General features: G+C 53.6%; 203 protein-coding genes, 3 tRNA genes, 5 pseudogenes and 1 riboswitch (2 of these 212 cut by a window edge). Of the genes and pseudogenes, 118 read left to right on the top strand and 93 right to left on the bottom strand.

Annotated elements, in window-relative coordinates; genetic code table 11:
• Positions 1-1,303: the 5' portion of a toll/interleukin-1 receptor domain-containing protein gene (locus SYN7336_RS15265; RefSeq protein WP_017326821.1), read on the bottom strand. It extends 827 nt beyond the left edge of the window; only the first 1,303 of its 2,130 coding nucleotides appear in the window; the start codon lies at positions 1,301-1,303; its stop codon lies beyond the left edge, outside the window.
• Positions 1,304-1,467: 164 nt separating this feature from the next.
• Between SYN7336_RS15265 and SYN7336_RS15260 the strand changes: the two genes are divergently transcribed.
• From SYN7336_RS15260 to SYN7336_RS15245, 4 genes are all read left to right on the top strand, one after another.
• Positions 1,468-1,650, top strand: coding sequence for a hypothetical protein (locus SYN7336_RS15260; RefSeq protein ID WP_017326820.1), 183 nt, complete (start codon positions 1,468-1,470; stop codon positions 1,648-1,650).
• 105 nt (positions 1,651-1,755) lie between these two features.
• Positions 1,756-2,343, top strand: a complete 588-nt coding sequence (locus tag SYN7336_RS15255) for a hypothetical protein (protein WP_017326819.1) — start codon at positions 1,756-1,758, stop codon at positions 2,341-2,343.
• A 174-nt stretch (positions 2,344-2,517) separates the two neighbouring features.
• Positions 2,518-2,826, top strand: coding sequence for a BMC domain-containing protein (locus tag SYN7336_RS15250; RefSeq protein WP_017326818.1), 309 nt, complete (start codon positions 2,518-2,520; stop codon positions 2,824-2,826).
• Between the two features lie 42 nt (positions 2,827-2,868).
• Positions 2,869-3,219: a carbon dioxide-concentrating mechanism protein CcmK gene (locus SYN7336_RS15245; protein WP_017326817.1), complete on the top strand. Its 351-nt coding sequence runs from the start codon at positions 2,869-2,871 to the stop codon at positions 3,217-3,219.
• A gap of 58 nt (positions 3,220-3,277) precedes the next feature.
• Here the strand turns inward: SYN7336_RS15245 and gloA are convergent, their stop codons facing one another.
• Positions 3,278-3,706, bottom strand: coding sequence for a lactoylglutathione lyase (gene gloA, locus SYN7336_RS15240; RefSeq protein WP_017326816.1), 429 nt, complete (start codon positions 3,704-3,706; stop codon positions 3,278-3,280).
• Between the two features lie 122 nt (positions 3,707-3,828).
• On the opposite strand from gloA, the gene gcvT reads away from it, so the two are divergent.
• The 4 genes from gcvT (at position 3,829) to SYN7336_RS15220 (ending at position 7,518) form a co-directional block, all read left to right on the top strand.
• On the top strand, positions 3,829-4,938 hold the full coding sequence (gene gcvT / locus SYN7336_RS15235) for a glycine cleavage system aminomethyltransferase GcvT (protein ID WP_017326815.1): 1,110 nt from the start codon (positions 3,829-3,831) through the stop codon (positions 4,936-4,938).
• Positions 4,939-4,983: 45 nt separating this feature from the next.
• On the top strand, positions 4,984-5,583 hold the full coding sequence (locus SYN7336_RS15230; RefSeq protein WP_017326814.1) for a Uma2 family endonuclease: 600 nt from the start codon (positions 4,984-4,986) through the stop codon (positions 5,581-5,583).
• A gap of 63 nt (positions 5,584-5,646) precedes the next feature.
• Positions 5,647-6,246, top strand: a complete 600-nt coding sequence (locus tag SYN7336_RS15225; RefSeq protein WP_038027154.1) for a Uma2 family endonuclease — start codon at positions 5,647-5,649, stop codon at positions 6,244-6,246.
• Positions 6,247-6,354: 108 nt separating this feature from the next.
• Entirely contained in the window at positions 6,355-7,518 is a 1,164-nt protein-coding gene (locus tag SYN7336_RS15220; RefSeq protein WP_017326812.1) for an AI-2E family transporter, read from the top strand.
• Positions 7,519-7,774: 256 nt separating this feature from the next.
• Here the strand turns inward: SYN7336_RS15220 and SYN7336_RS30980 are convergent, their stop codons facing one another.
• A complete protein-coding gene (locus tag SYN7336_RS30980) occupies positions 7,775-7,924 on the bottom strand; it encodes a hypothetical protein (RefSeq protein WP_156820167.1) in 150 nt (49 codons plus the stop codon).
• On the opposite strand from SYN7336_RS30980, the gene SYN7336_RS26145 reads away from it, so the two are divergent.
• Entirely contained in the window at positions 7,899-8,681 is a 783-nt protein-coding gene (locus SYN7336_RS26145) for a hypothetical protein (protein WP_017326810.1), read from the top strand. The genes SYN7336_RS30980 and SYN7336_RS26145 overlap by 26 nt on opposite strands.
• Before the next feature lie 3 nt (positions 8,682-8,684).
• On the opposite strand, the gene SYN7336_RS15210 is transcribed toward SYN7336_RS26145, so the two are convergent.
• From SYN7336_RS15210 to SYN7336_RS15200, 3 genes are read right to left on the bottom strand one after another with little or no spacing between them, the layout of a single operon-like run.
• Positions 8,685-9,467 carry an ABC transporter permease gene (locus tag SYN7336_RS15210; protein ID WP_026101046.1) on the bottom strand — a complete coding sequence of 261 codons (783 nt, stop codon included), beginning with the start codon at positions 9,465-9,467 and terminating at the stop codon, positions 8,685-8,687.
• 12 nt (positions 9,468-9,479) lie between these two features.
• Complete coding sequence (locus tag SYN7336_RS15205) at positions 9,480-10,268, bottom strand: ABC-2 family transporter protein (protein WP_017326808.1); 789 nt, start codon at positions 10,266-10,268, stop codon at positions 9,480-9,482.
• Positions 10,265-11,248, bottom strand: coding sequence for an ATP-binding cassette domain-containing protein (locus SYN7336_RS15200; protein WP_017326807.1), 984 nt, complete (start codon positions 11,246-11,248; stop codon positions 10,265-10,267). The genes SYN7336_RS15205 and SYN7336_RS15200 overlap by 4 nt, the downstream gene beginning before the upstream one ends.
• A gap of 620 nt (positions 11,249-11,868) precedes the next feature.
• On the opposite strand from SYN7336_RS15200, the gene fusA reads away from it, so the two are divergent.
• The gene (gene fusA / locus SYN7336_RS15195; RefSeq protein WP_017326806.1) at positions 11,869-13,953 is read left to right on the top strand and encodes an elongation factor G; all 2,085 of its coding nucleotides are present in this window, start codon (positions 11,869-11,871) and stop codon (positions 13,951-13,953) included.
• Positions 13,954-14,044: 91 nt separating this feature from the next.
• On the opposite strand, the gene SYN7336_RS15190 is transcribed toward fusA, so the two are convergent.
• The 3 genes from SYN7336_RS15190 to SYN7336_RS15180 all read right to left on the bottom strand — a co-directional run bounded on the left by SYN7336_RS15190 (position 14,045) and on the right by SYN7336_RS15180 (position 16,773).
• Positions 14,045-14,920, bottom strand: a complete 876-nt coding sequence (locus SYN7336_RS15190) for a phytoene synthase (protein WP_017326805.1) — start codon at positions 14,918-14,920, stop codon at positions 14,045-14,047.
• A gap of 71 nt (positions 14,921-14,991) precedes the next feature.
• Positions 14,992-16,422 (bottom strand): 15-cis-phytoene desaturase, encoded by a 1,431-nt coding sequence (gene pds, locus SYN7336_RS15185; RefSeq protein WP_017326804.1) that lies wholly within the window; start codon positions 16,420-16,422, stop codon positions 14,992-14,994.
• A 99-nt stretch (positions 16,423-16,521) separates the two neighbouring features.
• The gene (locus SYN7336_RS15180) at positions 16,522-16,773 is read right to left on the bottom strand and encodes a hypothetical protein (RefSeq protein ID WP_038026018.1); all 252 of its coding nucleotides are present in this window, start codon (positions 16,771-16,773) and stop codon (positions 16,522-16,524) included.
• 261 nt (positions 16,774-17,034) lie between these two features.
• Between SYN7336_RS15180 and SYN7336_RS15175 the strand changes: the two genes are divergently transcribed.
• The 3 genes from SYN7336_RS15175 (at position 17,035) to gshB (ending at position 19,009) form a co-directional block, all read left to right on the top strand.
• Positions 17,035-17,706: a helix-turn-helix transcriptional regulator gene (locus tag SYN7336_RS15175; protein WP_038027151.1), complete on the top strand. Its 672-nt coding sequence runs from the start codon at positions 17,035-17,037 to the stop codon at positions 17,704-17,706.
• A gap of 97 nt (positions 17,707-17,803) precedes the next feature.
• Positions 17,804-18,067 carry a glutaredoxin 3 gene (gene grxC, locus SYN7336_RS15170; RefSeq protein ID WP_017326801.1) on the top strand — a complete coding sequence of 88 codons (264 nt, stop codon included), beginning with the start codon at positions 17,804-17,806 and terminating at the stop codon, positions 18,065-18,067.
• A 3-nt stretch (positions 18,068-18,070) separates the two neighbouring features.
• On the top strand, positions 18,071-19,009 hold the full coding sequence (gshB, locus tag SYN7336_RS15165; RefSeq protein WP_017326800.1) for a glutathione synthase: 939 nt from the start codon (positions 18,071-18,073) through the stop codon (positions 19,007-19,009).
• 18 nt (positions 19,010-19,027) lie between these two features.
• Here the strand turns inward: gshB and SYN7336_RS15160 are convergent, their stop codons facing one another.
• The 6 genes from SYN7336_RS15160 to SYN7336_RS32025 form a co-directional block, all read right to left on the bottom strand.
• The gene (locus tag SYN7336_RS15160) at positions 19,028-19,315 is read right to left on the bottom strand and encodes a transposase (RefSeq protein ID WP_017326799.1); all 288 of its coding nucleotides are present in this window, start codon (positions 19,313-19,315) and stop codon (positions 19,028-19,030) included.
• Positions 19,316-19,387: 72 nt separating this feature from the next.
• Positions 19,388-19,675 (bottom strand): HigA family addiction module antitoxin, encoded by a 288-nt coding sequence (locus tag SYN7336_RS15155; RefSeq protein ID WP_017326798.1) that lies wholly within the window; start codon positions 19,673-19,675, stop codon positions 19,388-19,390.
• A complete protein-coding gene (locus SYN7336_RS15150) occupies positions 19,675-19,962 on the bottom strand; it encodes a type II toxin-antitoxin system RelE/ParE family toxin (protein ID WP_017326797.1) in 288 nt (95 codons plus the stop codon). The genes SYN7336_RS15155 and SYN7336_RS15150 overlap by 1 nt, the downstream gene beginning before the upstream one ends.
• A 385-nt stretch (positions 19,963-20,347) precedes the next feature.
• Positions 20,348-20,683, bottom strand: a complete 336-nt coding sequence (locus SYN7336_RS29015) for a toxin-antitoxin system HicB family antitoxin (RefSeq protein WP_071590790.1) — start codon at positions 20,681-20,683, stop codon at positions 20,348-20,350.
• Positions 20,680-21,120 (bottom strand): putative toxin-antitoxin system toxin component, PIN family, encoded by a 441-nt coding sequence (locus SYN7336_RS15140; RefSeq protein ID WP_017326795.1) that lies wholly within the window; start codon positions 21,118-21,120, stop codon positions 20,680-20,682. Before SYN7336_RS15140 ends, SYN7336_RS29015 begins: the two co-directional genes overlap by 4 nt.
• 535 nt (positions 21,121-21,655) lie before the next feature.
• On the bottom strand, positions 21,656-22,117 hold the full coding sequence (locus tag SYN7336_RS32025; RefSeq protein WP_071590789.1) for a hypothetical protein: 462 nt from the start codon (positions 22,115-22,117) through the stop codon (positions 21,656-21,658).
• A gap of 424 nt (positions 22,118-22,541) precedes the next feature.
• Here SYN7336_RS32025 and SYN7336_RS28105 point away from each other — a divergent pair, with 424 nt between their 5' ends.
• Positions 22,542-23,201, top strand: a complete 660-nt coding sequence (locus SYN7336_RS28105) for a hypothetical protein (protein ID WP_017326794.1) — start codon at positions 22,542-22,544, stop codon at positions 23,199-23,201.
• Between the two features lie 234 nt (positions 23,202-23,435).
• Here SYN7336_RS28105 and SYN7336_RS31890 read toward each other — a convergent pair whose 3' ends face one another.
• Positions 23,436-23,582: a hypothetical protein gene (locus SYN7336_RS31890; protein ID WP_193789867.1), complete on the bottom strand. Its 147-nt coding sequence runs from the start codon at positions 23,580-23,582 to the stop codon at positions 23,436-23,438.
• Positions 23,583-23,713: 131 nt separating this feature from the next.
• Between SYN7336_RS31890 and moaB the strand changes: the two genes are divergently transcribed.
• Complete coding sequence (moaB, locus tag SYN7336_RS15115) at positions 23,714-24,247, top strand: molybdenum cofactor biosynthesis protein B (RefSeq protein WP_017326792.1); 534 nt, start codon at positions 23,714-23,716, stop codon at positions 24,245-24,247.
• Positions 24,248-24,255: 8 nt separating this feature from the next.
• On the opposite strand, the gene SYN7336_RS15110 is transcribed toward moaB, so the two are convergent.
• The 5 genes from SYN7336_RS15110 to SYN7336_RS26125 form a co-directional block, all read right to left on the bottom strand.
• Positions 24,256-28,662: a response regulator gene (locus SYN7336_RS15110; RefSeq protein WP_026101042.1), complete on the bottom strand. Its 4,407-nt coding sequence runs from the start codon at positions 28,660-28,662 to the stop codon at positions 24,256-24,258.
• 140 nt (positions 28,663-28,802) lie between these two features.
• A complete protein-coding gene (locus SYN7336_RS15105) occupies positions 28,803-31,322 on the bottom strand; it encodes a methyl-accepting chemotaxis protein (RefSeq protein WP_017326790.1) in 2,520 nt (839 codons plus the stop codon).
• A gap of 65 nt (positions 31,323-31,387) precedes the next feature.
• Entirely contained in the window at positions 31,388-31,924 is a 537-nt protein-coding gene (locus tag SYN7336_RS15100) for a chemotaxis protein CheW (protein ID WP_017326789.1), read from the bottom strand.
• Positions 31,925-31,931: 7 nt separating this feature from the next.
• Positions 31,932-32,297 (bottom strand): response regulator transcription factor, encoded by a 366-nt coding sequence (locus SYN7336_RS15095; RefSeq protein WP_017326788.1) that lies wholly within the window; start codon positions 32,295-32,297, stop codon positions 31,932-31,934.
• 151 nt (positions 32,298-32,448) lie between these two features.
• Positions 32,449-33,606 carry a response regulator gene (locus tag SYN7336_RS26125; protein ID WP_017326787.1) on the bottom strand — a complete coding sequence of 386 codons (1,158 nt, stop codon included), beginning with the start codon at positions 33,604-33,606 and terminating at the stop codon, positions 32,449-32,451.
• Between the two features lie 542 nt (positions 33,607-34,148).
• Between SYN7336_RS26125 and SYN7336_RS26120 the strand changes: the two genes are divergently transcribed.
• Entirely contained in the window at positions 34,149-35,951 is a 1,803-nt protein-coding gene (locus tag SYN7336_RS26120) for a hypothetical protein (protein WP_017326786.1), read from the top strand.
• Positions 35,952-35,964: 13 nt separating this feature from the next.
• Here the strand turns inward: SYN7336_RS26120 and SYN7336_RS15060 are convergent, their stop codons facing one another.
• Positions 35,965-36,801 carry a prephenate/arogenate dehydrogenase gene (locus tag SYN7336_RS15060; protein ID WP_017326785.1) on the bottom strand — a complete coding sequence of 279 codons (837 nt, stop codon included), beginning with the start codon at positions 36,799-36,801 and terminating at the stop codon, positions 35,965-35,967.
• A gap of 330 nt (positions 36,802-37,131) precedes the next feature.
• Between SYN7336_RS15060 and ftsH the strand changes: the two genes are divergently transcribed.
• Positions 37,132-39,099: an ATP-dependent zinc metalloprotease FtsH gene (gene ftsH, locus SYN7336_RS15055; RefSeq protein WP_051039924.1), complete on the top strand. Its 1,968-nt coding sequence runs from the start codon at positions 37,132-37,134 to the stop codon at positions 39,097-39,099.
• A 53-nt stretch (positions 39,100-39,152) separates the two neighbouring features.
• Here the strand turns inward: ftsH and SYN7336_RS15050 are convergent, their stop codons facing one another.
• The 6 genes from SYN7336_RS15050 to SYN7336_RS15025 all read right to left on the bottom strand — a co-directional run bounded on the left by SYN7336_RS15050 (position 39,153) and on the right by SYN7336_RS15025 (position 49,663).
• The gene (locus tag SYN7336_RS15050) at positions 39,153-39,557 is read right to left on the bottom strand and encodes a hypothetical protein (RefSeq protein ID WP_026101038.1); all 405 of its coding nucleotides are present in this window, start codon (positions 39,555-39,557) and stop codon (positions 39,153-39,155) included.
• Positions 39,529-44,091: a non-ribosomal peptide synthetase gene (locus SYN7336_RS26115; protein WP_017326782.1), complete on the bottom strand. Its 4,563-nt coding sequence runs from the start codon at positions 44,089-44,091 to the stop codon at positions 39,529-39,531. The genes SYN7336_RS15050 and SYN7336_RS26115 overlap by 29 nt, the downstream gene beginning before the upstream one ends.
• 9 nt (positions 44,092-44,100) lie before the next feature.
• Positions 44,101-45,867 (bottom strand): thiamine pyrophosphate-binding protein, encoded by a 1,767-nt coding sequence (locus SYN7336_RS15040; protein ID WP_017326781.1) that lies wholly within the window; start codon positions 45,865-45,867, stop codon positions 44,101-44,103.
• Between the two features lie 13 nt (positions 45,868-45,880).
• Positions 45,881-47,773: an AMP-binding protein gene (locus SYN7336_RS26110; RefSeq protein WP_017326780.1), complete on the bottom strand. Its 1,893-nt coding sequence runs from the start codon at positions 47,771-47,773 to the stop codon at positions 45,881-45,883.
• Between the two features lie 88 nt (positions 47,774-47,861).
• A complete protein-coding gene (locus SYN7336_RS15030) occupies positions 47,862-48,743 on the bottom strand; it encodes a methylated-DNA--[protein]-cysteine S-methyltransferase (RefSeq protein ID WP_017326779.1) in 882 nt (293 codons plus the stop codon).
• Between the two features lie 215 nt (positions 48,744-48,958).
• Positions 48,959-49,663, bottom strand: coding sequence for a DUF3386 domain-containing protein (locus tag SYN7336_RS15025; RefSeq protein ID WP_026101037.1), 705 nt, complete (start codon positions 49,661-49,663; stop codon positions 48,959-48,961).
• A gap of 124 nt (positions 49,664-49,787) precedes the next feature.
• Here SYN7336_RS15025 and SYN7336_RS15020 point away from each other — a divergent pair, with 124 nt between their 5' ends.
• The 3 genes from SYN7336_RS15020 to SYN7336_RS15000 all read left to right on the top strand — a co-directional run bounded on the left by SYN7336_RS15020 (position 49,788) and on the right by SYN7336_RS15000 (position 54,013).
• Positions 49,788-50,981, top strand: coding sequence for a lipid-A-disaccharide synthase-related protein (locus SYN7336_RS15020; protein ID WP_017326777.1), 1,194 nt, complete (start codon positions 49,788-49,790; stop codon positions 50,979-50,981).
• Between the two features lie 559 nt (positions 50,982-51,540).
• On the top strand, positions 51,541-52,722 hold the full coding sequence (locus SYN7336_RS15010) for a PilT/PilU family type 4a pilus ATPase (protein ID WP_017326775.1): 1,182 nt from the start codon (positions 51,541-51,543) through the stop codon (positions 52,720-52,722).
• Between the two features lie 250 nt (positions 52,723-52,972).
• The gene (locus tag SYN7336_RS15000; protein ID WP_017326773.1) at positions 52,973-54,013 is read left to right on the top strand and encodes an aromatic ring-hydroxylating dioxygenase subunit alpha; all 1,041 of its coding nucleotides are present in this window, start codon (positions 52,973-52,975) and stop codon (positions 54,011-54,013) included.
• 614 nt (positions 54,014-54,627) lie between these two features.
• Here SYN7336_RS15000 and SYN7336_RS26105 read toward each other — a convergent pair.
• From SYN7336_RS26105 to SYN7336_RS14980, 3 genes are all read right to left on the bottom strand, one after another.
• Complete coding sequence (locus SYN7336_RS26105) at positions 54,628-55,206, bottom strand: pentapeptide repeat-containing protein (RefSeq protein WP_017326771.1); 579 nt, start codon at positions 55,204-55,206, stop codon at positions 54,628-54,630.
• A gap of 367 nt (positions 55,207-55,573) precedes the next feature.
• Positions 55,574-56,053 carry an NAD(P)/FAD-dependent oxidoreductase gene (locus SYN7336_RS26100; protein WP_202951110.1) on the bottom strand — a complete coding sequence of 160 codons (480 nt, stop codon included), beginning with the start codon at positions 56,051-56,053 and terminating at the stop codon, positions 55,574-55,576.
• 383 nt (positions 56,054-56,436) lie between these two features.
• Positions 56,437-56,754 (bottom strand): Mo-dependent nitrogenase C-terminal domain-containing protein, encoded by a 318-nt coding sequence (locus tag SYN7336_RS14980; RefSeq protein ID WP_017326769.1) that lies wholly within the window; start codon positions 56,752-56,754, stop codon positions 56,437-56,439.
• Between the two features lie 1,439 nt (positions 56,755-58,193).
• On the opposite strand from SYN7336_RS14980, the gene SYN7336_RS14975 reads away from it, so the two are divergent.
• The 4 genes from SYN7336_RS14975 to SYN7336_RS14960 are packed head-to-tail and all read left to right on the top strand — an operon-like array spanning position 58,194 to position 62,060.
• Positions 58,194-58,682, top strand: coding sequence for a Tic20 family protein (locus tag SYN7336_RS14975; RefSeq protein WP_017326768.1), 489 nt, complete (start codon positions 58,194-58,196; stop codon positions 58,680-58,682).
• Positions 58,682-59,203, top strand: a complete 522-nt coding sequence (moaC, locus tag SYN7336_RS14970) for a cyclic pyranopterin monophosphate synthase MoaC (protein ID WP_017326767.1) — start codon at positions 58,682-58,684, stop codon at positions 59,201-59,203. Before SYN7336_RS14975 ends, moaC begins: the two co-directional genes overlap by 1 nt.
• 4 nt (positions 59,204-59,207) lie before the next feature.
• A complete protein-coding gene (locus SYN7336_RS14965; RefSeq protein ID WP_026101035.1) occupies positions 59,208-60,992 on the top strand; it encodes an ABC transporter ATP-binding protein in 1,785 nt (594 codons plus the stop codon).
• Between the two features lie 48 nt (positions 60,993-61,040).
• Positions 61,041-62,060 (top strand): hemolysin family protein, encoded by a 1,020-nt coding sequence (locus SYN7336_RS14960; protein WP_017326765.1) that lies wholly within the window; start codon positions 61,041-61,043, stop codon positions 62,058-62,060.
• 38 nt (positions 62,061-62,098) lie between these two features.
• Here the strand turns inward: SYN7336_RS14960 and SYN7336_RS14955 are convergent, their stop codons facing one another.
• From SYN7336_RS14955 to SYN7336_RS32340, 3 genes are all read right to left on the bottom strand, one after another.
• Entirely contained in the window at positions 62,099-62,602 is a 504-nt protein-coding gene (locus tag SYN7336_RS14955) for a diacylglycerol kinase (protein WP_017326764.1), read from the bottom strand.
• A gap of 34 nt (positions 62,603-62,636) precedes the next feature.
• On the bottom strand, positions 62,637-63,173 hold the full coding sequence (ybeY, locus tag SYN7336_RS14950) for an rRNA maturation RNase YbeY (RefSeq protein WP_017326763.1): 537 nt from the start codon (positions 63,171-63,173) through the stop codon (positions 62,637-62,639).
• A gap of 212 nt (positions 63,174-63,385) precedes the next feature.
• Positions 63,386-63,697, bottom strand: a complete 312-nt coding sequence (locus SYN7336_RS32340; RefSeq protein ID WP_017326762.1) for a hypothetical protein — start codon at positions 63,695-63,697, stop codon at positions 63,386-63,388.
• A gap of 252 nt (positions 63,698-63,949) precedes the next feature.
• Between SYN7336_RS32340 and SYN7336_RS14940 the strand changes: the two genes are divergently transcribed.
• Positions 63,950-64,390 carry a MauE/DoxX family redox-associated membrane protein gene (locus SYN7336_RS14940; RefSeq protein ID WP_017326761.1) on the top strand — a complete coding sequence of 147 codons (441 nt, stop codon included), beginning with the start codon at positions 63,950-63,952 and terminating at the stop codon, positions 64,388-64,390.
• Here the strand turns inward: SYN7336_RS14940 and corA are convergent.
• Together corA and SYN7336_RS14930 are read right to left on the bottom strand one after the other, a co-directional pair.
• The gene (corA, locus tag SYN7336_RS26095; protein ID WP_017326760.1) at positions 64,387-65,514 is read right to left on the bottom strand and encodes a magnesium/cobalt transporter CorA; all 1,128 of its coding nucleotides are present in this window, start codon (positions 65,512-65,514) and stop codon (positions 64,387-64,389) included. The genes SYN7336_RS14940 and corA overlap by 4 nt on opposite strands.
• Before the next feature lie 100 nt (positions 65,515-65,614).
• Positions 65,615-66,448, bottom strand: coding sequence for a ferritin-like domain-containing protein (locus tag SYN7336_RS14930; RefSeq protein WP_017326759.1), 834 nt, complete (start codon positions 66,446-66,448; stop codon positions 65,615-65,617).
• A gap of 29 nt (positions 66,449-66,477) precedes the next feature.
• On the opposite strand from SYN7336_RS14930, the gene queD reads away from it, so the two are divergent.
• On the top strand, positions 66,478-66,846 hold the full coding sequence (queD, locus tag SYN7336_RS14925; protein ID WP_017326758.1) for a 6-carboxytetrahydropterin synthase QueD: 369 nt from the start codon (positions 66,478-66,480) through the stop codon (positions 66,844-66,846).
• On the opposite strand, the gene SYN7336_RS14920 is transcribed toward queD, so the two are convergent.
• Positions 66,843-68,273 carry a hypothetical protein gene (locus tag SYN7336_RS14920; RefSeq protein ID WP_017326757.1) on the bottom strand — a complete coding sequence of 477 codons (1,431 nt, stop codon included), beginning with the start codon at positions 68,271-68,273 and terminating at the stop codon, positions 66,843-66,845. The two genes, queD and SYN7336_RS14920, sit on opposite strands and share 4 nt — an antisense overlap.
• Before the next feature lie 321 nt (positions 68,274-68,594).
• On the bottom strand, positions 68,595-69,302 hold the full coding sequence (sufR, locus tag SYN7336_RS14915; RefSeq protein WP_017326756.1) for an iron-sulfur cluster biosynthesis transcriptional regulator SufR: 708 nt from the start codon (positions 69,300-69,302) through the stop codon (positions 68,595-68,597).
• Between the two features lie 195 nt (positions 69,303-69,497).
• Here sufR and sufB point away from each other — a divergent pair, with 195 nt between their 5' ends.
• The 4 genes from sufB to SYN7336_RS14895 all read left to right on the top strand — a co-directional run bounded on the left by sufB (position 69,498) and on the right by SYN7336_RS14895 (position 73,545).
• Positions 69,498-70,937: a Fe-S cluster assembly protein SufB gene (gene sufB / locus SYN7336_RS14910; RefSeq protein WP_017326755.1), complete on the top strand. Its 1,440-nt coding sequence runs from the start codon at positions 69,498-69,500 to the stop codon at positions 70,935-70,937.
• 54 nt (positions 70,938-70,991) lie between these two features.
• Positions 70,992-71,780 carry a Fe-S cluster assembly ATPase SufC gene (sufC, locus tag SYN7336_RS14905; RefSeq protein WP_017326754.1) on the top strand — a complete coding sequence of 263 codons (789 nt, stop codon included), beginning with the start codon at positions 70,992-70,994 and terminating at the stop codon, positions 71,778-71,780.
• Positions 71,777-73,114, top strand: a complete 1,338-nt coding sequence (sufD, locus tag SYN7336_RS14900) for a Fe-S cluster assembly protein SufD (protein WP_017326753.1) — start codon at positions 71,777-71,779, stop codon at positions 73,112-73,114. The genes sufC and sufD overlap by 4 nt, the downstream gene beginning before the upstream one ends.
• A gap of 71 nt (positions 73,115-73,185) precedes the next feature.
• Positions 73,186-73,545, top strand: a complete 360-nt coding sequence (locus SYN7336_RS14895) for a nuclear transport factor 2 family protein (RefSeq protein WP_017326752.1) — start codon at positions 73,186-73,188, stop codon at positions 73,543-73,545.
• 44 nt (positions 73,546-73,589) lie between these two features.
• Here the strand turns inward: SYN7336_RS14895 and SYN7336_RS14890 are convergent, their stop codons facing one another.
• Positions 73,590-73,886, bottom strand: a complete 297-nt coding sequence (locus tag SYN7336_RS14890) for a HigA family addiction module antitoxin (protein WP_017326751.1) — start codon at positions 73,884-73,886, stop codon at positions 73,590-73,592.
• Positions 73,886-73,945 carry a hypothetical protein gene (locus tag SYN7336_RS29010; protein WP_255346726.1) on the bottom strand — a complete coding sequence of 20 codons (60 nt, stop codon included), beginning with the start codon at positions 73,943-73,945 and terminating at the stop codon, positions 73,886-73,888. The genes SYN7336_RS14890 and SYN7336_RS29010 overlap by 1 nt, the downstream gene beginning before the upstream one ends.
• Before the next feature lie 47 nt (positions 73,946-73,992).
• Here SYN7336_RS29010 and SYN7336_RS32335 point away from each other — a divergent pair, with 47 nt between their 5' ends.
• The gene (locus SYN7336_RS32335; RefSeq protein ID WP_038026010.1) at positions 73,993-74,226 is read left to right on the top strand and encodes a hypothetical protein; all 234 of its coding nucleotides are present in this window, start codon (positions 73,993-73,995) and stop codon (positions 74,224-74,226) included.
• A gap of 201 nt (positions 74,227-74,427) precedes the next feature.
• Entirely contained in the window at positions 74,428-74,907 is a 480-nt protein-coding gene (locus tag SYN7336_RS14880) for a DUF29 domain-containing protein (protein ID WP_227498518.1), read from the top strand.
• Positions 74,908-74,987: 80 nt separating this feature from the next.
• On the opposite strand, the gene SYN7336_RS26085 is transcribed toward SYN7336_RS14880, so the two are convergent.
• Entirely contained in the window at positions 74,988-75,707 is a 720-nt protein-coding gene (locus SYN7336_RS26085; protein WP_017326748.1) for a transposase, read from the bottom strand.
• 624 nt (positions 75,708-76,331) lie between these two features.
• Between SYN7336_RS26085 and SYN7336_RS30965 the strand changes: the two genes are divergently transcribed.
• The 7 genes and pseudogenes from SYN7336_RS30965 to SYN7336_RS14845 all read left to right on the top strand — a co-directional run bounded on the left by SYN7336_RS30965 (position 76,332) and on the right by SYN7336_RS14845 (position 97,759).
• Positions 76,332-91,529 carry an Ig-like domain-containing protein gene (locus SYN7336_RS30965; protein WP_017326747.1) on the top strand — a complete coding sequence of 5,066 codons (15,198 nt, stop codon included), beginning with the start codon at positions 76,332-76,334 and terminating at the stop codon, positions 91,527-91,529.
• Between the two features lie 111 nt (positions 91,530-91,640).
• Positions 91,641-92,516, top strand: coding sequence for an SMI1/KNR4 family protein (locus SYN7336_RS14865; protein WP_156820166.1), 876 nt, complete (start codon positions 91,641-91,643; stop codon positions 92,514-92,516).
• 82 nt (positions 92,517-92,598) lie between these two features.
• Positions 92,599-93,624 carry a M48 family metallopeptidase gene (locus SYN7336_RS14860; protein ID WP_227498517.1) on the top strand — a complete coding sequence of 342 codons (1,026 nt, stop codon included), beginning with the start codon at positions 92,599-92,601 and terminating at the stop codon, positions 93,622-93,624.
• Between the two features lie 19 nt (positions 93,625-93,643).
• Positions 93,644-93,721 (top strand): annotated as a pseudogene (locus tag SYN7336_RS33035) (hypothetical protein); the annotation flags it as partial.
• A gap of 138 nt (positions 93,722-93,859) precedes the next feature.
• Complete coding sequence (locus SYN7336_RS14855) at positions 93,860-96,247, top strand: RHS repeat-associated core domain-containing protein (protein WP_369791883.1); 2,388 nt, start codon at positions 93,860-93,862, stop codon at positions 96,245-96,247.
• A 15-nt stretch (positions 96,248-96,262) separates the two neighbouring features.
• Positions 96,263-96,733, top strand: coding sequence for an SMI1/KNR4 family protein (locus SYN7336_RS14850; RefSeq protein ID WP_017326743.1), 471 nt, complete (start codon positions 96,263-96,265; stop codon positions 96,731-96,733).
• Positions 96,734-96,769: 36 nt separating this feature from the next.
• A complete protein-coding gene (locus SYN7336_RS14845) occupies positions 96,770-97,759 on the top strand; it encodes a tetratricopeptide repeat protein (protein ID WP_017326742.1) in 990 nt (329 codons plus the stop codon).
• A gap of 527 nt (positions 97,760-98,286) precedes the next feature.
• On the opposite strand, the gene istB is transcribed toward SYN7336_RS14845, so the two are convergent.
• Complete coding sequence (gene istB / locus SYN7336_RS14840) at positions 98,287-99,075, bottom strand: IS21-like element helper ATPase IstB (RefSeq protein ID WP_017326741.1); 789 nt, start codon at positions 99,073-99,075, stop codon at positions 98,287-98,289.
• The gene (gene istA / locus SYN7336_RS14835; protein WP_017326740.1) at positions 99,072-100,502 is read right to left on the bottom strand and encodes an IS21 family transposase; all 1,431 of its coding nucleotides are present in this window, start codon (positions 100,500-100,502) and stop codon (positions 99,072-99,074) included. The genes istB and istA overlap by 4 nt, the downstream gene beginning before the upstream one ends.
• 140 nt (positions 100,503-100,642) lie before the next feature.
• Here istA and SYN7336_RS26075 point away from each other — a divergent pair.
• A pseudogene (locus SYN7336_RS26075) lies at positions 100,643-101,047 on the top strand (ATP-binding protein); the annotation flags it as partial.
• 102 nt (positions 101,048-101,149) lie between these two features.
• Here SYN7336_RS26075 and SYN7336_RS30960 read toward each other — a convergent pair.
• Both SYN7336_RS30960 and SYN7336_RS14815 read right to left on the bottom strand, forming a co-directional pair.
• Positions 101,150-101,329: a hypothetical protein gene (locus SYN7336_RS30960; RefSeq protein ID WP_156820165.1), complete on the bottom strand. Its 180-nt coding sequence runs from the start codon at positions 101,327-101,329 to the stop codon at positions 101,150-101,152.
• 318 nt (positions 101,330-101,647) lie between these two features.
• Positions 101,648-102,832: an ISAs1 family transposase gene (locus SYN7336_RS14815; RefSeq protein WP_017326736.1), complete on the bottom strand. Its 1,185-nt coding sequence runs from the start codon at positions 102,830-102,832 to the stop codon at positions 101,648-101,650.
• A gap of 596 nt (positions 102,833-103,428) precedes the next feature.
• Here SYN7336_RS14815 and SYN7336_RS14810 point away from each other — a divergent pair.
• The 5 genes from SYN7336_RS14810 (at position 103,429) to SYN7336_RS14785 (ending at position 109,866) form a co-directional block, all read left to right on the top strand.
• On the top strand, positions 103,429-104,739 hold the full coding sequence (locus SYN7336_RS14810) for an AAA family ATPase (protein WP_026101032.1): 1,311 nt from the start codon (positions 103,429-103,431) through the stop codon (positions 104,737-104,739).
• Positions 104,736-105,191, top strand: a complete 456-nt coding sequence (locus SYN7336_RS14805; protein ID WP_017326734.1) for a hypothetical protein — start codon at positions 104,736-104,738, stop codon at positions 105,189-105,191. The genes SYN7336_RS14810 and SYN7336_RS14805 overlap by 4 nt, the downstream gene beginning before the upstream one ends.
• Before the next feature lie 728 nt (positions 105,192-105,919).
• Complete coding sequence (locus SYN7336_RS14795) at positions 105,920-106,888, top strand: UDP-glucuronic acid decarboxylase family protein (RefSeq protein ID WP_026101031.1); 969 nt, start codon at positions 105,920-105,922, stop codon at positions 106,886-106,888.
• A gap of 127 nt (positions 106,889-107,015) precedes the next feature.
• Positions 107,016-108,401, top strand: a complete 1,386-nt coding sequence (locus SYN7336_RS14790) for a UDP-glucose/GDP-mannose dehydrogenase family protein (RefSeq protein WP_017326731.1) — start codon at positions 107,016-107,018, stop codon at positions 108,399-108,401.
• Positions 108,402-108,456: 55 nt separating this feature from the next.
• Positions 108,457-109,866, top strand: coding sequence for a RecQ family ATP-dependent DNA helicase (locus tag SYN7336_RS14785; protein WP_026101030.1), 1,410 nt, complete (start codon positions 108,457-108,459; stop codon positions 109,864-109,866).
• 25 nt (positions 109,867-109,891) lie between these two features.
• Here SYN7336_RS14785 and SYN7336_RS30955 read toward each other — a convergent pair whose 3' ends face one another.
• Positions 109,892-110,038, bottom strand: coding sequence for a hypothetical protein (locus SYN7336_RS30955; RefSeq protein WP_017326729.1), 147 nt, complete (start codon positions 110,036-110,038; stop codon positions 109,892-109,894).
• Between the two features lie 219 nt (positions 110,039-110,257).
• Here SYN7336_RS30955 and SYN7336_RS14775 point away from each other — a divergent pair.
• The 3 genes and pseudogenes from SYN7336_RS14775 to SYN7336_RS26070 all read left to right on the top strand — a co-directional run.
• A pseudogene (locus SYN7336_RS14775) lies at positions 110,258-110,476 on the top strand (peroxidase family protein); the annotation flags it as partial.
• A gap of 3 nt (positions 110,477-110,479) precedes the next feature.
• Positions 110,480-110,566, top strand: a complete 87-nt coding sequence (locus SYN7336_RS33030; RefSeq protein ID WP_071590788.1) for a PEP-CTERM sorting domain-containing protein — start codon at positions 110,480-110,482, stop codon at positions 110,564-110,566.
• A gap of 1,543 nt (positions 110,567-112,109) precedes the next feature.
• Positions 112,110-114,365, top strand: coding sequence for a peroxidase family protein (locus tag SYN7336_RS26070; protein ID WP_017326727.1), 2,256 nt, complete (start codon positions 112,110-112,112; stop codon positions 114,363-114,365).
• Positions 114,366-114,558: 193 nt separating this feature from the next.
• Here SYN7336_RS26070 and SYN7336_RS14765 read toward each other — a convergent pair whose 3' ends face one another.
• On the bottom strand, positions 114,559-114,783 hold the full coding sequence (locus SYN7336_RS14765; protein ID WP_017326726.1) for a Calvin cycle protein CP12: 225 nt from the start codon (positions 114,781-114,783) through the stop codon (positions 114,559-114,561).
• 588 nt (positions 114,784-115,371) lie between these two features.
• Here SYN7336_RS14765 and SYN7336_RS14755 point away from each other — a divergent pair.
• Positions 115,372-116,670 carry a hypothetical protein gene (locus SYN7336_RS14755; RefSeq protein WP_156820164.1) on the top strand — a complete coding sequence of 433 codons (1,299 nt, stop codon included), beginning with the start codon at positions 115,372-115,374 and terminating at the stop codon, positions 116,668-116,670.
• Between the two features lie 336 nt (positions 116,671-117,006).
• Positions 117,007-117,693, top strand: coding sequence for a Uma2 family endonuclease (locus SYN7336_RS14750; RefSeq protein WP_017326723.1), 687 nt, complete (start codon positions 117,007-117,009; stop codon positions 117,691-117,693).
• Between the two features lie 208 nt (positions 117,694-117,901).
• Here the strand turns inward: SYN7336_RS14750 and SYN7336_RS14745 are convergent, their stop codons facing one another.
• Together SYN7336_RS14745 and SYN7336_RS14740 are read right to left on the bottom strand one after the other, a co-directional pair.
• A complete protein-coding gene (locus SYN7336_RS14745) occupies positions 117,902-118,522 on the bottom strand; it encodes a Uma2 family endonuclease (protein ID WP_026101029.1) in 621 nt (206 codons plus the stop codon).
• An 833-nt stretch (positions 118,523-119,355) separates the two neighbouring features.
• The gene (locus SYN7336_RS14740) at positions 119,356-120,024 is read right to left on the bottom strand and encodes a Uma2 family endonuclease (protein WP_017326721.1); all 669 of its coding nucleotides are present in this window, start codon (positions 120,022-120,024) and stop codon (positions 119,356-119,358) included.
• A gap of 294 nt (positions 120,025-120,318) precedes the next feature.
• Here SYN7336_RS14740 and SYN7336_RS14735 point away from each other — a divergent pair, with 294 nt between their 5' ends.
• The 6 genes from SYN7336_RS14735 to SYN7336_RS14710 all read left to right on the top strand — a co-directional run bounded on the left by SYN7336_RS14735 (position 120,319) and on the right by SYN7336_RS14710 (position 127,246).
• Positions 120,319-121,566 (top strand): DUF4255 domain-containing protein, encoded by a 1,248-nt coding sequence (locus SYN7336_RS14735; RefSeq protein WP_017326720.1) that lies wholly within the window; start codon positions 120,319-120,321, stop codon positions 121,564-121,566.
• 76 nt (positions 121,567-121,642) lie between these two features.
• Positions 121,643-123,697, top strand: coding sequence for an ATP-binding protein (locus tag SYN7336_RS14730; protein ID WP_017326719.1), 2,055 nt, complete (start codon positions 121,643-121,645; stop codon positions 123,695-123,697).
• Positions 123,698-123,848: 151 nt separating this feature from the next.
• A complete protein-coding gene (locus SYN7336_RS14725) occupies positions 123,849-124,646 on the top strand; it encodes a DUF4058 family protein (protein WP_026101028.1) in 798 nt (265 codons plus the stop codon).
• 203 nt (positions 124,647-124,849) lie between these two features.
• A complete protein-coding gene (locus SYN7336_RS14720) occupies positions 124,850-125,488 on the top strand; it encodes a hypothetical protein (RefSeq protein WP_038026006.1) in 639 nt (212 codons plus the stop codon).
• A gap of 94 nt (positions 125,489-125,582) precedes the next feature.
• A complete protein-coding gene (locus SYN7336_RS28095) occupies positions 125,583-126,176 on the top strand; it encodes a barstar family protein (protein ID WP_017326716.1) in 594 nt (197 codons plus the stop codon).
• 350 nt (positions 126,177-126,526) lie between these two features.
• Positions 126,527-127,246, top strand: coding sequence for a hypothetical protein (locus SYN7336_RS14710; RefSeq protein ID WP_156820163.1), 720 nt, complete (start codon positions 126,527-126,529; stop codon positions 127,244-127,246).
• Positions 127,247-127,372: 126 nt separating this feature from the next.
• On the opposite strand, the gene SYN7336_RS31530 is transcribed toward SYN7336_RS14710, so the two are convergent.
• Positions 127,373-127,768 (bottom strand): HNH endonuclease, encoded by a 396-nt coding sequence (locus tag SYN7336_RS31530; protein ID WP_162139111.1) that lies wholly within the window; start codon positions 127,766-127,768, stop codon positions 127,373-127,375.
• A 21-nt stretch (positions 127,769-127,789) separates the two neighbouring features.
• Here SYN7336_RS31530 and SYN7336_RS31525 point away from each other — a divergent pair, with 21 nt between their 5' ends.
• The 4 genes from SYN7336_RS31525 (at position 127,790) to SYN7336_RS26050 (ending at position 130,568) form a co-directional block, all read left to right on the top strand.
• Positions 127,790-127,963, top strand: coding sequence for a hypothetical protein (locus SYN7336_RS31525; RefSeq protein WP_162139110.1), 174 nt, complete (start codon positions 127,790-127,792; stop codon positions 127,961-127,963).
• A 584-nt stretch (positions 127,964-128,547) separates the two neighbouring features.
• Complete coding sequence (locus SYN7336_RS14690) at positions 128,548-129,108, top strand: Uma2 family endonuclease (protein WP_017326711.1); 561 nt, start codon at positions 128,548-128,550, stop codon at positions 129,106-129,108.
• Positions 129,109-129,309: 201 nt separating this feature from the next.
• On the top strand, positions 129,310-129,891 hold the full coding sequence (locus SYN7336_RS28090) for a DUF4157 domain-containing protein (protein ID WP_017326710.1): 582 nt from the start codon (positions 129,310-129,312) through the stop codon (positions 129,889-129,891).
• Positions 129,892-129,968: 77 nt separating this feature from the next.
• Positions 129,969-130,568 carry an N-acetyltransferase gene (locus tag SYN7336_RS26050; RefSeq protein WP_038026001.1) on the top strand — a complete coding sequence of 200 codons (600 nt, stop codon included), beginning with the start codon at positions 129,969-129,971 and terminating at the stop codon, positions 130,566-130,568.
• 15 nt (positions 130,569-130,583) lie between these two features.
• On the opposite strand, the gene lepA is transcribed toward SYN7336_RS26050, so the two are convergent.
• The 4 genes from lepA to SYN7336_RS30945 form a co-directional block, all read right to left on the bottom strand.
• Positions 130,584-132,398, bottom strand: a complete 1,815-nt coding sequence (lepA, locus tag SYN7336_RS14670) for a translation elongation factor 4 (RefSeq protein ID WP_017326707.1) — start codon at positions 132,396-132,398, stop codon at positions 130,584-130,586.
• Positions 132,399-132,463: 65 nt separating this feature from the next.
• Complete coding sequence (gene glgX / locus SYN7336_RS14665) at positions 132,464-134,560, bottom strand: glycogen debranching protein GlgX (protein ID WP_017326706.1); 2,097 nt, start codon at positions 134,558-134,560, stop codon at positions 132,464-132,466.
• A gap of 161 nt (positions 134,561-134,721) precedes the next feature.
• Entirely contained in the window at positions 134,722-135,357 is a 636-nt protein-coding gene (locus SYN7336_RS28085) for a hypothetical protein (protein ID WP_017326705.1), read from the bottom strand.
• A 280-nt stretch (positions 135,358-135,637) separates the two neighbouring features.
• Positions 135,638-135,790, bottom strand: a complete 153-nt coding sequence (locus tag SYN7336_RS30945) for a hypothetical protein (RefSeq protein ID WP_017326704.1) — start codon at positions 135,788-135,790, stop codon at positions 135,638-135,640.
• Between the two features lie 802 nt (positions 135,791-136,592).
• Here SYN7336_RS30945 and SYN7336_RS14650 point away from each other — a divergent pair.
• The 6 genes from SYN7336_RS14650 (at position 136,593) to SYN7336_RS14625 (ending at position 139,147) form a co-directional block, all read left to right on the top strand.
• Positions 136,593-136,919 carry a hypothetical protein gene (locus SYN7336_RS14650; protein ID WP_017326703.1) on the top strand — a complete coding sequence of 109 codons (327 nt, stop codon included), beginning with the start codon at positions 136,593-136,595 and terminating at the stop codon, positions 136,917-136,919.
• 39 nt (positions 136,920-136,958) lie between these two features.
• Positions 136,959-137,037: riboswitch (Glutamine riboswitch) on the top strand.
• Positions 137,038-137,105: 68 nt separating this feature from the next.
• Entirely contained in the window at positions 137,106-137,273 is a 168-nt protein-coding gene (locus tag SYN7336_RS28995; protein ID WP_017326702.1) for a DUF4278 domain-containing protein, read from the top strand.
• A 200-nt stretch (positions 137,274-137,473) separates the two neighbouring features.
• Positions 137,474-137,644, top strand: a complete 171-nt coding sequence (locus tag SYN7336_RS28990) for a DUF4278 domain-containing protein (RefSeq protein ID WP_017326701.1) — start codon at positions 137,474-137,476, stop codon at positions 137,642-137,644.
• Between the two features lie 116 nt (positions 137,645-137,760).
• Positions 137,761-137,961, top strand: coding sequence for a hypothetical protein (locus tag SYN7336_RS14635; RefSeq protein WP_017326700.1), 201 nt, complete (start codon positions 137,761-137,763; stop codon positions 137,959-137,961).
• A gap of 20 nt (positions 137,962-137,981) precedes the next feature.
• Complete coding sequence (locus SYN7336_RS14630) at positions 137,982-138,926, top strand: cation diffusion facilitator family transporter (RefSeq protein WP_017326699.1); 945 nt, start codon at positions 137,982-137,984, stop codon at positions 138,924-138,926.
• A 148-nt stretch (positions 138,927-139,074) separates the two neighbouring features.
• Positions 139,075-139,147: transfer RNA gene (locus SYN7336_RS14625), tRNA-Glu, on the top strand.
• Between the two features lie 75 nt (positions 139,148-139,222).
• Here SYN7336_RS14625 and SYN7336_RS28080 read toward each other — a convergent pair.
• Together SYN7336_RS28080 and SYN7336_RS14615 are read right to left on the bottom strand one after the other, a co-directional pair.
• Positions 139,223-139,855: a thermonuclease family protein gene (locus SYN7336_RS28080; protein ID WP_083885747.1), complete on the bottom strand. Its 633-nt coding sequence runs from the start codon at positions 139,853-139,855 to the stop codon at positions 139,223-139,225.
• A gap of 212 nt (positions 139,856-140,067) precedes the next feature.
• Positions 140,068-140,373, bottom strand: a complete 306-nt coding sequence (locus SYN7336_RS14615; RefSeq protein ID WP_026101027.1) for a hypothetical protein — start codon at positions 140,371-140,373, stop codon at positions 140,068-140,070.
• Positions 140,374-140,530: 157 nt separating this feature from the next.
• Here SYN7336_RS14615 and SYN7336_RS14610 point away from each other — a divergent pair, with 157 nt between their 5' ends.
• Positions 140,531-141,388 carry a S1 RNA-binding domain-containing protein gene (locus SYN7336_RS14610; protein WP_017326696.1) on the top strand — a complete coding sequence of 286 codons (858 nt, stop codon included), beginning with the start codon at positions 140,531-140,533 and terminating at the stop codon, positions 141,386-141,388.
• Between the two features lie 23 nt (positions 141,389-141,411).
• Here SYN7336_RS14610 and mgtE read toward each other — a convergent pair whose 3' ends face one another.
• Both mgtE and SYN7336_RS29830 read right to left on the bottom strand, forming a co-directional pair.
• On the bottom strand, positions 141,412-142,806 hold the full coding sequence (mgtE, locus tag SYN7336_RS14605) for a magnesium transporter (protein ID WP_017326695.1): 1,395 nt from the start codon (positions 142,804-142,806) through the stop codon (positions 141,412-141,414).
• A gap of 113 nt (positions 142,807-142,919) precedes the next feature.
• Positions 142,920-143,336, bottom strand: a complete 417-nt coding sequence (locus SYN7336_RS29830) for a hypothetical protein (protein ID WP_156820161.1) — start codon at positions 143,334-143,336, stop codon at positions 142,920-142,922.
• Between the two features lie 263 nt (positions 143,337-143,599).
• On the opposite strand from SYN7336_RS29830, the gene SYN7336_RS14595 reads away from it, so the two are divergent.
• Complete coding sequence (locus SYN7336_RS14595; protein WP_017326693.1) at positions 143,600-144,442, top strand: PRC-barrel domain-containing protein; 843 nt, start codon at positions 143,600-143,602, stop codon at positions 144,440-144,442.
• Positions 144,443-144,502: 60 nt separating this feature from the next.
• Here the strand turns inward: SYN7336_RS14595 and SYN7336_RS14590 are convergent, their stop codons facing one another.
• Positions 144,503-144,745 carry a hypothetical protein gene (locus SYN7336_RS14590; RefSeq protein ID WP_017326692.1) on the bottom strand — a complete coding sequence of 81 codons (243 nt, stop codon included), beginning with the start codon at positions 144,743-144,745 and terminating at the stop codon, positions 144,503-144,505.
• 34 nt (positions 144,746-144,779) lie between these two features.
• Positions 144,780-145,022: pseudogene (locus SYN7336_RS26030) on the bottom strand (BrnT family toxin); the annotation flags it as partial.
• Between the two features lie 176 nt (positions 145,023-145,198).
• Between SYN7336_RS26030 and dapF the strand changes: the two are divergent.
• From dapF to SYN7336_RS14565, 4 genes are all read left to right on the top strand, one after another.
• Complete coding sequence (gene dapF / locus SYN7336_RS14580; protein WP_017326690.1) at positions 145,199-146,044, top strand: diaminopimelate epimerase; 846 nt, start codon at positions 145,199-145,201, stop codon at positions 146,042-146,044.
• Between the two features lie 9 nt (positions 146,045-146,053).
• The gene (obgE, locus tag SYN7336_RS14575) at positions 146,054-147,130 is read left to right on the top strand and encodes a GTPase ObgE (protein WP_017326689.1); all 1,077 of its coding nucleotides are present in this window, start codon (positions 146,054-146,056) and stop codon (positions 147,128-147,130) included.
• Between the two features lie 102 nt (positions 147,131-147,232).
• Positions 147,233-150,193: a phosphoenolpyruvate carboxylase gene (gene ppc, locus SYN7336_RS14570; RefSeq protein ID WP_017326688.1), complete on the top strand. Its 2,961-nt coding sequence runs from the start codon at positions 147,233-147,235 to the stop codon at positions 150,191-150,193.
• A 279-nt stretch (positions 150,194-150,472) separates the two neighbouring features.
• Positions 150,473-153,469 carry a GAF domain-containing protein gene (locus SYN7336_RS14565; RefSeq protein ID WP_017326687.1) on the top strand — a complete coding sequence of 999 codons (2,997 nt, stop codon included), beginning with the start codon at positions 150,473-150,475 and terminating at the stop codon, positions 153,467-153,469.
• Positions 153,470-153,521: 52 nt separating this feature from the next.
• Here the strand turns inward: SYN7336_RS14565 and SYN7336_RS14560 are convergent, their stop codons facing one another.
• On the bottom strand, positions 153,522-154,259 hold the full coding sequence (locus SYN7336_RS14560; protein WP_017326686.1) for a PaeR7I family type II restriction endonuclease: 738 nt from the start codon (positions 154,257-154,259) through the stop codon (positions 153,522-153,524).
• Positions 154,260-156,002: an N-6 DNA methylase gene (locus tag SYN7336_RS14555; protein ID WP_083885745.1), complete on the bottom strand. Its 1,743-nt coding sequence runs from the start codon at positions 156,000-156,002 to the stop codon at positions 154,260-154,262. It lies immediately after the preceding gene.
• Between the two features lie 514 nt (positions 156,003-156,516).
• Here SYN7336_RS14555 and mutS point away from each other — a divergent pair.
• The 8 genes from mutS (at position 156,517) to SYN7336_RS14515 (ending at position 163,812) form a co-directional block, all read left to right on the top strand.
• Positions 156,517-159,132 carry a DNA mismatch repair protein MutS gene (gene mutS, locus SYN7336_RS14550; RefSeq protein WP_227498679.1) on the top strand — a complete coding sequence of 872 codons (2,616 nt, stop codon included), beginning with the start codon at positions 156,517-156,519 and terminating at the stop codon, positions 159,130-159,132.
• 75 nt (positions 159,133-159,207) lie between these two features.
• A complete protein-coding gene (locus SYN7336_RS14545) occupies positions 159,208-159,780 on the top strand; it encodes a Uma2 family endonuclease (protein ID WP_017326683.1) in 573 nt (190 codons plus the stop codon).
• 79 nt (positions 159,781-159,859) lie between these two features.
• Positions 159,860-160,153, top strand: a complete 294-nt coding sequence (locus SYN7336_RS14540; RefSeq protein WP_017326682.1) for a type II toxin-antitoxin system RelE/ParE family toxin — start codon at positions 159,860-159,862, stop codon at positions 160,151-160,153.
• A 13-nt stretch (positions 160,154-160,166) separates the two neighbouring features.
• Entirely contained in the window at positions 160,167-160,478 is a 312-nt protein-coding gene (locus tag SYN7336_RS14535; RefSeq protein ID WP_026101021.1) for a HigA family addiction module antitoxin, read from the top strand.
• A 236-nt stretch (positions 160,479-160,714) separates the two neighbouring features.
• Positions 160,715-162,004 (top strand): SufS family cysteine desulfurase, encoded by a 1,290-nt coding sequence (locus SYN7336_RS14530; protein WP_051039917.1) that lies wholly within the window; start codon positions 160,715-160,717, stop codon positions 162,002-162,004.
• A 74-nt stretch (positions 162,005-162,078) separates the two neighbouring features.
• Positions 162,079-162,639: a Uma2 family endonuclease gene (locus SYN7336_RS14525; protein WP_026101019.1), complete on the top strand. Its 561-nt coding sequence runs from the start codon at positions 162,079-162,081 to the stop codon at positions 162,637-162,639.
• Between the two features lie 143 nt (positions 162,640-162,782).
• Positions 162,783-162,962: a hypothetical protein gene (locus SYN7336_RS26025; RefSeq protein WP_017326678.1), complete on the top strand. Its 180-nt coding sequence runs from the start codon at positions 162,783-162,785 to the stop codon at positions 162,960-162,962.
• A gap of 415 nt (positions 162,963-163,377) precedes the next feature.
• Positions 163,378-163,812, top strand: coding sequence for a hypothetical protein (locus SYN7336_RS14515; protein WP_017326677.1), 435 nt, complete (start codon positions 163,378-163,380; stop codon positions 163,810-163,812).
• 27 nt (positions 163,813-163,839) lie between these two features.
• On the opposite strand, the gene cysQ is transcribed toward SYN7336_RS14515, so the two are convergent.
• On the bottom strand, positions 163,840-164,658 hold the full coding sequence (gene cysQ, locus SYN7336_RS14510; RefSeq protein ID WP_202951109.1) for a 3'(2'),5'-bisphosphate nucleotidase CysQ: 819 nt from the start codon (positions 164,656-164,658) through the stop codon (positions 163,840-163,842).
• A 20-nt stretch (positions 164,659-164,678) separates the two neighbouring features.
• Here cysQ and SYN7336_RS30940 point away from each other — a divergent pair, with 20 nt between their 5' ends.
• The 4 genes from SYN7336_RS30940 (at position 164,679) to SYN7336_RS14490 (ending at position 167,884) form a co-directional block, all read left to right on the top strand.
• Positions 164,679-164,840 carry a hypothetical protein gene (locus SYN7336_RS30940; protein WP_017326675.1) on the top strand — a complete coding sequence of 54 codons (162 nt, stop codon included), beginning with the start codon at positions 164,679-164,681 and terminating at the stop codon, positions 164,838-164,840.
• Positions 164,841-164,860: 20 nt separating this feature from the next.
• Positions 164,861-166,015, top strand: a complete 1,155-nt coding sequence (locus SYN7336_RS14500) for a hypothetical protein (protein WP_017326674.1) — start codon at positions 164,861-164,863, stop codon at positions 166,013-166,015.
• Between the two features lie 193 nt (positions 166,016-166,208).
• A complete protein-coding gene (locus SYN7336_RS14495; protein ID WP_017326673.1) occupies positions 166,209-167,351 on the top strand; it encodes a GNAT family N-acetyltransferase in 1,143 nt (380 codons plus the stop codon).
• 128 nt (positions 167,352-167,479) lie between these two features.
• Positions 167,480-167,884 carry a response regulator gene (locus SYN7336_RS14490; protein ID WP_017326672.1) on the top strand — a complete coding sequence of 135 codons (405 nt, stop codon included), beginning with the start codon at positions 167,480-167,482 and terminating at the stop codon, positions 167,882-167,884.
• A 42-nt stretch (positions 167,885-167,926) separates the two neighbouring features.
• Here SYN7336_RS14490 and SYN7336_RS14485 read toward each other — a convergent pair whose 3' ends face one another.
• Positions 167,927-168,346 (bottom strand): tellurite resistance TerB family protein, encoded by a 420-nt coding sequence (locus SYN7336_RS14485; protein WP_162139109.1) that lies wholly within the window; start codon positions 168,344-168,346, stop codon positions 167,927-167,929.
• Between the two features lie 376 nt (positions 168,347-168,722).
• Between SYN7336_RS14485 and SYN7336_RS14480 the strand changes: the two genes are divergently transcribed.
• Complete coding sequence (locus SYN7336_RS14480) at positions 168,723-169,190, top strand: DUF4079 domain-containing protein (protein WP_017326670.1); 468 nt, start codon at positions 168,723-168,725, stop codon at positions 169,188-169,190.
• A 130-nt stretch (positions 169,191-169,320) separates the two neighbouring features.
• Here SYN7336_RS14480 and SYN7336_RS14475 read toward each other — a convergent pair whose 3' ends face one another.
• Positions 169,321-170,478, bottom strand: coding sequence for a ferrochelatase (locus SYN7336_RS14475; protein ID WP_017326669.1), 1,158 nt, complete (start codon positions 170,476-170,478; stop codon positions 169,321-169,323).
• Between the two features lie 170 nt (positions 170,479-170,648).
• Here SYN7336_RS14475 and SYN7336_RS14470 point away from each other — a divergent pair, with 170 nt between their 5' ends.
• Positions 170,649-170,837, top strand: a complete 189-nt coding sequence (locus SYN7336_RS14470) for a hypothetical protein (protein WP_017326668.1) — start codon at positions 170,649-170,651, stop codon at positions 170,835-170,837.
• Here the strand turns inward: SYN7336_RS14470 and SYN7336_RS14465 are convergent.
• Both SYN7336_RS14465 and psb34 read right to left on the bottom strand, forming a co-directional pair.
• On the bottom strand, positions 170,834-171,025 hold the full coding sequence (locus tag SYN7336_RS14465; RefSeq protein WP_017326667.1) for a chlorophyll a/b-binding protein: 192 nt from the start codon (positions 171,023-171,025) through the stop codon (positions 170,834-170,836). The genes SYN7336_RS14470 and SYN7336_RS14465 overlap by 4 nt on opposite strands.
• Positions 171,026-171,078: 53 nt before the next feature.
• A complete protein-coding gene (gene psb34, locus SYN7336_RS30935) occupies positions 171,079-171,246 on the bottom strand; it encodes a photosystem II assembly protein Psb34 (protein ID WP_017326666.1) in 168 nt (55 codons plus the stop codon).
• A 177-nt stretch (positions 171,247-171,423) separates the two neighbouring features.
• On the opposite strand from psb34, the gene SYN7336_RS14455 reads away from it, so the two are divergent.
• Positions 171,424-174,417: a glycerol-3-phosphate acyltransferase gene (locus SYN7336_RS14455; RefSeq protein WP_017326665.1), complete on the top strand. Its 2,994-nt coding sequence runs from the start codon at positions 171,424-171,426 to the stop codon at positions 174,415-174,417.
• Positions 174,418-174,495: 78 nt separating this feature from the next.
• On the opposite strand, the gene cobJ is transcribed toward SYN7336_RS14455, so the two are convergent.
• Positions 174,496-176,436 (bottom strand): precorrin-3B C(17)-methyltransferase, encoded by a 1,941-nt coding sequence (cobJ, locus tag SYN7336_RS26015; RefSeq protein WP_017326664.1) that lies wholly within the window; start codon positions 176,434-176,436, stop codon positions 174,496-174,498.
• 69 nt (positions 176,437-176,505) lie between these two features.
• Here cobJ and SYN7336_RS14445 point away from each other — a divergent pair, with 69 nt between their 5' ends.
• Positions 176,506-177,153 (top strand): trans-aconitate 2-methyltransferase, encoded by a 648-nt coding sequence (locus SYN7336_RS14445; RefSeq protein ID WP_017326663.1) that lies wholly within the window; start codon positions 176,506-176,508, stop codon positions 177,151-177,153.
• A gap of 112 nt (positions 177,154-177,265) precedes the next feature.
• On the opposite strand, the gene SYN7336_RS14435 is transcribed toward SYN7336_RS14445, so the two are convergent.
• A complete protein-coding gene (locus SYN7336_RS14435; protein WP_017326661.1) occupies positions 177,266-177,865 on the bottom strand; it encodes a peroxiredoxin in 600 nt (199 codons plus the stop codon).
• A gap of 396 nt (positions 177,866-178,261) precedes the next feature.
• Between SYN7336_RS14435 and ahcY the strand changes: the two genes are divergently transcribed.
• Positions 178,262-179,542: an adenosylhomocysteinase gene (gene ahcY / locus SYN7336_RS14430; RefSeq protein ID WP_017326660.1), complete on the top strand. Its 1,281-nt coding sequence runs from the start codon at positions 178,262-178,264 to the stop codon at positions 179,540-179,542.
• A 313-nt stretch (positions 179,543-179,855) separates the two neighbouring features.
• On the opposite strand, the gene SYN7336_RS14425 is transcribed toward ahcY, so the two are convergent.
• Positions 179,856-181,091, bottom strand: coding sequence for an ISL3 family transposase (locus tag SYN7336_RS14425; protein WP_026101016.1), 1,236 nt, complete (start codon positions 181,089-181,091; stop codon positions 179,856-179,858).
• A 370-nt stretch (positions 181,092-181,461) separates the two neighbouring features.
• Between SYN7336_RS14425 and thiO the strand changes: the two genes are divergently transcribed.
• Together thiO and SYN7336_RS26010 are read left to right on the top strand one after the other, a co-directional pair.
• Complete coding sequence (thiO, locus tag SYN7336_RS14420; RefSeq protein WP_026101015.1) at positions 181,462-182,538, top strand: glycine oxidase ThiO; 1,077 nt, start codon at positions 181,462-181,464, stop codon at positions 182,536-182,538.
• A 35-nt stretch (positions 182,539-182,573) separates the two neighbouring features.
• Entirely contained in the window at positions 182,574-183,200 is a 627-nt protein-coding gene (locus SYN7336_RS26010) for a DJ-1 family glyoxalase III (RefSeq protein WP_083885896.1), read from the top strand.
• A 32-nt stretch (positions 183,201-183,232) separates the two neighbouring features.
• Here SYN7336_RS26010 and SYN7336_RS33025 read toward each other — a convergent pair whose 3' ends face one another.
• The 3 genes and pseudogenes from SYN7336_RS33025 to SYN7336_RS32705 form a co-directional block, all read right to left on the bottom strand.
• Positions 183,233-183,331, bottom strand: a complete 99-nt coding sequence (locus SYN7336_RS33025; protein ID WP_369791860.1) for a hypothetical protein — start codon at positions 183,329-183,331, stop codon at positions 183,233-183,235.
• Between the two features lie 67 nt (positions 183,332-183,398).
• Positions 183,399-183,473, bottom strand: a pseudogene (locus SYN7336_RS33020) (hypothetical protein); the annotation flags it as partial.
• Positions 183,474-183,723: 250 nt separating this feature from the next.
• Positions 183,724-183,852 (bottom strand): hypothetical protein, encoded by a 129-nt coding sequence (locus tag SYN7336_RS32705; RefSeq protein ID WP_255346674.1) that lies wholly within the window; start codon positions 183,850-183,852, stop codon positions 183,724-183,726.
• Between SYN7336_RS32705 and fmt the strand changes: the two genes are divergently transcribed.
• The 3 genes from fmt to SYN7336_RS14400 all read left to right on the top strand — a co-directional run bounded on the left by fmt (position 183,851) and on the right by SYN7336_RS14400 (position 186,888).
• Positions 183,851-184,795 (top strand): methionyl-tRNA formyltransferase, encoded by a 945-nt coding sequence (gene fmt / locus SYN7336_RS14410; RefSeq protein ID WP_017326656.1) that lies wholly within the window; start codon positions 183,851-183,853, stop codon positions 184,793-184,795. The two genes, SYN7336_RS32705 and fmt, sit on opposite strands and share 2 nt — an antisense overlap.
• Positions 184,796-184,934: 139 nt before the next feature.
• The gene (locus tag SYN7336_RS14405; protein WP_369791859.1) at positions 184,935-185,564 is read left to right on the top strand and encodes a zinc metallopeptidase; all 630 of its coding nucleotides are present in this window, start codon (positions 184,935-184,937) and stop codon (positions 185,562-185,564) included.
• A gap of 4 nt (positions 185,565-185,568) precedes the next feature.
• Positions 185,569-186,888, top strand: a complete 1,320-nt coding sequence (locus tag SYN7336_RS14400; protein ID WP_026101014.1) for a 16S rRNA (cytosine(967)-C(5))-methyltransferase — start codon at positions 185,569-185,571, stop codon at positions 186,886-186,888.
• Between the two features lie 2 nt (positions 186,889-186,890).
• On the opposite strand, the gene purB is transcribed toward SYN7336_RS14400, so the two are convergent.
• On the bottom strand, positions 186,891-188,186 hold the full coding sequence (purB, locus tag SYN7336_RS14395) for an adenylosuccinate lyase (RefSeq protein ID WP_026101013.1): 1,296 nt from the start codon (positions 188,184-188,186) through the stop codon (positions 186,891-186,893).
• 397 nt (positions 188,187-188,583) lie between these two features.
• Here purB and SYN7336_RS14390 point away from each other — a divergent pair, with 397 nt between their 5' ends.
• Both SYN7336_RS14390 and SYN7336_RS14385 read left to right on the top strand, forming a co-directional pair.
• Positions 188,584-188,970: an AbrB family transcriptional regulator gene (locus SYN7336_RS14390; RefSeq protein WP_017326652.1), complete on the top strand. Its 387-nt coding sequence runs from the start codon at positions 188,584-188,586 to the stop codon at positions 188,968-188,970.
• 383 nt (positions 188,971-189,353) lie between these two features.
• A complete protein-coding gene (locus SYN7336_RS14385) occupies positions 189,354-190,268 on the top strand; it encodes an NAD(+) kinase (RefSeq protein ID WP_017326651.1) in 915 nt (304 codons plus the stop codon).
• A 58-nt stretch (positions 190,269-190,326) separates the two neighbouring features.
• Here the strand turns inward: SYN7336_RS14385 and SYN7336_RS14380 are convergent.
• Positions 190,327-190,400: transfer RNA gene (locus SYN7336_RS14380), tRNA-Asp, on the bottom strand.
• A 52-nt stretch (positions 190,401-190,452) separates the two neighbouring features.
• Here SYN7336_RS14380 and SYN7336_RS14375 point away from each other — a divergent pair.
• A complete protein-coding gene (locus SYN7336_RS14375; protein ID WP_017326650.1) occupies positions 190,453-190,971 on the top strand; it encodes a hypothetical protein in 519 nt (172 codons plus the stop codon).
• A gap of 120 nt (positions 190,972-191,091) precedes the next feature.
• On the opposite strand, the gene SYN7336_RS14370 is transcribed toward SYN7336_RS14375, so the two are convergent.
• Both SYN7336_RS14370 and SYN7336_RS14365 read right to left on the bottom strand, forming a co-directional pair.
• Positions 191,092-192,507, bottom strand: coding sequence for an ammonium transporter (locus SYN7336_RS14370; protein WP_017326649.1), 1,416 nt, complete (start codon positions 192,505-192,507; stop codon positions 191,092-191,094).
• A gap of 111 nt (positions 192,508-192,618) precedes the next feature.
• Positions 192,619-192,957: a P-II family nitrogen regulator gene (locus SYN7336_RS14365; protein ID WP_017326648.1), complete on the bottom strand. Its 339-nt coding sequence runs from the start codon at positions 192,955-192,957 to the stop codon at positions 192,619-192,621.
• 527 nt (positions 192,958-193,484) lie between these two features.
• On the opposite strand from SYN7336_RS14365, the gene acnB reads away from it, so the two are divergent.
• Positions 193,485-196,112: a bifunctional aconitate hydratase 2/2-methylisocitrate dehydratase gene (gene acnB, locus SYN7336_RS14360; protein ID WP_017326647.1), complete on the top strand. Its 2,628-nt coding sequence runs from the start codon at positions 193,485-193,487 to the stop codon at positions 196,110-196,112.
• A gap of 73 nt (positions 196,113-196,185) precedes the next feature.
• On the opposite strand, the gene SYN7336_RS14355 is transcribed toward acnB, so the two are convergent.
• The 4 genes from SYN7336_RS14355 to SYN7336_RS14340 all read right to left on the bottom strand — a co-directional run bounded on the left by SYN7336_RS14355 (position 196,186) and on the right by SYN7336_RS14340 (position 198,078).
• Positions 196,186-196,605: a DUF2442 domain-containing protein gene (locus tag SYN7336_RS14355; protein ID WP_017326646.1), complete on the bottom strand. Its 420-nt coding sequence runs from the start codon at positions 196,603-196,605 to the stop codon at positions 196,186-196,188.
• Positions 196,598-196,843 (bottom strand): DUF4160 domain-containing protein, encoded by a 246-nt coding sequence (locus SYN7336_RS14350; RefSeq protein WP_017326645.1) that lies wholly within the window; start codon positions 196,841-196,843, stop codon positions 196,598-196,600. The genes SYN7336_RS14355 and SYN7336_RS14350 overlap by 8 nt, the downstream gene beginning before the upstream one ends.
• 91 nt (positions 196,844-196,934) lie before the next feature.
• Positions 196,935-197,861: a formylglycine-generating enzyme family protein gene (locus SYN7336_RS26005; protein WP_227498515.1), complete on the bottom strand. Its 927-nt coding sequence runs from the start codon at positions 197,859-197,861 to the stop codon at positions 196,935-196,937.
• Positions 197,862-198,004: 143 nt separating this feature from the next.
• Positions 198,005-198,078: transfer RNA gene (locus SYN7336_RS14340), tRNA-Arg, on the bottom strand.
• 260 nt (positions 198,079-198,338) lie between these two features.
• On the opposite strand from SYN7336_RS14340, the gene gyrA reads away from it, so the two are divergent.
• Entirely contained in the window at positions 198,339-200,915 is a 2,577-nt protein-coding gene (gyrA, locus tag SYN7336_RS14335) for a DNA gyrase subunit A (RefSeq protein ID WP_017326643.1), read from the top strand.
• A 15-nt stretch (positions 200,916-200,930) separates the two neighbouring features.
• Here gyrA and SYN7336_RS14330 read toward each other — a convergent pair whose 3' ends face one another.
• From SYN7336_RS14330 to SYN7336_RS14315, 4 genes are all read right to left on the bottom strand, one after another.
• Positions 200,931-202,619 (bottom strand): tetratricopeptide repeat protein, encoded by a 1,689-nt coding sequence (locus SYN7336_RS14330; protein ID WP_017326642.1) that lies wholly within the window; start codon positions 202,617-202,619, stop codon positions 200,931-200,933.
• 184 nt (positions 202,620-202,803) lie between these two features.
• Complete coding sequence (locus SYN7336_RS30930; protein WP_017326641.1) at positions 202,804-202,956, bottom strand: hypothetical protein; 153 nt, start codon at positions 202,954-202,956, stop codon at positions 202,804-202,806.
• 179 nt (positions 202,957-203,135) lie between these two features.
• On the bottom strand, positions 203,136-204,203 hold the full coding sequence (locus SYN7336_RS14320; RefSeq protein WP_227498514.1) for a glycosyltransferase family 4 protein: 1,068 nt from the start codon (positions 204,201-204,203) through the stop codon (positions 203,136-203,138).
• An 87-nt stretch (positions 204,204-204,290) separates the two neighbouring features.
• Positions 204,291-206,108: a SulP family inorganic anion transporter gene (locus tag SYN7336_RS14315; protein ID WP_017326639.1), complete on the bottom strand. Its 1,818-nt coding sequence runs from the start codon at positions 206,106-206,108 to the stop codon at positions 204,291-204,293.
• A 116-nt stretch (positions 206,109-206,224) separates the two neighbouring features.
• Between SYN7336_RS14315 and SYN7336_RS14310 the strand changes: the two genes are divergently transcribed.
• Positions 206,225-207,085, top strand: a complete 861-nt coding sequence (locus SYN7336_RS14310) for a pentapeptide repeat-containing protein (RefSeq protein WP_202951108.1) — start codon at positions 206,225-206,227, stop codon at positions 207,083-207,085.
• Here the strand turns inward: SYN7336_RS14310 and SYN7336_RS14305 are convergent.
• Complete coding sequence (locus tag SYN7336_RS14305) at positions 207,045-207,338, bottom strand: sulfotransferase (RefSeq protein WP_202951107.1); 294 nt, start codon at positions 207,336-207,338, stop codon at positions 207,045-207,047. The two genes, SYN7336_RS14310 and SYN7336_RS14305, sit on opposite strands and share 41 nt — an antisense overlap.
• 16 nt (positions 207,339-207,354) lie before the next feature.
• Between SYN7336_RS14305 and SYN7336_RS28970 the strand changes: the two genes are divergently transcribed.
• Positions 207,355-207,543, top strand: coding sequence for a hypothetical protein (locus SYN7336_RS28970; protein ID WP_071590786.1), 189 nt, complete (start codon positions 207,355-207,357; stop codon positions 207,541-207,543).
• Positions 207,544-207,567: 24 nt separating this feature from the next.
• Positions 207,568-208,170 (top strand): Uma2 family endonuclease, encoded by a 603-nt coding sequence (locus tag SYN7336_RS14300; protein WP_017326636.1) that lies wholly within the window; start codon positions 207,568-207,570, stop codon positions 208,168-208,170.
• Positions 208,171-208,226: 56 nt separating this feature from the next.
• Here the strand turns inward: SYN7336_RS14300 and SYN7336_RS14295 are convergent, their stop codons facing one another.
• Positions 208,227-209,117 (bottom strand): fructosamine kinase family protein, encoded by an 891-nt coding sequence (locus SYN7336_RS14295; protein WP_038027116.1) that lies wholly within the window; start codon positions 209,115-209,117, stop codon positions 208,227-208,229.
• 143 nt (positions 209,118-209,260) lie between these two features.
• Here SYN7336_RS14295 and SYN7336_RS14290 point away from each other — a divergent pair, with 143 nt between their 5' ends.
• From SYN7336_RS14290 to SYN7336_RS14255, 8 genes are all read left to right on the top strand, one after another.
• Positions 209,261-210,148, top strand: coding sequence for a hypothetical protein (locus tag SYN7336_RS14290; protein ID WP_017326634.1), 888 nt, complete (start codon positions 209,261-209,263; stop codon positions 210,146-210,148).
• A gap of 124 nt (positions 210,149-210,272) precedes the next feature.
• Complete coding sequence (gene secY / locus SYN7336_RS14285) at positions 210,273-211,574, top strand: preprotein translocase subunit SecY (RefSeq protein WP_026101011.1); 1,302 nt, start codon at positions 210,273-210,275, stop codon at positions 211,572-211,574.
• Positions 211,574-212,143 carry an adenylate kinase gene (locus tag SYN7336_RS14280; protein WP_017326632.1) on the top strand — a complete coding sequence of 190 codons (570 nt, stop codon included), beginning with the start codon at positions 211,574-211,576 and terminating at the stop codon, positions 212,141-212,143. The genes secY and SYN7336_RS14280 overlap by 1 nt, the downstream gene beginning before the upstream one ends.
• 301 nt (positions 212,144-212,444) lie before the next feature.
• Complete coding sequence (map, locus tag SYN7336_RS14275) at positions 212,445-213,200, top strand: type I methionyl aminopeptidase (protein ID WP_227498513.1); 756 nt, start codon at positions 212,445-212,447, stop codon at positions 213,198-213,200.
• Between the two features lie 85 nt (positions 213,201-213,285).
• Entirely contained in the window at positions 213,286-213,510 is a 225-nt protein-coding gene (gene infA / locus SYN7336_RS14270; protein ID WP_017326630.1) for a translation initiation factor IF-1, read from the top strand.
• Positions 213,511-213,759: 249 nt separating this feature from the next.
• On the top strand, positions 213,760-214,197 hold the full coding sequence (locus tag SYN7336_RS14265; RefSeq protein WP_026101009.1) for a hypothetical protein: 438 nt from the start codon (positions 213,760-213,762) through the stop codon (positions 214,195-214,197).
• An 84-nt stretch (positions 214,198-214,281) separates the two neighbouring features.
• Positions 214,282-215,088 (top strand): tRNA (guanosine(37)-N1)-methyltransferase TrmD, encoded by an 807-nt coding sequence (gene trmD / locus SYN7336_RS14260; protein WP_017326628.1) that lies wholly within the window; start codon positions 214,282-214,284, stop codon positions 215,086-215,088.
• Entirely contained in the window at positions 215,033-215,377 is a 345-nt protein-coding gene (locus SYN7336_RS14255) for a hypothetical protein (protein ID WP_156820158.1), read from the top strand. Before trmD ends, SYN7336_RS14255 begins: the two co-directional genes overlap by 56 nt.
• A gap of 379 nt (positions 215,378-215,756) precedes the next feature.
• On the opposite strand, the gene SYN7336_RS14250 is transcribed toward SYN7336_RS14255, so the two are convergent.
• Positions 215,757-217,025: a CCA tRNA nucleotidyltransferase gene (locus SYN7336_RS14250; RefSeq protein WP_017326626.1), complete on the bottom strand. Its 1,269-nt coding sequence runs from the start codon at positions 217,023-217,025 to the stop codon at positions 215,757-215,759.
• A 184-nt stretch (positions 217,026-217,209) separates the two neighbouring features.
• Entirely contained in the window at positions 217,210-218,538 is a 1,329-nt protein-coding gene (locus tag SYN7336_RS14245; RefSeq protein ID WP_017326625.1) for an aminopeptidase P N-terminal domain-containing protein, read from the bottom strand.
• A 313-nt stretch (positions 218,539-218,851) separates the two neighbouring features.
• Between SYN7336_RS14245 and SYN7336_RS14235 the strand changes: the two genes are divergently transcribed.
• The 3 genes from SYN7336_RS14235 to SYN7336_RS14225 are packed head-to-tail and all read left to right on the top strand — an operon-like array spanning position 218,852 to position 222,206.
• Positions 218,852-219,751 (top strand): putative selenate ABC transporter substrate-binding protein, encoded by a 900-nt coding sequence (locus SYN7336_RS14235; protein ID WP_026101008.1) that lies wholly within the window; start codon positions 218,852-218,854, stop codon positions 219,749-219,751.
• On the top strand, positions 219,748-220,506 hold the full coding sequence (locus SYN7336_RS14230) for a phosphonate ABC transporter ATP-binding protein (protein ID WP_017326622.1): 759 nt from the start codon (positions 219,748-219,750) through the stop codon (positions 220,504-220,506). Before SYN7336_RS14235 ends, SYN7336_RS14230 begins: the two co-directional genes overlap by 4 nt.
• Positions 220,506-222,206 (top strand): ABC transporter permease, encoded by a 1,701-nt coding sequence (locus SYN7336_RS14225; protein ID WP_017326621.1) that lies wholly within the window; start codon positions 220,506-220,508, stop codon positions 222,204-222,206. Before SYN7336_RS14230 ends, SYN7336_RS14225 begins: the two co-directional genes overlap by 1 nt.
• Positions 222,207-222,268: 62 nt before the next feature.
• Here the strand turns inward: SYN7336_RS14225 and SYN7336_RS14220 are convergent, their stop codons facing one another.
• Positions 222,269-223,054 (bottom strand): TetR family transcriptional regulator, encoded by a 786-nt coding sequence (locus SYN7336_RS14220; protein WP_017326620.1) that lies wholly within the window; start codon positions 223,052-223,054, stop codon positions 222,269-222,271.
• Positions 223,055-223,092: 38 nt separating this feature from the next.
• Between SYN7336_RS14220 and SYN7336_RS14215 the strand changes: the two genes are divergently transcribed.
• From SYN7336_RS14215 to SYN7336_RS14205, 3 genes are all read left to right on the top strand, one after another.
• The gene (locus SYN7336_RS14215) at positions 223,093-224,097 is read left to right on the top strand and encodes a Rieske 2Fe-2S domain-containing protein (RefSeq protein WP_227498512.1); all 1,005 of its coding nucleotides are present in this window, start codon (positions 223,093-223,095) and stop codon (positions 224,095-224,097) included.
• A gap of 70 nt (positions 224,098-224,167) precedes the next feature.
• The gene (gene dacB / locus SYN7336_RS14210) at positions 224,168-225,619 is read left to right on the top strand and encodes a D-alanyl-D-alanine carboxypeptidase/D-alanyl-D-alanine-endopeptidase (RefSeq protein ID WP_017326618.1); all 1,452 of its coding nucleotides are present in this window, start codon (positions 224,168-224,170) and stop codon (positions 225,617-225,619) included.
• Positions 225,620-225,622: 3 nt separating this feature from the next.
• On the top strand, positions 225,623-226,483 hold the full coding sequence (locus tag SYN7336_RS14205) for a tRNA (5-methylaminomethyl-2-thiouridine)(34)-methyltransferase MnmD (RefSeq protein ID WP_017326617.1): 861 nt from the start codon (positions 225,623-225,625) through the stop codon (positions 226,481-226,483).
• Positions 226,484-226,492: 9 nt separating this feature from the next.
• Here the strand turns inward: SYN7336_RS14205 and SYN7336_RS14200 are convergent, their stop codons facing one another.
• Together SYN7336_RS14200 and SYN7336_RS14195 are read right to left on the bottom strand one after the other, a co-directional pair.
• Positions 226,493-227,383 carry a hypothetical protein gene (locus tag SYN7336_RS14200; RefSeq protein ID WP_156820157.1) on the bottom strand — a complete coding sequence of 297 codons (891 nt, stop codon included), beginning with the start codon at positions 227,381-227,383 and terminating at the stop codon, positions 226,493-226,495.
• Between the two features lie 413 nt (positions 227,384-227,796).
• The gene (locus tag SYN7336_RS14195) at positions 227,797-228,180 is read right to left on the bottom strand and encodes a hypothetical protein (RefSeq protein WP_156820156.1); all 384 of its coding nucleotides are present in this window, start codon (positions 228,178-228,180) and stop codon (positions 227,797-227,799) included.
• A 251-nt stretch (positions 228,181-228,431) separates the two neighbouring features.
• Here SYN7336_RS14195 and SYN7336_RS30925 point away from each other — a divergent pair, with 251 nt between their 5' ends.
• Together SYN7336_RS30925 and SYN7336_RS32015 are read left to right on the top strand one after the other, a co-directional pair.
• Positions 228,432-228,740, top strand: a complete 309-nt coding sequence (locus SYN7336_RS30925) for a hypothetical protein (protein ID WP_156820155.1) — start codon at positions 228,432-228,434, stop codon at positions 228,738-228,740.
• A 903-nt stretch (positions 228,741-229,643) separates the two neighbouring features.
• Positions 229,644-230,246 (top strand): hypothetical protein, encoded by a 603-nt coding sequence (locus tag SYN7336_RS32015; protein WP_227498511.1) that lies wholly within the window; start codon positions 229,644-229,646, stop codon positions 230,244-230,246.
• Positions 230,247-230,278: 32 nt separating this feature from the next.
• Here SYN7336_RS32015 and SYN7336_RS14185 read toward each other — a convergent pair whose 3' ends face one another.
• A protein-coding gene (locus SYN7336_RS14185) for a type II toxin-antitoxin system VapC family toxin (RefSeq protein WP_017326613.1) crosses the window boundary here: on the bottom strand, positions 230,279-230,686 show its 3' portion. 84 nt of this gene lie beyond the right edge of the window; the window shows 408 of its 492 coding nt (coding positions 85-492); the start codon falls outside the window, past its right edge — the gene reads right to left on this strand; its stop codon occupies positions 230,279-230,281.

Genomic DNA, 230,686 nt, shown 5'->3' with positions numbered 1-230,686 from the left:
GGCGCAGGAGCAGTAGGCCGCGATTGTGCCAGGAGGCTGCCGATCGCGGTTGCAACTTGAGGGCAGTGTTGTAGGCGATCAACGCTTTGCGGCTCCGATTGATGGAGAGCAAGGCATTCCCTTGAGCCCGCCAGAGACGGGCAGTTTTCGGACGCAGTTCCAGAGCTTTGGTGAAGCAAGCGAGGGCCTCTCGATAGCGGCGCAGCGATCGCAGTAGATAGCCCTTAGCCATCCAGGTTTCGCAGCAATTGGGGGCGTATTTTAAGGCGCTGTCGAAGCTCTTGAGGGCGAGATTTTTGCGCCCCAACTGAGCCAAGCGAATGCCGCGATTGTGCCAAGCCACCGCTTGTTCCGGATCGCTCTCGAGCACTTTGTCATAATTGACCACTGCCGCCTTAAAGCGGCGCATCCGCCCCAGAATCAGGGCTAGAGTCAGGCGCACCTCTTCGTCGTAGGAGTTGATCGAGAGAGAGCCGTTATAGCTGTCGATCGCCTCTCGATAGCGCCGCAGGGCAACTAGGCTATCCCCCCTACGACTCCAAGCCGCCGCGAAATTGGGGTCGATGTTGAGGGCGCGATCGTAGGCGTCCAAAGCCTTCTCGAACTTGCCGCGATTGAAAAACTCTTGCCCCTTGTCGAACTGAATATCGGCGGTATTCCACTGAAACAACCGCTGAATAAACTGCAGGAGGGCAATTTGGCGGGTGCCTTCTTCGGAGGGGGTACCCTCCTCCTGACCAATAATTTGAGCGATCAGCTGTTGGATGCCCCGTACAAAAGCCTGAAAGCCCTTGACCTCGTCATCGGTCTCGGTAAACTGTTGCGTAATTTGGCTTTGCAGCCGAAATCGCTGTAAGTCTTTGGGAGCCTCAAAGCCTGGCTTGAGTCGGGCGATTAGCTGCTGTGATTGGAATTCAAATAGAATTGGGTCTTCTTCCGCGCCGACAAAATTGATGGGGGGGAGATGCCGCAGGGGGCGAGGCAGCTCGCAGGGTTCGTACAGCAGCGGCAGCAAGCGTTGATTTTGACTCTCGGGGGCATGGGGAAAACCGCAGTAGAGCTCGTCTTTCGGCCAAGGATTGCTGACAAAGTTTTCGGACAGAATTATCGCGATGAAGCGACAGTCATCGATCGCCCGCCGCAATTCCACCTTGCGGTTGTCTCCCGGCTGCAGCATCCAGCGATCGAACCACACCTTGCAGCCGTCGCGATCGAGCCGTTCTGCCAACTGGCGAGTCCAGCGGGCTTGAGCGCGATGGTAGCGCAAAAAAATATCGTACTTATAGTCAGATCCAGGACGCATACTGGGTTAGACTCTGCCATTGATTGCCCCCAGTCTATCCGATTCGACTCGCCTCCTCAGGCAGCAGGAAACGCAGCATCGGTATCGTACCGCGAAGGGTTAGCCTTCCCGATCGACTGGACTGATATGATAGCTAGGAAGCCTATAGCGTGAGATATTTGCCCGTGGCAGAGGAAAACTTGACTGCAGCCTCCAATCGATCGAATGGATCTGCCGACGCCCCCGTCCCCACCAAAGGCGATCGCAAGGACTTAGCGATCCCGCCCGCCAAAACCTTTATCGGCAATCGCCCCATTGCCTCCAATGAAGCCAAAGGGGAAGATGCTGTGATGGGTTATCTAGACTGAAGAGCGCCATCTGTTGGCCGAGATCGATCGCGGATATTAGAGACTCGTTTAGCGGTGAATTCTCTCTAGTGCCCGAACTCTGACTCCCGCCCCCCAACCCACTGGATGACCTACACCACTGCACAACTGATTCAATTTTTGGACCAGGAGCTGCGGGCCAACTGGAAAGGGGAGCGCGTGCTGCTATCTCCCGCACAACGAATTAACAATCCGGCGATCGCCAAAGCGCTCGACCCCGATAAATTGAGCAAGGTCTTTGCCTACCGAGATTTTCGCGCCCAAATTCATGCCTATCAACGAGAACACAAGGTCTCGGGCATTGTCTGGAGGACCTGTCGGTTTGACGGTCGGGAGTTGCACCTACCCGAATTGCACAATCATCTGGTGGCGATTGAGGGGGATAAAGAGATTTTGATGGCGGCCAAGTCCTCCGTTATCGACTTTTGGCAAGGGTTAACGACTGCGATGCAGTTTTGGCTGCCGGGGGAATTTCCTTTGGCGATCGCTTCTAGCGATGTACGAGATCGGATCGACCGAGCGGAATGGGCTATCCTCGATGCCGCTCGCACCGAGCTGTATCTGGGCCTGTGTTGGGGCAAGCCGGAAGAGTGTCATTGCGACTGGGCTAGGCCCGAATCGGGCTGCGATCGCGTCATTGCAGCGGTTAACGAACCCAGCTCCGTCAAGGTCTGACCGAGAAAACAACTCAGTCTCATAAAAAAACTAAACAAATCGATAACAAAAATTGTCTTGACAGAGTAGCTAGAAAATTCAGATAACGGTGGGGGTACGTCACGATTCTCCCCGCCTCAGCGAAACTGAATCAATCTGCGTATAATTCCTCCCCACCCTCCACAGGAGCCCGCTATGCCCGATGCTGTAGGCGTCGTCCAAACAATTGGATTCCCCGGTGTTTTGGCTGCTGCGGATGCGATGGTGAAGGGGGCTGAAGTGACCCTCGTAACCTATGCAGGGGCCGAGAGCGGTCAGTATTTTGTTGCAATTCGCGGCAGTATATCCGAGGTCGAGCAGGCCATGGCAGCGGGATTAGATGCGGTTGAAAATCAGGCGGTGGGGGCATCAGTGCTCAACCACTACATCGTGGCCAATCCGCCGGAGAATATCGTTTCGGTCTTGCCCCTCGAATACACAGAAGCGGACGAGCCTTTCCGCTAAACGCCCGTTCCCTCACCCAGTCCACAGGAGTTGAAATTCGTAATGACGCAAAAAGCAGTAGGCTCGATTGAAACGAAAGGGTTTCCCGGTATTCTGGCGGCTGCCGATGCCATGGTTAAGGCAGGTCGGGTCACGTTGACCTTCTACAGCCGTGCCGGTAGTGCGCGGTTCTTCATTGTTATTCGCGGCGATGTGTCCGAAGTTAAAATCGCGATGGATGCTGGTGTTGCAGCGGTGGAGAATGCCCCTGGCGGTTCTCTGGAATCGTGGGTGATTGTGCCCCGCCCTCACGAGAATGTGGTGGCGATTTTGCCCATCGACTATACGGAAGAGTCTTTGCCGTTCCGCGAGTCAACGGAGGGGATACCGACATTCGGGGCTCCTCGACCGTAGGGGGCACCCTCTTCACAATAGCGATGGTACGCGATCGCCTTGCGTTGGCTCGACCCAATTAACTGGCTGCCGTTGCGGCCACTTCAGGGGCACGATCGCCAGCTTCCTGCCGCTGAATCAGCTCGATCTTGTAGCCATCGGGATCTTTCACAAAGGCAATCACCGTCGAGCCGTGCTTCATTGGACCGGGTTCGCGCACCACTTCGCCACCCCGCGCTTTGATGGCATCGCAAGTGCCATAAATATCTTCAACCCCGAGCGCAATGTGGCCGTAGGCATCCCCTAAATCGTAGCTATCTACCCCCCAGTTGTAGGTCAACTCGATAACTGCCCCCTCCGACTCGGGACCGTAACCCACAAATGCCAAGGTAAACTCGCCGCCCGGATAGTCCTTTTTGCGCAGAAGCGTCATACCCAGCACATCGCAATAGAACTGCAAAGAGCGATCGAGATCTCCCACCCTCAGCATCGTATGCAAAATTCGCATGTCCCCTCCTAACGGCTTCGAAAATGAATGTACACCTGACAGCGACAACTCGTTCGACAAGTGCGAGCCAGTGACACCTGTCATGTTAGCTTGACTCCAGTTTCCGTACCCGAGCCCTCGTTATGTCTGCAGACTCTTTGCTCCGCACCCCCCTTTACGATCGCCATGTTGCCCTCGGTGCCCGCATGGTTCCCTTTAGTGGCTGGGAGATGCCCCTACAATACTCCGGCACGCTGGCCGAACACCGTGCCGTGCGATCGCAAGTGGGGGTATTCGACATTTCCCACATGGGCAAGTTTCTGCTGCGGGGAGCGCAGGTGCGATCGCAATTGGAGCGCTTGGTGCCCAGTAGTTTGGCGGATCTAGAGAAGGGGCAGGGGCGCTACACGGTGCTGCTGAACGAGAGGGGCGGCATTGTGGATGACTTAATTTTCTATTGTGGCGGAGGCGATCCCGAGCGGGCGGGATGGGAGGTTTGGGCGGTTATTGTGAATGCGGCCACTACCCAGAAGGATAAGGACTGGCTGCTGCAGCATTTGGAGGAGGTAGAGTTGCGCGATCGCTCTGCCGAGCAGAGTCTTTTAGCGATCCAGGGGCCTGAGGCTGAGGCAGCATTTCAGCCGTTGGTGCGGGACGATCTGGGGGCGATCGCCCGCTTCGGTCACGCCACAGTTGCCCTCAAAAACAGCGAGGACTTCGCTTTTGTGGCTCGAACGGGATACACGGGGGAAGACGGTTTTGAGGTCATGCTGCCCATTGCGGCAGGCGTGCAATTGTGGGATCGGCTGCTCGATGCTGGCGTGACCCCTTGCGGCTTGGGCTCGCGGGATACGCTGCGATTGGAAGCGTCGCTACATCTCTACGGCCAGGATATGGATGACGACACCACGCCGTTAGAGGCTTCCTTAGGTTGGCTGGTGCATTGGAAGCGCAAAGGGGAGTTTATCGGCAGGTCCGTGCTGGAGCGGCAAAAGGCTGAAGGACTCCCTCGCAAGCTGGCTTGGGTAACGATGGACGGTCGCGAAATTGCCCGCCCGGGTTATGACGTCATGGTGGACGGCAGCACAGTTGGCACAGTGGTGAGTGGCACAAAGTCGCCGATGTTGGGCAAGGGGATTGCGATCGCCTATTTACCTCCTGCGCTGGCCAAGTCGGGGACAAAGATTGAGATCGCCATTCGGGGCAAGCACTGTCCGGCAACGGTGGTGAAGCGTCCGTTCTATCCTCAGTAGATAGAGTTAGGCTAAAAGCATCTGTGCTCTGTGGGGGCAATTGCGATGGTTGGAGTGTTAGTGAAGGTGCCGTCTAGCATCACAGTGACCCCAGAGCAATTCGAGCAGTTGGCGGTAGCGAATCCCGATCTGCGGCTGGAGTTGACGGCTGAAGGACAATTGATTGCGATGCCCCCGACAGGAACGGAAAGCGGCGGTTACAATGCCGAGCTGACAGCTGACGTTGCGATCTGGAATCGCCGCGCGCGCCTGGGGAAAGTATTCGACTCTTCTACGGGGTTTACGCTGCCCAATGGAGCCATTCGCTCCCCCGATGTGGCTTGGATCGAGCAGTCTCGTTGGGATGCCCTAACTCTGCAGCAACGGAAGGGATTTGCACCCATTTGTCCCGATTTTGTCTTGGAACTGGCTTCCGAAACAGACGATATTGGGGAACTGCGGGACGAGATGCAGGAATATATCGACAACGGCTGTCGGCTGGGATGGTCGATCGATCCGCGTACGGGATGGGTGGAAATTTATCGAGGCGATCGCCCTGTCGAGCGACTCAAATCGCCCCAAACTCTGTCCGACGAAGCGATTTTACCGGGGTTAACCCTCGATCTGAAGGCTATTTTCCCCAAGGGGTTTGGGCGATCGCACTGAAATTTGAAACCTGTAGCAGTCGAAACTGAGGGCAATCTCGAAGACCAGTGGGAGGCAATTGCGATGACTGGAATGCTAGTGAAGGTGCCGCCTAGCTGCACGGTAACTCCAGAACAATTCGAGCACTTGGCGGCAGCAAATCCAGAGCTGAGACTGGAGTTGACAGCAGCAGGGAGATTGATAGTCATGTCGCCCACTGGGAGTGAGGGGGGACGCCAGAATGCCAGATTGACGATCGCGATCGGAAACTGGGCTTTAACCAGTCGCGCAGGAGAAATTTTTGATTCTTCTACGGGGTTTACGCTACCCAATGGAGCCATTCGCTCCCCCGATGTGGCTTGGATCGAGCAGTCTCGTTGGGATGCACTACCTCCACAGCAACGGAAGGGATTTGCACCCATTTGTCCCGATTTTGTCTTGGAACTGGCTTCTGAAACAGACGATATTGAGGAACTGCGGGACAAGATGCAGGAATATATCGACAATGGCTGTCGGCTGGGATGGTCGATCGATCCGCGTACGGGATGGGTGGAAATTTATCGAGGCGATCGCCCTGTCGAGCGACTCAAATCGCCCCAAGTCTTGTCCGGCGAAGCGGTCTTAGTGGGTTTGGAGATCCAGTTAGACAAGCTTTTTCCTGAAGGTTTTGAACCTCAGCCTTAAAGGCGATCGCCCCCACCACTGCTGTTATTCTCCCGCCCGCACCTTTTCCAATCCCCCCAAGCTTGATACAACTGACCGTAACAGGTTGCAGATGGGGGCCGCCCGTTTATGAAAATCGCCCAGTGGGCCGGATTGATTGCACTCTGTGCAATAGTGTTTCTGCTGTGGCAAGTACGGCAGCTCGCGATGCTGCTGTTTGCCGGGATTGTGCTGTCGGTGGCGCTAGATACCTTGGCCCGCGTTCCGCAACGGTATGGCATTAAGCGAGGACCTGCACTGGCGATCGCCATCTTGACGGTGCTGGTCGGTTTGACAGTATTGGGACTGTTGGTGGTGCCTCCATTGGTGGACCAAATTGCAGACCTCACTGCTTTGATCCCCGATGCGTTGCGTGAATTGGAAAATCTGGCAGAAGAAGCGATCTCTCGTCTGTCAGACCGGGTAGAGCTACCTAATTTACTGGAGCTATTCAATACCATTACGCCCCAAACCACTCGACTGATCGGCCAGTCGCTGATGTTTCTGAACAGCTCCCTCAATATTGTCATCGGCATTTTCTTGGTGGGCATCCTTACCATTCTGCTGCTGCTCGATCCCGCCTCCTACACCAGCGCCTTCGTGCGCATCTTTCCTGCCTTCTATCGCCCTCGAATTCGCTATATTCTCCATCGTTGCGATCGCTCTTTACGCGGCTGGGTGGTGGGCATTGTGATTAACTCCTTATTTATTGCCATCTTGAGCGGCTTGGGGTTGTGGGCTCTCGGCGTGCCGCTGGTGCTCGCCCATGCCACCATCGCCGGGTTGCTCAACTTTATCCCGAATATTGGCCCTACCCTAAGTGTTTTGCCCCCCCTGATCGTAGCTTTGACAGTAGACCCACTCAAAGCGTTGGGGGTCATTGTTCTCTATATCATTTTGCAAAACATCGAAACGGGGGTTTTGACGCCGTTGGTGATGGCCCGTCAGGTGTCGTTGCTGCCCGGGCTGATTTTGTTGGCACAATTATTCTTCGCCAGCTTCTTCGGTTTTCTCGGACTATTTTTGGCCTTGCCGCTGGCGGCGGTTTTGCAGGTTTGGCTGCGGGAGGTGGTGATTGTGGATGTACTCGATCGCTGGCACAGCGATGGTCTCGAACCCAAGAGCTTTGAGGTCGTACCCGCCTTCTCGGACGCTACACCCTTGTTAGCCCGGAAGACGGATGGCGGAGAAAGTAAACGTATAGACTCTAATCCCATAACCCCCGATCGTAAGGACAGTACTTACCCCGATTAGGTAATGGCTTTTTACTGCTCAGCTTTTCATGGCGCTCTTTCCAATCCCAAAAGCCTTGCTGACCCATCACCTTAGACCTCATTAAGTGATATCCCACGATCTCACTACTTGGCCGGGATAGTCAATTTTTCGAGGTGCCCTCAAGCATCTAGTTTTAGCGTTAATGCTATATTATTAACAAGTTTAGATCGATAGAGGTATATACAGAGACAATAAAAGTCAAAAGATAGGATCTCGATGGAAATTTACTGATGTTTTATAACAGGGTGGCGATCGCCTCTCCGGCCTGAGTGAACGGCAAGAATGAGCGATCGCCAATCAGCCAAACCTTACAGAACTTATCGAGGTTGGGCAAAAGGGGCGATCGCCGCAGCGGCCCCATGACTGAAGGTGCGAGATTCGCCACGATTTGGGACAATACTCCCGCCAAAGGGACTCGATATCGCAATTATGCAGAACAGGAGAATCTGAATTATTGGCCGGGAGGTCATAATGTAGCGCTGCTGCACCTGTTTGGGTTTTGGCAAGTCACCACGGGCAAACCCGGCAAGGGCAAAGGTTGGCGCGTGAAGCAGGTTAAACGGCTACCCTTGGGCGATGCCGTAGTGGAGTTGTTTCGGCGAGCCACGATCGCCAATCACTATATTTGGGAATCAAAATCAGATGTGACCGTGCCCTATGGGGAGATGCAATCGACCTTTCAGCCCTATTTCCCCGAGTGGCAAAACTGTTTTGCCCTACTTCAACCCGATACTCGCGAGGGAGTCTACACCTTCAAGGTCTCCCTCGGCAGCATCTGGAGACGGATTGCCATTTCTAGCGATCGCAGCCTCGAAGATCTCGCCTATGCCATTCGAAAGTCAGTGGATTTCGACTCCGACCATTTAGACATGTTTGAGTTTGCCGACGCCCTCGGCCGCCAGCGCGAGATTACCCACCCCTGGTCGGACAGCGGCGACCTATCCACCTCCGATGTGCGCATCGGCGAAGTGCCGCTGCAGGTGGGACAGGTCATGACTTACATCTTTGATTTTGGCGATTGGTGGAAGTTTGAGGTGTGCCTAGAGAGTGTTGATGAGAATGCGTCCAAACACCGCTATCTCAAAGAACTCGATCGCCACGGAGAAGCTCCACCTCAATATCCAAATTGGGATTATGACTAAAACTCAACTGGAGGCACTGGTATAAAACCGCAGCGCAAACCGCCAAAACTGATGGGCGGCACATAACAACCCTCCAGCCAAAACTGCAGCCCCCAACGTCCAGCCCAACTGCGCCCGCCCCACAACCGCCTCCGCCGGCACACTGGTGAGAAAAGCGACGGGAATCACAAACGTGAAAAAGAATCGATAGATAGCTGGATAGGCCACAATTGGATAGCGACCGGCTTCCAATAATCCCCGCAACACTTCAGTCACGTTATAGATTTTGACAAACCAAACACTGGTGGCTCCGAGAATAAACCAGAGACTGTAAAGACTGAGAATGCCAAAGGCAAGAGGGGGAAGACCGAATAGATAGGCAGCCGGGGAGAGATGGAGACGATCGCCGGCAAACAAGACCATCCCACTGCCGAAAAACACATCTGGCAATCCCCAAGGGGACATGGCTCGAAACGACAGTTGGAACTGACTGCTAATCGGTTTGAGCAAGACAAAATCGAGTGTACCCTCTTGAACCAGTCGCACGATTTTATTGAGATTGGGAGCCAAAAACGTATTGGAAAGGCCCTGCAGCAGCGTGAAAATGCCCAATACCACCAACGCCTCTTCCCAACTCCACCCCTGAAACGTATAGCCGGTCCGATAAAACAAAAACAGGCTGAACACACTGCCCGCCAAATTTCCCAAACTACTCAACGCCGCCACCACAAAATTGGCGCGATATTCCATCTCAGCCGCCAGCGCTGCGCCCCAAAACAATCCCAGCACCCGCAGGTAGCGCCACAACCCTGCCATCCCCTACGCTCCCATCGCCGAGTAGTGCCGCAACCCCCGCCGCCACAGCCAGCGATTCAGTGCCAGCAGAACTCCACCCCAGATGGCAAACACCGCGATCGCCTGCCCGATGCTTACTGGACGCCCCAACAGCAAATTGGCCGGAAAATCCACCAGATAGGGCAGTGGCGTCCACAACACCACCTGTCTCACTGCCTCGGGAAACACATCTAGCGGGGCAATCATGCCCGACAAGAAAATATAGAACAGAAACCACAAGTTGAACAGTGCCGTGGACCGTTCGATCCAAAAGGACGAGATTGCCAGCGTGTACTGAATCAGAAACCGCATCGCAAACACAGCCCCAGCCGCGATCGCAAACATCAATAGGCGATCGAGCCTTGGCAGCCAAAAGGCTGCAGGATAGAGACAGAAGAAAAAGCCCACGGCGATTGCAATGAATGGCGTGCGGGCGATACGTTCGGCAGCATGTCCGGCAAAATGCCGCCACACCGGATCGATTGGCTGCAGCAGGAGGGGAGAGAGCTTGCCCTCTAATATCTCTTTCTCGAAATCCCAAATCACCCAGACAACACTGAGTTGGCGGATTAGGAAGACCGCAAGAAAATAGCGGGCAAACTCCAGCGGCGATAGGGGGAAACTGCCCGTTCGAGCCGCCTCCATCCAAATGCCCATAACAATGAATGGCAGTGTGCCCGAGAGCAGCCAAAACACCAGCTCGGCCCGATACTCCAGCATGTAGGCGTAATACACCACCAGCAAGACGCGCGCCCTGCGCAACACCTGCCTCATGCCACGGCTCCCGCTCGAAACACCCGACCGATGACCTCTTCAACGGGGGGATCGGTCACGGTTAGGTCCGCCACCTCTAAATCTGCCAGTAGTTGAGCCACCGTGGCAGTCAGGCGATCGCGCTGCAGGACAAATCGAGCCTGCCGCCCCTCTAGCCCCTGTAATTCGCCATAGCTGCTCAATTGCGCTCGGGGGTAATCGCGGGCCAACTCCACCTTGACTTCGCGGTAGGGGGCAAATTTTTCCAGCAGGCTGTCCAATCTGCCATCGTAGATCGCTTGGCCTTCGTAGATGACGAGAACGCGATCGCACAGAGCCGTAATGTCCGCCATGTAGTGGCTGGTTAGCAAAATCGTGGCCCGATAGCGCTCGTTATACTGACGCAAAAAATCCCGCACCGCCACCTGAGCATTGACATCCAAACCCAGCGTAGGCTCGTCCAGAAACAGAACCGTGGGTTGGTGCAACAGTGCCGCCAGCAGCTCCGCCTTCATGCGCTCCCCCAATGACAGTTTGCGCACCGGTTGGGTCAGCTTGCTTTCCAGAGCCAGCATCTCGCTCAACTCCCCCACCCGCCGCTGAAACGCGGAGTCGTCAATGCCGTATACTGCCGCATTGATTTTGAGGGAGTCGAGCGCGGGCAAGTCCCAAATCAGTTGCTGCTTTTGACCCATGACCAAGGTGATTTTTTCTAAAAACCCCCGCTTGCGCTGGAAAGGCTCGAACCCCACCACCCTGACTCGGCCCGAGCTGGGATGAATCAGTCCCGTCAGCATTTTTAGCGTGGTGGTTTTGCCCGCCCCATTCGGCCCCAAAAACCCCACCACTTCTCCCGGCTCGATCTGAAACGACACCTGCCGCACTGCCTCCACCTGCCGGTAGGTGCGCCGAAAAAAATGTCGCAACGTCCCGGCCAACCCCGGCTGCTTGACCGCCACCGGGTAGGACTTACTCAAAGATTCAACCGCGATCGCTGCCATGCACTCGATGCTAATGCCCTCTCGATGCTAACTGAATGCTGGCGTCTGCAGAAGGCAAGATCGCAGCCTGCGATCGGGGCGAGCGATCGCCCGAACTTAATTGGGTTTTGATAAACGGACTAAAAGGGCGATCGCTCCCGCAAACATCAAACCAATTGTGGCAACCGTCACCCAGCTCATCGGGCTACCCTCGCAAACAGAGTTAGTCACTCCAATCTAGCTAAACTGTCCGAGTCTGGATGAATACGGGCAAGGCTATAAAGTGGCTGAGAGGCGATCGGATAAGTGCAGTTGTATTGCAATTCTGTCGCCACAGTGACAACCAGCCCGTTCCCCTTTCCAGACAGATACCAGACCGATAAAAGATGCGATCGGGTCTCAATCTGTCCATACTTTACTGAAGGGTTAATGCCCTTTGGCACGGGTCGCTATGCATCTTTGTGGTCAATACACCTCAAAGTTGCTTTACAATCGGCAATGTTGCTACGATCGTTGGACTTCACCCGAATCTCCTGGCGATCGCGATTGGACTCCCGTTAGCGGCGAAGGTACTTCTCTTCTGCTCTTCTGAATGCAGGAGGGCTGCAACAGTTGGTAGCACTGAACTCACACACCGGACTATGAAAGACCTCACTCTCTACCGCAACATCGGCATCTTCGCTCACGTAGACGCGGGTAAGACCACCACCACCGAACGCATTCTGAAGCTCACCGGCAAGATCCACAAGATCGGCGAGGTGCATGACGGGGCGGCCACCACGGACTTCATGGAGCAGGAGCAAGAGCGCGGCATCACGATTCAGTCCGCTGCCACTAGCTGCGTGTGGAAAGACCATCAGCTCAACATTATCGATACCCCCGGCCACGTCGATTTCACCATCGAGGTCTATCGTTCCCTCAAGGTTCTGGACGGCGGTGTTGGCGTCTTCTGCGCTTCGGGCGGCGTGGAGCCCCAGTCCGAAACCAACTGGCGGTATGCCAACGACTCCAAAGTGGCCCGCATTATCTATGTGAATAAGCTCGATCGCACGGGGGCAGATTTCTATCGGGTGGTTAAGCAGGTGGAAGACATCCTCGCTGCCAAGCCATTGGTGATGGTATTGCCCATCGGTGCAGAGAACGAGTTTGTCGGGGTTGTGGATCTGCTCACGCGCAAGGCGTGGGTCTGGGACGACTCTGGCGAGCCGATGAACTATGAGATTCAAGATGTTCCTGCAGACATGGTGGAGGATGTCGAAACCTATCGCGAGCTGTTGATCGAGACCGCTCTCGAACAGGACGATGACTTGATGGAGCGGTATCTGGAAGAGGAAGAGCTTACCATTGAGGAAATTCAACGGTGCATCCGCAAGGGCACTCGCGAGCTTGCTTTCTTCCCCACCTACTGCGGCTCTTCCTTTAAGAATAAGGGGGTGCAGTTAGTGCTCGACGCGGTGGTGGACTATCTGCCCCATCCCGCCGAGGTGAATCCACAGCCCGAGATGGATCTAGAGGGCAACGAAACCGGCAGCTTTGCTTATGTCGATCCCGAAAAACCTTTGCGGGCTTTAGCCTTCAAGATCGTGGACGATCGCTTTGGCGCCCTCACCTTCACCCGTATCTATTCCGGCACCCTGTCCAAGGGCGATACCGTACTCAACACGGCAACGGGCAAGACCGAGCGCATTGGCCGTCTGGTAGAAATGCATGCCGATTCTCGCGAAGAGATCGACTCGGCGCAGGCAGGAGATATTGTGGCGATCGTCGGTCTGAAGAATGTTAAGACCGGTCATACCCTCTGCGATCCAAAACAGCCCGCCACGTTGGAACCGATGGTGTTCCCCGAACCCGTCATCTCCATTGCCGTGGCCCCCAAAAAGAAAGGTGGCTCGGAGAAGATGGGTGTGGCCCTGAACAAGATGGTTCAGGAAGACCCCTCCTTCCAGGTGGAAACGGATATAGAGACAGGCGAAATCATTCTCAAAGGGATGGGGGAACTGCATCTGGATATTAAGGTCGATATCCTGCGGCGCACCCACGGCGTTGAGGTGGAAGTGGGCAAACCGCAGGTGGCTTACCGCGAGTCCATCACCCGACGGTTTGAAGATAGCTACACCCACAAGAAGCAATCGGGTGGTTCCGGTCAATACGGCAAAATCGATTACGCGATCGAGCCCGGAGAACCGGGTAGTGGCTTCGTGTTCGAGTCAAAAGTGACGGGCGGCAACGTTCCCAGAGAATTCTGGACAGCGGTGGAGAAGGGCTTTGCCAGCAGCCTCGAAAAGGGCGTGTTAGCGGGTTTCCCCTGCGTAGACCTGAAGGTTACGTTGACGGATGGTGCTTACCACGCAGTTGATTCCTCTGCGATCGCCTTCGAGATCGCGGCTAAGGCTGCCTATCGGCAAACCGTACCGAAGGCCGGACCTCAGCTACTGGAGCCAATTATGAGGGTGGATGCATTCACGCCAGACGATTACGTTGGTGATGTGATTGGCGATCTGAACCGCCGACGCGGCACGATCAAGGCCCAGGATTCAACTCCGACAGGGGCTCGCATTAAAGCAGATGTGCCGTTGAGCGAGATGTTTGGCTATATCGGCGACCTGCGCACCATGACCTCCGGCCGCGGTCAGTTCTCTATGTCCTTCTCCCACTACGCTCCTTGCCCGAAAAATGTGGCAGAAGCAGTGATTGCAGAGGCTAAGGAGCGGGCAGCGGCAGCTTAGATCTAGCCCAACCTGAGTTGGATGGCTCTGCATGCCCTCACCCCCGGCCCCTCTCCCTCGGGAGAGGGGGGAAACAAACGGGAGCATTAGTTTAGTAACGATATTGGGCTCGCCACCAAGCCAAGGGAAGTGCGACAGCCTTGCGCAGTTTGGAGACATAGGCGCGATTGCGAAAGACTTGATAGTGATTGCGTTCGATCGCATTCAAAATTTGTCGGTACAGCATCAGAGAAGCCCACACCGGCCAGCGGGCATCCCGCTGCAGGGACGAAATTCCCGACTCCGCTTTGGCATACAGATCCCGCGCCCGCTGAATTTCAAAATCCATCAGTGCAATCCAACGGCGATCGACCACGTACTCGAACAAATCTTGCTCGGAATAGTTAAATTTCTTCAGGTCTTCTGACGGCAGATAAATGCGACCGCGACGGGCATCTTCCCCCACATCCCGCAAAATATTGGTGAGCTGCATCGCCAATCCCAGCGAGATCGCCTCCTCCATCGCCTCTCGACCGGGGGCAAACCCCATAATGGCTGAAGACATTTCCCCGACAGTGCCGGCAACGCGATAGCAATAGAGCCGCAATTCCTCCCAAGTTTCATAGCGATCGCGCTCTAAATCCATCCGCTGCCCCGCAATCATCTCCCGAAAGGGTCGAATGGGGATTTTGTAGCGAGCAATGGCATCCGCCAGAGCAATCTCCGTTTTTACAGACGAGGTGTCAGTCTCGAATAGAGACTCCATGCGCTCTGCCCAGCCATCCAGTTTTGACTGCAGCGCTTTTGGAGAAAGCCCCTCGGCTTCCGCACCGTCTACAAGTTCGTCGGTTTGCCGCAACCAGGCATAAATCGCCCAGATGGCATGCCGCTTATCCGCAGGCATCAACAACGATCCCAAGTAGAACGTCTTAGCGTGGTGGGCGGTAATTCGCCGACAGAGTTCGATCGATTGGGTCAGGGAGGTCATTACACCTAACAAGGGCAACTGGAATCAAGCTAGATCGCGGAACGGAATATGCGGGGAGCAGAACGGTCAGATTATCCCACAGCCGTAGCGACATCGGCAGAGGAGATAGCAGAATCGGCGTCCTGTAGCAACTGTGTCTGACGTTCGGCGATCGCCTCTGCCGCCAATTTCCCAGACAGGACAGCCCCCTCCATGCTGCCCAAATAGCGTTGTTTGGTATAGCTGCCCGCCAGGAAGAAATTGCGAATGGGGGTGACCTGAGCGGGGCGCAGTTGCTCGCAGCCGGGGACAGCCGTGTAGACCGAGCGGGGGGTCTTCACCACCTTCGACTTCAGCAGGCGAGCGGGGGCGGGAATTTGCTGGGGGAACAGCTCGGCCAGCTCCGCCATTGTCGCGGCAGTAATCTCTTCATCTGACTTGTCAATCCAGTCTGCTGCTGGTGCCAGCACCAACTCCAACATAGATTTATCGGGATCGGCATATTCCTTGCAGGTGTTGCTCATGTCGGCATAGACACTGAGCAGGGGCGATCGCGAGAACAGCAGGTGATCGACATCGGTGAGTTTGCGATCGAACCAGAGGTGGATGTTGACCACCGGTACCCCTTCCAACTGCTGCATCTTCTGGAAGAGTTCTAACTGCCGCCACGGCTCGGGCAACAATGACTTGAGCGGGTCCACCGACAGAGCAGATACGTAAGCGTCTGCTGCGATCGCATAATCGGGCTGGCCGTCCAGACCCCGCATGAGGAAGTGGCGGACACTGCCATCCTCGCGGGTGACGATTGCTTTGAGGGGGGCCTTGAGGTGAACCTCACCCCCCTTCGAGACAATGTAATCAATCAGGGGCTGGCAGAGGCGTTCGGTGGGAGAGCCATCCAGAAACGCCATCTTGGAGCCATTTTTCTCTTGTAAGAAGCGGTTGAGGGCAGTCAGCAATATCGTGGCCGAGATTCGATCGGGACCGATGAAGTTCAAAGCCTTCGACATGGCAATGAAGACTTCCTCTTCCACCCGCCGATCCACCTTTTGCTTCTGCAGCCATTCGGAGAAGGTGTAGCGATCCATCTCTTCAACATAGGTCTGCCCCTTCACAATCGCAGGCAGCAGTCCCAGCCCGAACTGGATTTTTTCTTTCCAGGTGAGCATGTCGTTATTGCGCAAGATGGCGATGATGCCATTCAGGGGGGCGGGAATATCGGGAAAATCGAAGCGGGATAGTTGACCGGCTTGCTGCGGCATATTGAACAGCATGGAGTGCGCTTTCCACTGCAGGCGATCGCCAATGCCCAACTCTTCAAACAGTTGCAGCATGTTGGGATACGCGCCAAAGAAAATGTGCAATCCAGTTTCGTACCAATCGCCATCGGCGTCTTTCCAAGCGGCCACCAGACCGCCCCAGACATCGCGACGTTCTAAGACAATGGGTTGAATTCCGCGATCGCATAAATATTTTGCACAAGACAGGCCAGCCAGACCTCCACCTGCGATAGCAACACGCATCCTGATGCACCGAGCAAACTTTCAACTATTGTATTTGCAATCTGTTACATTTCGATAAACATGTTGCGGATTAGTGCTGCGATCGAGTCCCGCCCAGCCTTAGAGAATCGAGTTTTGGGCAAAAATCTGCCGCACCTTCCTTGCCTCCCGCAGCCGCTCCAGATCTCGATGCAAGCGCTGCTGAGCGATCGTCTTGTCAGGCTGCTTGGATTCAAGCGCGGCAGTCTGACGAGTGCAGCAATCTCCCTGCCCGGATCGAGCTGGCTTGCCCCTCGAAACGCGAGGGTTCGAGGCGCGGCGGCTGCGCAAAGGCTGAGGGGTAGGGAATGGGGAACTGGGTTGTGCGCTCACGATTTGAACTCCTTATGAATTATGGCGATATTAGGCGTTATGGCGGTATTAGGCGTTATGGCGGTATTAGGTGTTATGGCGGTATTAGAGGGCTGAGAACCAGGGGCCACCCGAATGGTTGATTCGACGAATTCCTGGAGATTTACTCACTGAATAAAGTGAATTACTGGTAAAATTAACCGCATAAGTTGAGAATGTCAACTGCTTGGTGTAGACTTGCAGCAGGTTTCCTCACTGAATTCCGCGCAACAGGTGATTTTGATGGCGTATGGTGATCGATTGAAAGCGTTTGCAGTCCGATTGCGGCAGGCGATCGGCGATGAAGCTGTTTATGCCTTTGGCAAGCGGGCTGGATTGAGCGATACCAGTCTGCGCAGCTATCTCAAAGGCACGGCAGTGCCGGGAATCGATAAGGCGATCGCGATCGCAGAGACGGCAGCGGTCAGTTTGCAATGGCTGATTGCTGGCGAAGGGCCGATGCAGTTGCAGGGGGATGGGGCGATCGCCGATTCCGAGGATTACGTCTGCATTCCGCTAGTGGATGCCGAGGCTTCTGCGGGTGCCGGGATATTGGTACGAGAAGAAGATATTACAGAGGCGATCGCCTTCGAACGGCAGTGGTTGCGGTCCAAGTTAGGGGCTAGCCCTGCCGGTCTCAGCCTCATTACTGTGAATGGCGATAGTATGGCCCCGACGCTCGTGGATGGGGATACCATTTTTGTCGATCGCCAGGTGTCGGAGTTGCGGGACGGCATTTATGTGTTTCAAATGGATGGCGATCTGTTAGTCAAGCGCCTGCAAAAACTGCCCGGTTCGTTAGTGAGTGTCATCAGCGACAATCCCAAGTTTCCCCCCTTTACCATCGATATGAATAGCTCCGACAAAGGCTTGACGATTATCGGACGCTATCGGGGTCGCATCTCGTTTGAGTGAGAGTTGAGAGCGATCGAGTCCGGTCCGCTGAAGTCGCCAGGCTGTTGAAGTTTGTATTAAGATCAGTAAACAAGAATTCTCCTTCAGTCTGAAGCTTATGGCCTCAAATATCGAGATTTATACTTGGCAAATGTGTCCCTTCTGCATTCGTGCCAAGCAGCTACTGGATGATAAAGGGGTGGAATACGTCGAGTACGAGATTGATGGCGATCGCGAAGCTAGGCTCGCAATGATGGAACGGGCCAACGGTCGCAGTTCGGTACCGCAAATCTTCATCGACGACGTTCACGTTGGTGGCTGCGACGACATTTATGCCCTCGAACGCGAAGGGAAACTCGACTCCATGCTGCAATTGGTCTAGCTCGTGCGCATCGCTTTTGTTGTCGATCCTCTCGACCGCCTGCAACCCCATCACGACACCAGTGTTGCTTTGATGGAATCATTGCAGGCGCGCGGCCACGAGGTTTATGCCCTAGAGCAATCTGCGCTCTATTTCGCCTCGGGCAGTACCTGGGCGACGGTCTCCAGATTGCAACTCAATCCCCACAAGCAGCCCTGGTATGTCATTGCTGCAACCGAACGGTTATCCCTCAGCCAGATGGATGCAGTGTGGATGCGTAAAGACCCACCGGTGGATGCTGCATACGTCACGGCAACCCAATTACTCGATGCGATTGGCGGCAGCACACTCGTGCTGAACGACCCTGCGGGTCTGTTGGCAGCAAACGAAAAACTGTTTGCTCTGCAGTTCGATCGCTGGACTCCCGAGACGGTCGTTACCCAAGATAAGCAAACCATTCTCGATTTTGTGGGCGATCGCGATCGGGCTGTGCTCAAACCTCTGGACGGTAAGGGAGGGGAGGGAATTTTTGTCTTGCACGCGGGCGATCGCAACCTCAAGTCCCTGATCGAAGTCAGCACCCAGTTCGGTCAAAAACCGGTCATGGTGCAGGAATATCTGCCTGCGGCTGCCCGAGGGGACAAGCGGATTTTGTTGTTAGACGGCAAGCCGTTGGGGGCGGTCAACCGCATTCCCGGTCAGGGGGACTTTCGCGGTAACGTTGCGGCTGGCGGTAGTGTCGAAGCTGTGGAGATGACCGACCGAGAGCGTCAAATGTGCGAGGATTTAGCGCCTGTTTTGCGGCAAAGCAAGCTCTATTTTGTGGGTATCGATGTGATTGGCGAGTGTTTGACTGAGGTTAATGTCACGAGTCCGACGATGTTGAAGGAAATTGCCGAACTCAACCATCAAGATTTGGGTGCTGAAGTGGCGGACTGGTTGGAGCGCAAGCTGCAGGAGTAAATCGAGGGTGGGTCCTGGTTAGATAATTTTGGCGTAGGCCCCATAGCCATCGCTGACCACCCCCCCCACAAACGCCGTCGTGACGATGTGCAACAGCATCTGTTTGGTGCGTCGGCCAATCAAGAAGACCGCGATCGTATTACTGGTGGCAACCCACCGCCAACAGAGCCACCCCCATTCGTACCAGGCAGTCTCATCCAGGTGGAGGACATCCGCTTGCTGCAACTGTTCGAGCAACTCCTCCTCCACCGGGCGACAAGCCAGACCGGCTTCGGCGAAAAAGTCTTCATGCCTAACGATAAGCATCACCGGCGCGAGAGGAAATTGAAACAAAATTCAAATAGCACGACAAGACAAGCGTCCGAGTGCATGCGCAGGTTAGGCAACAGATAGACGTTTGACCTCAATGTCACCAATTGCCTGCTCTGCATGCCAAAGATCGTACTGCATTTGCTGATTGAGCCAGCTTTCAGGAGATGTATCAAAAGCTTTGCTCAACCGAATAGCCATTTCAGGACTAATACCTGCTCTACCATTCAAAATGGCGGATAGGGTCTTACGACTTACCCCTAACGCTTCGGCAGCTTCAGTTACAGTCAAATTCAACGGTTCGATACAAAGCTCCTTGAGAACTTCACCAGGATGTGGCGGATTATGCATTTTCATCAGTAGTAATCCTCAAGATCGATATCGCAGGCATCAACGCCATCAACGCCATCAAAGTCAAACGTAATCCGCCAGTTTCCAGATACCCTCACTGACCAAGTCCCTTTGCGTTGTCCTGTCAGCTCATGAAGTACCAGTCCAGGCAAATTCATGTCTTGCGGAGAAGTTGCAGCACTTAGGCGAGCTAAAATCATCCGAATTCGTTTGGCATGCTTTGCCTGGATGCCTCGGGTTGTTCCTGATTCGAAGAATCGCTGTAGGTCCCGATGCTTAAAACTAACTATCATCCATAGATTGCAACCCATAACGTTTCAGGTTACATATCCTTGCTAGGTAGCCTAATGGGGGAACTCACTGGTCGATAAGTAAACTCGAAATATAAGCACAGCACGTTTGCGTATCGATACGGTGAGTGGTACGTTTGGAGAAGTGACGTAGTGGCTGATTGGATGGATAATTTTCAAACAGTAACAACGTTAATCCCACAAAAACCATAGGGATCGTGAAAAAAGAAGCTTACATCGCTTTCTAAATGTATGCACAAACATTGCGATCATCCTACTAGGGATTAGAAGGCTAACGATGAAGTTGTGCGGCGGCAGATAACCTTAAACAGCCAATGATAACCTGCGTTCCGTCCGCACCAATGCAGTGTCAGCTCTCGACTCTCTTCTATGATGATGCTTCAACAGCGTCTCGTATCCGTTGTTGAAGGCGAGCAACAGCTTCGGAGTTCATTTCTTCTTCTGGTTGAACCAGTTCTCGTTCATTTAATGCTGCTTCAACCTCAGATGGGGATGCCTCTCCTAATTCTTGCAAAAGAGACTTAAACATCTGTTTTTGCATATTAACATCGGCTTCAGATACTGGCCGAACAGTATAAGCTGATGCAACTTGTCGCGTCAGTGAATAAACAATGTATTGATTTAAAGAAACACCTTCACTATCAGCCAAATTAACCAGTTGCTGGTGTAGTGTTTCTGGCAAGCGAAGGGTTAATCGACTCATGCTTCACCTTCCACTGATGCTAGTTTCATTACCAATTGAACGGGGGACATTACCTCAACTCCAAGAGACTCTTTCGCGCTTTGGAAGTCTCGAAGATTAGATGTAATAACTGTTGCATCTGAATTCATTGCACAGTCAACCACCAAATCATCGCCTGCATCTGGTGAGGTAGGCCGCCAAGAATAGTAAATCGCCACAAATTGGGCACAGTCGAGTAATGTGCCTAGAACAGGCCGAAGTTTTTGCCAGCGAGCTGCGGAAAGTTTACGAGACAAGACATCGGTGTACTCATAGGCGAGTGCCGTTGAAACATAAACATTGAGTAAACCAGCTAACCAGGCTTCAACTATCAGCCCTGCAGTACCACCTCGCTTTGTTAAGCCTTCAAACACAACGTTAGTGTCAATGACAACATGGAATGACTGTACAGTAGCCATGACACTATTATAGCACCGCATTCGGTGTCACTTGCTTGCAGCGATCTATTAACTATTGATTAGACGGACTTATTCCGCATAATACCCTTGAGGAGGGTAGTTAGAGAGCAAAAATCCGCATAACACTCCGATTGAAGTGATTAATACGACATACTATCATATAGTACACATCAAATATGTGTTCAGGTGAAAACTTTCAGTAGATTTTCGATCCAGAAGTCGTATCTTATCCGCCTAGCATGCCGAAATAGATAATTAGCCGGACCGGTCGGACTTAAATCAAGTTGTCGCTTATGGCACGCTCTCCCAAAAAACTTTTGGCTGGAGTCTCTGACTCGATCCGCATGGAATCTCATTCGTTCCACTCAAGGCTGAATCGATTGACGACATGGCCGTAGCGAATAACCTCACAATGGCAAGGCCCACAATTCCCGGCGCAAATTCCCGTTCGACAAACGCCGGAAACACCAGGTTGAAATTGGGCGCACCCGCCTCCGTCAGCGGCAACGAGGCAATGAAGTCAACATGCTCCACACTATAGGCAGCAAGCCCCAGCCCCATCAGACAGTAGGCCAGCACCAGAGGGAAACGAATCAGCCCGTTCAGTACCAACACCCGCTGTGTCTCCGCAACATTGGGGGTCGATAGCAACCGCTGAGCCTGACTTTCGATCGCAGCCGTAGTAGGCCATATAAAGAAACAAGCCGCCTACGAGCATGGGCCAAAAGCCATAGTCGTTGCCAGAGGTGAAGCCCCAATCGTTCGCCAAGGCGAGAGTGCGATCGCCAAGCGCATTGAAGTGGGTCGCCAGCGGCCCCACCAAACTGAACAGTGCCAGCAGCACGGCCCCCAGCAACAAGACCAACTGCACCACATCGCTAATCACAACCGCCCGCATTCCCCCCAGCAAGTCGTAAAAAACGGTAATGCCCATGATGGCCAGTACGGCAAGAGCAGCAGTATTGCCAGTGGCACTGCCAGTTCGTACTGCAGCCAAAGCATGCCGCCCCCCAGCACGAATCCCACAAAAGCTGGTGCGCCGAGCAGGCTGTTGGTTGAGGTCTGGGTGGCAACAATTGAGGTCGCGAGCGCCCAGCTCGGCAGTTTCTGGCCGCCGAGATAGTAGTCGGAACGGGACTTCTGACCCTTTCCGAGGTAAACTGCGCCGATCGCCATGACGAGCAGATAGCCACTAACAACTAGCCAATCCCAGAAACCCACGATCGCGATCGCCCTCCAAGTGCTTTAATTTTGCCCCTCAGTTCCAATGCCCTAGCACAAACGGACGGGGAACTGATTCCATCTTTTTATCACCATTGATTCAGGTAAATCGCGCTAAACATCGGGAATCTTTATCGAATTTTCTCTATAATACGGCTTGGCTGCTCTCAATCTTGTAGTCGTCGCATCAACCCTGCATCATGAAGCACGATTTGCACAGTCTCTACTTTAAAAAGAACGAAATCACTCAATATATTTGCGATTCCGATCGCGAAGTGATGTCGAAGATGAAGCCCAAATTGGCTTGGATCGTGCTAAATCCAAGCAAGTTGCCGTCTGCGATTGGGTGGGGATTGGCATGGATCGGTCTCACTGCTGTCATTGCAGCGATATTTCCACAATGGCTGGGATTTATTACTTTTACCAGATGGGTAGCAATTTGCTGGATTGTTGTGTCTCATTTTTCTCTAGAGGGTCTGATTTCATATGTTGAATCGAAGCGAAAATTCAGAGAAACTTATCGTCTGCTCAAAGAGGTGAAGGAATTCAATATCACCATTAAAAATATTGACACTCGAGATCGATTGGCAGAGTGCGGCCATCTAATCGACCTATCGGAGCGAGATCGTGCCATCGAAGCGTTGCAGATTGCACGAAACATTCTTGTACGTGCCCTCAATACCGAGCGAATCTTGAGAGAAAATCCCTATTTTTGTCCAAAACGATTCGATATCGATCTAACGAGCTTAAATGCCATTCAAGTGAATGAGAAGGCTAGCCATTATGCCCAAAGCCTGAGTGCTGCACTATCGATTTCTGCCAGCGTACAAACAGAAATGAAAAAACTGCTGAGACAATGATGGAAACCTACGCTGTCTGGCCATTTCTATTCTCGAACTCTAAACCTCATCTAGCCTGAGACCTGCAGGCTTGAGTATATGCCTATTGGTGCATCTAACTAGCGTTGTCGATCGCCATAGCAGGTCGAAAGAACCAAACACAGTTGAAGATTGAATTAGGTTCAAGCATTGGACTGTATCGCTTTTCTGATGGCACCTTGGGTGTGTACGGAATATTAGACGGGCGATCGCCTGTCAGGCGATCCTTCCCCAGCTCCCCAGCCCCTGACAGAACTCCTCGATCGAGCGATCGCGCCCGACACCTCGAATGACACGACGCAAGATATCTTCATCCAGGGGCCGCTTCGCTTTGCCAAGATATTCCCGTAACGCTTCATTCATCATAGTTTGACAGCCTTTTCCAGCAGCATCCTCCTGCCCCCGAAATGGGGACTTGCTGGATCGGGGATGCACCTTCAATCGCTACCCCGATATACTAGGCTGTCGGTACATCGAACTGGCAGATACATTGAATGGCTGGCATTGACGAAACCCTCAGCTTTCGCCCCGTCAACATTGCAATCTTGACCGTATCCGACACCCGCACCCTCGCAGACGATCGCTCCGGCCAAACCTTAGTCGACCGCGCCACCGCCGCCGGTCACACCATCGTCGATCGCGCCATCCTACCCGACGATCGCGATCGCATCGCGGCCCAATTCTCAGCCTGGATCGACAATCCCGCAGTCAATGTCGCTATCTCTACAGGAGGGACGGGATTAACCGGACGGGATGTCACCCCCGAAGCCATCGAACCCCTCTACGACAAACCCATCCCCGGCTTTGGCGAACTGTTTCGCAGCCTCAGCTACCAAAAAGTCGGCACCTCGACCGTGCAATCGCGGGCGACCGCAGGCATTGCTCGCGGCACCTATCTGTTTGCCCTACCCGGATCGACGAGTGCTTGTAAAGACGCTTGGGACGATATCCTGCAGTACCAACTCGACAGCCGCTACCGACCTTGTAACCTCATCGATCTCGTGCCCCGCCTACAAGAGCAGCGCTAGTCTTTCGGTTAACCCGCCTCCGCAGGAGCAGCAGCAGTCAACAAGACTTCCCCTTTCAATAATTGCTCGGCTGCGCTCAGCAGTTCTTCCTCGAGATAGGGTTTTGTGAAGTAAGCACTCGCCCCCAGATCTGCTGCCATTTGGCGGTGGCGGTCCGCACCCCGCGAAGTCAGCATCGCAATAGGCAATTGCTTCAGATCCTCGTCTTTGCGCAAGCGGGATAGGAGTTCTAAACCATCCATCCGGGGCATTTCGATATCGCAGAAGATCAGATTGCACGGCAATCCATTTCGCAATTTATCCCAGGCATCTTGACCGTCCCTGGCCTGCTCGACGCGGTAACCGACCTTGTTGAAACTCATCGAGAGCAGCTCCCGCACGGTAATTGAATCATCCACAATCAACACAGTGGGAGGCGACTGCTGCTCTACGGCAACCTCCACCTCTGCCCCTTGAGGCATCCAGAACTGCTCGCGATCGCGGCGGGTGCGTCCGTAGGCTAAGTCAATCAGCTCCAAAATATCGGCGATCGGCAGGACTTTACCGTCACCCAGGACGGTTGCCCCAGCAATACCCAAAGGCTTCGGAGCGGGACCGCCCAACTGTTTAATCACGATCTCCTGCTCTTCTAAAAAGCTATCCACTTGGATGGCCAACCGCTGTCCGCCACTTTGCAAGATGACCACCGGCATGACATCGTCGTTGTAGGCAGTACTGTAAACCTCCGTGCGGCTGCGACTGTGGACAGTACTGTAGCTCAGCAATTCCGGCAGAGGCTTGTACATCAGTCGCTGGTCTTGCCAGGGCAGCCAGAGGGTGCCGTCTGCATCCGTCTCTAAATCGTCGGTTGCAATATCCACCATTTCTTCCACACCATCGAGCGGGAAGGCGATCAGAGCCTTGTCGCTGACGCACACCATTGCCTTCGATACGCTTAAGGTGAGGGGGAGACGGATAGTAAAGGTCGTACCTATACCTCGGGTAGAGTCCACCTGAATGGTGCCTCGCAATTCGTTGAGGCGGGTGCGAACCACATCCATACCGACACCGCGTCCCGCCAGTTCGTCTGCTTGGGATTTTGTACTGAAGCCGGGGTGGAAGAGAAAATCGTACAGTTCGTTATGGGTAATCCCTTCTGCCTCTGCCTGCCCGAGCAACCCTTGGGAAAGTGCCTTTTCTTTGACACGAGCTGCATCAATGCCGCCCCCATCATCCGACACCACAATAATGGTTTGATTCCCTTGATAGAAGGTTTTGATTTCGATCCTGCCTTCAACGGGTTTGCCCTGCTGCTGTCGCTGTTCGGGGGATTCGATGCCATGCACGATCGCATTGTTGACTAAGTGGGTCATGGGATCGTACAGCTCTTCCAGGATGGCCTTGTCAATTAGGGTATCGCGACCATCCACCACCAATTCAATTTGCTTGCCGGTCTTGAAGGACAAATCCCGTACAGCCCGGGGGAGGCGATCGGCAATCTGCGAAAACGGCACCATGCGGGCGCGGTTGAGGTTGTCCTGCAACTGTGTGGTGGTTTGTTGGAACTGGCGGCCAATTTGCTCAGATTCATCCACCACAAACTGAATATCGGAGGAAGCCTCGCGAATTCGCACAATCAGCTCGATAATCTCCTGCGACATGCTGTGGAAGGCAGTAAAGCGGTCCATTTCCAACGCATCGAAATTCGCGCCAGTGGAATGCTCGTCTGGAGCGGAACTCGCTGACTCTGTCGGGGTTGAACTCGAACTTCGCAGCAAAGAAGATTCCAACAGGGAGCGCTCGTAGCGATCTTGCATCTTCTGACCAATTTCGCTCAGTTGGCGCACCCGGAAGAGTAGGTTTTCTAAAAACTGCCGCAAGCGGGTTTGCACCTGCTCCAGGCTGTTGCGCCCGACCACCATTTCTCCCACTAAATTGTTGATCGAGTCGAGGTACTTCACCTCAACCCGCATGGTGGGGTTAGCAAAGCCAGATTTCTTCGAGTGGCTGCGAGAGGTCGTTTTGGCAGGCCGAACACTGGGAATGGGGGCAGCCGCAGGGGAGGAGCCACTATCCCCCAACAGCGCCTCGAGATCGGCAAACGCGTCGTCCTCAGCTTGGGGCCGATCGGGTGCTTGGGGCTGGGGAAGACTATTGTGTTGTTCGCTAACTGCTGTTGCTGGCACTGCCGGAGATGGCGTTGGTTCGTCAATCAGAGCAGCCAGATCGGCCAGATCGGCCTCAATTGTAGGGGGCACAGCAACGGGTGCGTCGATGAGTGCTGCGAGATCGTCCAAACCGTCTGTGGCTTCCTCCCCTTCAGAGATCTCGGCGGTTGCAGCAGCCGGATCTACAGTCGCACTATCTGTTTCGGACAGGAGCTCGGCCAGATCGGCCAAACCATCGGTAGGCAAAGACTCAGCCTGGTTATCGGTCGAGGCTGTAGGTCTGTCTGGAATCAATGTTGGAGCGACGTCAGCCTCAATCTCGCTACTAACGTTGACCTCATCGACGTCGGACAGTAGTGCCGCTAAGCCAATCTCGTCACTGCTGACAGGTTCGTCAGTCGGGGTGTCTGGTTCTCGTTGTGTTTCTGCCTCGATCGCTATGGGAGCATCCATACCGAAGTCGCCACTCTCAGCGAATAAATCGGCCAATCCATCTTCATGGAGTGGGGGCGCAGCGGCATCGGCAGCAATCTCCAGGGGCTCGCCAGCAGCGGGATCGAGAGAAATAGGCTCTTCATAAGCGACCTCAGCATCGGCTTCCGAACCCTCGAAAAGTGACGCCAGATCGGCATTCGCCGACCCTAACTCCAGAGCCTCGCCATCCGGTTGCAGGCTCGACGATTCGGCAGACTCCCCCCTGTCTGCCAAAGAGCTCCTATCTGCCAAAGAGCTCCTATCTGCCAAAGAGTCGAAGGCAAGCTCGTCACTGGTGACAGACTCAGCTGTCAGATCGTCAGCCGCAGAGAACAAATCCGCCAAATCGGAGTCGCCAGCCAAGTCAGTCTCTATAGGAGTAGCTGGGAAGTTGCCCTCGATCTCGGCCAACGTCAGGGCGCTATCCTCTGCAGCCTCGTCTACTTGGGCAGGTTCGCCAACTATCTCAGATAGACTGGCCGAATCCGCAAGCTCGTCATCCGCGAGGTCGTCAATTGCGTTCTCGTCAACCTCGAGATCGGCATATGGAGAATCGAGGTCGAGAGAAAGCATCGAATCTTCGATCGCAGGCTTATTCGCTGCAGGCGCTATCGGCGTTGCATCGGGGCTGTCCAGTAGGTCCGCCAGATTTGCGGCTGCTTCCACTACAGCACTCAGCTCGCCATCGATGGGTTCGACGAATTCAACCGCCGATCTGTCCGATGCATTCGGAAGTTCAACTGGCTCTGGCAGTTCGAAAATAGCTGGCAGCTCGTCACTTGCGGCAGGCTCCAGCGCGGCGGCAGGTTCCGGCGCAGCGGCGATCGCGGTCTCTACCTCGACCGTAGGCGACGGTTCTGAGGGAATTGCAGCCTCTACCTCGACAACAGGTTCCGGCACAGCAGGGGTCGTGGCCTCTGCCTCGGCAGGAGGTTCTGGCGCGGCAGGGATCGCAACCTCTGCCTCGATCGCAGGTGCTGCTGGAGCGGGGGGAGCAGCCATAGCCAGCAGTGCTTCGGAGGGTGCGATCTCGTCGGCATTCCCAGCTAGAACCAATTGCTGGGCCTGCTTGAGGGCAGTCAAAACCTGTCGCGCAATGGGGGATAGTCCGTGGCTGGTGTTTTCGATACAAGTGCAGATGGTCTGCATCAAGTGGGTCCAGGTCGGCAGTTCGTAAGTGTCGCCCAGTTGCTGGAGAGACTGACCCAACTCGCATAACTGCGTCCGCGTAGCCTCGCTGTCCGGCTGGCGGAACAGATCTAGCATTTCGCGCATCTGGCGCGGAACGTACTGCTGAAACGTATCGGAGAGAGAGGGATTGCGAGGGGTTGCTGGAGTCGCAGCAGCAGCGGCAGCCGCTTCGGGCGATAATTCCCCCAACAGCACTTTCATATGGCGATCGAGCTCTTGGAACACGGGCTCGATCTCTGACAGGGCGGCTTCGCCCGCTTCTGGCGACAGACCGTCAGGGCTTTGTAACTGGTCGAGCAATTGCGCGAGGGTATCGTAGCAGCGCAGTAACAGCGATTCCAGTCGGCGATCGACCGGCACTTCCCGCTCGCGAAAGACCTTAAAGGTGTCTTCCATCCGGTGAGCAGTATGTTGGATACTCGCAATCCCCAACATGGCAGCTCCCCCCTTGATAGAGTGGGCTGCCCGGAACAAATCGTTAATCAGCTCGGTATCCGAGGCTCGCTCTTGCAGACTGAGTAGTCCCTGCTCCAAATTGACCAAATGATCGCGGGCTTCTTCAATAAAAAAGCCCATAATCCGTTGTTGCGCTTCGCGATCCATCGAGATGTCCTCAAGCTGCTGCACAATGAACTGCCAGACTGGGGGCTCTCGGGTCCGTCTGGCTTGTTTACGCTTTCGCGAGCCCCAACTCAGATTGCCCGAGACGGTCGGCGAGCGACCGATCTCCGACCCCCCTCGTCCTATTCTTCCGAAATGCGGAACTTACCCACGGATGCCTGCAAGTTGCGGGCGATCGCCACCAACTCGATCAACGATCCCGATACTTTTTGGGCTTCCTGCGAGGTCTCGTTCGACGTCAGCTCCGCATTCTGCATCACCTGAGCCACAGTTCGAGAAGTCTCTGTCTGCTGCACGGTAGAGGCGGTAATCGAGCGAACGAAACCATCAATTTTTTGGCTCACCTGAATAATCTCGTCCAGACTCGATTTGGCTTGTTCGGCCAGCTTTGTACCTTCGATCACCTGCTGAGTCCCTTCTTCCATCGCAGTCATGACCTGACTGGTCTCCGATTGGATCTGCATCACAATCTGCTCGATTTCCTTGGATGCCTTCGAGGATCGATCTGCCAATTGCCGCACCTCATCCGCAACAATGGCAAAGCCCCGTCCAGATTCGCCCGCCCGTGCTGCCTCAATACTGGCGTTGAGCGCCAGCAAGTTGGTGCGAGAGGCAATCTGAGAAATAAAGGCCACGATCTTGGAGATTTCCTGGGAGGATTCCGCCAGACGCTTCACCTGACGTGTCGTATCCGCCACCGTCTCCCGAATAGCCAAAATACCGGAAGCCGTGCGATCCACCGCCACTCCTCCGCGCACTGCCGTTTCGGAAGCTTGCTTGGCCACTGCTTCTGCCTCGGTGGCGTTGCTGGCCACATCCTGAATGGATTGGGTCATCTCCTGCACGGAGTTGAGTAGAATCGAAATTTCTTCCGCCTGTTGCAAGGCATCGTTCGAAAGGCTGCGGGATAGAGCTTCGTTTCCTTGGGCTGCATCGCTCACCGCCGTTGCGGCCTGTTTCACTTGGCCGACAATTTCTCGCAGGCTGGTGATAGTCAGGTTGAAGGAGTCTGCCACTGCCCCTAACACGTCAGCGGTCACTTCTGCCCGGACCGTTAGGTCTCCACGAGCGGCGCCTTCCACATCGTCCAACAGCCGGATCACCTGCCGCTGGAGGTCCTCCTTAGCCTGCCCCTGCTCGGTAGCTCGCCGCTCCAGCTCGCTGATGTTATTCTCAATCGACTGAGCCATGCGATTGAATGCCTGACTGAACGGATCGGACCCATCGCTGCTCAACCTGGCCCGCACGGTGTAATTGCCACGGGCGATCGCATCGATATCACCCACCAGCGCTTGTAAATTACGCCGATCGCGACGGGACGCATCTCGCGCCGCCAGCAACCCCGTTCCGGCCCCAGCCGCTGCCCCTGCGACAGTGCCAATTGCGCCACTGGCAGCACCGCCGAGATTCATCGCATTGGTTCCAAAGAACCCCGCCCCCGCTACTAGGAAAACGGCGGCTCCTTGTAGGAGAACCCACTTCGTCCCGCTGGAGCGAGCAATGGGTGCGTTGCCGGTGCCGTGCGGTAGCGCTCCTGACGCATTGGCCCCTGCCAACAGGTCGAGATTGCTCAAATCGTCATCGGAGCTATCGAACAAATCGGCAGCCTCTTCATCCGGCAGGATGAGCAAACTATCGAATTCGCCGTCGGACTCCTGCTCTAAACCACTCAGATCGGGCTCTTCTATGACCGGTATTTCAGGAGCTCGATCTTCTTCAAATAGTGCGGTGCTACTGGAGAGCGAGGTGTCTGCGAGATCGTGTTTGTCTTCTGTAGAGTCCAACACCTCAGTGTCACTTGCAGACACCTCGCTCGGAAAGCCCGTGATGTCTGAGAAGGGCTCTGCGGCAAAGTTATAATCGCCTGCTGCTGCCATTTGGGTCGAGGACTCTTCGTCCAAACCCAACTCTTCATCGAGCTCCTGCAATAGGGCAAAGCTATCGTCGTCGTCAGTCAATTCGCCAGTTGGGGCAAAACCATTGGTTTGATTGTCCGTATCGTCATTGGCAGCAGAGCCCGGAACAAAGAAATTGGTTTCTTCGTTGAGTTCGGCGTCTAATTGCAGCACTTCGCCATCGGCACCGTCGAACAAATCGTCAAACGGATTGGCCGAGTCATCCACTTCCTCTCGTGCCGAGGAGGGAGCTACATGGGTGAGCTCTTCCTCGATCTCAGCACTATCGCTATCGAAGGTATCCCCATCGCTAAATAGATCGGGCATAGAGGCATCGTTGCCAACATCGGTAAACTCAGTGGTAAATTCGCCAAATGCATCGTCCATCGCATCGGTTTCCGAGGCGCGATGGCCAGAGATCCTACTGCCCCCAGACTTCTCTCCACCAGACATTGAAGCGCCGTTGTCCGCTGCCGGAGGCGTAAACCCACCTAGCTGTGCGAGCCCATTTTGAGCGGCTGTTACGAGAGCTGGGTCTTGAGTCGTGGCTAGCACTGACTCGTAGGTATTGCGGGCATCGTCAAGACGACCTGCCCACTGCTGTGACGAAGCCAACCATAGTTTCAAGGACAGATCTTCGGGATGCTGACCCGTGAGTTGCTCGAACAAGTCGGTCGCTGTAGTGTATTCTTCTCGAGCAAAAGCTTCGATCGCCTTATCTCGAATATTATCGATGCTCGAAACCATGGCTGTCTCCGTGGAAATAACAGTGGCGACAAATAACTACAATGTTGACAATGAATGACATAGATTTAAGTCGCCCATCGGCTGGAACGAATGATGGCAGTTTCATCCAACAGTCTCAAAACCCCGTCGCCTTCTGGCAGCAGCCATTCACCGCGCACAAATGGGGCCATCTCATCCGGGCAATCTTCACTGGGCCGCAGCGATGCCCCCTCCAGCCATTCCATACCCGCTACCGAATCTACGGCCACCCCCAGAATGATATCTTGGCGATCGGTCAGGGCTAAAACGGACAGATCGGCGCGATCGGTATTGAGAGGTTTCGCTTCTCCTAAAAATTGACCCAGATCGGCCAACCAAATGACTTTACCCCTGAAGTTGAGAGCTCCTAACAACAGGGGAGAAATATTGGGCATGGGAGCAATTTGCTCGGGGGCCACTGACATGACCTCGGCAATCCCTTCTGCAACAAACGCTAATTCTAGTCCAGATGCGAGCTTGCATTTGAGATGCAGCTCGCCAGCGGGAATTTCTAATTCTTGCAGCTCGTCCGTGTCGAAGTTCGATGCTCCCGAGCCTGAAAGGATATCGAGGTCGCCAACCATAGGATTACTAGCTCCTCAGTAATTGTTTGATGGTACCGATCAGTTCTTTGGGGCGAAAGGGTTTGGTGATGTAGGCATCAGCTCCCTGCCGCATGCCCCAATAGCGATCGAATTCTTCCCCTTTAGAGGAACACATCACCACTGAAACCTGTTCGGTGGCAGGATCGGCCTTGAGACGTCGGCAGACTTCGTAGCCGTTCATGCGCGGCATGACGATATCGAGTACTACCACATCGGGGACTTGTCCCTGAATTGCCTCGAGGGCAGACACACCATCTTGGGCTTCTACAACGTCGAGGCCATTTTCTTTCAATAAGCCTGTAATCATCTCGCGCTGGGCGGGACTATCCTCGACGACCAATACTTTACTCATGGTTTCTGTGTTGCCTCGTTAACGGTCTGGGATATCAATAAGGCCGATTTTAAACAGTTAAGTATGACCGCAATTTCCTATATGTCAAGCTTGCCAAAATTGCACTCAAAACGATCATCTGATTAAAAAATCCGCAGAGCTCGCTCTGGAATTAAGTCACAGAAGCCGCTAGACTTACAGGCTCTGCAGTCTGAGGAGGAGCGCCCACATATGACTCGATCACAGTCAACAGTTCTCTCTCTCCAAAGGGTTTGGTTAAAAACTCGTTAGCTCCAGCCATGCGAGCTTTAATCCGATCGGTAAAGCCATCCTTACCCGTCAGCATCACCACCGGAGTTTGACGAAAAGCATTCGCTTTGCGCAGCATGGCGCAGAGTTCGTAGCCATCGAGTTTGGGCATGGCCACATCGCACAGGATCATATCGGGCTGAAGCAAAAACACTTGACCGAGAGCCTTGAGAGGGTTGCCGATGGTCGTGACCTGATAGCCAGCTCCTTGCAGGATGTATTCTACTGTTTTCTGGATGGCCATACTATCGTCGATGCAGACAATGTGGGGCAGGCGATCGCCTCTGGTTGTCAGAGGTTTAACCGAACCCAGTTCGGTCACTTCCGATAGTTGAATGACGCCCTGCTGAATGTAGGGGTACATGGCTTTGCCGATGGTGAAAATGTCGCGACCCAAATAGCGAGACATCTGGCGAATGGTGGTGCTGCCGTCCGACCAGCGTTGGAACGTTTCGTAGACACTGGCGGGGAGCGATTGTTGCAGGGCTGCCGAATTGACGATCGTGAAGTATTGATCGGGAGATTGAAGGTAGGGATGGAGCTTTTTCCATTCCTGTACCTGAGTGGTGATGCCTTTGAGTAGGGGGCTGATTTCGAAGGCCGCCAATTGAGGGGAAAGGGGGGCACCCGATTCAAAAATGAAGGAGCCTTGATGCAGGCTGAAGAGGTCGAAGAGCACCTCCTGAATCATGCTGCCCACCATTTGCTTGCCCTGGTTGGGGTTGATTTGGTGGCTTTCCAGCAGCGCCCACAGATGGGCGTATTCGGGGGCATTCGTATCGGCCTTGGGAGGAACTTGAATGCGATCGAGCGCAGCTTCGGCTTGGTGGCGACGCAGATAGTCGCGCAGGCGAGCAATACTGCCTTCGGTTTCGGAGGCATAAATGATCCGACCGTTGAGGCAAAAGACAAACCAATACTGGGAAACACTGGCTTCAACAAACAACTCTCCCGTTCGCTGTCCCAGCTCGATTAGCTGCATGATGCTGCGAATGTCAATTTCTTGGAGTTTTCCCTGCATGATAAAACCTTGAAGAAGTCGGTCTTGAGAAATTGCCCTAACAACAGCAAATGGGGTGAGGACAACTAGCTCTCGCGTTGGACGAAGCAGCGCGGGGCTACGATCGAGGGTGCCCGATTGAAAGTTAACTCTATCATTGACAAGATTCTGATGATACTGAGATTCCTTGGCGGTTGTATTCGATACCGAAGATTGAATGTTGGAATTGAGTCGAGCAGGCGTATTTTGCCATGGCAGTTGAGGGTATGTTGAAATTACTGGCTCAGTTCTGCTGAGATGGCGATGGAAATCATCACGGTAAGCGGCTCTCCTGTCGATCGCCTATTTCCTGCAGTGAACTGCAGGTCTTTGGAGCATGGGTTTCTCGGTTACCTTAGGGTCTCGATCCAGTAACCAAACTGGCACTTTTCGAGCCGTGGCTGAGTATAGTTGGTGTGGGCAGTATTGGGTAATGTTGCTCGACCCCGACGATCGGCCCGTGTTTGCCATCCCAATGTTGAGACTGAAGCGTTGTTTTCATGCAATAGCGAGGACCTGCACGCGTGTTATATCTAGCCGCTGTTGATAAAGGAACGTTCCGGTCGGCGACGCTCCAGCCTCTGGCGAAACAAGTCTCAGATCAGGCTTGGGTTGCGGTTAATGAAGAGGCGATCGCTGCGGAAGATGCATCGAAATTTAATGCGGGCGTGTTGGTTTTGGTGGAGATGGGCGCGGGCCGCCAAGTGCAACAGGTGCGGGAAGCGGCTAAGCAGTTGGTGGGTATTTTGCAAGGGCTCTCTCGCCAGTTGGAGCAAAGCAAGGCTCATCAGGAGGAAATCGAACAGTGGAAGCAGTCGCTCACATTTCAAAGCCAGGAGTTAAATCGGCGCGAAATCGAGCTAGAGGGACGAGAAGAAGAACTCCAAAAATTGCAGGAAGACTATCAGACCTATCAGATGGACTTGGAGGGGTTAGAAGCCCAACGCACAGAACTGCAAGCACTGGAGAGCAATCTTGCCGAGCAACAGCAAGCTATGGGAGAGCAACGGCGGCAAATTAACCAGCAACAGGAGGACCTGGAGGCCCGACTGGCAGAACTCGAACAATCTCAGCAGAATGTGGCTGAGTTAGAGGCTCGCTTGGCCGAAGCGCAACAGATGGCAAGTCAGTCTCGTTTGGATGCGGCAGAGGCAGAGAAATTACATCAACTGAGCCAGCATCTCCTGCAATCGTTGCAGGGCGATACGGCTGCAGCCATTGCTGGCCCCCTACAACAGTTTTGCGAGCAGATGGGGGAGCAGTTGCAGCAACTGGATGCTGCGATCGCCCATTTGGACGAAGAGCAAGCGCGCGCGCGGGAGCAACAGGCCACGCTCGATCGCGATTTGGAGGCATGGCGCGCGCAACGATCGCAGTGGTTGGAGTCGAAAGCCAACCTCGAATGCACTAAGACTCAAGTGGAGGTCTCGGCCGAGCGAGTGGAGGCCGAGCGAGAGCGTCTCGATAAAATTGTGCAGCAATTGCAAATGCAGAACGAGATTCTGCAACAAACTCGCAACCTACTCTCTAACGATTTCATTGTGGCAGGAGGAGTTGTAGAGGCACAGGTAGAGCCTCAAATCTCGCCCGAAGAGTTAGCGGCACAGGTCGATCGCTTGCAGCGCGAGCACGAGCAACATTCCGAGTTGGTCAAACAGCAAGAATCGGAATTAGAGGAAAATCGGCGATCGCTGGAGGCATTGCAACGCAAACTCGAAGGGGCCAGCCCAGACGAACGCTTCGATATTGAAATGGATATTGACTATGCCAAATCTGCCTGCAGTACGTTAGCAGTCAGTTTGGAACCACAGCAGCGCACATTGCAACGAATGCAGCAGCAACTGCACGAACAGGAGGCGCTTTTAAATCGGCTGCGGGGAGGAACGGACAGCGGCCCCGCGCTACAGCAGGTCGATATTAGCCCCATCTTGGCGCAGTTGGACTCCCACAGACAGCTCGTGCAAACGGAGCGCGATCGCTTGGAAGCAGGCATGCAACAGCGGCAGGAAGAACTGCAACAAAAACAAGAGGAGCTGAGTCAACTGCAGCACGGCTCGGCTGAAATGCAGCAGCAGTTGGAGGAGCAGGAAGGCAGTTTGTGGAATCGCTGCCGCGAAGTCAGCGATCTACTCGGACAGTTGCAGGGGCGATCGCAGCAACTGGAGTCTGCCCGCGAAACTATGCAGCAACAACAAGCCCAATTAGAGCAGTTGAGCAGCGGTTTGGAGGCTTACAACCACACCAAGTCGGAGTCGAAACATCAGGCGGAAGCACTTCAAGCTGCAGTGGCCGATCTATTGGCAGAGGTTCCCGTTCCTGCTGCCTGATGGCAGATTGTCCTCACTCCACAAACGGGACTCGCCAGACCCTTGCCTGCTGGAACAGCTCGAATAATCCCGACCAATCTTCGGCCTCGACCAACTGAATCAGGCCATCTAGGCGATCGCGATAGGTGTAGAGCGATCGCAATAGAGCCTCCCGATTGAACTGTGCCATCGCCGTCCCCAACTCCGGGTTCCCTCCCCCCACTCGACTGGTATCTCGAAAGCCACTACTGGCTAGCTGTTGGGCCAACTGCAATTCCTCGGGTGGCGGCGTCCCGCAGGCAGTGACCAAAGCCGCACTGACCATCGCCGGTAAGTGACTAATCCAAGCCACTGCCGCATCGTGAATCTCGGGGGCCGCCGTTACAACGGTCAAATTCAGGGGTTGCATCAAACTTTCGAGCGTGGAGATCGCCTCTGGCTGCGTCTGCTTCACTGGTGTAATGACGTAGGTGCATCCCGCAAATAAATCGAATTGAGCCGCATCGATACCCTGCTGTGTCGTCCCTGCCATCGGATGCCCGCCGACAAAATTGGGCCACAACTCAGTGGCGGCAGTCACGATTGCCCCTTTTACAGAAGCAACATCCGTGGCGATTGCCTCGGGGCGCAAAATTCCCGCTAGCGTTTTTAGCGTCGGCAGGACGTAGGGAATGGGCGTACAAATAAACGCGATATCCACTGGCGCAAGGCTGGCCAGATCTGGACTGGCCCGATGGACGACATGGCGATCGACCGCGATCTGACAGGTTGCGGCACTGCGGCTGCTCCCCCACAGCTCGTGCCCCTGCTTGCCAAACTCCAGAGCGAGGGAACCGCCAATTAACCCCAAGCCCACAATACCAATTTTCACGAGCCCTCTCTCTTGCTTGCATTGCCTGGTTTATCCACTCAATCCCCGATTATCTCTAGAGCTGGCGAGGCAACATCTGTTCTGTTCCCAAAAATCGTAGTCCGAAACAGACAGCTCCCTCGGGATTCCCAGAATGTTTCTCCTTACAATGGGGGTAGACGTGCGGCAGCGATTCTAGCCGCTGGAAGATTGTGTTGTGGCGCAGAGCCGCCGACTCATTGCACCGCCGCGCTGCACCGTCACAACAGGCTCGGGTTGCCGAGAAAGGGCGCTCCCGAGTGTGCGTTAATGGCCCCCTGCATCGGCTACTGGCCGAAAGGAGTTGTCTCTATGACCTCCGACCGCAACCGCGATCGCACCACTCAATCTCCCGAATTCGGTGGGTTTGGCAGCAATCTGATTACCCTCTTTTTAATCCTGTTATTGATCGGCTCGCTCGTTCCGCGACCCAGCGTTCGCAATCAAATCTCCTACAGTCAATTTCTCGATCGCGTCGAAGCCGGCCTCGTCGAACGGGCCGAAGTTGGCTCCGATTCGATCGCATTCACCCTCAAACCGCAAGGGGAGGAGGAAGCCGGACAAACCTTCATTACCGTCCCCGTGGCCAGCGATACCGATTTAACCGATCTGTTGAGGCAACACAACGTCGAGTTCTCAGGCATTCCTCCCCAGCGAGGCGGCGGTTTTGGAGCGCTGTTGCAATGGTTGCTCCCCGCTCTATTTTTTATCGGCCTGTGGCTTTGGATCTTCAGTCGCGCTCAGCAAGCAGGCGGCGGGGCGGCCCCGCTTGCCTTTGGCAAAAGCAGAGCTCGGATTTATTCAGAAGGGTCTACAGGGGTGACCTTCAACGATGTGGCGGGGGTTGACGAAGCCAAAGAAGAATTGCAAGAGCTCGTGTCTTTTCTCAAAGATGCCGAAAAGTACACTCGCTTGGGGGCCAAAATTCCTAAGGGCGTCCTGCTGGTCGGCCCTCCCGGCACTGGCAAAACATTGCTGGCTCGGGCGATCGCCGGAGAAGCGGGAGTCCCGTTTTTCAGTATTTCCGGTGCGGAGTTTATCGAACTGTTTGTGGGAGTTGGGGCTTCGCGCGTACGGGACTTATTCGAACAGGCCAAGCGACAAGCCCCCTGCATTGTGTTTATTGACGAGCTCGATGCTCTGGGCAAATCTCGCGCGAATGTGGGCTCCCCTATGGGCGGTCACGACGAGCGCGAGCAAACGTTGAACCAATTGCTTGCAGAACTGGATGGCTTCGACCCCAATAGCGGCGTCATTCTGCTAGCTGCCACCAACCGTCCCGAAGTACTCGACCCGGCTCTACTGCGTCCCGGTCGCTTCAACCGGCAAGTGTTGGTCGATCGCCCCGAGCGAACGGGACGTTTAGCCATTTTGGAGGTCCACGCTCGAGGGGTGAAACTCGCCCCCGATATTGACTTGTCTAAGATTGCCGCCCGCACGCCGGGATTTGCCGGAGCGGATTTGGCCAATTTGATTAACGAAGCCGCCTTGCTCGCCGCGCGCAAAGATCGTGCCGTGGTTGAAATGGCCGATTTTGGCGAAGCGCTCGAACGAATTCTGGCGGGGTTAGAGAAAAAATCTCGCATTCTCAACGAGCAGGAGCAGAAAACTGTTGCCTATCACGAAGTCGGTCACGCGATCGTGGGAACCCTGATGCCGGGATTGGGCACTGTCGAGAAGATCTCGGTGGTACCGAGGGGTGCTGCAGCTCTAGGCTATACCCTGCAGTTGCCAGAAGAAGATCGGTTTTTGGTGGGGGAAGATGAAATTCGCGGTCGTCTGGCGATGCTGATGGGAGGTCGAGCGGCTGAAGAGTTAGCCTTCCACAAGGTATCCACTGGGGCCAGCGACGACATTCAGAAAGCCACGGATTTGGCCGAACGCTATGTCACCCTCTACGGCATGAGTCAGAAACTCGGTCCTGTTGCCTTTGAAAAGTCCCAGCAGAGTTTTCTGGAGGGATATGTCAATCCTCGCCGTTCTGTCAGCCCCAAAGTGGCTGAAGACATCGACCTAGAAGTCAAACAGCTCCTCGACTCAGCCCACCAAGTGGCACTATCAGTTCTGGCTCTCAATCGTTCTCTTCTGGACAATACTGCTCAGTTGTTACTCCAGCGCGAAGTGTTAGAAGGAACCGATCTCAAACAGGAGCTCGGGCGTACGCGCGCTCCTGCCGATTTAGAACCATGGCTCCAAACTGGCCAGCTCTCGATCGAGCCTAATTTGTCGCGATCGCTAGCGATCCCAAACTCTACTCGTCCCAGAGTCGAGTCGCGCTAAAAACTGGAGCAATCACTCAACAGCAGCAGACCCAGGTTGCAAGAGAATGAGTGCTAAAAATCATCTACATCCCTAAGAGAACTGATTAACAATCCTAAGCCACCAAAAAACAAAACTAAAATTGTCAAAAGTTCAAAGGCAGACATGGGCTGAATTTGGAAATTTATACTAGAAATTACACCTAGAGTCAATGCAATCAGCGAGCCCAGGCTCAACATCCAGCCGAAAAAGTTTTTGCCATCATAGAAAATCATACCAATTCCAAACAAGAAGGGAATCAGTACCATACCACTAGTGAGATTGAACGATCCCAATCGATAAAGTCTGTAGCCAAAAGAAAAGTTGTTGACGACACTAATCGAATTAAAAAATAGATAACCGCCCCCGATTGTCATGATTAATCCCATTAGGAATCTGCCGACTCCTCCTTTAGTACCCCCTGCACCCCGTCTGGCCATGACTCGCCTCTCGATGTGATACTTTAACATTTGTCCGCGCGCTCGAAGAGCCTTTTTCTTTAAACCAAACCACCCCTTCCTCCACCAAATCTAATTCTAGAATGTAATCACCTACATCCATTGGTGCCGTCACTGATAGCGTTAGGGCAACCTCTGCGTTAGCGGGCAATTCTTCTAGTAGGGTAACTCTACCATCAGACCAACAAACCACATTTCCTTTCCGATCTAGCCAGTGATTGCCCAGAGTAATCCCACTCTCTGTTGAAGGAAGCCAAAGGAAGGGGCTGATATTTTTCACAGTAACTGAAATGTCTATTAGCTCGCCCGCTAGAGCTGTCAGTGATGGTGGTGAAGTGAGTTGGGCTCGATATGCCGCATCCGGCAGCAAATCATAAGTAATCCGATCGGGTAAGAGTTTCGAGGAGGTTAAGGTGGTTGGTACCTCCTGAATATGAGTGAGTAAATGTTTAGCTAAGATCTGAACATTCGGTTCATCAAAAAACTTACCATGCTGACAAGGAATCAAATCCACGGAAAAACCGCTGGGATAGAACTTGCGCCAGCCCCACTCGGGCCAACGATACGAGCGGTAGGGGCTCAAGTGGCTATCGCGCCCGAACAACAGAGCAAGACGACCGGGATATTGCTTTGGTTTAGGCACTTCCAACAGCGCTAACAGTGCGATCGCTTGGCCTCGTTGCCAAAGTTGTTGGGCAATTTCAAAAGCAATCCGCCCCCCCTGACAGTTTCCACCGATTAGGTAGGGCCCTTTGGGTTGCACCGCGAGAATTTCTCGGACATAGTGAGTGGCTAATGCAGCAATGTTCGAGTCAGTGTATTGCATGGCATGATGGCCAGAACGCATACCATACACCGGTCGGTCGGTACCGAGATATCGAGCCAATTGCTTCAGTTCTCGAAACCCTTGCAAGCACCAATATAGGGGTTGAGATATCCCGTCGGTATTCATGCCCACGCTGAGGGCATTGGCAGCAATTCTTTTGCCTCCCCAGCCAGCCGTGAAGGCGAGAAGCTTGTGATAGATTGCCGAGTCTAGCGATCGAGGCGCGACTGCAGCCTTTGCTGGATTGCGATCGCCAGCCTTTAACGGAATCAGCCTTCCCTGGCTCGCTTCATTGCCTGTAACTTCCTTGCCAGGTTCTAACAGTGGGGCCAGTTCGGCAATGGTACTGAGTTGAAACAGAGCAGCAACGGGGAGTTCTTGCTTGAATACTTGCTCGATTTCGGCTACTAAGCGAACTGAGAGTAAAGAATGGCCGCCGAGATCGAAAAAGTTATCGTGAATACTGATTTCATGCTCTAGCCAAAGTACTTTTGCCCAGATTTCAGCCAGTTTTTGCTCGACAGGAGTCCGAGGGGCAATGTAAGTGCTTTCTGGGTTCTGTCGGCATCGATCTGGGACGGGTAAGGCGCGGCGGTCGATTTTTCCATTAGGGGTGAGGGGAAATGCTTCCAAAACCAAAAAGATATTAGGCACCATGTAGCTTGGTAACTTCTGCTTCATGAAATTGCGCAGAGTGTCTAAAGTCAGCGCCTGCTTCTGAGTGGGAACTACGTAAGCGACTAAACGTTTATCCCCCGGAATGTCTTCTCGGGCTAAAACCAGGCCGTCTACAACATTGGGAAGTTGAAGTAGGACTGCTTCAACTTCTCCCAACTCAATGCGGAAGCCTCGAATTTTAACCTGGTTGTCAATGCGACCGAGGAATTCGATGTTGCCGTCGGGGAGATAGCGGGCCAGATCGCCTGTTTTATACAATCGAGAGACCGATTCTCGATCGAATAGGTTGGGAATGAATCTCTCAGTTGTTAACTCGGGCTGGTTGAGATAGCCGCGAGCCAATCCATCTCCTCCTGCATACAGCTCCCCCGGAACGCCGATGGCAACAGGTTGTAAGTAGCTATCTAAAATGTAGACTGTGGTGTTAGCAATTGGACGACCGATGGGGGCGGATCTCTCAAGCTCCTCGCAATGGGTGACTGGATAACAACAAGTGAATGTTGTATTTTCTGTGGGGCCGTATCCATTGACAACTTGGCAGTGGGGATGGGCGCTCGTGAATTTTTGAATATGAGATACTGATAATACATCTCCCCCAGCCAGTAATTGACGGACAGATGTTAAGTCTGACAATTGTTGCTCGACCATCAGATGGAACAATCCCGCAGTCAGCCATAAAATACTGATGTTGTGTTTTCGGATTGTATTGCCCAATTCTGACAGGGTTGGTGGTTGAGGCGGCATTACGACCAACTGAGCACCATTGAGCAGGCATCCCCAAATCTCGAAGCTGGATGCATCGAAAGAAAGCGGAGCTAGCTGCAAACAAATATCGCTCGGTTGAATGCTCGCGTATTGAGTATTGCGCGCTAGTCGAGTAATTCCCCGGTGGACAACTTCCACCCCTTTCGGAGCACCGGTTGAGCCAGAGGTGTACGGGATGTATGCCAAATTTTCAGCGACTATTTCAGTTACAGGATTCTCTAGATTGTCTTGGGCTAGGACTTCTGCCTCTGGATTCATATCTATTTGCTGAAGCCATATTGTCTGAATCGGCAGATTGGAAGGTAGAGATTCTTGCAAACTTTTCTGAATCACTACAAAGGTGATTTGGGCATCCTCAAGCATGAAGCGCAGTCTCGCGCGCGGATAGTTGGGGTCCAGGGGAACGTAAGCCCCACCAGCTTTGAGAATGCCCAACAATCCCACTACCATCTCTAGTGACCGTTCTACACAGATCCCGACCGAGACTTCGGGACCAACCCCTAAAGATTGCAGGTGTCGAGCGAGTTTATTGGCTCGTTGATTCAACTGTCGATAAGTGAGTTGTTGCTCTCCAAACACGATCGCCACTGCATTGGGAATACGCTCCACCTGCTCTTCAAACAGTTGGTGAACGCACTTATCTTGCGGATAGTCAGTTTGAGTGTCATTCCACTCCACGAGGAGCTGATGGCGCTCGGCTTCTGTTAATAGCGGCAGCATTGCAATCGATTGCTCTGGATTGGCCGCAATCTCTTCCAGCAGGCCCTGGAAATGACTCGCCATTCTCGCAATGGTCGCCTCATCAAACAAATCCTGGCTATATTCCATAAATCCGCTCAGCCTCCCCGATTCTTCCTTCAACAACAGCGAGAGATCGAAGCGTGCTGTTGCTGTGTCTACTGCCAAACTGTAGCTACTGAGTGGAACAGCAGATTGTAACTGGCTAGTAGGGGCAAAGGCGGGGCCTAGTTTCAAACCGGGCAATTGCAAAACCCGCTCGGGGGTGTTTTGTAAACCGAACATGACTTGAACGAGAGGCGATCGCCCCATCTCCCTCTCGACACCTAGATCCGCTACAACCTGAGCAAATGGCACCTGTTGGTGGGTATATGCCTCTAAGGCAGTCTGATGAACCTGTTTCAAGAGCGAGAGGAAGCTCGGATTGCCAGACAGATCCGAGCGGAGTGCCAGAGTGTTGACAAAAAAGCCGATCGAGGGTTCCGTCTCCAACTGAGTTCGCCCTGAAATTGGGGTGCCAACAATTAAATCGGTTTGGTGGGTGTATCGATACAGCAACACCTTAAAGGCAGCCAACAGGGTTGCAAACAATGTCACTCCCTCTCTCTGGCTGAGAGCTTTCAGATCTCGAACTAGGTCGAGGGGCAACGTCAGTGAATATTTCGCGCCGCGATAGGTTAACAGCGGCGGTCGAGGGCGATCGCTGGGTAACTCGACAACGGGTAAGGGAGCAATTAGCTTTTGCTGCCAATAGCTGCGCCGATCTTGTAGGAGAGGACTGCTGAGTTGTTGATGCTGCCAGAGGGCGAAATCGGGGTATTGAATGGGTAAAGAAGGTAGGGGAGAGTCTTCGCCCTGCAAGTAGGCACTGTATAGCTCGCTCAGCTCAGCGGCCAGGATTCCCAGAGACCAGCCATCTCCGGCAATATGATGCATTGCGACACTGAGTACGTGAGTGCGATCGGCCAGACAAAACAGGTTGATCCGAATTGGCAAATCCTGGGTTAAATCAAAGGGGGTTTGCGCTTCTGCCTGCAAGCAATATTTCAAGTGCGATGCCCGATCCTGAATGGGGATATCGCGCAAATCCACCACTGGTAAGTCGATTTGCGGGTGGGGAGCGACCACCTGGAGAGGAACATCAGCTTGCATCTGAAAGAGGGTACGCAGTGCTTCGTGGCGTTCGACGATCGCCTGAATCGACTGCTTCAAAACCTCGCAATCCAGAGGACCTTCCATTTGAACTGCGCGATAGATGTTGTAGGCGGCGCGGATCTCCTGAAACTGTTCTAGAAACCACAACCGTTCCTGGCCGGGAGATAGAGGCCAGCCAATTTTTCCGGCTTTGCGGGGAGAGAGGGGAATACCCTGCTCTGGAGAGCGTCGGGGAATCTGCGACGGCAGACCCCGTGCCGCCTGTTGCTCTTGTAGTCGCTCCTTGAGGCGTTCCCATTGTGCGGTAGAGAACTGAGCCAGTTTGGCAGCTAGAGATTGAGGTACATCAGACATGGGCGACGCTTACAACAGTGGATAGGGGGCAGCGGGATCGACTTTGACGTTGATGCAAGCTGCGGTATTTGCAGCGATCGCCCGTTGGAGAGCGGGCTGTATGTCTTGTGGTGACGTAATAAACTCTCCGTATCCGCCCAATACAGAGACGATTTGCTCGTAGCGAAGATCGGGCTGAAACATTGCGATCCGTCTCGCCTCGCCGTCTAAATGGGAGGAGGATCTCAACGAGCCACTGTTGCCATTGTTGTTCGCGATCGCCACAATCAGGGGAATTTGGTAGCGAACGGCAGTCTCTAGCTCCATCAGACTCATGCCAATTCCGGTATCGCCACAAATCGCCACTACTAGGCGATCGGGCTGAGCCAGTTTGGCACCGATCGCAAAAGGAATTCCTGTACCAATGCATCCGTTCGAGCCGGGGGTCAAGCGAGAGACTGGGAGATAGGTTTTCAAAACCTGCTGGGTTGCAGCAAGGATGACACTACCATCTACGATGCAGATCGCATTTCTGGGTAAACAGGCTTGAATTTCGTGGACCAGACGCTGGGGCGACATGGGAATCGCATCGGATGTCAGGAGCGGTTCGATTTCCCGCTCTTTCTGTGCTTTTTGGCGATCGAGCTCTCTCAGCCAAGTGTGGAAGGTTGGCAAACAATGGTGTTTTGGGGGAGATTGCTCCAAGTATGCCAATAACTGAGCCAGAACCACTTCCACATCCCCAACAATGCCCACATCGGGTTTTACATTGGCTTCCAGTTCTGCTGCTTCAATGTCAATCTGGATGAGCTCGGTTTCCGCACGCAGTTCTGCCCCAAACCGAAAGGTCCAATTCAACCGTGCGCCCAAGACTAACACCACATCCGCTGTCGCCAGCAATGCCGCCCGCACCGAGGTGTAACAGATTGGATGGTCGTCGGGTAAAAAACCTCGACCCATTGGGGAGGTGACAAAGGGAATCCGATAGCGATTCACCAAGCAATCTAAAGCAGCGTAGGGTGTCGACCAACGCACGCCCTTGCCGACAATCAAGGCTGGGCGGCTTGCCTGACTCAACAGGTGGGCTGCGCGCTGAATGGCTTGAGGATGGTCTTTTAGGCTTTCGCGAGTCGAGATTGGCAGGCCAAATGGTTCGTCTTGTCCTGTGACGGCAGTGGGGGTTAGAGCTGAAGAGATTGCAGTTGATTGGGTGTCAGTAAAAACCTCTTCGGCAATATCGAGATAAACCGGACCGGGTCGAGCGGCGATCGCCACCCCCACAGCATGGCGCAGAGCATTCGGAATTTCAGCGATTGTTGCAACTAACCCCGCATATTTAGTGATGGATTGGAAGAGAGCGACTGCATCCAGCTCCTGAAATTGTCCCTTACCTTGCATCTGCAGGGAGCGCCGCCCCCCCAAGACTAACAACGGCCAGGCATTGTCCCAGGCCACCAAAATGCCAGTGGCTGCATTGGTTACAGCGGGGCCTGCAGATAAGATCGCCGCCGCTACGAGCTGGCCCGCGACATAGTTTTGAGCTAGAGCCATCAATACTCCATTGTTCTGATGGCGTACCCCCACGACACAGATACCAACCTCGGCACAGGCAGTCAAGGTGCGATCGATGGGTGTCCCCGCGATGCTGTAGATATGGCCGATCCCCAGCTCCTTCAAACTGCGAGCAATGAGGGTGCTGCCATCTACCGAAGTATCCGATAGCCTTGCACCGAGCAGCGATCGCTGTGCGGCAGAGAGCGTCGAGATTGTTTGAGCGAGGTCTTGGCGATCGGGCATTATGCGGCTCTTTTCACAATTCATTCATGAGTTGCGTAATGGTTTCTGGAGGAAGTTTTGCCAGTTCTAATAGCACTTCAGCGACCGCTGCCATATCCTCGGAACTAGGGGTTAAAGCTGCAAGTTCCTCAGCCAGCTCAGCCACTGTCAGATGGCGAAACAGGATGGTATGGGGTAGCTCAATCCCAAACAATGCTCTCAAACGGTTGACGACCTGGGTACCCCGTAACGAGTCTCCCCCAATTGCGAAAAAGTTATCGTGAATGCTGAGCGTTTCTAGATCCAAGACCTCCTGAATTGTCGCGGCGATGATTTTTTCCAGCGGATTGCGGGGGGCAACAGATTGTGCGACCAGAACGTCCGCCAGCTTATCTGCCAAACCAAGGCGCTGTAATTTGCCCGTAGCTCCCTTGGGGATATCATCCACGATCGCCACTTGGCTGGGAACTTTGAAGTCGGCCAACTGTTGGAATAAATAGGCTCGAATCGCGGCTGACGTAGCAGAGCTCTTCGGCTGGAGTACCACTGCCGCTGCAATATCTTCTCCTAACTGCGGATGGGGCATTGCGAAGGCAACTGCCTGTGCCACATCGGGATGGCTCAGCAAGACCTCATCAATGTCTCGCGGGGCAATCTTCTCCCCCCCTCGATTAATCATTTCTTTAATGCGTCCTTGCAAAAAAAGGTAGCGATCGCGATCGAAGTACCCCAGGTCTCCAGTGCGAAACCAACCCTCAGTAAAGGCGCTGTGATTGGCGTCGGGATTGTTGTAATAGCCAGAGGTCACATTCGCTCCCCGGATGACGATTTCTCCCACTTCTCCAACAGGGAGTAATTGGCCAGCCTCATCCGCGATCGCCACTTCCGGTCCTGCCGCAACCCCTACCGAACCAGGCTTGCGGGCTTGAGGCGGGAGGGGATTGCTCGTCATCTGATGGGAGGCTTCGGTCATGCCGTAGGATTCGATCGCCGGGGCATTCAATACGGCTTCCAATGCGGCCATGACTTGGGGGGGCAATGGAGCGGAGGAAGCGCGAATGAAGCGAAGGGGGCATTGGGCAATGATGTCGCGACAATCTACAGCTCGTGCCAGAATGGCTTGGTGCATAGTGGGGACTGCCGAGTACCAGGTGGGGCGAAATTCTGCTAGCCAGTCAAAGAATTGGATGGCGTCGAACCCGGGAGTGCAAACCAGGCTGGCTCCTGCATTGAGGGAGGACAACAAAGACCCTACTAGTCCGTGGATGTGAAACAGGGGCATTACGTTCAGGCAACGATCGCCAGCTCCTAACCTCAACGTTGCGGCAATATTGTTGGCTGAGCTGCAGAGATTGTGGCCGGTCAGTGGCACCATTTTGGGACGGGAGGTCGTTCCTGAAGTATGCAGGACTAATGCCACATCTTCCGGTTGGGCGATCCCGCCCCGGTCGGGATGTTGAGGTTCTCCACCTAGGAGCTGAAAGATACCGGCGGCGGCTTGTTTGACGGGGGAAAGTTCTAGGAGAGGAATACCTTTTTTGCGGGCGACCTCCACAGCAGGGACGGCAATACCCGACCGAACAATCAGGGCTTTGGCATCGAGATCGGATAGATAAAAGTCATACTCCGATTGGCGATAGGCGGGGTTGAGGGGGGCGCAAGTCGCGCTACTGGCGATCGCCAAAAAAGCCACAGCCATTTCCGGGCCATTGGGCAAGACGATCGCCACCCGGTCGTTACGTCCCACCCCAATGGCGTTTAGCTTGTCAGCGATACAGTGAATCTGCTCTAACAATTCTCGATAGGACAGCGGGGTATGCCCGGGTGCCGCAATGGCGATCGCCTCTGGATTGCTCCGTGCTTGAAATGCCACCAAATCGTAGATGCATCGCTTTTCATCGCCTGCTAACTTGCCTGGTCCGGCCATCACAGTTCCTGTTAGGGATCGATAAATAGTGATTGTAAGCGATAGGGAGAAGATAGCTCGTAGAACTTCCCACAATCCGAGCCCCTCCTCAAGCAGTCTCTTCAATTTTCGACAACTGAGCGGCTTCCCAACCCAGGAGGGCGGCTTTGCGATCGACGCCCCAACGATAGCCACTGAGTGCCCCCGAGGCTCGGATGACGCGATGGCAGGGAATTAGGTAGGCGATCGGGTTATGGCCGACGGCATTGCCAATGGCTCTTGTGGCCGTGGGACGATCGATCGCATTTGCGATCGTTTGATAGGTCGCGAGGCTGCCAAATGGAATTTTGAGCAGGGCTCGCCAAACCTGCAGTTGAAAATTCGTTCCTTTGACTAAAAGGGTTAGAGGTTTTTGCTGGCCGAGCTGGCCGAGATCGAAAATACTATCGGCGATCGCCTGTGTGGATTGGCGATCGTAAACAATCTCGGCCTGACTCCACTCTCGCTGCAGTAATTGCTCGGCCTCTGTCGGAGCGCGATCGCCTAAAAAGCTGAGCTTGCAGATGCCGCGATCGGTAGTGGCGATCGCCGCCTGTCCGAACGGAGTCGGGTGGATGCCATATCGAATCTGTAAGTCTTTTCCTGCAGCTTTGAACTCCCCCGGCGACATTGCCTCAATTGTGACAAACAGTTCGTGCAGTCGTCCCGAACCAGAGAGACCGGCATCGATCGCTAGATCGAAGAGATTCTGGGTTTCGGCAAGTTTCGATTTGGCGTACTCGATGGTGAGATATTGTAAAAACTTCTTGGGGCTGATACCGACCCAGCGGGTAAATACCTTTTGGAAGTGGTGCTGGCTGAGATGGACTTGTCGGGCTACAGTCGCTAGGTCGGGCTGGCTGAGATGGTTTTCTCGCACGAACGCAATCGCGCGGGCGATGCGCTCGTAGTCACTATCATTTTGCAGGTTGGGATTGGCGATCGGACTCATACTAGCAGTACGGTAATGCGCCTACGATCCGATCCTAGTGATGGCGCAGGCTCAAAGCCACCCGTTTCTTGCCGTCTTTTCAAAGATACTGGCTTCGAGTCGATGTAAAAAAGGCATCTATGTAAAAAAGACACCTACAACTGCAGGTGCCTTTTGCAGAGGTTTTCAGTCCATTGCAAGGACTTAAGCGATCTGAAACTTAAGCAATCTGAAACTTAACCGATCTGAATATTCGAAAAGGTGACTCGCGTATAAGACGGCTTCCCTTTCGATTGTCCCTTCACAATTTGCTGCGCCATCAAGTGATAGCCACCATACTCTGCGTAACTATCCTCAAACTTGAGCTGGTTGAGGACTTCACCAGACTCGGGATCGGTAAAAACAGCCGTGTATGCCGTAGACACATACCCCGTTTCGGTTTCCAGCTTATCCAGGTGGTTGATAACAAACGACATCCGTCCCATCGTGCGGGAGACTTGCACCACTTGGCGATCGCGAATTTTGTAGTGAGAACCCATTGCATCGCCGCCCACCGAGATTGGCACTGCCCCAGTGGCATCTGCCTCTCCACCCAGAGCAAACTCGTGCTTGCCGTGGGCCGACTCAAAATCGGAGCGCTTGCGATGGGTAATGACATCTTTAATCTGATTGACGATCCACTCGGCTGCTAGAGGATCGCTGACACCGCTAACCTCAATGCCATTCAAATCGCTCAGATCTGCCGGTACCGAAACCGAGCCAGTATAGGTTCCCGCCGCCAGCACCTTATCGCCCGATCGCCCCAGCGGGGTGTCATAGCCAATCTCTAACTCGAAGTCCGCACTGTAACCGGGAAAATTGTTGTCCCAGGTATATCGATTTTCGTAAGCCTGTTTGAATAACTCGCGCGCCTGCTGGCCGCGATCGACAGTGGTAGTCATGGCAATTCGACTCACTTGCTTGCAAGGTCTTGAATCATCCTAAAGGGCGATCGGGGTGCGCGCCAACTCGGTCAAACAATGACTGCGACCCCTATACTGCTGATATTCCCTCGCAATCCCCCCAGTGTCAGCCAAACCCGCACCTCGTATTTTGTGTTTGAGTAACGGCCACGGCGAAGACCATATTGCTAGCCGTGTCGCAGTAGAATTGCGGCAACTGGGCGCGGAAGTCTCAGCACTGCCGGTGGTGGGGGTAGGACAGGCCTATCGCAACTTGGATATCGAGATCGTCGGTCCGGTACAAGCGATGCCGTCCGGCGGTTTTGTCTATATGGATATTCGACAATTTTGGCGGGATCTCAAAGGGGGATTGGGGGGGCTGACTTGGAGGCAGTTGCAAACTCTCAAGCAATGGGGAGGCAAGTTGGATCTGGTCTTAGCAGTGGGGGATATCGTCGTGCAAGCCTTCGCCCGCTGGAGCGGTGCCCGCTATGCCTTTATCGGCACAGCCAAATCCGATTATTATTTGCGCAATGAAGACGGCCCTTACTCCGGTTGGAACCAATTTCGAGAATCGGTGCTGAGGCTGCCCCCCTGTTCGGTTTACCTACCCTGGGAACGGTGGCTGATGCGATCTCCCCACTGTCTGGCCACATTCCCCCGCGATCGCCTCACGGCCGAAATCCTCAAGCAATACAGACTGCCCGTCTTCGATCTGGGCAATCCGATGATGGACGGTCTCAACCCCGCCCCGCCCCTGGCTGACATCCCCTCCGATCGCCCCGCAATTCTACTGCTACCCGGCTCTCGCCCCCCCGAAGCCTATCGCAACTTTGCCTTAATGGCCGAAGTGGCTGGCTGTCTGGGTCAGCTCCAGCCGCCCCCTACCCAGCCGCCCGCCTTCTATGCCGCGATCGCGACCAGTCTCGACGAGCGAGAGCTGCAGCAACGATGGCCCCAACACCTGTCCCCCATCACCCTCATGCGCCATCAATTTGGCAGTTGCCTGCACCGCGCCAATGTGGCGATCGCTATGGCAGGTACTGCCAGCGAACAATGTGTCGGTCTCGGCAAACCCGTCGTCACCCTACCCGGCCAAGGCCCCCAATTCACCCCCGCTTTTGCAGAAGCCCAACAGCGACTACTCGGCCCCAGCCTATTCCTGACCCCCAACCCCGAAGCTGCCGCACGCCAGATTGTCACCCTCCTGGGTCGCCCGCCGCGCTTGCAAGAGAACGCCCGCCGCCGCATGGGACCGCCAGGGGCTTCTCAACGCATTGCCCGCCAGCTCTTCAATCTGCTGGAATCGTTATCCTAAGCCGTGGGTAGACTAGCGTTATCTTTACCCATCACCCTACTGCTCGATATCAATTGAGTCGCACAATATCAATCGATTGCACAATCGCCAGTCATTACCGATTGCATAGACTGTCCCTCAGACATCTACGCAATTCAAGACGAACGATGCCGCCAGCGAGCAGGACAGCAGCCACCATATCCGAGGAAGAGGTCTGATGAGCGACCCCACAGCCGCTAACCTACCGCCCACCCTAGCCGACTCGAATGGGTCGCCCCCTCCCCGCGATCTCGCCCAGCCTGCCTCTAAGGCCAGTCCTCTCCCCCCTCCATTGCAAGGTATGCCTTCCTTGTCGTCGTCCTCTAGCGACGGCAACAGTGGCAATACGGCTTTAGACCCCATTAGCAAAACCTTAGCCGAGGACATGCCCCAGCGAGCGCCCCGCAGATCGATGCCCTCCGCCCAACCGGCTCCCCCCCAAATTCCCCTTCCCCCCGGCATCCTCGAAGCTCCGATGGGACCCCCCGTTGCTGCTGCACCCTCCGGCATGCCATCAATGGCCCCTCCCCCCCCGCCTAGCATGGCTCCAACTGCGATTCCGAGATCCCCAGCAGCGGTCCCTGCTGCTCCCCGCCCCGGCGGACCTCCCATGCGACCGGGAATGGCTGCTCAGCCTGCCGCTGCCAAGCTCGCCGCCGGTCACATCACCCTGCGTCAGTTGGTGCAAGAAGCTTTTGATAGCGACTATTCCGATATTCACCTGGGCGTTGGCGAAGTGCCTCGCTTTCGCGGGCGGGGCGACATGGTGCTCAGCAGCCATCCTCCCACCACCATTGAAGTGTTTTATAGCTGGTTGCGAGAGTCTATACCCGAAGCGCAGGTGGAGGAATTCGATCGCCAGTTAGAGCTAGATACCGCCATCCAATATGAAGAGCTGGTGCGCTGCCGGGTGAATGTTTTCGTATCATTGCTGGGGCCTGCGATGGTCTTGCGTCTGATCCCGCTGACGATTTTGACAATGGAGCAGCTCAATTTGCCGGACGTATTGCGGGATATCTCTCAGCAACATAAGGGGTTAGTTCTAGTCACGGGGCCGACGGGTTCGGGTAAGTCCACGACCTTAGCGGCAATGGTCGATTTCATCAATAAGACCCTGCCCAAGCACATCATTTCCATTGAAGACCCGGTTGAATTTGTCCACTCCAGCAAAAAGAGTATGATTCGCCAGCGGGAAGTAGGCATTCATACTTTAGAGTTTGCCAATGCCCTCAAAGCCTCGCTGCGGGAAGATCCCGATATTATTCTGATTGGGGAGATGCGCGATCGCGAAACCGTCGATACTGCGCTCAAGGCGGGTCAGACCGGTCACCTAGTATTCGGTACGCTGCACACCAATAGTGCGGTCAAAACCATCGAACGCCTGCTCAACATTTACAGTCCCGACGAGCAGGAGGCGATGCGCCTGCAAATTGCCGAGACCATGGTGGCAACGATCGCCCAAACATTGGTCAAGACCAACGATGGCAAGCGGGCTGCCGCCCACGAGATTTTGGTCAATACCGATGCGGTGAAGGACTACATCAAGCGAGGGGCGATCGACGAGATCGAAGCTCTGATTCCGCAGTCTACCTTTGACGGTATGCAGACCATGAATCAATCTCTATTTGCCCTCTATGAAGAGGGGCGCATCACCGCTGAAATAGCCGAGGAGGCATCGCCGCGCCCCAACGAAATGAGTCAGATGTTGCGGGGCCGCCTCTAGAGGCGATCGCGATTCTGTGGGTGTCTCCTTCCTCTGAAGAATGGGCTGGGTGCTCTGCACCCGGTCTTTTTTTATACTGACTGCGAACATTAACCTCATTAGGACGCACGAACTCAAACGTTTCAATCGCTCTGGACATTACTACTTCTATCTGCGTTTGGCAGATTAAGCCAGACGATTGGATAAGGTTAGGTTGGGCGACTTGAAAAGCACGCGATCGCCACAAATACGTTTCCATCGATATCTGTAGGTGTTGGAGGCTTCGATCGATATCCGTCGAGCAGGCATTGGTTTCAACCATTGGTATGCGGTGGCTCGCAGTAGCGAGGTAACCGTTCGGCCCCATGCGGTCATCCTTTGGCATCAGTCCATTATGTTATATCGCGATCGCCAGGGCACAATCCGCGCCTTAGAAGATCGCTGTCCCCACCGACAGGTCAAACTCAGCCACGGTTGCGTGGTGGAGGATGCGATCGAATGTGCCTATCACGGCTGGCAATTTAATGGGGATGGCCACTGCGTCAGCGTCCCTTATTTGACCGACCGACAAAAGTTACCCAATTGCGTCATTCGCCGCTATCCAGTCCGGGAGCAAAACGGGTTTATTTGGGTCTTTCCCGGCGAAGGGGAAAAGGCGGAGGCGATCGCCCCTCTGCCTCTGGAAGAATGGGAACATCTCAATTACATTGCAACTGTTTCGGCGATCGACACCCAAGCCCACTTCTCGTTCTTAATCGAGAACTTGATGGACATGTGTCACGGCCACCTCCACGCCGATCTGCAAGCCTGGGCCGACCCCGTCCTCGCCCAGCTCGAAGCCAGTGACACTCGCGTCGATGCCCATTACAACGCCCAAAGCTACTACCGCATCGACAAAATCTATTCCATCAGCCAACTTTTCTTCCCCTCTTTGCGCCGCCTCCACCCCGAACCCTTGGATGTCAGCTACCTTTACCCAAACTGGGTTGCAACCTTGGGCAAAGACTTCAAAATCGTCTGTCTGTTTTGCCCCGTCAGCGCAACCCACACCCGTGCCTATCTGCTCCACTTCACGTCTCTCCATGCTTTCCGGCGTCTGCACAAACTCCCGAGCGGGTTCCGTCGCTGGATTAAGAACCTCTGTTTTGGGGCCGCACAAAAGATGTTGGATGGTTTGGTGGCCCAGGATGTAGCGATGATTGAGGAGGAGCAACGGGCCTATTTAGCGCATCCAAAACGGCACAGCTACGAGCTCAATCCAACCATCGGTCGCGTACAGGCATTAATTCGCCAGCAGGCGGAGAGCGGTTGACGCAAGTGCGACAACTGACTCGAAAGGACGCATCTGATGGAAGTGGATTTGTCAGATTTGTCAATAGATAGCTGGCTATCTCATCGGCCGAGCTTCTTAAAAGATCTACAATATTAATATAGTGAGAGCCTATCCATGAATGTCACATAAAGAGGTGGGTTTCATGCGAACTTTTATAGAGGTTCTGCAGTATGTGATTGCACCGGTCTTTGGCATATTGCTATTGATTACTATTTTTGCCAAATTGAATTACCTTTTCTTCCCCATTAATCCCGCAGTCGTAATTTTGCTTGACTTCATTACGATACTGGCTTTCTTGATGACAGGGTATTCAATATTTGATAAAATTACAGGTCACTCATGATGATATCGTCTTCTATATAACATTTCAGAAAAACTCGCGAAATCCAGGCTTTCCGTCACGAGAGGGGCCTTTTTCCTAAGTCTGGACTTGCGGTACATGCTTAAGGCGCAGGTAACCAAATAAAATAAACTCTTCAGGAAGCGCAATGCAGATGTATTACGCTTCCTTTTAAAAACGTCAGCAAGCTAAGCTACCAATCCTCAGCTCGAGATTTTCTCTCGATATCCGTCAGTCGATTCTCATTCACTTTCTATGCATTTGCGGATGAGTGGCTGACAGTCTCGTCGTTGCGATCGCCTGCCCACGTGACCCAATGATGGCTAGCTAAGTGGGGATGCTCTTTAATCTCGTCTTCTGTCAGATCGCTGCCGTTAATATCGGCTTCAGTCAAATCTACGCCGCCCAAATCTGCACCGCGAAACCGAGCATTTCTGAGATTGGCTTTGCTGAGATTGGCCCCTTCCAGATCTGCGTTTGCGAAGCTGGCCCCTTCCAGATTTGCCCCTTCAAATTTTGCACAGCGCAGATCGCTCTGGCTCAGATCGACCTCTTTCAAATTCGCGCCAGTCAATTCCGCACCAATGAGATTGATATCGACTAGACTCGCCCCTCTCATTGTGGCGCCACTCAAATCGGCATCTGTCAAATTAGCTCGGTGCAAACAAGCATTGCTCAAGTCAGCCCGACTCAGGTCGGCATCGCTCAGATCGGCGCTGCTCAAATCAATATGAGCCAGCTTCGCTCCTTTTAAATCTGCTGCGTGCAGGTTGGCTCCAGTAAAATTTCTTTTGCCTTCGCGATATTGGTTTAAAAATTCGCGCACGTTCATATTCGATCTCCCCAATGATTTGGTTTGAATTCTCCTCAGGATGCCGTCCGAAGGCAGAGATAGCGAACGCAGCGGGAGTTCTGCAATCTACACTTCCGAGTGCCTTCATAAGGCTTGGAGTGAATTGCTAAGACATTCTCCTCAAGCTTTACCGAAAACAAGTATTTACAGAAGGACATCCGACGGCTGTTCGAATGACTCACTGGCCATCCCAAACTTCCCAATCCAATTGATTGGATCGAGCTAACTCGATCTTAACGGTCGCACCTCGAATAGCGCTGCTGTTCTTACAGAACTATGCAATTGCTAGGAGGGTAGGCTTGCCTCGTGCTGTGGGTCACTGAGGAGGAGGAGGTTCAGAGTGGACTCAACTCGAAAACGGTAGCGATGTCAGGAATGACTTTCTCGGCTCTCCCGCAACCGAAACCATTTGATTGCGCCAAGGGGGCTCGATGTCGCGATCTTGCCCAATGACTGTGGGCTGACGGCTCAGTCGAATACTTTCCTGCAAATACCCCCCATCCATCTCCAGCCATCCTCGGAACAGGTCAGTATTGGGCTTGAGTCCGATCGAGATAAATAGAGCTGCGATCGGCAAAAGGCATTGCTCGCCCGTCACCACATTTTCCAAGTGGATACCTTCCACCACTGAGTTGCCCAAGATATCTCGCACCACTGCATTCCAGACAATCGCAGCCTTGTTCTGCAGGCACAGCCGCTCTTGCATGATTTTGCTGGCCCGCAGGCGATCGCGCCGGTGAATCAAATAGACGCGCTCGGCTGTCCGCGTCAGTAGCAGCGCATTCTGAACCGCCGTATCGCCTCCTTCCCCATAGCTGCAGCACAATCCCAGCGAGGGGTACAGGTGAGGGACTGGGTGGCGGTACGGTTCTCGACAATTTTTTCCATAGCACGCAATCCTGCTATAGTCCGCCCCATCGTTGCTTGACAAGTCGGTAGGGAAGAAAGGTTCGATTTCAATCTCGTGTCTATCGACTAAAGTTCGGCTACACGATCGATCTTCGTCTAACGTTTCCACTCAGGAGGCTGCTATGTTTCAATTGAAAGATATCTCGCGATCTGGAAGATTTCTCGCGATCGCAACCCGTACTGCAACCCTCGGTCGAGTTTTGAGTTCGCCAGCGTACATGCTGGTTTCACAATCGCCTCGCTCGCTGCTGGCTAAAAAAACACACCTTCTACTGAGCTGTATAAATTGCCAAGTTCCGACTACCTATCTACTACTGCTTCTGCTAGGTAAGTCATGGCACGGAAGCGCATTTCTACCAACTCACCGTACAAGGGGTTGAGCTTGCACATTGCCGGGACATGGAAGAGTGTGTGACCCAGTAACCGAACATCTCTCTCAAAAGGACAAGCCGTAGGAATGAGATTGCAGATAAACTGGGCAAATTTAGGATCGTGAAACTCCACTGAATTCAGCATTCTACGCACCGGATGTAGGGTGATGCCTGCAAATTGGGCGAGTGGTTGCTGTAAAAGCCTCAACACGAGAGGAGCTTTGTTCCTTACCGCGATCGTTGACATTTTTCCGCTCCATTGCGCTAGGTTTAGCCCAGCTCAATTGAAGCTCAGTTTGTATCGAGTACCTGAACGGGTTTTCGCTGGGCTAATTTATTCCAAGCCGGGACTATATGTAATGGAATCAACATCTTAGACTTATTGACTTAGACTTATTGACTTAGGTCTGTTAACTTAGACCTATTAACATATTTCCCTCAGGTCAGCAAGACCTGAATAAGATTGACGCTCGAGCAAACAATTAGAATTCATTAATTGCCCGACAGAAGCCCAATCGAATTGCTTATTAAAGTATAGCTTCTAGAAAATTAGATGGCTAGTGACAATCGATTGCGATAGGAGACGAGGTTCACTTCAATTTTGGCAGCAGTCAATCTGCTCGAACTGCTAAAATTTTATAGGTTTATATACCACTCAGCTATCACTTCGACCTCCAAACCTATTAGCTCCGAATCCACTGAAGGTAACTAGTTTTTAGCCTTTCTCCCAGACAATAAAAGTCTGGCCTCAGCGAGTTTAGAGAGTGGCTGCTAGTTCCAGTTGCAGAGATCGGGAGATTCAGAGCAAGGGCTTAAACTTTGTGACTAGCACAATACTAATGCATTGAAAAGAAGAATAAGAGCTAAAAAGTATGCAACTCCAGTTAAATTAAATTTTAATAAATACTATACTTTGGAAAGGCAAAAAATTATTTTCTACACATCTTAAAGGCTCAATACTCCGAACAGTTTTTCAAATCGGGTAGCTCAGCAACGAGAGAATGCGGGTTTCAGACCTCAGTGGAGCATGTGTTCCCTACTCGAGCACCACACGCTCGATGCTCACCAGTCCACTGCCGTCGTCTTCGTATCGGAACTCGCCGCTCATCCCTGGTCGCTTTCTCCTTCATGACTCTACTTTCGTACTCTATTCTTTCTCTCACTACAAGGACCAGACCTTGGGACGGTTACGACGGCAAGAGGGGAGGCTTTTGTGCGATCGGGTTTGATGAGTCAGATAGGTAATCGTTCGCGGCCAGATCTGAAGAATTGAAGGCAGCGTAATATATAAGGTAGCGTAATATATAGCAGTCCTAAGCCATTTGTAAGCGCCAAGATGCCTGAAGCCCAGTGCTGGCAAGGATCGGTATTTACAAGTCATCTCGGATTGCTATATAAGGTAGCGTAATATATAAGGAAGACAAAGAGGGATTTAGATAACATCATAATGCTGCGACTATTGGCCGATCTCTGTTAAATATCTAAAAACTCGGCTTTTGTCATAAAAACCGAGTTTTTGCGACACTACCAATGAAGCTTTAGGGTTTTATCTATAACAGGATCGTTAAGGCTTCTCGGAGTGTTGGATTAGACGCATTCTCTCGCCAAGCAGCTAAAAACTTGAGATGAATCGGACAGTCTGCTAGTCGCTTACAAATAGCCCTGCCCAGTTCCCAGATTGATGCCATGATTGGAAATCGAAATCCACTGCGCGATCGCCTTTTCATCAGCCTGCCCTACCTGCTGTTACTGCTCCTGGCCGTTCCGTTCAGCCGCCCCCTCTTCGCCCCCTTGCCTTGGCTGGGGAGATTACTCCGCCCCTGGATAGCACTAACAGCGGGCTGGGTGGGGTCGCTCTGGGTATTTGTCGTGTTACTGCTGCTCTATCGGTTCGTCGTACACAATCGCAAGATTCAGCACGCCATTCGCTATAACGTCGCTCAAGTGGTGTTTGCCGGAATTGCACTGCTGATTGCTAAATTAGTTTTGAGGCTCGGGCTGACACTTTTAGGAGCAGGAGTTAGAGTTTTAGGGGCGATCGCCGATGTCATGTCTGTCATCGTTTTTTTAGGGGCGGTAGCGATTGCGATCTACTGCATTGCAGAAAATTGGCGCGGTCGATACCCTCGGGTGCCTACACTGTCGAGTGCAGCCAGAATTGTGACGAGTGGCTAATGGAGAACCCATTGACGGGCAAACAGCTCACCCATATTGAGGCTGACGGACGCGCCGCGATGGTGGACGTTTCTGGCAAGGCTGCTACAGTGCGAGCGGCTATGGCAGGGGGGCAGGTGCGGATGTTGCCCGAAACGCTGGAGGCCATTTTGGCGGGCAACAATCCTAAGGGCAGTGCGATCGAAACGGCTCGCCTAGCGGGGATTATGGCAGCGAAGCAAACCTCGCATCTGATTCCCCTCTGCCATCCACTGCCGTTAGGCAAAATCGCGGTGGAAATTCAGGCCGATCGTCAACTGCCCGGTTTAAAGATAGAAGCAACCGTCAAAACAACTGCTCCCACTGGTGTCGAAATGGAAGCCCTCACAGCTGTTGCGGTGGCAGCGCTGACCCTGTACGACATGGCGAAGGCGATCGAAAAAACGATGCAGATCGAGAATATTCGCCTGCTGCGCAAAAGTGGAGGCAAGTCTGGAGATTTTGTAGCGGAAGATGGCGGTCGCGGTCCTGGCCTAAGCTAGAGAAATGGCTCGAACTTCTCATCTGCGCAAGTTATATGAATACGCTCGCCCCCACATGCGGGGGGTTTGGCTGGGTATCGCAGCGCTGCTCGTCGTCAACGTTTTAGGGGTGTTTCTCCCCTGGTTTGTCAAAATTGCGATTGACGATTTGGGCGCGACGTTTCAGCAAGGGGGAGCGACAGCACTGCGATCGCAAGGGCGCCTACTGGCCATTTACGCTGGCGTGCTCTTGGCCGTATCCACCATTAGGGCCATTATCCGCACGGCCTCGCGGGTATTGATGTTTGGGGCCGGACGGCAGGTGGAATTCGACCTCAAACAACGCATCTTCGAACATTTACTCACCCTACCCCCCTCCTATTTCGGACAGCAGTCGGTAGGAGACTTAATCAATCGTTCCACCAGTGACGTGGATAATGTGCGGCGGCTACTGGGGTTTGCCATTCTGAGCCTGTTCAATACCTTGTTTGCCTACGGCCTGGTCGTGCCCGCGATGGTGGCGACCAATCTGCAAATCACATTATTGGCTCTATCGGTCTATCCCGTCATGTTGCTGTTGGTGCGCAACACCAGCAATCGCCTGCGGCTGGAGCAAGCCCGCGTACAAGATGAACTGGGCAAAGTCAGCGAGCTGATTCAAGAAGATATGAACGGCATTGCCCTGATTAAGGTCTACAGCCAAGAAGACAACGAGCGCCGCGAATTTGCCCGCCGCAATCAAAATCTGCTCGATGCCAATCTCGACCTAGCCCTCACCCGCAACCTCCTGTTTCCCGCTCTGATTGCCTTGGCCAGCGCCAGCATCTTGATTCTGCTGGTCTTTGGCGGCCCTCGCATCGCCTCGGGGGAGCTCAGCTTGGGGGACTTTACGCAACTGACATTGTATGTCGAGCAACTGGTCTTCCCGACTGCCCTGCTGGGGTTCACCATCACCGCCTACCAGCGAGGTCAAGTGAGCATCGATCGCCTGGAAACCATTTTGGCCGTGGAGCCCACCATCCGCGATCGCCCCAATGCGATCGCCCTCGCCCCCCAACAGCTAGAGGGGCGTCTGGAGGCCAGACAGCTCACCTTCTCCTACCCCGATGGCGATCGCCCCACTCTCAATGCCATCAGCTTCACGATCGAGCCCGGAGAAACGATTGCGGTTGTGGGTCCGATTGGCTCGGGCAAAACCACGTTGGCCAACGCCATTCCCCATCTCCTGGAGATCGAGCCCCAGCAGCTCTTTCTAGACGGAATCGACATTGTCGAGATTCAATTAGCGGCTCTGCGAAAGGCGATCGCCTACGTGCCGCAGGAAAGCTTTTTGTTTGGGGCCAGCGTGCGAGATAACATTCGTTACGGCAGACCGGATGCCACCGACTCAGAAGTGGAAGCCGTCGCGAAAGCCGCTCGCATTCACGACGAGATCGCCAACTTTCCGCAACAGTACGACACAATTGTGGGAGAACGGGGCATTACCCTGTCGGGGGGACAGCGACAGCGGGTGGCCTTGGCACGGGCATTATTGGCAGATTCTCCACTGCTACTGTTAGACGATTCCCTCTCCAGTGTGGACAATCAAACCGGCCAAGACATCCTGTCCAACCTGTCTTTGGGTACGCGAGCCAAAACGGTTCTGTTCATTTCCCATCGACTCACTGCTGCTGCCACAGCCGACCGCATTTTGGTGATGGAGCGGGGCAAAATTGTACAGTCGGGCACCCATGCCGAACTGTTGCAATCCCCCGATGGGCTCTACAGCCAATTGTGGTACAAGCAAAAGCTGGAAAGTGTTTTAAGCTAATCCCACCCTTCTCTCCCCCATGTCAGCGTCCGCCGCGAGGATCTGCATTTGATTGTTTCTATCCTGTTTTTCTTACTTTGTATCGTGGCTTCGGCAGGATTTTCGGGGGCAGAATCCGCCATTGTCGGCATCGACAACCTCAAACTTCAGGCCCTGATTGAAGCAGAAGGGGACCAGCGGATTTACCGCTTGGTGCAAACCCAGCGCACCCGCTTTATTACCACCCTGCTGGTGGGTAACAATTTGGTCAATATTGCCGCAGCGGCGATCGCCACGAGCCTGGGCATTCAGCTCTTGGGAGACAGCCTCGGACCCTTAGTCGCCACCGCCGTCACCACCATCAGCGTACTGATCTTTAGCGAAATCTTGCCCAAATCGCTGGCCGTCAGCAATCCCTTGCCTGCCTTTAAAGCAGTAGTGGTGCCCGTTTACTGGCTCTCCCGCATCCTCGGCCCCACAGTTCGCATGTTTGAATGGCTGGTGGAGAAAACCATTCAAATCTTTCGGGTGCCCTCTAGACGCCATCAAGCCTCGGTGAAAGATCTGGAGTTGCTGGTCAATATTTTGGGCCGACAGGGGCAATTGGATTTTCAGAAACACAGACTGTTTCGCGGGGCGCTGGCAATGGATGTGTTGCAGGCGCGGGATGTCGCCATACCCAGGGTGAGGATGGAAACCATCGGGCACGATCGCACTTTGCAAGATGTCATCGATCGGTGTTTGGCAACGGGTTATTCCCGCATCCCCGTCCAGGAGGAATCGAAAGACGAAATCATCGGTATCATTCACCTCAAACAGGCTCTGCGCCATCTCAAAGAGCGAGGCAATGATTGCGTTACCGCAGCTATGCAAGAGCCCACATTTATCCCTGCCACCAAACGGGTGGGACCGCTGCTCAGAAGCATGTTGCGATCGCGCCAGCATTTAGTCATTGTCGTGGACGAATTTGGCGGTACCAGCGGCTTGATTGCGTTAGAAGATCTCTTAGAAGAACTGGTGGGGGATATTTTTGACGAGAGTGACTTATCGCCGCTGCTCGCGCGTCGCAAACTACAATCTCGCTCGTAAACTACAATCGCACTTGTCCATTAATGCGGATGCGATCGCTACAACCGGCCCATACGCTGCATCAAAGGGGGCAGCAGCAGGAAGGCCGCCACCAATACAGAGACGACAGCAGCAACCAATACGGCGGCGGCGGCACAGTCTTTGGCAATCTTAGCGAGTGCGTGATAGCGCTCGCCCACCGTCAGATCCACCACTGCCTCTAATGCCGTGTTGAGCAACTCCAGAATCACGACTAAACCGCAGGTTAAGCTCACTAAAGCCATTTCCACGGCTGATAAGTGCAGCCATAGGCTAGAGCCGATCGCGATCGCCGACACACACAAATGAATGCGGAAATTTCGCTGGGTGCGGCAAGCATACCAAAACCCCATGCCGGCATAGCGAAAGCTGTCGAGTAGGCTGTCGGCCACCTGCCAAGCTTTGGTTCGCCGTAACGGAGCCACCACCATCTTCTGCTGGGGGGTCCGCTTCGAGCGCGGAAAAGGCGCAACCTTATCGCGGCGATCTCCAGATTGGGTCGAAACCGAGGCTTTAGATTCCATCACTCACACCTGTCAGAAACTCAACACCCACATTTCAAGCCGTTATGTCAGGATCGGCTGTCAATTCAATCTGCCCGATGGCTTCAATCTGCCCGATCAACTGACCTTGCTGCTGCAACATACGCTGCAAACTGGCCTCGTCGGGATGGTCCCACCCTATCAGGTGCAATAAGCCGTGGGAAGCGAGCCAAGCTAATTCTGCTGTTAAGGCGTGCCCTCGTTCCTTTGCCTGAGCGCGAGCCGTCGGGATCGAGATCGCAATATCTCCCAGTAAGATTGGCAACTCAGTGCGATCGCTGTTCTGCTCGGTGCGATCGGGTAGAGGCGCTTCGCGAGCGGCAAAAGCCAGTACGTCGGTGCTGCGATCGAGCTGGCGATAGCGCTGGTTCAGCTCCCGCATGCGATCGTCATCGGTCAGGTACAAACTCAATTCGCAGGGCTGCTCCACCCCCATGAGTCGCAACCAAGTAGAAAACCACGCCTGCCAGCGTTCTGGGGAGACGGGAACCGGACAGTCAGATCGAATGTCGAGCTCCAGTTTGTATCGATCGATCGCATTGTTGAACTGCATGACCGCTCCTGCACGGGCCAATTGGCTCGACCGAAAGAGTGAGTTCGATCTTCTCAAGCTCTAGTTTTACTTTATACAGTCTAGGATAACTCCTAACTCAAAGGTGTTAACAATGATTCTTAAACCAGTATTTCCCCTAAAAAAGCGGCTGAACTGTTTTAGTTCAGCCGCAGTTAACCGCATAAAATCAAACTCAAACTAACGAGCCCGACCTAGTTCTCAGCAAACTTAGTTCTGGCCTTCTGCGCCTCATCCCATTGCTTAATCACCACATTCGCTAGATTGTGGTTCATATTGGGTAGCTCGATCAATTTGCAGTAGGCTAGATGGCGGCGGGCTTTGGGATTGAGATTCGCAATCGCCTCGGAGAAGTAGTAGCGACGGACCCAATCCAGCCTCATGGCCAGATCTCGCTCTTCTTTGCTGGGCTTATGGTGGTAAATGAGTCCATTTGTACGAGAAATGGGCCTATCTTGACGCAGACTGTTGCGATTGCGACCCGAGCTCGATAGAAATGAAAACATAGTAGCCACCCTCTCCTTCATCAGAAATTCATATTCATAAACACACTATAAAGATGAAGCTTTGATGAAGTCAGCGTGTTTATACGGAATTGAAGATGATAGTTTGTTTTCTTTACGGGAATATACGGTATCGATTTTCAGGCATATTGAGGCGGAGCTAGAGAGGCGATCGCCAGCAGAATGGCGAGTCTTGACTGGACAAACCAGCTACCCTAGATACCAACATCCATCGAGCTAGAGGAGAGTGACATTGTGGACACTAAACTTGCGAACCGCTTGCCAATCGTGCTGTTTTTATTGCGGTTGAGCGTATTTGCCGTGTTGTTAATGTGGGCGATCGATAAATTCCTCAATCCCGGTCACACTGCTGACGTGTTTGCCGGCTTCTATTCCATTGGCAATCTCAGCAGCACAGTCTCATATGTCTTGGGGGCGATTCAGTTGGCCATCATTGTGGCTTTTCTGCTAGGCATCTTGAAAACCTGGAGCTATGGCCTGGTGTTGCTCATGCATGCTGCATCCACGCTGGTGGCCTACAAGCAATACCTCGATCCCTACAATGGCCCGAATCTGCTGTTTTTTGCCGCTTGGCCCATGCTGGCTGCCTGCATCGCCCTATTTATGCTGCGCGACTTCGATACCCGCTGGTCGCTCGGGAGGGCAGCCCCAATGCCTGCATCCGAAGCAAGCTAAGGCTTGTTGGATTGGCTGGGCGATCGCCCGCCAATACCGTCTGTTTTTAACCAACCAATCTTCCAAAAAAGTGCTAGAGAAGTTGTTGCTGTCACTAGCATGATTGACAAAATCAGAGGGTAGCCGAGCGGCCAATTCAACTCCGGCATGTTCCACGGGGAGCTGGCGGGGTTGAAGTTCATGCCGTAAATGCCTGCCAAAAAGGTGAGAGGAATAAATACAGTTGAAATAATCGTGAGTAATTTGACCACTTCGTTCATGCGATGGCCAATGGCCGATAAATACAGATTCACCAAGCCAGAGGCCAGCTCCCGGTAAATTTCTACTGTTTCGAGAATTTGCACGAGATGGCTGTAGCCATCTCGCAGATAGATCGCAGTCGTTGGCAAGATAGCCAAACTATCGCTGTGCAGCAGGGCATTGAGAGATTCCCGTTGCGGGCTGAGGGTGCGCCGTATCGCCAATAATTCCCGTCGCACGAAATGCACTTGGGTCAACGTTTTTTGGGTGGGGGCAGTGGTGGTTTCGGCCTCTAGAGCTTCGAGGCGATCGCTGTAGATTTCGAGCACGGGGAAATAGCTATCGACAATGGCATCGATCAGGGCGAAGGCTAAATAATCTGCGCCCCGCTGGCGAATATGCCCTTTGCCAAACAGAATCCGATCGCGAACAGATTGAAAGCAGTCGAACTGGGGATCTTCTTGAAAGGTAGCGATGTAGTTGCGCCCGATCGCCAAGCTGACCTGTTGGGAGCAAAAGTGCTCGTCGCTGGCAGTAGCAGCATGCATCACCATCAAGGCCCGATCGTCAAATTCTTCCAACTGCGATCGCTGCGGCACATTGAGAATATCGGCTAGCTCCATCGGATGCAGACCCATCAGAGTACCCAGTCGCTCGATTAATTCGAGGCTGCCCAACCCCTGCACATCTATCCAAGTGACTGAATCGGCATGTGTCGTTGCGAGGAGGTTGCTCAGATCGCCGACAGCTAACTTGCGAGCAGAACGAGCGGTATAGTCAAGAATCGAGATCTGCGTCGGGACTGCATTCGCAGGGGGTCTCAGCAAATCTGGCTGGGTATAAAGGCTCTCTAGGTGAGGAACTTTAAAAAACTCGGGTTCCATACAGTTAAGCAGTAAATTGCCTGTTCGGATAATCGATACGCTTTTCGTTGAATCTCGATCGATCCCAGCTTGAAAAGAGTGAACTGCGACTCTATGAGGCTTATCCTCGCAAGATCGATCGCACGACCTTGCGACTGGCAAGGCGCGCTCGATTGCGATAATCCTGCACCGAAATTCCCAATAGCGGCAATACGGGTTCGAGGTGAAGCCGCACGAATTGCGGACGAATGCGATCGCGCGTGTAGCGAAACGTCTCTAGGATTAGCTCTTTGAGCTCTCTGCGGCGATCGGGCTCTGCTTGGCGCAGTGTATCCCTCAGATACCGAGTGGCAAAGGCGACGTGCCCCTTTTCCTGCCGCAACATTCGTTGGAATGTGGTACCGAGGTGACCGGGAAATTGGCTTTGTAACTCCAAGAGAAAGACCGCAGAAGCTTCTACCACCAACGAACCAATTGTCAGTTCCACATAGCTATTGCAGGTGCGCACGGTGTTGGCAATCTCTTGCGCCCAAGCAGGTGTGGGGGGCATGGCGGGATGTCCGGGTAACTGGCCGACCAGTTGTTGAAAGACTTCTGCATGCCAGGTTTCGTCGTTGTGATGGGTCTCGGTAGAAAACCGCTGCAGGTGGCGATCGGGGGCCATCTCAGCCAAACGCACCGACAGTTCGCAAGCCGCCATCTCGCCATAATAGAAGCCGGACCACAAATGCAAGAAGTCTGGTTGCTGGAGCGGATCGCCGCGACGGGCTCTGGGTTGAGGCAGTAAAGTGGCAGGGGTCATAATGGTGGTGGCAGGAGTATGTGGATTGTACCGAATCCCCACTACTAAGCCTACGGCTCCCGATAAACTGGCCGACAACTGTAGCGATCGCCAGCTCTTTCTTCGCGAGGCAAGCAGGGCTGGTTTGCGATCGCCGTCTTTTTCTGGCACCATCAACCGGCTGCAGTCTATTGGCAGGCGAGATGGAGATTTTCAAGGAGTTTCAGTTTGAAGCAGCCCACCGGCTCCCCCACGTGCCGGCAGGGCACAAGTGTGCGCGCTTGCACGGCCATTCTTTTCTCGTCAAGATCGCGATCGCGGGACCTGTCGATGCAACATCGGGCTGGGTGCAAGACTTTGCCGATCTCAAAGCCGCCTTTCAACCCCTCTACGATCGCCTCGACCACCACTATCTCAACGAGATTGAGGGGTTAGAGAACCCCACCAGCGAAAACATCGCCATCTGGATTTGGCAGCGCCTGCAACCCGCGCTGCCGAACCTGAGTGCAGTGACGGTGCGAGAAACCTGCACGAGTGGCTGTATTTATCGAGGCCCAGATGCCTCCCGCTAGCTATCTTTGGGAGTCGCCGTTTCAAACAGATGAGCCAGATTCACTTCCTCTTCGACAAGAGGTTCTGAGGGGGTGGGTTCATCTTCGTCGGCTTCCTCCGCCTGCTCGATCGCCATTGCAGGCATCTCGGCATACTCCTCTGGCTCTGCTTCAAACAGATCCCTCAGGGAGGTATCAGAGCCCGTTACCTCAGCAGTGGACTTGCGCTCGATGTTAGCGAAAAACATATCCACCGACTGCTCGCCGTCCGCAAGATCGCCATCGTCAGATTGCTCGTCCTCCTCAAACTCGATGCCTCCATCGCTCGGATTCTCTATCGCCGTATCCGATGTTGCCAGTAGAGGTTCCGCCGGAATGACCTCACTCCTATCGGATAACTCGACGAGCCCATTCCCATTATCGCGGATGGGGTGGCTGGATTCGGCCAGCAAGCTGGCCAGATCGGGGTCTTCGTCAGGCGTCGAGTCCTGTGGCTCGGGAGTCTCGATTTCCTGGGGAATATCTCCCTCGATTTCCTGGGGAATATCTCCCTCGACCATCGGCAGAATATCTTCCACTGGCAAGGCATTTTCGGAAACCTGGCTGGGGAGATCTGCACTCGTATCGATCGCACTGATGGGGGGTTGATGGCTGAGGCCAGCGGCTAAGTCCTGCTGCTCGACTGCTCGAACATTGGCCTGCGATGGCTCCGGTTGAGGTGCTGTAGAAACTGAGTCCTGTAACTCGGGCGCATTCATCTCCTCGAGGAGATCTTTTCTCCGCTCGAACACTTGAATATCGGCCTGCACCTGCTCTCGCTGGCCCTCTAAAATTTGAATTTCGCTACTGAGGTCTTGCCATTCAGTTTGCCCTTCGGCCACCTGTTCCAATAGTTGCTCTAACTCCGATTGCCGCAGCGCAATTTCCGCTTGCAGGGTTGCCCTGGTTTGCTGCAAATCTTCGATCTCTTGCGGCAGAGCCGATTGTTCTGGTTGTTCTGGCGCGATCGCCACCTGTTGGGCCTTCAGCGCATCCAGTTCCTCTTGCAGTTGCTGATTGAGCCGGATCTGCTCGTCGAGCGGCTGCCCTTTCTCCAGCAATTCTGATAACTCTGTTAGGCGCCGCTCGGTTTTCTGCTTGCGATCGTCCAGTTCCTGCAATTCTGCCTGCAAATTCTCTAGTTTGGTCCGATCGTGAACCAGATGGCTGTGGGATAATCCCATTTGCCTTTCGGTGTCGGCGATTTCTTGCTGCAACTGGGACAGCGATTTCGCCACCCCAGTCCGTTTTTTGTAGCCAGTTTCGACGATCGCAGTCCCGATCGCGGTAGCCCCAAATGTCAGCGCACCCGTCGTTAAAACTCCCCGCGCATCTCGGTGAACGGCAAATCCTCCAGCCGCACCAATACCAAAGGCCGCGAGTAATGCATACAGATGTTGAGTATCCATAAGATTAGGGTTGAGTGCTGGAACTACAATTGCAAATGAGATTCAAATACTTGCAAGTCCGAACTCAAAAGCGCCCAGCGATTGGGCTTGTTTCAGTCTCGTGCTCGCGCTGCGATTGGCCTATGCCAGGTTGGTTTTGCCTAGCTTACCCAACTCGAAACAGTCTTCTATATCGCAGAAAATTGATATCGCAAACTTTGGATTCAGAATAAATTATGAATCCAAAGTTTCATTGAAGCGTTAAAAATAACCCTTGACGATCGAAGTACCTCGAACTGCTCTAGCTAAATCTCAGCAACAGACGCTCGATCGCCCGCCCGCTCAACTGGCAATCAGATATCCGCAGCGGTGTTCGTCACCCACCATCCAATGGGTGCGTTCGACAGAGCCATCAGAAAATACCGTCTGCAACATCTCTAATTCGTGGCCGCATACACTGGGAAACGTTTCGGCGACTTGGCTAATGGCGCAATTGTATTCAGTGAAAACATAGCGATCGCCCTCTTCCGTTTCCAGACGGGACCAATCCACCATGTACCCCTCTTGCGATCGCAACTCGGCCAGAGCAGCAATGCGATCGCCGAGCGGCCCTTCGCCAATCTGGCGGCGATACTCCATCGCCTTTTGCTGCCACTGCTGGTGCAGAACTTGCTCCACCTGTTCGGAGCCGACGCGATCGGCCATGGCCATCAAAAACGTGACGGCAAATTCGTCATAATGCTTGGGAAACTGTTCCAGTCCCTTTGCGGTCAAGCGATAGACGTGCTGGGGACGACCCGTGCCCGCCCGCACGGATTCGTGGACGATCGCCCCTTCAGTTTCGAGATCTTTGAGATGGCGGCGCACCGCTTGCACGCTCACCGATAAAGCCTCAGCCAGCCGCCCAGCAGATAAGGTTTGATGTTTGCGCAAGGCTTGTAGAATGAGCTGCTTGGCCCGACCGGGATGGCGGCCGTCCGCCGCACCAGCTTCCGCTGACGGGCGATCGGAAACCTTAGAATTTGCAGAATGGCCTAGAGAAGAGGTCACGATCGCGCCCAAAGTACAGCAGATTTTAAGTTAAACAACACCGATGTTGCTAAAGTGAACTAGGATGTGTTTAGCAATAGGTGTGTTGTTTAAGTATACAATTACTGACGACCTGCGTTTCGATCTGCCCGGCGGCGATTTCGCAATTCCTCTTGCACCATCCTCAAGACGCACCACCTGCGGAGGCTTCCCTCAGTGACGGCATCAGTAACTACCCTCGTCAACCAGCCTTATAAGTACGGCTTCGTCTCGAACATCGAGTCCGAAACGATCCCCAAGGGATTGAGCGAAGATGTCGTGCGGCTGATTTCGGCTAAGAAAAACGAGCCAGACTTTTTGCTAGAGTTTCGCCTGCGGGCGTATCGGCAATGGCTGACCCTGGCCGAGCCCCATTGGGCCAATCTGAACTATCCGGCGCTCGACTTTCAAAACATCATCTACTACTCTGCGCCCAAGCAGGGGAGCAAGAAGGTCGAGAGTTTAGACGATCTCGATCCCGAATTGCTGGCCACCTTCGAAAAATTGGGTATTCCCCTCTCCGAACAAAAGCGCCTCGGCAATGTGGCGGTCGATGCTGTCTTCGATAGCGTCTCCATCGCTACTACGTTCAAGCAAGATTTAGCCAAGCACGGCATTATCTTCTGCTCGATCTCCGAAGCCGTCCACGATTATCCCGAGCTGGTTCGGAAATATCTCGGTAGCGTCGTGCCTGTTGGCGATAACTTCTTCGCCGCCCTCAACTCGGCAGTCTTCAGCGATGGCTCTTTTGTCTACATCCCCAAGGGCGTTAAATGCCCGATGGACCTATCTACCTATTTCCGCATTAACAATGGCGAGTCCGGCCAGTTCGAGCGCACCTTGATTGTGGCGGAAGAGGGCAGCTCGGTAACCTATCTGGAAGGTTGCACTGCGCCGATGTTCGACACTAACCAACTGCACGCGGCTGTGGTGGAGTTGGTGGCACTGGACAATGCCGAAATCAAGTATTCCACCGTGCAGAACTGGTACGCGGGGGATGAGAACGGCAAGGGCGGTATCTATAACTTCGTGACCAAGCGAGGATTGTGCAAAGGGGTCAATTCCAAGATTTCTTGGACTCAAGTGGAAACGGGCTCTGCCATTACCTGGAAGTATCCCAGTTGCGTTTTGGCGGGGGACAATTCTGCGGGCGAATTCTACTCGGTGGCCTTGACCAACAACTGCCAAGAGGCCGATACGGGGACCAAAATGATCCACATCGGCAAAAACACTTCCAGCACAATTATCTCGAAGGGAATCTCTGCAGGGCGATCGAATAACAGCTATCGCGGTCAGGTGAAAGTCGGCCCTAAAGCAGACGGGGCGCGCAACTACACCCAATGCGATTCCATGCTGATTGGCGATCGGTGCGAGGCCAGTACTTTCCCTTACATTCAGTCGCAAAACCCCACAGCCAAAGTCGAGCACGAAGCGTCTACCTCCAAGATTGGGGAAGACCAACTCTTCTACTTCCTGCAGCGGGGCATCTCGATGGAAGATGCAGTGTCGATGATTATCAACGGCTTTTGCAAAGACGTGTTCAACCAACTGCCGATGGAGTTTGCTTCGGAAGCGGATAAGCTACTCAGTCTCAAGCTAGAAGGCTCAGTCGGATAAAACAGCTTCGGGATGAAGACATTCAGATAGATTTGGGATTAGGTGAGCTCAGTAATGATTCGAGACAATAGTGACGTTATCCTGTCGGTGCGGGATTTGACGGCATCGGTGGATGGGACGCCCGTGCTCAAGGGGGTCAATCTAGAAGTTAAGGCGGGCGAAATTCACGCGATCATGGGTCGCAATGGCTCGGGTAAGAGCACGTTTTCTAAGGTGTTGGCCGGACACCCAGACTATGAAGTGACGGGGGGCGACGTTTTCTACAAGGGTGAGAACTTGTTGGAGATGGAGCCTGAGGATCGGGCTCGGGCAGGAGTGTTTCTGGCGTTCCAGTACCCGATCGAGGTGCCCGGAGTCAGCAACGAGGAATTTCTGCGCCTATCTTGCAATGCGGTGCGTACCTATCGCGGCTTGGAGGAACTGGACCCGTTCGATTTTGGCGACTTTGTGGCCGAAAAGTTAGAGGTGGTGGAGATGAGCCCCAGCTTTTTGGAGCGCAGCGTTAATAGCGGTTTCTCGGGAGGGGAGAAGAAGCGCAACGAGATTTTGCAGATGGCGGTGTTGGAACCCACACTGTCGATTTTGGACGAGACGGATTCGGGTTTGGATATTGATGCGCTGCGGATTGTTTCCAATGGGGTCAATCAACTCGCGGGTGAAGACAACGCGACGATTTTGATCACTCACTACCAACGGTTGCTGAACTACATCGTGCCGGACTTCGTTCACGTCATGTATGGCGGCAAGATTATTCGTACGGGGGGCAAAGAGCTGGCTCTGGAACTGGAAGAGAAAGGTTACGACTGGATCGACGAGTTGGAGGTTGTAGCTGCAGGCTCATGACACCCTCTATGCCCGGTAACTCTACTGCGATCGCCTCTAACCTCACCAGTGGTTCGGAGCTCTACCTGGCCGAGCTGCTCGGCCAGCATGGCGCACTGGATGGCTCGATCGCCCCTTGGCTCGATCCCCTCCGCCAGATGGCGGCCGATCGCGTCCGTCTCATGTCTCTGCCCACCCAGCGAGACGAAGACTGGCGCTTCACCAGCCTCAATTCTCTCAAGGAAGTCACCTTTAGGGTTTCTGATGCCACGCTCTCGGGTGTGACAGACTGGGCGCTGTCCGAAACCGATCGCAGCCGCTTGGTGTTTGTGAATGGCAAGTTTGCTGCTGAATTCTCGGATGTGTCTGGGTTGCCGACTGATGTAACGGTGGGTAATTTGGCCAATTTATCGGTCGAGCAGCAGGAACAGGTGCGATCGCAGTTCTCTCTCGATGGGATGGATAGCGGAGATGTCTTTGCCCTGTTGAATTCCGCCTGTCTGCAAGATATGGCCGTGGTTATCGTCGGTAAAGACTGCGTGGTGGAAACGCCCATTCAGCTTTTGTTTGTTTCGACTGCAGGCGATCGCCCTTCTGTGTCTCATCCCCGTTGCACGGTTGTGGCCGAGCGCGGCAGTGCGGCAACGATCGTCGAACAATTTGTGGGGGTAGGGGCCGAACCGTACTTGACCAATGCCGTGACTGAAATTACTCTGGCCCCAAATGCCCAACTCAACCATTGCAAGTGGCAGGCGGAGAGCGAGCATAGCTTTCATATTGCCCGGACGGCGATCGCTCAAGAGCGCGACAGCCGCTACACCTGTCACACCACCAGCACGGGAGCGCGCCTGTCGCGCCATACTCTGGCAGCGGTGCAGCAGGGGTTGAATGGGGAGACGATCCTGAACGGATTGACCGTCGCCTCCGGTACGCAATTATCCGATACCCATACGGCGATCGACCACGCTCAGCCCCACGGTACGAGCCAGCAGATTCACAAGTGTATTGTGGGCGATCGGGCACATTCGGTATTTAACGGCAAAGTGCTGGTGCGCAAGCACGCGCAGAAGATCGATAGCAGCCAATCCAGCCGCAATTTGTTGCTTTCGCATAAAGCGCGAGTGGACACCAAGCCGCAGTTAGAAATTTTTGCAGATGATGTCAAATGCGCCCACGGTGCGACCGTGAGTCAGTTAGAGGCTGATGAAGTTTTCTATTTGCAAAGCCGAGGCTTGAGTGAAGCAAAAGCCAAACAGTTGCTCACTTATGCGTTTGCCGTAGAAGTTGCGGAGCGTATCCCGGTGAAATCGCTGGAAAATCAATTGAAAAACTTTCTCTCCTTTGCATTCGACTAGAGGACTGCTCCAGTCCTAACGCTAGACGTAGTGGCTTCGCGCCGATCGTTCCGCAATAGGATTCCTGGTTGATGCAACCTAAAAAACTAGTTAAAGCATGGGTAGAGGCATTCAATAGAGCTGATGCCGAGGCTCTCGCGAGCTTCTACAGTGAAACAGCCACAAACCATCAAGTGGCGGAGTCTCCAGTTGAAGGACGTGAAGCAATACGCAGGGTGTTTGCGGATGAATTTTCGACGGCAAAGATGACCTGTATCATCGAAAATCTTTTTGAAGATGGTGAATGGGCCATTCTAGAATGGCGCGACCCGCTCGGACTCAGGGGTTGTGGTTTCTTTCACGTCATTGCTGGACAAATAGTGTTTCAGAGAGGTTACTGGGATAAATTGTCATTTCTCAGGCAACAGGGATTGCCTCTACCAGATTGCTAAAATTCGGGGGCGATGAGATCTTGTGAATCTCCGCATAATTGAGACTAGGCTGCAGTCTCAAAATCCACCTTCTCAACTGCGGAGAGGTCGAGCTTCTGTCTCGCGTGCCACAGATCGTACTGGGTTTGCATGGTTAGCCAACTCTCAGCAGAACTTCCCAAAGCCTTCGATAATCTCAAAGCCATTTCTGGGCTTATTCCACTTTGTTGCTTCACCAGTCGAGACAGGGTGGAGGATGCGACCCCAAGCTTTGTTGCTAAAGCCCGGATGCTGATATTGAAAGGCCTCAAGTAAACCTCTTCAATAAATTCCCCTGGATGAGGCGGGTTGAACATCTCCATCAGTGATAGTCCTCGTAATTCAGACCGCGAACGTCGCGATCGACAAACTCGAACGTCAATCTCCAATTGCCATTGACCCAGATTGAGCAACGACCTTTTCAGTGTCTTGTCTAACAGACCCATCGATGCTGCGATTGCCTTGAAGCAAAGTGGCGATCGCCCTTCTATATTCTCTAGCTTGCCGTCGTTACATACCTCCGAAATTCCTGCCGAGAGTAGCAGCCCAGGTAGATTGACTCGTTTTTGGTTGGGCTTGCAAATGGATTGCGATTTAGATGTGACTGAAGATGAACTCGGTGAAAGACTAAAAGGGGAAGTGACTTTTTTTGCTAATCAATGAGTATAGAAACCTCTTGTTTCTATACCTATTGATTGCCACTTAACAAAGGATTCAACAGAACGGAAAATACATTTTTTGAAACCCAAGCCGTTATCCTGTAGAGAGCTATGGCTTTGAGCTTCCAATCAAATGATGTGAGACTCTAGGAATACGCTCGCAAATTTGAAATTGAGCTGTGTATGTTTAGATGTTGAAGTGTGCGTGCTAGGATCGACTGTAGCTTCAGGTGTTGTTATGACAACGACTCTACGAACTCTTTACGATACGGATTACGCATTATGGACCCAGACAATGGCGAAATATCTGCGTCAGCGCGATCTGGATGCTCTTGATGTTGAGAATTTAGCGGAAGAGATTGAATCGTTGGGTAAACGAGATCGGCGGGAGTTGGTGAGCCGCCTGGAGGTATTGTTAATGCATCTCCTCAAATGGCAGCATCAATCTCAGAAGCGCTCGACTAGCTGGCAAATCACAATTAAAGAACAGCGCCGCCAGATTGCCAGAATCTTGTCGGACTCTCCCAGTCTAAAGCCCTATTTGGCTACTGAGTTTGCGAACTGTTACCAGGAGGCAAGGGATATGGCTGTTGATGAAACTGGGTTAGATCGGTCCAGCTTTCCTGAAAATTGTGAATGGACAATAGAGCAAGTTAGCGATCGCGCTTTCTGGCCCGAGCCATAACATCTGAGCAGGAGATCGGCCTGACGGTGAAGAAAAGCATCTCTCAACCACGCATCAGATAAGTGTTTAAATGTTGGCATCTATCCCTCTTTTGGTAAGCGTCCCAGACGCCTAAGCAGTGAGTAGGAATTTGGTATCTTCGAGCGCACTTGAGTGAGAAAATCGAGAGGACTTCTCTGCTGAGCCTTGAGAGAAGCCGTCACCGCCAGCACCCGTGCGACAAACTGATTGCCCGCCTGAGATTGGGAGCCAAAACTAGTGCGCCGCCAAATCACCGCCGCTCTCAAAGCCCGCTCGGCAGCATTATTAGCCGGCTCAATGCCTGGTGTATCAACAAAAGTCCAGAGAGCCGCTTCCAGCTTCAACAACTTGCGACAAGTGCGAATCGTCTTAGCCAAAGGATGACTCTCCCTTCGCTTGAGCGGCAGGGCAGCCGCCTCCTCCAACTGGGCCTTAAACCCAGCTCGCAAATGAACCACAGCAGCTTGGCAAGTCTCGCGCGAGAGGGTGCCATCTCTCACCCGATGCCACCACTGAAATAGCTGACGCTCTTGGCTTAACAGGGTCTCTCCAATCTGCTTTGAGGCTCCCCCTCTCTCCGCGAGCGCCTGTAAGTCTCTCTTGAGATGAGCCCAACACAATTCCCCAATCAAGCTTTGGGCGGTGGCTTGGGAACGGCTCAATACCACCTCGAAAAAGCACACCAGAGGGGTGAGCAATCCCCAGACCCAACCTTTGGTCTTGCTCTTGTTACCTCCGTCCCGATTCCCTTGGGGAAAGCTGGTTTCATCGCTATACAAGACTGCTTCAGACTGGACGTATCATCCCTGGTCGCTTTCTCATTCATGACTCTACTTTCGTACTCCATTCTTTCTCTCACTACAAGGACCAGACCTTGGGACGGTTACCTTTCAGAAGCGTTGGCCATCTCATACCCATAGGAAATTGAGAATAGAAAGGCGATCGCCCCACAACAGGAACTCGTCAAACGGAGTGCGGCAGATAGGAGAGCATGTTAATTTTTCCGATCGCCCTTCGCCCCTCCAGTTCCTCTCAGCCCTAGTTTCGCTAGCCGCGAGCACAGCTCGGACAGCGTGCAAACCCAGACATCGCGAGATCTGAGGCAGTCGATAAGTCACAGACCCAAAGTCTCGATCGAAGCCTAAAGGCCCTACTTTGCTGATTTCTGTTTTGATACCTATTTAATATTTCTTACAATTATTAAGCATCTATTTATACTATTTCCGTGGATACACGCATGTGTAGCCGCTAGGTCGCTGTTAACTTTAAACCGTCTCAGGCATTTCATCACGCTCTCATAGTGTTTTCACGGCACTCCCATACCTGGGAAGGCCAATTGCCGTGCCGTCCGAACGCGAGATAGCGTCTGTCCCACTCGATCTGTCGTTGGATATTCAGTTCCCATGCCTCTCTCCGATTCGCCTTTGAACGCCGATCGCTCGGCGATCGCCTCTGGGCTCGTGCTCGATGACGAACTCCCGAGCAGCTCTCTGTTAGAACAAGCCAGCTTGGAAAGCAGTTTGGAACAGTCTGGCTCCCGTTCGAGCGGGTCGGTGGGCGAAGGAGCTCTCGCCACGGAAGCGGAAACGCTTTCCCTGCTGGCAGAACAACCCTTCGAGCCTGAGGACCCCAACTCAGTATTTTCATCTCAGTCCTCATTTCCTTCCTCCTCGGGCGGCGGCACGGGAGCGTCTGCCGACCAGCAGCGACAACTGTTGGAAGCAGCGGCGAACTCATTCGATCCATTGACGGGCAGCGGGACAGACTCGCAACTGCTGGGGGCAAGCTCGGATGCCGAACTGCTAGTCGCGAATAGTAGCTTATCGACCCTGACTGAAGGGACAGCAACAATACCAGTCTTTGCGGTGGTGGCCGAAGGCCGAGTCACGATTAATGGCGGTGGAGATTTTGACGGCAATCCGCTCGATCTCTCGGACGATGCCCGCATCTATGCCGGAAATGGGTTCGCCTTCAACCAGACTCCCATCCTGCCAGTGCAGTTGGATAGCCAGGGCAATCCAGTGCTCGATGCCTCCGGTCAGCCGATTCTAGTCGAGAATGCCGTGGCGGTGGCAGCGGGATTTTCCGTAGCAAGCGCCTCCGACAATCCCTACGCCAACTTGCTGCCTCCCCAGGAGGTCGCCCCGCTAACGGTTGAGCTGCCTGCATTTGCCGAGATTCGAGCCAACGAACTGGCGGCGAGACTCCCAGCAGGAGTAACTCCGATTGACTTCAATCCCAATCAGACCCCCATCAATACCGCTGCCGAGTTCGAAGCCAATTTTCCTGGCGGCGGTACAGTTGAGAATCCAGCTTTCATTCGCATTGCGAACGGCAGCCTGACCATTCCCGATGGGGTGTCTATCAGCAATGCCGTCATCGTGGTGGAGAGTGGCTCGATTAGCTTCAACGGCAGCCATCAGAGCCTCGACAATGTCGTACTGCTGGCAGAGCAGCGAACCATCGATCTGGGCAATGCCCAACTCAATAACAGCTCGGTCCTAGCAGCCAATAATATTCGCACGGGCAGTGGGTCTCGCTTTAGCGGACAAACGTTGCTGGCCAATGGCAATGGCAGTAGTATTCTCAATTTTAATGGGGCCACCGCTTCCACAAATGCGGATGATTTCCTGACAGTCGTGGCTCAGGGCCGACTGACCTTCAATGGGGTGGCGGATACTCGCGCTCAGTTGGTGGCGGGGGGGAATGTCTCGTTTAACAGCCCCGCGATGTTGGTGGGGTCAGTGTTGACTCGGGGCAATCTCACCTTTAACGAGAGCATTACGGTTGTTGCCGAATCTGCAGGCTCCCCTCAGCCGGATACGATCGCCCCCGTGGTGACGGCTGGGTTAGCTAACGATACGGGGACTGACAGTGGGGATGGCATCACTAACGACCCCGCTATTAGCGGTCAGGTCACAGACGATCGGGCTGTAGCGGGGTTGGTGGCCCGCTTTGCCAATGGGCTCAATCCCGAGTTTGTGGATGTGCTGGCCAATGTGCAGGCAGATGGCAACTTTAGCTTCACGAACGACCAACTGGCGAGCATTTATGGCGGCCCGTTGCCCGATGGACCATTAACGCTGCAGTTGGTGGCGCAGGATAGCTCGGGCAATATTTCGGAACCTGTGGAGTTGGCATTTGTGCTCGATACGGCTGCACCTGGGCTGGGGACACCCGAGTTGTTGGCTGGGAGTGACAGCGGTTCGAGCGATGCCGATGGGATGAGCAATGCCGAGCCATTGGAGTTTGCTGTTGCAGCAGAAGTAGGCAGTAGCGTTCAGCTATTTGTGGACGGGCAGCTCGTGTCTCAGGCGATCGCCACCGATGTCGCGACTGTGTTTGCGATCGCTCAGCTAGCTGAAGGGGAGCGCGAAGTCACCGCAACCGCGACCGATGCAGCGGGGAACAGCAACACGTCAGAGGCGATCGCGGTGACAGTAGACCGTCAAGCACCTCAGGTGACGGTGGAGAGCATTGCCGATGGGGCTGAGATTGCTGAAGGGGCTCGCTTGCAGGGGACGGTTGCCGGGACGGGCTCGGCGATCGCCAGTTTGAGCTATCAGTTTGAGGGCACGGCTGCAGTTGAGGTGCCAGTCAATCCCGATGGCAGTTTTGATGTGGCGATTAGTTTGGCTGGTTTGGTAGATGGAGCCCAAAGTCTGACGGTCAGAGCGATTGATGTGGCAGGAAATGAAATTGTTTCGACCTTTGCCGTGACCGTATCGCTGAGCGGAAATGAGGATATTACTGGCCCCGAACTTTCGATCGCCCTCAGCAACGATACCGGCGTTGATGGAGATGGAATTACGTCCGAAATAGCAGTTGTAGGCACCGTTTCGGACGAGTCGGCGATAGTGTCTTTGCTGGCGGGCTTGGATGGCTTGCCGGTAGCAGAGTTTGTGGATATCTCTACAGCACTCAATCCCGATGGCAGTTTTGCCCTGTCTGCCGAGCAATTGGTGCAGTTGTTTGGCGAGCTAGCCGATGGCGAGCACACCCTCAGCTTTGTGGCAGCGGATGAGTTTGGCAATGTCTCGGCGATCGCCGCTCTAACCTTCACCCTCGACACCACCGGTCCCGACCTGACGCTCTTGGCTCCCATCGTCAATGCCGAGCACAGCGGTACGGCTCGACTGATTGGCTCGGTGGGCGATACCTCCGGCCCTCTGATGGCCCAGTTCAGTCTCGACGGCCAAGCTGCGACTGCGGTGGACTTGCAGTCTGATGGCAGCTTCGATGTGGCGATCGGCAGCACTCCTCTGGCAGAAGGTACTTATCAACTGACCCTGGAGGCCACCGATCTAGCGGGCAATCGCAGCCAAACTCAAGTTTCCTTCCAGGTCTCCCCCGATTTCGTGCTCGGCCCCAATGACGGCACTGGCTTTGGCATTCGGACTGAAGATGCCATTGTTCTTAACGAGCGCGACAGTTTCCTCGTGCAAGCCGACCGCACGATCGACCTGCCTCTGGCAGAAGGTTCGCGCACCCTCCGCTTCGAGCTGGAGACGGACTTCGATACTTCGGCCACGGCTGCGGTTGAAGACCAACTGTTGGTTTATTTGCTCGATCCAGTTACGGGCGAAACGCTGCTGGGTGAGGATGGGGCGGCGGTGTTTGCTCTAGCAGGCGATCGCGCTGAGTTTATCCCTGGCTTGGTGCGCTTCGACGGCTCGGCGGTCGAGATCGACCTCACCCGTTTGAGCGAGGTCAACTCCGCTCAACTGGTGGTGCAGTTGGTTAATGCCGATGGGGATACCGGCTCCTCGGTGCAGTTGAGTAACATTACGGTCGAGATTGACCCCGAAGGGAATGAAGCACCCCTCTTCCCCCAGAACGACGCCTTTGCGACAGCAGCAGGCGAGCTCGATTTGAGCCAGCTGACGGTGGCAAGCGCCGACACGATTGAGCTCAACTTCGACACCGTCAGCTTGGAAGCCGAGACGGGGCTCTACCAGGCAGAAGTGCAAATTCGCAATGCCGGGACTGAAGTCTTGGGTCGTCGGGTGGCGATCGTCTTCTCCAATTTGCCGGAGGGGGTGGAGTTATTGTCTGCCTCTGGCTTTGATGGCGAGGGCAATCCCTACATCAACTTGGGCAATGCCATCTTCTCGGGCGGTTTAGATATCGGCCAGTTCTCCGATGTGGTGACGCTGACCTTCAGCAATCCCGACCTGCTGCAGTTCGACCTCAATGCCACCGTGCTTTCGGGCGGAGCTAACCGAGCGCCGGTCTTCGAACCCCTACCACCTTTAGAGGTCATGCCGGGGGACACGCTATCGCTGCCGCTGACGGCAACGGATGCGGATGGGGATACGGTCACCTTCCGAATTCAGGCGGATGGTCCTCTGCCTGCGGGCACGTTGGAGGGCAATGGCCGTCTGGTGTTCCGGCCTCAACTGGATGAGATTGGCAGTTACAGCTTCACGTTGGTGGCCACCGATGGCGGCGCTGAGGTTCGTCAGCAAGTGACGCTCAATGTGGTGGCCGACCCGGTTACCACCACTCGTTTTTCGGGCACGGTGGCCAGCACCGAAGCCGATCCGGTGACGGGGGATCAACTGCGCCTGGAGGGGGTACGGGTGACGTTGGGCAATGCTGAAACGTTTACGAGTGCGGATGGGTCGTTCGCCATCGAATTGCTTGGGGAATTGCAGGGGGACGAGATTCTGCAGGTACATGGCGATTCAGTAGAAGGAACTTTTCCCTTCATTGCCGAACAATTGCCCCTACTTCTGGGGCAAGAGGCGATCGCTGGAGTGAACAACGTCATTACTCGACCGATTTATCTGCCCCCGATCGATCTTGCGAACGGTCAGGCGATCGATCCGGCTGTGGATGTTCTCGTCACCACGGAGGCGATTCCGGGGGCAGCGGTTGAGGTGAGTGCGAACTCGCTCAAGGTGGTGGACGAGAGCGGCCAGTTTCAGGATTTCGCAGGCAGTTTGAGCATTACTGAGGTGCCACCCGAATTGACTCCTGCTGCTCTACCGGAGGGCTTGCTGCCGGATTTGGTGGTGACGATTCAGCCTGCCGAGCTGGTGTTTGAGACTCCCGCCGCGCTCACTTTGCCCAATCGAGCAGGATATGAACCTGGAGAGTTACTCGATCTGCACTCCATCGATCCGAATACGGGCGAGTTTATCATTGTGGGGACGGGACGGGTCAGCGACGATGGCTCGGTCATCGAAACCATTGAAGGGGGTATTCGCACCAGTAGTTGGCACGGTTTTGCCGCGCGAGAGTTTGCCACCCCCTTAGCATTAATTCCCCTCAACCACGATGTAGCTGGGGAAGAACACCCATGTCCTCTACCCGCGACCTCTTCGACCGATGCCTTTTCCGGTCGGCTGACAGAAACTCACGACTTAGTCAGCTACTTGTCGGTGGGAGTAGAGCGCAGCCTTCAACTGACCTACGACTCGGAGCGAGCCAATCCATCGCCCATTGTCTACTTCGGTCGGAACAATACATCTAATCGAGTGGTGACCCGCGAACAATTCTTGGCCGGTAGACTCACCCTCGATCTCAATGGTTTAAACTATGTTGTCCCTGGCTCCTCCGGTGGAGAAGGGCTTGAAGCTGGGTTCCATTTTTGGCGCAGAACCAATAACAGTCTCAATCGGATTAGAGGCGCTTTGCAAGCCGATCTCAGCGATCTCGACCTTGCCTCTGGCCAATATTCCTACACCATAGATAGCGGCCTGGTCAGCCGCAGGCGCGGTCGCTTTACGGGTAGCCTCGATTCACAATCGGGCGAGCTGATTGTGGTCAACAGTGTCGCGAGCTTCTTTGGCGCTGGCTGGGGCCTGCAGGGCTTGCAAGAGATCGTCGAGAATGCCGATGGTTCTTTGCTACTGATCGATGGCAATGGTAGCGAGCTGGTGTTCGATGCTGCGAGTGGCGAGGGGGAAGCCTATCAATCCCCTGCTGGAGACTTCTCCATCCTCGAGCGGCTGGCTGACGGTACTTTCCAACGCACAGCTCCGGATGGCACCGTTCATCGCTTTAATACGAGTAATCAATTACTCTCCATCACCGATCGCAATGGCAACCAGACTCAATATGTTTACAACGAGTCGGGGCAGTTGCAGGCGATTTTCGATCCAGTGGGACTGGAAACTACCTTTACTTATGGCATAGACGGACGTATCGACGCCATTACTGACCCCGCTGGTCGCATCACGCAGCTAGAGCATGACGAGTTTGGCAACCTCACTCGAATCACCGACCCCGATGGCAGTAGCCGCAGCTTTGAATACGACCGAGATCGCAACTTAACGGCTGAAGTCGACCAGCTCGATAATCGCGAGGAAACCTACTACGATTTTGCCGGTCGGGTGACGGGGGCACTGCGCAAAGATGGCTCCACCATCCAAATCAGTAGTGCTCAACAGGGTCTATTCCGACCCGAGCTCACCAGTAGTCCCGATTCTGCACCCGAGCTCCTTCCAGATGTCGATGCTGTTGCTAACTATGCCGATGCGAGCGGCAATGTTACGGCCATCGGCCTCGACCGCTCCGGGCAACCCGAGAGTCTTCAAGATCGATTGGGTTCGGATAACGCCTTTGTTTTGAACGCTCAAAATCAAGTCACAGCATCCACTGATGCGAGAGGATTCACCACGAATTTTGTCTTTGACGAGCGTGGCAATCTGACCGAGATTCGCGATTTTGAGCTTGGTGACGCTCTACGGGTAGAAGCATCGGAACCCGGTCAGTTCGACTTCTTACCCACCGAAAATCTCTTCAACAATGGGATTGACATTCCTCGGGCTCCGGTGACTGCCGATATCAATGATGATGGCAACATCGATATTGTGGCCAGCACAGATACTGGGATTTCTGTCCAGTTTGGTAACGGCAGAGCCGACTTTGACCGCGAAGTGTTCTCAGAAACTGGATTCGCTGCATCTGTACTTACCTTAGGAGATTTTGACGGCGATGGACTCCTAGACCTAGTTGCAGTCAATGCTGCCGAGGCCAGTTTGTCTATTCTGCTGGGGGACGGTACAGGCGAGTTTGCACTCGAAGATAGCGTTGCTCTATCTGCACCCAATACCACCTTTGACTTGACGGACATTGCCGTCGGCGATCTCGATAGCAATGGCAGGCTCGATATCGCGCTGAGCGTTGAGAGCGAGCGCACGATTCAAGTACCTGCTTCGGGTGGTGGCTATGGCGGCGGCTATGGAAGTGGCTATACACTCGATTTCGAGCGCGAACAGCGTGTCTTGACCTTCTCCAGACAGCCTGATGGCCGACTCGCTCAATTGGGCGACTTCGAGCTTCTCGAAACGGCAAGGCAGATTCAGTTGGGCGATATCGATCTCGACGGCGACGCCGACCTTATCTATTCTTCGAGGACCGATATCTCCATTGCTTTGGGCGATGGCGATGGCTCGTTTACGGCTGACAATACCTTTTTCGCTGCCCCTGATGCCTCGCAGGTGTCCAATCTCGTCGAGTTCGCGCTAGCAGATTTCGATAATGATGGCTTGCTCGACTTGGCCACTTTAGTGGTTGCAGATTTCCCCGATGTCTCTGGGCTCTCAACCGGCACTACCTCCCGCCGCCTTTCGCTCTGGCTGGGCGATGGGGCTGGTAACTTCAGCCCGAATGCTTTCCAAACGATTCCAACAGCGGCTTTTGTCACCGACTTAGCAATTGGCGATGTCGATCGCGATGGCAATCTCGATGTGGCGATCGCCACGTTTGAGTTGGGTTTGCCTGCATTGGCACCAGGGGAGCTATTTGTATTCCGCACTGATGGCGCGGGGCAGTTTGCCAGCAATCAATTTGGCAGTGAATTCGTCACTGACCGACGCATTATCGATATCTCGCTGGCGGATTTGAATGGCGATGGGGCAGACGATTTGGTCGGATTCAATCCGATCGAGGACGGGATTGTTATTCAGCGCAACGGTCGGGTCATCCAACCCAGCGAAACGATTGAATCGGCCAGACAAACGTTTGAGTACGACCCTGTATTCAATCAGCTGACTCGCTCTACCGATGAGTTGGGGCGCGACACGTTCTTCGAACTCGATCCTGCTACGGGCAATGTATTGGTAGCGCGGCAGGTTGTGGGCCAAGACGATCGCACCTCTGGCGAAACCGACGATGTTGTAACCCAGTTCACCTATACCGAACTGGGATTGGTCGATATAGAAACCGATGCTCTGGGTCGCGTCACAGACAACGACTATGACGAATTTGGGCGCTTGATTGCCACTACCTTTGCAGTCGGTACTGTGGATGAAGCCACAATTCGCTATGAATATTCAGACTTTACCGGTAATGTCTCTGCACTCATTGATGAGAACGGCAATCGTACTGAATTTGTCTACGACGAACTCAATCGCTTGATTCGACAGACTGATGCCGATCCCGATGGCGATGGACCGCTGCTTTCTCCAGTAGCAACCTTTACCTATGACGAGTCTGGCAATTTGATTGCCGAGACTGATGCTAATAGCAACCTGACCCGCTACGAATATGACGAGCGCGATCGCCAAACAGCGATCGTTAATGCCAACGGCGATCGCTTCACGTTTGAATACGACTCCAGCGGGAACTTAATTGCCGAAACAGATTTTAGAGGCAATGTTACCCAGCATGTTTATGACAGCCGAAATCGTCGCATCGAAACAATCGAACCGGATGGCAGTCGCAGCCAATTTCTCTACGATCGCGATGATAACTTAGTTCAAGTTACAGATGCCCGCGGTAATTCCACGAATTACCAATACGATGCTCGCGATCGCCTGATTTCGACTCGCGATGCGGCAGGAAATACGATTACCTATGAATACGATCTCGTCGATAACCTAATTGCCACTACCGATCGTAATGGCGTTCGATTTGAATTTACCTATGACGAGCTCGATCGCCAGATCGCACAACTCGATCCGTTCAGCAACCAGCAGTCATTTGAATACGATCCAGTTGGAAATCTGATTAGCTCGACTGACGAGCGCGGACTGACCACTCAGTTTGAATATGACAATCGCGATCGCCTCATCCGCACTATCGATGCCAATTTGAAATCCTCGCAACTAACTTACGATGGCGTGGGCAACTTAATTGCGATTGAAGACGAGCTGAGTCGCGTCACACAGATTCGCTATGACGCCCTCAATCGCCAAGTAGAGCAGATCGATCCGCTGAATAATTCTTCGCGGGCTAGCTTCGATGCCAATGGCAATCTGATTGGCACTGAAGATGCCCTCGGCCGAGTCAGCACGTTTAGTTATGACGCTCTCAATCGACTGGAGTTGCAAACAGATGCGCAGGGGAATTCGATTCGTTATTCCTATGACGAAAACAGTAATCTCGCCATTATTGAAGATGAATTAGGGCGCATCACTGAATTTAGTTATGACAGTCGCGATCGCCTCTCCAGCAGCACTGATGCGTTGGGAGGAACGATTCGCTATACCTACGACGGCGTTAGCAACCAGATCGCAATTGAAGATGAGCTAGGGCGTATTACGACTTCGGTCTACGACGAGCTGAATCGTTTGACTGAAGTCACGAACGCGTTGGGGGAAACTAATCGTCTGAGTTACGACACCGAAGGCAACCTAATTGAGGTTGTGGATGCGCTGGGGCGTGCGAGCAGCCTTCGCTATGACGAGCTCAATCGCTTGGTGGCAACCACCAATGCCTTGGGCGACAGTGTGAGCTTGAGCTATGACGCGGTTGGCAATTTGACGGCAGTTGAGGACGAGCTCGGTCGGGTGACGGCGCTTGCGTTCGACAATCTCAATCGCTTGGCTCAAACCACTGATGTTCTGGGTAATAATCTCAGCTTTACCTACGATGCTGCGGGAAATCTGACCGCCTTTCAGGATGAGTTGGGGCGCGTTACGACCTCAGAGTATGACGAACTCGATCGCCTAGTTCAAACTACTAATGCTTTAGGGGACAGCATCAACTTCACCTATGACGCTGCAAGTAATCTGACTGCCTTCACTGATGAGCTGGGACGGGTTACTACCTCACAATATGACGAACTCAATCGTCTTACCCAAACCACCAATGCCTTGGGCGATAGTGTCAACTTCACCTACGATGCTGCAAGCAATCTGACTGCCTTCACTGATGAGCTAGGGCGGGTTACTACCTCGCAATATGACGAGCTCGACCGCCTAGTTCAAACTACCAATGCCTTGGGAGACAGTATCAACTTCACCTATGACGCTGCAAGTAATCTGACTGCTTTCACTGATGAGCTGGGACGGGTTACTACCTCGCAATATGACGAACTCAATCGCCTTACCCAAACCACCAATGCCTTGGGCGACAGTGTCAACTTCACCTACGATGCTGCAAGCAATTTGACCGCTTTCACTGATGAATTGGGGCGCACCACCACTTCCGAGTACGACGAGCTCAGCCGCATCACCCAAACCACTAATGCCTTGGGCGATAGTGTCAACTTCACCTACGATGCTGCGGGTAATTTGACTGCTTTCCAAGATGAGCTGGGGCGCATCACCACCTCAGAGTACGACGAACTCAACCGCCTTACCCAAACCACCAATGCCTTGGGCGATAGCGTCAACTTTACCTACGATGCTGCAAGCAATCTGACTACCTTCACCGACGAGCTCGGTCGGGTTACTACCTCGCAATACGACGAGCTCAACCGCCTCGCCCAGACTACCAATGCTTTGGGCGACAGCATCAACTTCACCTACGATGCTGCAAGCAATCTGACTGCCTTTACCGACGAGCTCGGTCGCATCACCACTTCCGAGTACGACGAACTCAATCGCCTTACCCAAACCACCAATGCCTTGGGAGACAGCATCAACTTCACCTACGATGCTGCAAGCAATCTGACTGCCTTCACCGACGAGCTCGGTCGGGTTACTACCTCGCAATATGACGAGCTCGACCGTCTAGTTCAAACTACCAATGCCTTGGGAGACAGCATCAACTTCACCTACGATGCTGTCGGCAATCTGACCGTCTTCACGGACGAGTTGGGGCGCGTTACGACTTCGGAGTATGACGAACTCGGCCGTTTGACTCAAACTACTAATGCCTTGGGAGACAGCATCAACTTTACCTACGACGCAGTGGGTAACCTGAGTAGTTTTACTGACGAGCTCGGGCGGGTCACCACCTCGAACTATGACGAGCTCGATCGCTTGGTGCAGACCACCAATGCCTTGGGCGATAGTGTCAACTTCACCTACGACGCCATCGGCAATCTGACTGCTTTTACCGACGAGCTCGGTCGGGTTACTACCTCGCAATATGACGAGCTCGACCGTCTAGTTCAAACTACCAATGCCTTGGGAGACAGCATCAACTTCACCTACGATGCTGTCGGCAATCTGACCGTCTTCACGGACGAGTTGGGGCGCGTTACGACTTCGGAGTATGACGAACTCGGCCGTTTGACTCAAACTACTAATGCCTTGGGAGACAGCATCAACTTTACCTACGACGCAGTAGGTAACCTGAGTAGTTTTACTGACGAGCTCGGGCGGGTCACCACCTCGAACTATGACGAGCTCGATCGCTTGGTGCAGACCACCAATGCCTTGGGCGATAGTGTCAACTTTACCTACGACGCCATCGGCAATCTGACTGCCTTTACCGACGAGTTAGGGCGAACTACCAGCTTCGGCTATGACGCTCTCGATCGCCAAACTCGCATCACTGATGCTCTCGGCAACTCCACCCTGTTGAGCTACGACGCTGTCGGCAACCTCAGCACGATAGAAGATGCTTTGGGGCGAGTCACGACTTCGGAATACGACGAACTCAACCGCCTTACCCAAACCACCAATGCCTTGGGAGACAGCATCAACTTCACCTACGATGCTGTCGGCAATCTGACCGTCTTCACGGACGAGTTGGGGCGCGTTACGACTTCGAACTATGACGAGCTCGATCGCTTGGTGCAGACCACCAATGCCTTGGGCGATAGTGTCAACTTTACCTACGACGCCATCGGCAATCTGACTGCTTTTACCGATGAATTGGGGCGCACCACTCGCTTTGGCTACGATGCGCTCGATCGCCAAACACGCATCACTGATGCTTTAGGTAACTCGACGCTGTTCGGCTACGATGCGGTCGGCAACTTGACCTCGCAAGCCGATGCTTTGGGCAATACCACCCGCTTTGTTTACGACGAGCTCAATCGAGAGATCGCCACGATTGACCCACTCGGGTTTACTACTACCTCCACTTACACTGCCGTCGGCACTCTCGCATCCATCACCGACGCATCTGGCAATACCACTACCTATGAGTATGACGTCCGCGATCTGCTGGTGCGCGAAACCAACCAGTTGGGTGACAGCCGCAGCTACAACTATGACGAAGTCGGTAATTTGACCAGTCTGGTGGATCGCAACGGTCGCCAAACCGCTTACAGCTACGACAGCCTCGATCGCCTCACGCAAGAACGCTTCTTAGACGATGCAGGCACAGCTGTCGAGCAAATCGACTACACCTACGATGCCGCCAGCCAACTGATAGGCATCAGCGACTTTGATTCCAGCTATACCTACCGCTACGACGCCGCTGGGCGCCTCACCCGCAGCGACAATACCGGTACTGCCGGAATCCCCACCTTTACCCTCGACTACACCTACGACGCCGTCGGCAATCGCCTCAGTGTCACCGACAGTATTGACGCAGTCGAAACTGGTGTCGAACGCTTTACCTACGACTCACTCGATCGCGTCATTGATATTACGCAAACAGGGGCAGCGGTCAGCGACAAGCGTGTCAGTTATACCTACGATGCCGCCAGCCAACTGATTGGCGTTGAAACTTTCAACGACTTAGCGGGGACGCAAGTGGCGATCGCCACCACCCACAGCTTCGATGCGGCAGGTCGTCTGACTGAAATCGCTCACACTGATGCAGGCGGAACCCCGATAGCCAACTATCGCTACAGCTTCGACGCTACCAATCGCATCACCGAGATCGAATCGCTCGATGGTCTCAGCAGCTTCAGCTACGATGCCAGCGGCCAACAACTCGAAGGCAACTTCGACTTCCAAACTGACGAATCTTTCAGCTTCGATGCCACCGGTAACCGCACCAATACCGGTAATATCGTTGGTCCCAACAATCAGCTTTTAGAAGACGAGAACTTCACCTACGCTTACGACGCGGAGGGCAATCGCACCCAACGGACTGACAAGGCGACAGGCGAAGCTACCCAATACGCATACGACCATCGCAATCGCCTCACCTCTGCCATCACCCTCGACAGTAGCGGCACCGAGATTGGACGCGCAGAGTATGCCTACGATGCCCTCGATCGCCGCATTGGGCGCACTGTAGACGGGCAAACCGAACGGTATCTGTACGACGGCAGCGAGATTGCCCTGGTGACGGACGAGAGCGGTGACATAACCCAACGCTTCCTCCACAGCACATCGATCGACCGGGTCGTGGCGCAAGAGGATGGGGCGGGCAATGTTCTGTATGCTCTGAGCGACCATCAAAACACGGTACGGGATATAGCCGACTCTACTGGCACGGTAGTCAACCACCTCACATTTGACAGCTTCGGCAACATCACCAGCCAGAGCGATGCCAGCGTTGAATTCCGCTTCAGCTTTACGGGACGAGAGTTTGATGAGGAAACGGGACTGTATTACTTCCGCGCCAGATATCTCGACCCATCCACCGGTCAATTTATCAGCCAAGACCCGATTGGCTTTGCTGCTGGAGATGCCAACTTATATCGCTATGTGGGGAACAGTCCGCTCAACTTTATCGACCCCAGTGGCAATCAGGCAGAGTCGCCACTTCAATTTAATTTGAGCGTGGAGAGCGGCTCTACTATTCCCCAAGCAACTATTAACGAGCTACGCGATCGCTCCAACGAGATCGCTGAAGGTAGTAAGACATCCCTTCCCGAAACAACCATTAACCAGACACTTGCGAGAGCTCGAGAGATCGCCGAGCTGAGAGCAACGGAATTCAGCCCAGTCAACCCCGAGCCTGTGTCTTTTGATGAGAGGACTTCTGTATCACCAAGCGCTGAAGCCCCCGAACCGCCGATTGCCGAAGCTCCCGAACAGCCCACTCTAACTCCCGAGCCAATCATTGACGAAGGGGCCGATATCATCATCACGCAGGACGATCTACCCCCGCGCGCTCCCTCTCCCAATCAAGGCACCGAGCTGTCCAATAGCGAGCACAACCCCGTGCCCGAGCCTGCGGTCGACGAGCCGGAAGCAGAAATCAACGAGCCAGAAGAGCCCCTACCACCTCGGGATCCCCGCCCCAATCGTCCCCGCGATCCTCGTCGCCGAGTCGGCCCCTTTGTGGTGTCTCCCGATGCTGTGAATGGCACCGATGGACCAGATGTTGCTGGAATCCAATCCACAACCTCCTCTACTCCTGGAAATACTGACAGCCTTGCTTCCTCTCCACTGTTTGACTCCACTCCCAACCCGATCGCTCCTCTCACGGCTATTGATGCATTCAACAACAGTTCCCAAGCACTCGTTACAGGCGCGATCGTTGGTGGTTTAGCCTTAGCTGCAGCACCCGTTACTGCTGCGGTTGTGGGAGTCACATTGGCTGTGGCAGTGTTTGGGTTTAGCCTCAGACGGCGCTCTCAACAGGCCGCCAGTCTAGGCAGAAGCCAGAGTGTTGTCGATGGCTCGACTCTGGTCGGCCCCTTGGGTCGTTCTGAAGTCGAAACTCAGCTTAGAGTTTTCACGGGTGCCGTGGGTGATATCACTGGTGTCACTCAACTGATTCAAGGCGTGACGGGTCGAGATTTCGTCACGGGTGCAACGCTGTCCACTCAGCAGCGTAGCGAAGACTTGGGGACTGGTGTTTTGAGTACCGCCACTGAGGTGGTTGGTCTCATCACTACGGCTGATGAAGTGGTTCGGACATTCACTGCTAACAGTCGCAATTCTGGACCCATACGCTTGAGTAATTCACGAGAGGTGGCATCCGAGTCAGCTCTTGACGATGCTGCTGAAGGGATTTTTCCGCTAGTCCCAGGGCGCAGAAATGCGGGCGACCTCTCTCCCACCAGTCGTAATATTCAAGATGTCATCGATCAATTCCCAGGCAGGATTGCAGAAGAAATTCAAGGTTCGATTGATAATGCCAGATTCGATCAGGTATTCGATGGCAATCAACAGCAGATCGATGACTTTTTCAACAGCCTCAGAAACCAGCTAGATACGGCAGGAAGCCCCGTTCGGCCCGAGCGAAATATATCCGTTGTATCTCTTGAGATTGATGGCCAGACAGTCGGAAACTTTACAATAACTAGCTCGCAAAGAAACTCAGTAGTTCCACTTTCAGACAGATTCTTGACAGATGGAATGGTAGAACTACCTAACAGACCAGGTAGAGCATTTTTCCCCGATCCGAGGAATGGAAACAATCGAGCAAGGGATTCTGAGAGAATTGCATTTGAAGGTCTATCCAGGGTATTACAAGAAACGCCCTTCGATACTGCTACAATTAGGGTAGTCTCTGAGCGCCCAGTTTGCCCAGTATGTCAGGCTGCTAGTGAGGAGTTGACTAGACGATTTAACGGAAGAGTACAAGTATTCCCTAGGGAAGGGACGGTTGGTCTCGATTAGTCTCAAAGACAAATAACTCTTCACCCTAGTGTACAAAATCATCCCATCAGATATGAGTGACTCCTTATAAGATTTCTTCATTAAAAAAAACAGACGCACTAGGCAGGCAAGATGCCATGGAGCTCAATCATGATCTCAAATTTTACATCTAGCTTAAGTGCAAAGCTAGATCTACTGATTCAAAAAGGAATATATGAGTTTGGAACAGTCTACGGACTCAACAACAGAGAAATTGGAAGCCTGGAAGATAGATACAGCCTCAAGCTTCCACTTATCTATAAAGAATTTCTATCAGTATTTGGAAAAAGTTCAACAGGATTCTTAAAGTATAGTACGCTCACTTTATGGCCATCATTAACATTTCTGACTGAATATGCAATTGAACAGCTGTCAGAAGGATGTGAAGGTAATCTAGGTATCAGAAATAATGTCTTCTTTATTTCTAATTATGAGGATGGAGAGTTTGATTATTTTTATTGTCACTCAAATAATCCAAAGGTATATAGAGTTGAATACGAGGACTGTGATGGGTTCAAGATAGCTGACAAGCTTTCAGAATATCTACTTGAAAGAATTGATACAATTCCAAAGGTCTACCAAGATCGGATACATTCAAAATATATTCAGAAAATCAAGGATTTACAGTTCAAAGATGAATTAAATTCAAATAGAACCTTACTACTACTAATAAAAGAAATAAAAGAAATTGATAACTCTATCCTATTAAAAATAGCAAGCAATGCATTGATTGATTTGCTGTTATTAAAACATACCAAAGAAATATTGTGCCAAGAAATTATAAGCTTTCTAAGGTATGTAGAAATAGATGAAAAATATTTTCTAATGAAGCTCAAAAATTTCAACCAACCAAGGCTAATAGAGTTGTTAAAGGCGCGATGGCAGGAAGGGAAGCGGACGCTAGATGGTAAAAACATATTAGACTTGTGCAGTGACTTGAATATTGATCGACGCTTTTTGGTGGATTGAGCTTACTTGACATAGTTGCCTGGTGAGATGAAGTAAAATATGAAGGCTTATGCACAAGGATTGAGGTTACAGGATTTTTTTAATGAGTAACTCTAATTATTCTGAAGGACCTGAAACCGAGCGGCGAGCTGCAGGCCCTCAATCAAGCACTATAGGACAACAGTTTGACCAAGATTGGGATAACACTGTTCATCGGTTCAGAGTGATAACTGGAATGAGATCGCTTAAATTTAACCTTTCTCATCCCGTCACTAGCTTCCCTCTACAGCCTCATGAAGCACTACCAACATGTTTTGAAGAGTGGAAAACAATTCAATCCCTATGGGATCGTCGAAGTTTATTTTATACAGCCATCTATCAAATGGCTCGACATCACCTCAAGCCTTGGCAAATAGCCAACTATTTGACTGAAGATCGTAGGCCAGTAAATGCCTTGTCTATATTGCAGAAAGTTACAAGAGATGACTTGACTGAAGATGACTACGCTCCTCATTGTGCTGCATTAGCCAAAACGTTGATGGCATTGACATATTACGAAGAATCTCTAGAGTGGGCTCAGAGGGCGTCTCAAGCAGCTCCACAGAACTCATACTTTCAAGTCCTATTAGCTGATGCCTACTCATTCTGTGGCTATGACAATGAGGCCGGTGAAATTTATCAGAAATGCGTGGCCACTGTACCTAGTTCATTCACTGAGCCAGTCACGGAAATATTTTCCAATTTTTTCTCTCGAGAAACAGGAGCTGTTCCATCACCTATTCTCGCACTACAGATTGCAAATAAATTAACCGGTGTCCAACAATACAAAGAGTTTTGGATGTTGGCTGAAGATGAATTTTATGACAGTCCATTTTTCCGCATGCAGCATGCTTATTATTTGGCTGAAATGGGATTTCTAAAAGAATGTTTTGCTAAGCTTTATGCTTTGGTGCAGGAAATGCCGTGGCTGCGCGAGGCAAGTATGAATCTGATGATCCTGTTCGAACACTTCAACCAGCTTGGCAGTGAATTCAATCCAGAGCTTCAAGCTCAGCTCAAGCAAACAATTCAGAAGAATGACTGGACAACTGAGGGTATGCAAGTCATCAAGATAGCTTCAAACTTATAGCTTCACCTACGACGCGGAAGGCAATCGCGTCCAACGCACCGATAAGGTGACGGGGGAAATCACTCAGTACGCATACGACCATCGCGATCGCCTCACTTCTGCCGTAACACTAGACAGTACGGGCAACGAGACTGGGCAAGCGGAATACACCTACGACGCGATCAATCGCCGCATTGGGCGCACCGCGAACGGGCAAACCGAACGCTATTTGTACAACGGCATCAACATTGCCCTGGTGACTGACGAGAGCGGTGCAGTTACGCAAAGATCCCTTCACAGTCCGTTTATCGATCGCGCGATCGCCCAAGAAGACAACACGGGCAACGTTCTGTATGCGCTGAGCGACCATCAAGGCACCGTGCGGGATGTGGTTGACTCGACGGGGGCGAACGTCAATCACCTCACGTTTGACAGTTTCGGCAACATCACGAGCGAGACCGACCCCAGCGTTAACTTCCGATTCAGCTTTACGGGACGGGAGTTTGACGAGCAAACGGGGCTGTATTACTTCCGAGCTCGCTATCTGGATCCCTCCACCGGCCAATTTATCAGCCAAGACCCGATTGGTTTTGCTGCCGGAGATGTCAACTTATACCGCTATGTAGGCAACAGCCCGCTCAACTTTATCGACCCCAGTGGTAACCAGGCGATCGGCAGTCAGCCGAATCTCACCCCGAGTGACGAGGAAGACGAGCTCTCTACACAAAGTACGATGCCCCTCTTTTCACCTCTGCCCAGCCCGATTCAGAGCAACCCTTTTCGCGGTCGCAGTCGATTCAGTCGTGAAGGGGACATTGATATCCCCTCTAATGCCATCTTTTTTGAAGGATTGCCGCAGGCACAGAGCGAGCTAAATTTGAATGCCGCTCAGGTAACATCCGATAACCCTCAATTCGAAGTAAACACTAATCAAAATCAATTTGTGGACTCCGACCCCAATAATTTAGGCGAGTTCATACCGATTGATAACGCAGAACCCTTCGACCCCGCCCCGCCATCGAATGCAATTCCCCAACCGACCGTTGAAGCACTGATAGAGAGCGCCAATGCGATCGCCACCGGAGAGCGTGCCGTCGCTCCCGTCACCGCCAACCTACTGCAGGAACTGCTCGAAAATCCTCCCCAGGTCTTCCCCACCTCAACCGATCTGTCCTCGGGTCAAGCCCCAGCAACTCCCGCCGCGCTGCCAACGGACAGCGAAGCCGATATCGTCATCACTCAGGACGATCTACCCTCCCGAGCTCCATCCAACCCTGCGGCTTCCCCCTCAGATGCTGACTCCGTCAAAACGGAAACCCCGACGCCCGAGCCTGCGGTCGACGAGCCGGAAGCAGAAATCAACGAGCCAGAAGAGCCCCTACCACCTCGGGATCCCCGCCCCAATCGTCCCCGCGATCCTCGTCGCCGAGTCGGCCCCTTTGTGGTGTCTCCCGATGCTGTGAATGGCACCGATGGACCAGATGTTGCTGGAATCCAACCTTCGACTACTCCTGAAACAGCTCCTTTAACTGAGCCCCAGCCAATTAACCCAGACCAGTTTGTACGAGAAGTGGTTACCGGTGGCGTTGTCACTGGAGCTGCTGTGGGGATAGCGATCGCAGGGTTTACAGCACTAGCCCCAGCAGCACTACCAGTAGCAGCCACCATTCTCGGTGTGGTAGCCCTCGGGACGACTTTGAATAATATCGGTCGTCGCTTGGATGAGGTGGATGAGGCGATCGCCCGAGAGGAGCAGAGAGCCCAACAAAATCTCTCGACTCCAGTCAATGGTTTAACGCCCCGCCAACTCCGCCGCAGAGCGGCTATTGGAGGTGCTCTCCAGTTGGGAACTAATCTGTCAGAATTTATCTTTGGCACCGATTTCGCCACCGGTAGAGTCTTAACCACGGAAGAGCGAACCAGTGCAGGTGCTTCAGCCGCTGTCGAGGGACTGGCTGAGATTATTACTGCCGGGGCAGCGCCAGACAATATTTTTCGCTCCTTTCCCGATGGCCCTCGAACGAGCACTCTCGGCCCAGATACTGGGGACTTTTTTCCGCCACCCTTAGTTCCGGGGCGTCGAAATAACTTTCCAGATAATGGTGCAGTTCCTATCACAGACCCATCAAGGCTACTTCCACCTTCACGGTCGGCCAACACGCCCTCTTTTTCGACAGTTGTTACTGATAATGATGCAGTACGGCTGGAACAGATCAGACAGCAACTTGAAAGCGTCTCCCAGCAACTACCAAGAAGGTCTAGAGAACGTTTCTCGCAGCGTGTTCAAGGAAGTATTTCCGAAACGATAAGGACAGTTGGCTTTGCTGATGTAGATGTAGATGGAAGAGTCTTTACAGTTGGAGGATTCTCTGGTGAATCAGACTTACCATCCTTTTCCCCGCTACTTCCAGAATCTCAGAGACAGCTTCCAACTATTGATGTCAATGGTCGGAATCGATTTTCTGATGCTGAAGTCAGAATCTTAGAGCAAGTTTTACTTGAGACAACGCCAGAGAGTACTGGTAGTATTCGTTTAATTGTCAATCGACTCTCCTGCCCTTCATGCTCGGGAAGTGCGATTCCTGAATTCCAAAACCTCAGACCGAATCTTATAATAGAAGTGGTTCAACTACCGCGCCGATGATCGAGCGACATATAAATGATTAATAACATTAACGACTTGAAAGAAAAATTAATTTCAAGAGGTATAGCCCAAGAATATCAATTGGTTGGATGCAGTCCTCAAGAACTCATCCAAATTGAAGAGAAATATGGACAACTTCCAACTTCATACAAGCAAATCATGGAATTGCTTGGACGAAGAGCTGGTAAACTTGTAGATCGATATGAATTTGACTTCTACATTGACCAAATTATAAAATTAAATGAAGATTTTTTAAATCTTATTCAAGATGAAATAGAAGAGACCGGCTTGTCTAAGAATATCTTCCTTATATGCTCTAGATATGGATCGAATGATGAATTCATCTTGACTGAAGATGGAGAAGATTCACCTGTTTTTGCCATAAATGATAATGGAGATGTAAAACAAAGATTTCAGTCTATTTGGGAATGGATCGAAAGTTTTATAGAAGATTCTATTGCTATAATGAAATTGCAGCAACTATAGCTCTATGAAGTAAGAAAAAAGGTTCTTGTGATTCCCATGAATAATTCCAAAGGATTTAGAAGAAAGATCAAAGATAAAAGGGAGGAATTTGATCGAGAATGGATGCAGGCTGTTGAAAGGTTCAAAATTGTTGTCGGATTTAAATCGTTTAGTCTAAAGTTGAAGCATCCTAAAACTCACAAGCTAGCAAAGCCCCATATAGCTATTCCAGAAATTTTTAAAGAGTGGCAGGGAATTGAGTCTTTATGGGATCGACGTAGCCTCATGTTTGAAGTCTTGAATGGTTTACTTGCACAGCACATGAAACCTTGGCAAACGGCCAACTATTTGACTGCAAATCGAAATCCTCTTGAAGCTCTTAATATTCTTGAGAATTCTATCAAAGAAAATATTCATGATGAAGACTGGACAGAATCTTGTGCTGCTTTGGCGAAAACTCTCATAGCTTTAACCTACTATAAAGATGCCCTTCAATGGGCACAAAGATCGTCTCAAGCTAACCCAGAAAATTTCCGTTTTCAGGTTATCCTTGCAGATGCTTATTTTCTCTGCAACTATTATGATGAAGCGAATGCTATCTATAAGGAGCTGATCTCTGGCGTTGCCAGCTCAAACAGTAACTCGGTATTTGAGATATTTTCAGATTTTTTCATGATAGAAAAAGGAGTCATTCCTTCTCCTATTTTTGCTTTACGAATTGGTGAAAACCTGAGTGATCCTGCTCAGATCTGGGATTTCTGGAAATTGGCTGAAGCCGAGTTTTATGATAATCCATACTTTAGAGTTCAGCACTCATATTATTTGGCAAAATCAGGTTTTTTACAAAGATCATTTTCAAAGCTCCTTGCATTAGTTCAGGAAATGCCATGGCTACGAGAAGCAAGCTTGAATTTAATGAAGATTTTTGAGTATTTTGAACAGTCTGAGAATGAAGTCATGCCTGATTTCAAAGCTAAGCTGAAACAGAGAATTGAAGAACAGGGGTGGACTTTTGAAGGTATAGAAGAGCTAGAAATTAATCCCTAAACCCCGCTCCCGTAGAGACCTGGAGTTTTCTGGAGGTAGCCTCTAGAGGCTGAAACCATTACTCTGAAAGTACTGTAGCGACATTGATAAAACTACGGCTTTCTGGCTAAATGTGGTTTGGAAGCTGCTTGCAAGCAGTCGTGACATGTCCTACACCCTTTTCACAGCAAGGAATTCAGGAGACATGGGTAGGGTAGGCACCGCCCACAGAGATGAATGGCACTGAGTTAAGGAGTAATCTGGCATCACTAGCCACGCATTTCCAAGGGGTTCAGCCTCTGAGCTGGTCTTATTTCAGTGCCATTCCCCACAGAGATGTCAACCTATACTGTTATGTGGGGCACAGTCTGCTCAACTTTATCGACCCCAGTGGCAATCAGGCAGAGTCGCCACTTCAATTTAATTTGAGCGTGGAGAGCGGCTCTACTGTGAATTCCGGAAACTATGGCCGGAAAAATTCCGGAAATTATGGCCGCTTTTTAACATCGTCTAACCTCCTTGCAAAAGTCAAGCATTACACCTCCCCCTCAAGCCAACGACTGAGTCGTCTGGGTCGGCTCAGGGTGAGCAGTCTGGTCGAGATCGAGCTTGCGACCGCGCAAGCGATAAGAGGAGCCGGACAACTTGATGTACTCCCCCTGATGCAGGGTGCGATCGATGATGGCCCGAGCCAACTCGGGGTCGTGCAAGACCCGCCCCCACTGACGTAGAGGCTTGTTGGTGGTAAACAGAATCGGCTTTCCCTTGTGGTAGCGCCGATCCACTACCTGGAAGAGAATATCGGCCGCCCCTGGCCCATAGCCGAGATAGCCCATCTCATCAATCACGAGCACATGAGGGTTGACGTAGCTTTTAAGAGTCTCGTTGAGGTCGCTGGCAATGCGCAGCTCGTTAATCAGAGCGGCTGCCGTGGTAAAGCGAGCCACAAAGCCGTTCTGGCTCGCTTTATAGGCCATCGAAATACACAGATGTGTCTTTCCAGTGCCGGGAGGCCCCTCCAAGATGAGGCTGCGGTTGTCGCTGACTAACTCGGGCCCCAGAAAGCGCCCGAGCATTTGACGTTTGAGCTCGCTGCGGAACGTGAAGTCAAACGTCTCAATCGTGGCCTGGAAGGGGAACTTAGCCCGCGCCACCTGCTGAGCAATGCGGGCTTCGCTGCGCTGAGCCACCTCCTCGGAGAGCAAGCGCTCTAAGAAAGTGGGATAAGACCATCCCTCTTGCTCGGCCAACGGCACCAGCTCGGGCAACAGCCGTTCGAGGCGGGTGAGCTTCAAGCGTTTGAGCAACAGCGGCAATGTAGTGGTAGCGTCAGTCATTTTGTCCCCCCAGAGGCTTGAGCGATGGGCAGCAGGTCTGCTGGAGCGGCAGTCTGAGCGATCTCGACGAGGTACTCGCTACCGAAGCAGCGCTCCTCGCTGGCCAAGGCGATCGCTGCCAACAGTTCCGCCTGACCCAGTTGACGGTAGAGTTGGTAGATTTTGTCGATATCAGCTTCCCAAGCGTTGGGTCGTCGGTGGACTAGCTCCGTGAGATAGGGCTCCACCAAGGGGTCCAAATCCAGCAATAGCTGTCGCTGCGCGTAAGGCTTCCCCCGTCGAAAGCCAAACAGTTGCTCGGCATGCTCCCCCAGAACGCTGGAGCGACCATTTTCCGGAAAGCGAGGATGAGTCGCCAGTAAGCGCTCGCCCAAGTACACCTGCACCCTCTGCTGCTGCAGATGCAGGGTGACTGATTGCCCGATCGCTTGTGCAGGCACGGAGTACTCCAAGCCCCGGTAATGGACCCGAGCCGTTGGTCGCACCACTGCCGTGACTTTAAAGGCATAGGTTTCAGCCTTGTGGGCACAGGGCCTCAGAGACTCTCTTAGCAAGCGCTGGGCGGGAATCTCTTGGGTGGCATCGCAGACCCGCTCGTGGTTGACATAGTCCAGCCAGCCACTCAGTTGCTCGGCTACATCCGCCCAGTCACGCAACTTTCGTCCGCAGAAGAAATTGCCTTTGACGAAGCCCACCAGATTTTCCACCGAGCCTTTCTGTTGCGGGCGATAGGGCCAGCAGGCCACCGGGATAAACCCACAGTCCATCACCAACTGGCTAAACCGTTGTGTCCAGATGACTTCCACCTCCCCCTCCGCTTGTTTGATGCGGCCATTGACGGCGGCACTGAGGTTGTCAAACACGCACTTGAGCGGCACGCCACCAAAGCGCTCGAAGGCTCCCAGCAAGCAGCGCACCACCGTTTCCTGCTGCTCGTTGTCCGCCAGTTGCACGTCAATGGTGCGAGAGTATTTCAGGCGAGAGGCAAAAAATCGGATGACATGGCGGCTGCCATCCTCAAAGGTGACTCGACGCTGTCCGAAGTCGTGTTGAGAAAACTCTCCCGGCAGTCCTTCGAATCGCACGATGGGGGTGGGTGGCTCACTGGGGCGCAGACGCCGTACCGCATCGTACACGGCGCTTTTGCCGCCGCTGTAGCCTTTGGCCTTCAAGCGGGTGTACACTTCAATGCTCTTGAGAGGGCCGTCTTCGGGGTATCTGGGTTCCTTCAACCACTCTCTAATCAAGTTTTCGTAAGGCTCCATTCGGCTGGGACGGCCCACCTTTCTCGATTTCCGGAAATTCTTCTCCTCAGTATCGCTGACGGCTGGTTCTTGCTCGATGCGGCGAATCGTTCGCTCGCTGATTCCGGTCAAGTCACGGGTCGCTTTCTGAGTCGCCCCCGTTTGTCTGAGTTTTTGTGCCATGTATCGCTCCAGTCGGGTGAACATCTTGCCCTGTCTTGGGTTGAGCTTTTTTCCATTTTGGAATTAGCTCGCTCCACTACAGCTCATTCGACCGGCCATAATTTCCGGAATTTTTCCGGCCATAGTTTCCGGAATTCACATCCCTGATTGAGCTAGGCGCTCGGGTGAAGTTCGTCAGTGCTACCACTCTGGTGCAGCAGTTGCAGCAGGCTAAGCTTGAGCTTTCACTGCCGACTCAGCTGCTGGCTCTCGATAAGTTCGAGTTGCTGGTGCTTGACGATATTGGTTACGTCAAACGCTCGGAGGCCGAAACGTCGGTACTCTTCGAGCTGATCTCCCATCGCTACGAACGGCGCAGTTTGGCCATCACTTCCAATCATCCCTTCAGTGCTTGGGATTCTATTTTTGCCGACACCACCATGACGGTTGCGGCGGTCGATCGCCTCGTGCATCACGCCACCATTATCGAGATTCAAACTGAAAGTTTCCGGCGACAGAAGGCCGTTGAGACTCACTCTCTTGGCGAGCGCAACCCGGCAGGATAGTTGACGCCACTGCTTTCACCGATCGCTGTTTGGATAGCGCGACAAACATCGCGATTCCCACTGAGAGTTCCCAGCCATAGTAGGCCGTCGAGACTCGCATTCTTAGCGAGCGCAACCCGGCAGGATGCTTGACGCCACTGCTTTCACCGATCGCTGTTTGAATAGCGCGACAAACACTGCGATTCCAACTGAGAGTTCCCAGCCACAGTAGGCCATCGAGGTTTGCATTTTTGGCGATCGCAACTCGACAGGATGGCTGACGCCACTGCTCTCACCGAGCACTTCTTGGCTGATGCGACCATCATCCGCTTACTGCGCGTTACAGTAACCGGTCAGAATGATTGACGCCGACCGGCCAGGATGGTTGACATTTAATAAATTGCAGCTATTTAGTATAAATCGTACTTGACAAAAAGGCGTAGATAACAGGTAAACAATGGCAGGGTAAGTGCTCTTAGATATAAATTAATAACGGTATTAGTGGGCATTTTTATGAGCATAAGATAGGCAAAAATAGACTCTATTACTCATAGAATCTGTGTGAACTAAAAATAATACCACCCATCACCTCACGGACGTAGATTCGGATAGTATCGACGATTATTTCCCGCCGATTGCCAGTAAATCGATGAGGAAATCATGACTAAGCGCGGCGCGAAAGCGTTTTGTCTTGATACTTTCTTTGGACGGATGGCGTTTGATTAAGTTGACACATAATCGTCGTAGCAAGGCCATATTCTCCGGCCCATGCCCCATGCGGATCCGGCTTCGATCTTCCTTGAAGGTCACATCCAAGACCCAATGCAAACTATTCTCTATACTCCAATGGAACCGAATCGAATGAGCATGCAAGGCGGCATCGGCCTCCAAACTGCTAATGTAATAGGACAATTGGTCCGTCTCCTCATTCCAGAGAGTCTGTTTGCGTCGCACCATCACAATCGTCTTTAACCCCTTCCATTTCTTACCCTTCGCCAGATGCGGGACTTGACTAATCGGGACTGCCCACACCTGACGGTATTCAATTCGATAATGGCCTGCGTTATTGCCGTCATCATAACTGTAGTCAATTCCCTCCCACTGACTCTCGAGCGCCTGCTTGAAGAATGTTTCGACTCCCTTAGACAGGTTCCCTTGGTTACCTTTAAGCGCCAGGATATAGTTGCCCCCCGCTTCGATAATTTGCTTGGCAATGGCGGTTTGGGTCCCCATGGCATCAATGGTGATAATCGTTCCCTTAATGTCCAATAGCTTCAAGAGTTTAGGGAGCGCGGTAATCTCATTGGATTTGTCCTCCACCCGCTGTTGAGCCAAGACCAGATGATGCTCAGAGGCCCAGGCACTCACCGTATGCAAGGCTTTGAGACCACTCTCTCGGTCGTAGGAACCACGAGAGGTCTTGCCATCGAGGTGAATCAACTTAATCTCCAGCTTAGATGTCAGATGCTCTATCCAGCGCAAGAAAAAACGATGAAATTGTGTCGGCTCAATCAGGGCAAACACCCTAGAGAAGGTATCGTGTGAGGGGATGCCGTGAGGCAACTCTAAAAAGGTCGCTAGCCACTCATGTTCCTCTTGTCCGTAGGTGGCGACCGCCACCATATCGTCAGCTCCAGCCAAGGTTGCCAAGATGCCAATGGCGACGATATCTACCAGCAGATGGTTCGGTTTTCGCTTCTTTCGGGGGTCATCTAAGCTCTTGATTTCCTCGAGAATAGTGGATTTGAATGACTTGCTCTGAGTCGAACAGACAGATGGAGGGGATGGTGCAAACCCTTTAGACATAGCAATTCAGCCTGGATGAGATGACATCATCCATTCGAACTCATACTAAAACTATTGTGTCAAGTACATTTGATACGGAATAGCTGCAATCCCCCTGAGTCTCTGACTCGATCCAATAGTTTTTTGGGAGAGGGTGGCATAGGCAACAGCCCGATCCAGTCCGGCTAATTAGCTTTTCCGGCATATTAGGCGGACAAAACGCCACTTTCAGACCAGAAATTCACTGAAAGTTTCCGTCTCAACACCCATCTAAGGGATATTATGCAGATAATTTGTCGCGCTAATCACTTAAATCGGGATATTATACGGAATATTTCTCTCTAATCACCTTCCTCAAAAGTATTATGTGGAATAAGTCCGTCTATTAAATAGTTAGCTGGCAAAGAACCAGATATCCTTTTTGCAATCTTTGGTTAAGACATACTCAATTAATGTGGTCGTATCTCAATCAAGTTAGAGATTCAGCAGACTGGCAGTCATCGGTATTTGGGGAGGTATTGTAGGAGCAGCTACAGGTTTGCAGCAGTATAATGTAGCTTATGGTCGGGCCGATCGAGTTTGTAGTCGCTTAGTTAAGCCGAAACGGAGTACATTAGGTGCTTACTCAAATCGAATTAAGAAATTTCAAGAGCTATAGATCGGGCACTTTGCAACTTGGACGGTTGACAGTCCTCATTGGAGCTAATGCTTCAGGAAAAAGTAATGTGATTGAAGCCCTACGCTTACTGGCAAGAATTGCTGAGGGAGAACGACTTAGCTTTTTAGGTGAAACTTATAGGCAAGATGAGACGATTTTTAGGGGGGGAGTAGAGAATCTTGGCTATCAAGGCTCCAAAACTTTTGGAATTTCTTGCGTAACAACAGAGCAAGAGTGGAAAGATTTCTCAATTGATTTAAGTCTTGGAAAAGATAAAGATCTTCACGTCACCAAAGAAAAAATTATCAGTCCCACTTCAATAGTTCCTCTATACGAGATTACTAGTGAACCTCAAGGAGCTGGAAGCGATGTATTCGTTACCTATAATAATTTCGCCAGAGGTGGGAAAAAACCCAGCATAGTATGCAGTAGCCATATGGCAATTTTCACACAACTTTTGAGTGATATTCGTTTCCGTCCAGAGAACACCAAAAGTCGAAAAATAATTCCTAAGGTGGTTGAACAATATGTTCGATGGTTAAGTAGTATTGTATTTCTCGAGCCAGAACCCAGTTTAATGCGCTCTTATAGTCATAAAGCCGATAAAATACTCAAAGAACATGGCGAGAACCTTTCAGGAGTAATCTATGACTTGTGTCTTAAACCGGATGTCAAAAGGTCGGTTTTGAATTTCGTTCAAAGTTTGCCTGAGCAAGATATTGAAGATATCGACTTCATAGAAACACCTCGTGATGAGGTTATGCTAAAGCTAACTGAAACGTTTGGGGGTACATCTACTACCTACGATGCTTCCATACTTTCAGATGGAACTTTACGCGTGCTCTCTGTTGCGGCAGCAATGCTTTCTGCACCCGAGCAAAGTTTAGTTGTTATTGAAGAAATTGATAACGGTGTACACCCCAGCAGAGCAGCTGATTTGTTAGAGCGAATTTCTAGTATTGCAAAGAGTCGTGACCTACGGGTTTTAATTAGTAGCCATAATCCCGCACTTCTTGATGCCTTGCCTAATGAAGCCGTTCCTGAAACTGTTTTTTGTTATCGAAGTCCGCAAGATGGCTCAAGTCAGTTAATTAGATTGCAGGATATTCCTGACTACCCCGAGCTTATTGCTCAGGGTTCTGTCGGGCACCTCATGACCCGTGGACTATTAGAACGTTTTGTTAAACAGCATCCTGGAACAGAACAGAAAAAAAAGAAGGCAATGGAGTGGCTGGCTTCTCTCGCTACGGTAGGAGAATCGGGGGAATGAAAGCAGTCGCAATTGTTGATACATCTATATTTTGTGAAATTTTACAGATTCCTGGTATGAGTAGTAAGCATAATGAAGTAGTTGAAAAATTGACAACGTTAATTGAGGAAGATACAAATCTTCTCCTACCTATGGCTGCTGTATATGAAACCGGTAATCATATTGCCCACTTGGCGGATGGTGGCTACCGACGCAAATTTGCTCGGTTATTTACTGAGCAAGTACAAAAAGCCATGAGAGGCGAAGCCCCTTGGCAAATCATGCAACTACCTAGTGTAGAAGAAGTCGAGGAATGGCTAAGTGATTTTCCTGATGAAGCCATGCGTAAGGTAAGTATGGGAGATTTATCCATAAAGAAAGAGTGGGAAAAAATGAGAATAAAAACGCCTAATTATCGTGTTTTCATATGGTCTTTAGATAGCGATCTTCAAGGATACGATCGTACTCCTTGATTCTAACAATCAAGCTTGGGCTAACAGCGTTGGCTTGTACACAGGAAATCTGTGTTTCCTTCAAGAATATTTCATTGAGTCTAGCCTATCGTAAAAAGCTAACAATTCAAATGCAGCGGACGGTTGAGAGTCACTACTGGTAAAAAAGATATAGCGATCCCTAAATCAATTGTAAATACAGATCCTTGTCAGCACTGGGTTTCAAATCCCTCAGCGTTTACGGACTGATTTATGACTGCTATAGTTGCCGCCGCTGATTTGGGGCGTTAAGCTTCTGATGACCTTTAATTTTGTGGGTGAAATTGGGGGTTGCTAGCTTGCGATCGCCAAGATAACTGTGTCTATGTCTATCGAAAGTCGGCCATCAATCCTAGCCATTCATCGCAGTGCCGCTTGCTCTTGACAATCTATATAGCTCCACAAGTCGCTCCTGCATACCGCTCGGCAACGACTCCATCAGTATTACGACCGCAGCGACGGCTGTGGACCACATCGCAGACTCCTGAAAGGCTTCAATCAACTCTGCGACTGAATCGCGGTGACGTCGCAGCCTCCAGCGTTTGAAGCCTCTCTTCCCGGCCATCGACGTATATCTATATACAAGACTTTTCGTTCAATTAATAATATAGTCGTGGGAACACTTATAATGCATTGATCGGGCTTCCCTCGATCGTCAATTTTGCAACTTGCAGTTCAGTTTCTCGACCGTCCACGCCACCTACAAGCATATGAGCAACAGTTCGAAGCGGATTTTGGTCACAGGCGGTGCCGGATTTATTGGCTCTCACCTGATCGATCGCCTGATGGCAGAGGGCCACGAGGTGATTTGTCTCGACAACTTCTTTACAGGCCGCAAACACAATCTGGTCCACTGGCTCGACAACCACAATTTCGAGCTAGTGCGCCACGACATCACCGAGCCCATTCGCCTAGAAGTCGATCGCATTTACCACCTCGCCTGCCCTGCCTCCCCCGTTCACTACCAGTACAATCCCGTCAAAACCATCAAGACCAATGTCATGGGGACGCTCAATATGCTGGGCTTGGCCAAGCGGGTTAAAGCCCGCTTTTTATTGGCCTCCACCTCCGAAGTCTACGGCGATCCCGAAGTGCATCCCCAGCCCGAAACCTATCGGGGCAATGTCAACACCATTGGCATTCGCAGTTGCTATGACGAAGGCAAGCGAGTCGCAGAAACCTTAGCATTCGACTATCACCGTCAAAATAACGTCGATATTCGGGTGGCCCGCATCTTCAATACCTACGGCCCTCGCATGCTGGAAAATGACGGTCGCGTGGTTAGCAACTTCGCCGTGCAGGCACTGCGCGGCATCCCCCTCACCGTCTATGGCGATGGTTCCCAAACCCGCAGTTTCTGCTTTGTCTCCGACTTGGTAGACGGCCTGATGAAACTGATGGAAGGAGATTGTTTGGGGCCGGTCAATTTGGGCAATCCAGACGAATACACCATTCTGGAGCTCGCTCAGAAAATTCAGGCAATGGTCAATCCCGAAGCTGCGATTCAATTTAAGCCCTTGCCCCAAGACGATCCTCGCCGCCGCCAGCCCGATATCAGTTTGGCCAAAGCTCGCTTGGGCTGGTCCCCGACCGTGCCGCTAGCTGAAGGGTTAAAGCGAACTGTCGAGGATTTTCAGCAGCGCATTGAAGGAGTTAGTCCGCTCGTAGCTGCTTCTTAAAGAACATTGAGCTCAGTTGCGATCGCTCTCAATCTGAGGCGATCGCTTCACCGCTAAATTGCTCGAACAATATCGACTGCATGAATCACTAATATAAACTCACAAATTTAGGAGAGGAGCATTACACATGCGAGTTTGCGTCATTGGAACGGGATATGTCGGCTTAGTGACGGGGGTGTGTCTGGCCCACATCGGTCACGATGTCATCTGCGTAGACAATAACGAAGCCAAAGTCAAACTCATGCAATCGGGTCAGTCCCCCATTCACGAACCGGGCCTGACAGAGCTGATCGAAACAACGCTGGCGGACGGACGGATTCAGTTCACCACCGATTTAGAGGCTGGAGTCAACCACGGCGAAATTCTGTTTATCGCAGTCGGCACCCCAGCCTTGCCCACGGGAGAAAGCGATACCCGTTACGTCGAGGCTGTGGCTCGCGGCATTGGCTCCCATCTCAATGGCGATTTCAAAGTGATTGTCAACAAATCTACCGTGCCGATTGGCTCCGGCGATTGGGTGCGCATGATCGTGTTGGAGGGCATGGCCGAAAGCCAAAAATCACTCGTGGGGGTGACGGCAGGCGGCATTCCCGATGCTCTGCCCGCCCCTCAATTTGAAGTGGTGAGCAACCCCGAATTTTTGCGGGAGGGATCGGCAGTTTACGATACCCTCAATCCCGATCGGATTGTCTTGGGGGGCAATAGCGAGAAGGCGATCGAGCTGATGCAAGAGCTCTATGCCCCGATCGTCGATCGCAGCTATGCCGAAGATAAGTCTCTACCGCCCGTGCCGGTTGCAATTACCGATCTCAGTTCTGCCGAGATGGTGAAGTACGCCTCCAATGCCTATCTCGCCACGAAAATTAGCTTTATCAACGAGATTGCCAATATTTGCGATCGCGTCGGTGCCGATGTCGTAGAAGTGGCGAAAGGGATTGGCCTAGACTCCCGCATTGGCAGTAAGTTCTTGCAAGCGGGTTTGGGCTGGGGAGGTTCTTGCTTCCCGAAAGACGTGTCAGCTCTCGTACATACAGCGGCAGACTATGGGTATGAAGCCGAGTTACTGAAATCCACAGTCAGTGTCAATCGCAAGCAGCGCCACCTCGCGATCGAGAAACTGCAACAGCAGCTCAAAATTTTGAAGGGTAAAACCATTGGCTTGCTGGGACTCACATTCAAACCCAACACCGATGACATGCGAGATGCGCCATCCCTCGATGCGATCGCCCAACTCAACCACCTGGGGGCCAAAGTTAAAGCCTTCGACCCGCTGCTATCTCAATCTGGCAGTAGTCAAGGGTTAGCCGGCGTGGTGGTGGAAACGGACTTAGAGCGATTGGCCGATGGTTGCGATGCACTCGTGCTAGTGACCGATTGGCAGGATTTCCTCGATGCCGATTACGCCAAGCTGGGGGAACTGATGGCTCAGAAGGTGATGGTTGACGGTCGCAATGTCTTGAACAAAGCCCAATTAGAAGCGGCGGGCTTTACCTATCTCGGGTTTGGCCACTAAGGGCGATCGCGCGGTGTCGCAGTCATCTGTCGAAATTCAAGGACAATGGTCGAACATGCGCCTGCCTGCTGAATTGCTGACAGTGCTGCAACGCCACTGGGGATACGATCGCCTGCGATCGCCCCAGGCAGAAGTCATCCACTCGCTCTTAGAGGGGAGAGATGCACTCGTCATCTTGCCCACAGGGTTTGGCAAATCCCTCTGCTTTCAACTGCCAGCCATTCTCCAAACGGGCACGACATTGGTTATCTCCCCGCTTGTTGCCTTGATGGAAGACCAAGTCGGGCAACTGCGCCAGCGGCGGTTGTCGGCAGCAGCCCTGCATAGCCAATTACCTCCACAGGAACGGCGACAGGTACTGCGACAGTTGGATGCAGGACAATTGCGCCTGCTGTACCTCTCTCCCGAAACTCTGCTCAGTCCGCCGATGTGGTCGAGGTTGCAGCAGGGGCAGATCGCGATCGCCGGGGCCATTATCGATGAAGCCCACACCGTAGCAGCTTGGGGGACATCGTTTCGACCCGACTTTATGCGCCTGGGGGCCGTTCGTCGCGGACTCTCGCGCTCGTTTCCCCTCGCAGCCTTTACCGCCACTGCCGATCGCGACACCCAGCAGCTCTTGCGGCGAGTGTTGCACCTAAGGGATCCGCTCGTAGTGCGAGCTAGTCCGGAGCGCACCAATATTCGCCTGCAGGTGCGCTATGCTTGGACCCCGGCAGGACGCTTGCAACAACTGGCCAAATTTATTCAGCAACAGCAGGGAACAGCAGGATTGGTGTACGCTCGCACGCGGGCTACCTGTGGCGAGCTGGTGCAAAAACTGGCGAAACGAGGCTTGTTTGCAGCGGCTTATCACGGCGGACTGGGCACTGAGGAACGTCGTCGCTTAGAACGGGAATGGTTGAATGGCGATCGCCCATTTTTAGTCTGCACAAATGCGTTTGGGATGGGCATCGACCGACCGGCAGTCCGCTGGATCGCCCACTTTCAGCCGCCACCCACAATCGCCGATTACGTTCAGGAAGTGGGTCGAGCCGGACGGGATGGAAAACCTGCCACGGCCTTGATGCTGGCATCGGAGCCGACGGGATTGCTCGATGGGGGCGATCGCCAACTACAACAGTACTTTCGCCAGCAAGGCACAACCCTAGAACGTCAGGCTGAGAGGCTACGCACCCGTTTGCCCGAGCGGGGTCAATACGAAGCAGCGATCTCCAAACACGGTCCGGCAGCCAAGCTAGCGCTGGCTCAACTCCACCGCTCGGGGCACTTGGAATGGGACGATCCATTCTCCTTTCGGCTGCAGTCACCCCCAGCTCGCCAATCCCATCCCACTAGAGTTGCATTGAGCGGAGCGGTAGAACAGTTGGCGACCACCCGTCACTGTCGCTGGCAGGTGGTGTCTAAAGCGCTAGGCTATTGCGGCGATCGCCCCTGTGGCACCTGCGACAACTGCACCCGCTAAATCCGCAGAACTGATGTCAGCCAGACTAGTCGAGATAACCCATCAGCTCTTCAGGACTGTCGATCTCGTTGCTGGCAATGGGACAACCGCAGAAAAAACTCGTGGACTGTTGTTGCTCCAGAGCCTGCCCGTCTGCCGTCTGAGGGGTTGCGATCGCGCTTTCTGTCGTCATCTCGGGTTTCCAGCAAATTTCTAAGTGTTGAAGTCACCTCAATGCTTCAATTATATTTCTTAGACTAAGTTTGCATTATGTAACAATCTAATGGGCAGGATAAGCAGAAGCAATTATCTGAGAGAGCCCTGCCTGTACAGTTGCTCGCACGAGGGGCCGCGATAGGCTTGTGAGTTAAATGACAGCCTCGTTCAATATGACGCCAATAAACCTCAAGGTGGCTTATTTGGCGAAACCTTCGGCTTCATCTTGGCCGACCAGTTCTCTCGCCTGCGGGATGGCGATCGCTTTTTCTACCTGAACGGCGACCAATACACGGGTGCTTTCGGCGATCTGCTCGCCTTCTACGCCCAAAACACCACGCTATCGAATGTGCTTCTGCGCAACACCGGCATCACCAGCATTCAGTCGAATGCCTTCTTGACGGCTGAAGCTTGAGGAGTGCCCGAACCCATCACGATTGTCGGCACTCTCTTTGCCTTGAGTGGTGGAGCGGTTTTGCGCCGCCGCCAAAACCGCTCTGGTTAAGGCAACGTTGCCCGCAAGTGCGGGCGATCGCAGAAACTTTATAAATCGAGCATTCCGAGGATCCTTTAAGGATCGGTTTTTGAGTGCTTCAAGATTGGGCCGCGAGATCTAACGAGAGCTCCATTCTCTCTAATGTCTCGCGGTTGTTTTTTTACGGCTGTCTTGGGATAAGTACAGGTTTTTGTTCTCGGCAAGACAATTCGGCACTCGCGATCTCGATTTAATTTTATAAATGTATTCGAGTTTGCTCCTGGATAACCACCGACGAAAAAATCTACTTCAACCTGTATAAATAGTTGTTGGCACTGAGCCTTGCCATCCAGCCCAATCACTACCCTTCCCCACCCACAATCCCTGACTGGCTTGGCTTTGGCGGGGGAGGCGATCTCACTCAATTACAGCAACGATTGAGAAGATCGCAAAATAATCAACCGATCTCAAAATATCTAGACTCCAAAGATTACAGACAGAAGATAGACTTTCCAAAAATACAATCTAAAAATTTAATCCAATTAAAGCCTCAAAAAACTAGAAAGAATTAATCTCTATCAGAAAATCCTAAAAGGACTAAAAACTCAATTTAACAGCTCGGAGAATAAACAACAAATTCTTTGCCAGATCGGCAAAAATGTACGATACGTAAGTATTAGGTGCATTACCAAATCGAGTTCCTTTTAAGAAAACGTAAATATAGTCTTATCCAATTCTTAAGATATGATGACGTAACCTCTGAAATGCAGAGCCAACAAGGATTGTACTGTGGCTAAGACTTCCGATCTATAGCGATGTAGTAACTCCATAGCCGTAAAGATATGCAATGTCAAGGAGGTTATTAGCAGGTTATGAATAGCCTCAGATGCCCTGACAGTGACTTTGTGTAGAATCTGAAGACAGCTGTGGAGATAAACTTATAATCCCTAATTCAGAAAAATGTAATCGTCAACCCCAAGCATCGGCGGGCGCTTAAAATTCAAGATTGTGTCAAGGAGCTTTACTCTATGTGAACTTTCTTGCAAAGGTCACAATTTAAGTGTAAATACTAAGTAGCATGATTTCGGTTGGCTGAGGTTTTGAAGGCTTTGCCTGATAAGTGCCTTATTCAATTACTGATTGCCTGCTAAATGTCTTATGGTTGCCTTGCTTCTTCGTTTGGCGGGTATAATCCTGAAGAACCTTTGCTTCGCCTCATAGTTGGTGGAGTGTATAGGTTCGCTCTGTACGACGGCGGCTCGTAGACTGGCAATAGCTTGGTAGCGCCGTGAACCTTCTTGCTTAGCAAGAGAGACGAGGGTCAAACCTCGTGATTTGGAGGAAAAATGTTGGGACTGTGGAGGGCACTGTAGCTTTGAGAGATGAGATTGGCGGCTAAAGCTGAGCCTTGAAACCAATCTCAAGCAAGTATCAAGTCTTTGCTTCAATCGATGACTCCTGCAGCCTGCTTCTGACGAAGGTGGCAGAGTCTTTGGCTACATCACCAATTATGAGTAGTATTCGTACTTCTCACATGCGGCTATTGTCTTTTTTGAAAAGAGAGAACGACACAATGGGTGAATTTCGTACCATTAATGGCCTTGGCAACAACATTGCCAACCCTACCTTGGGTGAGGCTGAGACTGAATTAATTCGGCTGTTTGACCCCGCCTTCGAAGATGGCATTAGTGTCCCGCGCGGTGGAGAATTTGATAGCTCTACCCTGCCCAATCCCCGCACCATCAGTAATATTGTTGTCGAACAGGAAGGTTCGATCCCCAATTTCCTCAGTGCCAGCAACTGGCTGTGGCAGTGGGGACAGTTTCTCGACCACGATCTCGATTTGAATGAGGCTAGCGGTGCCAGCCCCGCAGAAGACTTCACGCCCATTCCCGTGCCCCAAGACGATCTCAGCGATCCGTTCGTCCAAGACGGGATTACGGAACTGCCGTTTATTCGAGTGCCGGCAGCAGAAGGCACCGGAGAAACGACTCCGCGCGAAAACATTAACGAAATCACTCATTTTATTGACGGTTCGAACGTATACGGCTCTGAAGACGAGCGGGCGGAAGCCTTGCGTGCTGGGTCTGGCGGGCTGCTGGCTACATCTGCGGGGCCGGATGGCGAAGTCTTTTTGCCATTAAACGATGCCGATAACCCCATTGCCAATGCCAATGCCCTTGGTTTTCCAGATGAGATTCTTTTCGTTGCTGGCGATATTCGTGCCAACGAGCAAACCGGCTTAACGGCGGTCCACACCTTATTCGTGCGCGAACACAATCGCTTCGCTGGAGAACTGGCAGAGCGGTTGGATGCGGGCGAAGCAGCGTTGGCAGAGAAATACGACGAGTTTCTCGCCAGTACTGATTTAGTGGGCGAAGAAGCCTTAGATGAATTCTTGTACCAGTCGACCCGCAAGGTGATTGGAGCTCAACTTCAGTTGATTACCTATCAGGAATTCTTGCCTCTATTGATTGGCGAAAACCTGCTGGATAGCTACGAAGGCTATGACCCAACTGTCGATCCGAGTGTCAGCCAAGAGTTCGCGAATGCTGTTTTCCGCTTGGGCCACACTCTGCTGACCGACACCCTACTTCGGGTGGACGGAGAGGGGGTTTCAAGTGCCACTCTCGCTGCATCCTTCTTCAATCCGTTCGAGATTAATGCTGACGGTGTGGATTCGTTGCTGACGGGTCTGACCTTGCAGACGGCTGAAGAACTCGACAACATGATTGTTGACGGGGTGCGCAACTTCCTCTTCCCGGGGGCTACCGGCGGGCTTGACTTGGCTTCGGTCAACATTGCTCGCGGTCGCGAAGTCGGTCTGCCCAGCTATACCGAGGTGTACAACCAGCTTTTCCCCGACGCCCCTATCGAGAGTTTCGACGATCTGCCTTTCTCTGCAGAAGTGCGAGCTCTGTTCGAGGCAGCCTATGACTCTGTCGGTCAAATCGATCTTTGGATTGGGGGAATCTCTGAGTTAACGGCTGGCGGCAATCAGTTGCTCGGCCCGACATTCGATGCGATTCTGACCGACCAGTTTGTGCGCCTGCGGGATGGCGATCGCTTCTTCTTCCTGGATGAAGGAGAGCAAGCCCACTTAGACGTTCTAGCTCCAGATCTGTCTGAAACTTCCTTGGCTAGTGTCATTGCAGACAATATCACTGATGGCCGCTTCTTCGTCACCGATGACGCCTTCATCAACCCAATTGAGAACACCATCACCGGTGGCGCTGGGGATGACAGGCTTTCCGGGAGTTTTATAACCAATGACTTAATCTTTGGTGACGCCGGTAATGACAGAATTGAGGGTCGGGCTGGCGATGATTACCTGCTCGGCGGTCTGGGTGACGACTCCATCAGGGGTAAATTCGGCGACGATGTCCTGCTCGGCGGCGATGGCGATGACACCCTGAAGGGCAATTTCGGCGAAGACAGATTACTGGGCGGCGATGGCGATGACTATCTGCTCGGTGGCGTCGGCAACGATTTGATCAAAGGGGTTGGCAGTCAATTGGGTGCCAATGACTTTGACAAGATCCGGGGAGGAATTGGAAGTGACACCATTATCCTCGGTGAAAAAGGCTCCGTCTTCTATGAAGGCGATGGTTTCGCTACGTTGATCCTCTTCAACAAAAATAAAGATGTCGTTGAGCTAGTCGGCGAGGCAAGTGACTATCTGTTGGTCACTGGCAGTGGGTTTAAGACAACTGACTTGTTCCTAGATGCCGATGGTTCGGGCGCTCTCAGTGACGCAGACGATCTGATTGCTGTATTCCAAAACAAGCGGATCTCTGACTTCAGTAAAGGCTTCGAGTTCGTCAGCTAAAATCCAGTTCGGCGATCGGGTCGATCTTGCCAGTGTCTCTGTTTCGCAAAGGCACTGGCAGTATCCAACTCCGTTGGAGAAACTGACCGAGTTGGTGTTTAGTTCTTCCAGTCCGAGAAGATACAGAACCGGTTTGCAGGTCGATTGTGGCTTGCGAACCGGTTTTGTATGGGCATCAGCGTTTTGTCAGCCGTTAGTCGTCGTAAATCAGGCACTCGCTTGCATCGGGATTTTCGTCGCAATACACTTCCAAGGGCGATTTCTTTGGGGTCGCCTTCTGATGGCTCGCTTCAGCCGTCAGCTCTTCCACCGCATCCCAAGCAGCACGACACTTGGGAGAGTCGGAGCCCAGCTCTTCGCAAATGGCACGAGCCTCTTCAGTCGCAGTTTGGATTCGATCTTGCAGAGTAGTGGTCATAGTTGGAGTCCTTTCAACAGAAATTGCTTGATGAACGGGGGACAGAGGGTGAGGATGTCGATAAGTTAATTGTATCCTTCTGCAGCAAAGTCCTACATAGAAAGGGTTTGAGCTTATTAAATCGATCGCGTTTGCAGAGGTTATCATTTGAGCTCGGGTGTCCCATGCTGTCACGGGTGCAAAATAACGCCAACTTCGGGCTCTTGTCCGCTTTAGGCGATCTAAAAATATTCTCCAGGATAAGCACTCAACAGGTATAAAATTATCTTTTCAAGATGAAGCGTTTGGCCAAAAGATCTAGCCCAGTCCGGCCAAACATCTGTCGCTTCAGCATTTTTAGGCGGTTGTTTAGCCCCTCAACGGGTCCATTGCTGACATCGAGAGTTAGACCTACTTTAACCGCATCGGTAGTCCCCAGATTAAGGATAAGATCTCGAGGAAACTTTAGTCACTCATACCCAATGCCGAATTGCCCAAGCTGTGAGTCAAAGGCAGCGGTCGAGAACGGTCGATCCATTATGGTAAGCAAAATCACAAAAGCGCTATGATGTGCCCAAATTAAGATCTGTCCGAGCATGGAGCAGAGTGGTGGCTAGACGTCGGAGTTCCCGCAAACAAAAGCAAGCCTCAACGACTCAACCCTTTACCCCTCAGACACCTGAAAGCAGTTCCCCAACCGCAGAGGTGTCTGGATCGGAAGTGCCTGCGATCGCGCGAGCTGGGGAGAAGGAGCAACAACCCTCAGCACAACTGGAAGCGGCTCGAAGCGATGCGATCGCCACTTTGCAGGCCGATTTCGCCCAATTAAGAACAGATCTCGACGCTCTGCGAGACGCCTCCGATCGCTGGTCTAGCTTGACAGGTTTACAGACAGAAGTGGCTACTCTTCAAGCCAGAATGACTGAAATTGTCGGAGAAGCTCCCGACGCCATTCAATTCAACACTGAAGCCGTTGTCATTTTAGAGCGGCAAGTTGCAGAACTCAGCCAACACCTGAGCGACCTTGCTGATACCCGAGAAGCACTCGTCCAACTGCGCGCCGAATTCGCACAATTGCAGCAGCGAGAGGAGCCTCAAGCCGCGAGCGCCCCTGCAGATATTGCTCGATTGCGATCCGATCTCGATGCTCTCCAGCAAAGACTCAGCCAACCCTCGGAGATTGAGGCACAGCTAGAGCAACTGTCAACCTCGATTTACGGGTTGCAATCGACCGTCACGCCTCTAGAGCAACAACTGCCCGAAGCCATTCGGTACAACACTCAATCCCTTGTCAGCTTGCAGGAACGGCTGGAAGTTTTAGAGCAGAAACAGGCCGCGAACGACGCTAAAGAGGATGGAGTGACAGGCGAAGCGATCGCCCAATTGCAGTCACAACTCTCGCGGTTGGAAGAACAACTCGAAACGCTCGATCGCGGTATCCAGCACGATACTGCGGCGATTGCCTCCACACGGGAGGAGCTCGCTCAAATGGGCAATAGCTTCAATACGAAGGTCGAGCAACAGGGAGCGGCGATCGAGCGACTCCAAATGGATATGAGCGGTCTGCAGGCGGCGATTGCCAGCAAGTCGGAGGCAGCCGATCGAGAGGAAGTGGCGCGATCGCTGCTAGAGTTGAGCTCCGAGTTTTCTCGTCTCAAAGAGCAATTGCCAGAAGCACTACGCTACAACACTCAATCCATCGTTAGTTTGCAATCATTAATCTCGGATCTGGAAACCAGAGTTGAATCGGGAAATATTGCGGGCAATGTCGAGGATCTGAAAGCAGAAATTGAGATTCTCAGACAGCAACAACGGTGGTTTCGGCTGGGGTTATTATCGAGCCTAGGGGTGGCGATCGCGGCGCTGGCGGCTGCAACTAGCCAATTCCTTCAACCACCCATTTTATGAGCCGCTCAGACAAAGCCCATAGTCATTCCGAACGTATCTCGATAGAGGTGCCTAGCCCCATCCCCTAACCTCTTTCCCCTCGCGAAGCGTGGCGTCAGCCGTAATTTTGGCGGAAGGGGAACCAAACGGTAGATTGCGGGTTTGAGGCTGTTGCTCCCCTCTCCCAAAATTGGGAGAGGGGCTGGGGGTGAGGGCAATGCAGCACCATCAAACTCAGGTTTTAAAGTCACAATTCTATCAGCAAGATGTATGTTTACTGCTGGAAAGTGACAGAACAGAAATCCACTCTATAATAAGGGTCGAAACGACCCCAAATTCAGCTCGGTGCCGTCTTTTATGGTCATTGTCCAACCATCTTTCAAACCAACACAGTCTATCGGAGAGCAGCGCGTCATTTTTCGCTCCCTGAGTTGGCAAGCCTATCAACAGATTTTGCACGCAGTAGGCGCTCGGCGCTCGGCACGGCTAATTTACGATCGCGGCACCTTGGAGATAACCATGCCCCTGGAAGAGCATGAATTCTATAGCGAGCTCATCGGTCGTTTCATTTATTTTTTAGTGTCAGAACTGGGGCAAAAAATTAAAAGCTTGGGATCGACCACACTGGATCGAGAAGATTTAGACCGAGGAGCAGAACCTGATAAAGCTTACTACATCCAAACCCAGTCTAAAGTTGCTGGCAAGAAGATTGACCTAAACCGAGATCCACCGCCAGACCTTGTAGTGGAAGTGGATATTACCCATACCGATATTGATAAGTTATCTCTTTATGCTGCTATAGGCATATCTGAGTTCTGGCGCTATCAGGGCCAAGTTTGGTGTATCTACCAACGGGACGGCGATCGCTACCAAGAGGTTGAAACCAGCCCGACTTTTCCGTTCGTACCAAAAGCAAAGCTGTATGAATTTCTAGCTGAAGCTGAGATAGATGAGATTCAGGCAGAACAAACTCTACGTCAATGGGCGAGACAGCAAAAACAGAATACGCAATCAAACATTACCCCGAATTCTCCGCGAGAATAGAAGCAAGATCGGACCGTCAGGATCGTTTAGCAACTCCTCCTCAACGTCTACTCCCGCGATCCGGTGCCGCCGCTGTCCGAGCGATCGGCGGAGTGGAGGGATGCCATGCTGCGGGAGAAGGGAATGGAGAGATCGGGGAAATGAGTGTTTGCAGAGCAGCGCTCGGTTGTGAGAAGCTGGCAAGATCTGGAGGGACTGAATCAGATAGTTAACATGAACCTGCAGCAGCAAATACCGCATCTGCGGTCAAATCCAAATGGGGAAATACTCCAGAAATCAGCTTTTCCCCCACCACAAATCGCCGCATTTGATACTCTTCACTTTCAAGCTGACAGATTGTAATAGTCGGCTGCTTGGGTTGACCAATGTGGCGCACTGCACCTAGGGCACGGAAATCAACCAGCCAATACTCTGCAATGCCCATGGCTTCATATTCTACAAATTTATGACCGCAATCATCTCGCCAGTGGGTACTAACCACCTCAATGACCAGTGGAGACGTTGCACCGTACTGAATCACCGAAGCCGCTGGCCAGCAAGGTTCTTGCTTCAATAACTCGCGATTCAGTACTACGACATCTGGCATGTAGCCCGAGCCTTCTGCCTGAGGCTTAATTAGGCAGGTACGAGGAATTGAATAGGGCAATTTGCTTCGCCGAATTTCAAAGTTGAGTTCTGCTCCCAAAAATCCACCGATATTCTCATGTGGACCAGTTGGTAACATCTCAACCACAACCCCCTCAATCAATTCATACCTGCGGCCATCGTCTGGATACCACTCCAGGAAAGCCTCAAAAGTCATCGGGCGCGCTACCGGTGCCTGAACCATAACGGTTTCTCTCCCCTTTCCACTGCTCCACTCCATACCAATGATTAACATCCTCATTGCGATCGAGGAAAGTGGTGCAACATCTTTCACTACGTTAACCTAAGGCGAATGACTTCAAGCAAAGATCGCAGTGCGTTCGCTCTCCGTAGGTTAACCCTATGGTGTAAAAGGAAGTGCGGTGAGCAAAGTCAAGCATCTGCTTGAACAAGCCAAACATCAAGCGAGGAAGATGTGTATGAAGCTTACCAAGAAATCCAAATCATACTTTGATGCATTAGTTTATGTCTGTATTGATGTCTACAAACGAACTTATTCGGTAGTACTTCGCATGAAGAAAATAGAAGTAGATCTCTTGCATGAATAGACTCTGGAAATGAAGCCATAACCTGCTGCGCCTAAGAAATTAGGCCAACAACTGTGCAAACTCTTTCCAGGAGTCATAAACCGAGTCTAGTCTGAAATCCGTAGTTTTGATAAGACATCGATTAGTCCCTCTCACTAGCGCTGTCGATCGCTGCATTCGCCCCCTAAATCCCCCATTCTGGGGGACTTGGCGACAGTGCTAGCTGGGGTTTGGAGACGGGGAAGACGAACCGGCGAATCAGCGGTCATTAAAGTTGTAGAACGAAGCCAATAGCCTCTCACAAGTCCCCCACTGGTGGGGGATTTAGGGGGCCGAGTGCAACGCCTGAAAACTCCAGCTCTCAACATGGATGCGGTTTAATTCATAGTGCCACTGAGCTTATTGCTGCGCTCGAGCATGTTGAAAAGCGATCGTCGATTAGATCTCAGAATTTTGAACCATCTCATTTCTGCTGTAGAGATCGCACCCATCAAACCGTATCCGGGTCAACTCCCAACTCCCTGAGCTTTTCAGCGAGGCGATCGCTTCTCTGCCGAGCTAGCTTAGCATCCTCCTCTGGTGTGGGGACTAATTGCCCGTCTGGGGTGAAAAAACGCAATTGAGACTCATGAATACCTAGGTATAAATCGAGCTGGCGGCTCCAAAGCTGGCCTGCTTCATTAGCAGAGATGGTCTCGTAAGTGCCACCAATTAATATGAAGCCTGCGAACTCCAGCGTGTTTGGGTCAAACCAGAAATATTCCGGCGTGCGAAACGTATCTTGATAGAGTTGCTTTTTCGTTTCGCGATCGACTTGAGCTGTGCTCTCCGACAAAATCTCGACGATCGCATTGGGGTATTTGCCCTCTTCCTCCCACACCACCCAACTTTTGCGAGATCGCCGCTCCGTTCCCAAGACAACAAAGAAGTCTGGTCCTCTAAAGTCTCTGGATTTAATTTGTTTGGGACTGAAATATATCGTCAGATTGCCAGAGGCAAAATAATCATCTCGGTCTTGCCAGAGCCAATCTAAACAGCTAATCAGCAAAAGCATTTGGCGCAAGTGGGCATCGCTTTCCATCGGCGGCTCGTCGCTGTATAGCTCTCCCAATGGGAGACTCAAGCTTGCAGGGGCTTGAGGGTCTTGCGCAGTAACCATCACTCTTGCTCTGGCGGTACGCCTAGCTTAGCGTGGATTCCCGAGGCAGACGGGAGCTGGGCTCTGCCCAGCGCGGTTTAAACAGGGTCGGGCTCCTCAATAATTGCTAGAACTCAGTCTCCACAATGGGCTGAGTCACTTTCGACTGGCTACCCACAGAGGGCTGCTGAATCCCATTTCTTAAAACTCCAGAAAGGAATGAGATGTAACGAATTAAACCTATATTGCGAAAGCTTGAGTTTTTATAGGTAGATAGTATAAGTCTAATTTTATGAATGCCTGCTACTATCGCGCATGAGCAACTCGTTAGCGCTCGCAGCTGTCACAACTACCCTGCAAAACCCGATCTTTCTGGGCATTCGGGATGAGTTAGGCAGTGGTCGCATTACTGCCTTGCCCTTGGACAAAGCCCGTAGTAATTCCGAAGGGAATCAGGTCAATCTGTTCCTGTACCACACAGCCCCCAACGTCGCGTGGGGAAACATACCCAAGCCCGTACAGGCCAAGCGGGGTACAACGGAAAAACCGCCCTTGGGGCTGGATCTCTATTTCTTAATCGCAGCCTATGGCGAGAACGATAGCGAGGTGAAGAGCCATCGCTTACTGGGGCGGGTCATGAGCATTTTGCACGACCATCCCTATCTCGATCCGACTGAAATTGAGGCGGCGACTGCGACCGAGCTACCTAAGAGCGATCTGCACCAACAAGTTGAACGCATTACCATTACTCCCCAATCCCTCACGTTTGAAGAGATGTCACAAGTGTGGCGGGTGTTTCAGGCACAGTATCGGGCTTCAGTGGCCTATCAGGTATCGGTGGTGTTGATTGACAGCAGGCTATCGTTGGATCTGGCCCTGCCAGTGCTGCCGCGCCTGCCCGAAGAGCGCGGGGCGAGCGCCCAGGTGGGGATTGGGGGTCCCAGGTTGCAGGAGGTAAGCTTACCCAATCGCCAGCGCAGTGCGCAGTGGGGGAATACCCTAACGATTCGCGGTAGCGATCTCGATCGCCCGGAGATTGCGGTACGGTTGAGCCATCCCCGCTTATCGGAGCCGATTGTCTTGACTCCCTTGCCGGAGCGGACGGAATCGGAGCTGCGGGTGCAACTGCCCAATCTGGTTGATTCGCCTCAGGCTGCAATCCAATGGCTCGCTGGATTTTACACCCTGTCTCTAACGATGCCGCGAGATCGGGGCAGTTGGTCTACGGATGCGTTACCGCTGGCGATCGCGCCCCAAGTGCTGACTGTGGCCCCTCTCACAGCCCCTGTCGGTTCCCTGACCCTGACGCTGACCTGCGTGCCCCAGATTCAACCCGAGCGGGAGGTGCTGCTGCTATTTGGCGATCGCGGTATTCCGGTGTTGGAGATCGAGCCCGCCCCCGATGGGACGCAGCCAACAACTTTGCGCGTTCAGATACCGGATGTCCGTCCCGGTGTTTATGTGGTGCGGTTGCGGGTGGATGGGGTCGATAGTATTCCCGTAGATTTCACAGCTCGTCCGCCAGAGTTTGCCGCTAACCAAACGGTTGCCATCACAGCGTAACGTTACAGTTGGTGAGTTGAACTCGGGGCGAGGTCGATTGCGGCAATACTAGGAACAGGATTCAGGCAGCGGTGTCATGACTGATTTGGCGGCATGGCAGGCGGGAAACGCCAGTTACCTAGCAGCAGCGATCGCCTGGTTGCGGCTACGGCTCCAGCACGCGAGCGCAGACACGACGGTGACCGAGGAGGAGACTGCCAAGGCAGAAGCGAAGCTGTTGGACGTGGAAGCGATGAAGCCAGCTCCGGCGGCGATCGCACTGAGTTCTATCTTTGGATTGACGCGGTTTGAGCTGTCCTTGTTATTGCTCTGTGCAGCGATGGAACTGGATACGGAAATCGCTAGTCTTTGTGCCAAAGTTCAGGGGGATTCTCAGCCGTATCCAACTTTTGCGCTGGCGTTTGGTCTGTTCCATAACCCGGCTTGGGATGTGGTGTCGCCCGAGCGACCGTTGCGGTCGTGGCGATTGATCGAAATTCATCAGTCGGGCGTTCAGCCTTTGACAGTCAGTCCCCTTAAAGTGGACGAGCGGATCGTCAACTACCTCAAGGGTTTGAATTATCTGGACGATCGCCTGAATTCACTGTTAGCGCCGTTGCCAATCCCAGAGTCGGAGGAGTCTTCCTATCGTTCGCTGGCAGCTTCGCAGCAGCAGGTGGTGGAGGCGATCGCGCACCCGCTACAAACCGTAACCCACAGGCGATCCTTGCCGATGATTCAACTATTGGGCAGCGATCGCGCCAGCAAACAGGGGGTGGCGCTGTCGGTGGCAGATCGGTTTGATATTCCGCTGTACCGAATGCGGGTGGAGCTATTACCCAGCCAAGCGTCCGAGTTGGAAACTTTGGTTTGCCTCTGGCAGCGGGAGGTGCAATTGTTTCCGGCGGCGTTGTATCTGGATGGGCAGGTGATGGAGGGTGGCAATTCTGCCAATAACCCTGCTGCTGCCCTGCATTACTTTCTGGACAGTACGCAAGGTTTGTTTTTCCTGGATGTGAGGGAGCAAAGCGGGTTGCTGGAGCGTTCGACGCTGTCGTTTGAAGTGGCTAAGCCCAAGCCAGACGAACAGTTGTATGCCTGGAAACAGGTGTTGGGTCGCACGAAGGAAGAGGGTGGGGCGTTGTTGGCCAGTCAATTTAATTTGACTCTGGCTGATATTCGGGAGATTGCGGCAACAACTGAGGCGGAAATGGGCTTAGCACCGGATCGGAAAACAGCCAAACAGCCATCGAAATCTCAGGGGGAGTTGTTGCGCGATCGCCTTTGGGCAGCTTGCTTAGTCCGCACTCGTCCCCGTTTGGATGCGCTGGCTCAGCGGCTCGATACTAAAGCAACGTGGAATGACATTGTGTTGCCGGAGGCTGAAACTTCGTTGCTGCGGCAGATTGCGGCGCAGGTGCGGCATCGCAGCAGGGTGTATGACGATTGGGGGTTTCGCGATCGCATGAACCGAGGGTTGGGGGTGAATGCGTTGTTTGCAGGGGAAAGTGGAACGGGGAAAACGATGGCGGCGGAGGTGATTGCTAATGAGTTGCGGCTGAATCTGTACCGGATCGATCTGTCGGCGGTGGTGAGTAAGTACATTGGGGAAACGGAGAAGAATCTGCGGCGGCTATTTGATGCGGCGGAGGATGGAGGGGCGATTCTGTTTTTTGATGAGGCGGATGCCTTGTTTGGCAAGCGCAGTGAGGTGAAGGACAGTCACGATCGCTATGCCAATATCGAGGTGAACTATCTGTTGCAGCGGATTGAGGCTTATCGGGGCCTTGCTATCCTTGCTACCAATCTGAAGAAATCGATGGATAGTGCATTTCTGCGACGGCTGCGATTCGTGATTGACTTTCCGTTTCCGTCGTTGGAGTCGCGCCAACAAATGTGGCAGAAAGTGTTTCCGCCGCAGACGCCAGTGGACGTGTTGGCTTACGATCGTCTGGGGCGGATGAATTTGACGGGGGGCAGCATCCACAATATTGCGATTAATGCCGCTTTCCTGGCGGCTCAGGAGAACGCATCAGTCGGGATGCCCCACATTTTGACTGCCGCCCGCGCTGAGTTCCGCAAGCTAGATCTCCCAATTTATGAAGGGGATTTTCGGTGGGAAGCTCCAGTGTTGCTTGAGCTGGAACGATAGGCTTTAGGATTGTGGAGCATTGTTTATCCTAGGAGAATGGCTGCTAAAGACCGATTTCACGAGCTCGTCAAAACAGCGCAGCTAAAGTAGCTTATTGAAATCGGTTGAGATCGCTGCAAGAGTGTTTACCTATTTCTGTTCTGTAAAGGCCATGTCTGACCCATTTCCAGGAATGAATCCTTATTTGGAACATCCAGATTATTGGCCGGAAGTGCATCATTTGTTGATTGGCATTCTGGCCGAGTCACTGAATCCTCAATTGCTGCCGAAGTATCGAGTGGCGATCGAGAAACGGGTGTATCGGATGAGTGGGGACGAGGCGCTGTTGGTGGGAATACCGGATGTGACAGTGGAACGGGCGGGCAGCGCTCCCAAGGTAGAGAAATCGCCAGTCGCACTGGCGGAACCGCCCTCTGCGCCTCTGATGGTGACGGTACCGATGCCAGTGGAATTCCGCGAGGGTTATTTAGAAGTGCGCGAGACAGCAACTCAGGCTGTTATCGCTGCGATTGAAGTCCTTTCGCCGACGAATAAGCGATCGGGGAAGGGACGGGAAACCTATGAAAGCAAACGGCAGGCGGTGTTAGGTAGCCGGACCCATTTAGTGGAGATCGATCTGTTGCGGGGGGGCGAGGCGATGCCAGTGCTGGGGGATGGCAGCCCCAGAGACTACCGCATATTGGTGAGTCGCAGCGAGGAGCGTCCCCGTGCCGAGTTGTATCGGTTCGATTTGTCGGAGGCAATCCCAACGTTTCCATTACCGTTGAGAGCGTCGGATCGGGAACCGGTGGTGGATCTACGGGTGTTGTTGAGTCAGGTTTACGAGCGGGCCGGATATGAGGTGGTGATGGACTACTCCCGCGACCCGGTGCCGCCGCTATCCGATCGAGCAGCAGTGTGGATGGATAACCTGCTGCGGGAGAAGGGGTTGAGGCGATCGGGGGGATGAGTGTTTAGCGAGCGGCGATCGGTTGGGTAGTGAGAAGCTAGTGGAATACGGATTTTTTGTAGGATGGACGTGGCCTGCCCTATAGATTGGCATTCTGACCGAGTCACTAAAATACTTACATACATATGCGATCGCACTCACAAACGCAAAAAACGTCGATAATTGTATCAGGTTTTCCAAATTAGCTGCCTAGGACTTGACCCATGACCCGCCAGCAAGTCAAGCGATCCTGCCAACTCTTTGAACGCAAGCCGCAGGAGATGAGTTCCTTCCGCCGTGCTTCCGCTGCGCCTGCCGTTCCAGGCCAGGATACGATCCAGCCCTTCACCCCTTCGCAACTCCACTACGACTTCAGTCCGTTACCGATCCAACAAGCGACGCTATCAACTTTGCCCAGGGCCAAACAGAGGCATCTATCAGTAGGGAAGACGATCGAGCAGGACACGAGTCAGGCTGCCCCCAAAAACGTACGCCAAGATGGATTAAACCCTGTGCATTTCAACCAGACCTTGATTCAGCGCATGGAAGTGGAAGAGAAGCAGGAGGAGAAAGTACCACCAGAAGCAATTGCATTAGTAAAAGAGCATAAAACTCATGGAATGACTATGGCAAGGAGTGGTCCGAGTAGAATCAGGGTAGGCGTAATTAATGGTAAAAATTATTATTATAGTCCGTTCATAGATCGTGATAATGACCTAGGCGGTGGTGAAGGTGTGAAGTGCGCCAAAATATCAATTGCAGAATTTGAGAAGCCTAACGTAGCAGGAAGACTAATCATTACGCCCGATGGCCGCTACTTCTATTGGGATCATGGAGATGTATATACAGAAATCGTTCTCTGAATCAAGCGATTGAGATTTAATCTGGCAAGTGTAGCGCCAAGTCATCATCCACAAAGAGCTTGCTTGGACTAGTCTCTTTTATCTAGTGAATCTTATGGAATTTGCTATTATGAAAACCTGGAAGCATCGAGACAAAATTTCAGAAGATCCAGAGTTTTGGGAGGCTCTATTTGACCCTGAGTCAGACGCGCTCCACGTTGCTCAAATCGAACCGGTCGAGATAGACGAAATGCAAAGAAATCTTTCAGAGCAGCAAGGGAACGCTGTCATTGTGAAGATACAAGGAGCAGAGAGCCAAACAAAAGTTGGATTTTTTAACGCCGTTGCCACAGCCCTAAAGTTTCCCAACTATTTCGGCGGCAACTGGAATTCATTTGATGAGTGCATCACCGATTTGCGGTGGAATGAAGGCAATGCATATCTGTTAATAGTCGATCGGGCAGAACTTCTTTTAGGTGAGGAGGATAGTCGCAGTTTTGAAATTTTTCTGAGTATCGCGATCGCAGCCTGTGAAGAATGGAAAGAACGGAGAAGTGAGACAGCAGCAGGAGAAGAGCAGCCCATCCCATTCCATGTTTTGTTGGCGTACAGCAAGGCAGCAGAGACAGCCTTTGCTCAAAAATTGACACAAGCCATGAATCGCATCAAGCGTAGTTCAAGTGCCTCAATCGCGAATTCTGCCCATTAGTGCGAGCGGCAGATAGAGCCAAAAGAACGGCTGCAAACAAATTTCCCACCCCCTAGGGAAAATGTTTAGCGGACTAACAGTAAAGCGCCATGAGCCAGAAACGAGTAGCGGTAGCTGATGCCCATAGACACAACGATTCGCACGAGAAGGGGCGCTTCTTCCAGCAGGCTGCCCTGCGCTCTAGCCTAGAAGCAGCTAACAAAAAGCGGGGCGAGTCATCAGCGCAAGTCGGGCTACCTCGCTTTAACCTCGACATGACGAAAATCCCTGTGCAGCAGTCTGTGCAGCCGATTGCAGCACAGGATAGCACGCTAGAAGAAGAGACTCCTTCGCTCCAGGCGGTGCAGCGCATGGAGGAAAAACCGATTGAGGCGATCGAGGGGGAAGCGGTCGAAAAGTTGGAAGCAGCCGGGGGCACGCTGACTGGGAAGCTCCAATGGCAAGGATTTCTCCCAACCGATCTGGCGGAATTGGCCACAGTGTTATTGCAAATTTGTCAAGGAACGGCAGAGTCTAACGACTTTCTAAAGTTAGTGTTTAAAGATGTGGATCCCGGAGAGGCAGCGATCATGAGTTGCTGGGAATTCGTGTTTTATGTGGCCTATCGAGCTGGAGCGATCGATCGAGAATATTTGCAGACTCTGTTCAAGCTGGCAAGTCAAAAGGCGAAGACTGTATACAACAAAATATTAACTACTACAGCCACGCCTCTAGCGATAAGGTATGGCGGTTTTGGAAGCATACCAATACTGCAGATGAAAACTCATCAGAAAAACGCTTTAAACTATGCATTTCAAGGGTTCTGCCAAGTCATCGAGCCCGAGTTGGGAGTCTCAACGCAACAAAAGTGGACAGAGGGGGAAATTCCAAGCGGTTGTGTTGTCTTTTTCAATCGCTGGCTCGACCACACAGCGCTCTCCCTTGGCATGAAAGACGGGCAACAAAAGATACTCACCTTGTGGCCACATCCTACGGTTGTAGAGATGAATCTGGACGATCTCGTCACTCATATAGTAAGTTTGCGTAGACCTAAGCCAACCATTTACTTTACCAATCCTCCCTGGTTATAAACCGAATTTAGTCAGAAACCTGTAGTTTTAATGGGGCACCTTTTAGTCCCTCTCATTAACGCTGTTAACCACTGCATTCGCCCCCTAAATCCCCCATTCTGGGGACTTGTTGTCAGCAGCTCTACCTCATCCATCTTCGCCATAGCCAGCATATCGTGCGCCGCCTACATGACCCCAACTGCCATGTTCAGTAGTGGGTACTTGCTGCATTGTACATTTACCTGACGCATAGTCAGTGCAGTGGTGCCAAGTATAGCCAGTATCGTCTCCCCCCAGCGCAATGATATCTTTCGAACGAGTTCCTTTAAGCTTAAGGATTGTTTCCTCATGCGGATTCTGCCACCACAGTGCTGGCGAGTTGTATGTAGAGTCTCGCGTTACCCAGACCTTTCTATCTAGATTGCTGTGATTGCTGCCACCGAACTCATCGTAATAGTCGGATGGATCCATATAGCCGCTGGGAGCGTCATCTTCTGAGGGCTCGTACTCCGACTCCGAAGACATTTGGATTGCACAACTCATCACGTCTGTCTGCATATCGCTATGGATCTTTGCCTCGCTGACGTCTATGCTACTGTCTCGTTCTCTCTGCTGATTGCTGTGGATATCAAACTGTGTCTGACGTTCTTCGATCGCACCAACAGTCACTTTGGGCTGAATTGGCTGAATATTATTTCCATGTACGGGAACGTCAACAAAGTTGCCGTTCCAACATGATGTCGGGGCTACTGAAGATCTACCCTCTGGCTCTGGTGACGTTAGAACCGCAAGATGACGGAACCTTCCTTGACTACGTTTGGCACCATTCTGTGCTCGATATGCTTTTCGATTGGCTTCAAGTCGCTCCATAGCTCTCACTCTGGTAAATGCTCAAGCTGTTTTCTAAGGGAAAGGTCTTCGTTTAAAGTGACATTGACATCATGGCTATAGACTAAACTATCACCATAGAGCCTTACCCAGAGCTATTTCGTTCTATTAGATGTTCGATCCAATGGCCCAGCAGGTCACCGTACTGCAATGGGTGGATGGGTTTTATGAAGGGCAGTTCTATCAGGGGCATCAAGCGATTCTATCTCCATTATTCCCAGGCGTAATCTCGACCGCTGCGCAGGTTTTAGCAACGGGATACTGAGAACGGCGCTGGCGGAGTCTGCCATCCTCTCGTAACTTGCCGATTTTAAACGCCGGGATAACTGACCCATACTGTTGATGGAACTCTGACATGTAGTGCGATCGCATCCACCCAATCAATCAATCTGCGCTAGCCTTGTACTGGGTTGATACCTCGAGACACTACAGCCATGACCACTTCCAGTACGGATGTCCGCTGGACAGTTACCGATCTCGAACTATTACCAGACGACGGACGACGCTACGAAGTTATTGATGGAGAATTGTTTGTGACCAGGGCTCCCCACTGGAAACACCAAAACGTCTCCGTCAGGATTGGTATGGCCCTAGAGGGCTGGTCGATACAGAGTGGCTTAGGCGAAGCAGCTGTGAACCCCGGCCTAGTCTTCTCAGAGGCAGATAGCGTTATTCCAGATGTGGTTTGGGCTAGCCACGAGCGACTTGCAAGCATGCTCGATAAGGCTGGCCATCTCATTGCGGCTCCAGAACTAGTCGTAGAAATCTTGTCCCCCGGCGAGAAAAATGAGCGACGAGATAGGGAAGTGAAGCTGAAGCTATATTCGAGTTATGGTGTTCTGGAATATTGGATCGCCGATCGCAAACAGCAAAAAGTAGAAGTCTATCGTCGCGATCGCGGTATCTTAAAATTAGTCCTTTCCCTGCACGCAGATGATGACCTGACCAGCCCCATCTTGCCAGAATTTAGCATATTAATTAGCCAATTATTTTAGCCCTAGGCTGATTTGAGCCGTGTGAAACTGAGGTTTTAGGATATGCACGACAGGAGGATTTTGTGATGATTGACAAAGATGCAGATCCTGACGGGAGGAGCTTAGTTTGGCGGGCTGACGGAGAGCGAATGCTATGCAACACACTGGGTTGCCCGCAATAATAAGAGTAAGATATTGAAGCTAAATGGGGAGGCAGCGACAATGCCGCACCAGCGAGTAAACCAGCCCGAGCGACCCCCCAGACAATCGCGATCGAATCGAGAACTGTTCCCCCGAACCTCTGTTCGAACAACTGACTCTCTCAACCCCATCCCCGCCAGAGCATCCAGCTTTCAGGCAGACCTCACCCAGGTGCCGCTGATGCCTCCCGCTGCCCATATCAAGCGTCAGCCTATTCAGGCAGTAACATCAGCTCACCAGAATCGTTTGTCCCCACCTCCCAGTGGCACTAGCGGTCAATCGATTCCCGCTTCGCTCCGCACCAAGATGGAAAAATCTTTCAACACCAGCTTTGCGGATGTCAAAGTCCATGAAGGACCGCAAGCTAAATCGCTCAATGCGATCGCCTACACTCAAGGCAATCAAATTCACTTTGCCCCCGGCCAATTCAAACCTCAAACCTCTTCGGGGCAAGCCCTCCTCGGTCACGAACTCGCCCATGTCGTGCAACAGCGCCGAGGCCGCGTCAAACCCACATCCCAGATTAACGGCTTGCCGCTGAATGATAACCCTGCCCTAGAGCGGGAAGCCGATCGTTTGGGCCTCAAAGCCGCTCGGACCTAGCAGTCCAATCGACCTGTCGCAATCATTCCATCACTACCCTTGCATAGGCTTTGCGTTCCACTGGCAGGACAGCACCCATGCCCCATCAGAAGGCCACCCGCAACCCCAATCGACTGGAGCGTCCATCTCCACTCACCCAGAGTATTTTCCAGCGAACAGCGACCCATCGCGAGCCAGAGAGATCGACCGCGAGCGTCCCTCCGCCAACCTCTCGCACCCGCATGGATCTAACGCAAATACCGCTACAATCGCAAGTACCGCTACAATCTCCCCAAACAACCCCTGTCCGAGCCCAGCAAGACACAGGCCCGAGACAATACAGCATCGCTTCCCCTAAACCGAGTGACAATGGCTATCAAGAGATTGCAGCCATCTCCAGCGATACCAAACAACAAGTTGGACGAGTCAAAATTAAAGGTTCGGCAGAGACCCAAAAAATGGAAATCGCCTCTCTCCGGGTAGACCCCGGCCATCGGCAACAGGGCGTTTCTAAATCTCTGATTTCTGCTGCTACCTCGGCTGGTCAACAGCAAGGTTACCGTAAAGCCAAATTGGGGGTCGACCCAGAAGCACCAGGTATGGGTCGGAGTACTTTAGAGGGGATCTACGGTCGGCAAGGATTCAAGAAAAACGGCGCTGTCGAACGGGGCAATCCACTGATGGAGCGCCGCCTCTAAGGCGATGTTGGGGATTTACTTCGAGTCGTCCAACGACAAAATGGCCATGAATGCCGATTGGGGAACGTCCACCGTGCCCACCGATTTCATCCGCTTTTTACCCGCTTTCTGCTTCTCCAGTAGCTTGCGCTTGCGAGAGACATCGCCGCCGTAACACTTGGCCAACACGTTCTTGCGCAGAGCTGGAATCGTCTCGCGGGCGACGATCTTGGAACCGATCGCCGCTTGGATGGGGACGACAAACTGATGGCGGGGAATCAGTTCCCGCAGTTTGCTCACTAAGGCTTTACCGACGTAATAGGCTTTATCGGTGTGGACGATGCAGGAGAGGGCATCGACAATCTCGCCGTTAATCAGCACGTCGAGGCGGACGAGCTTGTCCTCTTGGTAGCCGTGCAGGTGATAGTCCATGCTGGCGTAGCCGCGCGATCGCGATTTGAGCCGATCGAAAAAGTCGGTCACCACTTCCGCCAGCGGCAATTCATACACCAGAGTGGTGCGGCCCTGAGCCAAATAGCGCATATCTTTAAACTCGCCGCGCCGCGTTTCGCACAACTCCATCATCGCCCCCACAAACTCTTCGGGGATGATGATTTCTACTTTCACGATTGGCTCTTCAATTTTGAGTCGTTCGTTGGGGGCAGGCAGTTGGGTGGGGTTGTCGATTTCGACCACCGATTCGTCGTTGAGGGTGACTCGATAGATGACTGACGGGGCGGTGACGATCAAGTCCAGATCGTACTCCCGCTCCAGACGCTCCTGCACGATTTCCATATGGAGCAGGCCGAGGAAACCGCAACGGAAGCCAAAGCCCATTGCTCCCGAGGTTTCCGGTTCGTATTGCAGGGCGGCGTCGTTGAGCTTGAGTTTTTCGAGGGCTTCCCGCAATTCGGGAAATTGGTCGGTGGAGGTGGGAAACAGGCCGCAGAATACCATTGGCTTGGCTTCAACGTAGCCCGGTAGGGGCTTGGAGGCTTTAGCAGTCGCCAGGGTGATGGTATCGCCGACGCGGGCATCTTCGACGGTCTTGATGGCGGCGCTGAGGTAGCCCACTTCTCCGGCGTGCAGATCGCCAACTTGTTTCTCCTTTGGGGTGAGAACACCCAATTCGTCTAACTCGAAATCGCGACCGGAGGCCATGAAATGGACTTTTTCTTTGGCGTCGAGCACCCCGGCCATGACTCGGAAATAGACGATGACGCCGCGATAGGGATCGTAGTAGCTATCGAAGATGAGGGCTTGGAGCGCGTCGTTGACGGTGTCTTGGGGGGGCGGGATGCGTTTGACGATCGCCTCTAAGATCTCGTCAATGCCAATGCCTTCTTTGGCGGAGGCGTAAATGGCGTCGGTGCAGTCGAGGCCGACAATTTCTTCAATTTCAGCGATGACGCGATCGGGGTCTGCGCCGGGGAGATCGATCTTGTTGAGGACGGGGATAATTTCTAGGTCGTTTTCGATCGCCAAATACACGTTCGCGAGCGTCTGGGCCTCCACCCCTTGCGAGGCATCGACAACGAGGAGGGCTCCTTCGCAGGCGGCCAGCGATCGCGACACTTCGTAGGTGAAGTCCACGTGACCGGGGGTATCGATCAGATTGAGAATGTAGTCTCGACCATCTTTGGCAGTGTAGTTCAAGCGAGCAGCCTGCAGCTTGATGGTGATGCCCCGCTCTCGCTCGATGTCCATCGTGTCGAGAAACTGGTCTTTCATATCCCGTTCGGAGATGGCCTCTGTGGCCAGCAGGAGGCGATCGGCCAGGGTGGATTTGCCGTGATCGATGTGGGCGATGATGGAAAAATTGCGGATACGGGAGACGGGAACGTCGGTCATGACCGCGACAGACTCGAGGAAAGATCTTTACAATCCTATCGTCTTTGTCCTTGCCCGTTGCAGAATCATCCCGTGCTGTCCTCGGCATCCACCATGAGCACCACCGACGATCGCCCCTCTACTCGATAGGTATCTGCCTTAACGGGGTCTGACGCATCCAACTCGCAAAACGTCTGCGGCAGGGGCAGGGCTGTGTCCACGAGCCGATACCAACGCTCCCCGTGCCCCAAAGGCGGTAACTCGAACTCTAGGGGCTGCCAAAACGCATTGAAGATGACGTGCAGAAATTCATCGGCTTCGGGATGGCGCAGCGAAAACGCCAAGCTGCGAGATTGCTCCGACCAATCGGGTTGTCCCAACTTCACCCCGTGCCAACACAGGTGGGGGTTTCGACTCACGTAAGCCACTTCCAACCGGGTTTCTTGGGAAAATAGTGACAGCCTTTGGGTAAAGTCAATCAGCCGCCGCACAAAACACCACAAATCGAACTCGCGCTCGATCGCATCCCAATCAAACCAACTCAGCGCGTTGTCTTGGCAATAGGCATTGTTATTCCCCCACTGCGTGCGACTCACCTCATCTCCCATCCACAGCATCGGGGTGCCCTGCGACATAAACAGAATCGTGAGGAGATTTTTGATTTGCTGCAGCCGTAAGGCTTTCACCTGGGGGTCTTCAGTCTCCCCCTCTACACCGCAATTCCAACTGTAGTTGTCGTTGGCCCCATCTCGGTTGTCTTCGCCGTTGGCTGAGTTGTGTTTGATGTTGTAAGCCACCAAGTCGTGCAGGGTAAAGCCATCGTGACAGGTGATGAAGTTGACACTGCGGTTGATATCGGTATCCTCGCGGGCATAGATATCCGGGCTGCCCAGAATGCGATCGGCCAATCTCGGCACCATGCCCGCATCCCCTTTGACAAACCGGCGCACGTCATCCCGAAACGGACCGTTCCATTCCGCAAACCAATCGGCCAATTCCACAAACTGACCGACGCTATACAGCCCTGCCGCATCCCAAGCCTCGGCAATCAGTTTGGTCCCTGCCAACACCGGGTCGGATTCGATCGCCCATAACAGACTCGATGTCCCCCTCCTCGCACCGATGGGGTGACCGTAAATATCGCGGGCTAAAGCAGAGGCCAAATCGAAGCGAAATCCATCCACATGCATTTCCAACACCCAGTAACGCAAGCAATCGAGAATCATCCTGATAACAATCGGATGGTTGCCCTTGAGGGTGTTACCGCAGCCGCTAAAGTCGCAGTAGTGGGCTGGATTATCTCGATCCAAAATGTAATAAACCTGGTTGTCTAACCCTCGAAAGGAAAGGGTGGGGCCGCGACTGTCGCCTTCGCTGGTGTGGTTGAAGACCACATCCAAAATCACTTCAATGCCAGCGCGGTGAAGGGCCTTGACCAGATCGCGAAATTCGTTGACGGGGCCGAGGGGATCGCGATCGCTGCTGTAATGGGGTTGAGGAGCAAAGAAACCAATCGTGCTGTAGCCCCAGTAGTTCGCCAATCCCGGTCGGGCATCGGCGGGGTCGAAGGCATGGATGGGCAAGAGTTCTACAGCGGTGATGCCCAGATTTTTGAGATAGGGAATTTTCTCTTTGAGGCCGGCAAAGGTCCCCCGCAGTTCGGGGGGGAGCCCGGAGTTGGGGGTGCGGGTAAAGCCCCCGACGTGCATTTCATAGACGATTGTGGTGGAGTAGGGGGTGCGGGGATGGCGATCGCCTTCCCAGTCGTAGTCTTTAGGGTTGACGACCGCGCCTCGTAGCGATTGGGGGCAATTATCTCCAGGCTGGCTGGCGGCGGCGCGGCTGTAGCGATCGAGCCCCACAATGGCTTTGGCATAGGGATCGAGCAAGACTTTTTGACTGTCAAACCGATGGCCGAGCTCGGGTTCAAAAGGACCGTAGGCTCGGTAAGCATAGACCTGTCCGGCGGCGATGCCGGGAACGAAGATATGCCAGTAATGATAGGTATTGTTGGCTTTCGGATCGAGCCGTATGGTTTGGCTGGGGTGAGGATCGTCGGGGCGATCGAAGAGGAGTAATTCTATAGCTTCGGCATGTTGAGAAAAAATGCAGAAGTTGACTCCATTGGGATAAACGCTTGCTCCTAAGGGACTGGTTTGGCCATCTGAGGCGATCGGTTGCATGGGGAGAGGTCGGTAGACAATATGTAGACAATATTCAAAGACAGCGCAACCGTTTGTGGACACTTAGCTGGTAGGATTCTGTCGATCCTAAAGGGTCTCTCGCAATGTACGCAAGAGACCCTCGTTCGCAATGCAACTGGTTATTTTGGCTGAGTGAATGTCTAGCCTTCCACTACCAATTCATAGTCCAAAGTCGGATTGAGGGGGCAGCTATAGACATATCGACCCGGTCGCAGCTCGACAGTGTAATCTTTTGTTTGACCGTCAAATAGGCCGCCGCCAGACACACTGGGTAGGACGGCTCTGCTGAGCCCCGCCCCGCGCAGCCAAAAGCCTAGCTGGTAGGGCACACCTTTGTTGGTGACTCGGAAGGTATATTCACCTGCAGGTAACGTCAGCGCCTGCAGAGTGCGATCGTCCTTTGTGGAAGCATTAATTTCTTTACAGTCATCGGCAGACTGAGATTCAAAACCCAAGTTCACCCCTTCACTTTCCAAGAACTGACAGGACACTTGAGTCAGTTCGATCACGTTCTGGCCATCGATTTCCTGAACTGCCAAGTTGTAGTCAGTACTGTCCGTCGCTGCTGCCGAGCTGCTAGCGCAGGGATTTGCACAGGGATTTGCACAGGGGTTTGCGCAAGGACTCGCACAAGGACTGGCGCAGGGAGCAGCGATCGCCGCTCCAGAATTAGCCGTATTGGAGGCAAAAAAATTGCCCACCCGAGGAGCCGTAACACCGACACCAACAGTCAGGGCAGCGGCAATGCCAATGAGAGCAAAATGTTGAACTTTCACGAGTTGAGTCTCCAGAATAAAGAGTGATGATTTGCCAGCTACAGCAGGTTAGCTGGCGCAGCCTGCCATAGGAAATGGAGCGCGAACACTACTAGGAGCGCGCTCCAAGGTCAGTCATTGCTAGCTAGCACAGGGATTTGCGCAGGGGCTGGCACAAGGACTAGCGCAGGGACTCGCACAAGGACTAGCGCAGGGACTCGCACAAGGGCTGGCGCAGGGGCTCGCACAAGGACTAGCGCAGGGACTCGCACAAGGGCTGGCGCAGGGGCTCGCACAAGGACTAGCGCAGGGACTCGCACAGGGACTCGCACAAGGGCTGGCGCAGGGGCTCGCACAGGGGCTGGCGCAGGGGCTCGCACAAGGGCTGGCGCAGGGGCTCGCACAGGGGCTGGCGCAGGGGCTGGCACAGGGACTGGCACAGGGACTGGCGCATGGACCGGCGATCGCGGTGCCGGAGTTGGAGGCCAAGTTAAAGCCTTGAGGAACGGGAGCACCGACACTCAGAACAGCAGCAACAGCAATGAGAGCAAAATGTTGGACTTTCACAGTTGAGTCTCCAGAAGAATAGTTACAAGTGGCTAGTCGTAAAGGCGCGATTGCCCCGATATCAAGGATGGAGAATACAACTCAAGGTGCCCTGAAGTTCATCTGAAAAATTTCCCAGGGATACTTCCCAGTTCTCTCAGTCCGGCAGTCAATCAAACCCGGCAACTTGCAAGGACACTAATGCGTGTAGAATCTCCGATCCCCACGACCTCGTTCCTAACAATAGACATTCCAGGCCGGATTTTAGTTCCTGGGAAAATTCGACTCGACTTGAAATCTAGGTCGCGATCTAGATAAACATCCCTACAATACTTTCCCCTATAAGGGTTTCAGCCTTTAGGCGCTGATGGAAGCAACTCCGGGATCTGACACAAACACAAGGAGATACGCAGGGTTTGAATACACAAATCGAGCATTTTGGCAATCTAAAATCAGTAAACACCCTCAGATTTTCATGTCAGCAGGCTATCGTATCGGACGGTAGTTTGGAGATACGCTAAAGATAGCCATGCAGTCAATTCCAAAGGATGCCTCACTCTTCAGATTAGCTGTAGCGATCGCTAAGCTTCTAGCGACAATATCTTCTAACGACGATATAAATGCGTCACTGCGTCACCGTGATTGCGGGCACCCCAACCGAGATTTGAGATCGCGCGATGCAATCTAAAAACTGTATGGGAGGATTCTCCATGCCCCCTGCACCAGACCTTCAAGCACCTGCCCAATCCTATGTCCGCAGCGCCACCAGTCGCCTGCGCAGACAAGCCATCTACCGCCGCCACTGCATTGCTCGCTATGCTCGCCTGCGCACTCATATTAAAGGCCCTCCAGCGGCGATCGCCTTTGGCCCTCAATTAGCTCTCGGAACCCAACCAATCTGTCGATCTTGTCGCTACTACGCCAACAAACCGCAATTGGTCTGTGCCCTCCACCCCAGTGGTCCGGGCGATCGCCTCTGTTCCGATTGGCAGCGCTCCTCCACATCCCGAGAACAAGCGGCCAACGAATCCACTTGACAACAAGCCAAAAAACGGTAACAATGAATACAGAAATAAATCGTTCATCTTTTCCTAGCCCCAATCAAGCGGTGAGAAAAGACGGAAGTAGGGATTGACACCCCCGAAGGAACGCGCCTCTTGTGACGTTCTTACACATGTCACACACAACATCCACACGTTCGGATTACTGGAGGCGAATTGAACATGGATATTTTATATCGCGGCCATCATGCGGATTACGTTCCCCCGCAGGCCCCTACAACAGATGAAGTCTTAGCCGGTAAGTTTCGCGGCCACGACTTTCGCATTCGCAAGCAAGTCAAGCGCAATGTCCTTCGCAGCCCTTTCAAAATGCGGTTTCGGGGCCACTAAACCTGAGCTTTTAAGAACGTAGCTTTGAAGTTTGGGAGGGGTTGTACTGCGGCTTGCCTGCGGCGCTAAAACCATCAACCTAGCTTTTGAAAGTCGAAAGCTAGGTTGTCTTCCCGAGCTACTTTCTTCAGGTTAGTGAAGCCAACTCCCACTCGCTCGATGTTTGTTCGATGCTACTTAATTAGAGGTTTTCAATCGTCATGAATCTGCAATTTCTTGGCAGTCGGTTCGACTACGCCCCCCCTACCGCTGAATCGACTAACGAAGTCTTGAACGGTCAATTCCACGGCCGCGAGTTTGCTATTCGCAAACAAGTGAAACGGAATCCCCTTCAGGCTGCCAAATACACCATGAAATATCGAGGTCACTAGGGGCAAAGCCTGCTAGCGGAGCTCTATTCCCCAATTACAGTACCTCCTCAATTGAGGAGGTACTTTGTTTGAGCAGTTGAGGCGATCGCCGCATCTCGCAAAACTAACCCACTGCAGTGCCCAACTCACTGCAGTACCAACTCACTGCAGTGCCCAACTCACTGCAGTACAATGTCAGCAAGCAACTGCTGCCGCATACTGTATTCCCCACTCACTCCTATCCCACTCGTCCCGGCGAACCGGCCAAACTGCCAGCTGGTCAAAGGCTCAGTGACTTGTATTTACGTCCCCCAATTGCTGGCAATCACCATCGCTAGCAGAATTCAGATTTGAGAGTGTGAGCGCAGAAACGACTCAATCCATCTCTATTCCAACTGACGCTCAACTTCGACAGAGGGGCGTACAGCGGGTGCTACTGATTACATTACTGCTCAACCTAGCCGTGTTTGCGACGAAGGTCGTCCTGAGCATAACCACGGGCTCCCTCAGCCTCATGGCCGATGCCCTCCATTCAGTTGCCGACAGCGCCAGCAATATTCTCGGCTTAGTGGCCATGCGGCTGGCAGATCCCAAGCCCGATTGGGACCATCCTTACGGTCATGCCAAATTTGAGTCGATTGGGGCATTGTTCATTGCCGCTTTTCTGGGGATAGCCTGCTTAGAAATTGTGCAATCGGCCTTGAGTCGCTGGCTCGATCCCGAGAGCGGCCTGGAATTATCGGTGGACGCTTTGACCTTCAAGCTAATGGTTGGGGTGTTACTAGTCAATATTGGCGTTACGGTCTACGAACGCTGGCGGGGGAAAGTGCTCCGCAGCCCGTTACTGCTGGCGGATGCCCGCCACACTACGAGCGACGTGGGGATTACGATCGCCGTCTTGCTGGGGTTGTGGGGGGTGCAGCAGGGCTGGTTGTGGTTAGATACTGTTTTGGCTTTTCCAGTAGCGGTGTTGGTGGTGTGGAGTGCTTGGGAAGTGCTGCAGGAAAATATACCGGTGTTAACCGATCGCGTCGCGATCGCTCCCGAATCCATCTACAAGGTTGCAATGGATGTGGAAGGGACGATCGACTGTCACGCAATTTCGTCTCGGGGCATTGTGGGGCAGCGCGTCTTTGTGGAGATGCACTTAGTTGTAGAACCTTTGGATGTGGAGTCAGCCCACAGGATTTCAGAACAGGTGGAGTTGGCCCTGCAAGACAAGTATGGGGATGTGCGGGCAACCATCCATATCGAGCCTTACGATTATATCGAACCGTTCGATGCCGACTCTCCGCCGTCGTGAGTACCTGTCAGCACCAGGGGCAAGCGCACCATTGCCGCACAATACTCAGTCTGTATAGAAAAATTTCGTGACGTAGTTGACAAGCGAAGATCCGCCCCTTTAGGATGAATGAGGTCAAGCGGCAGGAAGCCCGCAGGTCAATGCTTAGGCCCCCATCGTCTAGAGGCCTAGGACACCTCCCTTTCACGGAGGCGACAGGGGTTCGAACCCCCTTGGGGGTATGAGATTAGCAAGTGCGGCGCAAGGGCGCTGCACTTGTTTTTGGTGCAATGGGGCGATCGCTAGTCCATCAACCTTTAAAGGCTCTCGCCCTGCTGCTCGCGAAATTGCGCGGGGGTTTTAGGGAGTGGGCTGTACCAATTCCAAATACCGCGACCCTGTTTTTGAGCTACTTCTTCTGCCGCTAGCAGCTCGTTGAGATACTTCGTGTCGATGGGCTCGGTTTCTTGAATGGCGTGACCGAAAATTAACACTTCCTCATTAATCAAAGTATTGCCCTGCCAGAGATAAGCCGGAAAAATGCTGTCATCTAGACTGGGCGGTTCGATTAGCTCGACATAAACCGTTTGACGATTAATCCGATCCTGCAGGTACTGACCGGAGAAGTAACTCCACTGCATTTGCGCTTCTAGGGGCAAATCGACTCCGGCAATATCGAGTTCGACCAACCGATGGGTGGGTACGCTGCCCGGATTGGGACTGCCGTCATCCACAAATTTCACTACCACAGTATCGCCATCCACCACCCGCAGCACCTGGGCTCGATATAACTGCGATAGCGGCGGTCGCACTGCTTCTGTCGGCAACGCACTCGCGGTCAGTGCCGCGATCGCCATCCCAACACCTCCAAGCGAGGTCCATGCCAGCATCCGAACGGACCCATGCAGGGAAGAATGGGCGCAATCGCTTTGGGGAAATAACTTTGCCATTGTCGGTGCCTCGACGGCTAGTAACTTTAACAACTGTTACTAATTTACAAAAAATCGTTGAAAAAACTTGCGATCGCTCTCCATCAATCTCGAACTTCGCCTGTCGATGGTCAAACTTCAAGTGCGATCGCCACCCGGGTCGGTCCAACCCAACGGCAAGCCAGATCGGTGCAATCGAACGGGGACTGGCCCCTCTGCCCAACGACGACTGGTTACATCATGATGGTGAACGGAATGGGATCGCTGTTTCCTTCCGCCGAAATCAACTCAACCCGCTTCTCGCCAGGGTAGGTGCTGTAGTCTACCTCGAAGGTAATCGTCAAAGCTTCGGCAGTCTGTTGGGGGGGCTGCCCCAAGCGACCGTAGGGATCGCCAATCGTTGTTTTAACCCCCTTGGCTGCCGGAGCCACCTTCACATCTGTCACCGTATCGAGATGCTCCCCCTCCAGCGTACAGACCAAAACATCTCCCAAAAAGGCTTCCAACGGCCAGGTAAGATTCACTCTCGGCTTGGGCATAGAAAAACAGGTCCGCGCTCAGTTCCCCTTTAGTTTAAGAGGGTGTGGAGAAACTGTGCTGGGGGGCAGGGGTTTTGGTAAATTTTGTAGGGTTGCCGCTCTCGATTCGAGAATTGCGCTAGATTGCTGTCTGTGCCGTTATTTGCGATTGTTTCGAATGTTTTCCTCTGAAGACTTTGCCAAGGCCCTAGAAGAGTACGACTACTCATTTGAAGTGGGGCAAGTGGTGACTGGAAAAGTGGCTGTGGTCGATCGCGATCGGGCCACGATCGATATTGGTGGGAAGTCGGCGGGGGTATTGCCTTTGCGGGAGGCGTCGCTACAGCGCATTGACGGGCTGGATAAAATCCTTGAGGTGGGCGAGGAGCGCGACTTTTTGGTGGTGCGCGGGCAGGATGAGGACGGGCAGATTACCCTGTCGATTCGTCGCCTAGAGATGCAGCGGGCTTGGGAGCGGTTGCAGGAGGCGCAGGCCAATGGGGAAATTGTGCAGGCAACGGTGACGGGGCTCAATCGCGGTGGGGCGTTAGTGAAGTTGGATGGATTGCGGGGGTTTGTACCGCGATCGCACCTTTCCCAGCCAGATGCGATGGATGCGTTGGTGGGGGAGACGCTGACCTTGGCGTATTTGGAGGTGAATCCCGAGACCAATAAGTTGGTGCTATCGGAAAAGTTGGCTCGGCGATCGATGGTGACGCAAGACTTCTCGGTGGGGCAGTTGGTGGATGGGACCGTTGCTGCCGTAAAGAATTTTGGCGCGTTCATTAACTTCGAGGGCACCACCGGATTGCTGCATATTAAAGAGGTCAGCCAGGGATTTGTGAGGGATATTGAGGCGGTGTTCCAGGTGGGGCAGCCGGTCAAGGCGGTCATCATTAGTATCGACGAGGCGCGCGGTCGGGTGGGTCTATCCACTCAGGTCTTGGAGAAATCGCCAGGGGAGATGCTGACGGACGCGGAGCGGGTGTTTGCCGAGGCAGAGAAGCGGGCAGCGGCGGTTCAAAATAAGTTGTAGCGCTGTTGAGACAGGCGATCGTCCTAAATCCCCAAAATCGCCCGTGCCACCGCAAAGTAAATCAACACCCCCACCACATCCGTCACCGTCGTAATAAACGGAGCTGACATCAAAGCGGGATCGAAGCCCAGGTACTGGAACAAAAACGGCAGCCCCGACCCCGCCACCGACGCTAGGGTGGAAATGCTCAGCAAGCTAATCCCCACCGCTAGCGCGATCGAAATATCCTGCTGCATGACGATCGCCCACAGCATCGCCATCGATCCCAGCATCAACCCCAACAGCGCCCCGGCCATCAACTCGCGCACAATAATCGTCAGGGTGCCTTTAGACTGCAACTCTTCTGTGTTGAGGCCGCGAATCACCACCGTCGAAGACTGCGCCCCAACATTACCTCCCGTACCGGTTAACAGGGGAATAAACGAGGCCAAGACGATCGCTTGCTGTAGGAGATCCTGTTGGCTGTTGATGATACTGCCGGTGATGCTATTGGTGACGAGTAAAACCAAGAGCCAGACCACGCGGCGGCGGGCCACCACCCAGAGATTGGTTTGGAAGTAATCTTCGCGGCCAGACTGGACCCCCCCCAAGGTGTAGATGTCTTCGGTGGTTTCTTCTTCCAGAATGTCGATGATGTCATCGACGGTGATGATGCCCACGAGGCGGTGCTCGGCATCGACCACGGGCATGGCAATGAAATCGTAGCGTTGGATAATGCGGGCCACCTCCTCCTGGTCGGTGTCGGTGGAGACAGAGATGACATCGCGGGTCATGACATCCCCAATAGTTTGGTTGGGATAGGCCGTCACCAAGTCCCGCAGAGACAAGATGCCCGTCAGGCGGCGGGCCGCGTCAGTGACGTAGAGGTAGTAGACCGTTTCGGTTTCGCTGGCGAGGCTGCGAATGCGGTCGATCGCTTGCGTCACCGTGAAGGCTTCCTTCAGCGATACGTATTCGGGCGTCATGATGCGCCCTGCGGTGTTGGGTTCGTAGCCCAATAGGAGGGCGGTCGCTTGGCGCTCGCTAGGGCTCAGTTGGCCCACAATGCGGGCAATCACCTTCGCGGGCAGCTCGTCAAACAGGCGGGCCCGATCGTCGGGAGACATCTTGTCTACAATGTCGAGCACTTCCTGCCGCTTGAAGTCTTCAATCAGCGTCTGCTGTACGGTGGAGTCCAGTTGCTCGTAAACTTCGATCGCTTCATCTTTGGAAAGCAGGCGAAAGGCGATCGCTTGCTGTTTAGCTTCTGACAGCCCTTCAATCGCGTCGGCGATATCGGCAGGCCGCACGGGAACGAGCAGGGATTTCGCCCCCTGCAAATTGCCCTCTTCCAGCAGCATTTCCAACTGCTGGCGCACCAGTTGCCGCAGCTCCGCTCGTGCTTCGACGGTGGGAGTCAGGGGACGGTTTTCGGTCAAGGGTATGCCTCAACTGCTCGCGTGCCAAAATGACCTGCAACTAGTCTAGTCGCAATAGGTCCCCATCTCCGGTTAGCTGTGGCAGAGAGAATGCTGTCTGCGGGCGATCGCCCTCAAGCAATCACCCAAAACCCCTTCGCCCGCCAAAATTGCTCTAGCAAGCGGTCTCGAACATCTTCTTCAGCTAAGATTCCTCGGGCCACCAGCACCTCCCCCAAAAGCTGCCCGGACTGCTTTGATTCGTGCAGCGCGGCTTGGAGCTGCTCTTGGGTGACCTGGTGGTGTCGGAGCAGCAACTGGCCCAATAACTGCGGGCCGTTACACATCTCTTGTTGCTTTTGCAGGGAGTTGGCGATCGCCTCCTCCGTCACGTAGCCGAGCTCTATTAGCACGGTTCCCAAGCGGCGATCGCTGCGCTGCGACGCTTGCAAAGCCTCGACTAATTGGGACTCGACTATCAGCTCGAACTCTAATAGCAACTCCCCCAGCAGAGGGCAGTTCAAACCCAGTTCTCCAATCTGTCGAGCCACCATCGAGTCTCCATAAAAAGTTCAATCGATGGCATAAAGCCCGGGACAGCAAAGGGTTTGACCCAAAGATCGCGCAAATCCCAATATTTAGACTTAATTCTGCCCTACTGCTCCATCTATTTCAAAAGCTGAAAGGCGATCGAAGACATTCACCTAAAAGCTTTCGATCCTCGCTGCGATTCCAGTCACTCCCAAATCGCGGCGGCTTCCCTTGACCCTGATTTTGCTTTACCTTTGATTGCAGTCGAGATTAGGTACGTGTCATGACGACGGCTTTGGAACCTCGCAGTCGCTTTCAACTTTTAGGGACTCCAGTTATTGACCAAAGCACTGCCGCACAGGTGGGCCTAGTCAGCGATGTCTGGGTGGACCTAGAACAGCAGCAAGTGGTGGCTTTGAGCGTGAGAGAAAGTCCTTTCTCCAGCCTCTCCCGCACGATGGCCTTGGGCGAGCGCGTGCGATTGGGTAAAGATGCCATCTTGATTGATACTGAAGCCGTATTTGAAGACTACGATTTGAGCGATCTGGTCAAGGCGATCGGCAGCAAAGTGGTCACCGAAACGGGGACGCGACTGGGCAGTGTCAAAGACTTCACCTTCGACCCCGAAACAGGAGATATCGCTAACATTCACCTGTCGGCCCTCGGCCTGCCCCTGCTGCCAGGGTTCATAGTCAATACTTACGCCATGCAGGCGAGCGAAATTGTCTCTGTGGGTGGGGATATTATTGCTGCAGATGAAGCCGAAACCCGCCTGATCGAGGTTTCCACCAGTATCCTGACAAAACTGTTCGGCGTCGGTCGTCCCCCTTGGGAAATGCTGGCGGAAACTCCCATCCTGCCCAGTGCAGCTGAGAGTGTGGAGGAAGAAGAGGCTTACTACGAGGAAGAATACGAAGAGGAATACGACGATGAATACGAGGAAGAGGAAGAGCTAGCCGAAGAGGAAGAGATCTACGAGGAAGATGCGGAGATTTACGCTGCTGCCGATGGAGAAGACGAGGAGTATAGCGACGAATATGACGAGACCTACGAAGATAGTGAAGAGACCGCTGCTGGCGAACCTTTAGAGCCCTTTGAGGAGCTGCCCGAGAAGGAGCCAATCTGAGCATGCCCCTCGATCTGTATTTTGGCTGGCAGCGCAGGAGGCAGAATTACGACGATGAAGTCAACGGGAAGCGGCGACTTCGCGTAAAGCTTCTTCAACTAGCTCGGGGTTGACTCCCCTTTTCTTCAGTTCCTCGACAAGGGCGGATAGATTGCTATCTTCAAATCGCTCCAAATCTTCTCGGAGACCTTGACCGACATAGGCCCGGATCAAGGGTTGATAGCCGGAGAAGCCCAACAGTGGTGCCATCTTCTTCAGATCTTCGATGACGTCTTCTGGCATCCGAATGGTAATCGCTGTCATGGGGCGGTTTTTAGCCAATCTCTTTTTTAATGCTTTAGGCTTCATATTGCTGTCGCTCCGTTCGAGTGGCTTTGCGAGCTGAAATAATCCGAATGCGATCGCGCTCGATTTTCATGTGAACCACAAATAAAAGGCTCCACCTTCGGTCCAGACCGATCGCAGCATCCCGTTGTGCTCGATTGCGACTGGTATCGACCACAATGAGGAAAGGGTCAAAAAATGCTTCAGCCGCCTGTGGAAACGTCACCCCGTCGTGCTTTTCAGGATTGTGGCGAGCTTTTTGTTCGTCCTAAACGAAAGTGATTCCGTTCAAAACAAATTCTACGTCCATAGCGGTGAGGCTAGCTTGTCTGTATTTACGTTGTCAATATACTGATTGGTTTCCACCAGATCGCCAAGCGCAGTCGAGCAGTAGGAGTTACGCTAGAACTTCAGGCGATTTGCGAGGGATTGATGGCGCAACTGCCATTCGTGAAATATCACGGTCTCGGTAACGATTTTATTTTGCTCGACAACCGCGATCGGGCCGAGCCTCTGTTGACACCCGAGCAAGCGATGCAATGGTGCGATCGCCGCTTTGGCATCGGTGCCGATGGGGTCATTTTTGCCCTTCCCGGCACTGCTGGGGCAGATTTCAGCATGCGCATTTATAACAGCGATGGGTCGGAACCCCAAATGTGCGGCAATGGCATTCGCTGCATGGCTCAATTCCTGCAGGATTTGGGCGAGCCAGTTCGCGAGGGAGCCTATCAAATTCACACGCTGGCCGGTCGGATCGTGCCCCAGTTTGTGGAGGGCAATCTGATTCGTGTCGATATGGGCGCGCCCGTGCTTGCGGCGGCCCAGATTCCCACTACCTTGGCAGCAGGGGAATCTCAAGTGGTAGATGTTCCCCTCACGGTTGCCGATCGCACCTGGCAAGTGACAGCAGTCAGCATGGGCAACCCCCACTGCATCGCCTTTGTTGAGGACGTAGCGGCCATTCCCCTCGCACAGCTCGGTCCCCAATTCGAGCACCATCCCGCCTTTCCCGAACGGGTTAACACCGAGTTTGTGCAGGTGTTGGGGCGCGATCGCCTGCGCATGCGGGTTTGGGAGCGGGGAGCGGGCATCACCCTTGCCTGCGGTACGGGGGCTTGCGCCACCCTCATCGCCGCCGTTCTGTTAGGGAAATCTGACGATCGGGCGATCGTCGAGCTCCCCGGCGGCAACCTCGAGATTCGCTGGGACCGCGACGGCGATCGCATCCACATGACGGGACCGGCTCAGCGAGTCTATACCGGTATTCGCGAACTGTAGGAGTCCCCCGTGCAATTTATCGACCGAGCCACCGTAGCAGTCAAAGCTGGAGATGGCGGCGACGGGATGGTGGCATTTCGTCGCGAAAAATATGTGCCTGCAGGGGGGCCTTCTGGAGGGAACGGCGGCAAGGGAGGCTCGGCCATCTTGGTGGCTGATGCCAACCTACAAACCCTACTCGACTTTCAGTTCAAGCGGTTGTATGCTGCCGAGCCTGGAGCAAAGGGCGGCCCGAGTAACAAAACCGGACGCAGCGGCAATGACGCCCTGATTCGCGTCCCCTGCGGCACGATCGTGTTCGATGCCGATACAGAGGAATTCCTAGGCGATTTGACTGAGCCGGGGCAGCAGTTGTGCGTGGCCAAAGGCGGGGCAAACGGTTTGGGCAACGCTCATTTTTTGAGTAACCGCAATCGTGCTCCCGAAAAAATGACCCTCGGCAAGCCGGGGGAAGAACGCCGCCTGCAACTGGAACTGAAGCTGATTGCCGAGGTGGGCATTATTGGCTTGCCCAATGCTGGAAAATCGACTCTGATCTCTGCCCTCTCCTCCGCTCGCCCCAAAGTCGCCAACTATCCCTTCACCACATTGGTGCCCAATTTAGGTGTCGTGCGCCGTCCCTCTGGGGACGGGGTAGTGTTTGCGGATATCCCCGGTTTGATTGAGGGAGCCCACGAGGGGGTGGGCTTGGGTTACGAATTTCTGCGCCATATCGAGCGCACCCGCCTGCTGGTTCATTTAGTGGATGGCAGCGAGCCCGATCCCGTCGCCAGTTACGAGGCAATTCAGGCAGAGCTATCTGCCTACGATCGCGGTCTGCCCGACAAACTCCAGATTGTGGCCTTGAACAAAGTGGATGCGATCGCCCCAGAGGAGTTAGCCGACAAACAACAGGCATTGCAAGCGGCCAGCGGTGGCGAGGTTTTGATGCTCTCGGCAGTGACGCAATTGGGCTGCGATCGCCTCCTCCGACAGGTCTTTGCCAGCCTCGAACATCTCAAAGCAGACTCTGAGATTGCGGACCCCGCTCGGCAATCCTCCCCCAACGCGCTGATTCCGACCCCAGGTTTGCCCCTCTCGCAGTAAGCCTGTTTCGCGATCGTGAACAATATCGAGCAGTTCTGCGCCCTATGAAGGATCGAGCCGTAGAATTGTGGGAGTAAGTTCGAGCTGGAGCCGATCTATCCGATGAGTTCTGCCCCCCATTCTGCGGTATCCGACATCGACCTGAAAGACACTCCAGCCCCCACATTTGTCTCGGACGATCCATTGCTCGCTCAGCGGCTGTCGTTAATCGAAGAATTGTGGGAGAGCGTACTGCAGCAGGAGTGCGGTCCTCAACTCGTCGCTCTGCTCAAGCAATTGCGCCTGATGTGTTCGCCAGAAGGACAGGCGCTCGAGTATCCGGCAGCAGAAGTGCTCGAAATTGTGGAACATCTCGACCTGAAGGAAGCGATTCAGGCTGTTCGCGCCTTTGCTCTCTTTTTTCAACTGATCAATATCATCGAGCAGCGTTACGACAAAGCCGTGCGGGCAGAACGAGAAGGGGTGAACTCGACTGTGCCATCCCCTCGCAAGGCAAGCAAACAAGAGCGATTCGGCATTCTATTCCCTTACCTTCAATCCCAGCAGGTGTCTGCCGAGCAGTTGCAGTCGCTGCTAGATGCCCTCGATATCCGCTTGGTCTTTACCGCCCACCCCACCGAAATCGTGCGGCACACCATCCGCGAAAAGCAGCGGACACTCTCCCAATTGTTAGATGCGCTCGATCGCCTCAAAGACCCGGTGGGATGGGAAGCAGATGTGTTGCGCCAGCAACTGCAGGAGGAAATTTCGCTGTGGTGGCGGACTGACGAGCTGCATCAGTTCAAGCCTACGGTTCTAGACGAAGTGGACTATACGCTGCACTACTTCGAGCAGGTGTTATTCAACGCCATTCCCTTATTGCACGAGCGTCTATCCCAAAATCTACAAGTGTCGTTCCCCGAGACAGAGGCTCCTAGAGTCAATTTCTGCAGCTTCGGTTCTTGGGTGGGGGCAGACCGCGACGGCAACCCTTCTGTTACCCCCGAAGTCAGTTGGCAAACCGCTTGCTATCAACGCAATTTGGTCCTGAATAAATACATTCAGTCCGTCAAACAACTCGTGCGCGCCCTCAGCCTGTCGTTGCATTGGAGCGATGTCGATAGCGAACTCTTAACGGCGCTCGAACAGGACCAAAGCCAATTCCCCGATGTGTACGAATCCCTCTCGCTCAAGTTTCGGCAGGAACCCTATCGCCTCAAGCTCAGCTACATGCAGCGCAAATTGGAGTTGACTCGCGATCGCAACGAGCAATTGCGCCATCCCGATCCATTACAGCGTCATGTAGCCCCCTCTCAAGGCTACGCGAATGCCGATGAGTTTCTGGGGGATCTCGATCTGATTCAAAAGAGTTTGAAAGGCAGCCAGATCCGCTGTCGCCAACTCGAACAATTGATTGCTCAAGTGGAGGTGTTTGGCTTCTACCTGGCTCGGCTGGACGTGCGCCAAGACAGCCGCGTCCACGAGAAAACCTTCACCGAAGTGTTCGATTACTTGCGCATTTTGCCGCGTTCTTATGCCGAGCTATCGGAGCAGGAAAAAACGGAGTGGCTGGTGCGAGAACTCCAAACTCGCCGCCCCATCATCCCTTCCGAGCTACCGGCAGTGCCAGCAGTTCCCGCCACCCGCTCCAATCGTAAAGCTGCGCCGACCCCCCCCGAGCCAGATGGCTCTTTTGTGTCCGCCAAAACGATTGAGGTCATCGAAACCTTCCGAACGATCCGTTTGTTGCAGCAGGAATTCGGCCGCCCCCTTTGCCATACCTATATCATCAGTATGAACCGCTGCAGTAGCGACATGCTGGAAGTGTTGCTCTTAGCTAAAGAAGCAGGACTCTACGATCCGATTGCCGCCTCCGGCAGTCTTGCGGTCGTGCCTCTATTTGAAACGGTGGACGATCTCAAACGGGCTCCTGCAGTGATGGAGGAAATGTTTCAGTTGCCCTTCTATCGCGAGTATTTGCGATCGCTCGGAGATTTACAGGAGGTGATGCTGGGCTATTCCGACAGCAATAAAGATTCTGGCTTTTTGAGCAGCAACTGGGAAATTTACAAGGCTCAGGTAGCGCTGCAAAAGGTGGCAGAACAGTACGGTATCGTGCTGCGGATTTTTCACGGTCGCGGCGGCTCGGTGGGTCGCGGCGGCGGTCCTGCCTACGAAGCAATTTTGGCCCAGCCCGGTCGCAGCATTGGCGGTCGGATTAAAATCACCGAGCAAGGGGAAGTGCTGGCGTCCAAATATTCTCTGTTGGAGGCAGCGGTTTACAACCTGGAGACGGTGACTAGCGCTGTGATTCAGTCCAGTTTATTGCTCACCAATGCGGATAAATCTGCCGATTGGTTGCAGCTCATGGAGGACTTGGCGACGCGATCGCGCCAGGAATACCGTTCCCTCGTCTACGAGACCCCCGGCTTTTTAGAGTTCTTTTTAGAAGCCACCCCGATTGAAGAAATTAGCCTACTGCAAATCAGCTCCCGCCCCACCCGTCGCAATAGTAAGAAAAAAGACTTGGATGGCTTGCGAGCCATTCCTTGGGTCTTTAGCTGGACCCAAAGCCGATTCCTGCTGCCCTCTTGGTACGGCGTCGGCACGGCAATGGCTTCCTACGTGGACGAAAATCCCGCAGAAAACCTGGCCTACCTGCGCAGTCTCTACCGCAACTGGCCTTTCTTCAAAACAGCTATTGCGAAGGTGGAGATGACGCTGGCTAAGGTAGACATGCAAATTGCCCGCCACTACATGCGCGAGCTAGGGTCTGAGAAACATCGCAAGACAAACGAACAATTATTCGATCGCATTGCCGCTGAAATGGCCCGCACGCGCGATCTGGTGCTGGCGATCGCCGAACGGGGCACGCTGCTGGATGGCGATCCCTCTTTGCAGACCTCCGTGCGCCTGCGGAATGGCTCGATCGTGCCCTTAGGCTTCTTACAAGTCTCGCTACTCAAGCGCCTGCGCCAGCACCGCCAACCCGGTAGCCGCTCTCGCTACAGTCGTCCCGAGTTGCTGCGCGGCGCACTGCTAACCATCAATGGCATCGCTGCCGGAATGCGCAATACGGGCTAAGTGGAGATCTCCATCTCACGACATCGGCATTGGCGGCGGGCATCGATCTGCCGGAACTCGATTGTTGTCTGGTTCGTGGCTATCCAGACAGCCTCATGTCAGTACAAAGCGGCATCTGTGTGGGAGTTTTGCGATCGCCTGGGTCTAGTGGTTTTTTGCTTATGCGAGGTAAACGGATTGGCACTCCATAGAATTTTATCGAGGTTCCCACCGAGACAGATGGCCGTCAATGCCTAAAGTTGCAATACATTAAAGGCAGCCGATCGCCCCTCCGAACCCGTGACTGCTACTGCTCCCGACCCTCACCCCCAAAGACTGCTAGAGCAGTTGCAAGCCGCCAACGCGATTGTGGAGAGCCTGAGCGTTTGCCGCGATCCCGTCACCCGCGAGCTGCAGGTGCAGGATAATCCCGAAGAGATTGCTCGCCTGTTGGCCCAGGGCTTGGTGGAACGATTGGAACTGGCATCGGCACTGGTGTGGTTTTACGACCCTGCAGGTGGAGCACTGCACCTCAAAGCACAAGCAGGGTTAATCAGTCCGGCCCAGGCAGCCCTGCGAACACTCGCCCCCGATAAAACTCCTTTGGGGGAACTGGTGCGCGATCGCGCACCCAAGCTGAGCAACCAACTGCACCGAGAGCCCTGGATTCAGAGCCCCGACTGGATTGAGGCCGAGAATCTAGTGGGGTTTGCCAGCTATCCCATTTATTGGGGCTCTCAATTGGCAGGATGTGTGGCAGTTTTCAGCCGTCAGCCCCTAGCCCCAACCTTTTTAGAAGTCTTGCAGTTTATCTGCACCCATACGGCCAGTGCCCTTGCCGCTGCTCGGCAATCGTTTCAACTGCGCCAGCAGGCAGAGCGTCAGGCACTGCTGTACCGGATTATTGACAGCATTCGTGCCTCTCTCAATCTGGATGACATTTTGCAAGCAGCAGTAGAAGCGATCGGACAGGCACTGCAGGCTTGTCGAGTTCAGTTTTTATACTGCGATCCGCATGCAGAGCAACTGGTCTATCGCCACGCTTTTGCTCAGCCCTACGTCGATTCGTGGTTGGGTCGTCCGGCCGCAGATCGGGAGCAAGTGCTAGCCAAAGCATTGCTCCAGCAAAATCAGCGAATTGCCCTGCAGGTATGGCTGTCGCTGGATGAGATGGATGCCGAGAATGCGCAGTTGCTGCACGATGCGGGGGTGCAATCTCTGATGCTGGTTGGGCTGAATTTAGGCCAGTCCTATTACGGCATTTTGAGCGTCCATCGCTGCCGCTTGGATTACGTGCAGGAGTTGCAATTGCAAGCCTCGGAGCGGGCAGATAGTCCAGAGGAAGGGGGCATCCCCTGCGACTGGACGGACTCCGATTGCCAACTGCTGAAGGCGGTGGCAGAACAGTTAGCGATCGCGATTACCCAATCCCATCTCTATGCCAAAACCGAGCAACAGGCCCGCCGCGAAGCGCTGCTCAATGAAATCAGCGCCGATATCCGCAACTCCCTCGATCCCAATCAAGTCCTGAAGTCGATTGAGGTTGCTTTGGCCACTGCTCTAGAACTGGAAGATTGCCACATTCAGCTCTATCGCGACATGATGGTTTTTCCCGCTCGAGAGGAGGGCGATCGCGATCCCTCCGATATCCAGATCTACGACACCCTCGCCAATGGCTATCCAGTCTTGCTGAAAGTGGGCGATCTCGACCGCATTCGACCGGCAGAATGCCAGTTTTTTCAACTGCAGTTGGCCAACAGCACTGCTCTATTGCCCCTCGTGCAAGATGGCGAACTGTTGGGCACGATTGTCTTAGTGGCGCGGCGATCGGAGCAGTCGTTTGCCCCCGAAAAATTCTCCCTGGCGATCGCCGTTGCCGAACAGGCGGGCATTGCCCTCAAGCAAGCGCAGCTCCACCAACAAACCCGCCGTCTCGCCCGCCGCGAAACGCTACTGCGACAACTCGCTCAAAGGCTGACGGGCACCCATCAGGTGCAAGAGATTATTGCCATTGCCCTGGAGGGCTGTGCCGACGCCCTGCATCTAGATTGCTGCGATTTTATTACGCTGTCTTCTCAGCAGACCTCGCAGTTAGCCCAACTCTCTTCCGAAGCCCTGCAGCAGCAAATTGATGAAAAGTTGCATGCCTCTCACTTGGTTCTGAGTGTCGATACTTCCCCAGAGATGGTTCCGGCCCAATTTCAATCGGCTCAATCCTTTCGCCGCGATGGCTGTGAAGCTCAGCCCACGAGTGAAGTGGCCTCAGATTTGAGCTGGCTGTTGTTGCTCACCTGCTACAGCCGTCACGAGAGTTTACTCATTGACGATATTCAAACTTATCCCATCGCTCCCCAAGCCCGACAAAACTTAGTGCGATTGGGCATTCGATCGTTGATGGCCGTCCCGGTAGAGATTGCGGACGACGTGTTGGGGGTCATCTGCACGACGGTTTCTTCCCCCATACGCGAAACGGAGTTTGAGGCGAGTCGAGAGCGGGGCCATACGTTTGCGGCGGCAGAATTGGAGTTGGTGGAGGCGATCGCCGATATGACGGCTGTCGCGGTGCAGCGGACGCAGTTTTCGGAACAAGCTCGGATGCGGGATGCGCTCACGGCTGCGATGCGGGGATTGAGTGAGGGACGGGAGGCTGAAAGTCGCCGGCTGGCGGCGGATCTGCACGATCAGAGTATTGCCGATTTGGGAGCAATGTCGCGGCAAATGCAGCAGTTGGCCTCGCAGGCTCAACCCGACCCGATGCAACAGCAGCAGGCGATCGCGGCTTGGAGTCAGCAGTTGCGAGAGACGATTACCGAGTTGCGCGGCATTGTGGAGGACCTGCAGCCGACGGCAATGCGGGCGTTTAATTTGGGCTCGGCGTTACGCAGTTTGTTGGAGCGAGCGGCCCAGCGATCGACCCGTCCGTTGCTGGCGCGCTTTGACGATCGCACTCGCGGGGAGCTGAATGCTTTAGAGCCTCTGGCCCAGAGTACGCTATTCCGCATTGTGCAGGAGGCGTTGAACAATGTGGTCAAGCATGCGGAGGCGACCCGTGTCGATTGCACCCTTTCTGTGACGGAGGATGGTTATTTAGAGGTTAAGGTGATTGACGATGGCAAGGGGATGCCGGCGAACCCGTCCCGAGAGGGCTCCCACGGTTTGCTCAATATGCGCTATCGGGCTGACATTATTGGTGGCACGATTGAATGGAAAGCCCGTCGCAATGGGAGCGGCACCGTGGCTCGATTGCGCGTTCCTCTGCCGGAGGCTGAGATTGTTCGGCACTCTGCCAGCCTGTAACCAACGCTTGGCTAGCCAAATTGGAGAGGTATCTCAACCAAGCCGTGCAGCCTCAGTGCCGTGCAGCCTCAGTCGCTACATATCCGGCCAGTGCGGTAACAAAAGTCTTAAGACTACTCATTGTGGAAAGTGCTGAGAATTCTCCGCTATCTGCAGCCTTTCGTGGGGACGCGATTAGAGCTGCGTGGGTGTAAAGCTGTTCCTGAATCATTTTCTGACAGAGCAGGTCGTACCTCTTTAGGTAGGAAGTTTCCCTAAATTCTTGAAACACTGGAAAATGGGGCGAACTATTCCTCACAGGAGAACGCGATGCCACTGCATCTTCCACCAACATGAGCCAGCCAGCAAAGGGGCGTAGCTGTTGACCGAACGCGCCTTCACGGTAGGCTATCCAAAAATCGTGGGCTGTCCCAATGGCTTCCTCCGTCCGATTATTGAAGTTATTACCGAATGATGGCCCAACCTGGCTTTTCAACTCGATGGCAGCAATCAGCTCGCCTTGATAAGTGATGAGTAGGTCCCAAAGTTTTGTTGGGCGGAAGTATCCAGGCAGCGTTAACACGGCTCGCTTTTGATGAATTTTGGCATGTTCGAGACCATTTTCCCTTACCAGATCCACAATCAATTCGATAAACCCATTCATGTTTTTCCCAGCAGTGACCCCAGCACGCTCTCCCCGATCTGCTTTCCCAGAGTCTAGCTGTTTTTGTTTGGCAACCTCACGACTTCTCCAGAATGTCATTACTGCTGCCTGAGCTTTTCGTTCGTAATCAACTAGATCGAGTGCCATTTACTCTCCATTACTGCCTAAAGCGGATCTCTCTTCGTTACTCAATGCATATAGCTTGAATGCTGCACAGTTGCACGCCTGGAGGTTGCGATCGGTTGCAGCGTCAATTAGCTCTTGCCTAATTTCCTCACTCACATCTGCCCAAAAAGGAATACGAATACGACGCAGGTACTGAGCTTGGAAGCGAAGAAATCCACCCCGCATTTGGGTTGAATACGTTGCTATGAATAGGCGAGAAATTTCTGATAGTAGCACAGCCTGCAAGGCACGCAGATTCCATTGATTGGATATGACATAATAAAGATTGTGATGTGGATACAGCTTCCCATTTTCATAGACGATATGAGCCTTCCCTTTGATATCAGGGATGAGAAGCTTGGGCTTCTTTGCCAGTTCTGGATGAATTCGGTCAATTGTTCTGTACCAATTGGCTGGTGACTTTTGAGCGCAGTGACGACTTGCAATAACCTCCCGGCGTTCCTCTAGGTAGCGACGCAGTCGTGGATAATCTTCTAATTCAACAAGCCCTCGTCCCACAGCAAATGGATTGATTACTCCCTGCCCGTGCCATTGCACCTCACCAGACAAAATATCTCTAGTGGTGACTAGCGGTAACTTGCGATCCGGCTCGACATCAAGATCGTTAAGGTCGCCAATGAATGCTTTGTCTGCACCTGTTGCTACACCGATACCGACCTTACAACCTGTTGCCTCAAGAGTTGGAAATTGCTGCTCGAGACGGCGAATTAATGCCATCTGGTCAGCGGATTCGAGTAACCAGGGTTCTGCCCCATTCACGACTTGTGCCAGTTCGCGCACCCTGTCACAATCTTTTAACGGTTTCTGGTTCCGCAATGTATGAGCTAAGCGTGTCAGCGTGTCTCGATCGATTGCCGGACGGTGGGCAATTCGTGTAGGTGCTTGCACTTCCCGGCTGATGATAGTGATGGCTGGATAGGCACTGACATCTGTATGAAATGCGGGTGTACCCACCATGTCGACGTAGATTTTAAGATGGTACTGTTCAGATATCAACCGGCGCAGCGGACCTCCATAACGGTTCTTCATCCACCGATCGGCGCAAATAAAACCTAAGCTTCCACTGTCACTTAGTGCAAATAGGGAACGCTCTATAAACGGAATGTAGATGTCTGCTCGGTCGTACATAGTCTTGTAGCGTCGCCGATATTCAGCCAGTAAGATATCGGGGATAAACTCCTGACGTACATATGGAGGGTTACCTACTACAAAGTCAAATTGGCCATCAAGTGGATTTAATAAAAAATCACCCTGATTGAGCCAACGATCTACTAGAGTTTGAGCGCTAGTAGTATCTAGCTCTTGAGTAAGGAGATTTAATAGTGCTGTGCGTGTAGCTATAAAGGTTTCTCGATGTAGTTCGACAGCTCGGATTGCATGACCCAGATCCTTGACCGCTGCTCCCTTTGATTGTGATGATTTCCAACTAGCAATCAACCGCTTGACGCTAGGTATTAGGAAGTCACCCCTGCCAAATGATGGCTCTAGAAGCCTTTTTGTGTATAGAGGCTGTTCTTCAACGTAGCCCAGTAAGTTCAGAATAAATTCAACCACTTCGGAGCGAGTATATATTGCTCCTCGATCCTCAAGATTACTGTGCTCAGATAATTGATTTACTGCATCAGAAATTAAGGGTGAATGATTTCTGGCATGTTCTCCAGACAGATTAAAGCTGAGTTGTTCCACTGATAAATTTCTATCCATTTATTCGATCTTTACTGATTTTACTAACGGTTGAGTTGAAGCAAGATCTCGACCGTTAGCTTGAATCTGAGATACAGTCAGAGTAGTCAAATTCAGGGATTAGTTGATTTATTCAATAAGAATTTTAGCACACTAAAACGGTATTTATACGGATTAAATAAACTATAGCAGATCCAGACCAGTTGTATAGTCTAAGGGGGACTTAATCCAGTACTGGCAAGAATCGATATTTTTAACTCATCTAGGATTGCTTCATTTATTAGAATGACTCATTCTACCTAACACCTCTACATACATATACATGGAGTTACTATGTAACACTGTCCGTCTTGTTCCGCGTCAGAGGTCGCGCGCGTAGAGCGTTTCAGCTTCAGTTAGAGTACTGGGTATAGAATCAATAGCTCCCACAGTGGATGTCGCCAGCCACCGCGATTGGCGAACTGTCCTCTTTTTTCTCACCCCTCCAGCAACGATGTCCCAATCCCTCAATCCTCTGACCGATACCCCCGATCGCATGCCCGCGCTGGACGATCCGATCGAGCGGTGGAACGTGCTGGAGATGGATCGAGAGCAGCTAACGCCGATGATGGCCCACTACGCCGAAATGAAGGCGCAATACCCGCAGGCAGTCTTGATGTATCGCTGTGGGGATTTTTACGAGACGTTTTTTCAGGATGCTTACACCGTTGCTCGCGAATTGGAATTAGTCCTGACCGGGCGACCGGATAAAAAGTTGGGACGGATTCCGATGGCGGGGGTGCCCCATCACGCGATGGATCGCTATGCAGCCCAGTTGGTGCAAAAGGGATACGCGATCGCCATTTGCGAGCAAATGGAATCCGCCGACCAATCCAAAGGATTGATTTCGCGGGAAGTGACGCGAGTCTTGACGCCGGGAACCATTTTAGAAGAAGGCTTGCTGGCCGCCCGCCAAAACAACTACTTGGCAGCGGTAGTGTTGGTGGGGCGATCGCCTAACCAAGAATGGGGTTTAGCCTATGCCGATATTTCCACCGGCGAATTTCGGGTCGCGCAACACAAACAGATCGATCGTCTCAGCCAAGAACTCTTGCGCTTGCAACCTGCCGAAATTCTGTTGCCCGTAGACGAAACCGGCGATCGGCTGGGATTGTTTCGTCCCGGCGAGGGGGGAGGCGGTCGCATTCCCGAGGGATTGCCGCAGCAATTCTGCTATACCTTGCGCCCCCAACGTCCGTTTGAAGCGGGGGAAGCTCGCTCCGAGCTGCTGATTGCCCTCAAGGTGAAATCGTTGGAAGGATTTGGCTGCGATCGCCTGCCCCTCGCCATCCGTGCTGCTGGTGGCCTGCTGCACTATCTCAGCGATACCCGCAAAGGCACCGCCCTCAACCTAGAGCGGCTGCAGACCTACACCATCGACGAATTTCTCATTATTGACTACCAGACCCGCCGCAATCTGGAACTGTTGCAAACCGTGCGAGATGGCCTACTGCACGGATCGCTCCTGTGGGCACTCGATCGCACTCGCACCGCGATGGGGGGGCGGGCCTTGCGGCGCTGGCTGCTGCAACCGCTGTTGAGCATTGCCAAAATTCAGCAGCGTCAAGCGGCGATCGCCGAGTTGCTGGAGGACGGACACCTGCGCGCCAAACTGCAGCAATCTCTCAGCGAAGTCTACGACCTAGAGCGGCTGGCGGGGCGAGCGGGCTCGGGAACCGCTAACGCCCGCGACTTAGTGGGGTTAGCCAATTCATTAGAGAAACTGCCAGAGCTGGCCATGCTGCTGGCAGGCACTCGGGCACAGTTGCTGCAGCGGTTGCAGGCCGTCGATCCAGAATTAGAACAATTGAGTCAAACTCTGCACGAAACCCTCGTGCCCCACCCTCCCCTGACGTTGACTGAAGGGGGCTTAATGCAAGCGGGGGTGGATACTGCGCTGGATGAATTGCGATCGCAGGTGGAAAGCGATCGAAAGTGGATTGCCGCCTTGGAAACAACCGAACGGGAGCGCAGCGGCATTCCCACCCTCAAAGTGGGGTTTACCAAGGCATTTGGCTATTACATCAGCATCAGCCGAGCCAAGTCCAAACAGGCTCCCGCAGACTACATTCGCAAGCAAACACTGGTCAATGAAGAACGCTATATTACCCCCGAGTTAAAGGAGCGGGAGGCTCGCATTCTCACCGCTCAAACTGAGATTCAGCAGTTGGAATACGATCTCTTCCTCGCTTTGCGCATGGAGGTGGGGAGCTATGCCAGCTTGATTCGGGAGGTGGCGGAGGCGATCGCCACTGCCGATATCCTGGCCGGCTTGGCCGAGATTGCCGCTGCGTTCAATTACTGTTGTCCGCAGATGGTGGGCGATCGCACGTTAAATCTGGTGGAGGCTCGCCATCCAGTCGTAGAACAATCGCTACCGTTGGGTATGTTTGTCTCCAATTCCCTCAAGTTGGGCACGCGCAAGTCGGCAGATTTGATGGTGTTGACGGGGCCGAATATGAGCGGCAAGAGCACCTATTTGCGGCAGGTGGGATTGATTCAGGTGATGGCACAGATGGGCAGTTTCGTGCCTGCCGAGTTTGCCGAATTGGGAATTTGCGATCGCGTTTTCACCCGCGTGGGGGCGGTGGACGATCTGGCGACGGGTCAGTCGACGTTTATGGTGGAAATGAACGAGACGGCCAATATTCTCAACCACGCGACAGAGCGATCGTTAGTGCTCTTGGATGAAATCGGACGGGGAACGGCGACGTTTGACGGACTCTCGATCGCCTGGGCTGTGGCCGAGTATCTCGCGAAAGTTCTGAAGTCCCGCACAATTTTTGCCACCCACTATCACGAGCTGAACGAACTCGCGTCAATCCTGCCCAACGTGGCGAATTTTCAGGTGGTGGTGAAGGAGCTCGAAGACGAAATTATCTTTTTGCATCAAGTCAGTCCTGGCGGGGCGGATCGCTCTTACGGTATCGAAGTGGGTCGTCTAGCCGGGTTGCCCTCTAGCGTGATTCAACGCGCCCGCCAAGTGCTCGCGCAGGTGGATCGGCACAGTCACATTGCTGTCGGGCTGCGTCGCAGCCATACGAATGGGCGCAATGGCAAAAAGCAACCTACTGACACCAGTGGTGTCGAGCAAGGGGAACTGCCGTTTTAGAGGGCGTGTTTCTCGTGACGATTGACCCCGAAACGCTTGCCTCGATTAGACTAGAAGCCAGACTATGGATTCGCCGTGACCAGCATCATCCTAGCTCCCGCTGTCCAGTTAACCGACTGGCAATTCGAGCAAATTTGCCAGCAGAATCCCTTGACAAGCTTTGAGTTATCCGCAAAAGGAGAGCTGATTGTGGTGCCCCCCGTTGGCGGCGAAGCTGGCCGTCGCGAATTTGCCTTGTTGAGTCAATTGGGGCACTGGGCAGCGCGCAATCCCTCTGGGATTGGCTTTAGTTCTCAGACGATTTTTCAGCTTCCCAATGGGGCCAAGCGCATGCCCGATTTTGCCTGGGTATGGCGAGAGAGATGGGATAAGCTGACTCCCGAGCAAAAACGAGGGTTTCCTCCCCTCGCGCCTGATTTTGTCGTCGAGCTGCGTTCTCCTAGCGATTCCTTACAGGAGTTACAGGCAAAGATGCAGGAATATGCCAGGGCAGGTGTGCCCTTGGGCTGGCTCATCGATCCGATTCGCCGCACGGTGGAGGTCTATCAGCCAGATGTCGAGACCAAAATCGTTCGGACAGATGCGATCGCTGGCGATCCTCTCTTGCCGGGATTGACGCTGGACTTGTTGCGTCTGTGGCAGAACTGAATCAGCCTCGTTCATCGATCTCGCTCAATCGGCCAGACTTGCTAACACGTTATAACAACTATCATGCTAATTTGGGAGTGTGATTCAAACCTTTGCCAACCAGGGTACCGGGGATATTTTCAACGGCTTACGCAGCAAAGCTGCTCGCAAGATTTGTCCCGTCAACTTCTGGGCTGTTGCTGTCCGCAAGCTGGACCAATTGGACTCGGCGGTAGTGCTGCAAGAATTAACCGCTCCACCAGGTAACAGGTTAGAAAAGCTGTTTGGAGATCGAAGGGGCCAATACAGCATCCGTATCAATCAGCAGTACCGCATCTGCTTTGATTGGACCGAGGCCGGTCCGGCCAACGTCGAAATCGTAGACTATCACTGAGGGGATCGGTTTCATGGTTAGGATTCCAACCCATAGAACTCCCACCCATCCAGGGGAAATGTTACTCCACGAATTCCTAGAGCCTTTGGAGATGAGTCAGAGCGATCTGTCCAAAGCTCTCCAAGTGCCCTTTCAACGGGTCAATGAATTAGTGAGGAGGAAGCGAGGGGTTACTCCTTCAACCGCTCTAAGATTGGCAAAGTATTTTGGGACGACTCCCAGCTTTTGGATGAATCTACAGCTACGCTGTGACCTCTATCGCGCTCAACAGGAAGAAGCAAGCGAACTAGATGCGATCGTCCCACGCTCCTCAGAAGTCTTGTAACTTCTCCCCAAAAACTCCATTTATCCTTCTCTACTCCCTCGGAGACCGAGCGATCGGCGCGATCGCCTGCTCCGCGCCGTATAGAATTCAGCGAGAGGACTGTTTTTGCCTGGGTTGAAGAGCAGTGTCATACTGAAATTCGAGCGGCTCCGACGGAGTGGTCCCAGTCAGATCGGGGGCAGATCGGAAGCAGCCGCTCGGGCTTTGAAGACGCATTGTAACGAATGGATACCATCATGTCTGCAACTCTTGCTGCCGTGCAGCCCAGATTGACCGTCGATGACGCGCTGGCGGTGCAGGTGCGATCGCAGTTTCCGATCCTGTCGCGGCAAGTGAATGGCAAACCGTTGGTTTATCTGGATAATGCTGCCACATCGCAGAAGCCCGAGGCGGTGCTGCAGGCAATGGATCGCTACTATCGCAGCAGTAATGCCAACGTCCATCGGGGGGCACATACCTTAAGTCGGGAAGCCACAGACGCATACGAGCTCTCGCGGGTCAAGGTCGCTCAGTTTATCAACGCGACCTCTGCCAGAGAAATTGTTTTTACGCGCAATGCTAGTGAAGCGATCAACCTCGTTGCCTATAGCTGGGGGATGAATCACCTCGCGGCTGGAGATGAGGTGATTTTGTCAGTCATGGAGCACCACAGTAATTTGGTGCCCTGGCAGTTCGTGGCCCAAAAGACTGGCGCTACGCTCAAGTTCGTTCGTCTGACGGAAACTGGCGAATTCGATCTGGAGCATTACCGGAGTTTGCTGAGCGATCGCACTCAATTAGTGGCAACCGTTCACGTTTCCAATATGTTGGGCTGCGTCAACCCAGTGGCAGAGATTGCACAGTTGGCCCAGCAGTATGGGGCCAAAGTCTTGATTGACGCTTGCCAGAGTGTTCCCCATATGGCCGTTGACGTGCAGGCGCTTGGCTGTGACTGGTTGGTGGCTTCCGGGCACAAGATGTGCGGGCCGACCGGGAGTGGATTCTTATACGGCAAAGAGGATCTGCTGCTGTCGATGCCGCCGTTTTTGGGTGGGGGAGAGATGATTGCAGATGTGTCGCTAGAACGCTCCACCTATGCGGATTTACCCCACAAGTTCGAGGCGGGTACTCCGGCGATCGCTGAGGCGATCGGGTTGGGGGCGGCAGTCGATTATCTCAGCGAGATTGGCATGGATCGCATTCACGATCGCGAGCAAGCACTAACGGCTTACTTACTCGCAGGCATCTCCGAGATTGAGGGAGTGCGGGTATACGGCCCCAGTTGGACCGAGAGCGGCGAGATCGATCGGGCAGGATTGGTGTCATTTACGGTGGAAGGAATCCACGCCAACGACATTGCGGCGCTATTGGATGAAGAGGGGGTAGAAATTCGCTCGGGCCACCACTGCACGCAACCGCTGCACGGCGAACTCGGGGTGTCTGCAACGGCTCGGGCAAGCGTTTATTTCTACAACACCCAAGCTGATATCGATGCGTTTCTCAAGGCTTTGAAGAGCACGATTGAGTTTTTTAGCGCGATGGCCTAGTCGCGCAATGGAAGTCTTTTTCCCCAGTGGAATTAAGAGATGAAACTTGCCTTATCGTTTTGCAGGTCAACCGAATGGTTCAAACACTCTCTAAGCCATTGACACTGCAAGAATTTCTGCAACTGCCAGAAACTAAACCTGCAAGCGAATACATCAATGGTGAAATCATTCAAAAACCCATGCCAAAGGGACGACATAGCCGCTTGCAAGGAAAACTCTGTGCCGCCATCAATCAAGTCGCAGAGGAAGCAAAAATTGCCTATGCCTTCCCAGAATTGAGATGTAGCTTTGGCGGGCGATCCATTGTCCCAGATGTAGCAGTCTTTCGGTGGGACCGAATCCCTTTCACCCCAGAAGGAGAAGTCCCTGACAACTTCAACCTGCCGCCAGATTGGACGATTGAAATCCTTTCCCCCGAACAAAGAGCCAACAAAGTGCTAGGAAATATTCTCCATTGCCTGGAGCATGGTAGCCAGCTAGGTTGGTTCCTCGACCCAGACGATCTCAGTATTTTGCTCTTCCAACCCCAAAAACAGCCCGTCCTATGCCAGAGCGATCGAGTCCTTTCGGTCTTGCCCGAACTAGAACTAGCTCTCACGGTCGATCGAGTGTTTGATTGGTTAAAAATGGGATAAAATATTTAGCTTACTGCAACAATCTGGCTTGTCTGCAGAAGCTGAGCCGGATGCATAGTGCGATCGCGACTGCGCCGTGCGAATGCTTGGGCCGATCGAGAGATCGCAGCTATCAGTTTGTGCCGAGACATAAGACATCAAACATGCCCGCTTTTCATCGAGAAGTCCATCAAGAGGGCCGACAAGAGGGAGAACTCAATCGCGCACGGGCGATCGCGCTCAAGCTGTTGCGTCAAGGAATGTCTGTCGAGCAAATCAGTCTGCTCACCGAGCTTTCGTCAGAAGACGTCCGAGCACTGTCCGAACAGGACTCAAAGTCCTGAGTGTATCTAGTGCTTTGTCAGATTTAGACATTAGGACGGTGAAGCTCAGTTGCGATCGGAATTCAACTCGCTGCATTAACCCTCACCCCCGACCCCTCTCCTTGGGGAGAGGGGAGGAATATTCCTCGATCCCTGATTTTTAGCTTGACGATGTACTAGCCATGCGGGAATCATTCTCAGGCAGGCTCGGGCTTCAAACAATGCCAAAATCCCGATCTCAATCGTTAACCGCTGGGCGATGTCGAGAAAACGTTGGGAGGTCTTGAGAAATCTTTTTGCGACACTTAAAAATCGTCAAGAGAGTATAGTTGTTGTGCGCTTGGGTGCGGAACGTATTGCGAACCTTTCTGGAAAAATTGCGGTTGTGGGGATGGGTTGCGCTAGGCTCTTAGCCAATAGTGTTCAATGTTGAACTATGCTTGCCCCACTGCATGTAGAAGAATTGCTCAATTCGGCTCGGGTAGCGATCGCCAATGGGTTAGCGGTGCCTGAGATTGCTTCCGATCTGGCGGAGTATGGATATATGGAGGTGCGGATTGGGGAAGGACAGGTGCTGCTGTACGATGCGGCGTTGGCGGCTCAACAACGGCAGCAGGTGGAGTTTAGCGAGCAGATTGGGGCGACGGAGCGGCTGAATGGGGCGATCGAGGCGGATGCGGAGCAGGAAAAGGAGAAGTCTGAGGCGCAGCAGGCGACGCGGGAACGGGATGCGGCGGTGGATGCGTTGGATGAGTGGCTAAAGACCGCCTCCTCAGCGCCCTCGAATCCGGCGGCTCCGAACTCCTCAAAACCCTCTTCACCAACAATCCCTTCGTCAGCATTCCCCTCGAAACTGTACGCGGTTGGCTAAAACCTTAGCGCAGAGCCGTGGAATGATTCATTCAAGGCAAGCCTTCCAATCCAGACCGGACCCATCGCTGACCACAAAAAACGGATTGAGCAAATTCTCTTTGTTATACCGCAGAGCAACCCCCTCCATATTCGTCACAGCCCCCCCCGCCTGCACCACCACCGCATGAGCCGCCGCCGTATCCCATTCCATCGTCGGACCAAAGCGGGGATACAACTGCGCCTCCCCCGAGGCCACCAAACACAACTTCAACGAGCTCCCCGCCGACACCTTGGCGATCGCCCCATTCGCCGCCTCCAATCGGTCTAAAAACGCCACCGTCTCGGGACCGGCATGAGAGCGACTGGCCACCACCGCAATCGCCTCCAGCCCTGCATGGGTTTGAGTCACCTGCATCGGTTCCGCTACACCGCCGCCATTTTGCTGAAACGCCCCTTCCCCTTCAGCCCCCCAATAAGTCGTCGTGCGAGCAGGAGCGTGAACCACCCCCAAAACCGGCTGGCCGCTATCAACCAAAGCAATATTGACCGTAAACTCGCCATTGCGCTTGATAAACTCCTTCGTCCCGTCAATCGGGTCCACCAGCCAAAAACGAGACCAACCAGAGCGCTCTGGATAGGGAGTTTGCTTCGACTCTTCCGAGAGAATCGGAATCTCGGGGGCTAACTCCTGCAAACCCTTCACAATAATTTCGTTGGAGAGTAGATCGGCCTTGGTCAGGGGAGAGCGATCGTCTTTGTAAGTGGTCTCGAAATCTTCGTCATTGTTGTAGATAGCCATAATGGCGTCGCCAGCCTGCTTGGCAATCTCGACGACGCGGGGCAATAGGTCTTTTAGATCGCTCACTGCCGATTCTCCCTCGCGCATTGCATCGTATTAGTTTAGCTGCCGCTGTCGTTGCCCCTCAGCTCGATCGCAGGCCGTCCGAGCGAGGCAAACGCCTGCATCATAAGACAGTCTATCCCCCCTGCCGCAGCGAATTTACTGATGTCGAGCGTTCCAGCCGCTATGATAACTTCGCAGATTGAGTGGTGCAGAGGAATGCTGTATGGTTGCGATTTTGACAGTGCTGCTGGCGATCGCCGCCATTGCCCTGGCCTTTGAATGGCTCTACCGCCGTCGCGAGCCCGATGCCTTAGAAATCGAGCCGGAAGGATGGACCTGCGATCGCGCCAACCCCGATCGCTATCTGCTCGCAGGCAAGATGGTGGCTTACAACCGCAATCCAGTCTACGAAGTCACTCTGGCCGACATCGAACCCAACCTGGTGCTACTGGGTAGCGGCTCCACCGAGAGCATTCAATCGCACCTGAAACTGGTCAACCCCGAATTTCCCCGCTCGGACAACTATTGGAGTGCCACTTTGGTCGGTCCCAAAACAAAGCTGGCGATCGCCTTCGAGATCGAACTGGCTGGGGAGGCGATCGATCGCCTGCAAGTGGCTTGGCTGCAGTTAAAGTTCGTGCAATACGGCCGGCAACAGCGCATTTTCAAAACCGGTCACGCGATCGTCCCCCTCAGCGCTCCCCAACCCAGCAGCGAAAGCGATTGGCAGCAGCGGGATGGCGCTCTCGTATTGCCCGTGCGCACCCATTTGCTCAATTCGCAGGACACCCTCCCCGCCGTGTTCGAGCGCTACGCCAAGCCCTTTGCCAAGCCCACCGACTACCTCGTCCTCGCCGAAACCGCCACCGCCATTGTGGAGGGCAACTATCGCTATCCCGGCAATATCCAGCCGGGTTGGCTGGCTTGGCGGCTGTGTTTCTTCTTCCCCTCCAAAACCAGCCTGTGCAGTGCCTACGGCATGCAAACCCTGATTGATTCCTCTAATGCTTGGCAAGTGGCGATCGCCTTTATCCTCGGTGCTGCAGCCAAAGTACTGGGCAAGTCAGGTGTATTTTATGCCCTGGCTGGCTATCAAGCCGCGTTGATTGACGATGTCACCGGCACTATTCCTCCTTACGACCAATTTCTGGTGCTCGGACCGGCCCACCCCGATCGCACGGTGGCAGAGGTGAAGGCCCAAACGGGGATGGAAACGGCGATCGTCGATGCGAACGATTTGAAAGAAGTTAAGATACTGGCAGCCACAGATGGCATTGTGCCCGCTCGGCTGATCCGTGCTTTGCGGGAAAACCCGGCGGGCAACGCTGACGAACAAACACCGCTCTTGCTCGTTCGCCCTCAGAGCGACAACATCTGAGTCTCAGTACTTGAGTCTCAGTACGAGTTCGCTCTATTTGGACAATTTTCCGACTTCACTGGCACTATTGTTGTAAGCACGGGGCTCGGAGCGATCCGCGATTTCCGGGTGCCGGCCCCGTCTGCAATTGCCGTTCCGCACCCCCGAGCACAATAACCTTCGTTTCACTCACTGCTTTGAGAGGCTTTCGATCGTGACTGACGACTCTGCCACCGATATTGCTATCCGCCCCGTCCGTTTCAGCGATTTGGATGCAATTGAAGATCTGTTTGAAGAAGCTTTTGCCGACGAATACGGCAGCCGTTCGGTGGATATTGCCGGTCAAATTCGCCGCATTCGCCGTTGGTACGGTCCCCTTAAAGCCCTCAGCCTATTTCCCAACCGGTTTCAACACACCTTTAACGTACATGTGGCCGAGCGGGAGGGCGATATCCTCGGCATGATTCAGGTGTCGCCGTTCAACCGCAACCGCACCACTTGGCGCATCGATCACATTGCTGTATCGAGCCGCGCCCAACGGCAGGGCATTGGCTCGCAGTTGTTGCGCCACTGTGCCGAACAGTTTCGCGAAGCCCGCACCTGGATGTTAGAGGTCAACATCCACAACAAAGGGGCAATGGCCCTTTACCGCTGCAACGGCTTTCAGCAGCTCGCTCAACTCACCTATTGGTCCCTCGATCCTGCCAAACTGGTGGAGCTGGCCGAAGAAAAGATTTCGCCCCTCAATCTCAAGCCCGTCAGCAATAGCGATTCCTATTTGCTATACCAGCTAGACACTGCTTCGATGCCGCCACAGGTCCGCCAAATTTACGATCGCGATGTCAGCGATTTCAAACAAACGCTGTTCGATCGCTCCATCGACAATCTCAAGCAATCGGTTAGTAACACCGAACGGGTACAAGCCTATGTCTTCGAAGCCGATCGCAAATGCGCCATCGGCTACTTCAACCTCAAGCTCGCCCATACGGGCAATCAACCCCACGTCGCTCAATTGACCGTGCATCCGGCCTATACCTGGCTGTACCCGGAGTTGATTGGCAAGATGGCCCGACTGACGCAGCAATGCCAGCCACAATCGCTTTATTTGGCCTCTGCAGATTACCAGCCCGAGCGAGAGCAGTGTCTCTTGCAGATTGGTGCAACGGATATGGAGCGGACACTACTCATGTCGCGTTCGGTGTTTCACAAAGTGCGGGAGAGTCGCCTCAATCTCGAAAGTCTGCAGCAACTCAATAGTGTCTTGCGGGGGCTTCAGGTCAAACAACCCCTACCCGAGCGCATCGATCGCCTCTCCCTCGACGACAGCCAAACACCCCCCGATTCTCGCCAGTCTTAGAACAGAACCGCCTGTCTATCCCCCGATGCGGAAACTCTATCTGCAAATTGCGCGATCGCGCATCTATTGTCGAGTAGCCGATTTCTGTTGGGTAAGCTCTGCTTATCCTGGTGTCCCGAGAGATCGTAATGGTCAAAGTCTTACTCGTTGAAGACGATCCGTTAAATGCCCGCGTGTTTGCCACCATTTTGAAGAAGCGGGGTGGCTTTGAGGTGGTGCAAAGTCAGGATGTAGTAGAGATTTTAGAGATTGTGGCAGGCGGCGAAATTTCTGCGGTGTTGATGGATGTATCGCTGTCTCAAAGTACCTACAAAGGGGAGTCGGTGGATGGCATTCGGATTACGCAATTGTTGAAGCAAAACCCGCAATCGCAGTCAGTGCCAGTCATTTTGGTAACGGCTCACGCCATGCGAGGCGATCGCGAGCTGTTTTTACGCGAGAGTGGCGCAGAGGGCTATATCGCCAAGCCTGTGGTGGATCAGCAGGCGTTGGTACAAAAGGTAGAACAGTTGGCTCGAGCGTCGATCTCTTGAGCGATCGCCTCTCTCGAATTGCCTCAATCTTGTAAAATCGCTTCAATCTCGCGGCAAGCCCGTGAGCGGATCGAGTGTGGCATCGAGCTTGGGTTTGACCTGCTCCAGCTTTGCGAGGATGTCCCCAGTGCTGGCCCCCAACTGTTGGCCCACTTCAACAATCGCGTCAACTTCTTCCTGGCTGAGATCGCAATCGCAGTTGCCCACTCCAATACAAATTGAAATCAACAGATCGCTATCTCGCTTGTTATCGGGCAGCTTGTCAATGGCTTCGAGAACTTCAGCTTTTCCAGACGTTGGATTGTCTTGCAAACTCCGCACGTATCGCAGAAAAATATCGCTGGCCTCGTGGGGCTCGAAAATGTTTAGCTTGCTCAGGTTTTCGAGACAAAAGTCTTTGATGGACAGTTCTCTTGGGGCAATCGTGCCATCAGACCAGGCGACAAGCGCACTGGCAGCCATTGCTGCCTCCATCATGACCTCCGGGGTACTCCCGCCAGAATGCAGAGCGTTTGGCGGGGAGGGGGATAGGATAGGTAAACGCAGGGCGGTTGGACTACCGCTCTCTGGCTGTGGAGGCTTATCCGCTGGGATGCCTGTGAAACAGCAACTCTCATTCGTGAGTCTGAGAAGCTCCTGCTAGACCCGTAGGGTTAGCGGTGAGAGTAGTCACGAAAGCCCTATCTTCTGCCAACTCGCTTTCACTCGATCGCTTAACCATCGAACGATATCCAGTCATAAAAGCTTATTCTAAACCCCGACCTCAAATCCTCTCAATGCCCCATATGGTTTCCCCCAAGCCAAAATGGGGTGGTGTCGTTAGGGCTGAGCTCACTCCATGCTGGACTTACCTTCTTTTATGTGGTTGTGGCAGATTGCCGCTTGGTCCATGGGTCTGACAATTGCGCTCGTGCTTTGTTTGGCCGTTCTGGGTTGGACGATGCGTCGCCAACGCCTGCAATACCAAGTCGCCCCAGCCACAGGATCTCAATTGCGGAGGCTCCAGAGTCTGCGTCGCCTGCACTACCGTCTGGGCATTCTGCTGGGGCTGACCGTTTTAGAACTACTGGCGATCGGGCTTATTGGCACCCTGGGACACTATGGCAGGCTCGGCCAATCCCAACACCTACCGGCTGGCCTCGCGGTCGTCAGTCTGACAGTGCTATCCGTTTGGTCTGGCCCCAAAATTCATCCCCTCCGACCCTGGGCGCGATCGGTGCATCTCGCGGCGAATGGCTCGCTCGTGCTGGCCTTAAGCTGGGTCTCCTGGACGGGCTGGATTGCAGTTCAAAAGTATTTACCCTAGTCCAGCAGTTGTCTCAATAGGACAAGTCACCCGGGTCAAACTTTTGACAACCCAGGTGACTTGAATGCCCTCGCTCAAGCCATTGTATGTGAATGTGGCACGCAAGCATTAATCCTGGATTAATCCGGTGTTAATGATGGTGATGGTGGTGCTTCCCAGAACTGTGAGAGTGACCGTTGGCATGGTGATGGTGGTGATGGTGGCCGTTGCCCGAAAGCAGTTTATGGAGATCGAGATTGCGATTGGGCGTCGGGGGCTTGCTGGCAAGCGACGGGGTTGCGGCGGTTTGAGCAGCCCGTTCCACTCCCAGTAGCTCGGCGGCCAGCGGATCGATCCAATCGGCTGCCACCTGCAAAAACGCCGGATCGTCATTCAAACAATCGAGATGGAGACATTCAGCCCGAGACTGAAACTTTTTGATGGCATAACCCACATCCAGCATTGTCTCGTGGTTCTCGGTGGCAAAACCGATGGGGGCAAACACGAGCGCTTTTGCTCCAGTGGTTAAGAGATTGGTGGCGGCTTGTTCCATATCGGGGATAGTCCACTTGCCGGGGGTATCGTGATTCATCCAGCCGATGGACACGAGCGGATAGCGGTGGATGAGGCGATCGCGAATGCTGCTGTACAGCGCTTCACTTTCGCGAATGCCACTTTCGAACCCTTTGGAATCTAGCGGACAGCCGTGGTTGAGCAAGATGATGCCGATTTGGGAGCGGGCATAGTTTCCCTGCAGATCTTCGAGACGCGCTTCAATGCGCTCGGCCATGCACTGGTGGTATTCGGGGCGATCGAAAAAGCTGGGCAAGTAACGCAGGTCTTCAATCCAGTCGTGGTCGCTGCCCAAGGCTTCGTTGATTTGCTGCAGGGCCAAGCCGCTGGTGTAGACCGAATCCACCACCAGTAGGGGATAAATTAGCAGGCGATCGTATCCTTGCTCGCGAATCTGCTGCAGCACTTGATGGGGCAGGAAGGGCTCGCAAAAGTTAAAGGCTTTGAACACTGCCACGCGATCGCCGTATCGCTCCTGCAGCACTTGTTCTAGCCCAGTTCGCTGGGCTTCGAAAATTTCGTTGTGGGGAGAGTGATAGTGGCTTTGTTGACTCCACTCGCGGCGATCGGTAAATTCCAATGCTTTCGCCAGCCAGGGGATGGAAAACTCGGGAAATTTAATGAATTTAGACGCGAGTAAGCGCAGTGCCCGCTCGTTGTAGTCCGCAAACTCCTCGTAATTTTCAACTTCGCCGTATCCACACAGTAGAACGGCTACCTTTGCAATACCTGTCATACACAATCAAAGCAACCCTACCTGCATGGCAAGGTTGCTAGCCTCCAGGTGAAATTTCAAGTTCGACGTCCGCCGTGCAACCTTCCGAGCGCTTTGGAACCCTTGGGATTGGGACCGAGCGGAAGTGACTGACAGCGAACTTCGCCCATCGTAATAGCTGCGATCGCCGGTTGGCGGATGTTCTCAGAAAGTTTTCCGCTTGCTCTTCGGCAGATGTGTTGCAGTCACGGGGGCTAGCGAGCGCGATTCTAAAAGCCAATGGGGAAAACCCCCAGCAAATCGGGGGTTTGCTCGATTTCTGTGGCGGCGATCGCTTGCATCGCTACCGCTGGCTGTCTAGAACTGATGTTGAATTTTAGAACAATCCGAGTTGAGACAAGATACCCTGGCCAGTCAGGAATTCTGTTGCAAGACCGATGACGAACCCTAACATGGCTAACCGACCGTTGAATTTCTCGGCATAGTCGGTGAAACCAAGTTTGGGTCGAGAGAGACCTAAATTGGCCTCTCGTTGCTGGCGTTCTCGGACGGCTTGAGTAATATTCATATCTGAGTTCCTCTCCTTCAATCGTGAATCTAGGTTTGCAGCGTTGCAATTGGCTAGCTAACGCCAAACGCGGTGAGCAACAAAGTAGTGACTAGCAAGATAGCGACAGCACCTTGCAGGGCATAGGTCTGTTGTTCGGCTTTGGTCGGATAGGTGGCAACGTATGCTGCAGGCATATCGGCATAGTTGTTGGTGACACCGGTTTCATCGACACGATACATAATGGGCTCCGAAGAAATGTAACCTTATGTAAATTAATGTAAATTAAACTTGACGAGATTGCAAGTGCTCTTTCCCGGGACTGAGCAAAACCGCAGTCTTGGGCCTCACGATCGCTAGGCCAATCTTGCTTCCTCGCGCTAACTTATCTTTAGTGCTCGGACTCTCTCGATCGATCTATGACTTTTTCGCCAGTCTGGGCTGCGCTGATGCTTTGTACAGTTTGTCCTTTGCTCGGAGGACTGCCCGCGATCGCCTGGATTGTGCGGGGATTGGGGGGCAAGCAGTTATCCGATCTGGGTACTGGCAATATCAGCGTCTCCGCAGCTTTTTACCACGGTGGGACTGGGCTAGGGCTATTAGCGGTGCTCTCCGAGGCTGTAAAAGGAATTGGGGCAGTGCTCTTGGCTCGTTTCCTGTTGCCCGACCTGCCCGCTTGGGAAGCGATCGCTCTGATTGCCCTGGTACTGGGTCGCTATGTCGCAACCCGAGGCGCAGGTACGACCAATGTGGTTTGGGGATATATCGTCCACGATTGGATCGCGGCCCTGCTTATTTTTGGGGTTGCCGGTATCAGCTTTGGATTCGTGCGACGACGACACCTAGTCCGCTGGGGAGTGTTAGGTCTATTGCCAGTGGTGGAAGCCTTACGCCATCCCCAGAGTCCGGCTAGGGTTGCTGCAGTCATTGGCCTCAGTCTCGCGATCGCTTGGATCTATCGTCAAATCCCCGACGATCTAGCTCTGTCCCCAGTCCGAGGCAACTCGAGCTCCCGCAAGATGTTCCGCTATCTGAGAGGTCGCGATGTGATTGGGTCTCTAGACAATCGTCCCAGCGTCGAGCGCATGGGCCAAAAAGCAGCCACTCTGGCCCAGTTGAAACAATGGGGCTACCCTATTCCTTCCGGCTGGATTTTGCCGAGCGGGGCTAGTGCTGGATCGCTTTTGAGCCACATGCAAGCCGCTGAAGACTCTCCTTGGAGCCACACATGGGTGGTGCGTTCTTCAGCCCTGGGGGAGGATCGAATCGATGCTTCCGCTGCGGGGCAATACCGATCCGTCTCGAATGTTGCCAACCCAACCGACCTAGAGCAGGCAATTCTTCAATGTCGGGCTTCTTATCATCGGGCCGGGGCCACACAATATCGCCGCGATCGCAAGCTGAGCGATCGGGGAGGCATGGCCTTGTTGGTGCAGCGGCAAGTGCAAGGGGTTTATGCCGGGGTTGCCTTTAGCCGCGATCCGATCGGTCAGGGTGATGGCGTTTTGGTTGAAGCCTTAGCGGGGGGTGCAGAGCAAGTGGTGTCGGGCCGAGTCACCCCGGAACAATACCGGATCGAAGTGCAAGATCGAGCCCTAGAAGAATTAAGTCCGATAGAGGTGACCGAAGTTGAGCCAGATTTAAAGCTAGATGGCTCCGTCCCCCTGTCGTTGGTGCAACGGGTGGCTGACTTGGCGCGGCATTTGGAGCTGCGTTACCACGGCATTCCTCAGGATATCGAGTGGAGTTTCGATGGCCGCAAACTTTGGCTGTTGCAAGCTCGTCCCATCACCACCCTGACGCCGATTTGGACCCGTAAAATAGCGGCGGAAGTGATTCCGGGGGCAATTCGTCCCCTGACCTGGTCGCTCAATCGGCCCTTGACCTGTGGGGTCTGGGGGAAGATTTTTACGATCGTTCTGGGTCAACGGACCCAAGGCTTAGACTTTGGCGAAACGGCTACCTTGCACTATTCCCAGGCTTATTTCAATGCAACCCTGCTAGGGCAAATTTTTCGACGCATGGGGTTGCCTGCCGAAAGCTTGGAGTTTCTCACCCGTGGGGCTAAGTTCGGCAAACCTCCACTGTCGAGCACTCTGAGAAATTTACCCGGACTGGGGCGGTTGCTGGGTCGAGAGTGGAGCTTAATGCAAGATTTCGAGCGGGACAATGCGCAACAGTTCGATCCCATCTCGACCCAACTCAAGCGGCGATCGCCAGCTCAACTCTCCAGCCTCGAACTCCTAGAGCGGATTGAAGTACTCCTGGCTCAGCTCGAACGAGCCACCTACTACAGCATCCTCGCCCCCTTGAGTTTTGCCTTGCGGCAGACCCTACTCAAAGTCCCCGATACCGTTCTGGACCAAAACCAACTGCCAGAAGTGGCTTCTTTGCGAGCGATCCAAAACTTAGCGCAATCGGCTCGCCAGCGCTGGCCCCACCTCGCAGCTCTGTCCGTGGAGGACGAAGACCCTTCAGAGCCCTCAGCCCTGTTTGATGCCATAGGCCAAGATCCCGATGGCCAGAAGCTGCTGGCCGAACTGGATCGAATTGTCGATCGTTATGGTTATCTCAGCGAAGTGGGTACCGATATTGCCGTTCCCACTTGGCGCGAAGATCCCCAGCCCGTGCAGGCGCTCTTTACCCAGTTCTTTTTACATCCGCCACAAGCAGGTTCTCCTGCCTCAACCTCTGCGTCCACCTCCAGTCCAGTGCCGAGCGATACAGATAGGCAGCGATCCGGCTGGCGACGAAATCTAGTACAGCAACGCCTGAGCTTGAAAGGTCGCGTGGCCACGGTTTATTTAAAGTTGTTGGCAGAGTTGCGTTGGAGCTCGGTAGCCCTAGAAGCCCTCGCGATCGAGCGGGGCTTATTAAGTCAACCTGGAGATTTGTTCTTTCTGACCTATGAGGAACTGCGTCGCTGGATGACTGAACCGGCGCAAGCCTCGGCGCAGGAGATGCAATGCTTAGTGACCGAGCGACGAGCCCAATTCGAGCGAGACCGAGCTAAGACTTCAATTCCATTCATTATCTATGGCAACAATCCTCCCTCCGACTTCATTCCTAGTGTCAATCCCAGTCGTGGTTCGGGAATTTGGCAAGGCATTGGGGCCAGTGTGGGTCAGGTGCAAGGCCAGGTCAAAGTGTTTCGCACCCTCCAAACTGCCACCCCAATTCCCCCCAATACGATTGTGGTGGTGCCTTATACCGATGCGGGCTGGGCACCGATTTTGGCTCGGGCAGCAGGTTTAGTGGCGGAAGTGGGGGGACGGCTATCCCACGGCGCGATCGTGGCTCGCGAATACAACATTCCGGCGGTGATGGATATTGCCCATGCCACTCAACTGTTCGAAGATGGCCAAACCATTCGGATTGATGGCCGCACTGGCACTGTAGAACTGTTGGAGTAAGGCAGGAATCTCGCGCTTTCTGTCAGGATGTCAGGCAAGGATCGAGCTCCAGACACACTGCCTTGAAAGATATCCTCGTCAAGAACATCTATCGGCATCTGGGTGTGTCAACGGTGAAGTCATGCTGGAATAAGCGCGGAGATATCCTCTGGGCGTAATCGCATATCCCTCGCAAACAAACGTGTTGCTGTTGCCGATGAGAACGGTTGACAGCATATCGACAACAGCGACATCGAAATCCGTTAGTGTCGTGATTTGAATGGATTCGTCAGACCGATAGGCAGCCCGGACAATCGCTACCGGGGTCGCGGGAGAGCGATGGCGTAGAAAAATATCGCGGGCGGTGGCAATTCCTCGGGTGCGGGTTTGCGATCGCGGATTGTAGAGGGCCACAACAAAATCTGCCGCCGCCGCCGCTTCTAGACGCCGTTCGATAACCGGCCAGGGGGTGAGCAAATCTGACAGCGAAATGGCACAAAAGTCGTGCATCAAGGGAGCGCCAACGCGAGCCGCCGCCGCCTGCAGGGCAGTAATGCCAGGGACAACTTCCACCTGGGGCGAGCGACCGTCCCAACCCGTTTGGGCCAAGCGCTCCAGCACTAAACCCGCCATGCCGTAAATGCCGCAATCTCCTGACGAGAGCACGGCAACTGACAGGCCCCGTCGAGCCAAAGCGATCGCGCCATCGGCCCGCTGCACCTCCTGCGTTATCGGACTGGCACAGACAATCTGTTGGGGGCGCAGCAGGGGGGAAACGAGATCGAGATACAGTTGGTAGCCCACCACAGCATCGGCCCGCACGATCGCCTGACGAGCTGCAGGGGTCAAGCAATCGAGCGATCCAGGACCAATCCCCACTAGCCGTAACTGACCCAATCGCGGCGAATATTCGCACTCGGCCCGAGCGATCGCCACCGTGCAAGCTCCCGCATCGGGAACCCGCAACACCTGTTTGGGGGCCACTAGGCGATCGCTCTCGGCCGCCAGCAACGCCGCTGCTTCTGCCACCGAGGGCGTTCCCACCGCCCGCTCCACAACAGGGGAGGGATTGGGTACGGTAGCTCGGGCCAGCTCGGCAGCCTCAAACCAGCGCAGGGGCCACTGATATTGGCGAGCAACAGCCAATAAACCCGCTTCATCCGCCTTCAGAGCAATCGAGGCCAGTCCCGCCACCGCTGCGCGAGCCAACCCCAGTTCCGCAAGGCGATCGGCGATCGCCCGCTCGATCGTGGCCGCAGCAGTCCCCCGCTCGCAGCCTACCCCCAGCCACAACGTCCGAGGATGCCAACAGGCATAGGGCTGCGGCAAGTCTGCAGGGGGACGGCGATCGGAGATCCAAAGGGTGGCTCGGATCGGAATCTCGTCGCTCAGTTCGGACACCTCCCAAACCAACGGATGGCGATCGGGCAATTGCTGCTGCCACATTGTCCAGCCGCAGGTTTGCCGCACGGCGATCGCCCCTGCCCCTGCTGCCGCTCGCACCGCTGCACTTGCCACCCCCAGCCAATCCCCTGCTCCCCGCTGCCAGCCAAAGGACTTTCCCAACGTATCGAGGGCCGGCAACTGATGCACTTCGGAGGCCGAGGAAATAACGGGCGTGGCCTCTAACAATGCTGCCACCTCGCGGGTGAGGCGATCGCCTCCAGCCCCGTGACCGCCAGACAGCGAAATGGCAAACTTCGCCCCCTCGTCTACCACCACTACTGCCGGATCGGTACTTTTATCGGCTAGGTAGGGAGCAATCAAACGAACGACTGCCCCAGTCGCCAGCACGAACACTAGCGCCTCTGCTTCTTGCCAGACCTGCTGTACGACTGCTGCGAGCGATCCAGTATATGTGCGAACCCTCTCAAGCTCTGCCGACTCGCTCTCGGAGCTGGCTTTAGTCCACACCACAGCCTCTGCCAATCCAGCTTGCAATTGCTGGGCGATCGCGCAGGCAGTGGGGGTGGGAGCGAGGATAGCAATGGGTCTGGCAGCAGGCCGACGGACATCCGCCCGGAAATTCGAGATACTCATTCAGAGGGACTGGTGTTTGACAGAAATAGCCGGAGAGACTTGATGGAAAGGGTACTCGAACCAGAACTAATGGATGACTGGGAGCAAGCGCATGCTTACCACAAGGCTGATTTCGAGCGATCGCACGGCCAAAGAGTCGAGCTGGTGCGATCTTTCTTTCCATCCTTGCGGCTAACGGGCACGGTGCTGGATCTAGGCTGCGGCTCGGGAGATGTGTTATTCCGATTCGCCAGAGCTTACCCCAAGGCCAGTTTTCTCGGAGTGGACGGCTCTCAACCGATGATAGACCTGGCCCGCAAAGAGATCGAGACCCATCCCGAGCTCAACTCGCATGTAGATTTCTTAGTGACGACCCTCCCGAGTGACGCGATCCCCCAGCAACCCTACGACCTAGTAATGTCTCACAGCCTCTTGCACCACCTTCACAATCCAGTGGTGCTGTGGGACTGTATCGAGAGCCTTGCGGTGCTTGGAACGAAGATCTGTGTTGTCGATCTCAAACGCCCGGAGTCTGCAGAGACCGCGCGCGCGATCGTCGATGCATTGGCAATAGGGGAACCGGAAATTCTGCGTCGGGATTTCTTTAATTCATTGTGCGCAGCCTTCACCGCTGCTGAAGTGGAGGAGCAACTGCAAGGCACTGGAATCAGCGGGTTGTCGGTTCGGGAGGTGGGAGATATGTACCTGGCGATCTACGGCGAGCGAGCAATTGAGTGAGCTGGATGGCTCGCCCACATTCTGCAGAATTCAATGAGTTACAGGATGAGACCGATGGCCCCATCCTGTTTGGGTTTCCCCATCCAGAGGATGGGGCCAGATATTGACCGAGTTAGGCGATCGCCGCGAAGTAGTCTTTGGACTCAGTGGGGGTGGGCTTCATGGTTGCTTCCCCAGGCTGCCAGTTGGCGGGGCAGACTTCGTCGGGGTGAGACTGAATGTACTGAATTGCCTGCAGGACGCGCTTGGTTTCGTCAACGCTGCGGCCAAAGCCGAGGTTGTTGATAGTGGCGTACTGAACGACCCCTTCGGGATCGATGATGAACAGGCCGCGCAGGGCGACGCCTTCATCAGTCAAAACGCCGTAAGCGGTGCTGAGTTCTTTCTTCAGGTCGGAGACCAGCGGATAGTTTACATCGCCCACGCCACCCGCTTTGCGATCGGTTTGCACCCAAGCGAGGTGAGAGAATTCACTGTCTACAGAAACCCCCAGGATCTGGGTGTTCAGAGCAGAGAACTCGCCAGCGCGATCGCTAAACGAGGTAATCTCAGTGGGGCAAACAAAGGTGAAGTCGAGGGGATAGAAGAATAGGATGACGTACTTGCCGCGATACTGCGACAGACTGATGGTCTCAAAATCCTGATCGATGACAGCGGTTGCCTTAAAGTCGGGGGCGGGGGTGCCAATCTTCAGGGGAGTGACTTCGCTCATGGAGATATCTCCTCGAAAAAATCTTTAACGAGTGTCAGCATATCATACTCGTAACGACTTTGACTAAGGATGTGCAAAAAGCTGAGATCGGGACTGGGAGCTTTGGGCTGAGAAGGGTTTTGCGATCGCCTCCTCGAACCGCCAAGCGGTACTTCTCGCCCGTAAAGGTTTTCCCTCTTGCCGCAGTTACGTTAGACTTGTTAACCGAAATGCATCGCAGCGAATGGGCAGGTCTGCCCCCTACCTGTGACTGAGCGATCGCGATTCGGACCTCTGACAAGCTTTAGCTGGGTACGCATTCACCGATATGGACGGTAGATGCCAGTTGAAGCCGAGCTCTGACGATAGGCGCTGGGTCGCGGCTCTGCTCTCAAACACCTGCCATGCGAGGATTTTATGGTTACTACTGCTCCAACTGCCGTCGATAACGACGTCAAAGATTTGAGTTTGGCCCCTCAGGGCAAACAGCGGATTGAGTGGGCGGCACGCGAAATGCCCGTACTGGCTCAAATTCGCGATCGCTTTGCGGCTGAAAAACCCTTACAGGGGATTCGGCTATCCGCTTGCTGCCACGTCACCACCGAAACCGCCAATTTGGCGATCGCCCTGCAAGCGGGGGGAGCTGACGCTGTTCTGATTGCCAGCAACCCGCTTTCTACACAAGACGATGTCGCCGCCTGCTTGGCGGCCGACTACGGCATTCCCGTCTACGCCCAAAAGGGTGAAGACAATGCCATGTATCGCCGCCACGTCCAGATCGCTTTGGACCACAAGCCCAACATCATCATTGATGACGGCAGCGACGTTACCGCCACTCTCATCTCCGAGCGCCAAGACCAAATTGGCGACATCATCGGTACCACCGAAGAAACGACAACGGGCATCGTGCGCCTGCAGGCAATGTTTAACGACGGCGTACTCACCTTTCCCGCAGTCAATGTGAACGACGCAGACACCAAGCACTTTTTCGACAACCGCTATGGTACCGGTCAATCCACCCTCGACGGTATTATTCGCGCCACCAATATTCTATTGGCGGGTAAGACCATTGTGGTGGTGGGTTATGGCTGGTGCGGCAAGGGCACGGCACTGCGGGCTCGCGGCATGGGCGGCAATATTATCGTCACCGAAATCAATCCGGTGCGCGCGATTGAAGCGGTGATGGATGGGTTCCGCGTCATGCCCATGTCGGCAGCGGCGGCGCAAGGGGATATTTTCATTACGGTGACCGGCAACAAGCACGTGATTCGGGCCGAGCACTTCGCCGTGATGCGGGATGGGGCGATCGTCTGCAACTCCGGTCACTTCGACATTGAAATCGATCTGGAGTCTCTCGGTGCTGAAGCGGTTGAGGTAAGGGATGCCCGCAATTTCGTGCAGGAGTACAAACTCAAGAGCGGCAAATCCATTGTCGTGCTGGGGGAAGGTCGTTTGATCAACCTGGCGGCAGCTGAGGGGCATCCCAGCGCGGTGATGGATATGAGCTTTGCCAACCAAGCGCTGGCTTGCGAATATTTGGTGAAGAATAAAGGCCAGCTACAGCCCGGTTTGCTGTCTGTTCCCACCGAGGTGGATCGAGAGATTGCTCGCCTGAAGTTAGCTGCGATGGGTATCGAAATCGATCGCCTTACTGCCGAGCAGATTGAGTACCTCAGCTCCTGGACTGTGGGCACCTAATTTCTCCTGACAGCCTGATTTGCTGTCTGTTGAGACAGTTCTTTTCAGCCCTTCGATCGGCGATCGGAGGGCTATCTTGCTGGCCTGTCGAGCTCTGACAGAAGGTTGGGTCTACCCCCTGTTAAGGTGGCTCATTCCTGGATCTAATTGCAGCCACAAGCCATGCTTGCCAAGGAGTTCAGCCTGTTGGTTTCTCTCAAAGCACACAACTCCATGAAAAAAGAGCACGAGATATAAAGAGTTCAGCGAGAATGCCTGAGGATTTATACCTATTGATATTGAAGGCTTCTGGAATCGGGCTCATCGGTTCTGACTATGCTATTTTTGACGCAAAGTACCAACAAAGCAGAGCTCTGGTTTTGAAGTTTTCAAAGTTTCTAAAGCCATAGCCCAATCTCTTAATCAGTTTAAGCTTGTTGTTGATTCCTTCAACTATACCGCTGCTTGTTTTCTGGTCAAAGTAACCACAGATCTCTCCACACCATCTCACAATCGTCCCATAACTTTCAGGAAAATATTCCTTTGATTTCTTTAGCCAAAAGATTAGCTTATATGAGCCATCCAACCAATTATCAAAGTCATCAAAAACGCTTCTAAACTCCTCTTTAAGTTCATGCATTTTTCCTAAAACAGGTACTTCTTTCGCTAGATTCAACAACTTTTCATGCTGCTCTGAATTTAAATTCTCTTCATTCTTTAATAAAACATATTTTGTTTTATTGATTGCTTCTAGCTTTTCCTCCCTTTCTGCTTTGCTCTCAATCTTTCCCGCAGCTTTCTTCTCTTTTCTTCTCTCTTTGTCTAGCTCTTCGTTGACTATCTTCATTATATGAAACCTATCTGCCACCACTGTCGCATTTGGCATCATTTCTTCAACTAGATCCCGGTATGGCCTCCACAGATCGATACTGGCTTCCACAATTCTACTCAACACCTCTTCTCCCCATCCAGTAAAGACTTGACGCAATTCCTCTTGACGACGTGACTCTAGCAACATGAGTGGCTTCCTAAGATCTAGGTCCACTAAGACAGCACAATAGTTACCCTGTCCTTTGACTAATGAAATCTCATCGATTCCTAACCTCTTTAATCCTTCTGGTACTTCTTGAATTAATTGCTCGCCCAATTCATTGAGAATTGTTTGGATCTCATCATCACTTAGATCGTTGCGTTCTGCCACACTCCGGATATCACTATCCAAAACCTGACCAATGATTGCTCTGGCTAAGCGCTTTGTATAAGTTCTATTCTTGTCAACATGCTCTAGCACTTCACTGAATGGCTTTCCACAATTCTTACGCTTAAATTGACGGCGATTGATTCGTAGATAAACAGATTGTCCACTCATTGGCAAGTCTCTAACTAAGTACCGGTGATTTTGGTGCAGTCTTCGACTCGTCTGACCGCAATGAGGACAAATGGCTTGTCGACTTTCTGACTCTAGTTCCAAGAAGATGCCGATACCTTCAAGAGTTTGATATCCTGTGACCCGAGACCCAGGCAGATCCAATGTCTCTGTGAGTAGTTTTTGACAGGCTGTGGCGAGCATATTATGATCTTCTAAAGGTGATATCTAATTATCATTCAGATATTTATATGATTCAATCTCTTGTAATCCATGCTCAGTAAGAGCTCTGGCCTCGGAATAGAAGTTTTGATTTTAGTAGATTTGTTCTTTTTGCCTTGTTTGGCATAGCAGGACCGGAAGAGCCGGGTTTCTAACAAAAGGCATGACAACATGTTTGAAAGGCATGATTGACACCTTGTTACAAGCTTTTCCTGATTATACCGAGTTGGAGCAGTGATGGTTGCAAAGACTAACCAGAGCCAAAAGCCCTAAATCTGGCTGGGAAAGCTACGTATTGAGAGCTACTTCCGCTAGACTGACGGTCGGACAGAGCAACAGAGGGAAGACGCTAGTGCCCAGATGGGATGTTTTGGTGGTGGGGGGTGGCGCGATTGGGATGGCGATCGCCTTCGAGCTGGCGCTAGCGGGTCGGCAGGTTGCAATCGCGGATCGCGATCGCTTTGGCCGGCAGGCCAGTTGGGCCGCAGCAGGTATGTTGGCTCCTAGAGCTGAAGCCCTTCCCCTCGGTCCTATGCTCGATTTGTGTTTGCACAGCCTCGCCCTCTATGCCGATTGGAGCGCCAAACTGGAGCAAATCTCCGGCATAGACACTGGCTATTGGCCCTGTGGAATTTTGTTGCCGCAAGCGCAGCCTCCCCTCAATGGCCCCGCTCCTGATTGGCTGACGAGAGACGCCCTCGATCGCCGACAGCCGGGATTGGGCGATCGCATCTGCGGGGCCACTTGGCTGCCGCAAGAAGGGCAGGTGGACAACCGTCAACTGGTGCAGTCTCTGCGGGCGGCGCTACTGCAGGTGGGAGTCACCGCGCTTGCCCATGCCGAAGTCGAAGATTGGATCGTGGAGGGCGATCGCGTGGCGGCCGTGCAAACTCCGCGCGGTCGCTTGGAAGCGGATATCTTCGTGGCGGCGGCGGGAGCCTTTTCGGGACAACTGCTGCCATTGCCGGTGCGGCCGCTTAAAGGGCAGATGTTACAGGTTTTCGACCCCAAGCGGCGGTTGCAACACATTCTGTTTGGGGAGGGCATTTACATCGTGCCCCGCCGAGATGGCCGGATTGCGATCGGAGCCACGATGGAAGAAGTGGGCTTCGAACCGGGCAATACCGCAGGCGGCATTCAACAATTGTTGAACGATGCCATCGCCCTCTTTCCCCCCGTTGCCGAAATGCCCCTGCAAGCACAATGGTGGGGCTATCGACCTGCCACCCCCGACGAACTCCCTATTTTGGGGCGGGGACCGCAGCAGAATCTCTATTTGGCGACGGGACATCACCGCAACGGGATTTTATTGACGCCTGCAACTGCAGAGGCGATCGCCCAGCTCGTACTTACAGGGGTCAGTCATCGCCCCCTAGAGCCCTTCAGTTGGCGGCGATTTGCCAGCTCCCCCGCCGCGAGTTTGTGCTAGGAGTGGAATGCCCTGACATTCTAGAGGCAAGAACTGTGGTTCGCGTATTAGTTCCTTTGCCAGACGGTTTTGAAGAAATCGAAGCTATCTCGATTATCGATATTCTGCGTCGTGCCGAGATCGATGTGGTGGTGGCGGGCCTCTCCCAACCGGGCGCTGCGGTCACCGGCAGCCACCAAATTCCCGTGCTGCCCGACACCACGCTGGACGAAACTTGGAGCGAGACGCTGGCCAGCTCGTTCGATGCCCTCGTCATCCCCGGCGGTCCTGGCGTCAAAGCGTTGTTAGACAACCCCAAAATTGGGCAACTCGCCCGCCAATTTAGCCAAGCCCGCAAATGCACCGCTGCCATCTGCGCAGCCCCATTGGTCCTTTCCCAGGCTGGATTGCTGCACGATCGCACCGCCACCAGCTTCCCCTCCACCCAAGACCAAATGGAGGTGGCTGATTACAGCCAAGAGCGTGTTGTGGTGGATGGTCACATCGTCACCAGTCGCGGTGCTGGAACTGCGGTTGAATTCGCACTACAGGTGGTGGCCGAATTGAGGGGCCCGACAAAAGCGGCTGAAGTGAGTGCAGCCATCGTGTCTACTTGGCTCCCCCAGGCGATCGCGACTCCGCAATCCACTCGTTCGAGCACCTGCGGTGCAAATGCAGGATGATGGCGCGAACAATCCCAAAATTGAGGCTAGAGCTACGAGCTCTTTGGCCTGCATTCGACTAGCGCTTTCTCCATCGGCGTCAATCGAATGCCATTCTCGGTCTGTTCTGCAGCCAGTCTGCGAAATCCCATCTTTTTCGTAAAATTGAACCGAATTAGGAGAAGCGTTCACACTGAGGGCATGACTGCCGCGAGCCCAAACTACTCGCTCGATACCAGTCAATAGCGATCGCCCAATGCCTGCAAGCCGATTTTGGGGCGAGACAAAGAGCATGGCCAACGTCAGTTCGACAGACGTCTGGCCCCCATCCCCTAGCCCCTACCCCCAAAATTGATGCTGCTGGCGAAATTCATATTCCGAAACATTGGCCATTTGTCTAGATGCCTGTGGCCCCCTTCCCCTAACCCCTACCCCCAACTTTGGGGGCAGGGGAACAAGGCCCCGTAAGGATTTTCGGCTGTTTCTCCCCTCTCCCAAACTTGGGAGAGGGGCCGGGGGTGAGGGCCATGCAGAGTCATCGAACTCAGTTTGGCCAGATGGCTGTCACCTCGAAGCTCTGCCATACCGACGAGGTACTGAGCTGATGAATCTGGTTTAATGGCGATCGCCGCTCGGTGGCACAATAAACGAGCAGTTCGACCCAAGACCGCATGAAGGTTGTCTTCTTCGGCACCCCCAGCTTTGCACTCCCTACCCTACAAGCCCTCATCGATCGCCCAGAGTTCGACGTACAAGCCGTCATCTCTCAACCCGATCGCCCCAAAGGTCGCGGCAAAAAACTCCAACCCACCCCTGTCAAAGCGCTGGCCCGAGCGCACGATATCCCCGTGTGGCAACCGGAGCGGTTGAAACGGTCCCCCGAAATGCTTCGGGCTCTGGATGCTTTGAACGCAGATGTCTTTGTGGTTGTGGCCTACGGGCAGATCCTCTCCCCCCAAGTCTTAGCCATGCCTCGGCTGGGCTGCGTAAACGTACACGGTTCCCTGCTACCGGCCTATCGCGGTGCTGCACCGATTCAGTGGGCGATCGCCAATGGCGAAACCGAAACGGGCATCACCACTATATTGATGGATGCAGGCATGGATAAGGGCGATATGCTGCTCAAAACGGCTGTGCCCATTGACCCAAATTGCACTGCGCCGGAGCTGGCGGATACATTGGCTCCACTGGGGGCCGAACTGCTGGTGGAAACTCTGTTGAAATTAGAGGCTGGCGCATTGACTCCCGAACCGCAACAGGAGGAATTAGCTACCTACGCCCCCCTCTTACAAAAATCGGACTTTGCCATCGATTGGTCGCAAGCCGCGATCGCTCTCCACAATCAAATTCGAGCCTTTCACCCCAATTGCTTCTCAGATTTCGGCGGCCAGCGGTGCAAAATTCTGCGTTCCGAAGCTCCCCCTGAAGGAGATGCGATCGGGGTCGCCCCTCCGGGCACTGTACTGGACATTTTGAAAAACCAGGGCTTTAGCATCCAAACCGGCAGCGGCCCGCTGCTGCTCAAACAAGTTCAGTTGTCCGGTAAAAAAGCACAATCCGCTTGGGACTTTGCCAATGGAGTACGGTTACAACCCGGCCAACAGTTGGGTTCCTAACGGTAATCCCTACAGAGGCGATCGCTGCTTACCCCCATCCATCGGCGATAATGAATCTGTTGAAGGCGATTTCCTCGTTTGGGAGGTCTGAATGTATTTTCACTGGTCTTACATACTCGTGCTGATTGGTATGGGTCTGATGGCATGGGCCCAAGCCAATGTGCGCGGCACCTACGAGCGCTATGCCGAGCAGGCATCTAGCTTGGGCATGACTGGCGCACAAGTGGCACGGACGATCCTGGCGAAAATGGGCGTCAGCGATGTCAAAGTAGAGTCTGTCGCGGGACAACTCACCGACCACTACGATCCGTCGGCTAAGGCCGTCCGCCTCTCCGAAGGAATCTACAATTCCAGTTCGCTCTCTGCAGCGGCGATCGCCGCCCACGAATGCGGCCACGTTCTCCAAGATGTAGAGGGCTATCAGTTCATGAACTTTCGGGCCTCGATGGTGCCTGCCGCCAACTTAGGCTCTCAATTCGGTCCGATGTTGGTGTTGGGGGGCTTCTTCCTCAATATCGCCGGACTGATTAACGTCGGTATCGTCCTCTTCGCGGCGGCACTGCTGTTCCACGTTGTCACCTTGCCCGTCGAATTCGATGCCTCCAGCCGCGCCCTCAAACTGGTGGACCGCCTGGGAATTTTGCAAGGGGAAGAAAACAAAGGGGCGCGGGCAGTTCTCAATGCCGCCGCTTGGACCTATGTGGCAACGGCAGTATACGCGGGCCTGCAACTGCTGCAGTACATCATCATCGCTCGCGGACGCGACTGACGGAGTGACAAGTTCGGCCCGCTACCTAGCATTTCTGACTCTACGTCAGATGGATCGTCAAGATGCCTTTGCCAATATTGCGCTCGATCGCGTGCTGGCAAAAGCTCGGGCCCAAGAGGTCGATCGCCATCTCGCCACAGAGTTGGTCTACGGCATCGTTCGCCACCAACGCACCCTCGACAGCCTGATCGAACAATTCGGCCGCAGGTCTGCCTCCCAACAACCGCCAGCCCTGCGGCGAATTTTGCAAATTGGCTTTTATCAACTGCGATATCTCGATCGCATTCCGGCCTCGGCTGCCGTCAACACCACTGTCGAGCTGGCTCACCGCTGCCAGCTCGGTCGCCTCTCTAAGGTGGCTAATGGAATTTTGCGAACCTATTTGCGGACCCCAAAAGATAAGGTTTTGCCCCGCCACGACAATCCCGTCACCGATCTAGCCCTGCGTTACAGCTATCCAGATTGGCTGGTGGAGTTGTGGATCGATCGGCTCGGTGGCGAAGAAGCAGAAACGTTGTGCGCCTGGTTCAATCGTCCGCCCGCGATCGATCTGCGGGTGAATCGCTTGCAAACTAGCGTCGATCGAGTTCGAGCAGCGTTACAGTCGGTTAGTGTTGAGGCTCAACCTCTGGGAGACATTCCCGGATCGCTGCGGCTCAACGGTCATGTGGGGGCGATCGCCAACCTACCCGGATTTGCCGAAGGCCATTGGAGCGTACAGGATGCCAGTGCCCAGCAAGTGGCTCAACTCTTGAACCCGAAACCAGGAGAGATCGTTATCGATTGTTGTGCAGCTCCCGGCGGCAAAACCACTCACATCGCCGAATTAATGGGCGATCGCGGGACTGTTTGGGCTCTAGATCGTCATGCGGGCAGGCTCGAACGGGTGAATGTGAATGCTCGGCGCTTGCAGCTCAATTGCATTCAGACTCGCGCTGTCGATTTAGCTGCGGAGTCCCCTCTCCCGGACGAATTGCCGCAGGCGGGGAGTTGCGATCGCGTTCTCGTCGATGCCCCCTGTTCCGGTCTGGGTACTCTCCACCGCCATGCAGATGCTCGCTGGCGGCAGAAGCCAGAAAAGATTGCGGAACTGACGCAACTGCAAGCAAAAATCCTCGATCGCGCTGCAACTTGGGTCAAACCTAATGGCGCGATGGTCTATTCCACCTGCACCACCCATCCCGAGGAAAATCGACAGCAAGTCGAGCGATTTCTCAGCCACCATCCCGACTGGAGAATAGACCCCGCGGTCGAACCTCAACAAATTTGGCCCCACCGCAGCGATCGAGATGGCTTTTATATGGCCCGATTGTGCAAGCAATGAGACTAGATACCGAGGCGATCGAACACGGTATCCAAATGCTTCAGATGGCGCTTGGCGTCGAAGCAGGCGCCAATTTCCTCAGCGGAGAGATGCTCGGTCACTTCTTCATCCGCAAACACATTCGCCTTGAAGTCCCCGTCAGGCTGATTCCAGGCCGTATGGGCATTGCGCTGTACGATCGCGTAAGCTGCCTCGCGGGTCAGTCCCTTTTGAACTAAAGCCAATAACACCTGCTGGCTGAAAATCGCACCGCCATAGACATTGAGGTTGCGCAGCATATTGTCGGCGTGAACCTGCAGGTTCGCCATCAAACTTGTAAATTTTACCAGCATGTAATGGCATAAAATTGACGAGTCCGGCAGGATCGTTCGTTCCACCGAACTGTGGGAAATATCCCGCTCGTGCCACAAGGCCATATTCTCCACAGCAGAGACCGCATAGCCCCGCAATAATCGAGCTAAACCGGTCAATTGCTCCGATTTAATCGGATTGCGCTTGTGGGGCATGGCCGAAGAGCCCTTTTGCCCCTTGGCAAAAAATTCCTCAACTTCCAACACATCCGTTCGCTGCAGATTGCGAATTTCGACCGCAAACCGCTCGATAGATGCACCGATCGTGGCTAAAGTTTGCACGTATTCAGCATGCAGGTCGCGGGAAATCACTTGTGTCGAAGCTAGGTCGGGACGCAAACCCAAACGTTCGCAGGTGAGTTGCTCAATTTTTGGAGAAACATTGGCATAAGTACCCACAGCACCCGAGATTTTTCCGATCGCGACAGACTGCCGCAAGCGGCTGAGGCGATCGCGATGGCGCAAACATTCCGCCAGCCAGCCCGCCAACTTAAACCCAAACGTAATTGGCTCTGCATGAATGCCGTGGGTGCGGCCCACCATGAGGGTATAGCGATGTTCGCGAGCCCGTCCTCGAATTGCTGCAATGGCGTCATCCAAACAGGGCAGCAAAATCTCTAGAGAGGCAACTAACTGCAAGGATAGGGCTGTATCGATAACGTCAGAACTGGTTAAGCCGAGATGGATGTATCGTCCTGCATCCCCAACGGACTCGTTCACGTTAGTGAGGAAGGCGATCGTGTCGTGATGGACTTCTGCCTCAATTTCGAGGACGCGCTCGGTCGAAAAAGCTGCCTTGGCCTTAATTTCTTCAACGGCAGCGGCTGGAATCAACTGCAGCTCTGCCTGAGCCTCGCACACCGCGATTTCAACCTGCAGCCAAGTCTGAAATTTATACGTATCTGTCCAAAGCCGTCCCATTTCAGGCAAGGTGTAGCGTTCGATCAAGAGTTCTAGCCGCCAAGACAACTGAAATATTGTATCTGATGGGTGGAGCCTGCGAGCGAAAGAATTTTGCCCTCTCCATCCCGACTCCAATTTCTACGGCGAAAGACGGTTGCAGACACCAATAAATCCCGCTCAACCCCTGATGGCAGTGCCGATTCGCCCTTACCCTCAGCCATTTCTCCAGTCGGCAGTTCTGCTGTTGACTGAGCGGATCTCAGCTAAAAAGACCGATCTCGACGATACTATCTGCTGAGGTCTCTGTCCACGAGTTACGAGTCGGACCCCCTTCAATCCGATCGTTCTGGCTTAAGAAAATTATTTCAATTCATTGTGAAAATTTTGCCAAAACGCAACTAAGATCGACTATCTTAGAAAGAGAACGGTATTTTAAATTGATATGTCAGACATTCCAGAAGCCCCTCTAACCGGTAAAGCGTTGTTGCAAAAAGTGGAGTCCCTCTCTCATTTGAACAAACGCGAAACTGCCAAGCGATGCGGTTACATTACCCATACGAAGGATAATAAGCCGCGTGTCAACTTAACGGATTTCTACGATGCGGTGTTGGCCGCTAAAGGTATCGAGCTGACACCAGGGGTCGCCCGCGATCGTCGGGGTCGCGAACCGACGTATCGCGTCAGCGTCCATCGAAATGGCCAAATTATTATTGGCGCTGCCTACACACAAAAAATGAACCTCAAGCCTGGAGACGAGTTTGAGATTCAACTGGGTTACAAGCACATTCATCTCAAGCAGTTGACTGATGGCAAATCTGCTGAGGACTAGGCCGAGTTAGCTGCAAACTATCAATCTGGGGTTGGAGCGATCGCCCAATTAATGGGTATCTGAGGGGGTCTCCAGTCCCAGTTTTTCTCAGACAATCTTGAATATTGGCTCCACCATTCAGTTCGAGCTCGACCTCAATGACAATCATGAGTGCAATAGCTCTATTCTCAGGCGGGATTAGAGCCAAGGTCGGGCTGAGCTTTTCGATAGAATTGCAGCAATCGATCTCGGTAGGGCAAAATTTTTGTCTGGGCACAGTTGGCGGATATGGGCGTTAGTGGGATGGCTGCGTGTAACTTCTAAATCGATCTCCTGCTGGTGGGATAGGGGAATATTAACGGCCGAGGTATCGGTATCAGTCGCGAGTAAGGGCGGAACTTTGCGTGCAGTTACAACAGGTGGTGATTGCGTATAAGGAAGGCGATCGCAGAAGTAAAGGGGTCTGTCAAGATTGTGCGACTGCTTTGCGCAAGCGAGGGATTACGGTTTTAACGGCTCCTACGGGGTTATACCACAACCCTTACCCGGTTTTTTTAGAAGCCACCAACGATCCGATCGATCTGGCGATTGTGTTGGGAGGGGATGGGTCGACACTGGCGGCAGCCCGCTATCTCGCTCCCCACGACATTCCGATTTTGCCGATTAAAGTGGGAGGGCATTTAGGCTTTCTCGCCCAATCGGAACAAATTCTTCACGACAATCCCTGGGATCGAATTGCGGCAGATGATTTTCTCGCACAACTGCGTATCATGCTGCAGGCTCGCATTCTGGACCTCGATGGGCAACCGGAAAGCAATTGGTATCACTGCCTCAACGAAATCTGCGTCAAACCCACAGCTCAAGTCAGATTGCCATCTGCCATTTTCGAGATTGAAGTCGATCGAGAAATTCTGGATCAATATCACGGCGACGGCCTGATTGTTTCCACACCCACCGGCAGTACTTCCTACACTGTGGCGGCCAACGGCCCGATCGTGCATCCGTCCCTAGAAGCCATTAGCATTACTCCGATTTGTCCCCTGAGCCTGTCCAGTCGCCCCATCGTGATTGACAGTCATGCCTGCATCAAGATTTGGCCCCTGGCCGACCCAGAAGGGCTAACCCGCCTCTGGAATGATGGGGTGTTGGCTAGAGCGGTGAATCCCGGCCAACACGTCGAGGTGTGTCGAGCCGAGCGACCGGCGAATTTTATTGTGCTAGAGGACGATCCGTCCTTTTTCAGGACCCTGCGCGAGAAGCTACAGTGGGCTGGCAGTCGATTCCACGTGCCCAACACCAACCATCGTTCCACCGAATAGGGCTGCTATTGCACACCGGAGTCAGGTTAGGATTTATACAACTGGAAGGGGATTTTGACGGGACTGAAGGGACTCGAACCCTCGACCTCTGCCTTGACAGGGCAGCGTTCTAACCAGCTGAACTACAGCCCCTTCTTTTGCCAGGATTCTATTATGTTCACAACGCCGTACCTCTGTCAAACAAATGCACAGCCTTGCCCGACAAATCTCTGACCTCGTGCAAACCGCCCCCCAGCAAGGCATCCCTGTCTCGGCAATGGAGGCGATCGCCCAGATGCTGAGCGATATCGCTGCCGATTTAGAGCATCTAGAATATTTCATTCTGCGCGATCGCCAGAGTGGATGGTGGCAATGTTTGCTGCCAGTGGCGGCAGACAGCACGGAGACCATTGAGGAAGCCTGGGTAGTGGCCTTTGGCTATCGGTCTGACGCGGAAGACATGCTCGAGGTTCTGTCAGAACTAGGGGGACTGTCTGATGCTCCTCCCTTTCAGATCGAGGCAATCGACGTGTTGCAATTGCTGTTCTTGGGGCTGGGCTTGAAGCAGAGTGCGGGATTGATGGCGTGCGATCGCTCTGGGAATGCTCTCGATCTGCTGGCGGGACAGCCTGCGAAGGGAAAGACGATTCGGTGTGGAGAATTGCGATCGCAACTGCAACAGTGTTTGCGCCGCAGTCAGCGCGATCGGTCGCAACTGGCTTAACGAATCTGCAAGATCCCTCAATCCACCATTGCCAACAAAAAGAGTGGGACTTTCATCCCACTCAGGTGGCAGTTCGAGCGCTAGCGAAGACGCGATCGCCAGAAAAACACTGCCGCGAACCTACATCTCGGTATCTGTTGCACTGGGAACGCCCACGAAGTCGGGATAAGCAACGTTGCCGTGCTCGCCCATATCCAGACCCGCCATTTCTTCCTCAGCCGTCACGCGCAAGCCAATCGTCACCCTGAGGATAAAGAACGCGAGCAGCATCGTGAGAAATGGCCAGAAGAAATAGGCCAGCGCACCCACAACTTGGGTGCCGAACTGGCTCCAACCAAAGTCATAGTTGCCATTGGTCAAAAAGGGCAAGCCACTAGCCAGCACTCCCCAAATGCCGCAGGTACCGTGGACGGAAACTGCGCCGACAGGATCGTCAACCTTCAAAACGGTTTCGATAAACAGAACCGATAGCACCACCAAGATGCCTGCAATAGAACCAATCACGAGGGCGCCAATGGGGCCGACGCTATCGCAAGGGGCTGTAATGCCCACCAATCCAGCCAGCATGCCATTACCTGCAAAGGTCATGTCCGGCTTCTTGAAAATGCTCCAGGAGGTAAACATCGCCCCGATCGCACCTGCCGCTGCCGCTAAAAAAGTATTCATAGCGATCCAGCCCATGTCGGGTATAGCAGAAGTCGTGGAGCCAGCATTGAATCCAATCCAACCCACGGTCAGAATGAAGATACCCAGCATTCCCAAGGGGAGGTTGTGGCCGGGAAGGGCGCGGGGTTCGCCAGTGGAGCTGTATTTACCAATTCGGGGTCCGAGCACGATCGCCCCTGCCAGAGCTGCTGCGCCGCCGACTAAATGCACGACACCAGAGCCTGCGTAGTCGATGTAACCGAGACCTTCGAGCCAGCCGCCAGAGCCGCCGTTGTAATCGCCAAACAGGCCATTCCAAGCCCAACCACCCGAGATCGGGTAGATGATGCCAGACAGCACGATAGAGTAAATCAGATAGGATGCAAACTTTGTCCGCTCGGCCATTGCGCCAGACACAATCGTGGCAGCAGTGGCGGCAAACACCATTTGAAAGACAAAAAATGTGAAGGGCCAAGCATCCGCATCGAAAGCAGTCTGCCAGGTGAAGGCAAACCAGCTACCGCCAATCAGACCGCTACTGGTCCCAAACATGAAGCCAAACCCGACGAACCAGAAGGCACAGGCCCCTAGCGAGAAGTCCATCAGGTTTTTCATCATGATGTTGGCGGCATTTTTAGAGCGGGTAAAGCCCGCCTCAACCATGGCAAAACCAGCCTGCATAAAGAAGACTAAGGTTGCCGCCACCACAGTCCACAGAATATTGGCGTTCGTTTGCACGACATCGGCAGTGATTTCGTCTTGTGCGAATGCTGGTGCCTGAGAGCAAGCCAGCCAAAACGCAGCGACTAGAGCGAGGGAGCCACCCACGGATAGAACCTTACGACGGAACAACTGCCCCAGCAGCGTTCGCGCCTCTTTACTGTCACTCATGCCAATTCAACCTTCCTAAGAAATGTATGTCATGGATTGCAAGCGACCCGCTGCTGCGATCGACGATGCTGAGAAGCAGCGATCGCCATCGCTAAACGAGCGAGTCTCGCACTAGAGGGCATCTCGATCGGCTTCTCCCGTTCGGATGCGAACGGTTCTTGCCACCGGAGAAATGAAGATTTTTCCATCTCCGATTTCGCCTGTGCGAGCCGCAGAGACAATTTTTTCGACTACGGTATCCACTAAGTCGTCTTCGACGACAACCTCAATTTTGAGTTTTTGTAAAAACTCGACGGTGTATTCCGAGCCTCGATAGCGCTCTGTTTGCCCTTTTTGGCGACCGAAACCACGGACTTCGCTCACGGTCATACCGACAATGCCGGCATTGACCAGTGCGATCTTGACTTCGTCGAGCTTGAAGGGTCGGACAATCGCTTCGATTTTTTTCACCTCACCTCCTATTAGGTATCGATGATTCCTGAAGTGCTGGTTTTTTCTATCACCGAGTCAGACAGGAAAAAGTATCGACGACTACGGTTGAGTCGGAGTACTTTTAGACTGCTCCATCTCCAGAGAAACCCTGACTCAGTCAGTGGTCTGAAGTACAGTTTGCTGCTCGATTGCGGATGATTGAGACTAAGAGTACTTCAAAACTGGGGATATAGCAGGCTGGAAAACTGGGGATGTAGCAGACAGGCCAGCGAGTCGGGCTGTCAACCTCAATAAATTCCGAGGCTCGGATGCGGGCCTGAGGAAGCACGACGGCGCTCAAATGGCGAAAAGCAAAGCTGTAGGGCTATGCCACAATGAGGGGGCAAAACAGTTTGCGGTCGGCGAGCCGACCGATCGAAATTTCTGTTTCAAAATGTTACAGAAATTGTTATACGGTGCGGATCGAAGGTGAAGTAGCGAAGGCTAGAGTGAATTGAGCAGGGCAATCGGCAGCTATTTTTGATTTTTGAGGAGACGAGTGAACTATGTCAGGCGTTTTGGCTGAATATCGAAAGCACACCGAGGCGCGTGCCCAACTCAATATTCCGCCGTTACCACTAGAAGCCGAGCAGGTCTCCGAGCTGTGCGAGTTGCTCCAGCAGCCGCCGGCAGGTGAAGCGGAGTATTTGCTGCATCTGTTGCGCGATCGCATTCCGCCTGGAGTGGACCCGGCAGCTTACGTGAAAGCTGCTTTCCTCACTTCTGTGGCCCGAGGGAAGCTGCAAAGTCCGCTGGTATCCCCCAAGCAGGCCACCGAGCTGTTGGGCACCATGCTGGGCGGCTACAACGTGCAGTCCCTCATCGACCTGCTTCAGTCCGACGCTGCCGAGTTAGCCGAGACAGCGGCGATCGCCCTGAGCAAAACTCTGTTGGTTTACGATGCCTTCCACGACGTCTTGGATTTAGCGGAAGCAGGCAATTCATACGCCCGACAAGTGGTGGATTCTTGGGCAAATGCAGAGTGGTTTACCAGCCGTCCTGCGGTACCGGAAGCGGTTACCATCACCGTCTTCAAGGTTCCTGGCGAGACGAACACCGACGACCTCTCCCCCGCCCCCCACGCCACCACCCGTCCCGACATCCCGCTCCACGCCACCGTCATGCTAGAGTCCCTGATGCCAGAGGCATTAGAGACGATTGCCGAGTTAAAGAAAAAAGGCCATCCAGTGGCCTATGTCGGGGACGTTGTGGGCACGGGCTCGTCGCGCAAATCCGCGATCAATTCCGTTTTGTGGCATTTAGGCAACGATATTCCCTGCGTGCCCAACAAGCGCGCGGGAGGATATATCCTAGGCGGCAAAATCGCCCCCATTTTCTTCAATACAGCAGAAGATTCTGGCGCATTGCCGATCGAGTGCGATGTCAGTCATTTAGAGACGGGGATAGTGGTAACTATTCATCCCTATGACGGCAAGATCGTGAATGAAGCGGGCGAAACCCTTTCCACATTTAGCCTCAAACCCGACACCATTTTGGACGAAGTGCGCTCGGGCGGTCGCATTCCGCTGCTGATCGGTCGCACGCTGACGGATAAGGTGCGCAAGGCATTGAGCTTGCCGTCCAGCGATGTCTTCGTTCGCCCCCAACTGCCCGGAGAGTCGAGTAAGGGCTTTACACTGGCGCAGAAAATGGTGGGCAAAGCCTGCGGTCTGCCGGGGGTGCGTCCCGGCACTGCCTGCGAGCCTTTAATGACGACGGTGGGCTCGCAAGATACGACCGGGCCAATGACGCGGGACGAGTTAAAGGAGTTGGCTTGTCTGGGCTTTAATGCCGATCTGGTGATGCAGAGTTTCTGCCACACGGCGGCCTATCCCAAGCCAGTGGATATCGAAACTCAGCACGAACTGCCGGACTTTTTCGCCTCTCGCGGCGGCGTCGTTTTGCGTCCGGGGGACGGCATCATTCACTCTTGGCTGAATCGCATGTTGCTACCCGATACGGTGGGGACGGGGGGCGATTCTCATACGCGCTTCCCGTTGGGCATTTCTTTCCCGGCGGGGTCGGGTTTGGTGGCGTTTGCAGGGGCGATCGGGGCCATGCCGCTGGATATGCCCGAGTCTGTATTGGTGAGGTTTAAGGGCGAGCTGCAGCCGGGAGTGACGCTGCGGGATATTGTCAATGCAATTCCCTATGTGGCGATTCAAAAGGGTTTGCTCACGGTGGAGAAGCAGAATAAGAAGAATGTCTTCTCCGGTCGCATTATGGAAATTGAGGGTCTGCCCGACTTGAAGGTGGAGCAGGCGTTTGAATTGACGGATGCCACTGCCGAGCGCTCTTGTGCGGGCTGTACGGTCAAGCTGAGTGTCGAGACGGTGGCAGAATATTTGAGATCGAATGTGGCGCTGCTGACCAACATGGTGGCGCGCGATTATCAAGATGCCCGCACGATTATGCGGCGGGTGGCCAAGATGCAGGAATGGCTGGCCAATCCGGTGTTGATGGAGGCCGATCGCGATGCGGAGTATGCCGAAATTATCGAGATTGACTTGAATGAAATCAAAGAGCCGATTGTGGCAGCCCCCAACGATCCCGATAACGTCAAGTTGCTATCGGAGGTGGAGAACGACCCGATTCAAGAGGTCTTTATCGGTTCTTGTATGACCAACATCGGTCACTATCGCGCTTCAGCCAAGGTGTTGGAAGATGCCGGACCCATTCAGGGGGTGCGCCTGTGGGTTTGTCCTCCCACCCGCATGGATGAGAAGCAGTTGCGAGAGGAAGGGGTCTACAGCGTGTTTGCTGCAGCCGGGGCTCGGACGGAGATGCCCGGATGTTCGCTCTGCATGGGAAATCAGGCTCGGGTTGAAGACAACACGACGGTAATGTCCACTTCGACGCGGAATTTCAATAACCGTATGGGGAAGGGGGCTCAGGTGTATTTAGGCTCGGCTGAGTTGGCGGCGGCTTGTGCGTTGTTGGGTCGCATCCCGACGGTGGCTGAGTATATGGAGATTGTGGCTGAGAAGATTAATCCGTTTGCGGGAGAGTTGTATCGCTATCTCAACTTCGACCAAATTGCCGGGTTTGAGGATGAGGGTCGGGTGATTCCGTTGGAGGAAATGCCCGATATTGACGTGATGCTGGGCATTAAATCTGCTACAGCTAATGCCTGACTCAAAAGCTTCTAACTCTTCCTCAAGGTTGAGCAGAAGTTAAGTGGGGATAGATGGAGTTTTGTTCTTTACCTTAGGTGTGAAGGTTCTTCTGGTTCTTGCCATTCTCGCGAGCTGCAGTAGCCTTAGCCTCCGATATAACCTGTCCCCCTTTACGTCCTAATTCAGACATCCATCTCTTCGTCCCAAAAATCCCAGCCATTAACTCTGGAACTCCTAAATCCACATCTAAAGCATCCCAATGCAAGCCATATCCTGATGGAGAAATTTCAACCTCTGCCAGTTGAGCTGCAGTTGCATCGCCCAGTCCTTGTAGAAGATGCCTGGGAAACCCAACAACAATTCCATTGGTTAATTCGATCGTAACGCGATCGGATTCGGAGCTATACCGAGCTACTCGAGCGCGAGGCTCGGTAGCATTGAGCTGTTTTCCTCGTTGTCGGGCCCGTTCGATTTCTGCAACCAAAGTGTCTGCAATCTCAATCTCAGTCATGAATCTCTTTCCATTTATTGAGGAGGAATAGCCGATTTTCAGTCACTAACTTCAAAGCTTTAATCGCATCTTTGTTGCTAATGCTGCCCAATACCGACACCAGAATAGGAGAATTTCTGCCCTCAGCTAGATCGATACGCACTTCTCCGCCTGCTCTGATGACATGAACGTGAGCCGGTAAGTGGTCGTTCGGGTAGATCGCCACTCGAAACCCGTCTATGCGTAAAACAGTTGGCATTCTTCACTCCTATTCGAAGAATAACCTAACCGTTGGGTTTTTGATGATTGAAAATATCGTCATACATCAAAATAGACAAGCCACCAGCAAACTACCGAACGCTGATGGAGGAGCAAGCAACGCGAAACCCAACATCGCTCCCCCTGTATCCCCCGTCAATTCTGGAGCGCATGGCAGAGCGACAGTCCTTCGGAAAGTAGTTCCAACACCCCCCCCGCAAAACCCGACTATTTCCGGGCACCCCTCCCTGCCACAGAGAACCATTAGCAGGAGCTCCCGAGTAGTTAATGTGCCAGCGATCGCCACACCATTCCCAGACATTGCCGTGCATCTCGTGCAGGCCAAATCGATTGGGGGGAAATTTGCCGACGTCACAGGTTTCTTGCGGGTAGTCGTCTTCCGTACAGTTAGGACTGTATTGGCGACTGCTGTGGCATTCGCGATTGAAATTGGCGAGGTCGTCGGTAATGTTAGGACCGAAGTGGAAGGGAGTTGTGGTTCCAGCCCGACAGGCATATTCCCATTCCGCTTCAGAGGGTAACCGATAGCGATCGCCCGTCAGTTGGGAAAGGCGATTGCAAAACTCCACCGCCTCCTGCCAATTCACCCGCTCCACCGGTCGGCGATCGCCTTTAAACTTGGCCGGGTCGGGCGGTAAGTCCAGTTTGACCCCCGGCAGAACCGCAACTGCCTGCCACTGTGCCTGAGTCACGGCGTAACGACCGCAATAGAAAGGTGCAACGCTCGCGGCGTGTAAGGGGGATTCGTCAATGTAGCGGCCCCGCTCTGACTCTGGCGAACCCATCTGAAACCGTCCGCCGGGAACGGACACCATTTCTAAATTGACGCCATTGCCCAAATGGACGATCGCCACTTCTGCGCTATGCTGCTGCCGCTGCACAATTTGGCCGCTGCCATCGACGGTCGTCACTTCAAACGCGATCGGTTGCCATCGCAATGCTGGCGATCGCAGAGGTTGGGGTTGGAGATTGCTGGGCTGAAAGGGAAAAACTGCCACTGTTGAAGGAACCTTCAACGGAAGAACGAATCCAGTCTACCCAAGCTCAAAACCCGGACCATCTGGCCTCATACGCAACAAAAACCCGCTCGACGATCGGGCTGGCCATAAATTTCAGTTTTGCAGAGTCAGTCTTTCAAGAACGCCCCCGGAAGGATTCGAACCTCCGACACCTTGGACCGGAACCAAGTGCTCTAGTCCACTGAGCTACGAGGGCCTGACAGCGGGATTGTAGCAAATCTCGACGGAGAGGGCTAGTGAGTCTTGCCCGATCGTTCCGGTGTGCCCCCGACCTCCCCCGGATCTGAAATGGCGTGGAAGCTTTTCTACATAAGGGCTTCACCCACCTAGACGTGATAGAATAAAGTACTCGATTTTGGCGTTCGATCCCTTTCCCTCAGCGGTCTTGAAAATGACCGACACCTTCAGTAACGAACAATCTCGATCGCCCCATCCCCCTAAGTCTGCGGAGTTTGCATGAGCGGAAATATTATCCCCACCGACCTGCGCAACGAAATGTCGCAGTCCTACCTCGAATACGCCATGAGCGTGATAGTAGGGCGAGCCTTACCGGATGCCAGGGATGGACTCAAGCCCGTACACCGCCGCATTCTCTTCGCCATGCACGAATTGGGCATGGCCCCCGATCGCCCCTATCGCAAATGCGCCCGCGTCGTGGGTGACGTGATTGGTAAATATCACCCCCACGGCGACACTGCCGTCTACGACGCGCTGGTCCGAATGGCGCAAGACTTTTCTATGCGCGAGCGACTGGTGGATGGCCACGGTAACTTCGGTTCGGTGGATAACGATCCTCCAGCAGCAATGCGATACACCGAATGTCGCTTAACGGCTTTCTCCCGCGACGGGTTGTTGCAAGATATCGAAGCCGATACCGTCGATTTTGGCGACAACTACGATGGGTCGCAGCAGGAACCGCTGGTGCTGCCCGCCCGCGTGCCCCAACTGCTGCTCAACGGATCGTCAGGGATCGCGGTGGGAATGGCCACCAACATCCCCCCCCACAACCTGAACGAAATCGTCAACGCCCTGGTGGCCTTAATCGAGAACCCCGAGCTGAGTAGCTTGGAATTGATGCAGTACGTTCCCGGCCCCGATTTCCCCACGGGCGGCCTAATTTTGGGCAAGCGCGGCATTCGCGATGCCTACACCAGCGGTCGCGGTTCGGTGACGATGCGGGGGGTAGCGACGGTCGAAACCTTCCGGCGGGGGCAGCAGGAGCGGGAGGCACTCGTGATTTCTGAGCTGCCCTATCAGACCAATAAGGCCTCGATGATCGAAAAGATTGCCGAGATGGTCAACGACAAGCGCTTGGAAGGCATCTCCGATATTCGGGACGAAAGCGATCGCGATGGCATGCGCGTCGTCATCGAGCTCAAGCGGGATGCCTATGCCCAGGTGGTGTTGAATAACCTCTACAAACAAACGCCCCTGCAGGCCAATTTTGGCGTCAATATGTTGGCGATTGTCGATGGCGAACCCCGCACGTTAAATCTGAAGGACAGCCTGCAGGTGTTCCTCGACTTCCGCGAAGAGGTCATCGAGCGCCGCACCCGATTCCAACTGCGCAAAGCAGAAGATCGCGACCATATTCTGATTGGTTTGTTGAGAGCGCTGTCGAATCTCGATCGGATCGTTGCTTTAATTCGCGCTGCCGCCGATGCCCCCACTGCACGGGCAGAATTGCAAGCGGAATTCGAGCTGTCGGAAGTGCAGGCGGATGCGATTTTGCAGATGCAACTGCGTCGCCTCACGGCTCTAGAAGCCGACAAGATTCAGGCAGAGCACGACGATTTGATCTTGAAGATTGCCGATCTGAAGGATATTTTGGCTCGCCGCGAGCGCATTCTCGGCATTATCGGGGACGAGCTAACTGCCATTCGCGACAAGTTCGGACAGGAGCGGGTCACCCAGATTTGCTTGGACGATGGCGATATTGACGATGCCGATCTGATTGAAAACCGCGAAATTATCGTGTTCGTGACCTCGCAGGGGTATGTGAAGCGATTGGATATCGAGGAATTTGAGGTGCAGGGGCGAGCCACGCGCGGCAAGTCGGGCACCCGCATGAAAGAAGACGATGCCGTGGAGCATTTCTTTGCCTGCCGCAGCCACGACACGATTCTGTTCTTCAGCGATCGCGGTGTGGCCTATCAGCGGCGGGGCTATCAACTGCCGAGGGGCAGTCGCAATGCTCGCGGTACTCCCCTGCTCCAGTTTTTGCCCATTGGCCAGGAGGAGAAGATCACCTCGCTGGTGCCGGTGAGCGAGTTTTCGGATGACGAATATCTGGTCATGCTGACTCGGGGAGGGTATGCCAAGAAGACGGCACTGTCGGCGTTTGCCAATGTCCGGTCGAACGGATTGATTGCTATTTCTCTAGAAGACGACGACGAGCTGCGCTGGGTGCGTCGGGCCAGACCGGAGGACGATCTGATTGTCGGTACGCAGCAGGGGATGGCGATTCGGTTTAACACCGGAGATCAATTGCGGCCTTTGGGGCGAGCCACGCGCGGCGTGCGGGCCATGACCCTGAATCCAGGAGATCTGTTGGTCAGTATGGACATCATTTGTGCGGAGGCGATCGCCTCTGCCGAGGTGGAAGAAGACGAAGCCTTTGCCGGACCTTGGGTGTTGCTGGTCACCAGTACTGGCTATGGCAAGCGCACGCCAATTAGTAGCTTCAGAGTGCAAAACCGGGGCGGCAAGGGACTGACGGCCACGAAGTTCCGCACCGCCGATCAGGAGCTCGTCGCGCTGCGGATTGTCAGTGGGGACGACGAGATGATGATTGTTACCAGTCGCGGCATTGTGATGCGACAGCGAGCTGGGGCGATCCCGACGCAGTCGCGCATGGGAACTGGGGTACGGGTGCAGCGGTTGGATAGTGATGATTCGCTGTGTGCGGTGACGATTGTGCCTGCGGCCATGATGGAGCCCGAGGAAGAGGAGGCTGATGGAGAAGCACTCGTTGATGGGGAGGCGACAGTTGATGCCGCCGATACTGCTCCCGAGGAAGCGATCGAGGAATAGGTGAATAGCCACTCCCTATTGTGTTTCTGTGTCTGCCGTTGCCAAACGGGCCAAGGTGGTTTGAGCGATCGCCTGCTCTGGGTCTAGTTGCAGTGCCCGTTCCAAATTAACGATCGCCGCCTCTGTTTGCCCTAGCCGAGCCAACACTATTCCATACCCCGCTAGAGCATCGGGGTGATTGGGGTTGAGGGCCAGCACCTGTTCGAAGGCAAGGCGAGCAGAGGCATAGTCTGCCAGACCTAGGTAAGCTAGCGCTTGGTTGTACCAGGCTAGGCTAGAAGACGGGTCCAGGGCGATCGCCTGCTTGGCTGAATCGAGCGCTCCTTGAAAGTTGTTGAGATGCCAGAGGGAGGCGCTGCGGTTGGCCAAAACTTCTGCATTGTCGGGAGCGCGTCCGTTGGCTTGGTTGTAAGTGGCCAGTGCCTCAGCGTAGTTGCCCTGAGATTGCAAAATGACGCCGCGATTGAACCAGGCGGGAATGTAGCTGTCATCGAGTCCAATCGCAGTGTTGGCGGCAGCGATCGCCTCTTCATGCCGGTTCAGTCGCCACAAGATGGCCGCCTGATTGCTCCATACCGCTGGATGATTGGGGGTCAGCCCCCTAGCCCGCTCGTTGGCTCCCAACGCCTCATCAAACTTCCCTTGCCCCACCAACGCCCTAGTCTGTTGATTCCACACCGCCACCAACCCCGCCCCGCCCCAATCGCCATCCCCCTGCAGCGATTGCTGACAGGCAGCCAAAGCCATTTCGTACTCCCCCAGTTGATTGAAGACTGTACAAATTTGCAGTTGTACCAACGACGATTTTGGCAACAGCGTGGCGGCCTGTTGGTACGCCACTAGGGCTTCGCGGTTGCGGTTCAACTGCTGAAGCGCCATCCCCTGTTGCTGGCGGGCCTTGCCGTTATCCGGTTGGAGCTCGAAGACTTTTTCAAAGGCGGCGATCGCTTCAATGTTGTGCCCCAAGTTGGCTCGGGCTAATCCCAGTTGGAAATAAGCATCTGCCGGCTCGATCGCCCCCAAGCGATCGTTACCGTTGAGGGCACTGGCACAGGTGACGATTGCCGCCTCGGATTCCCCTAAAATCACCAGGGATGTACAGCGACTGAGCAGAATTTGGGCGGCGTTGGGCTCCAAGCCCAAGGCGCGATCGTAGGTGGCTAAGGCCAACTCGTTTTGCCCCAACTGACTGAGAATTTCGCCGCGACGGTACCAGACCCGAACCGGAGCCACCGTTCCCCAATTGCGATCGACATCTAGAGCTAAATTGCAGGCATCCAGGGCTGCTTCGGTGGCATCCAGGGCTGCATAGGCTTCGCATTGATAGGCTAAAGCTTCTGAATGTTGGGGCTCGAAGGCAAACACCTGCTGAGTGGAGGCTACAGCCTCGGGATAGGATTTGAGGGCGAGCAAAATGCTGGCATGCTTGGCCCACAGGCTGGCGCTCGCGACGGGATCTGGCCCCGTTCTTCGGTTTGCAGTCTCCTGCAACAACACGATCGCCTGTTCGCAAGAGGCTTTGGCATTAGCGTAATCTCGGGCCTCAAACTGCAATTGGCAGAGGTTGACCCAATAGGTAAAGTCGGTGAGTTCGGAGAGCCCGCCGCTCTCCTCTTGCGCGATCGCCGACGGAGCTGCGAGCCCAATGGCGATCGCCCCCAACCAGCCTGCTACCCCTCTCGCAATCGTGCTGAACTTTGGCACAACTCGCCCCGACGCTTTGGCGGACCGCAATCACAAACCCACTCCAGCTCGATCGATGCGATTCACTGAGTGGGTTCGAGTGTATTGAAATAGTCGCGCTTATTGCTGGCAAATGCAAGCCACCACCGGATAGCAGATCCAATGGCGGCACTCAGAATAGACGGGGCCCATTGCAGGGATGTTACTAATTGCGCTCGTGCTCGACCCGCACCCGTTGGTACAGCAGATCGATCGTGCGATTGCGACGGTTGCGCTTCTTCTGGCGATCGCTCAGCTCCTTCAGACTATCGGATTGAAAATCCCGTATCGCCATATCAATGGCAGTTGCATGACTCATAACATCAACCTCTAACAATGGTGGGGTGTGGAATACCCCGGCAGCTTTCTGTAGCAGTTGCTACCATTTTACCCAATATATGTCAGGGAATCGCCATGAAAGCATTAAGGAATCCTTAAGGAGGCGGTAAATTTTCAACAGACAGTAAGTGGCGCTCCTGTCGGCAGGAACGTCAAAAATTACTGCTCAGCTATCGGGCTGGGGGCTGCAATTTCGCGCATCCATTGGGAGAATTGACGCTGCATTGCTGCTAGAGAATAATGCTGTTCCACCCGCGCTCGACAGGCCCGCCGATCGATGCGATCGAGCTGGCCTACAGCCGCCGCCAAAGCATCAATGCGATCGGGCTGCACCACCCAGCCAGTCTCCCCCGACGCCACAATTTCAGCCGGACCGCCCCGGTCGTAAACGATCGCCGGAACCCCGCAAGCCATCGCCTCCACCACCACCATGCCAAATGCCTCCGTCCATTTCGGCGTGGCGACGAGGGCTCGCGCTCGCCCCACTTCCGCCTGCATCTGCTCGGTGGCTAAAAAGCCGCGATAGTCTAACTGCGCCCCCGGATAAGTCTCCACAATCCGCTGCCAATAGTCGGGATCTTGCATGCGGCCCAACACTGCCACCGGCAGCCCCAGCTTCTGCGACAGAGCGGCACAATCCTCCAAGCCTTTTTCGGGGGCAATCCGGCCGACCCAGCACAGTTGCGCCGTGGGGTGCGAGATAAACTGGTAGTTTGACAAGTCGATGCCGCAAGGCAAAATGCGGAATGGTGCGTCGGCAAGGTCGGGGAAGGTGGCTGCTTGGGCCCGGGAATGGACGGCAACGGTGTTGGGGAAGGTTTGACGCACGCTTGTGATGGCAGCATCGAGACCGTCATTGAGGGAGCCCATGCTGACGATGTGGGCGATAGGGCGATCGAACCAGGGGGTGAGGTAGAAGGGCAGCCAGTCGTAGGCCCAGTTCACGATCGCATCGAAGTCGGGGGCCATGCGGCGAGCCAGCTCCCACAGATTGGCGAGGGTGGAGGGCAATGGCAGTTCAACTGGGGTGTTGCGCCCTCGGGCTTGGGCAAACGTGGGGGGCTGACCCGGAACGGTGGTGTGGGGGATGCCTTCGATTTGGGAGTTTGCAGGGGCGAGGATATGGACGCGATCGCCATGGCGCAGCAGCGCCCGCGCCAGGTTGAGAATGTTGAGTTCGACACCTCCCCCGATCCCGGAGCCTAGTGGACCAACCGGCGTGGACACGAAAAGATAGCGCATGTGAATGTAAATGGAGACCGGGTTCTTTGTGGAGCAAAAGACTTGCTTCTATTGTCTGCTGTATTTACAACCTCAATCCCCCTCGCTTTCTGTAGCGGCAATCTCGCGGCCTTGAAACGCCCGGACAGCGGTTGGTAATGTGGCGAAGATAGAGTCCTTGCCAATGCGATCGAGCAACCCCGATCGCTGCAGTTGCCCGTACAGGTCTTGCTTGACCCGAGCCATGCCAAAGCGGATATGACGGGACTGCAGTTCCTCGTGGAAGGCACTCAGCATGTCTAGAGCGGTGATATCCACTTCGGCGATCGCCTCTGCATTCAACACAAACCACTCGACAGTCTCCCCCTTCAGCTCCTGTGCCTCAATGGCATCCAGCGCCCGCTGTTTGAAATTCTCAGCATTGGCAAAACAGAGGGGCGCATCGTAGCGGTAAATTATCAGGCCGGGGAGGGCGATCGCTCCTTGCCAATCTTTAACATCGTGCAGTCCCTCCAATCCCGGCACGCTGCCCAACACGGCATCGTAAGGGCGAGCCACCCGTGCCAGTAAATCAATTGCGGACAGCGCCACCGCCACTGCCACCCCGATCGAAATATCGGTGACCAGTACGCCAATGGCGGTCGCGATCGCGAGGGCGAATTCAGTTTTGCGAAACTGCCACAGCCGCCCAAATTCTGGAATATCAATGAGCTGCAACGCGGCAAAGATGACGATCGCGCCTAACGCTGCGGTGGGAAACAGAGCCAGCACTGGCCGCAAGAACAGTAGCACCGCAAGAATGACGACTAACGCAAATAATGAAAATAGCTGGGACTGACTGCCAGTGGCATCTCCGAGGGCGGTGCGGCTGCCACTGCTGCTAATGGGAAACCCCTGTAGAAATCCAGTCCCGAGATTGGCGGCCCCCAAGGCCAATAACTCTTGATTGGCATCAATTTTGTAATGGTTGCGAGCCGCAAAGGCACGGGCAGTCAGAACGTTATCGGAATAGCCCACGATCGCAATACCGAGCGCCGCTACCAGCAACGGGCCGAGCTCCTGTCGGCCCAAACTGGGGAGGGCCAATTGGGGCAAACCTGCCGGGATGGTACCCACAATGGCAATGCCCTGACGATCGAGCCCGAAGGCCGCCACCGCAGCCGTCGCCAGCAACACAGCCAATAGGGCACTGGGGGCTTTGGGAAAGCGTTGCTGAACCGCCAGCAAAAATCCGAGCACAAAACTAGCCAACAGGAGGGTGGGCCAGTGAATGTTCTGGAGATGACGCACAAATTCCCACACTTGGCTCGGCACCGTCTGGCTGGCGATCGCCATACCGCTAATTTTGCCGAGTTGGCCCGCCATCATAATCAGCGCGACGCCAGCCATATAGCCAATCAGAATGGGCTGGGAAAGCAAATTGGCCAGAAACCCCAACCGAGCCACATACCCCCCGCAGCAAATCAGACCCACCATTACGGCCAGCACTGCGGCTAACGAGCTGTAATTGCTGCCCGACGGGTCTGCCAAAGGGGCGATCGCCGCTGCTGCCATCACCGCAGTAGTCGATTCCGGCCCCACCGACAATTGCGGCGAAGAGCCCAACAGAGCATAAATTACCATCGCGGGCAAAATTGCCCACAGTCCTGCCACAGGAGGCATTCCGGCTAACTCGCCATAGGCCATGCATTGGGGAATCGCATAGGCCGCCACCGTCAACCCGGCCAGAATATCCCCCCGCAGCCAGGCGGACTGATAGCTCAGGAGTCGATGCCAGCCGAAGCGGGGGCGATCGCGTTTGATGGGAGCAGACTTTTCCACTGCAAACGAGGTAACCTCGATTGAACGGCTGGGCTGGAGCACCCCTACTCTAAAGGTACCGAGTGACTCCAACCCCGTCGCGATCGCCACAGAATTCAGGATCTGACGTTATTCAACGATCTAAGTTATTCAACATATAGTGCTTGGCTGCAGACTTTTCCTCAAAATTTTGCATATATGGAGTTAAGTGTGGCGAGGGCCCCTAAATGTCAGCACCTAGCGCTGTTTCATCCGCAATTCCATTTGGCAAACGCAGTTCGACGGCCAGACGAGTTCGCAGTACCACCCCTAAGGTTGCCATGAGTGCAGCAGTGCTGGTCAGGCTTTACGCCACTGCCGAGCGCGACTTTGCCACGATCGACCTCAAGGGGGTCAATCTCAAAGGACACAACCTGCGGGGGGCGGTTCTGAGTGGCTCGGACATGCGCGAAGCCAATTTAAAAGGAGCCGATCTGCGGGGGGCGCAACTGAGGCGGTGCAATTTAAGCCAAACCATTTTTAGGGGAGCCGTCTTGCGCGAAGGCAACTTGAGCGGGTCTCTATTGTTTGAAGCGAACCTGTGCGGAGCCAACTTGCTAGGAGCTAATTTCCAGCGAGCCGATCTGCAACAAGCCGATCTGTGCGACACCGATTTGAGTGAGGCCAATTTATATGGTGCAAATCTCAGCGGCGCACAATTGGCTCGGACCTATGCGATTCGAGCCAATTTCAGTCAGGGGTGCTTGTTCGATACGAACTTTAGTCGAGCGGTTCTGAGCGAAGCAGATTTCAGCGAAGCCGATCTGCTCTTGGCCCAGCTGGCCGAGGCAGACTTGGTTGGAGCCAATCTCAGCGGAGCCGATTTGAGCGGAGCGAATTTACAGCGCGCCGATTTGAGCGGGGCGAATTTGTGTAGTGCCAATCTCAGCAATGCCAATTTGCGGGGGGCCACACTTCTGTCTGTGGAACTGTGGGGAGCGAATTTGAATGGTGCCGATCTGACGGATGCGATTGTACGCGGTACCGATCTGCAAGAAGTATCTCGCTCTAAACCAGTTGCTCAATTGCCCCCCGGACAGCCCGACTGAAGAAGGCAGCGATCTCGGCGAGTGAAGCCCCGTTCAGTTGCGGCCAGTTGGGCGGGAGCACCAGCGACCACGGCAGTCCCTGCCAGTGGGGCAGATTGCGATAGGTGACGAATCGGCCCGATCGCCATGCAGTCACGATGCTGCTGATATTGGCTTCGGGGCGGCGGTGCAGAAACACAAACCGAGCCTGGGGAAAGATTTTCTGCAGAAAGGGGATACGCAGCGAGTTTTTGGGAGTTTTTTTTTCGAGCAAGCGGATGGCGCTGGGGGTGTCCTCCAATTCCACTAAGTTGTACGACGTTCAGGTCTTACCGCAGGTGAAATACCCCATGGCACTGGGATTTCAAAGTGATGAAGTGAGTCGATTGCTCACGTTCGATCCGGCAGGCAGTCTTCGATCGCTGAGCATGAGTACGACCTCAACCCTCAAAAATGGAGGGGATAACCGTTTAGGATAGAGCCACGACAATTCGACCACGCTGATGAATGCGCCAGCCCTACTACACCGATCGCCCGACCGCAAAGACCAGCGACTCACGCTAAATGGAGTGACCTGGGAGCAATACGAAACGCTGCGAGCCACCCTCAATAACATCCCCGCATTGCGGATCGCTTATCTGGAAGGGGCACTCGAAATCTTTATGCCATCGCCAGAACACGAGCTTGCCAAAAAGACGATCGCCCGCCTAGTCGAACTCTACGCCCTGGAAAACGCCATCGAACTCACCGCCTGCGGCTCCGCCACCTTTCGCAGCGAGGCAAAGGCAAGAGGACTAGAACCCGACGAATGCTATAGCTTGGGAGAATTTACCCACATCCCGGACATCGCTGTAGAAGTGGTACTCACCAGTGGTGGTATCGACAAACTTTCTGTCTATGCGGGCCTTGCAGTCCCGGAAGTATGGTTTTGGCAAAACAGTCAATTCAGCCTCTACCAACTGACTGCAGACGGTGCCTACTCCGCCGCCCGCAACAGCCAATTTCTCCCCGACCTAGATTTTGACTTATTGGCTCGATGTACCAACCTGCCCAGTCAAATCCAAGCCGTCAAAACCTTTCGGGCTGCACTACAAACACAATCATAAACGGGGAAGCTGGCGATCGCCCGATCGCCTCCACCCACTACCCTCATTCCAGCCCCCTAGCTCAAAAATCCCAAACACTGGCTCACCGATCGCTGCACCTGACCCATATACCCCGAGCCAAAAATATTGAGGTGATTGAGTAGGTGATAGAGGTTGTAGAGCACTTTACGCTGCGCGTAGCCAGCGTCGAGGGGATAGGCATCGTTGTAGCTGCGATAGAACTGCGCGGGAAAGCCGCCAAACAACTCGGTCATGGCTAAATCGGCTTCGCGATCGCCATAATACAAAGCCGGATCGAAGATGGTGGGATTGCCGTCGCGATCGTAGCCGTAATTGCCCGACCACAAATCGCCATGCAGCACGGACGGCTCCGGTTGATAATCGCGGAAAAAAGCGGAGAGGCGATCGCCTAACCGTTCGGCCTCCTCCAGCCAAGCACCGCGATAGCCGTTGCGACGGGCTAAGCGCAGTTGAAAGCCGAGCCGTTGGTCCCGAAAAAAGCTGACCCAGTCATCCGACCAGCTATTTTGTTGGGGAGACGCCCCAATCGTATTGTTCAATTCCCAGCCAAACCGATCGCTTGTATGGCGGTGCATGGCAGCCAGTTGCTCCCCCAACAATTGCGGACCGCCGGCAGGAGCACCTCCCAGTTCCAGAAAGTCCATCACCAGATAAGAGACGCGATCGCTCGTGCCCCAACAGATGGCTTCGGGCACTTTCAGAGTATGGGTACGATGGAGTTCCCGCAGCGCCAAAGCTTCGGTGGCAAACCGGTCGGATTCTGCCAGCGAGCCCAATTTAACGAAGAAAGCGCGGTTTTGGCCTTCAATTCGATGGGAGGTATTGGCAGCACCGCCGCCAAGCGATCGCTGGCGATCGATGGCAAACGGCTGCCCCAACGCCCTACCGATATGGCGGGTAATCTCGGCCCAAGTCCCAGAATCCATCGCATCTCCCACAGCTCGTGCTTTGAATTATCGTTGGTTCTTGACTGGATCGGCGATCGCGTTGATATCTTACGGAGTTCTGCCCTTACGTAATATTACTGTCCGTTTTGGGATAACTAAGCACAGTATCCCTTCACCTGCTGATGTCTTATCCCATCGATCGCATCGTCCCAGAGGTGCTCGATACCAAATTTTTATCGGTGCAGCAGCAGCGCGAGATCGCTAACCTGCTGTCTCGAAGTCAGTTGGAGCCAGAAGATTATCAGCTCGTTCAAACCCTAACCCAAGCCATCCACAGGGGGTCGGTTCAGTTGGCAACGAGCGCACGACCATCCCCCCAGCCCAAGGGGAGGCAAGTCCTTGCAAAACCGGCAGAAGTCGCCCATAGAGTCTTAGGAAATCCACCTGCAGGGAAGCCAACTGCGGAAAACAGCCAAGGTACGGTCTTGGAGACCCGTCTGGCAACGCTGCAAGCTGCGATCGCAAACTTGCAAAAACAACTGCCAAAAGCTATTGGTTACAACACGGAGTCAATTGCGAAATTACACGCAAAACTGACCCAAGTCTCTCAAACAGTCGTGCGGCTCTCGGCCGAGAATGTTTCCCCGTCTGGCTCTGCCGACATTGCCCAAAGGACCGATCGCCTCGAACAGCAGATCGCCCAATTAGAAGACAGGCTGGCAACCTCCATCACTCGGGTGAGAGAACGCTTGGCTGCTTTGGAGGAAAGGGTGAACGAGAAGCGATTGGCAACGCTGCAACTGGAGGCGATCGCTCGCTTGCGCAGTGAGATTTGTTGCTTGCGTCAAGGGGTTGTCGAGCACTCGATGGCTGCCGATGTGTCTTATTTATACGGCGCGATCGCACAATTGGAGCAATCCTTAGGGCTGAAGAAATACCGCTTGACCGAAGCCATCCCCCCTCAACAGCAGCGATCGCTCCCACAGGGCAGGGAGCGCTCGGCAGAAACGACGCCTCCAACCTATCTCCACGACGCATATCCAGTCCCCGTCACGGCCAATCGCACCTAGTTGTCCGCCCAATCTCGGCGAATTTCCTCGAACGGTAGGCAGAGGGTTAAACTTTAGAAGATTCTGAAGTTTAACATTGCTGTTAGCTGGCACGGCCAAGCTCGACAGGCAAGGAGAAGTCTGTATGGTTGTCAATCGGGGAGCCACTCCCACCGCCCAGGAGACCTTCGGCCAGATGGCGAAAGAAGCTGGGTTGCGCGGACGGGTATTTCTCACATTAGGAATTTTGCTCCTGGTGCGTTTGGGGATTTATATCCCCATTCCAGGCATTGACCGGGCCGCGTTTGCCGAACAGTTGGCATCCAATGATTTCTTGGGCTTTGTCAATATCTTCACTGGGGGCGGCATCTCCGCTTTAGGGGTGTTTATGTTGGGTATTCTGCCCTTCATTAACGCCTCTATCATCATTCAGTTGCTGACATCGGCAGTGCCCACCTTAGAAAACTTGCAAAAGAACGAAGGGGAAGCCGGTCGCCGCCAGATTTCTCAATACACCCGCTACCTCACCTTGATGTGGGCGATTATTCAGGGGGTGGGCATTTCAGTTTGGGTGTTTGAATTTGCCCAACCCGGCACTTCGCAACTCTCCTTCACCTTCGAGACGACCTTAGCCCTCACGGCAGGCTCGATGTTTGTGATGTGGGCCAGCGAGCTGATTACCGAACGCGGCATTGGCAACGGGGCGTCCCTGCTGATTTTCGTCAACATTGTGGCCACACTGCCGAGCGCTTTGGCCGATACTATCGATCTGGCTAGAGCCGATCGCGGCAGCATTGGCGGAATTATTGCTCTAGCAGCAGTGTTGATCGCCATGATTGTCTGTATTGTGTACGTGCAAGAAGGAACGCGACGCATTCCGATTGTTTCGGCCAAGCGTCAGGTAGGCCGCCGCCTCTATCGAGAACAGAAAAACTACCTGCCCCTGCGTCTCAACCAGGGGGGCGTCATGCCCATCATCTTTGCCTCTGCCGTCTTGATATTGCCCGCCTCGCTCGCAAACTTCAGCTCGAACCTCACCATCCAGAGAATCTCTGGCTTCTTAGCCCCCGGTACTTGGGCTTATATCGCCTTATATCTAGTTATGATTCTGTTTTTCAGTTTCTTTTATGCATCACTGATTATCAACCCGGTGGATTTGGCTCAAAACCTCAAAAAAATGGGTTCTAGTATTCCCGGCATTCGTCCCGGTCGAGCCACCTCCGAATATATTGAAGGGGTGCTCAATCGCTTGACCTTTTTGGGGGCAATTTTCTTGGGGGCTGTGGCGATTATTCCCACCATTGTGGAGCGAGCGACGGGGGTCACCACCTTCCAAGGGTTGGGGGCAACCTCTTTGCTGATCTTGGTGGGTGTAGCAATTGACACCTCCAAGCAGATTCAAACTTATGTGATTTCTCAACGCTATGAAGGGATGGTGAAGCAATAATGGTCCGTGTGATTTTAGTTGGTCCCCCCGGTTCGGGGAAAGGCACCCAGGGAGAGTTGCTCCAAGCTGCGTTCGGTATTCCTAAAATTTCGACTGGCGATATTTTACGAGCTGCCGTGCGGGACGAGACGCCGCTGGGGCTGGAGGCCAAACACTATATGGAGAGTGGCAATCTAGTGCCCGACTCAGTCGTAATTGGATTGATTGAGGAGCGGCTGCAGTCCGAAGCTGCTAGCGATGGTTGGATTTTAGATGGCTTTCCCCGCACAATTCCTCAAGCGGAGGCTCTCGATGCCCTGCTCGCCAAGCTGAACATTTCGTATGACTGCGTCATTTGTTTGGATGCGCCGGATGAGGAAATTGTCCAGCGCATGTTGGCGCGCGGCCGCGACGATGACAAGGAAGAGGTCATTCGCGAGCGACTGAAGGTCTATCGCGACAAAACGGCTCCTCTGATCGAGTTTTACGATCGCAAAGGCAGCCTGCAGGCGGTCAACGGCAATCGCCCGCCAGAAGTCGTCTCTGCAGCCCTCAAAGAGCTGCTACAGTTCGAGCAGCCGGTGAGCTGAGGGCAGAGCCCCTTGTGACGGATGCTGCTGACGAAATTCATATTTGGCAACATTTATCATTCGTTATAGATGTCTGCGGCCCCCTTCCCCTAACCCCTACCCCCAATTTTGATGCTGCTGGCGAAATTCATATTCCGAAACATTGGCCATTTGTCTAGATGTCTGTGGCCCCCTTCCCCTAACCCCTACCCCCAACTTTGGGGGCAGGGGAACAAGGCCCCGTAAGGATTTTCGGCTGTTTCTCCCCTCTCCCAAACTTGGGAGAGGGGCCGGGGGTGAGGGCCATGCAGAGGGCTTGATTGTGCCATCGCCTCGAGACCTAGCCTCTATGCGTTGCGCCGGCCACGTTGTGGCAACGATTCTGGCCGAACTAGAAACCAAGCTTCAGCCCGGATGGACGACGGCAGACATCGATGCCTATGCCGAACGGCGGGTGTACGAGTTGGGGGCCAGACCAGCGTTTAAGGGCTATCGCGGTTTTCCCGCCAGTACCTGCACCTGCATCAACCACGAGGTCGTTCACGGTATTCCTAGCCCGAGGCGGGTGATTCGGGGGGGCGATTTGGTTAAGGTGGATTTTGGCGCGATCGTGCAGGGCTGGTATGGAGATTCCTGCCTCACGATTGGGATAGAGCCTTTGTCGCAGCAGGCGCGGGACGTGATGCGGGTAGCAGAGCAAGCGCTAGCGGCGGGGCTGTCGGTAGTGCGAGCGGGAGCCTATCTGCAAGCCATTTCGGGTCAAATTCAAGATTGCATTGAGACCCAAGGATATTCAGTGGTGCGGGGTTATGTGGGGCACGGTATCGGGCGCAGCTTGCACGAACCGCCACAGGTGCCCAACTTTCGCACGAGCCAGTTACCCAATCCAGTTTTGCAGGCAGGGATGGCACTGGCGATCGAGCCGATCGCCAATGCGGGCAGTCACGAAACCCGCGTTTTAGGCGATCGCTGGACGGTGGTTACCACTGACGGCGCTCTGTCGGCACAGTTCGAACATACGGTATTAGTCACGGCGGATGGGTGTGAAATTCTAACCGATCGGGCGGGGCTGCCGTGAGGGATTGCATCAGCTCGGGTTAGGCTGGAAGGAGGAATCTCAATTTTTTAGAGACGATACATTGCTAACCGCAAGGAGGTTTAGTTTGGGCAAGCAAGATGTGATTGAAATGGAAGGGGTGGTGACAGAATCTCTACCCAATGCCATGTTTCGGGTAGATTTAGATAACAATGTAAATGTCCTAGCCCATATTTCTGGCAAGATTCGCAGAAACTACATCAAAATCCTACCGGGCGATCGCGTCAAGGTAGAGTTAACTCCCTATGACTTGACGAAGGGACGCATTACCTATCGCCTGCGCAAGAAGTAGTTGACCCAGCAGGTAGATTGCCCCCCTTATGCCCTCAGCTAACAGGCATTGCTAACGTTAGCAGGCAGGGGAGATCGATCCCAATGAAATTGAACGTCGTAACTTTAGGCTCGGCACAAACCGGTGACCGAGCTTTGGCGCGATCGCTCCCATCAGTGGGGAATAGAAAGACAGCGATTCTCCCTGGAGAGCCACCTCTCAATTGAGAAGGGGACCGCTAAGATGAAAAGGTGATGTGGAGGCTGAACTGTGAGTGACGTGCAACCGCCTAGGGATTTCATCGAGCTGATGAACCGAGCTCGACGGATTGCGTTTGGTACGGCAGCAAGCTTAGTGGAAATCTTACAAGACCCCGAAAAGCGGGATGCCAATCTGAAGAAACTGACGGAAGACTTGACCGACCTGGCTGACGAGTTGGCGGAAAAAGGGCAACAAACCGAAATGGAAGCTCGCCGCTATGTCGATTCTATCCTCAGCCCTAACAGCCCGAGCGGCCCCAGTAGCCCGAGCGGCCCTTCGCCCGCCCGCGTCGAACCCCTCGAATTCACCCCAAACGATGCAAAGCCCTCTGACAATGGTTCCAACAGTGCGGAGGAAATTCGGGAGCTCACCCAACAAATTCACAGTCTGCGGGAGGAGCTCGAACGGTTGCGCAAGGCTGACTCCCAGACCGACACCGACAGTTAGACTCAATGTTTACAGTTAGACTCAATTTTTACAACAGTTAGACTCAATTTTTACAGTTAGACTCAATGTTTAGGCCAGCCTTTCGTGCGTATCGACATCGTTACTCTATTTCCCGACTTTTTCACCTCGCCATTGCAGGCCAGTTTGTTGGGAAAGGCGATCGCCGCTGGCATTGCCACCGTTAACTGCATCAATCCGCGAGAGTTTGCCACTGACAAACACCGCCGCGTCGATGACGAGTGTTATGGCGGTGGTGTCGGCATGTTGCTCAAACCGGAACCCCTGTTTGCAGCGGTAGAATCGCTGCCCCATCTACCTCCGCGCGAGGTCATTCTCCTGACTCCTCAGGGGGAACCGCTGCGTCAACCGCTACTGCAGGAATTTGCTCGGTTAGAGCAGGTGGTGTTGCTGTGCGGCCACTACGAGGGGGTGGACGAGCGAGTGCGGCAACATTTGGCCAGCCGCGAGGTCTCACTGGGGGATTTTGTCCTCACCTGCGGAGAAATTCCTGCACTGGCTTTGGTCAACGGGATCGTGCGGCTATTGCCGGGAACAGTGGGCAAAGCGGATTCGCTCAAATCCGAAAGTTTCGAGCGGGGGTTGTTAGACTACCCGCAGTACACCCGACCGGTGGAGTTTCGCGGCTGGGAGGTGCCCCCCCTGTTGCGATCGGGCAATCACGGCGCGATCGCTCGCTGGCGTCGGCAGCAGCAGTTGCTGCGAACCTGGCAGCGCCGTCCCGATCTGCTAGAAAGCGTTACATTACTAGAAGAAGAGCGAAAATATTTACAATATCTACAAACGTTACCCCGACAAGCGCTGCAGGAGAGTGGAGATGTTCAGTCGTCTGATGTGGATGTGGCCCGTCACCGTATTGGTGGCGATCGCTAGTCCCGCTCTTGTAGTTGCCCAAGAGAATATCAACAATGTGTTTGAGGAAGAGACCCCCAGTCCGTTTGACCCCGATACGGGGGTTAATATCAATAGCTTGATTGAATTGTCTCGCCGCCTCAATGCTCCTGAAGAGGCTCAGGGGGCGAGGGATAGCTCGCTCGATCGCGAAGTGACTCGGTTTCGGCAGTCTCGGGAGCGTCGGTTTGGGCCAGATATTTTTGTGGAGGAGACAGAAACCTCTGTTGAAGTGATTGAAGAGACGGCCGAAGATTCTCTGGTTCCCTAACTCGACTGGCGTTTGTCGTTTCAGAAAGTAGGAACATGATTCATAATCTAAAACTCCCCGAGAAAATCCAAAGTCTCCGTTCTATGCCCGAGAAACAGGACAGAAGGAAGACGGCATCATCTCTGAAGCGGTCTTGAAGCATCTTGAAGACCTGGAAGATATTCGAGAGATGCCGAAGCAGCGCTGAAAAACCCTGGAAAACCTGAGTTCGATAGCTCTGCATTGCCCTCACCCCCGACCCCTCTCCCCTCGCGAAGCGTGGCGTCAGCCGTAAACTTGGGAGAGGGGCGCAACAGCCTCAAACCGCCTCATTCACAACTTCGCTCCTTTTTCAGAATCTCCCAGTTGCTGCCACGGAACAGAGGCAGTGGCATTCACGTTATCGACTATCCGAGCCCCCCCGATCGCCATCGAGCCAATCGCGGGCAAAAGCGATCGCCTCCTCTGCTGTCGCGATCGCCCCTGCAGCCTGAGCCAACTCGATCGCCTCCAACAGCCGACCTACAAGCGGACCAGATTTGAGATTGAGGTCTCGGATAAGCTCGCGACCGCCCACCAACAGCTGCTGGTGGGCCAGTGAATCGGCAGGATCTTCGTACCGCAGAATGATAGGCCGCAGGCGATCGCGATCGCCCCCCGCCGCCAGTGTTGCTAGAGCAACAGCAGGAAAGCAATCGGCCACAGCCTCGTAAAACTGATAGAGCTGGACGCGGCTGGGCTCCGCTCGGAGCAACTGCAACAGTTGGGGAACGTGCAGTGAAATTTTGTGCGCCCACTGCTGTTCGATGCGGCTGTACTTGAGACGGCGCAGCACCCCATCCAGTGAGTCGGAGGGGACGTGCAGCAGCAAAACGGCAAATAGAACGGTGGCTAGACCGGTGCGGCGATCGCATAGGGGACGGTTCAAGCTGGCGTAGTTGGCGGGATGGTGCTCGCACAGCCAAGCGCTAGCCAGGACCGCGTTCCCAGCCATTGCAAAAGAGGAAGGCTGTAGCTCGGGCAACCAATCTTGCAACAGCCCGTCTTGCCAAGCCGCTTGCAACCACTCGATTCCGGTTGGCCCCAGTTCGAGCATGTACCCTAGCTCTGCCCTCACCCGTTCCGCAGCCATCTTGGCGAGCAAGTGACGGCGCTCGATCGCGGCTTTGCGAGTAGAGTTCGCCAGCATAAACCCCAATTGGGCAGCCTGACGATAGCCGCGCAACAGTCTGAGCGGATCGGCAGTCAAATTCTCGGGATGCACCACCCTCAGACAGCGATCGCGAATGTCGCGACGGCCATCGAGCGGATCGATCCAGCGATCGCTATGCAGCTCGTAAGCCACTGCATTGCAAGTGAAATCTCGTCGCTGCAGATCGACCTCGACAGTCGGTCCAGCCTGTTGAGCAATGTCAATCGTGGCATCGTCCAACACAATCCGAGCAATGTGTCGCTTGGCATCTAGGACCACAAAGCCGCCGTCGAGGTGGCGAGCCAGATCGGATGCACATTCCACAGCCCCTCGCTCCAACACCAGATCGACATCCCGCACCGGCCCCAGCATTCGCCCCAACAACCAATCGCGCACTGCCCCCCCCACTAAATAAGCGGGCTCGGGCAGTAACTGGAGTGGAAATGGCAGTGCAATGGATAGCGATGAAACAGACACTCAATTGTGCTCCTCCGGCCAGTAGCAACGGCAGGCCAGACCCTAAAACTGTAACGGATAGCTCTCAAATTTCAGCGATCGCCGGATTGGGCTCAGTCCGATCGCTCTATTGGCAGGAGCTCTGCCCTCGGTCCCCTTCGATCTTTGGTGGCTGCCGATCGACCTGAACTCCCAGGAAGCTGCCTCACGATTCCAAATCGTCAACCGCTTTGGGGGTAGCCGCACTCAGCACTTCGCAGCCAGACTCAGTTACCAAAACATCATCTTCAATGCGAACCCCAATACCGCGCCATTCATCTCCCACATGGGCCAACGCTTCCACCTCGCGATCGGGAGAGATATAAATCCCCGGCTCCACCGTCAGCACCATTCCTGGCTGGAAAGTTTGCCAATCTTCCTCGCCTACCTTATAGATGCCCACATCGTGAACGTCGATGCCCAGCCAATGGCCGGTACGGTGCATGTAAAAGGCTTTGTATTTTTCCTCTTCAATTAACTGGTCAATATCTTCGTCCGCTTCGGGCACCAGCAGCCCCAGATCGACCAACCCCTCAGTAATCGTGCGAACGGCGGTGTCGTGGGGTTGGTTGTAGGTGTTGCCCGGTTTCACTTCGGCGATCGCCGCTTCCTGTGCCGCCAGCACCAACTCGTAAATCGTCTTTTGGGCGGGAGAAAACTTGCCATTAATGGGAAACGTGCGGGTGATGTCGCTGTTGTAGTAGTCGTAGCAACAGCCTGCATCGATCAGCAGCAGATCGCCAGCTTGCATCTGGCGGGAGTTGTCAATGTAGTGCAGGATGCAGGCGTTCGCGCCCGAGGCCACGATCGAGGGATAGGCTGGTCCGATCGCCCCGTTTTGGCGGAAGTGGTTGTGAATCAGGGCTTCGATTTCATATTCGTATTTGCCCGATTGAGCCGCTTCCCGCGCCAAATTGTGAGCTTCGGTCGCAATCCGAGCCGCCTCCCGCATCAGTTGTAGTTCCGCTGGAGTTTTGACGCAGCGCAGCGAGTGCAGGATGGAGGAGAGATCTGCCAGCATCGTGGGGCCGCGACCGCGACGGGGATATTGTCGCAACTGCGCTTGCCAGAAGCGATAGATTCTGTGGTTAAAGGACTCGTCAGAACCGGGACGATAGTAAATGCAATCGGCATCCTTGATGTATTCCGGCAGCTTCTCTGCCAGTTCGGCGATCGGAAATGCCTCATCCGCACCATAGCGTTCTTTTGCCCCTTCCATCCCCGTGCGGTAGCCCGTCCAAATCTCTTTTTCGCGCTCTTTGGGCTGAACGAATAACACAAACTGATGTTCGGGGTGATGGGGAGCCAACACCGCCACTGCTTCCGGTTCGTTAAAGCCGGTGAGATAATAAAAATCGCTATCTTGCCGAAATGGGTACTCGACATCGTTGTGCATCACCGCCATCTGAGCACTACGCACGATCGCAGTACCCTGTCCTAGCTTTTGACTCAATTGCTGGCGGCGCTGTTGAAAGGTTTTGGAGGTAATGGTCATTCAGGCAATAGGGGGGGTCGGCAAACTCTCACCATTATGTCCGATCGCGCTATCAAACCGCGTCGGGATCTCTATCTTAGCCAGGGCGGTGGAAGATTCGGGGACTCAGAAGAACAATCGCCCCTTCGGCAGGACATTGATGGAGGTCGAGATAAATTGGCTTGCGAATTGGGGTCGCGATCTCCGAAATCGAATTGCCTATAATGAATAGCCGAGTTCTGCACCTGCCGAGGGCCTCAGTTTCCTTGCAGGCAGAGCTCCCTCGCTCTCCAACAGACAACTCATCCCTGCAGACAAGATTCTAGCCCCTCCCATGAAGTCACCCGTTTGGACTGTTTTACTCCTAATCGTGCTGCCTTTAGCAGCCTGTGCTCCTTCTTCTACCTCTACAACTGAGGTGGAACCATTTGTAACGGGAGCAATTCCCGATCGCGATCCCGAGAAACTGCAGCGTCGCTATGGGTTGCTGTCTGACTATTTGGAAGCAGAGCTGGGGGTGCCAGTAGACTATCGACCCGTGACGGATTATACGGCGGCTGTGACCGCCTTTCGCGTCGGCGATTTGGATATGGTCTGGTTTGGCGGTTTGACGGGCGTACAGGCCCGCTTGCAGGTGCCGGGGGCCGAGGCGATCGCCCAACGGGATATTGACGAACAGTTTCACAGTGTCTTTATTGCCAATGTCGATAGCGGTATTGAGCCTTTCGATAGCTTGGCCGGTTTGACGGTGTTTGAGGACAGCCGCTTTACGTTTGGGAGCGAGTCGTCCACTTCGGGACGATTGATGCCGCAGTTTTTTTTGCAGCAGGCTGGCGTCGAGCTAAACGAGTTTCGCGGCGAAGTGGGCTTTTCGGGATCTCACGATGCCACGATTCAGTTGGTGGAAGCGGGAACTTACGAGGCGGGGGCAGTGAACGAGCAGGTGTGGCGCAGTCGGCTGGAGGCGGGGGAGGTGGACCGCGATCGCGTGCGGGAGGTATGGCGCTCTCCCGCCTATTTCGACTATCACTGGGTAATTCGCCCCGAGGTGGAGGATCGCTATGGAGAAGGGTTTAGCGATCGCGTCCGAGAGGCACTCTTGCAACTCGATCCAGAGGTACCCGAACAGCGAGAGATTCTCGACTTGTTTGGGGCTGGGCGGTTCATTCCCACCCACGAATCCAATTACGCTCAAATCGAAGCAGTGGGACGCCAAATTGGCAAGATTCAGTGAGTGACGGACCTCCCATTTGCCAGTTGCAGAACGTCAACCAGCGGTTTGGCAACGTAGAAGCATTGACGGGGGTCTCTTTGCGCATTGCGGCAGGGGAGCGGGTGGCCTTGATTGGTCCCAGTGGCGCGGGCAAGAGCACACTGTTGGGACTGTTGAACGGAACGGTGTTTCCCACCACTGGAACAGTGACGGTCTTGGGGCGAGATCTGGCGCAACTGGGACCGCAACAATTGCGACAGGTGCAGCGCTCGATCGGGACGGTCTACCAGCAGTTTCATTTGGTGGGCAACCTGCGGGCGATCCATAACGTCAATGCCGGTCATTTGGGACGTTGGCCGGGGTGGAAATCCCTCTGGTCGTTGATCTGGCCGCAAGAGGTGGAGACCGCGAAGCTGGCATTAGAACGGGTGGGTATTTCTGAGAAGCTTTACGAACGGACCGATCGCCTGTCGGGGGGACAGCAGCAGCGGCTGGCCCTCGCTCGCGTGCTGGTGCAACAACCCAAGCTGATTTTGGCGGACGAACCCATTGCCAGCCTCGATCCCGAACGCAGCCGCGAGATCGTGGATTTGCTGCGGCAGTTGTGTGTCGAGTCGGGTATCACATTAGTGACGAGCTTGCATGCGGTGGAATTTGCCCGCAGCCATTGCGATCGCATTGTCGGGTTGCGTCGGGGCCGCATTGCCTTCGATTGCCTTGCTGCCGAAGTCAGCTCCCAAATGCTGCAGGATCTCTATCGGCTTGAGGGGGGGTAATGCAGCTTAGCTGGGTCAAACGGTCGGACAGCGGTCGCCTGTTGTGGGGGATAGCTTGTATGGGGGCGATCGCCTTCGCGCTGGCTTACGCGGGGGGATTCGGACAGGATGCGGTGAATGTCGGTGGCTTGCCGCTACTTTGGCGATTCGTCAGTGCTAGCCTGCGCCCCGATCTGAGCCTCGACTTCGTGCGTCTCGCCATGCACGAGAGTGCGGTCACGCTGGCCTATGCTGTCTGCGGCTCGGCTTTGAGCGTGATATTGGGAGCGATCGGCGGATTGCTGGCGTCTCGGGTATGGTGGTCTGCTGTCAGTGCTCCCCAGCGTCGGGGAAAAACGGTTTTGCCTCGGGCGATCGCCCGCGCTCTCCTCGCCGGTCCGAGGGCGATCCACGAAGCCATTTGGGGCTTGTTATTCGTCAGCATTTTTGGCTTGGACTCCCTCAGTGCCATCCTCGCCCTTGCCATCCCCTTCGGGGCTATCACCGCCAAAGTTTTTGCTGACATCCTCGACGACACGCCCCCCCACGCCCTCAACGCCTTGCTAGACAGTGGCAGTCCTGCCGCGATCGCCATTCTCTACGGTTTGTTGCCCCAAGCCTTTTTGAATTTACTGTCCTATTCCTTCTACCGGTTTGAGTGTGCCCTGCGCTCTGCGGCGGTCTTGGGCATTATTGGGGCTGGCGGTCTCGGCTACCAAATCCTGCTCAGCCTGCAATCGTTGCGCTACGAACAACTGTGGACTTTGTTCTACGCCTCGATCGTTCTGAACGGCACGGTCGATTTCGCCAGCGCTCTGCTGCGCCAAAAACTGGGGGCCCCCAATCGGCTAGATCTCAACGCTCGCAAGCTCGGTCGGGGAGCTTATCGTCGCAGTTCCGGCGGAGAGCGGTATTGGCTGGCCGGCATGGGGGCGATCGCCGCAACGTTAATTCCCCTGTGCTTTTGGTACCTCCATCCCGATCTCTCTAAACTTCGATCGGCACGCACCTACGAGCTTTTGGGGGATATCGGTCGTCAGTCGTTTCCCCTCCATCTCAACGGTGCGGATCTTGCTAACCTGTTGCACCTGTCTCTGCAAACAGCAGCAATGTCGGTGTTGGCGATCGCCGTCGCGGGTTTGGGAGCTATGTTGCTGGCGTTTCCTGCCGCCCACAATTTTTTCCTGCCGGGAGGATTGCTCGATCCCACTGGCGGCGATCGCCGCAGTGGTGCGGTGGCTTGGGTGGGGTTACTGCTGTCGAGGGGATTGCTGCTAATTTTCCGAGCTATCCCCGCGCCAATTTGGGCCTTGGTCTGTCTATTTGTGTTCTTTCCGGGGGTGCTGCCGGGGGCGATCGCGCTGGGCATTCACAACTTAGGGATTTTGGGACGGCTGATGGCGGAGGCCATTGAAAATCTCGATCGCCGCCCTCTTTTGGCCCTCAAGGCGCAGGGGGCTCCTGCTCTGCTGGTGTTTGCTTACGGCGTCATTCCGGCAAGCCTGACTCGATTTGTGGCTTATGTTCTCTATCGCTGGGAAGTCTGCGTGCGGGAGACGGTCATTGTGGGTTTGGTGGGGGCAGGGGGGTTGGGTCGGTTGTTGATGGAGCAATTGAGTAGTTTCGACTATCGAGGGGTGATGGCGTCGTTGTTGTGTTTGGTGGTGCTGACGGCGATCGCGGATGCTGCAAGCGATCGTATGCGCAAAGTGATGCAGTAGATCTCTCTCTCGCTTCCAGCAGAGAGTTAGGCGACAGTAGCATAACCATTACATTCATATAGCTATTGAATAGGATTTTTCACAAACTGCTTCCTGCAACTCTTACAGAGGTAACATTGTTTGCCTCGGCGATGACCATTCTTCGTCACCTCACTAGATTGGCAGTGGGGGCAAATCATTACATTCATTACACTGCTGAGCCGATCGCTTTTCATATAGGGCTCTAAATAAGCCACCAGTAAATCTTCGCTCTGCTGAATTAGCCGTTGACGATGTTCCTGTGTATCACTGTGCAGAGCTGCCAGCATTACGGCATTACTACTGTGGACACATACCTCTGCTAGCAAAAGACACTGCTCCCTAGGTAGCACAGGGTTTCGCTGCCCTAGAATATGCGCTAGAAAGCTGATGGATTCCTGAGTCATACTGTCATCAATCGATTGAAAAATCATGCGGGCTCGATAAAACTGTACAAATATCACTCGCGACACAGGATCTTGAAAGAGTTCAGCCGCTGCTGCTATCAGGGTATGCATCATTGAGCGGAGCGGTAACTGAACAATGTTTTCAATATCTATCGCCTGCCAAAATTCCTTCACCCGCTCTGTATGACGTAGCTCCATCGCCTTAAAAATGGCTGCTTTGTCGGGAAAAAACTGATACAGAGACCCGACGGCAGTCCTAGCTTTGGCCGCAATGAGGTGGGTCGTCGCGGCTTCGTAGCCCACTTCATCAAATACGGCGGCAGCAGCAGCCAGAATTTTTTCAACTCGCTCCTTACCACGCTGCTGTTTAGGTTGACGACGGAGACTCAGCGGACCACTTGACAAATGTGACTTTTCTGTCATATTTAAGACACGACGGATTTTTCATAATTCTATATTCTATGGAGGATATAATGCGATCGATGCTTCCAGGAGCGCCGTGGTTATTGGCGCACAAGTCAATGCTGCCCACCAATAAGCCTGTGAAAGTTGCGCTCTATGGCAAAGACTATGTCCTGTGGAAAGACCGCAACAACAATGTCCAAGCGCTGCCCAATGTTTGTTCTCACATGGGCGCAATGCTATCTGCGGGTTGGTGTGAAGCACAAGAAGATGGTTCGAGCAAGGTTGTTTGTCCTTTCCATGCACTAGAATTTGACACGGAAGGGTGTACCGTCTTGCCAGGCAGCGGAAAGCGGACAAAACCTCTATTAGAGCCGCTCAACCTAATCATTCAAGACGACTTTATTTGGTCTTATGGAGAGCATGAACCGCAAATAGAAATTCCCGATATTATGGATAAAATAACTGCAAATTACGAATTTGTGGGGGCAACCGCAAATACAAGCGTTGCCACCTCGCTGCTGTCGATGCTCCTAAACAACCATGATTATAATCACCAAAATGGAACACATCGAGACCTGTTTCGCATCGAGGAGGTTCAGTTCGAGAAATTTACCGATCGAGGACATTATTCTGAGGCATTGTTCAAGACTCCAACCGCTTCTCCAACCTTGAGTGAAGTTATTCGTAACCCAGCCGTCTTAGCGCTGCCAAAAGTGATAGAAGCTCATCTGGAGAATCACTTCCCCTCATTAGTGATTTTGCATGCAGAAAGTCCGATTGCTACCATGGCTCAATGTCATTTTTTTGTTCCCGAAGCAGACGATCGCACTCGTACATATATCCTGCTATTCGCAAAGTCCAAGAGCGTAATCTTTAGGCTTATGAAAAAGACATTTCTGAATCTAGGCAAAACGGTCGTTGCACAGGATATTGATATATTGACGCGACTTTACGCAGATTGTCCCAAGAAGATTAAGCTCAATAACGAGGTAGGAATGGACTGGGTAAGTCGAAATTTTAAGAATTGGCCAAGCATCGTTGAGCCCAATCTATCGCTATAAGAGCAATGAATGCCTGAGAAATGGCGTCAATACTCGTACAAAATTTGATTTTCTACTTCTACTCAAATCGATGAAACGCGCGATCGCACTTTTGGCAGCTTGCTTGGCAGTAACCTGCGTTCTGCTCCTCAGATGGAACGCGGTGGATGCTCGACAGATTGCAGGAGATCGAGTGGAGATGGTGGCTCAATTCGAGCAACTGGCCCAGCGATCGCCCCTCGCTCCTGCCACCTATACGTTTGCGTTGCGAGATTTACAAACGGGAGAATTGGTCGCCAGCTCGGGGGGCGATAACAGTATGGTGCCAGCCAGCACCCTGAAGCTGTTTGCCACCAGTTTTGCCTTCAGTCAATTTCCCCTTTCCCAACGTTGGACCACTCAAGTGGTGCTGCCCCATCCAGTCCGAGAAGGAGTTGCCGAGTCGGTGGTGTTGGTGGGTAGCGGCGATCCCACCCTCGGCAGTCCCCAGATTCCGGGTAATCCCACGACGGCTCAAATCCTGGATGGGATTGCGACTGCCATCCGAGCTGCCGGAATTCGGGAGATTTCAACCCTGGTAGGCGATACTAGCGCCCTCGACATCGAACCGATTCCCTGGTCCTGGACCTACGACGACTTTGGCAACTACTTTGGGGCCCCCATTAGCGCCCTCAATCTGCACGACAATCTCTACAAACTCACCTTTCGTCCCGGTGTGGTTGGCGGACCGGCGGCGATCGCCTCGATCGAGCCCCAGCTCGACTGGCTGGAGTTTCACAACGATATGCGAACCGGTCCCGCCGGTTCGGGGGATAACGGCTATATCTTTGGCGTACCCGAAAGTCACGATCGCTGGTTGCGAGGTACAGTACCGGCGGGCAACTCATTTTTTATTTACGGGGCCATGCCCGATCCGGCAGATGCCTTTCTCAGACTGCTGCGGACGCGGTTGCAAGCCGCTGGCATTTCAGTAGGGGGAATCGAACGGCGATCGCAGGCTTCCCCCACAGGCGAGATCCTCTGGCAGCAAGCTTCTCCTCCCCTGCTCGACATCGTCCGCCACATCAATGGCACGAGTTTTAACCTCTATGCCGACGGCCTATTGGCTCTTGCCGCCCAACAGAAAGCAGGGACCGCAGCAGTGACATCTTGGCGGCAGGCCACTCAGCTCGAAACTGATTGGGCCAAGTCACTGGGCGTGCCCGACCGAGGGCTGCGGATTGAAGATGGCAGCGGTCTCTCCCGTCGCAATCTCGTCACCGCCGAAGCTCTCACTGCCCTGATTCGCAGCGACAGTCTGCAATCCTGGTGGCCCCAATATCGCAACACCCTCAACCCCAGTCACGGTCCCGGACGACCGGCAGGGGCAGCCCGAGGCAAGTCGGGCTTTATCGAGGGGGTGCGGACACTGTCGGGGACGATTCGCTGCAAGAGCGATCGCCAACTGGCCTTCAGTATTTTGGTCAATCACTATGACGGCACCATCGCCCAAGCGGATGACTTTATCAGTGACGTGCTCGATCGCGTTTGGCAAACCTATTGAGACATGAACTCCAATTGCCCCTTCGAACTGGTGACTACGGGCGATGGCTCCATCACCTTCTATTCTGAAGAGTTCGATCAAGCCTTCCACAATCGCAGCGGCGCGCGGGCAGAGGCGATCGAAAAATTCCTATTGCCCTGCAAAGTGTTGGATTTAGCCCCACAGCGGGCAGAGCTTCGCATCCTGGATGTCTGTTTCGGCCTCGGCTACAACTCGGGGGTGGCTTTGGAGCGGATTTGGCAGGTGAATCCCACTTGTCGAGTGGTCTTGTATGCCTTAGAGCGATCGCCTGAAGTCTCTCGCCAAGCCCTGCAGTTGGGATTGTGGTCCGATTGGGAATTTGCCTCCCTTTGGCAGGCTGGATTGGAAGTCGGAACAGTGAAAGGCGATCGCCTTTCTGTCCGATTCTATTGGGGCGATGCCCGCCAAACCATTACCGAGATACCGGTTGGGGCGATCGATGCCATCTTTTTCGATCCCTTTTCCCCTGCTGCCTGCCCCCAACTGTGGACCGTAGAATTTCTCGCCCTTGTCGCCCAATGCCTCAACCCCACCGGTCGTCTCGCCACCTATTCCTGCGCCGCCGCTGTCCGCAGTGCTATGCAAGCCGCTAACCTCTACATTGGTTCCACCCCCCCGTTCGGTCGTCGCTGGCCCGGGACCGTCGCTTCATTCTCCAACGGGGATCTGCCTTCCCTCTCGCAGGCGGAATTGGAACACTTGCAAACTCGGGCCGCTGTCCCTTACCGCGATCCGACTCTGAGGGCAACGGCAGCAGATATCCTCAAGGCTCGCCAGCAGGAACAGCAAATCTGCCAACTCGAATCTACGTCCCGTTGGAAAAAGCGCTGGAGTGCTCGATAGGGGTGTTTGTCAAGCTCGGAGCACCCGGATGCGTTCTTCCGTCGCCCACCAAGGATCGTCAAAGAATTGGGGAAGGGGACTGGTGCCAGCTTGCCCCAAGATCGCGAGGCGCAATTCGCGATCGAGCCGAGCACCCGAGCCGTAATAGTCAGAAGTGACATCCTTGCGGGTGCCCAAACTCGGCATATTCAAAATATCTGGCTCGATCGCCGACTGACTGACCAAGATCTTGAAGATATCGAGACCGCTGCTATACCCCTCGGGCACCTGCATCTCCAACAGATATTCGGGACCCGCCCCCACCAGCAGCAGTGGGTCTGAGGGCTTGATGCGGGCAGAAAATGCACTTTTATAGGGATAAATCAAGGCAGTACTTTTCAGCCGCCGATCCAGCGAGACGACGTAGAAGTAAAGCGGATCGGGAGCGAAGTGGGTGAAGGTAATCGTCAGATTTTGGCCAGCCTCCAGTTGATACTCTCCAGCCTCGTTGCGCTCTAGCGGAGTGGCTGCTGGCTCTTTGAGGCTGCCTCGGGTGGCCGGCTCCAGGAGCTGCAAGAACTGGATTTTGACGGTATCGGCAAGATAGGACTCGGGAGCCTGCAAGGCAGCAAGATTGCGGTAGGCTGCCACCTGTTCCAGAATGCGCTGCATTCTTTGATGGAGCGATCGCAACCGTTTCACCGGAATGCGAAATGCTGCCAAGGCCACAGTTTGCCCCCGCTCGTACAGTCGAAACACCGACTGCGCTTGCGCCACCACCCGGATATCTGCGGCATCGACATCTTCAATGACACGCAAAAGGGGGACAGCGGCGATCGCTGCGGCCAAATCATCTTTCGAGACTTCGCCATTCTCAATGGCTTCTCCTGTTAGCGCCACAGACAGCAGCTGCGGCTTCAAAGTCGCTTCCGAATCGGACATAAGCCTTTATTTTGCGGATTATCACTAATACTGTAACGGTTTGTTGCGCAGTCTTAGCCGATCGATGGAGATCGATCCAGCACGGTTAGCGATGAGTTTGGATTGGTCCTTAGCGCACTACGAGCACAGTTTAGAAGATCTATGGAGCCAAGCGAGCCTAAGAACGATTGGACGGAAGAGTGCATAAATGACCTCCGGTTATTCCAGAGGCTTACCTCGATTTAGTGAGGCAAAAGGTAGTCAATCCCGCCTCAAACGTACCTCGTATGATGGGTAACTTTTCTGCCAACTCCACTTCAAAATTGGTCGGAATATTGTGAATATGGAGCGATATAAGAAACCCAATATTAGAAATATTTGCCAGAAAAAGCTAATATAACTCTGCTCAAATTTCAGACATTCTTCCGGTACCAAAGTACTATATCACTGATAAACAAGCGTCCATTCGGCGATATCACCCGAAACTCAACATTATTGTTGCCTTGTATGATGGTGTTCGTTGGAATGATTTCTTGAACTGCATGCCAATCTGTAACCCTTTCAGTATGGCCTACAACATAGTTACCGTTTACTCTCACTTGATAGGTGACATTTCCTTCTACAATATCAAAGTCTGCTTGCCTGAGGGCGTTCCATGTCAGCAGACCACCTTCACCCAGTTGTGGGGCTTCAGAAATATTTTCAACAAAGGTAACGCTGTCGCTATCTCCGGGGTAGATCGAAGAAAGAATAGATGTAGTGTCTAAAAGGGTTACAAAATCTGCAGCTACTGGCATGGTGACTATCTCCTTATTCACTTTTTAGGGACAAAATTTCTAATTAAGCTATAAAGGAAGGGAAGCCAACCTTCCAGACAGTTGCCATAACATTACCTGACAAGAATTCAATCGGAATAAAATCAGTCTAGAATGCATTTGCTTCTTGTCTGATGAAAAGTCAAGCATTAACTGTCTCATCTGTTATGTCTATATCTATGGAGGCAGCTTGCTTATGCAGGTGAAATTCTAGAGAATTCGAGATTGTCGAGATGGGCAATCAAATTAAACCGCAAGCCAAAGCGCCGACGGCGATCGTCACATGCTCGATCTCGATTGCACGGCCGCTGAGTCCGATCGAGTTCTTGCTTCCGCCAGTGCTTGAAGTTCTTCGAGGGCAATCTCCTCCTAAGTATCCTGGCGGGGGAGAGTGGTTTTGCTGTCCGAAGCAACACAGCTACCGATTGACAGAGCGCACAAGAACATCGGGGAAAGCCTTTCTCGAGCTTGAAATAGTCCAGATAAGTGATAATTATCTGGACTATTTATATGGTGTAATAGCTGAAATTACTGCTGGATAAGGGTTATAGCCGATCGCCATTATGAGGCGATCTTTCCCATCCCTCTAGAAATATGACTAAAATGCAATACCGAACAGTACAGTGTAGTCTCCGATCGCGTCGTGACGAGGGTCGCGGCCAAACACCATCATCTTTACTCAGGGCGATCGCCCTAATTATCTGGACTATCGACAGGTAAAACGCTTAAATCGCAACAATACGACACATCGCCCACACAATCCTCCCAGCAACCCAGCCCTTGTCCCCCTCCACAGCCAGCCAACTCCCAGTTTCAAAAATTATCTGGACTATCGGGCAAGCCATTCAGTAAGGAACTCGTCGCCCTCCACCTAAACCAGGGCAGACAGCGACACTTTTACCACTACTGCCAATAGCAAGATTTTGTTATTCCCGGCTTAAGGTTTTGTTAACCTATTTGAATGGCATTAGCTTGGTTGCGTTTAGCCAGTAGCACTAGGTGGTTCGTCAGTACCATGACCGGGTGCGGCAGTCCTGCGATCTTAATTCTTTTGGAAAGAGATCGATTGTCGGGTGGTGGCCTGGTTTTTGCCGGGTGCGGCGATGGGTACTTGCCTGGGAGCCTGGGCGATTTCCAAAGTGCAAACTGAATGGGTGGGTTTATTGCTTGGAATAGTGTTAATTGTGTCGGCACTCGGCATAGTTTCCGGAATTCACATCTACCAGTGCGTCCGTTAGCCGCTTATGACCGGGCTTATGGCAATGGTCTGTTTGTCAATGCCACAGCTGAGCTAGAAGCGGATCTACTGCTGCGCTTAGCGGGGAATCGCTGTGTACGGGGTGCCCCCCCCACCCTACTGTGGACGAGGAGCCCCCCCGAAACACGGGGTCAAATTCAAGTTCAGTGCCCCTGAAACCTGGCCAGTAGCCGACGAAAGCATCGAAGTGGATGACCCGAAGCTGGGCCGAGTTAAGGTAACCCGTTGGCACAACTACCATTTTCTCAACTCAGCAAAGCGCCCCATGGACATTGTGCGGGTGGAGGTGCTGCAGCCGAAAGGCCGCAGGCGCAAGTTCAAGCCCCTCTGGCTAGCCTGGGTGGGAGAGAGTCCCCCGCCGTTAGAGCCGCTCTGGCAGAAATACCTCAGGCGCTTTGCCCTCGAGCATTGGTATCGCTTTGCCAAGCAGCGCTTACATTGGACACTACCGCAGGTGACAAATCAGTCAGCGATGGATACCTGGAGCCAGCTTATCGTGCTGATGAGCTGGCAATTGTGGCTGGCGCGGGATGAATGCATCGATGCGCCCTTGCCTTGGCAGTCAGCCCAAACTAAGCTGTCTCCAGGCCGCGTGGCACAAGCCTTTGGCGTAATTTTGGCCGCAATTGGCACCCCGGCTAAAGCGCCCAAACCCCGTGGAAAAGCCCCGGGCTGGCCCAAAGACAAACCCCGCACGCCGAGGCCCCGCTATCCGACGGTCAAAAAACGAGCCTCTAGGCGCAAAAAGTCAGTGAATTCACCTGGCTCTCCTCAGCCCAGCGCGGCTTAAACAGCTTAGAGCTGCTCCACTTTGACTAGAACTCAGCCTCCCAAATGGGCTGAGTCACTTTCGGCTGGCTGCTCATCAAGGGCCGCTGCATCCAATTTCTTAAAACTCAAGTCCCAAGGATTCAACAGTTTCACCCCCATCCTTTTAAAATCCTCGACATTTCTGGTGACGACGATTAAACCATGAACGATGGCAGTTGCAGCAATCAAGGCATCGTAGTCGGGCATAGGATCGGGGACGTGCAGCAACGCACACCGTTGGGCGATCGCGGTGGTTAGTGGGATGGTTCGTTCTGAATAGTTCGTGAGGACTTGTTTGTCAAACCATTCCCGCAGAATTTTTCCTTTGCGGCTATCTTTGCGCTCTGCCTGCAAGATGCCGCGTTCGATCTCGAATATGGTGACGACAGAAATGTAGGTTTGCTCGCCGGGTGTTGCTTT

This window comes from Synechococcus sp. PCC 7336, assembly GCF_000332275.1.
Taxonomy (GTDB): domain Bacteria; phylum Cyanobacteriota; class Cyanobacteriia; order Thermostichales; family PCC-7336; genus PCC-7336.
Note: the sequence above shows the minus strand (reverse complement) of the source record. Positions and strands in the feature narration are given on the sequence as shown.

Bases quoted from the DNA above. Each gene is read 5' to 3' on its own strand.
- SYN7336_RS15255 (WP_017326819.1), top strand. From the start codon at position 1,756: ATGACCTACACCACTGCACAACTGATTCAATTTTTGGACCAGGAGCTG.
- SYN7336_RS15250 (WP_017326818.1), top strand. From the start codon at position 2,518: ATGCCCGATGCTGTAGGCGTCGTCCAAACAATTGGATTCCCCGGTGTT.
- SYN7336_RS15245 (WP_017326817.1), top strand. From the start codon at position 2,869: ATGACGCAAAAAGCAGTAGGCTCGATTGAAACGAAAGGGTTTCCCGGT.
- gloA (WP_017326816.1), bottom strand. From the start codon at position 3,706: ATGCGAATTTTGCATACGATGCTGAGGGTGGGAGATCTCGATCGCTCT.
- gcvT (WP_017326815.1), top strand. From the start codon at position 3,829: ATGTCTGCAGACTCTTTGCTCCGCACCCCCCTTTACGATCGCCATGTT.
- SYN7336_RS15230 (WP_017326814.1), top strand. From the start codon at position 4,984: ATGGTTGGAGTGTTAGTGAAGGTGCCGTCTAGCATCACAGTGACCCCA.
- SYN7336_RS15225 (WP_038027154.1), top strand. From the start codon at position 5,647: ATGACTGGAATGCTAGTGAAGGTGCCGCCTAGCTGCACGGTAACTCCA.
- SYN7336_RS15220 (WP_017326812.1), top strand. From the start codon at position 6,355: ATGAAAATCGCCCAGTGGGCCGGATTGATTGCACTCTGTGCAATAGTG.
- SYN7336_RS26145 (WP_017326810.1), top strand. From the start codon at position 7,899: ATGACTGAAGGTGCGAGATTCGCCACGATTTGGGACAATACTCCCGCC.
- SYN7336_RS15205 (WP_017326808.1), bottom strand. From the start codon at position 10,268: ATGAGGCAGGTGTTGCGCAGGGCGCGCGTCTTGCTGGTGGTGTATTAC.
- SYN7336_RS15200 (WP_017326807.1), bottom strand. From the start codon at position 11,248: ATGGCAGCGATCGCGGTTGAATCTTTGAGTAAGTCCTACCCGGTGGCG.
- fusA (WP_017326806.1), top strand. From the start codon at position 11,869: ATGAAAGACCTCACTCTCTACCGCAACATCGGCATCTTCGCTCACGTA.
- SYN7336_RS15190 (WP_017326805.1), bottom strand. From the start codon at position 14,920: ATGACCTCCCTGACCCAATCGATCGAACTCTGTCGGCGAATTACCGCC.
- pds (WP_017326804.1), bottom strand. From the start codon at position 16,422: ATGCGTGTTGCTATCGCAGGTGGAGGTCTGGCTGGCCTGTCTTGTGCA.
- SYN7336_RS15175 (WP_038027151.1), top strand. From the start codon at position 17,035: ATGGCGTATGGTGATCGATTGAAAGCGTTTGCAGTCCGATTGCGGCAG.
- grxC (WP_017326801.1), top strand. From the start codon at position 17,804: ATGGCCTCAAATATCGAGATTTATACTTGGCAAATGTGTCCCTTCTGC.
- SYN7336_RS15160 (WP_017326799.1), bottom strand. From the start codon at position 19,315: ATGCTTATCGTTAGGCATGAAGACTTTTTCGCCGAAGCCGGTCTGGCT.
- SYN7336_RS15155 (WP_017326798.1), bottom strand. From the start codon at position 19,675: ATGAAAATGCATAATCCGCCACATCCTGGTGAAGTTCTCAAGGAGCTT.
- SYN7336_RS15150 (WP_017326797.1), bottom strand. From the start codon at position 19,962: ATGATAGTTAGTTTTAAGCATCGGGACCTACAGCGATTCTTCGAATCA.
- SYN7336_RS29015 (WP_071590790.1), bottom strand. From the start codon at position 20,683: ATGAGTCGATTAACCCTTCGCTTGCCAGAAACACTACACCAGCAACTG.
- SYN7336_RS15140 (WP_017326795.1), bottom strand. From the start codon at position 21,120: ATGGCTACTGTACAGTCATTCCATGTTGTCATTGACACTAACGTTGTG.
- SYN7336_RS28105 (WP_017326794.1), top strand. From the start codon at position 22,542: ATGAAGCACGATTTGCACAGTCTCTACTTTAAAAAGAACGAAATCACT.
- SYN7336_RS31890 (WP_193789867.1), bottom strand. From the start codon at position 23,582: ATGAATGAAGCGTTACGGGAATATCTTGGCAAAGCGAAGCGGCCCCTG.
- moaB (WP_017326792.1), top strand. From the start codon at position 23,714: ATGGCTGGCATTGACGAAACCCTCAGCTTTCGCCCCGTCAACATTGCA.
- SYN7336_RS15110 (WP_026101042.1), bottom strand. From the start codon at position 28,662: ATGGATCGCGAAGCGCAACAACGGATTATGGGCTTTTTTATTGAAGAA.
- SYN7336_RS15105 (WP_017326790.1), bottom strand. From the start codon at position 31,322: ATGGTTTCGAGCATCGATAATATTCGAGATAAGGCGATCGAAGCTTTT.
- SYN7336_RS15100 (WP_017326789.1), bottom strand. From the start codon at position 31,924: ATGGTTGGCGACCTCGATATCCTTTCAGGCTCGGGAGCATCGAACTTC.
- SYN7336_RS15095 (WP_017326788.1), bottom strand. From the start codon at position 32,297: ATGAGTAAAGTATTGGTCGTCGAGGATAGTCCCGCCCAGCGCGAGATG.
- SYN7336_RS26125 (WP_017326787.1), bottom strand. From the start codon at position 33,606: ATGCAGGGAAAACTCCAAGAAATTGACATTCGCAGCATCATGCAGCTA.
- ftsH (WP_051039924.1), top strand. From the start codon at position 37,132: ATGACCTCCGACCGCAACCGCGATCGCACCACTCAATCTCCCGAATTC.
- SYN7336_RS15050 (WP_026101038.1), bottom strand. From the start codon at position 39,557: ATGGCCAGACGGGGTGCAGGGGGTACTAAAGGAGGAGTCGGCAGATTC.
- SYN7336_RS26115 (WP_017326782.1), bottom strand. From the start codon at position 44,091: ATGTCTGATGTACCTCAATCTCTAGCTGCCAAACTGGCTCAGTTCTCT.
- SYN7336_RS15040 (WP_017326781.1), bottom strand. From the start codon at position 45,867: ATGCCCGATCGCCAAGACCTCGCTCAAACAATCTCGACGCTCTCTGCC.
- SYN7336_RS26110 (WP_017326780.1), bottom strand. From the start codon at position 47,773: ATGGCCGGACCAGGCAAGTTAGCAGGCGATGAAAAGCGATGCATCTAC.
- SYN7336_RS15030 (WP_017326779.1), bottom strand. From the start codon at position 48,743: ATGAGTCCGATCGCCAATCCCAACCTGCAAAATGATAGTGACTACGAG.
- SYN7336_RS15025 (WP_026101037.1), bottom strand. From the start codon at position 49,663: ATGACTACCACTGTCGATCGCGGCCAGCAGGCGCGCGAGTTATTCAAA.
- SYN7336_RS15010 (WP_017326775.1), top strand. From the start codon at position 51,541: ATGGCTCCAACTGCGATTCCGAGATCCCCAGCAGCGGTCCCTGCTGCT.
- SYN7336_RS26105 (WP_017326771.1), bottom strand. From the start codon at position 55,206: ATGAACGTGCGCGAATTTTTAAACCAATATCGCGAAGGCAAAAGAAAT.
- SYN7336_RS14980 (WP_017326769.1), bottom strand. From the start codon at position 56,754: ATGTCAACGATCGCGGTAAGGAACAAAGCTCCTCTCGTGTTGAGGCTT.
- SYN7336_RS14975 (WP_017326768.1), top strand. From the start codon at position 58,194: ATGATTGGAAATCGAAATCCACTGCGCGATCGCCTTTTCATCAGCCTG.
- moaC (WP_017326767.1), top strand. From the start codon at position 58,682: ATGGAGAACCCATTGACGGGCAAACAGCTCACCCATATTGAGGCTGAC.
- SYN7336_RS14965 (WP_026101035.1), top strand. From the start codon at position 59,208: ATGGCTCGAACTTCTCATCTGCGCAAGTTATATGAATACGCTCGCCCC.
- SYN7336_RS14955 (WP_017326764.1), bottom strand. From the start codon at position 62,602: ATGGAATCTAAAGCCTCGGTTTCGACCCAATCTGGAGATCGCCGCGAT.
- ybeY (WP_017326763.1), bottom strand. From the start codon at position 63,173: ATGCAGTTCAACAATGCGATCGATCGATACAAACTGGAGCTCGACATT.
- SYN7336_RS32340 (WP_017326762.1), bottom strand. From the start codon at position 63,697: ATGTTTTCATTTCTATCGAGCTCGGGTCGCAATCGCAACAGTCTGCGT.
- corA (WP_017326760.1), bottom strand. From the start codon at position 65,514: ATGGAACCCGAGTTTTTTAAAGTTCCTCACCTAGAGAGCCTTTATACC.
- SYN7336_RS14930 (WP_017326759.1), bottom strand. From the start codon at position 66,448: ATGGTGCCAGAAAAAGACGGCGATCGCAAACCAGCCCTGCTTGCCTCG.
- queD (WP_017326758.1), top strand. From the start codon at position 66,478: ATGGAGATTTTCAAGGAGTTTCAGTTTGAAGCAGCCCACCGGCTCCCC.
- SYN7336_RS14920 (WP_017326757.1), bottom strand. From the start codon at position 68,273: ATGGATACTCAACATCTGTATGCATTACTCGCGGCCTTTGGTATTGGT.
- sufC (WP_017326754.1), top strand. From the start codon at position 70,992: ATGATTCGAGACAATAGTGACGTTATCCTGTCGGTGCGGGATTTGACG.
- sufD (WP_017326753.1), top strand. From the start codon at position 71,777: ATGACACCCTCTATGCCCGGTAACTCTACTGCGATCGCCTCTAACCTC.
- SYN7336_RS14895 (WP_017326752.1), top strand. From the start codon at position 73,186: ATGCAACCTAAAAAACTAGTTAAAGCATGGGTAGAGGCATTCAATAGA.
- SYN7336_RS14890 (WP_017326751.1), bottom strand. From the start codon at position 73,886: ATGGAGATGTTCAACCCGCCTCATCCAGGGGAATTTATTGAAGAGGTT.
- SYN7336_RS30965 (WP_017326747.1), top strand. From the start codon at position 76,332: ATGCCTCTCTCCGATTCGCCTTTGAACGCCGATCGCTCGGCGATCGCC.
- SYN7336_RS14865 (WP_156820166.1), top strand. From the start codon at position 91,641: ATGCCATGGAGCTCAATCATGATCTCAAATTTTACATCTAGCTTAAGT.
- SYN7336_RS14860 (WP_227498517.1), top strand. From the start codon at position 92,599: ATGAGTAACTCTAATTATTCTGAAGGACCTGAAACCGAGCGGCGAGCT.
- SYN7336_RS14850 (WP_017326743.1), top strand. From the start codon at position 96,263: ATGATTAATAACATTAACGACTTGAAAGAAAAATTAATTTCAAGAGGT.
- SYN7336_RS14845 (WP_017326742.1), top strand. From the start codon at position 96,770: ATGAATAATTCCAAAGGATTTAGAAGAAAGATCAAAGATAAAAGGGAG.
- istB (WP_017326741.1), bottom strand. From the start codon at position 99,075: ATGACTGACGCTACCACTACATTGCCGCTGTTGCTCAAACGCTTGAAG.
- istA (WP_017326740.1), bottom strand. From the start codon at position 100,502: ATGGCACAAAAACTCAGACAAACGGGGGCGACTCAGAAAGCGACCCGT.
- SYN7336_RS14815 (WP_017326736.1), bottom strand. From the start codon at position 102,832: ATGTCTAAAGGGTTTGCACCATCCCCTCCATCTGTCTGTTCGACTCAG.
- SYN7336_RS14805 (WP_017326734.1), top strand. From the start codon at position 104,736: ATGAAAGCAGTCGCAATTGTTGATACATCTATATTTTGTGAAATTTTA.
- SYN7336_RS14795 (WP_026101031.1), top strand. From the start codon at position 105,920: ATGAGCAACAGTTCGAAGCGGATTTTGGTCACAGGCGGTGCCGGATTT.
- SYN7336_RS14790 (WP_017326731.1), top strand. From the start codon at position 107,016: ATGCGAGTTTGCGTCATTGGAACGGGATATGTCGGCTTAGTGACGGGG.
- SYN7336_RS14785 (WP_026101030.1), top strand. From the start codon at position 108,457: ATGCGCCTGCCTGCTGAATTGCTGACAGTGCTGCAACGCCACTGGGGA.
- SYN7336_RS30955 (WP_017326729.1), bottom strand. From the start codon at position 110,038: ATGACGACAGAAAGCGCGATCGCAACCCCTCAGACGGCAGACGGGCAG.
- SYN7336_RS26070 (WP_017326727.1), top strand. From the start codon at position 112,110: ATGGGTGAATTTCGTACCATTAATGGCCTTGGCAACAACATTGCCAAC.
- SYN7336_RS14765 (WP_017326726.1), bottom strand. From the start codon at position 114,783: ATGACCACTACTCTGCAAGATCGAATCCAAACTGCGACTGAAGAGGCT.
- SYN7336_RS14750 (WP_017326723.1), top strand. From the start codon at position 117,007: ATGGTCATTGTCCAACCATCTTTCAAACCAACACAGTCTATCGGAGAG.
- SYN7336_RS14745 (WP_026101029.1), bottom strand. From the start codon at position 118,522: ATGGTTCAGGCACCGGTAGCGCGCCCGATGACTTTTGAGGCTTTCCTG.
- SYN7336_RS14740 (WP_017326721.1), bottom strand. From the start codon at position 120,024: ATGGTTACTGCGCAAGACCCTCAAGCCCCTGCAAGCTTGAGTCTCCCA.
- SYN7336_RS14735 (WP_017326720.1), top strand. From the start codon at position 120,319: ATGAGCAACTCGTTAGCGCTCGCAGCTGTCACAACTACCCTGCAAAAC.
- SYN7336_RS14730 (WP_017326719.1), top strand. From the start codon at position 121,643: ATGACTGATTTGGCGGCATGGCAGGCGGGAAACGCCAGTTACCTAGCA.
- SYN7336_RS14725 (WP_026101028.1), top strand. From the start codon at position 123,849: ATGTCTGACCCATTTCCAGGAATGAATCCTTATTTGGAACATCCAGAT.
- SYN7336_RS14720 (WP_038026006.1), top strand. From the start codon at position 124,850: ATGACCCGCCAGCAAGTCAAGCGATCCTGCCAACTCTTTGAACGCAAG.
- SYN7336_RS28095 (WP_017326716.1), top strand. From the start codon at position 125,583: ATGGAATTTGCTATTATGAAAACCTGGAAGCATCGAGACAAAATTTCA.
- SYN7336_RS14710 (WP_156820163.1), top strand. From the start codon at position 126,527: ATGGAGGAAAAACCGATTGAGGCGATCGAGGGGGAAGCGGTCGAAAAG.
- SYN7336_RS31530 (WP_162139111.1), bottom strand. From the start codon at position 127,768: ATGAGTTGTGCAATCCAAATGTCTTCGGAGTCGGAGTACGAGCCCTCA.
- SYN7336_RS31525 (WP_162139110.1), top strand. From the start codon at position 127,790: ATGGATCTTTGCCTCGCTGACGTCTATGCTACTGTCTCGTTCTCTCTG.
- SYN7336_RS14690 (WP_017326711.1), top strand. From the start codon at position 128,548: ATGACCACTTCCAGTACGGATGTCCGCTGGACAGTTACCGATCTCGAA.
- SYN7336_RS28090 (WP_017326710.1), top strand. From the start codon at position 129,310: ATGCCGCACCAGCGAGTAAACCAGCCCGAGCGACCCCCCAGACAATCG.
- SYN7336_RS26050 (WP_038026001.1), top strand. From the start codon at position 129,969: ATGCCCCATCAGAAGGCCACCCGCAACCCCAATCGACTGGAGCGTCCA.
- lepA (WP_017326707.1), bottom strand. From the start codon at position 132,398: ATGACCGACGTTCCCGTCTCCCGTATCCGCAATTTTTCCATCATCGCC.
- glgX (WP_017326706.1), bottom strand. From the start codon at position 134,560: ATGCAACCGATCGCCTCAGATGGCCAAACCAGTCCCTTAGGAGCAAGC.
- SYN7336_RS30945 (WP_017326704.1), bottom strand. From the start codon at position 135,790: ATGCGCCAGTCCCTGTGCCAGTCCCTGTGCCAGCCCCTGCGCCAGCCC.
- SYN7336_RS14650 (WP_017326703.1), top strand. From the start codon at position 136,593: ATGCCCCCTGCACCAGACCTTCAAGCACCTGCCCAATCCTATGTCCGC.
- SYN7336_RS28995 (WP_017326702.1), top strand. From the start codon at position 137,106: ATGGATATTTTATATCGCGGCCATCATGCGGATTACGTTCCCCCGCAG.
- SYN7336_RS28990 (WP_017326701.1), top strand. From the start codon at position 137,474: ATGAATCTGCAATTTCTTGGCAGTCGGTTCGACTACGCCCCCCCTACC.
- SYN7336_RS28080 (WP_083885747.1), bottom strand. From the start codon at position 139,855: ATGGCAAAGTTATTTCCCCAAAGCGATTGCGCCCATTCTTCCCTGCAT.
- SYN7336_RS14615 (WP_026101027.1), bottom strand. From the start codon at position 140,373: ATGCCCAAGCCGAGAGTGAATCTTACCTGGCCGTTGGAAGCCTTTTTG.
- SYN7336_RS14610 (WP_017326696.1), top strand. From the start codon at position 140,531: ATGTTTTCCTCTGAAGACTTTGCCAAGGCCCTAGAAGAGTACGACTAC.
- SYN7336_RS14595 (WP_017326693.1), top strand. From the start codon at position 143,600: ATGACGACGGCTTTGGAACCTCGCAGTCGCTTTCAACTTTTAGGGACT.
- SYN7336_RS14590 (WP_017326692.1), bottom strand. From the start codon at position 144,745: ATGACAGCGATTACCATTCGGATGCCAGAAGACGTCATCGAAGATCTG.
- dapF (WP_017326690.1), top strand. From the start codon at position 145,199: ATGGCGCAACTGCCATTCGTGAAATATCACGGTCTCGGTAACGATTTT.
- ppc (WP_017326688.1), top strand. From the start codon at position 147,233: ATGAGTTCTGCCCCCCATTCTGCGGTATCCGACATCGACCTGAAAGAC.
- SYN7336_RS14560 (WP_017326686.1), bottom strand. From the start codon at position 154,259: ATGGCACTCGATCTAGTTGATTACGAACGAAAAGCTCAGGCAGCAGTA.
- SYN7336_RS14555 (WP_083885745.1), bottom strand. From the start codon at position 156,002: ATGGATAGAAATTTATCAGTGGAACAACTCAGCTTTAATCTGTCTGGA.
- mutS (WP_227498679.1), top strand. From the start codon at position 156,517: ATGCCCGCGCTGGACGATCCGATCGAGCGGTGGAACGTGCTGGAGATG.
- SYN7336_RS14535 (WP_026101021.1), top strand. From the start codon at position 160,167: ATGGTTAGGATTCCAACCCATAGAACTCCCACCCATCCAGGGGAAATG.
- SYN7336_RS14530 (WP_051039917.1), top strand. From the start codon at position 160,715: ATGTCTGCAACTCTTGCTGCCGTGCAGCCCAGATTGACCGTCGATGAC.
- SYN7336_RS14525 (WP_026101019.1), top strand. From the start codon at position 162,079: ATGGTTCAAACACTCTCTAAGCCATTGACACTGCAAGAATTTCTGCAA.
- SYN7336_RS26025 (WP_017326678.1), top strand. From the start codon at position 162,783: ATGCCCGCTTTTCATCGAGAAGTCCATCAAGAGGGCCGACAAGAGGGA.
- SYN7336_RS14515 (WP_017326677.1), top strand. From the start codon at position 163,378: ATGCTTGCCCCACTGCATGTAGAAGAATTGCTCAATTCGGCTCGGGTA.
- SYN7336_RS14500 (WP_017326674.1), top strand. From the start codon at position 164,861: ATGGTTGCGATTTTGACAGTGCTGCTGGCGATCGCCGCCATTGCCCTG.
- SYN7336_RS14490 (WP_017326672.1), top strand. From the start codon at position 167,480: ATGGTCAAAGTCTTACTCGTTGAAGACGATCCGTTAAATGCCCGCGTG.
- SYN7336_RS14485 (WP_162139109.1), bottom strand. From the start codon at position 168,346: ATGGCTGCCAGTGCGCTTGTCGCCTGGTCTGATGGCACGATTGCCCCA.
- SYN7336_RS14480 (WP_017326670.1), top strand. From the start codon at position 168,723: ATGCTGGACTTACCTTCTTTTATGTGGTTGTGGCAGATTGCCGCTTGG.
- SYN7336_RS14475 (WP_017326669.1), bottom strand. From the start codon at position 170,478: ATGACAGGTATTGCAAAGGTAGCCGTTCTACTGTGTGGATACGGCGAA.
- SYN7336_RS14465 (WP_017326667.1), bottom strand. From the start codon at position 171,025: ATGAATATTACTCAAGCCGTCCGAGAACGCCAGCAACGAGAGGCCAAT.
- psb34 (WP_017326666.1), bottom strand. From the start codon at position 171,246: ATGTATCGTGTCGATGAAACCGGTGTCACCAACAACTATGCCGATATG.
- SYN7336_RS14455 (WP_017326665.1), top strand. From the start codon at position 171,424: ATGACTTTTTCGCCAGTCTGGGCTGCGCTGATGCTTTGTACAGTTTGT.
- cobJ (WP_017326664.1), bottom strand. From the start codon at position 176,436: ATGAGTATCTCGAATTTCCGGGCGGATGTCCGTCGGCCTGCTGCCAGA.
- SYN7336_RS14445 (WP_017326663.1), top strand. From the start codon at position 176,506: ATGGATGACTGGGAGCAAGCGCATGCTTACCACAAGGCTGATTTCGAG.
- SYN7336_RS14435 (WP_017326661.1), bottom strand. From the start codon at position 177,865: ATGAGCGAAGTCACTCCCCTGAAGATTGGCACCCCCGCCCCCGACTTT.
- ahcY (WP_017326660.1), top strand. From the start codon at position 178,262: ATGGTTACTACTGCTCCAACTGCCGTCGATAACGACGTCAAAGATTTG.
- SYN7336_RS14425 (WP_026101016.1), bottom strand. From the start codon at position 181,091: ATGCTCGCCACAGCCTGTCAAAAACTACTCACAGAGACATTGGATCTG.
- SYN7336_RS33025 (WP_369791860.1), bottom strand. From the start codon at position 183,331: ATGGGATTTCGCAGACTGGCTGCAGAACAGACCGAGAATGGCATTCGA.
- fmt (WP_017326656.1), top strand. From the start codon at position 183,851: ATGAAGGTTGTCTTCTTCGGCACCCCCAGCTTTGCACTCCCTACCCTA.
- SYN7336_RS32705 (WP_255346674.1), bottom strand. From the start codon at position 183,852: ATGCGGTCTTGGGTCGAACTGCTCGTTTATTGTGCCACCGAGCGGCGA.
- SYN7336_RS14405 (WP_369791859.1), top strand. From the start codon at position 184,935: ATGGCATGGGCCCAAGCCAATGTGCGCGGCACCTACGAGCGCTATGCC.
- SYN7336_RS14390 (WP_017326652.1), top strand. From the start codon at position 188,584: ATGTCAGACATTCCAGAAGCCCCTCTAACCGGTAAAGCGTTGTTGCAA.
- SYN7336_RS14375 (WP_017326650.1), top strand. From the start codon at position 190,453: ATGCACAGCCTTGCCCGACAAATCTCTGACCTCGTGCAAACCGCCCCC.
- SYN7336_RS14370 (WP_017326649.1), bottom strand. From the start codon at position 192,507: ATGAGTGACAGTAAAGAGGCGCGAACGCTGCTGGGGCAGTTGTTCCGT.
- acnB (WP_017326647.1), top strand. From the start codon at position 193,485: ATGTCAGGCGTTTTGGCTGAATATCGAAAGCACACCGAGGCGCGTGCC.
- SYN7336_RS14355 (WP_017326646.1), bottom strand. From the start codon at position 196,605: ATGACTGAGATTGAGATTGCAGACACTTTGGTTGCAGAAATCGAACGG.
- SYN7336_RS14350 (WP_017326645.1), bottom strand. From the start codon at position 196,843: ATGCCAACTGTTTTACGCATAGACGGGTTTCGAGTGGCGATCTACCCG.
- gyrA (WP_017326643.1), top strand. From the start codon at position 198,339: ATGAGCGGAAATATTATCCCCACCGACCTGCGCAACGAAATGTCGCAG.
- SYN7336_RS30930 (WP_017326641.1), bottom strand. From the start codon at position 202,956: ATGAGTCATGCAACTGCCATTGATATGGCGATACGGGATTTTCAATCC.
- SYN7336_RS14310 (WP_202951108.1), top strand. From the start codon at position 206,225: ATGTCAGCACCTAGCGCTGTTTCATCCGCAATTCCATTTGGCAAACGC.
- SYN7336_RS14300 (WP_017326636.1), top strand. From the start codon at position 207,568: ATGAATGCGCCAGCCCTACTACACCGATCGCCCGACCGCAAAGACCAG.
- SYN7336_RS14295 (WP_038027116.1), bottom strand. From the start codon at position 209,117: ATGGATTCTGGGACTTGGGCCGAGATTACCCGCCATATCGGTAGGGCG.
- SYN7336_RS14290 (WP_017326634.1), top strand. From the start codon at position 209,261: ATGTCTTATCCCATCGATCGCATCGTCCCAGAGGTGCTCGATACCAAA.
- secY (WP_026101011.1), top strand. From the start codon at position 210,273: ATGGTTGTCAATCGGGGAGCCACTCCCACCGCCCAGGAGACCTTCGGC.
- SYN7336_RS14280 (WP_017326632.1), top strand. From the start codon at position 211,574: ATGGTCCGTGTGATTTTAGTTGGTCCCCCCGGTTCGGGGAAAGGCACC.
- SYN7336_RS14255 (WP_156820158.1), top strand. From the start codon at position 215,033: ATGTTCAGTCGTCTGATGTGGATGTGGCCCGTCACCGTATTGGTGGCG.
- SYN7336_RS14245 (WP_017326625.1), bottom strand. From the start codon at position 218,538: ATGACCATTACCTCCAAAACCTTTCAACAGCGCCGCCAGCAATTGAGT.
- SYN7336_RS14235 (WP_026101008.1), top strand. From the start codon at position 218,852: ATGAAGTCACCCGTTTGGACTGTTTTACTCCTAATCGTGCTGCCTTTA.
- SYN7336_RS14225 (WP_017326621.1), top strand. From the start codon at position 220,506: ATGCAGCTTAGCTGGGTCAAACGGTCGGACAGCGGTCGCCTGTTGTGG.
- SYN7336_RS14220 (WP_017326620.1), bottom strand. From the start codon at position 223,054: ATGACAGAAAAGTCACATTTGTCAAGTGGTCCGCTGAGTCTCCGTCGT.
- SYN7336_RS14215 (WP_227498512.1), top strand. From the start codon at position 223,093: ATGGAGGATATAATGCGATCGATGCTTCCAGGAGCGCCGTGGTTATTG.
- dacB (WP_017326618.1), top strand. From the start codon at position 224,168: ATGAAACGCGCGATCGCACTTTTGGCAGCTTGCTTGGCAGTAACCTGC.
- SYN7336_RS14205 (WP_017326617.1), top strand. From the start codon at position 225,623: ATGAACTCCAATTGCCCCTTCGAACTGGTGACTACGGGCGATGGCTCC.
- SYN7336_RS14195 (WP_156820156.1), bottom strand. From the start codon at position 228,180: ATGCCAGTAGCTGCAGATTTTGTAACCCTTTTAGACACTACATCTATT.
- SYN7336_RS30925 (WP_156820155.1), top strand. From the start codon at position 228,432: ATGGGCAATCAAATTAAACCGCAAGCCAAAGCGCCGACGGCGATCGTC.